The sequence below is a fragment of the Streptomyces dangxiongensis genome, assembly GCF_003675325.1.
Taxonomy (GTDB): Bacteria; Actinomycetota; Actinomycetes; order Streptomycetales; family Streptomycetaceae; genus Streptomyces; species Streptomyces dangxiongensis.
In genome coordinates this window covers 513523-744208 of record NZ_CP033073.1, presented here as the reverse complement: position 1 = coordinate 744208, position 230686 = coordinate 513523, and the positions used below count along the sequence as shown (strand labels likewise).

Sequence of the window (230686 nt, the reverse complement as noted above, 5' to 3'; positions counted from 1 at the left end):
GCCGGAACATCACCAGCCGCTCTCCCTCCAGCTCGGCGATCTCCAGGACCCGTCCGCCCCGGCCGGGCACCGGCGCCTCCGGTGAGGACACCACCACCAGGTCCTCCCGCAGCAGTTCCACGGTGGTCAGCGCGGGCGCCGGCGTCGGCAGCGGCAGCACCACGAGCGCCAGGTCGAGCGCGCCGCGCGCCAGCTCCCGCACCAGGTCGTGCGAGCCGCCCTCCTCGATCAGCAGGCGGATGCCCGGATAGCGGTCGTGGAACGCGCGCAGTACGTCCGGCAGCAGGCCCGTGCACAGACTCGGTGTCGCCCCGAGCCGCACCCGCCCGCGCCGCAACTGCGCCAGTTCCTGCACCTCGTGCCGGGCGGTGTCCGCGTCGGCCAGGATGCGCCGGGCCAGCGGCAGCAGCGCCGTACCGGCGTCGGTGAGCGTGATGTTGCCCCGGGCGCGCAGGAAGAGATCCGCGCCCAGCTCCCGCTCCAGCGCCTTGATCTGCTGGGACAGCGACGGCTGGGCCACATGGACCAGTTCGGCGGCGCGGGTGAAGTGCCGGGTCTCGGCGACGGCCACGAAGTACTGGAGCTGCTGGAACTGCATACGGCGAGCATAGCCCGTGCCTATCGAAACGAGCCGGACCATGTCTTGGACCGATCACCTCCTCCGGGCCTAGCGTGCTGTTCCATGGCACTGGCAACGCGGACGGACCGACGACCGTCCATGGCACGCACGCTGTGGGACTCCACCGTCGGCAAGAAGACGGTGATGGCGGTCAGCGGCGTGATCATGCTGCTGTACCTGGTCGCGCACATGATCGGCAACCTGAAGATCTACTTCGGTGCGGGCGAGTTCAACCACTACGCGCACTGGCTGCGCACCGTCGGCGAACCCTTCATGCACTACGAGTGGACGCTCTGGCTCATCCGGGTCGTCCTGGTCGCGGCCGTCGTCGCGCACACCACGTCCGCCTACCAGCTCAGCCGCCGTGACATCGACGCACGGCCCAGCAAGTACGTGCACAAAAGGCCCCGGGCGAGCTACGCCACCCGCACCATGCGCTGGGGCGGGATCATCCTGGGCCTGTTCATCGTCTGGCACCTCCTCGACCTGACCACCGGCACCGTGCACTCCGGCGGCTTCCAGCAGGGCCACCCGTACCAGAACGTCGTGGACACCTTCTCCACCTGGTACGGCGACGTGATCTACATCGTCGCGATGCTTGCGCTCGGACTGCACATCCGGCACGGCTTCTGGAGCGCCGCGCAGACGCTCGGCGTCGGCAGCCGCGCCCGCGACCGCGCCCTCAAGACCATCGCCGACGTTCTCGCGCTGCTGCTCACGGCCGGCTTCATCGCCGTACCCGTGGGCGTCATGACCGGAGTGGTGAGCTGACATGACAACCTACGCCGACTACACGACCGGTGCACCGGTCGCCGACACCAAGGCCCCCGCCGGGCCGGTCCACGAACGCTGGGACACGCGCCGCTTCGAGGCGAAGCTCGTCAACCCCGCCAACCGGCGCAAGCACACGGTCATCGTGGTCGGCACGGGTCTCGCCGGCGGCTCCGCGGGTGCCACCCTGGCCGAACAGGGCTACCACGTCGTCCAGTTCTGCTACCAGGACTCCCCGCGCCGCGCCCACTCCATCGCCGCGCAGGGCGGTATCAACGCGGCGAAGAACTACCGCAACGACGGCGACTCCGTCCACCGGCTGTTCTACGACACCGTCAAGGGCGGCGACTTCCGCGCCCGGGAGTCCAACGTCCAACCGGCTCGCCCAGATCTCCGTCGCGATCATCGACCAGTGCGTGGCACAGGGCGTGCCCTTCGCCCGCGAGTACGGCGGCCTGCTCGACACCCGCTCCTTCGGCGGCGTCCAGGTCTCCCGCACCTTCTACGCCCGCGGCCAGACGGGCCAGCAACTCCTGCTGGGCGCCTACCAGGCGCTCTCCCGGCAGATCGCCGCCGGGAACGTGGAGATGCACCCGCGCACCGAGATGCTCGACCTGATCGTCGTCGACGGGCGGGCCCGCGGGATCGTGGCGCGCGACCTCGTCACCGGCAGGATCGACACGTACTTCGCCGACGCCGTCGTCCTGGCCAGCGGCGGCTACGGCAACGTCTTCCACCTGTCGACCAACGCCATGAACTCCAACGCGACCGCCGTCTGGCGGGCGCACCGGCGCGGCGCGTACTTCGCCAACCCCTGCTTCACGCAGATCCACCCGACCTGCATCCCGCGCACCGGCGACCACCAGTCCAAGCTGACGCTGATGAGCGAGTCGCTGCGCAACGACGGACGGATCTGGGTGCCCAGGGCGAAGGGCGACACCCGCCCGCCGAACGAGATCCCCGAGGACGAGCGCGACTACTACCTGGAGCGCATCTACCCCTCCTTCGGCAACCTCGTGCCCCGGGACATCGCCTCCCGCGCCGCGAAGAACGTGTGCGACGAGGGCAGGGGAGTGGGCCCCGGCGGCCAGGGCGTCTACCTGGACTTCGCCGACGCCATCGAGCGGATGGGCCGCAAGGCCGTCGAGGCCAGGTACGGCAACCTCTTCGACATGTACCAGCGGATCACCGACGAGGATCCGTACGAGGTGCCGATGCGGATCTACCCGGCCGTGCACTACACGATGGGCGGACTGTGGGTCGACTACGACCTCCGGACCACCGTCCCCGGCCTGTTCGCCGTCGGCGAGGCCAACTTCTCCGACCACGGCGCCAACCGGCTCGGTGCCTCCGCGCTGATGCAGGGCCTGGCCGACGGCTACTTCGTGCTCCCGGCCACCATCAACGACTACCTGGCCCGCACCCCGCACCAGGAGCCGGTCACCACCGCACACCCCGTCGTCCAGGAGGTGCTGGCCGAGACCGAGGACCGGCTGAACCTGCTGCTGGCCGTGGACGGCGACCGCACCCCGGACTCCTTCCACCGCGAACTCGGCGAGCTGCTCTGGGAGTTCTGCGGCATGGCCCGTACGGACAGCGGACTGCGCAAGGCCCTGGAGCGCATCCCCCAGATCCGCGGGGAGTTCTGGCGGCGCATCAGGGTGCCCGGCACCGGCGCGGAGTTCAACCAGTCGCTGGAGAAGGCCAACCGCGTCGTCGACTACCTGGAACTCGCCGAGCTGATGTGCCTCGACGCGCTGCACCGCACCGAGTCCTGCGGCGGCCACTTCCGCGAGGAGTCCCAGACCCCGGACGGCGAGGCGGCCCGCAAGGACGACGCGTTCTCGTACGCCGCCGCCTGGGAGTTCACCGGCACCGGCCAGGCACCCGTCCTGCACAAGGAGGACCTGGTCTTCGAGTACGTCCACCCCACCCAGCGGAGCTACGCATGAAGCTCACCCTGCGCGTCTGGCGGCAGAAGAACGCCGACGCCGAAGGCGCCATGTCCACCTACGAGGTGGACGGCATCTCGCCCGACATGTCCTTCCTGGAGATGCTGGACGTCCTCAACGAACGGCTCATCCTCTCCGGCGAGGAGCCGGTCGCCTTCGACCACGACTGCCGCGAGGGCATCTGCGGCGCCTGCTCCCTCGTGATCAACGGTGACGCACACGGGCCCGAACGCACCACCACCTGCCAGCTTCACATGCGGTCCTTCCGGGACGGCGACACGATCGACGTCGAGCCCTGGCGGGCGTCCGCCTTCCCGGTGATCAAGGACCTGGTCGTGGACCGGTCGGCGTTCGACCGCATCATCCAGGCCGGCGGATACGTCACTGCGCCCACCGGCTCCGCGCCGGAAGCGCACGCCACCCCGGTGCCGAAGGCCGACGCCGACCTCGCGTTCGAACACGCGGAGTGCATCGGCTGCGGCGCGTGTGTGGCCGCGTGTCCCAACGGGGCGGCGATGCTGTTCACCTCGGCCAAGGTCAACCACCTCAACGTCCTGCCGCAGGGCGCGCCCGAACGGGAGACGCGGGTGCTGGACATGGTGACGCAGATGGACGCGGAGGGCTTCGGCGGGTGCACGCTGGCCGGGGAGTGCGCGACCGCCTGCCCCAAGGGCATCCCGCTCGTCTCCATCACGCGCATGAACAAGGAGTGGCTGCGGGCCACCCGGAAGGTCAGGCGGTAGCGCCCCAGGGGGAGGGGGGGAGCCGCGATCGTCGGCGACGCCCCCCGTGGAGCTGTCCGGCGTGGCCGGCGGTCTCCAGCGGGCGGCCGGCGGACACGGGCCGTCCACGGCGACCCGCGCCCCCGGGGACGCTTCGGTGAACGTTCGCCCACACACGGGCGGGCGGGCGGGGCCGGGTAGGTGCTCACCCGGCCCCGTCTGGTTTTCCCGGCCGCACACCCGGGCCGCCGGACGGGCCCGCGAGGACGGCCGATCCCGCCGTTCAGCATCCCCACATCCGCGCTCCCGGCACCCGTCACGCGCACGCCAACCGGCATCGGAAGAACAGGGAAGGGCGGGCCGTACGCATCCGGGTCCGCCTCCGCTGTCGCCGACCCGGCCCGTGACCAGGAGAGTGCCATGACCGGCGTGTCCACCCTCGACCGTCCCCCGCAGCCCGCGGCACCCGCCCGCTACACCGTCACCCTCGCCCGCGACGAGGCCGGCGTGCGCGCCGCGCAGCGCCTGCGGCACGACGTCTTCGCCGGCGAGCTGGGGGCCCTGCTGACCAGCCCGGAGCCCGGCCACGACGTCGACGCCTTCGACGCCTACTGCGACCACCTGCTCGTCCACGACACCGTGACCGGGCAGGTGGTCGGCACCTACCGGCTGCTGCCGCCGGAGCGGGCCGCGGTCGCCGGCCGGCTCTACTCCGAGGGCGAGTTCGACCTCGGCGCGCTCGACGCGATCCGGCCCGGCCTGGTCGAGGTCGGCCGCTCCTGCGTGCACCCCGACCACCGCGACGGCGCGGTCATCGGCCTGATCTGGGCCGGCATAGCCCGCTACATGACCGACCGCGGCCACGAATGGCTGGCCGGCTGCTGCTCCGTGCCGCTCGCCGACGGCGGCGCCCTCGCCTCCGCCACCTGGGACCGGGTCCGCGCCCGGCACCTCGCCCCCGACGAGTTCCGGGTCCGGCCCCTGCTGCCGTGGGTCCCCGACGCCGGCCTCCCGGTCACCCGCGCCGAACTCCCCGCTCTGCTGCGCGGCTACCTCCGCCTCGGCGCCTGGGTCTGCGGCGAACCCGCGCACGACCCCGGCTTCGGCGTCGCCGACCTGTACGTCCTGCTGTCGATGCGCCGGATCAACCCGCGCTACCTGCGGCACTTCCTCTCCCTCGTGCCGGCCTGATGGGCGGCTGGCAGCCCGGCGCCCCCTGCACGCCGGGCGCCTGCGTGGAGCGGGCCGGGACCGTCGTGGCCGTACCCCGTGCGCTGCTGCGGCTCGCCGCGCTCACGGCCCTGGTGCTGGCCGGGGTCGTGCTGTCCCCGCTCGGCTGGGGCAGCCCCGGCCGGCGGGGCAGGATCCCCGCCGAATGGACCAGACGGTGGTGCCGGGCGATCGTGCGGGCCGCCGGAGTGCGCGTCGGCATCACCGGCGCCGCCCCGCCGGCCGGCGGGCTGCTGCTGGTCGCCAACCACGTCTCCTGGCTGGACATCCCGCTGCTCACCGCGGTACGCCCCGCCCGGCTGCTCGCCAAGAGCGAGATCCGGCGGTGGCCCGTGGCGGGCGCCCTGGCCGGACGCGGCGGGACCCTGTTCATCGAACGGGACCTGCTGCGCGCCCTGCCGGCGACCGTGGACCGGATCTCCGGTGCCCTCCGGACGGGCGCGGCCGTCACCGCCTTCCCCGAGGGCAGCACCTGGTGCGGGCGCGCCCACGGCCGTTTCCACCGCGCCGTCTTCCAGGCCGCGCTCGACGCGGGCGTGCCCGTCCAGCCGGTCCGCCTGCGCTACCGGCAGCGGGACGGCACACCCGGCACCGCGGCGGCCTTCGTCGGCGAGGACACGTTCCTCGCCTCGCTGTGGCGGGTGGCCCGCACCCGGGGCCTGGTCGCCGAGGTGGAGGTCCGCCCGGTGATCCCACCGGGCGCCCACCCCGACCGGCGGGCCCTCGCGCACGCCGCCCAGCCGGCCGCGCCCGAGCCCGCCTGGACGCACGCGACCCTGGTCGCCGGCGTCCTGCACGGGCCGTACGCCGGTGCCGGCCCGGTCACCACCCCGGTGCCCCGGACGTCGGCGGACCGCCCGCGGCTCAGGGCATGACCCGCGCCAGGTACGGTGCTGTCGCGCTGCCCCGCGCCCGGGCCACCCGCTCCGGCGGGCCGGCCGCCACGATCCGGCCGCCCCGGTCGCCGCCGCCCGGACCGAGGTCGATCACCCAGTCGGCGCCCGCGACGACCGTCATGTCGTGCTCGACGACCACCACCGTGTGCCCCGCGTCCACCAGCCCGTGCAGCCGGTCCGTGAGCACCTCCACATCGGCCGGATGCAGTCCGGTCGTCGGCTCGTCCAGCAGGTACAGGGTGTGGCCGCGGCGCCCGCGCTGGAGTTCGCTCGCCAGCTTGATCCGCTGCGCCTCCCCGCCGGACAGCTCGGTCGCGGGCTGGCCCAGCCGCAGATAGCCGAGGCCCACGTCGAGCAGCGTGCCCAGACTGCGCGCGGCGGCCGGCAGGTCCGCGAAGAACTCCGCCGCCGACTCCACCGTCAGATCGAGCACCTCGGCGATGTTCCGTCCCCGGTACGTCACCCGCAGTGTCCCGGGGTTGTAGCGGGCCCCGCCGCAGTCGGGGCAGGGCGCGTACGTGCTCGGCAGGAACAGCAGCTCGACGCTGACGAACCCCTCGCCCTGACAGGTCTCGCAGCGCCCTCCCCCGGAGGGGGCACCCCCAGCCACGTTGAAGGAGAACCGCCCGACCCCGTAGCCGCGCGCCCGCGCCTCCTCCGTGCCGGCGAACACCTTGCGTACGACGTCGAACAGGCCCGTGTAGGTGGCCAGGTTGGAGCGCGGGGTGCGCCCGATGGGCTTCTGGTCGACCCGGACCAGCCGCTCGACACCCGCGGGCCGCTCCGCCAGCTCGCCGACGAGCGTGGACTTCCCCGAGCCGGAGACACCCGTGACCGCGGTGAACGCGCCGAGCGGGAACTCGGCGGTCACCGCACGCAGGTTGTGCCGGGTCACCGGGCCCACGGTCAGCCAGCCGCGCGGCCGGCGCACCTCGCGCACGGCTCCGGGGGACTCGTCGAAGAGGTACGCGGCGGTGGCCGACTCCTCGACGGAGGCCAGCTCGGCCACGGGCCCGCTGTACAGCACCCGCCCGCCGTGCTCGCCGGCGCCCGGACCCACGTCCACCAGCCAGTCGGCGCCGCGCACCACCTCCAGGTGATGCTCCACCACGAACACCGAGTTGCCCGCGGCCTTCAGCCGGTCCAGCACGGTGATCAGCGCCTCGGTGTCGGCGGGGTGGAGTCCGGCGGACGGCTCGTCCAGCACGTACACCACGCCGAACAGTCCGGAGCGCAACTGGGTCGCGAGGCGCAGCCGTTGCAGCTCGCCGGCCGAGAGCGTGGGGGTGGCCCGGTCCAGGCTGAGATAGCCGAGCCCCAGTTCGGTCACCGGCTCGATCCGGGACTTCAGGTCCCCGGTGAGGACCCGGGCGGTCTCCGTGTCCCCTTCGAGGAGTCCGGCGAGGTCGGTCAGCGGCAGCGCGGCCAGTTCGGCGATGGTCCGCCCGGCGAAGGTCACCGCGAGCGCCTCGGGCCGCAGCCGGCCGCCCCCGCAGTCGGGGCAGGGCGCACTGGTCAAAAACCGCTCCGCCTTGGCCCGCAGGGTGGCTGAGCGGGTGTCGGAGAACGTCTTCAGCACATACCGGCGGGCGCTCATGTACGTGCCCTGGTAGGGCCGTTGGATGCGGTCGGCGTCCCGGACGGGGTGGACGGTGACGACCGGCTGCTCGTCCGTGAACAGGATCCACTCGCGCTGTGCGGCGGGCAGGTCGCGCCAGGGCCGGTCCACGTCGTACCCGAGCGTGTCGAGGATGTCCCGCAGGTTCTTGCCCTGCCAGGCGCCCGGCCAGGCCGCGACGGCACCCTCGCGGACGGACAGCGACGGGTCCGGGACCAGCAGCTCCTCCGTCGTCTCGTGCACCCGGCCGAGGCCGTGGCACCCGGGGCAGGCGCCGGCCGCGGTGTTCGGCGAGAACGCGTCCGAGTCGAGCCGGCCGGCACCGGGCGGGTACGTCCCGGCGCGGGAGAACAGCATGCGCAGCGAGTTGGAGAGATTGGTGACCGTGCCCACCGAGGACCGTGAGGTGGGGGCCGCGCGGCGCTGTTGCAGCGAGACCGCGGGCGGCAGCCCGCTGATCTCGCCGACCGCCGGCGCCCCGATCTGGTGGATCAGCCTGCGCGCGTACGGTGCGACCGACTCGAAGTAGCGCCGCTGGGCCTCGGCGTAGATGGTGCCGAACGCCAGGGACGACTTCCCCGAGCCGGAGACACCGGTGAACACCGCCAGCACGTCCCGGGGGATGTCCACGTCGACGCCCTTGAGGTTGTGCTCGCGGGCGCCGCGGACGCGGACGTACGGGTCATGGGGGCTGTGCATCAGGGGGAAACTCTATCCACCCCCGCGAGTCACGCCTGGGGCGGGTTGCCCGGGTCGCGGGGGGTGCCGAACTCGTCCCTCAGCTTGTCCTGCCCGGTGTCGACCTGCGACCGGTACTTGTTACCGGTCCGCTGGTCGATCTGGTCGCCGCCCTTGTCGATGCCCTTGCCGGCCATGTCCTCGTGGCCCTTGAGCATGCCCTTGATCTTGTCCATGAAGGACATTGACAAGCCTCCTCGTCGTTCGGGATGTGCCCTCCCAGGGTCACCGGACCCGGCCCGGTTCGCATCTCGGGCACCTCACCGGCGCGGCGCGAGGAGCGCGGCGAGCCTCCGGTGGGAGTCCAGCAGGGCCGCCCGGTCGTAGGTGCTGGTGGTGACCAGGACCTCCTGCGCCTCCGTCTCCTTCAGGACCGCCTCCAGCTCGTGGGCGACCTGCTGCGCGGTGCCGGCGATGTGCCCGGCGAGAGCGGACTCGTAGACGTCCCGTTCCCTGACGGTCATCGGGCGGGCCTCGACGGACTCGGCGGGGGCGAGCGGCGGGAAGGTGCCGTGGGTGCGGGAGTACGCCGTCGACCACGCCTCCGGGACCAGCAGCCGGCGCGCCTCCGCCTCGGTACCGGCGACGGCGACCGTGCCGGAGATCACCACGTACGGCTCGGCCGCCCAGGGGGAGGGGCGGAACAGGGAGCGGTACCGGTCGATGCCCCGGAGCATCCTCTCGCGGTCGCGCAGGTCCCCGATCACCATCGGCAGCCCCGCGTCGGCCGCGATCCGGGCGCCGTCGCCCATCGCCAGCACGAACGGCGGCACCGACAGTCCCTCCGCCGGGCGGGCGTGCACCCCGGCGGGTGAACCTACCGTGAACCAGTCCAGCAGCTCGCCGAGTTGCGCCCCGAAGTCCTCGGCGTCCCCCTTGTCCCGGCCGAGGGCCCGGCGTACCCCGTCCGTGAAGCCCACGGAACGGCCCAGCCCCATGTCGATCCGCCCGGGGAACAGCGACTCCAGCACCCCGAACTGTTCGGCGACGACCAGCGGCCGGTGGTTGGGCAGCATGACGCCGCCGGTGCCGACCCGGATCGTACGGGTGGCCGCGGCGACCGCGGCGGCCAGCACGGTCGGGGCGGAACCGGCGACACCCGGCACGCCGTGGTGCTCGGACACCCAGAACCGGTGGAAGCCGAGCGCCTCCGCCTCCCGCGCCAGCGCGACGGTGTCCCGCAGCGCCTCGGCGGGCGGGTGCCCCTCGCGGGTGCGGGAGCGGTCGAGGAGGGAGAACCGGGTCCGGGCGATCAGTGAGCTGCTCACGCAGGGTTCAACGCCCCGGCGACCCCGGGATTCCCGGGGGCAGTGGGGTCGGCGGGGGCAGTCGGTCGGTGGGGTCGGCGCGGTAGGCGCGGTCAGCGGTCTCGGCGCGGACCACGGCGAGCGGCGGTGGACGGTGCGCGGGTCGGCGGGGTTGCCGGGGTCGGGCGGCTGGCTAGGGTGGCCGGTGTGACCGACAGCAGCCGTCGCCCGCTCGCCGTGTTCGACCTCGACAACACGCTCACCGACACCGCTCACCGGCAGCACTTCCTGTCCGGCCGCCCGCGCGACTGGGACGCGTTCTTCGACGCCGCCCCCCAGGACCCGCCGCTCGCCGAGGGGGTGGCGCTGGCCGTGGAGAGCGCCCGGGACTGTGAGGTCGTGTACCTCACCGGCCGTCCCGAGCGGTGCCGCCGGGACACCCTGGAGTGGCTCGCGGCCCACGGACTGCCCGAGGGGCGCGTGCACATGCGGAGCGACGCCGACCGCAGGCCCGCCCGCTTCACCAAGCTGCGGGTCCTGCGCCGGCTGGCCCGGGACCGCGAGGTGCGTTTCCTGGTGGACGACGACGAGCTGGTGTGCGACGACGCCGAGCGCGCCGGGTTCACCGTCGTCCGGGCCCGCTGGGCCGCGAAGTCGGCCGCGCTGGAGGAGGCGCAGGAGCGGGACGGCCGCACCTGACGGCGGGGCGGCCGTGCCGGACGCGGCTACGGCCGCAAGCGACGCCGGGACGGCCGCACCCGGCACCGGCCGGATTGCGCCGGGCGCCGGGAGGGGCGTGGTGCGCGCCGGGGTGGCTCAGGAGCCGCCCTCGTCCTCGATGCGGAAGCCGACCTTCATGCCCACCTGGTAGTGCTCGATGCGGCCGTTCTCGATCTGGCCGCGGACCTGGGTCACCTCGAACCAGTCCAGGTTGCGCAGCGTCTGGTCGGCGCGGGCGATGCCGTTGCGGATGGCCTGGTCGACGCCCTCGTGCGAGGTGCCGACGATCTCGGTGACCCGGTAGGTGTGGTTCGACATGCGGGTGCTCCTCTCGTCTCACGCGTACTCCACCGTGCCGTATCCGCGCCCGGCTCGCACGCGCGTCACGGGCGTACCGCCCGGTAGCCCTTGACCTCCGCATTGGTCCATACCAAAATCCAGCACACCCGTACGAGCGCCGTCGCTCGTCCCCCCACGTCGGGCCCCCACCCCTGTCCGCAGTGCCGTGCCAGACAGAACAGGACCCCTCGTGAGACGTCGTCTGATCGCCCTCCTCTGTGTCACCGGATCCCTCGTCAGCGGTTGCGGGATGCTCCCCGGCGGACACGACCGGAAGACCGTCACGGTGTGGCTGATGAAGGACAGCGCGTCCAAGGAGTTCCTGCGCCGGTTCACGGCGGACTTCGAACGCACCCACGGCGACCTGCGGTTGGACATCCGCATCCAGGAGTGGACCGGCATCGTGGAGAAGGTCCGCGCCGCGCTGAGACCGGGCGCGGACGACGGACCGGACGTCATCGAGGTGGGCAACACCCAGGTGCCGCTGTACGCGGACGACGGCCGGCTCGTGGACCTCACGCTGGAGTCGATGCGGGACTGGGGCAAGGAGAAGTGGCTGCCCGGCCTCGCCCAGCCCGGCAGGGACGGCAACAAGCAGTACGGCATCCCCTGGTACGCGGCCAACCGGGTCGTCATCTACCGCAAGGACGCGTTCGAGCGCGCCGGCATCACCCGCCCGCCGAAGACCCGCGACGAATGGCTCGCCGACACCGCAAAGCTCGACTCCGACGGCACGCAGGGCATCTACCTGGCCGGGCAGGACTGGTACACCCTGTCCGGCTTCATCTGGGACGAGGGCGGCGAACTCGCCCGGGAGAAGGACTACGAGTGGCAGGGCACCCTGGACACAACCGCCGCGCTGCGCGGCATGGACTTCTACCGGCGCCTCCAGGCGCTGGGCGAGGGACCCGTGGACGCCGACGAGGAACACCCGCCCCAGGCCGGGGTGTTCGCCGGCGGCAAGGTCGCGCAGATCGTCGCCGTACCCGGCCTCGCCCAGTCCGTCGTGCGGCAGAACCCGGGCCTGAAAGACAAGCTCGGCTTCTTCCCGGTGCCCGGCCGGACCGCCGGCCGGCCCGGCACCGTCTTCACCGGCGGCTCCGACCTCGTCGTCCCGCAGAACACCGGCGACCAGTTCGCCGCCACCACCGTCGTCGGGGCGCTCACCGGCGCCAAGTGGGACACCGAACTCGCCCGCACCATGAACTACGTGCCCAACAAGACCTCGCTGGCCGGTGCGGTCGCCGGTGAGGAGGGGGTCGCCGCCATGGCCGCGGGCGCGGCGCACGGCCGGGCGACCCCCAACACCCCTCAGTGGGCCGACGTCGAGGCCGACAACCCGATCAAGGAGTACATGACCCGGGTGCTCAACGGGGCCGACCCGGCGCCCGAGGCCCGCAAGGCCTCCCGCGCGATCACCGGGAAACTCGCCCCGGACGTCGGCTGACTCACCGCGCCACGCTCAGCGACAGCGCGAACCGGCCCGGCGCGTCCGTCCACCAGTGGGTCAGCTCCAGCCCGGCGGCGGCCAGTTCGGTCGTCACCCCGTCCTTGCGGAACTTCGCCGACACCTCCGTGCGCAACTCCTCACCCGCCGCGAAGTCCACGGCGAGGCCCAGCGCGGGCACCTTCACCGTCTGCGCGGTACGGGAGCGCAGCCGCATCTCGATCCACTGCCGCCCGGCGTCCCACAGGGCCACATGGTCGAAGGTGTCCGGATCGAAGTCGGCGCCCAGCTCCCGGTCGATGACGGCCAGCACGTTCTTGTTGAACGCGGCCGTCACCCCCGCCGCGTCGTCGTACGCCCGGACCAGCACCCGTTCGTCCTTGACCAGGTCGGTGCCGAGCAGCAGCCCGTCGCCCGGGTCGAGCAGCGCCCGCACGGAGGCCAGGAAGGCGGCGCGCTCGGCCGGCAGCAGGTTGCCGACCGTGCCGCCGAGGAAGGCCACCAGCCGGGGCCCGGGCGTGGCCGGCAGGGCGAGCGGGGCGGTGAAGTCGGCGATCAGCGCGTGGACGTCGAGGTCCGGGCGTTCCTCGACGAGGGCCTGCCCCGCCTGGGTGAGGGCGCTCTCGCTGACGTCCACCGGTACGTACGCCGACAGCGGGAGCGCGTCGATCAGATAGCGGGTCTTCGTGGAGGAGCCCGAGCCCAGTTCGATCAGCGTGCGGGCGCCGCTCGCCGCGGCGATCTCGCCCGACCGGGCTACGAGGATCTCCCGTTCGGCGCGGGTGGGGTAGTACTCGGGCAGTTCGGTGATCTGCTCGAACAGCTCGCTGCCACGGGCGTCGTAGAACCATTTGGGCGGCAGCCGCTTGGGGGTGGAGGTGAGACCGTGCAGGACGTCGGCGCGCAGCGCGGCGCCCGTCGTGTCCTCGGGGAGGGTGCGGGTGATGTGCAGGGGACTCAACGGCAGGGCTCCTTCGGTGATGCGGACGCCGGATCCTCCAGCGGGGTGAGCAGCACGCCGGCGCGGCTCGCGGTGAGCACGGTCCGGTCGGGAACCTCCTGCCAGAGCGGGTCGTCGTCGTACGGTTCGGACGCGACGACCGTGCTCCGGCCGGGGTCGGTGCGGTACCAGAGCGAGTCGCCCCAGGTGGTGGCGGAGATCGTGGCGCCGTCCGTGAGCAGCAGGTTCAGCCGGGAGGCGGGGGCCGCCTCGGCGAGGGCGCGAACGGTCTCGCCGAGGGCCCGGTCGGGTTCGTCGCCGGTCCGCAGCCGGTGCAGCACCAGCGCCCAGACGAACGCCGAGTCGGTACGGGCCTGGAGGGACAGCAGGTCGACCGGGGGCAGGGCGGACGCCAGCGGCGCCGCCGCGTCCGGCCAGCCGGCGATGGCGCCGTTGTGGCTGAACAGCCACCGGTCGGCCGCGAACGGTGCCGCCGCGGCCTCGGCGTCCGCGCCCGCGAGGGTGGCGTCCCGGACGGCCGCGAGGACGGCACCGGAGCGCACCACCCGGGCCAGGTCGGCGAAGGACAGGTCCGCCCAGACGGGTCCGGCCCGCCGGTAGCGCGCCGGCACGGGGTCCCCGGGGGCGTACCAGCCCACCCCGAACCCGTCGGCGTTGACCGTCCCGTACCGCTGCCGCCGCGGCGCCCAGGACTGGCGCAGCAGGCTGTGCGCGGGCTCGACCAGAAGCCGGCCCAGGGGCTCCTCGGCTCCCAGGTAGGCGAGGTGACGGCACATCAGCCGGTCTCCGAGCGCGCGGTGCGGAACCCGGAGAAGATCTGCCGCCGGACGGGGTGGTCCCAGTTGCGGAACGTACCGCGGCAGGCCACCGGGTCCACGGCGAACGAACCGCCGCGCAGCACCTTGTGGTCGGAGCCGAAGAACACCTGCGAGTACTCCTCGTACGGGAAGGCCCCGAAGCCCGGGTACGGCAGGAAGTCGCTCGCCGTCCACTCCCACACGTCACCGATCAACTGCCGTACGCCGAACGGTGACTCGCCGGCCGGGTAGCTGCCGGCGGGGGCGGGCCCCAGATGCCGCTGGCCGAGGTTGGCGTGTTCGGGCGCGGGGTCGGCGTCGCCCCAGGGGTAGCGCATCGAGCGGCCCGTGGCCGGGTCGAAGCGGGCCGCCTTCTCCCACTCCGTCTCGGTGGGCAGCCGCCGCCCGGCCCAGCGGGCGTAGGCGTCGGCCTCGTACCAGCACACGTGCAGCACCGGCTCGTCCGGCGGCACCACTTCGGTGACCCCGAACCGGCGCCGCAGCCACTGGCCGCCGTCCCGCCGCCAGAACAGCGGGGCGGTGATGCCGTGCCCCCGGATGTGCGCCCAGCCCTCCGGCGACCACCAGCGTTCGGTGTCGTAGCCGCCGTCCTCGACGAACGCCCGGTACGCCGCGTTGGTCACCGGTGTCGTGTCGATCCAGAACGGCGCCACCTGACGCGGATGCGCCGGGCGTTCGTTGTCGAGGGCCCATGGCTCGGCCGAGGTGCCCATGGTGAACGGGCCGCCGGGCACCAGGACTTCGGCCGGACCGGTGAACGGTGGGGCCGGTTCCGGGTCCGGGGCGGTCAGGGCCCGGGGGCCCCGCCGGAGCTGATGGGTGATCAGCATGGTCTCGTCGTGCTGCTGTTCGTGCTGGGCGACCATCCCGAAGGCGAAACCGGCCTCGGTCAGCCGGGAGCCGTGGAAGTCCGCCCCGTCCAGCAGGTCCAGCGCCCGGCCGCGCACGTCGGCCGCGTACCGGCGGGCCTCGGCGGGCGGCAGCAGCGGCAGCGAGGGACGCTCCGCACGTGGATGCTCGAAGGCGTCGTACAGGTTGTCGATGTCGGGCCGCATCGCCTCCCGGCCGCCGACCGCCCGCAGCAGCCACAGCTCCTCCTGGTTGCCGATGTGCGCCAGATCCCACACCAGGGGCGACATCAGCGGGGAGTGCTGGGCGGTGAGGTCCGGTTCGTCGACGCACGTCGTCAGGAGGGTGGTGCGGTCACGGGCGGTGGTGAGGGAGGCCAGCGCCCGCTGCCGCAGGGCCTCGCTGTCCGTCTCGGTGGTCGTGATGTCGGTCTGCGGGGCGGTCATGCGCGGATGTCCTTCCTCCCGTGCGCGGTGGGCGTGCCTCCGGCCGGGGCCGCCCCGGACCGGGGCGGGCCGGCGGGCAGCCGGTCCAGCAGGTCGTCGGCCGGACAGCGGCCGCGGGCGACATAGCGGTCCCGGTACGCGGCCACGGCGTCGCTGACCCGGGCGGTGGCCCCGAGTCGGGGCAGCGCCTCCAGGGCCGCCTCGAAGCAGGTGGCGGCGGCGTCGCGCAGCTCCGGGTCGGCGAGCCCCCGCCGGGCCGCGTCGACCCACAGCGGGTTGTGCGGGGCCGGCCGGTTCAGGGTCCGTTCGGCGAGCGGCTTCACGGCCCGGTAGGCGGTCTCGGCGGCCTGCGGATCGTCGAACAACGCCGCCGTCACCGCGAGCGGCACGGTCCAGCCGTTCTCCCCGGGCTGCGCGTCGATCATCCGCAGCTCCAGGTGGCCGCGCGGCCGGACCGGCGGGAACAGCGTCGTCAGGTGGTAGTCGAGGTCCGCCCTGGTGGGCGGCCGGGGCGACCGGGAGCGGATCCACTCCCGGAAGGTGAGCCCCTCGGGAACCTCCCACGGCCCGCTGTCCCGGCGGACGCACATCACCGGGGAGTCCAGCACGTGCCGGGCCCAGGCCGCCCTGGGCTCGGCGTTCAGCGGGGGAGCGCCGGCCCGGCCGGCACCGATGTCGGTCCACCACCGCTGCCGGGTGGACATCCAGCCCGTGGGCCGTTGCCCGGCCAGCGGGGAGTTGGCGAACGCGGCGACCAGCACCGGGCCCAACTGGTGCGCCAGCCACCAGCGCCGTATGTGTCCCAGCGGGCCGGGCTCCTCGTGGCCGGCGTCCACGCAGACCTGGACGGACGCCGAGGCGCACATCATGTGCCGGCCGGCCGGACCGGTGCGGTCCAGGCACGCCTCCATGGCGTCGTAACGCGCCTCACGCAGGAACCTGCGGGGTGGGTGCCAGGGGTCGTGGCCGATGCCGGCGAGAGCGAGACCGTCCTCGGCCAGCACGGCCCGGACGGCGTCCAGGTCGGCGGCGACGGTGTCGATGCACTCCATCAGGGAGGCGGCGGGCGGCGAACTCAGTTCGAGCTGGCCGCCGGGTTCGACGGTGAGCGCCGACCCCAGGGGTACGGCCCGCAGGGCGGCGTAGGCCGCTTCGAGCCGTTCGGATGTGACGGGGAACTGTGGTCGCTCCCGCTCGTGGACGAGCCACTCCAGCTCGACGCCGAGCGCGCGGGGCGGTCCGGTCTTGAAGCAGATGCCCCTGACCAGGGCCTCCACCTCGGCTTCGGTGACGGCGGTGCGGTGCTCCGTACAGTCACCACCGTCGTTCTTCGCTTCGGACATGTCGGGATCCTCCTGAGATTCCACCATGTCACCGGCCTCGGTCTGCCGTGGGGCGGGGCCGGCACTCGTCCCAACCCAAGACCCTCGAGCCGATTCGCACAAGGGCGCCCGGCAGGACGTTCCGGATCGGTCACTTCCGTTTCCTGTGGCGGTCCCGGACCGTTCCCCGGGCGGGAAACTCCGTTGCACCGCTCACCAGCATCACCCAGGATGCGTCCGTGAGCACGACGGGGGAGACCCCGCAGGCGCGCGGTCGCGGCATCCACGGGGGTGGTGCCGGTCGCGCGCGCCTGCGCGGGCTCGCCACGCGGACGCGCGCGACGGACCGTGCGTGCGGGGCGCCGGGGCCCGCCGGAAGCGGCTCCTGACGGCCGCCCGCCCCACGGGCGTGACCGACGGCTGTGCCGCCGTGCGTCAGCCGCCCCCGCCGACGTGGGGGAGCGGGGCGGTCAGGTCCAGCCGTAGCGCTCGTGCAGCCGTCGCCGGACGAGGTCGAACCGCGTCCGGTCCAGGGCGCACGCCTCCCGGCGCATGCCCTCCTCGTGCAGCCGCAGCACTCGGTCCACGGCCACCCACGAGTCCCGGCCCGACCGGTCCCACGGTCCGCCGCCGATCGGCACCCACTCCCGGTCACCGTCGTGCCGCTTGCTGGACAGCCGTACGGCGAGGACGGTGCCCGCCGCCTCCCGTGCCACGACCAGTACCGGGCGGTCCTTGCCCCGGCCGTCGTTCTCCTCGTACGGCACCCAGGTCCACACGATCTCACCGGGGTCCGGGTCGCCGTCGGGGGCCGGGGAGTACTCGGTGCGCACCCGGCCGACCTCGCACGGGTCCGCCTCGGTGGTGGCATGGGGGCCTTGCCGGCCGGGGACGTTCTCTTCGGTGGACGTACTCACGCGGGCACCTTAGTGGTCCGCTCCGCGGCTCTCCCGCGCGCACCTCGGTGGTCCGCTCCGCGGCAGGCGCCCGTCGCCTGCCGCGTCAGCCGCGTCACCGCGGTGCGGCGTCCGTGCCCGCAGCAGGTGCGCCGCCGATCGACATGCCGGGGCGCCGGCGGTGCACGGTCAGATACGTCAGGCCGTCCGCACCCGCGGCGACGGCGCGCGGCGCGCCGTGCGGCAGCCAGACGAGGGCGCCCTCGCCGAGCGGCTCCTCCTCGGCCGCGGGGCCCTTGCCGAGCACGCCGTCGCCGGCGACGACCAGGAGCAGTACGTCGAGCTGCGCCTCGGTGTGAAGGGTGATCCGCCCGCCCGGAGCGAGCCGGACCACGTTGGCGTCGAGCTGGCGTCCGCTCTCGGCCAGCTTCCACAACGCGCCGGCCGGCACCGGCGGTGCCTCGGCCAGCGCACGGGTGTCGCACAGGACATGCGGGTCCGCCGCCGTGCGGCCGGCCGGTGCGGTGTCCCTCGCGGACGGCGACGTCATGGAGTTCCCCTAGGGTCTCGCGTTCTCCTCTGCCCGCTGGGGGCCCCTCCCAGCCTACAATTAATACAAGTAGGGTTCGTGAAAAAGGGGCGGCAGACGGGAAGAGGTGTCCGGGCGTGAGCACGCGGGAAAGCCCACGGCGCCGGGAGGCACTGGACGTGCTGCGCGCCGCCCCCTCGCCGCTCGGCGTCGCGGAGACGGCCGAGCGGATGGGCCTGCATCCCAACACCGTCCGCTTCCATCTTGACGGTCTGGTGGCCGACGGCCTCGTCGAACGCCGTACGGAGGCACCGGTGGGGCCGGGCCGGCCCCGCACCGTCTACACCGCACGCCCCGGCATGGACCGCGGCGGCCCCCGCGACTACCGGCTCCTCGCCCGCATGCTGCTCAGCCGGTGGGCCGCCGCCGACCCGGCCGAGGCGCGGGCGGAGGCCATGGAGACGGGCCGCGCCTGGGGCCGCTCCCTGGTGGACCCGCTGCCGCCGCACGAGCCGCCGACGGCCGAGCGTTCGGTGGCCCGGTTGGTCGCCCTGCTGGACGGCCTGGGGTTCGCGCCCCGGGTGGAAGGGGGCGGCGAACCCGGCCGGCCGGCCCGGCGGATCCGCCTGCGGCACTGCCCCTTCCTCGAACTCGCCGAAGAGCGGAGCGACTTGGTGTGTCCGCTGCATCTGGGCCTGATGCAGGGCGCGTTGACGAGGCTGGGCGCACCGCTGACGGCCACCGCGCTGGAGCCGTTCGCCGAACCTGAGTCCTGCCTGGCCCATCTGACCCCGACAGCCCCGGTCTGAACCGACCGCCCTCATCCAGGCACCCGGCCCGGCCGGCGTCCGCGAGGTCCCGCAAGGTCACCCCTCCTCACCCGTCCGAACCCGCGGTCCCGGCGGTCCGGGCGGAGAAAGGCCCCTCACCGATGAACGCCACGTCCGCCGGCACCGCGAGCGCGGTCACCTTCGTGTGGCTCGGGATGGTGCTGGCGATCTCCTTCCTGGAAGCACCGCTGAAGTTCCGTGCCCCGGGTGTGACGATCCCCGTCGGCCTCGGCATAGGCCGGCTGGTGTTCCGCGCGCTGAACGCCGTCGAGGCGGTCCTCGCGGTCGTCGTCCTCGCCTCGGTCGCCGTGGGAGACGGTCCCACCGGGGTCGTCGTGCCGGCCGTGGCGGTGGCGGTGCTGCTCCTCGGCCAGGTGGCCGTCGTCCGGCCCCGCCTGAACCGCAGGTCCGACCGGGTCCTCGCCGGGGAGGAACTGCCCCGCTCACGCAGCCACCTGTGGTACGTGGCCCTGGAGGTCCTCAAGGCCGCGACCCTGGCCGTCCTGGGAGTCGCCCTGCTCACGGTGTGACCGTGGGACCGCGACACCCGACGCGGCGGCCGGGTCCGGGTGGAACCCGCGGTGGGACCCGCGGTGGGGAGGACCGGCGGGAGAGTCGGTGACCCCGGTGGCCCTCGCGGCAGGAACACCTGGCGCGGCCCCGCGGTGGGACAGCCGACGGGCCCCCGGCCGCGGGAGCCCTGTCGGGACGCGGCCGGGGTGCCTCGTGGATCCCGCGGCCGGGGTGCCCGGTGAGGGACCCGGCCGCACGGACCACCGCCGTATCAGCCCTCCTGCTCCACGGGCACCTTCTGCGAGGCCGGCGGCGCCACCCCGTTGTGCGAGGGTGAAACCCCGTTCACCGGCTGCCCGTTGTCTCCCGTCGAGGCGAGCAGCTTACGGGCGAGGCCCAGGCCCGTGCCGCCCATGGTGAGGGCCTTGGCGAACAACTCGCCCATGCCGTCGGCGCCGTTGAGCAGCACCATGTTGTCGACGTTGCCGAACGCGGAGGCGCCCGCCTGGACGATCTCCGGCCACTTCTCGGCGAGTTGCTGCGCGACGACCGCCTCCTGGTTCTCCGCGAGTGCCGCCGCCCGAGCCTTGATGGCCTCCGCCTCCGCCAGCCCCTGGGCCCGGATCGCCTCAGCGTCCGCCAGACCCTTCGCCTGCGCGGCGGCGGCCTCCGCCTCACCGGTGGCCCGGGTGGTGGCGGCGCTCGCCGCACCTCGGGTCTTGGTGGACTCGGCCTCGGCCGCCGCCGCCAGCTCGGTCTCCTTCGCCTTGGCCTGCGCCGCCGAGATGCGCGCGTCGCGGTCGGCCTCGGCCAGGGTCCGCTTCTCGTACGCCGTGGCGTCCGCCGGCTTGCGGACGTCCGCCTGGAGCTGCTGTTCCCGCCGGTTCGCCTCCAGTTCAGCGACCCGCGTCTCCTGGACGACGACCTCCTGCCGGGCCGCCGCCGCGGCGAGCGGGCCCGCCTGCTGGGCCTTCGCCGCGGCCTTGTCCCGTTCGGCCTGGTAGCCGGCCTGGAGGATCTCGCTGTCGCGGGTCGCCTCCGCCATCCGCGCCATCGACTGCTGCTCGGCCTCGGTGGCGAGCCGGTTCGCCTCGGCCTGCGCGATGCGCGCGTCCCGCTGCACGGCCGCCGCGTGCGGCATCGCCAGGTTCTGGATGTAACCGGTCGGATCCTCGATCTCGTGGATCTGCAACGAGTCCACGATCAGACCCAGCTTCTCCATCTCCGTACCGCAGGCCGCCCGGGTCTGCCCGGTCAGCTTCTCCCGGTCGCGGATCATGTCCTCGACCGTCAACCCGCCCACGATGGAACGCAGATGGCCGGCGAAGACGTTGTGCACCCGCTCCGCCATCAGCTTCTGCTGGTCCAGGAAGCGGCGGGCCGCGTTCGCGATCGACACGAAGTCGTCGCCCACCTTGAAGATGACCACACCCCGCACCTTCAGCGGGATGCCCTGGTGGGTCACGCAGTCCACGTGCAGCTCGGTCTCGTTCAGGTCCAGCGAGAGCTTGCGCACGGCCTGCACCCCGGGCACCACCATCGTGCCGCGCCCGGTGACGATGCGGAAGCCCATGCCCTCCTCGAGCCCCTCGGTGCGGTGCGTCGACCCGGAGATGACGAGTGCCTCGTTGGGTTCGGCGACCCGCCACATCATCTTGAACAGACCGATCAGGACGAGGACGGCACCCACGACCGCCCCCGCAACGACGCCGATCATCATCGGCATACGCCCCCTTTGCATGGTGCCCGTCCGGCACCGGTCGAAGGGAGTGTGCGCCCGCGCGGGGCCCCGGAGAAGACGCCGGCGAAACCTTGTCACAATCTTGATGCCCGACCCGCCGGCCGGGGGCTGAGCAGGCTCAACCGCCGTACGCGGCCGTGACGTAGACCGTTCTCGGCGGCAGGTGCTCCACCACCATCACCACCGTGCCCGGCGCGAGCCGGCTCGTGCCGTCGGCCGGGTGGGCGAGGAAGTGCTCCGCGCCGCCACGCACCCGCACGATCACCTCACCGACCAGACCGGGCCCGACCGTCCCCGTCACCCGACCCATCAGCCCGACCATCGACGCGTCACCCATGGCCCCAGCGTACGGACGGCGGCGCGGTCACACGGCCGGCCGGTCCGCGTCCGCCCGCTGCGGCGGCCACCGCTCGTGCCAGCGCAGCTCCGCCTCCAACTGGGCGGCCAGCGCGATCAGAAGGGGTTCGCTGTGTGCCGGGCCGAGCAGTTGCGCGCCCACCGGAAGTCCGGGTCCCGCGAGGCCGGCGGGCACGTTCACGCCCGGCCAGCCCAGCACGTTCCACGGCCAGGCGTAGGGGCAGGCGGCGATCATCGCGCGGTCGGTGGCCAGCCCGCCGAGCCCGGCCAGGGCGCCGATCCGGGGGCGGGGGAGCGGCCGTCGTCGGCGTGAGGATCACGTCGTACGACCGGAAGAACCCGCCGATCCGCCGGTGCAGTACCCCCTCGGCGCGCCGGGCCACTCGGAGCGGCGCCCCGGCGAGCAGCCGCCCGAGCCGGGCCGTGCCCCGGGTGCGCGGGTCGAGCAGCGCGGGGTCGGGGGCCTCGCGGACCCGCTCGGCGATCCCGGCGGTGGCCCGCGGCAGGAACGTCAGTCCGATCTGCCCGTACGGCGGGTCGGCCTCCTCGACGTCGTGTCCCAAGTCCGCGAGTTCCTCGGCCAGTTCCAGGACCCGGGGCGCGGATCTGCGGGTGCAGCCGGGCCGGTACGGCGGTGAACGGCGGCTTCAGGGAGAGGGCGATGCGCAGCCGGCCGGGGTCCCGGCCGGCCGCGTCCGCCACGGTCAGCGCGGGTGGCCGGTGCGGGTCCCGGTCGTGGTTGCCGCTCGCCGCGTCCAGCAGCAGGGCCGCGTCGGCGACCGTCCGGGCGAGGGTGCCGTTCACCGTGATGCCGTGGAAGGACTCACCGCGCGGCCAGGTCGAGATACGGCCGCGCTGCGGCTTGATGCCGATCAGGTGGGTCCAGGAGGCCGGGATCCGCACCGAGCCCGCGCCGTCGGAGCCCAGCGCGGCCGGGACCAGCCCCGCGGCCACCGCGGCGGCCGAACCGCCGGAGGACCCGCCGGGCGTGTGCCCGGGGTGCCAGGGGTTGCGGGTGTCGCCGAACGCCGGGCCCTCGGTGAACGGCCATTGCCCCAGCTCACACGTGTTTGTCTTGCCGACGATCACAGCGCCGGCCGCGCGTAGTCGTCGTACCGCCTCTGCGTCCGCCGCCGCCGGCGGGAAATCGCCGCGACAGCCGAACGCGGTCGGCTCGCCGGCCACGTCCATGTCGTCCTTCACCGCCACCGGCACACCGAGCAGCGGACGCCGCGCTCCGGCCGCCAGCTCCCGGTCGGCGGCGTCCGCCTCGGCGAGGGCGGCCTCGGCGCGCACGATCCGGAAGGCGTTCAGCGACGGCTGGGCGGCCTCGATCCGGGCCAGGGTCCGCTCCACCAGCGCGCGGGAGGACACCTCCCCGGCGGCGAGGGCGCGTCGGGTGTCCGCGAGACCCGCGGCGCGGTCGGGCGTCATGGGGGCACACCTCCGGGAGGCTCCGGGCACGATGTCTACCGCACGGTAACGTCGAATCGGGGACGGGCGTACGGATTTCGCGCCGAGTCGCACCACGAATGCCCCGCGGCCCGCGCCCACCACCCCGGGCGGCCCGAATTTCCGGCTCGGGGCGGTCACGGCGATACTTGAACGCTACAGTTTCCCGTGCCTGGAGGCGGTGGCGTCCGGCTGAGCACCGGCCCGGCGGGCGACTCTCCAGGGCGGTCGACGGCCCGCGGGCGCGAATCGTCGGCTCAGGCCGCCAGCAGGCGCCGCAGCCATCCGATCCGGGCCGCGCGGGCCGCCCGGGACAGGGCGGCCTCGGGGGCCAGGGCGTCGAAGCCGTGGCAGCCGCCCGGCCAGACGTGGAGTTCGGCCACGCCGCCGGCCTGCCAGATCCGGGACGCGTAGGCGACCACCTCGTCCCGGAAGGTCTCCGCCGAGCCCACGTCGAGAAAGGCCGGCGGGAGCCCGGAGAGGTCGGCGGCGCGGGCCGGGGCGGCGTACGGGGAGACGTCCGGGCCACCGCGCCGGTCGCCCAGCAGCGCCGTCCAGGCGGTGTCGTTGGCGCTACGGTCCCAGACGCCCAGGCCGGCCATCTGACGGCCGGACCCGCTGTCGTTGCGGTCGTCCAGCATCGGGCCCATCAGTAGCTGGCCGAGCGGGCGCGGACCCTGCCGGTCCCGGGTGAGCAGGGCGAGCGCCGCGGTCAGGCCGCCGCCCGCGCTGGCGCCCGCCACGACGATCCGGTCCGGGTCACCGCCGATCTCCTTCGCGTGCCGCGCGATCCACAGCAGCCCGGCGTACACGTCCTCGACCGGCGCGGGGTGCGGGTGTTCGGGCGCGAGCCGGTACTCCACCGACACGACCACCGCGCCGAGTTCGTCCGCCCACGCCAGGGCTTCGGTCACACCGGCCCGGTTGGAGCCGGCCACCAGGCCGCCGCCGTGCACGTGGTAGACCACCGGCAGGGCCGCCGTGGCGGGGGAGGACGCGGGACGGCACACGAGGAGGGAGATGTCGGGGGCGCCCGCGGGGCCGGGCACCGTACGGTCCTCCGTCTCGAAGGCGCCGTCCAGGGTGGGGTCGACCAGCTCGACGGCCGCGCTCTGCCGGGCGCCGTCGAGGTCGTCCAGGGTGAAACCGGGCGACAGCACGTCCCCGTACCGCTCCAGCACGGCGGCGAGTTCCGGGTCGAACGGCGGCGGAACCAGGGGCATGCCTTTTCCTCCCGTGAGACGTCCGGCGTCCGGTGGTCCGGTGCGGCGACGCGTGTGCGGTCGTACGCCGGCTCCCGGCACCCCTGGCGCGGGGTGCGGTGGGCCGGCCGGCGTACGCGGTCACGACCCGCCTACCCCGCCGTGGCCGGGTCACTTGCGTCACAGGCCCCCCACCGTGCCGGGCGGGGACGGCGAAGGGCCGGAGCCGTGTGCCGGCTCCGGCCCTCTCGCGGGTCGTACGGTCAGGCCGCGGCGGCCTCGCCCACGTTGCTGTGCAGACGGGCCACGACCTCGGTCAACTGGGCGGCGACCTCGGCGTCGTCGGCCGGGTGGGTCGCGGCGAAGCGGGTCACGGAGCCCGGGATGGAGAGCTTGATGTCCTCGATCACCTTGCCGCCGGCGATGCCCACGGCCTTGCGGGTGTCGTCCTGCGCCCACACACCGCCGTACTGGCCGAAGGCGGTGCCGATCACGGCGACGGGCTTGCCGCCGAAGGCGCCGGCGCCGTAGGGGCGGGACAGCCAGTCGATGGCGTTCTTCAGGACGGCCGGAATGGTGCCGTTGTACTCGGGGGAGAAGAACAGGAAGGCGTCGGCGGCCTGAGCGGCCTCGCGGAGCTTCGCGGCGGCGGCCGGGACGTCGCCCTCGACGTCGATGTCCTCGTTGTAGAAGGGGACGTCGGCCAGGCCCTCGTACAGCTCGACCTCCGCGCCCTCGGGCGCGAGCTTGGCGGCCGCCTCGGCGAGCTGGCGGTTGTGCGAACCGGCGCGCAGGCTGCCGACGAGTGCGAGGATGCGAACGGACATGAGAACTCCAAGAGGCTGAAACGTCGCTGTCACGATCCGGACCAAGGTCCGGTTATGTTTCTATCACCCTAAGCGGACCGCGGTCCAGTTTTCTTCCCGATGCTTTACGCTGTCTTCATGTCCCGCGCGCTGCCGCCCTTCCCGAACCCCCAGGAGCCCCTCGGCGAACCCAGGCTGCTGGAGGTCGGCACGGCTCCCGACGAGCCGTGCCTGCGCGCCGACGCCGCCCGCAACCGGGCCCGGCTGCTGGAGGCCGCCGCCCGGCTGATCGCCGAGCACGGCGTCGCCGGGGTCACGATGGAGGCCGTCGCCACCGCGGCCCAGGTCGGCAAGGGCACCGTCTTCCGGCGCTTCGGCGACCGCACCGGACTGCTCATGGCCCTGCTCGACCACTCCGCCAGGCGGCTGCAGGCCGACTTCGTGGGCGGCCCGCCGCCGCTCGGACCCGGCGCCCCGCCCCTGGAGCGGCTGCGGGCGTTCGGCGTGGCGGTGCTGTACCGCTCGGCCGAGCAGTTGGACCTGCACCTGGCCGCCCAGGCCGAGCCGGCCCGCCGGTTCGCCCACCCCGCGGTCGAGGCACTGCGCGTCCACGTCACGATGCTGCTCCGGCAGATCGTGCCGGACGGCGACTGCGACCTGCTCGCCCAGACGCTGATGGCCTCACTGGACCCGGCGCTGATCCACCACCTGACCCGGCAGTGCGGCATGCCGATGGAACGCCTGGAGGCAGGCTGGACCGACCTGGTCGCCCGGGTGACCCGCACCGGGCCGTAACGCTAGGCCGCACCACCGAAGGGAGCCACCCCGAAGGAGGTGGCGGGTGCGGGGGAGAGGCCCGGCGTCGCGGCGGACGTCCGTCCGCGTCCGGTGCGAACCACGCCGTACCGGCGCCGAATTCGTCGAACGGTGAACCACCTCGACCCGGCTGACCCGGGCGTCCGGCGCTCTGCCAGGATGCCGTCGTCATGGTGCAGATACCGAACACGCCCACGAGTGCCGATGTGGCCCGCCTGGCAGGCGTCTCCCGCGCGACCGTCTCCTACGTCCTCAACAACACCGGCGCGGTACGCATCAGCGAGCCGACGCGCCTCCGCGTGCGCGAGGCCGCCCGCGAACTGGGATACGTACCGCACGCCGCCGCCCGCAGCCTGCGCGCCGGCCACAGCCGCATGGTCCTCATGCCCGCCCCGGCCATCCCGGCCGGGCCCCTCTACAGCGCGTTCCTCAACGAACTCCAGTGGGCGCTCGGCCGCCTGGACTACACCGTCGTGCAGTACGGCAGCGTCGGCCTCCAGGGCGACGAAGCAGCCCGCGCCTGGGCGGAGCTGCGGCCGGTCGCCGTCCTGGTGCCCGGTACCGGCCTCGGCCCGCAGGGCGTCGCCGTCCTCAAACGGTCCGGAGCCCGTGCCGTCGTCACCCTCGGCCCCACGCGCGTCGACGGCGCGCACGCCCTGCTCATGGACCACGACGCCGTCGGCCACTGCGCCGCGACCCACCTCTACGCCCGCGGCCGGCGCCGGATCGGCGTGGTCGTACCCGAGGAGTCCGGGCTTCAGGCGTACTCGCGGCCCCGGCTCGCGGGGGCCCGCCAGGCACTGCGCGGCACGGCCGCCACCGTGACCGAGCTGCCGCTCGCCCACACCGAGGAGGCCGCCGCCGAACTCGCCGCACGCTGGACCGGGTCGGGCCTGGACGCGGTGTTCGCCTACAACGACGAGTACGCGATGCTCCTGATGCGCGCGTTGCAGGACGAGGGCATCCGCATCCCGGAGGACGTGGCCGTGATCGGCGCCGACGACCTGATGCTGGGCCGGCTGCTGCGACCGCGCCTCAGCACGGTCCACATCGAGCTGCCCTCGGGCCGCGACCTCGCCGAGCTGGTCGACCGCGCCGTGCGCGATCCCGGCGGCGAGCCCGACGTGCACACCGTGCTGGGGGCCTCGGTGGTGCGGCGCGAGTCGAGCTGACCCGGTACCGAGGCCCCCAGCACGGGCTACTTCTGCGTCTCGCCCTGCTGGGCGGCGATGCTCTTGCGGACCTCGTCCATGTCGAGGCCGCGGGCCTGCCCGATGAGGTCCGTGAGGACCGGTGCGGGCAGGGCGCCCGGCTGGGAGAAGACCGCCACCTGGTCGCGGACGATCATCAGCGTCGGGATCGACTGGATGTCGAAGGCCGCGGCCAGCTCGGGCTGCGCCTCGGTGTCCACCTTGCCGAACACCAGATCGGGATTCTCCGCCGCCGCCTTCTCGTAGACGGGCGCGAACTGCCGGCACGGGGGGCACCAGGGCGCCCAGAAGTCGATGAGAACGAACGCGTTCTCGCTCATCGTCTGGTCGAAGTTCTCCTTGGTGAGCTCCACGGTGCTGCTCATGGCGTGATTCCCTCTTCCGGGTGTAGGGGTGTGCCGACGGCGGAAACACGGCCGCCGGTCCGCCTATTCCACGCGTGCACGCCTGTGTTCCGCGCGCGTACCCCTGTGGCCGCGGCGCACCCCACCCACCACACTGGCCCCATGACGGAAACGGAATCCATCGCTTACGACGTCGTGGTGCTGGGCGGCGGCCCCGTGGGCGAGAACGTCGCCGACCGCACCCGCGCGGCCGGGCTCAGCACCGCGGTCGTGGAGAGCGAACTGCTCGGCGGCGAGTGCTCCTACTGGGCGTGCATGCCCAGCAAGGCCCTGCTCAGGCCGGTCATCGCCCAGGCCGACGCCCGCCGCCTGCCCGGGCTCGGCCAGGCCGTGCGGGGCCCGCTCGACACTCCGGCCGTGCTGGCCCGCCGGGACGAGTACACCTCCCACTGGAAGGACGACGGCCAGGTCGCCTGGCTGGAGGGCACGGGCGCCGACCTGTACCGCGGCCACGGCCGCCTGGCCGGAGCCCGTACCGTCACCGTCACCGGACCCGACGGCACGGTCACCACCCTCACCGCCCGGCACGCCGTCGCCGTGTGCACCGGGACCCGCGCCCGGCTGCCCGACCTGCCGGGACTCGCCGAGGTCGAGCCGTGGACCAGCCGCGAGGCCACCAGCGCCGAGGCGGCACCCGGCCGGCTGATCGTCGTCGGCGGCGGTGTCGTCGCCACCGAGATGGCCACCGCCTGGCAGGCCCTCGGCTCGCGGGTCACCCTGCTGGTCCGGGGCAAGGGCCTGCTGCCCCGGATGGAGCCCTTCGCCGGTGAGCTGGTCGCCGACGCGCTCGCCGAGGCGGGCGTCGACATCCGCACCGGTACCAGCGTCGAGTCCGTCACCCGCGAGAACGGCACCGTCGTCGCCGTCACCTCCGAGGGCGACCGCGTCGAGGCCGACGAGATCCTCTTCGCCACCGGCCGCGTCCCGGGGACCGACGACCTCGGCCTGGACAGCGTCGGCCTGGAACCCGGCTCCTGGCTGGACGTCGACGACAGCCTGCGGGTCACCGGCACCGACTGGCTGTACGCGGTCGGTGACGTCAACCACCGCGCCCTCCTCACCCACCAGGGCAAGTACCAGGCGCGGGTCGCGGGCGCCGCCATCGCCGCCCGCGCCGCCGGCAGCCCCCTCCTGGACGAGCCCTGGGGGGGCGCACGCGGCCACCGCCGACCACGACGCCGTACCCCAGGTCGTCTTCACCGACCCCGAGGCCGCCGCGGTCGGCCTCTCCCTCGCCGAGGCGGAACAGGCCGGCCACCGCGTCCGCGCCGTCGACGTCGCGTTCTCCTCCGTCGCCGGGGCGGGCCTGTACGGCGAGGGTTACAAGGGCCGCGCCCGCATGGTCGTGGACCTGGAGGACGAGATCCTGCGCGGGAGTCACCTTCGTCGGCCCCGGCGTCGGTGAACTCATCCACTCGGCCACCGTCGCGGTCGCGGGCCGCGTCCCGCTCGGCCGGCTGTGGCACGCGGTCCCGTCCTACCCGACGCTCAGCGAGGTGTGGCTGCGGCTGCTCGAGGCGTACCGGGACAACTGAGCGGCGGGCTGGGGCAGCCGGAGGCCGAGGCCCCGGCGACGGCTACGGCAGCCGGAAGCCGAGGGCCGCGGCGGCGGCCGAGGGCGACGGCTGTGCCCACCGGGCCGCCACCGCCTCATCGGTCGACAGGGACCGTGGTTCGGCGCGGTCCAGGTACAGCGTGCCGTCGAGATGGTCCGTCTCGTGCTGGACGATCCGGGCGGGCCAGCCGGTGAACACCTCGTCCAAGGCGCGGCCCCGCTCGTCCTCGCCGCGCAGCCGGACCTCGGTGTGCCGGGCGACCACCGCCTGCCAGCCCGGCACGCTCAGGCAGCCCTCGAAGAAGGCGGCCCGCGCGGGGCCGGCCGGCTCGTACACCGGGTTGACCAGGACCCGGAACGGCTGCGGCACCCGGCCCCGGACCACGGCGACCTCCTCGGTCACCGGCGCCGGATCCTCGATCACCGCGATCCGCAGCGGTACGCCGACCTGCGGCGCGGCCAGTCCCACACCGGGCGCCGCGTGCATGGTGGCGCGCAGGGCCTCGACGAACCGGGCCAGCAGGGCGGGACCGAGCTGGCCGTCGTACGGCTCGGTGCCGCGGCGCAGCACCGGCTGTCCGGCCGCGACGATGGGCAGGGGGCCGCCGGCGGCGAGGAGTTCTTCGACCCGCTCGGCGAGGGGCGCGTGTTCACGGGGAGCTGCCATCGCGTCAGGATGCCATGCCCGTGCACCGCTCCCCGCGGCACACGCCACCGCCCGACCCGGCCGGCCCGCCTCCTTCCGGACCGGGCTGCTGGGTTCCGCCTCCGGTTGCCCGGGGGCCCGGTCCCTGCCGGATCGGGCTGGCCGGGCTCGGTCACCGGTCGGCGGTCCCTGCCGGATCGGGCTGGCCGGGCTCCGTCTCCGGTCGTCCGGGGCCGGTCGGCTCACCGCTGCGGGAAGTCGCCCGCGAGCGCCGAGGCGAGCCGCAGGTGCCGGTCCGCCTCCTCGTGCCGGCCCTGCCGCTGCAGCGTGCGGCCGAGCATCAGCCGGGCGTAGTGCTCCACCGGGTCCCGCTCCACGACGGCCCGCAACTCCTCCTCCGCACGCCGTAGCTGGGCCGAGTGGTAGTAGGCGCGGGCCAGCAGCAGCCGGGGCCCGGTCTGCTCCGGCGCCTCCTCGACCAGCCCGGCCAGCACCCGCGCCGCGCCCGCGTAGTCCCTGGCGGCGAAGAACAGCCGCGCGCTCCCAGCGGTCGGCGGCGGTGCCGTGGTCGTAGTACGTGGTCTCCACTTGCGTCTCCACTTCTGACCTCCTCGTCGCGGCGATAACGGAGCGCAGTCGTTTAATATTCCACTACTTCGACGGGGTGGCCGGAACGCGGCCGTGGCATCACGCGGCGCTCGGGGCGCCAGGTGGCGATGAGGGCCGCCGCCAGGAGCAGTTCGGCGATGTCACCGCCGTAGTACATGATCATCGCGCCACCCTGGACCTGGGGGACGGGAGCGCGGACGTCCACCCAGAAACCGCCGTACATCAACTGCGCCACGACCGCGTGCACCGCGATGGCGCACCCCAGGTACACCAGCCGGGTGCGCACACCGGGGCGGGCCGGTGCCGGGTCGGGGCCGGCGACGGCGTACGCGAACAGGCACCCCGACAGCAGGAAGTGGGCGTGCAGCAGCCAGTGTCCGGCCGGGTGGGCCGAGGCGGTGCCGTAGAGCGGGGTGAAGTACAGGACCACGAGGCTGCCCGTGGACAGCAGCAGACCGGTCGCCGGATGGGCGAGCAGGCGGGCCGGCCCGCTGTGCAGGAACGCGGTGAGACGGCGGGCGCGCGGTGCCGGCAGGGCGCGCAGCAGGAGCGTGACCGGCGCGCCGAGCACCAGGGCGAGCGGCGCGTACATGCCGATGAGCATGTGCTGGGCCATGTGGCCGCGGAAGTCACGGTGGGCGAGGCCGGCGACGGGCGGCAGCAGCGCCGCCGCCACCAGTACCAGACCGGTGCCGAAAGCGGCGGTACGCCAGGGACTCCAGCCCCGCACCGGGTTGCGGCGGCGTACCCGGTGCGCCAGCAGCAGATATCCGCCTGCGCACACCAGCAGGGCCAGCGCGGGCAGGACGGACTCCAGCGGGCCACCGCCCTCATGGTGATGCGGGTGGAGGATGCCGTGGTGCGCGTGGAGGGTGCCGTGGTCCATCAGACGGGGCGGTCCGCTCGGCCGGCGTGGGGGGCCGCCGGATCGACGGGCCGTCCACCGCGTCGCAGCAGCCAGCCGCCGGCCAGCAGCAGCGCGCCGAGGACCAGGAAGCCGACGTCCCACCAGACCTGGTACGGGCCGCCGTGGACGTGGTGGATTCCCAGGATCTGGTGATCCAGGATGCCCTCGACCAGGTTGAACAGGCCCCAGCCGGCCAGGATCCAGCCCCACAGCACCCGTGAGGCCCACACCTGGCGCCGGCCGGTGGTCACCCGGGCGTACAGGACCGCGAGACCGCTGAGGACGGCGAGCCAGCACACGGTGTGGAAGACGCCGTCCCACACCGTGTTCATCCGCAGCCCGGAGACGGTGTCGGGGTCGTAGTACCTGACTCCGATGTGATCGTGATCGGTGCTGGTGAGCATGTGGTGCCATTGCAGGAGCTGGTGCAGCAGAATGCCGTCGACGAATCCGCCGAGCCCCACCCCCAGCAGTGTTCCCGGCAGTTGAAGACCGGGCGGCGCGGTCTCGGTTCTGCTCTCGCGCACGGTGGTCGCCATCGCTCCTCGTCTCGGTCGGTTTCCGGGTCCGGTTCCCCGGGGGTCGGTTCCCCGTATCGGCTGCCCTACCGACAGCTATCAGTTCCCCGGCTCCACCGCTGCGGCCCGCTCGGCCATCTGTGGGCGGCGGCCACCCGCGGTGGCCGGACCGGGCGGTTGCGCCGGTCCGGCCGTGGTGCGGTCTGTCAGGCCGTCCGTCCGGAGAAGAAGTCGCCCAGCGCGGACGCGAGCGCCTCGGGCGCCTGTTCGGCCATATGGTGCCCCGAGTCGATGCCGTGGCCGCGCACGTCCACCGCCCACCGCCGCCAGATCCGCAACGGATCCCCGTGGAGGTCCTCCAGGTCGTCCCTGAGGGACCACAGCACCAGCGCCGGGCACCGGATCAGGTTTCCGGCGGCACGGTCGGCCTCCTCGTGCCGCAGGTCGACGGTCAACCCCGCCCGGTAGTCCTCCAGCATCGCCCGCACCACCTCGGGGTTCCTGGTGGCCTCCCGCCACTCGTCGTGGTTCTCCTGCCCCATGATCCGCGGGTCGCCGCGGTACCAGCCGTCCGGATCGGCGTTGATGACCCGCTCCGGGATGTCCGGCTGGGCGAGGAAGAACCAGTGCCACCACTGCGTGGCGAACTCGGTCGTCAGCGGCGACAGGTGCTCGCTGATCGGGAGGCAGTCCAGCAGGGCCACGCGGGAGACGGCGTCGGGGTGGTCGAGTGTCAGCCGCAGCGCCACGGCGCCCCCGCGGTCGTGCCCGGCGACCGCGAACCGGTCGTGGCCGAGCGTGCGCATCACCTCGACCACGTCGCCGGCGACGGCCCGCTTGGAGTACCCGGCGTGGTCCTCCGTGGGCGCCGGGCCACGCGAGCGGCCGTAGCCGCGCAGGTCGGGACAGACCACGGTGAAACCGCTGCGGACCAGCATCGGGGCGACCCGGTGCCAGGTCGCGGACGTGCGCGGATGACCGTGCAGCAGCACCACCGGCGGACCCTCGCCGCCGTGGCGTACGAACGCCGACGCGCCGTCCGTCCGTACCGTGCGGACCTCGAAATCCTCGAACACGGACCACCCCTCCGCTCTCCTCGCCGACACCTCGCGCCACCGCTCCGACCGGTCGGCCGGAGCGGTACCGCCCGCCAGGGGTACCCGCCCGCCGACGGAAGAACCCGGCGCGTCCGCGATACCGCGCGGACGTGCCCCGGCTCGGACGGAAGGCGGCTGATCACATGCCCGGAACCACGGAAGGCCTCTCCGACGACACGGTCGACCTCCACTTCGTCGGCAACGCGACCGTGCTGCTGCGCTACGGCCCGCTGACCCTGCTCACCGACCCGAACTTCCTGCACCGCGGCCAGTACGCCTACCTCGGCTACGGGCTGCTGAGCCGGCGCCTGACCGAGCCCGCCGTGCAGCCGTGGGACCTGCCCCGCCTCGACGGGATCGTGCTGTCGCACCTGCACGGGGACCACTGGGACCGTCGCGCCCGCCGGCACCTGGACCACGGGGTTCCGGTGATCAGCACGCCGCATGCCGCACGCCGGCTGAAAGTGCTGCACGGATTCGAGCGGACGGCGGGACTGCGGACCTGGCAGAGATTCACCCTCCGGCAGGGCCGGGCGCGGGCCACGATCACGGCACTGCCCGCACGGCACGCCGGGCATCCGGTGCTGCGGGGGCTGCTGCCACCGGTGATGGGCAGCATGATCGAGTTCGGACCCGTGGGCGGGCCGACGAGGCTACGGCTGTACGTTTCCGGCGACACGCTGCCCTACGACGGCCTGGACGAGATCACCCGCCGCTTCCCGGCCGCCGACCTGGCCGTCCTGCACCTGGGCGGCACCCGCCTCCCCGGCGGGTTCGTGGTCACCATGGACGGCGCGCAGGGCGCGGAGCTGGCCCGGCGCCTGGACCCCCGGGCCGTCCTGCCCGTGCACTACGAGGACTACACGGTGATGCGCTCACCGCTGTCCGTCTTCCTGGCCGAGGCCGGCCGGCTCGGCCTCGGCGACCGCATCGTCCACTGCCCGCACGGCGGCCGTGCCCGCCTCTCCGCCGAGCACGGAGCGGCCCCCGTCGCCACCTGACCGGCGGCCCCGGACCGTTCCCGCCCGGAAGCGGTCCCGGACGGGAGGGCGCGGGACGGCTCGGGAGGGCCGTCGGTCCGGCGAGGGTCAGTGGCCGAAGCCGAGCGGGACCCGACGGCACTTGTCGGCGTGGGCTCAGCGGGTCACGGCATGGCGCTCGTCGGGCACGCAGTGCGTCATGGTCAGGCCCTCCACGTCCCGCGGCGGGTTCTTGCCGAGGTTCGCCAGCCGCTCCTTGTCGTCCTCGGTGAGGTCCTGGCCGGCCAGTGGCTCCAGGTCCGCGACGTCCTCCGGGCGGATGCCGAGGCCCTCGCCGATCCGGAGCCCGAGGTCGTTCTCCACCAGCAGGAAGTGCCACACCATCCGCTCCTGCACGGGGCGGTCGCACCGCGAGAGCTGGCCCACCAGGTTGCGCACCAGGTCGTCGCGCTCCCACTGCTCCATGAGCAGATACCGCTGGCCTGCCTGGAGGTAGTCGTTGGTGCGGGGGATCCGCTTGCGGGTGAGCCGGCCGCGGATCTCCGGGCCCTGCTCGTCGTGCGCCGGACACTCCGCCTCGCGCAGCCCGCCGCGGATCGACGGCTCGTAGTTGACGGTGGGGTTCTCGCCGCCGCCGTCGACGTGGTAAGTCATCTGCCCGTCGCGCTGGTTGGTGCGCACCTGGGCGTTCTTCGCGTGGTTGACGGGCAGTTGGAGGTAGTTCGGGCCGACCCGGTAGCGCTGGGTGTCGCTGTAGGAGAAGGTGCGGCCGACGAGCATCTTGTCGTCGGAGAAGTCGAGTCCGTCGACGAGGACACCCGTGCCGAAGGAGATCTGCTCGTTGTCCGCGAAGAAGTTCTCCGGCATCCGGTCCAGCACCATCCGGCCCACCGGCTTCGGCGGGAACTCCCGCTCCGGCCACGTCTTGGTGTCGTCCAGCGGATCGAAGTCCAGTTCGGGGTGCTCCCCGTCCTCCATGATCTGCACGAGCAGCTCCCACTCGGGGTGCTCGCTCCGCCCGATGGCCTCGTACAGGTCCTTCGTGGCATGTCCGAGGCCGTCGGCCTGCACATGGGCGGCGTCGGCCTCGGTCATCGAGCGCACGCCCTGCTTCGGCATCCAGTGGTACTTGACGAGGACGGTGCTGCCCTCGGCGTTCACCCACTTGTACGTGTTCACGCCGAAGCCCTGCATATGGCGGTAGTCGGCGGGGATACCGCGCGGGCTGAACAGGTTGACCAGCATGTGCATGGCCTCGGGCGTCTGCGACATGAAGTCGAAGATCCGGTTCGGCTTCTGCTCGAAGTCCACCGGGTCCGGCTTCAGGGCGTGGATCACGTCGGGGAACTTGATGGCGTCCCGGATGAAGAAGACGCCCAGGTTGTTGCCGACCAGATCCCAGTTGCCGTCCTCGGTGTAGAACTTGACGGCGAAGCCCCGGGGGTCTCGGGCGGCCTCGGAGGAGTCACGGCCGCCGATCACGGTGGAGAAACGGACGGCGACGTCCGTGCGCCTGCCGCGCTCCTGGAACAGCTTCGCCCGCGTGTAGCGGCCGACCGGTTCGTCCCCCCAGGCACCGTACGCCTCGAAGAAGCCGTACGCCGTGACGCCGCGCGCGTGCACCACCCGCTCCGGGATGCGCTCCCGGTCGAAGTGGCTGATCTTCTCCAGGAACTGGTAGTTCTCCAGTGTCGCCGGCCCGCGGGCGCCGACGGTGCGCTGGCTCTGGTTGTCGTGGACGGGATGGCCCTGCCGGTTGGTCAGGGGCCCGCGGTCGTCTCCGGGGGCGGGACCCGTCTTCGCTGCGTCCGTCATTTCGGGGCTCCTTGGTACGGGGAGGCGGTGCGACAAGCGTCACCGTGGCCGGGGTCCGAGTGCCCGTAGGCGCGCGGTCGGGCCCGTGCCGGCCCCCCGTACGGCTCCCGTGCACGGCGGCCTACCCGCGGCGATAGGTCAGCGTTTCAAGAAGTTCGGTCAGCGCCGTTGACTCGGCGTACCGGCGCCCGCACATTACCTATCGGTAGTACCCGCGGTAATCCCGCGATCGATACCTCACGGCCGTCGTCGTACGCACGCCTGCCCGGTCAGGCCCCGACGGTCGGCGCTCCTCCCGGCTCGAGCCGCCGTATTCTCGCGCACCAGCACGCGTGCGGGCACCCCAGCCCGCATGCCCCGTGTTCCCCGCCACGAGAAGAGAGAGCACATGCCCCTGCCTGCCCTGCGCCCCGCTCTGCGCCGCGTCCCCACCGCGGCCCTCGCAGTCACCGGCGCGCTGGCCCTCGGTCTCACCGCCGCCCCCACCTCCGCCCAGGCCACGGCACCCCTCAAGTATGCGGCGCTCGGCGACAGTTACAGCGCAGCCTCCGGCGTCCTGCCCGTCGACCCCGCCAACCTGCTCTGTCTGCGCTCCACCGCCAACTACCCGCACGTCGTCGCCGCGCGTACCGGAGCCCGGCTGACGGACGTCACGTGCGGGGCCGCCCAGACCAAGGACTTCACCGAGGCCCAGTACCCCGGGGTCGCCCCGCAGGCCGACGCCGTCACCCCCGACACCGACCTCGTCACGCTCACGATCGGCGGCAACGACAACGGCACCTTCATCAACGCCGTGACCGCCTGCGGCACCGCGGGCGTGTTCAGCGGGGGCGCGGGCAGCCCCTGCAAGGACAAGTACGGCTCCTCCTTCGAGGAAGCGATCGACGCGAACACCTACCCGGCGCTGAAGACCGCCCTGCGCGCCGTACGGGCCAAGGCACCCGGTGCCCGCGTCGCCGTCCTCGGCTACCCGTGGATCACCCCCGCCACCGCCGACCCGTCCTGCTTCCTGAAACTGCCGATCGCCTCCGGCGACGTGCCCTACCTGCGTTCCCTCCAGACCCACCTCAACGCCGCCGTCCGGCGCGCCGCCGAGGAGACCGGGACGACCTACATCGATCTCGCCCGGGCGTCCGAGGGCCACGACGCGTGCGCAGCCGTCGGCACGCGGTGGATCGAGCCGCTCCTCTTCGGCACCAACATCGTGCCGGTGCACCCCAACGCCCTCGGCGAGCAGCGGATGGCGGAGCGCGTCCTGAACGCCCTCGACCTCGGCTGAACGGCCGCGTCCGAATGGCTGCGTCTGAACGGCCGTCCCGAACGGCCGTTCCGAACGGCCTTGGCTTCTGCCTCGACTGCCGGCTGTCGGCAGCCGGACGCCGGTCCGCCGGCCTGAGAGGTCTGCCGGTTCGCGGGTTCGCGGGTCCGCCGGTTCGCCGGCCCGCGGTCCTCCCCTGGATGGCGGATCCGGCGCGCTATGCGGACGCGAACGGGGTAAGGGGACGGCGATCGGCCGACGAGTACGTGACGAGGAGCGAACCATGACCGACGACGCCTACCTGTTTCTCGCGGACGACCCTGCCGGCACGCTCGGCGTGCCGCCGGCCGCGACGGAACCGCTCTCCTGCATGGACACATCGGCGGTGCGCGCGTGGCTCGACGCCCAGGGCGTGTCGGCGACGTCGCCGCGGCTGCGGGTGGTGCCACCGGAAGACACCGCGGCCATCCCCGCGGAGGCGGAGCGGCTGCCGGTCCCGCTGAGCGACGAGGAACTGAGCCGGCTGCGCCACCGCACGGCTCCCGAGACCCTGGCCGAGGTCGAGACCGACCTGCTCGCCTACCGCGACTGCGCGCACGGCCGCGACGAACTGCTCGCCCGCGCGGTGGCCGCGGGTGTCGCGCCCCACCGCATCGCCGAACTCACCGGTGAGGACCCGGCTGTGGTCCGGGCGGCGGCCCTCCGCTGAGCGAACGCCCCGCCGGCCCGGAGAGCCCCGAACCCTCTCCGCGCACCCCTCCGGGGCCGTGTTCTGCCACCCTGTGGTGTCCCTCGTGCCGGGCAAAAGGCTGAGCGGCCATTACCTGTCCGGTTCCCCCGCGTTTCAACGGGTGCGGGTGAGTGCCCGCAACCGTGTCTGAAGGGCTGGGAATCGATGAAACGGGCTACCCGAAACAGTGTGATCGCCTTCGCCGCCGTATCCGGTGCGATGGCAGTGGCGGGGCCGGTGCACGCCGACTCCACCGCGAACGGGGCCGCGAGCGACTCGCCCGGGCTGATCTCCGGCAACGGCATCCAGTTGCCGGTACACGTCCCGGTGAACGTGTGCGGAAACACCCTGAACGTGGTCGGGCTGCTCAACCCCGCGATGGGCAACGGCTGCGCCAACGAGGGCGGCGGCACGGCCGGGAAGGAACGGCCGGCGTCGCACGCCGAGGCCGCGGCTCACGGTGTCGCGCATAACTCGCCGGGCGTGGTGAGCGGTAACGACATCCAGCTCCCGGTCGATCTGCCCGTGAACGTCAGCGGCAACAGCGTGAACGTGGTGGGCATCGGCAACCCCGCCTTCGGCAACAAGTCGGTGAACGGCCCGGCCGATCGGCCCGACGAGCCGCAGCGGAGCACACCGCCCCGCCACGAACCGCCGGTACGCTCCGAGCCCCCGAGCCGGCCGCACGGCACGCCTCCGGTCCGCTCGACGCCGAGGCCGGCCCCGGTCGTACGGGAGCGGGCGAGCGGCACTCTCGCTCACACCGGAACGGACAGCACCTGGGGGCTGGCCGCCGCGAGCCTGGCCTCGCTGATGGGCGGAACGGTGCTGTACCGCCGCTCCCGCTCGAAGGTGTCCAGCCGGGAGGGATGACCGAGAACGCGGCGAGAGGGTCCGGCCGGTTCACCGGGGGCCGACCGGCCGGACCCGGCTCGTCCGCACACACCGAATCGGCCACGCCCACCTGCATCAGGGGGCGTGGCCGCTTCGGGCCATCTCAGGGGTTCCTCGGTCGTGCCGCCGGGGTGCGCGGAAGGGCCGCCGGCTGGTTGTCGGTCCTGGCTACGGTCGGTCGAGGGCGGCCGTTTCGCGTACCGCCTCCGCGACGGCCGGGGAGTCCTTCCTGAGGATCGCACCGTGATTGCTGGCGACCTTCGCAGTGATGCGGATGCTCGGGTTGCGGGCGGTCACCGCATCGAGGCTGGTGCGTATCCGTTCTTGTTCGTCCCCCTTGCTCCCGAGGGACGTCCCCGAGGCGACCACGTAACGCACCGGGACGGTGATGTGGTCCAGCACGGGGCCCAGCTCGCGCTCGCGGGAGAGCCTGCCGAGTTCGATGTTGCTGTTCGCCTGCTGTTCGGCGGTCATCCGCGGGGCCAGGCCCGTCGGGCGCAGCAGCGGCAGGAACCAGCTCATCCGCCGGAACAGCTTCCGGATCCGCTGCTCCATGGCCTCGTCGAGCCAGTCGTGGGGGAACGCGCCGTCGACCAGTACCGCGCCCAGGGCACGCTCCGGATTCCGGTCCGCCCAGTGCGCCGCGACGCACGCTCCGTAGGACCAGCCCACCACCAGCGCCCGGTCCACCCCCCTGGCCGCGAGAACGGCGTCATGGGGGCATGTCTTCCTTCGAAGCAGCCGTCCGGGACGTCGATGATCTCTCCGCCGAGCACCGGCCAGGCCCGCGCCCGACCGGCCGCGACCGGGACCCCACCGGGCACCGAGCCCCGCAACCACCGGGGAGAACGCCCCGACGGCGGCGTGGTGACGGCGTGCGTCTCACCCCGATCGGCCTCAGCCGGGTGATGCCGTGGAAATGGGGGACACGGATACAGCGTGCCGACAGGCGTGCGGGCTCACCGGCGGGGCATACGCCTCTTAGGGCCGCTGGCTCATTCACGTTGGAGGGACATCATGATCGCTCTCGGCGTAGTGCTACTCATCATCGGATTCCTCTTCCACCTCTCGATTCTGTGGACGATCGGAATCATCGTCCTGGTCATCGGCGCGATCCTCTGGATCCTGGGAGCCATGGGGCACGCCGTCGGAGGCCGGCGCCACTACTGGTGAAGCGGCCGCTGCCACGGCCGGACAGGGTCCGGCCGTGGCCGGCGTCACGGGCCGGGCCGGACGACGATCTCAGGGCACCGCCGCTGCCCCCGACGCGAGCCGGGCGGCTGAGGGAGGCACGGCATCTCGCCGCCCCAGGCGGGCGCGTGGCTCAGCGCGTCGTGGCCGGTTCCGAGCCGTGACCACCGCGTGACTAACCAGAAGTGGGCCATTCCTCGCTCGTCGGTCCGGTCGGTCCGGTCGGACAGGTGTCAGGCGGCGAGGGCGCGTGCCCCGCTTCCCTCGCGCGGCAGTACGCCCTCGGCTCACGCCTCGGCCCCGTTGAGGCGTCTGAGCACGGGGAGTTCGCCCGGTGCGTGCGCCCTGTCGCGCGTGTGCGTGCCTCTGCAGTGCGCCAGCACACGGCCGAGGGCCTGGCGGATCGACGTTCCCGGCACGTCGATGCAGACACGTTCCTCCGCATAGGCGCGGACCAGTGCGTGCAGACGGAACCAGCCGGGTTCCGTCTCCACCAGAGGCGCAGCAACTTCCGCGCACCGGCGGCCAGCCGCACGTCGGAGGCGGCCAGCGCGCCGCGGACCCCGTCCTCCAGGGCGAGGGTGATCACGGGCTCGCGGTCGTAGTCGTCCAGCGTCCGTCCGGGGTGTGCCCGCATGTGGCGGCCGATGACCGTCAGCGCCAGAGGAAGGTGTCCGAGGTCGTCGGCTGTCCGGCGCAGGGCGGTGGCGTCCGTGGCGAGGCGGTCGGCTCCCGCTGTCCGGCGCAGGGGTTCCACCGAGTCGGCCGGTGCCAGCGGGGGGGGGGAGAGACAGAGGCGGGTGGCGCCGGGTAGGGCGCGCAGCGTACGGCGGCTGGTGATCAGTGTGCGGCAGGTGGGGTCCTCGGGAAGCAGCGCCCGCACGTGCGCCTCGTCCGGCTCGTCGTCGAGGACGACCGACGCACCTGTTCCCGCGAGGAGCTGGCGATTCAGGGCGGCTCGGGCGTCGGCGCCGTGCGGGATGCGGTCCCCGGTGACCCCCAGCAGGCGCAGAAAGGTCTCCAGCACCGCTGCGGGGTCGGCGGCCGGACCGTTCGGTGCGAAGCCGCGCAAGTTGGCGAAGAGTACGGGCGCGTCGGTGCGCTGCCGGGTGGACACGCGATGGGTCACGTGCAGGGCCAGTCAGGTCGAGAAGCACGACCTCGCCTTCGACCTCCCCGACGACCTCGCCGCCGTCTACGACAAGCTCGGCTTCGACCTCCAGCGCGTCAACGACGGCCACCCGCGCACCCTGCCGCTGCCCGCCACCTACGTCATCGACGGCACCGGCACCATCCACTGGGCCTTCGTCGACACCGACCACACCAAGCACGCCGAACCCGCCGACATCATCGCCGCCCTCGACACGCTCGGCTGACCGGCATCACAGGTCAAGAGGCTGTCGCCGCTCCGGTCCGTCGGTGGGGGCGGCCCCGCGGGTGGGCCGGTCCCGTTCCGCGAGCGGCTTCCGGCTGCCGCCGTCCCACACCGAGCTGTCGAGGAGGCCCCGCGTCCTGCTGTCACTCGTAGGGGGCAGCCGGCGAGGCGCATGCCTGCGCCCGCGTGCGGGGACGCCGGATCGTATGCACGGTGAGACGCAGGGACCGTGACGACGGTGAGGGCAGATGATCGTAACGGTGGTGTCGATGCCGGCAGGGATCGTCACTCGTACTGGCCTGGCGGAGGCCCGGGGACGCCTCGCCGCGTCCGACTTCCTGTTCGTCGACGTCCACCTGCCCGAGGACCCGGCGACCGACGAACAACCGGTCATCGAGCAGCTCGGCCTGGAAGCGGAGGCCCCGCACTGGTTCGGCAGGCTCGGCGGACCCGCGAGGGCCGACTTCCTCGGGGACAGGGCGGGGTTCGCCGTACCGGCGTTCGTCGACGACACGGTCGTCCACATCCACGTCCTCGTGACCGAGCGGCACCTGGTCGCGTTCCACCGGGGGCCGGCCACGCCGCTGGAGAACCTCATCGCACCGCTGCGACGGGAGGCGCCGCCCGACACCGTGGCCATGCTCTTCCTGCTGCTCCAAGAGGCTCTGGAGACGTTCCGCCGGGCCGCCGTCGCGTCCCTCCTGGTGGTGGAGGACATCGAGGACGAGATGTTCGAGAAGCGACGCCCGGAGCAGATCTACCGGCTGGCGCAACTGCGACGGCGCGCCGCGCTCCTGCACCACACGCTCCTGCCGTACCTCCAGGTGACGGACGAGACCTTCACCCGAAGGATGCTGAACCGCGGTTTTCCCGAACAGCGCCAACGGCTCGCCCGGGAGTTCCAGCACGCCGCCAGACTGGTGCTCACGGATGTCGAGGCCCTCCAGGACGCCACCCGGCGGGCCTTCGCCAGTTACTCGTCCCTGGCGGCCGGCGAGCAGAACGGCGTGATCAACCGGTTGGCGATCGTGTCGACGATCTTCCTGCCGCTGACGTTCCTCACCGGCTACTTCGGCATGAACTTCAGTTTTCTCACGGACGAGATGGAGAGCAGAGCCGTCTTCTGGGCGCTCGCCGTCGGGCTCCAGATCGGCGTCCTGTTCATCGCGCTCTACGTCCTGCACCGTACCCACCTCTGGCGCAGGCTGCGGGACAACGACGATCTGGAGGGCCGGTGAGCCCGGCGTCCACACGGTGCGCCCGACGCCGGGTGGTTGGCCGGCCGGAACAGGTCCGCACCTACATGCGTCCCTCATCCGTCCCAATGGCCCGGCCCGGCCCGGCTCGCCTCGGCGTGCCGCCCGGGCAATCGCGGGGGCGAGGGGAACGCGGACGACCGCCGCACCGGCCGACCCCTACCGGCCCCGCCCACCGCGGTCCGGGTGGCCGGGAGCCGAGGGTCTACTCGTCCAGTTCGGCGCGCACGCGGCGCGACGGGCTGAAGGCGTAGAGATCGAGGATGCCGGGCGGTTCGGTCAGGCCGGGGCCACCGCCCTCGATCCAGGTGGCGATGTCGGCGGTGGCGTCGGGGTCGTTGACCAGGCCGAGCCAGACCGGGCGCCCGCCGGCCCTGCGGCCGGCCGGGGACGGCTGGACCACGATCACATTGGCGCGCTCGCACGCGTCGAGGCAGTCGGTGACCCGTACGGTCGCCGTCCCGTCCAGCGCCTCGCGCAGTCCGCGGAGTTGGGCGGTGTGGTCGAGGCCGGGCACCTTGGGCGTGCCGCAGCAGCAACCGCGGCAGACGGTGACCGTGGGCCGTGCCGCTCCCGCCCCGGCGGCCGGGGCGGGAGCGGCACGGCGGGAGCGTTTGCTCACGCGGCGTCTCCTCGGACGGGGTTGTTCCAGGCTGTTTCGCGCAGCAGGCGCAGGCCGTTCAGGCCGACGATGACGGTCGAGCCCTCATGGCCGGCGACGCCGAGCGGCAGGGGCAGGGAGGCGAGGAGGTCCCAGGCCACCAGGGCGGTGATGAACACGGAAGCGATGACGAGGTTCTGGACGACCAGGCGCCGTGCGGCCCGGGAGAGGGCCACGACCTTGGGAATGGTGGCGAGTTCGTCGCGGACGACGACGGCGTCGGCTGTCTCCAGGGCGAGATCGGAACCCGCCTTGCCCATGGCGATGCCCGTGTGCGCGGCGGCGAGCGCGGGGGCGTCGTTGACTCCGTCGCCCACGACGAGCACTCGGCGGCCCTCGGCCTCCCACTCCCTGACCGCGGCGACCTTGTCCTGGGGCAGGAGTCCGGCGCGGACGTCGGTGATGCCGACCTGGTCGGCCAGGTGCCGCGCGGCGCGTTCGTTGTCGCCGGTCAGCAGGGCCGGCGTGCGGCCGGTCAGCTCCGTGAGGGCGGTGACCGTGGCGGCGGCATCCGGGCGGAGCCGGTCGGCGATGCCGATCACCCCGGCCGGAAGCCCGTCGCGCAGGACCAGGACCGCGGTCCGCCCGGCGCCCTCCAGTTCCTCCACGAGGTCGCGCACGCCCGCGCCGGGCTCGGGCAGGAGGCGGGCGGGGGAGCCGACCCGGACGGCGTGGCCGCCGATGGTGGCACTCACGCCCTGGCCGGGCACCGAGGCGAAGTCCAGCGCTCTCGGCAACGGCAGGCGGCGGACGCGGGCGGCGTCGACGACCGCGCGGGCGAGCGGATGCTCGCTGGCGTGCTCCGCCGCCGCGGCCAGCGCCAGCAGCGTGTCGTCGGTCAGGCCGGCGCCCGGCAGGGGGCGGGCGTCGGTGACGCGTGGAGTGCCTTCCGTCAAGGTGCCGGTCTTGTCCAGGACGGCGGCGTCCACCTGACCGAGGCGTTCCATCACGACGGCGGACTTCGCGAGGACGCCGTGGCGGCCGGCGTTGGCGATCGCGGACAGCAGCGGCGGCATCGTGGAGAGCACCACCGCGCACGGAGAGGCGACGATCATGAAGGTCATCGCCCGGAGCAGGGCGGGCCGGAGGTCGGAACCGAAGGCGAGCGGGACCGCGAAGACGGCGAGGGTGGCGATGACCATGCCGATCGAGTACCGCTGTTCGACCTTCTCGATGAAGAGCTGGGTGGGCGCCTTGGTCCCGGAGGCTTCCTCGACCATCTTCACGATCCGCGCGATCACCGAATCCGACGGGTCGCGCTCGACCCGGACGCGCAGGGCACCGGTGCCGTTGACGGTGCCGGCGAACACCTCGTCGCCGCACTGCCTGGCCACCGGCAGCGGCTCCCCGGTGATGGTGGCCTGGTCGACCTCGCTCGCCCCGTCGAGGACCTGGCCATCGGCGGCGACCCGCTCACCGGGCCGCACCAGGATCGTGTCGCCGGCCTTCAGGGCTTCGGCCGGGACCGTCTCCTCGCCGCCGTCGGGCAGGAGCCGGGTCGCGGTGGACGGGGCCAGATCGAGCAGGCCGCGCACGGAGTCCGCGGTGCGGGCGGTCGCGACGGCCTCCAGGGCGCCGGAGGTCGCGAAGATGACGATCAGGAGCGCCCCGTCGAGGGTCTGGCCGATGGCGGCTGCGCCGAGCGCGGCGACGACCATCAGCAGATCCACGTCCAAAACCCTGTCCCCGAGAGCTTTCAGGCCCTCCCGGCCCGGCTCCCAGCCGCCGGTGACGTAGACGGCGGCGTACAGCGGCGCCCACGACCAGGCCGGGGCGCCGAGGAGATCCAGCGGGAGGGCGGTCAGAAACAGGACCAGCGCGGCCAGCGCCCACCGGGCCTCCGGCAGTGCCAGCACCCGCGTACGCCTCGGTGCGGGCGCCGGTCGTGGTCCGGCGGCGGCAGGCGCGAGCCGCTGCTCCAGGACAGAAGGCACGGCGGAACAACCCTTCACCGGCGGACGGGGCAACGCCTCCACCATACAGGAATGCCTGAATAGGTCTTCATGTGTCATGGGTATGATGACCGCATGGGCCACGGAACCGACACCGCCAGCAGCGCCACCACCCGCGAGCGCCTCGACGCCGTCGGCACCGCCGACGTCGCCGCCACCCTCCAGGCCCTGGCCACTCCCTCGCGGCTGTACATCCTGGCCCGGCTCCATGAGGGGCCCTGCTCGGTCGGCGACCTCGCCGACGCGGTCGGGATGGAAGCCTCCGCCTGCTCCCACCAGTTGCGCCTCCTGCGCAACCTCGGACTGGTCACCGGCGAACGCCACGGGCGCTCGATCGTCTACGCCCTCTACGACGACCACGTCGCCGAACTCCTCGACCAGGCCCTCTACCACGTGGAGCACCTGCGGCTCGGGGTCCGCGACGCCCCTGCCGACACGCCGCAGCCCGCCGCCGACTGAGACCTGCGGCGCGCCGGAGTCCCGCCGCCGACCGAGGCCCTCGCAATGCGTCCCGGGTGGGCGACCGCCGCCTCACACCCCGCTCCGGTACACCTCGCTGACGTTCGGACGCGCCGCGGGGCGGTGGCGGGTGGCGGACCCCTCCGCGAAGGCTCGCAGGACGTTCTCCGTCGTACGGGTCACGAAGGCGCGGGTACGGGCGTCCATCCCGTGGTCGCGGCCCCCGTCGGGGGTGCCGGCCATGAGGGCCTCCACCCAGCGCATGGTGCCGGTGGCGAACACGCCCGCGCCGCTCGGGGCCGTGTAGTAGGCCGAGTCGCTGTGGCTGCGGAGGCCACCGCACACCAGGGGGGAGTGGGCCGTTATCTCCAGCGGCTCGGGGACGGGCGCGCCGGGTGTGACCCGGTCGTACTCGACGCCGACCAGATGGCCGAACGCGTCGCCCGGCCGTACGCCCGTTCCCTCGTACAGCCAGTGGTCCGCCGCGTGGACGACGTACGGCGCGTCCGTCGGGTTGCCCTCGTAGAGCACTCCCGTGAGCGACGACTCGGGATCCGGCGCCGGGGCCCGGCGGAAGTCGGTGGTCACCAGGGCGGGCCGGGTGGCGTAACAGGGGTCGGCCCGGACGGCGGACTTGTAGCAGACCACCGTGCGGTCCGGCCGCGCCTCCCCCTGCTCGAGGCGGACCCGGCGGAAACAGGTGTTGGCACCGAGGAAGACCACGTTGGTGCCGGCGTCGCGGGCCGCCGTGACATGCCGGCGCTGCTCCGAGGTCCAGTACTCGTCGTGCCCCAGACAGACGACGGCCGCCGCGCCCCGCAGGACCTCCGGGTCGCGGTGCACGTCCGCCCCGGTGGTGTAGGCGAGGGGTATGCCGAGCCGTTCCGCCAGGACCACCGCCGCCCGTTCGTACACCCTGAACTTCTCCGCACCGTCGGCGTCGTAGGGCCGGTCGAAGCTGACGGCCAGGGATCGGGTGGCGTACGCGCCGGAGGCACCGGCGTAGAGGCTGTAGCCGCCCCACCGGTTGTAGGCCTGCCAGGTGGCCGGGGCGTGTATCAGGACGGTTCGGCCCGTACCCCGCGTGGAGCGCACGATCAGCGGGACGTAGCGCTGGTGGCCGCTGTCCGCCTCCAGCCGCAGCAGATACGCGCCCTCCGGCCAGCCGGCCGTGCCGAACGTGAGCGTGCGCGGCCAGTCCGCGCGCACGGTGCGGGTGTCCGGCACGAAGCGGGGCTCCGGCCGGACACGACCGGGTATGCGCTCCGACCGCCAGACGAGCCGGGCCTGGGCCCCGCCGTACCAGCCGACGCGGAAGGCCGAGACCCGGAAGGACGACGCGGTCGTCGAGACGTACAGGCCGCACTCCTCGCCCGGCGTCACGCTCACCCGGTCCGCGTAGCCGGCGACGGCCGGGGCGGGGCCCCGGGAAGTGATACGCCAGTCGGGTGTCCCCGTCCGGTCCCGTTCCGCTTCGGGCCGGTGGGAGACGTCCGCCGGGCGGGGCCCGCGCGGGGGAGCGGTCGCGCCGCAGGCGGTGGCCGCCACCGAGGTGAGCCCGAGGCCGGCACACGCTCCGAGGAAACGCCTGCGCCCCAGCCGCCGTACGCCTGCCGTCCCGTGTTCCGCCCCTCCTCGCGGGGCAGGACCCATGCCCATGTCGCCTCCCGTGTTCGCGGCGCGCCCGTCGTCCGCTCCCGGCCACGGTGGCACAGCGATGCGGGCCGCGCCCCCGCTCCCGGCCGACGGGCGCCACCCTGCGGCACCGCGCCCACCTGGAGAAGGCCTGTGCGGCGGCGAGGCGGACGAGGCGCTGGATCGTGCGGCCCCTTCCCCGGCCGGCGTATCCGAGCCGGGGACGCGGCGCACCCGCGAGCAGGGTGAGACTCCGTCCGATCGGGCCCTGCCGTGCTGCGACGAGGCGATCTCGCGAGCCGCGATGAGTCCTGCGGCGTTCGGGGGTCGTACCGTCGAACCCGGTACCGAGGAGGACTTCTGATGCGCAGCGTGACCTATTCGATGGGCGTATCGCTCGACGGCTACATCGTCGGGCCGGACGGCGACTTCGACTGGACGGCGCCCGACGAGGAGGTCTTCCGCTTCGTCACCGACGAGATCCGAGACGTCGGCGTCCACCTGATGGGGCGACGGCTGTACGAGACGATGCTGTACTGGGAGACCGCCGACCAGGATCCATCGCTCGACGACTCGGAGCTCGAGTGGGCCGCGCTCTGGAAGCCGCTGCCGAAGGTCGTGTTCTCCACCACGCTGTCGGCGGTGCAGGGCAATGCCCGCCTGGCTTCCGGCGGCCTGGCGGAGGAGATCGAGCGGTTGCGGGCCGAGCCGGGGGAGGGCGACATCGCGATCGGCGGCGCGACTCTCGCCGCCGAGGCGGCCGCGCTGGGTCTGATCGACGAGTACCGGGCCAGGGTCCACCCGGTGCTGGTGGGCGGTGGCACGCCGTTCTTTCCCCGGCGCGAGCGCCGGGTGGATCTCGAACTCGTCGAGACCCGCACCTTCAGCTCAAGAGTCGTCTGTCTCCGCTACCGCGTGGCGCGCCGGACCGTGTCCTGAGAACGCTGCCGCCCGTGGGACGCGGATCGCTGTCGCGGGCCCCGCCGTATTGCGGAGGCAGGCGTGTGAACGATCAGTCAGTCGCCGAGGAGCCGCTCCCGCAGCAGCCCGTCCCGCCAGCTCCCGTCGAGGAAGATCGAGGAGTGCGCGACACCGTACGGGCTGAACCCGTTGCGGCGCAGCACCCGCTGGGACGGCAGATTCTCCAGATCGGTGGATGCCTCGGCGCGGTGCAACCCGAGTTGGTCCGTCATCACCTGGAGCACAAGCCCTACGGCGCGCCCGGCGTGCCCCTGGTTCTGGGCGACGCTTGCGATCCAGTATCCGACGGAGCCGCGGCGCAGGTGCGGCTGCGGCAGGATGCCTCCGACGGTGACCTGCCCGATCACCTCGTCGTCTGCGAGCACCACGCCCGGCCAGGCCGTACCGGCTCGGTGCCCGGCCAGCAGCCTCTCGATCCGCTCCGCCTGGCCCTCTGGGGTGAAGAAGCCGGACGGATGTGCCGGTTCCCACGGCCGGAAGGCCTCGAAGTCCCGCACCCGATGCGCGGCGATCGGGGCGGCGTCGGTGGGCTCGATCAGGCGGATCCTGGTGCTGCTGCGCATGGGCTGACCCTCGTCGCGGTGCGTCGGATAAGACGGCCAACCTATGCGAGCCGCAAGAGCCGCCACTCAGCCCGGCCGGCCCCTATCTGCTTCCCGGCCCGTCCTCGCCCGTCCGCTCGCTGTCCGCCGGGCCCGCGTCTCCCCGTTCCATCCGGATCACCATGTACGTCTCGCCGTTCCTCGGCGGACGCGTCCAGGAACGGGTGGTGAACGTGTGCAGCCGCCCGTGCACGAGGGCATGACGTGGCAAAGACACCCCGAACTCCCCGGCCACCGCTTCCAGCAGCGACCGTTCCACCTCGGCCCCGTCCTCCGCGGCGCCGAGGAACCGGCTCGGATCCAGCGCCCGCGGTATCTCCCCGCTCCGCCGGATCTCTCCGTCTGCGTAAGTGAACGCGTACTGCTCGGCACCGTCTCGCGCCACCGAGAGGTGGAAGAAGGGTTCCCCGTGCCGGCTCCGCAGGCCGCTCCACACGACCACCGCGCGGGTGTCCGCACCGGCGGCGGCGGCCGGGGAGACGAACCGCTGCCGGTGGAACGGGGCGGGATCGCCGTCGAAGGCGAAGCTCCAGCCGGTGCCGGCCCGGCCGACCGCCATGAGGGCCCTGTCGTCGTAGGAGGAGAACTCCCTCCGGTCGTGCGACCTGTGGCGCGCCTCCCAGAAGGACATGGGTTCGTTCAGCTCGGTGCCGTCCCCGTCCGCGAGACGTCCGGGCAACTCCTCCGGCTCCACCCCCTCCACCAGGACGAACCGGTAGGACGTGCGGTTGTTGCCCGGGTCCGGCTCCGCGAGCCACGCCAGGCCGCCCGGGTCCGGTCCGGCCGCCGGACCCGGTGCCTCACCCGCCTGCCCACCCCTCGGCGTGGACAGCAGCTCCCGGCCCCGCTCCGGGCTCAGCAACGGTCCGAGCAAGGGGTCGGCCACCCACCCCAGCGGTGCCAGGTGGTCCGGTCCCAGCGGCTCCCACAGGGGAAGTGCATTCATCAGTGTCCGCCACGCCCCGCCGGTGTCCCCCCACCGCGCCAGCTCCCGCGCCCGCTCGACCGCCTCCCCGAACGGCCCGGCCGCCGTGTACCGGTACGTGCCGCTCCGCACCTGCTCCAGCGTCGCGTAGGCCAGCGAGACCAGGTCCTCGTCGGCGCCCCGCAGATGGAACGTCAGCGTGGAGTCGTCACGGTACGAGTGCGCCGCGTGCTCGGCGACCAACGGCGGCAGCAGATCGGGCGCGTACCGCGGATCCGTCACCACGTCCTCGAAGTACACCATGTAGGTCTGTCCGAGCAGGCGGCGTATCTGGTCACCCAGCCCGGCGGCCCGCGGCCTGCCGTACTCCCTGGCCTCGTCCAGCGCCCTCCCGGCCCGCTCCCAGCCACCGCGCAGCGCCTCCAGCCGGGCCTCCGCCACCTGGGAGTCCAGCTTTCGCGTCGTGTCATTGACGAACACCGGCTCCCCGTCGCCCGGGCGCGCCCGCAGGCCGTGGAACTCCCGGTACATCTCCCGCATGAACTCCAGGAAGTTCGCGTGCCGCTCGGGCGGCGCGGCCCGCCAGCTCGCCCACGTGTACACGGCCCACTCACCGTCCTCGTCCACGTCCTCGGGATCCATGAGGACGTGGGTGACGTCGGACTCGACGTCGAGCTGCAACCCGCGCCGCCAGAGGTCGGCCTCCTGCCGCTCCGCGGGCTCGGCGTCCTCGTCCAGGTACTCCTCGAACATGTCCGCGAGTCCCGACTCGTTGTCGTGCCAGCGGGCGTCCGCGGTCCCCGCCAGCAGCCACACGAACCCGCCCGCGTGCCGCCACCCATCGCTGACCTGGAGGAACCTCCGGTACGAGGGGGGCATCCGGCGGCCGAGACGCTCCTCCAGGGCTGCGATCCGCTCCTCGGAAGCGGGCGGGAACCCCAGCCACCGTGCCCGCCGCGCGGCCTCGTCGTCCTCGCCCTGCGCCTCGCCGTCAGGCAGGGAGTCCGCCCACTCCCCGCTCCATGTGAGCAGGAAGGATCGCCAGTCGAATGCCGTGGTGTCCGTCATGCGCCCGATGCTGCCACCCGCCACTGACAGTGACCCGTCTGCTCGCTGCGGCCGGTTCCGCACCGCCACCCGTTGTCACTCGTACCCGGACAGATCGCCTGACTCGCGCTGGACTATCCTGTGGCGTCGCACCTGCCCTCATGGGCGAGACGGGCTCCCGGGCACGGACCGTGTTCGCGGTGCCCGAGAGACTTCCGCTCCGGGGCGGGCGGGGTGTTCGTCGGCGCAGGACGGCGGGTTCCAGGGGCAGACGTACAGGAACGCGGCGGTCACGGAAGTGGACCGGCCTGAGGGGATGGGTGTCGCGTGAGTCGTCCGTACGACGTCGAACGCAGGCCGACGACGGCAGCCGCCGGCGCCGTGTTCGCCGCCGACCGCGAGGTCGGCAGGGATCTCGCCGAGGTGGACTGGGCGGCCACGCCCCTCGGTCCGCCGCAGGAGTGGCCGCAGAGCCTGCAAACGGCTGTCAGCATTCTGCTGTCCTCCCGGTTCCCCATGTGGATGGCCTGGGGCGAGCACCTGACGTTCTTCTGCAATGGCGCTTACCGGCGCGACACGCTCGGCCGTAAGTACCCGTGGGCCCTGGGACGACCCGCCAACGAGGTGTGGGCGGAGATCTGGGACGACATCGGCCCGCGCATCGAGACCGTGCTCAGTACCGGCGAGGCCACCTGGGACGAGGGGCTCCTGCTGTTCCTGGAGCGCTCCGGCTACAGCGAGGAGACCTACCACACGTTCTCCTACAGCCCGCTGCGCAACGACACCGGTGACGTGGTGGGGATGCTCTGCGTGGTCAGCGAGGACACCGAGCGGGTGATCGGCGAGCGCCGCATGGCCACGCTGCGTGACCTGGGATCGGATCCGAGTGTGATCCGCACCGAGCGGGAGGTGCTGGCCTTCGCCGACCGTCAGTTGACCCGCAACCAACAGGATGTGCCGTTCTCCCTGACGTACCTGTTCGACGACGGGACCGCCCGGCTCACCGGTGCGACCGGTATCGCCGCCGGTCACCCGGCCGCACCCGCCGTGCTCGCGGCCGACGCCCCGGACGGTGTGTGGCCGACCCGGCTTCTCGCCGGCGGCGACGCGACCGTCGTGCCGCTCGACGGTGACCCCTTCGCCGACCTGCCGTGCGGTGACTGGTCCGAACCGCCCGTCGAGGCGCTCGTGGTCCCCCTCCTCCAGCGGGGCAGCGAGCCGTACGGCTTCCTCGTGGCGGCCCTCAACCGGTACCGCGTCCTGGACCAGGGCTACCGGGGCTTCATCGAGCTGACCGCGGGACACATCGCGTCCGGCATCGGCAGTGCCCGCAGCTACCAGGCACAGCAGAAGCGTGCCGAGGAGCTGGCCGAGCTGGACCGCGCCAAGACCACCTTCTTCTCGAACATCAGCCACGAGTTCCGCACTCCGCTGACGCTGATCATGGGCCCCGTCGAGGAGCTGCGCAGCCGGTTCGCCGATGCCGACGAGGACGTACGGCAGGAACTCGACCTCATCCACCGCAACGGCCTGCGCCTGGGAAAGCTGGTCAACACACTGCTGGACTTCTCCCGCATCGAGGCCGGGCGCATGCAGGCCCGCTACGAGCCGGTCGACCTGGCCGCGGTGACCGCCGAGCTGGCCAGCGTCTTCCGTTCGGCCGTGGAGAAGGCAGGGCTCGCCTTCGACGTGGACTGCCCGCCCCTGGACGAGCCGGTGTACATCGACCGCGGCATGTGGGAGAAGGTGGTCCTCAACCTGCTCAGCAACGCGCTGAAGTTCACCTTCGACGGCGCCGTCCGGGTGGGCGTGCGGGCCGGGGACACGCATGCCGTGGTCACCGTCGCCGACAGTGGCATCGGTGTGCCGGAGGCGGAGATGCCCCGGTTGTTCGAGCGGTTCCACCGCATCGAGAACGCCCGGTCCCGCTCGAACGAGGGCAGCGGTATCGGACTGGCCCTGGTACGGGAACTCGTCGGTCTGCACGGCGGCACGATCACGGCCGAGAGCACGGCGGGCGAGGGCACCGTCTTCACCGTCCGGGTGCCGTTCGGCACCGCCCATCTGCCCGCCGAGTACGTGGCGACGGAAGCGGGCGGCGCCGTGGCGTCCACCTCCGCCGACCCCTACGTCGAGGAGGCCATGCGGTGGCTGCCCGGACGCGACAGCGGCAGGGCGGCCGACGACACGGTGGCGGGGACCGAGGTGAACGGCACCCCGCTCGGCCCCGGACACGCGGTCAGCGCCCGGGTGCTGGTGGCGGACGACAACGCCGACATGCGTGAGTACCTCACACGCATCCTGGCCGGAGCCGGGTACGAGGTCACCGCCGTCACCGACGGGCTCGAAGCCCTCCACGCCGTCCGCCGCGACACCCCCGACCTCGTCGTCAGCGACGTGATGATGCCGCGCCTCGACGGGCTGGAGCTGGTGTCGAGGCTGCGCGGTGAAGCGCGTACGGCCTCGGTGCCCGTGCTGCTGCTGTCGGCCCGCGCCGGGCAGGAGGCATCGATCGAGGGCCTGCAGGCGGGCGCCGACGACTACCTGGTCAAGCCGTTCGCCGCCGCCGAACTCCTGGCCCGCGTGCGCGCGAACGTCGAACTGGCGCGGCTGCGCAGCCACCACCTCCGGTGGCGGACCGCGCTCATCGACTCCCTCCAGGAGGCGTTCTTCGTCTGCGACGTGTCCGGCGCCGTGGTGGAGATCAACACCGCCTTCACCGACATCCTCGGCTACGGCCCCGAGGACCTTCCGTACGCCCCGATCCACCCGTGGTGGCCGGACGTCGCCGTCGCACCCGAGGCGCACCGGCAGGTCGGCGACGCCTTCGCCGGCCTGCTGGAACGCGAGCAGGGCTCCTACACGGTCCCCGTCATCCACCGTGACGGCCATCAACTGTGGGTGACCGTCACCTACAACAAGGCCGAGGACCCCGACACCGGCCGCCAGGTCACCGTCGGAACGTTCCGTGATGTCACGGCGGAGCACTACGCCGTCCAGCGCGAAACGGCGCTGGCCGCGCTGAGTACCTCCCTGTCCAGGGCCGCCAGTCTCCCCGAGGCGCTGTCCGGCGCCCTGGCCGAACTGAAGGGCCTGTGGCGCGCGCGGAGCGTGGTGGCCGCCGTCTTCGGGCCGGGTGACGTACCGGCCCTGACGGCCACGGACGCGGACCTGCGGTGGGAGGAACTGCCCGCGGAGCGCCGGGAGGCGCTCGCCGGACTGCGCCGCCGGTCACCGCTCACACCGGTGGCCGAGCACAACGGCGCCGGTGTCCTGCTCGAACACCCCGACGGCCCGCTGGCCCTGTGGGTCGATCTGGACGAGCGGCGGCCCTTCACCGACGAGGACCAGCTTCTGCTGTCGCTGCTCGCCGGGCACCTCGTGCAGGGCCTGGTGCGGGCGCACCAGATCGACCAGCAGCGGGAGACCGCTATCGCGCTGCAACGCGCCATCCTGGGTCCGGCCCGGCTCCCGGACGGCTTCGCCGTGCGGTACGAGCCCGCCACCCGCCCGCTGGAGGTGGGCGGCGACTGGTACGACACCGTCGCCCTGCCGGATGGGCGGATCGGCATCGTCGTCGGCGACTGCGTCGGACGGGGCCTGGAGGCGGCCAGCGTGATGGGGCAGCTTCGCAGCGCCTGCCGTGCGCTGATGTTGCAGGACCCGAACCCCTCACGGGCGCTGATGGCTCTCGACCAGTTCGCCGCGAGTGTCCCCGGCGCCCTGTGCACCACCGTTTTCTGCGGCGTCCTCGATCCCGCCACGGGGGAGCTGACCTACTCGAGCGCCGGACACCCGCCGGGCATCCTGGCGCACGCGGACGGCACCACCCGGCTGCTGGACGAGGGGCGTTCCGTGCCCCTGGCCGTACGGCCGGGCAGGCAGCGCCCGCAGAGTGCGTGCATCCTGCCGGCGCGGGCCACACTGCTGCTGTACACCGACGGGCTCGTCGAACGCCGCCGGCGCCCGCTGAGCGCCGGGATCGACCAGGCGGGCGAAGCCGTGCAGGACGGCCGCGACGTCCCGGTCGACGATCTCGCGACCGAGGTGATGACGCGGCTCGCGCCCGTCGGTGGCTACGACGACGACGTGGCCCTGCTGCTGTACCGCCACCCGGCGCCGTTGGAGATGTCCTTCCCGGCGGAGTCGTCCCAGCTCGCACCGGTCCGTAACGCGTTGCGGAGCTGGCTCGCCCAGTGCGAGCTGCCCCCGAGCACCGTGCAGAACGTCCTCGTCGCCGCCGGGGAGGCGTGTGCCAACGCCATCGAGCACGGTCACCGGCACGCCCCGGGTGAAGCCGTGCGGCTGCGCGCCGAAGCCCTCGTCGACAACCTGCGCCTGACGGTCGCCGACAGCGGCCGGTGGAAGGTTCCGCAGCCCGAGCTAAACGCCCACCGCGGCCGGGGAGTGGCCCTCATGCGCGCCATGATGCAACAGGTCACCATCACTCCCGGCCCGTCCGGCACCACCGTCGACATGCAGATGAGGATCGCCTGATGACCACCCCCCTCACTCTCACCCCCGGCCGGCGTCCGGACGGAACTCCACGGCTCGCGGTGAGCGGCGAGATCGACATGAGCAACGTCGACTCGCTGGCCGACGCCCTCGACGCCGGTTCGGGTCCCCTGGTGCTGGACCTGACCGCGGTGGGCTACCTCGACAGCGCCGGGCTGAGCGTGCTCTTCGCCCATGCCGACCGGCTGGAACTCATCGCCCCTCCGCTGCTGGAGCCGGTCCTCACGGTCTCGGGCCTGGCGGGTCTGACCACCGTCCGCGGTCCCGACGAAGCGCCACCGCGGTGACCGGTGCGGCAGCGGGCCGGTCCGGTCCCGTGGCCGCCACGACGGCACCGACGGCCGAGGCCCGCTGCCCCTCACCGTCCCGGACCCGGTCGGCGGGGGCGACGCCTCACCGGCCGCCCGCCTGACGGAGCCGGCGACGACATCGGCCCACCGGCCCTCAGGTGCCCGCCCCGCCGACGGCGGCACCCGTCACCGTGCATACCATCGCAGTGCCCAGATTCCGGCCAGGAGTGATGACCAACGTGACCGACACCCTCCACGTGACCGTCCAGTACACCGGCGAGCGCAGTGCCGTCGTCGCCGTCGCCGGGGATGTGGACCTCCATACGGCGTCCATTCTGCGCGGGCGTGCCCTGGCCGCCGTGGGACAGGGTGCCCCGCATCTGGTCCTGGACCTGGCACAGGTCGACTTCGTCGACTCCACCGGCCTCAGCACCCTCATCGGCCTCCTGCACTCGACTCGCGAGGCGGGCGGTTCGCTCTGCCTGGCCGCCGTCCCCGACCGCCTCATGCGCATGATCACCATGACCGGCATCTCCCAGTTGCTGCCGGTCCACGTGACGGTTGCCGACGCGCTGGCCGGTCAGGACGCGGGCGGCGCGTCCGGCAGCCCGGATGGGAAATGCGGGACGTCCGGCTGACGCCCCCGCCGGCACCACGCATGCGGTGGTGCCGGCCAGGAAGGAGCAGTTCGATGAACGGCGCATCCGCGTCCGCGAGCGGTGGAGCGGCTGGGAGTGTGGTGTCCCGGCCACCCTCCCAGAGGTGTGGACCAGGCCATCCGGTGCATACGACCTTGCGTGAGGCATTGACCGATGCCGTGCGCGATGATGTCCTGCCCGGCGTTCGGGACGGACGGCCGGCGAGGGGGGGCGAGATGACGGCTGAGCGTGAGCGGCGGCTGACGAGCGAAGTGCGAGGAAGCGGAGCGGTGCGCGACACGGACGAGGACCTGTCGCTGCTGTTCGGCACGTCGACCGCGCTGTTCGCGTCCATGGCGGGCCCCGCGCACGTACTGGAGGCGGCGAACCCGGCCTTCTTCGCGGCGATCGGCGGCGGAGGGAGGGAACGCACCGGTGTGCCGTTGGGGGAGCTCATGCCGGAGCTGACCACCCAGGGCTTCATCAGACTCCTGGACCAGGTGTACCGGTCGGGGGAGCGGCACGTCGGGCGCGACGTCCGGGTCGTCCTCGGTGTCGGGGAGGACGCCCGCGAGGCGTACTTCGACTTCACCTACGAGGCCCGCCGCGACACCGGTGGCAACGTCATCGGCGTGCGGATGATCGGCGTGGAGACGACCCAGGTCAAGCACGCCCGGCGGCTGGCGGCCGAGCAGCGTGCGCTGCTGGAGCAGATCGCCCGCCAGGCGCCGCTGCCGGACGTGCTGGACGGCATGTGCCGGACGATCGAGGAACTCTGTCCCGAGGTGCTCGTCTCGGTGCTCCTGGCCGACGCGGACGGCCGTCACCTGCGCCACGGCGCGGCCCCGAGCCTGCCCGACTTCTACAACCAGGCCATCGACGGCATCGCCACCGGCGAAGGCGTGGGCTCCTGCGGCACCGCCGCCCACCGACGTCAGAACGTGATCGTCAGCGACATCACCGGCGACCCCCTGTGGGACGACTTCCGAGACCTGGCCGGCCAGGCGGGACTGGCCGCCTGCTGGTCGACGCCGATCCTCGCCCGTGACGGCCGGCTGCTCGGCACCTTCGCCATGTACCACCGCACCCCGAGAGCCCCCCAGGACACCGACCTGGCCCTGGCCCGCGTCTTCGCCGACACCGCCGCCCTGGCCATCGAACGGCACCAGGCCGAACAGGCACGGCGGGCGGCGGACGCACGGGAGAAGGCCGCCCGCGACGACCTCGCCTTCCTGCTGGCCGCCAGCACGTCCCTGGCCGGCCGACTGGACGAGACGCAGACCCTGAAACGCCTGGCCACCCTGGCCAGCCCGGCCCTGGCCCCCCTGGCGGCGGTCGACGTCATGGAGGCCGGACGCGTGCAGCGGGTGGCGACCGCGGCCCCGACCGAGGACGCCCGCGAAGCGGTCGCCGCCCACACACCGGCCCACGACGCCGAGGACGACCCCGTCGCCCGCGTCCTGGCCTCCGGCGTGACCGAAGTGGCACGCCGTACCCCGACCGGGCCCGGCCCCTGGCGCGATCTGGGCGTCACCGGCTACATCTGCGTGCCGCTCGTGGACCGCGGGCGGCCCTTCGGCGCGCTGACCCTGCTGTCCACGGGCGAGACCCCCTTCGACGGCCACCGGGTCGCGCTGGCGGAGGAACTCGCCCGCCGTGCCGCCTCGGCCGCCCGCAACGCCCGCCAGTACACGCAGCGCGCCGCACTCGCCCGCGACCTCCAGACCGGCCTGCTGCTGCCCGACCTGCCGGACGTCCCCGGCGCCCAGCTCGCCGCCTTCTACCACCCGGCCGGTGAAGGGCTGGAGATCGGCGGGGACTTCTACGACGTCTTCGCCCGCGGCGACGGTAGCTGGGGCTTCATCCTCGGCGACGTCTGCGGACGTGGCGCCGTGGCCGCCACCACGACCGCCCTGGTCCGCCACACCGCCCGCGCCGTCGCCCCGCTGTTCGACGACCCGGTCGACGTCGTCAAGGCGGTCGACAAGGCGCTGAACGACCGCCACGTCCACCAGAACAACGGATTCGTGACCCTCGTCTACGGCCACCTCGCACCGGCCCCCGACGGACTCACCATGAGTCTGGTCCGGGCCGGCCACACGCTGCCCCTGCTGCTGGACACCGACCACAGGGTCGACACGGTCGAGACGTCCGGCGGACTGCTCGGCATCGGCATCCCGCCCAGGCTCACCGCCCGCCGTCTCACGCTCCGCCCCGGTGAGAGCCTCCTGCTGTACACCGACGGCATCACCGAGTGCCGGACCACCGGCACCGAACAGTACGGCGACACCCGGCTGGCCGAGGCACTCGCCTCCGCCCCGCGCCGGCCGACCGCGACCGATATCGTACGGACCGTGGCCGAAGACGTCCGCGGCTTCGTGGACGGCGGCAACGTGGAGGACGACCAGGCCGCTCTGGTCATCACCGCCGGCGAGCCGGCACCGGGCCGCGACTGACGACGGGGACGGGGCCCCGCCCGCCCACCGGCCGTGACCATGGTGCGGTGGACGACCGGTCACGGTATTCGCCGCTCACCTGGCGGATACGGATGATTCACCGGTCAGGCCTGGGTACCCGGCAGATGAGTGCCGGCCGCGCAGCACGCCGACCGGCATGGCACAGGAGCACGGCACCGCCCCCGCTGGAGGATTCTCGTGCACGGCGAACCGACCATCCCGGCCTGCGAGGCCAGTTTCCCCGCGGTCACGGCGAGCATTGCCGTTGCCCGGCACTGGACGCGTGACTGTGTGCAGGGTTTCGGTGAACCGCTGTGCCGGCACCGGGTGGTCCAGACAGCCGAACTGCTCGTCTCGGAACTGATCACCAACGCCATCCGTCACGGCGCCGGCTCGCCCCTGATCCGGGTCACCTGGAACGGCCGGCTGCTGCGCATCGCCGTCAGCGACCACAGCGACCGCCGGCCCCGGACGCGTCCCACCGGGTCCACCGAACCCGGCGGCTTCGGCCTCCAGCTCCTGGAACGGCTCGCCCAACGCTGGGGCGTCACCCCACACCATCCCGGTAAGACGGTCTGGGCCGAACTCGCACTCGACTCCTGAGCCGGCCGACGCCGAGCCGGGGCCGAGCGGGGCCTTGGGATGAAGTGCCGGCGCGGGTAGTCGCCTCCGCGGAGGACGTACCCGCTCTCGGCCTTCCACGCCCCGACCTTGGCGCGCCCCACGCCCCACATCTCCGGCTTCGAGCTGCCGTACCCGAAGCCACTGTCGTGGAGCGCGCCGACCGCGAGCACGGCTCCGCCGCAGGAGGAGTGAGGACGGGCGACGGCACGGGTGTGCCCTGGCCGTCCGCGGTGCGGGTGGCCAGGGGAAGGGTCCGGTCGGTCAGGACGTCGTGCCGGTGACCGAGCTTCCGGATTTCGTGACGTGGTACGTGACCGTGGCTCCGCTCCAGAAGTGGAAGGTCAGTGTCACCGGTGCGCCGTCGAGCGGCGCGTTCAGGAAGTCGGGGGTGAGGGTGATCCTGCCGCCCTCGTAGTCCGGCGAGAAGGCCCGGTTGAACTCCTGGTACGGAGTCCAGTCGGCCTGGCCGGCGTTGCCGCCGTCGGCGTACTCGGCCTCCATGGTCGCCAGCCGGTCACCGCGGAACTGCGTGGGGACGGCTGGCGGCGACGGCGTCCATGGCGGCGGCCGGCACCCGGACCGCCGGCCGTGCCGGGTGCGCCCCGCCGGCCGCGGCGAACGCGGTTCCGCCCGGCAGCCCCAGGACGACGAGGAGCCCCAGCAGCAGTGCCGCCAGCCGCCCGGGGCCCTGAGCGCGCCGGTGCGCGCGTTGTCGTATGTTCCCGATGACCTTCACCGTGTCGTCCTTTCGGTCGAGGGTGCGGATGATCCGAACCGTGGTCACGCGGCGACGAGCCGCCGCTGCCGGCCACGCCTGCCGGTGAGGTCCCTTCGGTCGACGGCTCACGTGCCTGCCGTCGACGCTGTGCAGGGCGAGGCCGGATGTCGTCTCCCGTGGGGCCGTGGATGAGCCACCTGCCTCCTCGTCGGCGGGGGAGGGGCGTTCAGCCGTCGAGGGGCTCGTAGTCGAACCAGTCGAAGTGGACGATGCCCGCCGCGGCGTACATGCCGATGACGCGGCCGGTGAAACCGCCGGCGACCTCGGACGACAGGTAGCGGCCGTCCAGCGCCGCGAGCACGGTGAAGGTGCCGTCGGGTTCCTGGAGACCGAGGGAGACGATGTCCGGTCCGGTGCACGCCCCGTGCGGAAGCGGTGGGTCGCCGACCGTGACGCCCAGGACCACGGTCCCGGCGGGTACGGGCCGTGCGGCCACGACCGTGCGCAGGGACCCGACGCGCGCGACCACCCGCACCTCCGTGCCGGATGCCTCGATGACGTAGTGGTGCCGCTCGTCCAGCCGGACGGCGAGGCCGCCGCGCCCCTCGGAGGGATCGACCAGGGTGCGCGCCCGGCAAGACAGGTGCTGCTGACGCCGGCCGGTGAACACCACGTCGGGCTCGTCCAGGGACGCGCCCCGCGCGCGGAGCGTCAGCCATCCGGGGCGCTCCTTGGTGGTGCAGTGCTCGGCGGGCCGGTCCCGCACGGAGATCCAGGTCGGCCGCAGCTCGCTGAGGTCGAAGTCGTCCCGCCGCTCCTCGACGGGCCCGGGGACGAGCGGCCACGGCGGTGCGGCCGGTTCCAGGGCGACGTCGCCGACCACCGGCCAGCCGTCCTCCCAGGTCACCGGGGCCAGGAAGGTCTCCCGGCCGAGTACGTGCCAGCCGGGGGTGCCGCCGCGCGGCCGGACGCCGAGCAGGATCGTCCACCAGGAGCCGTCGGCCGCCTGCACCAGGTCCGCGTGGCCGGTGTTCTGGACGGGGTGGTCGGTGCTGCGGTGGGTGAGGACGGGATTGGCCGGGCACGGCTCGAACGGGCCGCTGGGTGTACGGCCGCGGGCGATCGACACGCCGTGGCCGCGTTCGGTGCCGCCCTCGGCGATGAGCAGGTACCAGTAGTCACCGATCCGGTAGAGATGCGGTGCCTCAGGGGCCTTGGCACCCGGCGTGCCGGACCACAGCTTGTGCGGTGTTCCGTACGTCTGCCCGGTGTACGGGTCGATACGGACCTGCGCGACGCCGGCGAACGTGCACCAGCAGGTGCCGTCCTCGTCCCAGGCCAGGTCGGGATCGATGCCGGTCACCCCCGTGACCCGTACGGGATCCGACCACGGTCCGGCGGGGTCGGTCGCCGTGACGATCAGGTTGCCGCCGTCCTCGCTCACGTTGGTGACGATCAGCCAGAAGCGTCCGTCGTGGTGGCGCAGGTTGGGGGCGTAGATCCCGCCGGAGGACGGCATGCCGGCGGGCAGACGCAGTTGGTCCGGCCGGTCCAGGGCGTTGCCGATCTGTGTCCAGTGCATCAGGTCGCGGCTGTGGAAGAGGGGCACGCCGGGGAAGTACTCGAAACTGGAGCACGCGAGGTAGTAGTCGTCGCCGACGCGGCAGACGCTGGGATCCGGGTGGAAGCCGGGGATCACGGGGTTGGCCGCGCGCGCGGTCCGGTCGTGAAGGGGCACCCCTTCTGTCCTTTCGTCAGGTGAACCGCCGGACGGCGGTCCGGAACGTCACGGCCTGCGCAGCACCGCGCGGCCGCCGGGCGGCAGTTCGCGCGCGAGTGCACCGGTCAGCAGGTCATCCCCGGGGTCCGGTGCGGCCGGTACTCCTCGACACGGATGCCCAGCGCCTCGCGCGGCGGCCCGGCGGGACAACCGCAGAGCCGGGCGTGCATGCGGCCGTCGACGTGTCCGCTCGCCCGGGTCGTCCAGCACGGCCACCGACGCGGTGACCGTCGAACCCGCCAGCTCGCCGAGCCGGGCGACCGCCCGCCGGTCTGCGTGACCTCGGGGAAGAACCGGCTGTCGGGACCCGCGTGCGGGACCATCGCCGAGTGCCAGGTCCCGGCGCCGGCCCGGGACCGCCGCCACTGGAAGAAGAGGGCGCCCTGCGAACCGCGGGCGATGTGCGGTGTTCTCGGCACATAGGCCGGCAGGGCCGCTTTCGTGTTCGCGCCCGTGCGCTGTCGTCCGCCACCGCCGCAGGCGGACGACAGCGGTGTCAGTGCGGCCGCACCGGCGGCCGAGGCCGCTGCACTGACGAACCTTCTGCGGTGCAACTCATGACTCATGGAGCCGGCCCTTCCCCTTCGAAGCTGTCGAAGCGCTTCACTTGACAGGCGAAGGTAATGCCACCTTTCGAGGAGGACAAGGGCCTGAACGCAAAGTAGGTTTCTTTGACCAGGGAGATTGACAGTCCATCAGGGCGCTGGAAGCGTCGATGCGCTTCGACATTTGTTTCGGTCGACCGGGGTCGGCCGACGGGGGCAGGCCCCCGGTGGTGTGCCGGGGGCCTGCGGTCGGATCAGCAGGTGGAGTTGGTCTGGGTGAGGAGGCCGAGCCGCCACGGCAGGTTGTCGTAGTTGCCGCTCGCGTTGGGGTCCTTGCCCTGGTACAGGTACTGGAGCCGGCAGGCGGGAATGGTCAGTGTCTGGTCGTAGCCGGCACGGATCATCTCGCCGTGACTGATGTCCCTGGTCCAGCCCCCGGAGGGGAAGGCGACGTTGCTCGCCCGTGCGAAAGGGTTGTTCTCGGACGCGGCCAGGGGCGTCCAGGAGCCGGCGAGGCTGCTCGTCGTCCAGGAGCGGAAGTAGCGCCGGCCGTCCGAGCCGATCGCCTCGACGAGCAGGAGGTACTGGTTGGCGCCCTGCACCTTGTAGACGTTGCTTGCCTCGAACAGGGCGTACCTGTTGGAGTCCTGCGCCGCTATGACCGTGTTGGTGAACCCGTTGGGGAACTGCCCGACGGTCGTCTGCGAGCGGTAGAGGTGCCCGTTGTCGTCGGAGGAGAACAGGTAGCAGTTGGCGCTGTCGCAGATCACCCACATGTCGACCCAGTAGCCGTTGCCGATGTTCTGCCGGACGACGTCGGGCATCGACGCGTAGAAGTTGCGCGGTGCGCTCCAGCCGTTGGGGTTGCTGATGTCGGGGTTGGTGGAGTACGAGGCGTTGCCGGTCTGGTAGACGAGGTACCAGAGCTTCTGCGGCGCGTAGTAGAACACCTGGGGTGCGGCCCGGTAGCCGGTGCCGATGGCGGTGCGGTCGAGATAGTGGTGCGTGGCGGAGCCGGCCTGGGACCAGTCGGTGAAGCTGAGGTACACCAGGTTGTAGCCGGACGAGCTGGCGGTGCTCGCGAACACGTGGTATTTGCCGTTGTAGTGGACGACCGTCGGATCCTTGATCCCGGCGATGCTGTGGGTGGCGTCCGGCTTCGGGGCGATCAGCGCGCCGCTCGAGTTCCAGGAGAAGCTGGAGGGGAGGGCCGCGGTGGACCGGGGCGAGGGGGCGTCGGTCCGTCGTGCCGCGGCCGTGCCGCCCAGCGCCGACAGCACCGCCTGGTAGGCCGGCTTCTTGTTGCCGTTGCGGTCGAAGAGCAACGGATTGTCACCACTGCGCCAGGAGTCGCTGTCCCGGATGCCCCAGGTGGTGATGCCGGTGCAGCGCGAGACGTTCAGACAGGCCCGGACCGTGTTCGCGTACGCCGTCGACGGCGCCTGTGCGATGTCCAGTTCGGTGATCTGGACATCCACGCCCAGGGCGGCGAAGTTCGACAGCGTCGTCTGGAAACTGGCGGGCGGACCGCCGGTGCCGAAGTGGGACTGGAAGCCGACGCAGTCGATGGGCACGCCACGTGCCTTGAAGTCGCGCACCATGCGGTAGACGCCCTGGGTCTTGGCGTCCGACCAGTTCTCGATGTTGTAGTCGTTGTAGCAGAGCTTGGCCGCGGGGTCGGCCGAGCGAGCGGTGCGGAAGGCGTCCTCGATGAAGCCGTCGCCGAGCAGGTTCTGGAACACCGAGGACCGGTGCTGGCCGCTGCCGCCGTCGGCGAAGGCCTCGTTGACCACGTCCCAGGCGTAGATCTTGCCCTTGAAGTGGTTCATCTCGGTGGTGATGTGGTTGCGCATCACGTTGCGCAGCGTGTTCGCGTCGCCGATGGAGCTGACCCAGCCCGGCAGTTGGGAGTGCCAGACCAGGGTGTGGCCGCGCATGCGCTGACCGTGGGCCGCCGCGTGGCCCACGATCTGGTCCGCGGGACCGAAGTTGAACGAGCCGCGGGACGGCTCGGTCGTGTCCCACTTCATCTCGTTCTCGGGTGTGATGGCGTTGAACTCGCGGTCCAGGATCGGGGCGTACGCGCCGTCGCCGAGCTTGCCGGCGGCCACGGCGGTTCCGAAGTACCTGCCGGACTGGGCCGCTTGGGCGCCCAGGGTGGAGGCTCGGACGGTTCCGGACGCGCCGGCCGCGGTCCCCGGCGTCACCAGGGCGGCCACGGCCAGCAGGGACAACACCGAGGCTCGGCGACGGCCGAGCCGTTTCAGCGGGTTCATGGTTCTCCTCGTACGGTGGTCGGTGGGGGGTCGGGTGGTGCGATCCTCCGTTCGGTCAGGGGGTGGACAGCTCGAACCGCGCGATGTGGACCGCGCCGCCGAGTGCCTGCGTGGCATGGTTGAAGAGGGCGAATCGGTAGCCCGTGAAGAACCGCCAGTCGTTGCCCATGGAGAAGTCGGGCCCGAGGCGGACGAAGTTGATGCCGTCGGTGCTGTAGGAGAAGGTTCCGGGGCGTGCCGCGCCGGGACGGATGTCCGCGCTCGCGCGCAGCCAGAGCCGGCCGCCGGATGCGGGCGCGCTCGCGAGTTCGGTGCCCGTGCCGGTGGTGTTCCAGTTGCCGTCCATGGTCAGCCCGCTGACCATCACCACCCGTGTCACGCCGCCGTCGCGCTTGAGACCGATCCACGCGGAGGAGTCACGCAGCAGCGCGAGTCCGGCCCGGTCGCCGTCCCGCATCGCCGAGTGGTCGAGCTGGACCGTGGCGGTGGAGGTGGGGCCCTGGATGCGGTGGGTGAGGGTGTTGCGGGCCCAGTACAGGTCGCCGGTGACGGTCGCGGTCCGCAGGGTCAGTCCGCCGCCGACCGACCACTTGGTGTCGTCCGGGTTGTGGTTCCACTCCCACCTCGGCTTGAGGGTCGTGCCGTCGAAGGTGTCGACGCCGGTCATGGGGGTGACCTGGCGGGTCGGAGCGGGGACGGCCGGGGCGGGATAGGACGTGCCCCACGCGCCGTTCACGAGCTGTACGACGGGCCAGCCGTCCGGGGTCCAGGTGACCGGCGCCAGGGCCGGCACTCGGCCGCCGGGGTATGCGTCCACGAAGGCCAGGTAGTACCAGGCACCGGTCTGTGTCCGCACCAGCCCGCCCTGGTGCGGGACGCCTCCGCCGGGGACCGGTCCGCGCAGGTCGAGGAGGACCTGTCGCATCGTGTACGGACCGAAGGGGCCGCTCGACGACTTCAGGATGTACTGCCCGTTCGCGGGGCGGGTCACGAAGATGTAGTACTGCCCGTTGATCTTGTAGAAGCGCGAGCCCTCGAGGGTGCCGACACTGGACGGTGCCGTGAACACCTGCTGCGTGCGGACCTGGGTGCGGCCGTCGGGCGAGAGCTGGGCCACGTTGATGGTGGTGTTCCCGTAGGCCACGTACAGGGTGTCGTCGCTGTCGACGAGCAGCCCCGCGTCGTAATAGGGCGTGCTGATCGTCGTGAGCCTGCTCCACGGGCCCTCGACGGCGGTGGCGGTGTGGACGTACGTCCTGGCGAAGTCGATCTGGCCGAGCCAGTAGAAGGTCCGGTTGCTCGGACGGTAGGCCAGCGACGACGCCCAGACGCCCCGGACGTAGCCACGGGCACCGTTCAGGTCGTACTTGGCGCCGAAGTCGAGGACGGGCACCGAATGGCCGGCGATCTCCCAGTTCACCAGGTCGTAGGAGCGCAGGACCGGTGCGCCCGGCGAGTAGTGCATCGTGGAGGCCGAGGCGTAGTAGGTGTCCCCGACGCGGATGACGTCGATGTCCGCGAAGTCCTGCCAGATCACCGGGTTCGTGTACTGCGCCGCGGCCCCGACGGCAGTTCCGGAGGCGGCGGCGGCCCGGGACGCTCCGGCGAGCGGGAGGAGGGAGCCGGTGACCAGGCCGGTGGCGGAGGCCAGTACCCGGCGGCGATCCCATGATTGGTCAGGACATGACATATCCACGTGTGCTCCTCTTCGTACATCCCGGCTGACACGCCCATGCGGGTTCGTGATTTCGGACGACGATCGGCTGGTCGGGCATCTTGGATAGTAAGGAGCCTGAGGGCCCCGTCAAGGCTTCTCGCAGGATTCGTTGTTGGCTTCGAATCTTTCGAAGCCGGTTGCTGCGACTTAGGCAAGCCGTTCCCTGGCACGCGATTGCATCGGCGGGAGATGTTGACATCCTCACGCCCCTCCCTGACCATCCCTAAGCCTGACAGCCGGACGGCGTTCGGAATCACGAACGAATCTTTCGCTGTCGGGTGCCGCTCAAAGCAGGTGCCCGTTTCTCGGAGCAGCTCCGCGGGCGCCGTTCCAGGGGAAGGAGCCCCCGTGCTCAGACGTCCAGGCAGACGACTTCCGCACGTCCTCGCGGCCCTCGCGGCCCTAGCGTTGACGGTCACCGCGTCCGTCGCGGCCTCTGTCCAGTCCACCGCTTCGGCCGCGCCCGGCAGCCCGGCACTCACTCCACCCCTGGGCTGGAACAGCTGGAACAGCTTCGGGTGCGGGGTCACCGAGGCCCAGGTCCGCCAGGCCGCCGATGCGATGGTGTCCTCGGGTATGCGGGACGCCGGCTACCGCTACGTGGTGGTCGACGACTGCTGGTTCGACCCGCAGCGGGACGCGGCGGGCAACCTGCGGGCCGATCCGGCCAAGTTCCCGAGCGGCATGAAAGCGCTCGGCGACTACATCCACGGCAAGGGCCTGAAGTTCGGCATCTACGAGGCACCGGGCGAGCGCACCTGCGCGCAGTCCGTGGGCAGCTACCCGGGGTCCACGGGCAGCAGGGGGCACGAGGCACAGGACGCCGCCTCGTTCGCCTCGTGGGGCGTCGACTACCTCAAGTACGACTGGTGCTCCTCCAGCGGCACCCGTGACGAACAGGTCGCACGGTTCTCGCTCATGCGCGACTCCCTGCGCGCCACCGGCCGGCCGATCGTCTACAGCATCAACCCCAACAGCCTGCACGCCATCACCGGCGCCACGTACAACTGGGGCGAGGTCGCCGACCTGTGGCGCACGACCGAGGACCTGCTCGACATCTGGCAGAACGGCAACACCAACAGCTACCCGATGGGTGTCGGCAACGTCCTGGACGTCACCGCGCCGCTGGCGGCGCAAGCGGGCCCGGGGCACTGGAACGACCCTGACATGCTGGTCGTCGGCCGTCCCGGCCTGACCACGGCCGAATCCCGGTCGCACTTCGCCCTGTGGGCGCTGCTGGGCGCTCCGCTCATGGCCGGCAACGACATCCGCACCATGTCCGCCGACGTGAGTGCCGTCCTGCGCAACCCGCGGCTGCTGGCGGTGGACCAGGACCCGCTGGGAGCGGGCGGGCGCAGGGTACGTGACGACGGTGGCACGGAGGTGTTCGCCAAGCCCCTGTCCGACGGCTCGGTCGCGGTGGGCCTGTTCAACCGGGGAGGTGCCACCGCGACCGTCACCACCACGGCCGCGCAGGTCGGCCTGGCCGGCGGGCCCTTCACCCTCACGGACCTGTGGTCCGGCGGCACGTCGAGCACGTCCGGGCAGATCTCCGCGAGCGTCCCCGCGCACGGCGTCGCCGTGTTCCGGGTGGCCGGCGGCAGCCCCCTGGCCGCCACCACCTCGCGTCTGCGGGGCAACGCGTCCGGCCGCTGCGCGGACGTGGACAACGCCTCCACCGCCGCCGGGGCCACGGTGCTGATCTGGGACTGCCATACGGCCGCCAACCAGCTCTGGACCACATGGGCCGGCGGTGAGATCCGCGTCTTCGGTGACAAGTGCCTGGACGCCCGGGACCAGGGCACCACCAACGGCACCCGGGTCGTGACCTGGCCCTGCAACGGCCAGGACAACCAGAGGTGGACGCTCGGTTCGGACGGATCGGTCCGCAACGTCCACGCCGGGCTGTGCCTCGACACCGACCGGGCCGGCACCGCCGACGGGACCCCGCTGGTCCTGTGGACCTGCGACGGCCGGGCCGACCAGAAGTGGAACCGCACCTGAGGCATCATCCTTCGTCGGCGCCTGCGCTGCCGTGCGGCCTGCCTCGCTGTCTTCATTACCTGTCCGTTCGGAAGATCGAGCCGATGGTGCACTGTCCAGTGGCCGCCCGGAAGGAAAAGGTTGCCGACGCGTCACCCGTGCGGCGGTGAGTGCGGACGGGGGCCCTCGACGCGGGGGTGCGGCGGTGGCGTTCGCCGGCGCCGCTGAAGGGACCAGGCAGACTGTCGACCGGCACGCCGTGACATACGGAACGGTTGACGGCCACCGCGGAAACGCTGCCATTCGGCTCATAGGCCCGCGCGATTCTACCTGCGCCAGGCGCGCTCCCGGGTGAGGAAACACCCCCACACGCTTACCGGATGGGATGAATTCGGCCGGGTGTGCGTGGGTGTGTCTGTGCCATCGGGCACGTCTCCACCAACGGTTCTCGCCGTTCGGAGGGACACCCATGACGAGCCACGCCACTGAGGTCGACCTGCAGGGTCTTCTCGACCAAGCGCTGCACGCCACAGCCACAGGCGCGCGCTGGACCGCCGACACGGACGAGGTGTGGTGCCGCGTCGCGCCCCGGTCCGGGGCGCGACGCGAGCAAGGCTGGAAGCTGCATCTGTCGGCGACGGCCGCTTCCGCGCCGACGGTTCTGGCCAAGGCCTTGGACGTTCTGCTTCTGGAGGAGTCGGCGTTCAAGTTCGCCCGGTCGCTCGAAAAGGTGAGCGCGCTCAACTCCCGCGCGACCCCCCGGGGTAACTCGGGCAAGTTCATCACCGTCTACCCGCGCTCGGACGCCGACGCGGCCCGGCTCGCCGAGAAGCTGCACCGGGTTACGGCGGGGCTGGCCGGCCCCCGGATCCTGTCCGACCAGCCTTACGCCGCACACAGCCTGGTGCATTACCGCTACGGCTCCTTCGTCGGCCGGCGGTGGCTGGCGGACAACGGCCTGTTGGTGTGGTTCATCGAGGACCCCGACGGCAACCCCGTGGAGGACAAACGCACCGGCCAGTATTCGCCACCGCCCTGGGCGGTCTGCCCGTTTCCCGCCGCGGTGCCCGTCCCGCCGCGCCCGGCGGACGCGGCGAGCGGCCCGGTGTTGCTCGGCGGTCGTTTCGAGGTGCGGGAGGCGATCCGGCACACGAACAAGGGTGGCGTCTACCGGGGCACCGACGTCCGTACGGGCGCGGCCGTGGTGATCAAGGAGGCCCGGCCGCACGTGGATGCCGACGGAGTCGGCCGCGACGTCCGTGACTGGCTGCGCGCCGAGGCCCGGACGCTGGAGAAGCTCCAGGGCCTGGGGCTGGCTCCGGAGCCACTGGCGCTGTTCGAACACGGCGGGCACCTGTTCCTGGCCCAGGAGCAGGTCCCGGGGGTGGCCCTGCGCACCTGGGTCGCCGAACACTTCCGCGACGTCGGAGGCGAGCGCTACCGCGCCGACGCCCTGGCCCTGGTCGCACGCCTGGTGGACCTGGTCGTCGCGGCCCACGCCCACGGCTGCGTCCTGCGGGACTTCACGCCCGGCAACGTCATGGTCCGCCCGGACGGCGAACCGCGCCTGATCGACCTGGAACTCGCGGTCCTGGAGGACGACTCGGCCCGGCCGACACGACTGGGAACCCCAGGGTTCAGCGCACCCGAACGGCTCACCGACGCACCCGTCTCCCCGACGGCCGACTACTACAGCCTGGGTGCCACCGCGTGCTTCGTCCTGGCCGGGAAGGTGCCGAACCTGCTGCCCGAGGAGCCTGCCACCAGGGCCGCGGAACAGCGGCTCGCCGCATGGCTGGCCGCGTGCACCGGGCCGCTGCGCCTGCCGGACGGCCTGGCGGACATGGTCCTCGGCCTGATGAAGGACGATCCTGACGAGCGCTGGAAGCCGTCGCGAGCCCGCGAGGCCCTCCGGAAGGCGACCCCGACGGCGCGACCGGCGGGCGACGCCGCCGCCCGCCCGGCACGGGACGACGACCTCGACGGTACGGTGGCCGGGCTCGTCAACCACCTCATCGACTCGATGACCCCTGCCGACGACCGGCGGCTGTGGCCCGTGTCCACGACAGCCGGGGAGACCGATCCCTGCACCGTGCAGCAGGGCGCGGCCGGCGTCCTGGCAGTACTGACGCGGTACTGGGAACTCACCGGCGATCCCCGCCTGCCGGAGCTGATCTCCACCGCGGGCCACTGGATCGCCCGTCGCGTGGACACCGGTTCCACCCGAGCCGGCCTGCACTTCGGCGGCCGTGGGACCGCCTGGGCCCTGTACGACGCCGGACGCGCCATCGACGACCGCCGACTCACCGATCAGGCACTGACCCTGGCCCTGGCACCGCAACAGTCCACGCCCAGCCACGACATCACCCACGGCGCCGCGGGCAGCGGACTCGCCGCCCTGCACCTGTGGCACCGCACCGGCGATCCGCGCTTCGCCGAACTGGCCGGCGACGCCGCCGACCGGTTGGTCGCCGCCGCGGACCGTGAGCAGTCCGGAGCGAGCTGGGCGGTTCCCGCGGAAGCCGTTGCCCAGGAGGCCGGCAAGCGGTATCTGGGCTTCGCCCACGGAACGGCCGGCATCGGCTTCTTCCTCCTCGCCGCCGCGGCCGTCTCGCAACGCCCTGAGCACATGGAACTGGCCGTGGAGGCCGGCGAACTCCTGGTGGCCAACGCCGTACTCACCGGCCCGGTGGCGCACTGGCCCGCCCAGGCCGCGGACGTGCCCACGGCCCCGTACTGGTGCCACGGCGCCGCGGGTGTCGGCACCTTCCTCGTCCGGCTGTGGCAGGTCACCGGCGATGGCAGGTTCGGGGAGCTCGCCCGCCGCGCCACGCACGCCGTCGCGGAACGTGCCTCTCGCGCCGCTCTCACCCAGTGCCACGGACTGGCGGGCAACGGTGACTTCCTCCTCGACATGGCCGACGCCACAGGTGACCCCGCCTACCGCGTCATGGCCGCGGAGCTGGCCCACCTCGTCGTCGCCGAACGGGCCAACCGCCACGACCACGTGGTCTTCCCCAACGAGTACGGAGACGTCTCCACCAGTTGGAGCGACGGGATCGCCGGAATTCTGGCCTTCCTCCTCCGGGTCCGCCACGCCGACCCCCGGCACTGGATGGTCCAGCCGCCGGCTTGAGCGGCAGGAAAGTCTGCCGCCACCCCCACAGAAGAAGGAGAAACCTGATGGAGAACCAGGACCTCGAACTGTTGGCCCGGCTTCACGCCCTTCCCGAGACCGACCCCGTCAGCATCGACGGGACGCCGTTCCACGCTACGTGTGACTGCATCGGCCTGCTGACCGCCCTCAACACCATCTGTATCGGCGTCAGTTGCGCCTAGGCCAGCGGCACCACTCGGCCGGCGGCTGCCCCGGACAGCCCGCGGACAGCCGCCGGCCGGAGTGACGGCCGGATTCCAGACGCAGCCATCCCACCGACAGCAGCCCCTGCTGTTCCCCGTGACCGGGCGAGAAGCGCCGGAGAGCCGCACGTGGCTGACCCCGCCTCCGCGACCGCGACGTCGCCGGTCCCACGACCTGTAAGGCCGACGAGACGACATGAGCCCCCTGGCCCTGCGCCCGTACATCCGTACCGCTCCGACCGCCGAGGGAGTGGTCACCCTGCTACCGCCCACGCCCGGGGCATGGCCCACCTGGTGCGTACCGGCGGGTGAGGACCACACCGCAGGCAGCCGCATGCCGGTGAACCCGCGGCCACCCAAGCGGCCCTCATGACCGCCTCCCTCACCGGTCCGCACGCCACGCCTCACATCCCCGAGTCCGCGTACGCCATCCGTACGCGTGGTCTGAGCAAGAGCTACCCGGGGCCGGAGGGCACCCTCACCCACGCCGTGGACGGCCTGGACCTGGACGTGCCACAAGGCGAAACCTTCGCCTTTCTGGGCCCCAACGGCGCCGGGAAGTCCACCACCATCGCCTTGCTCTGCGCCCTGGCCCGTCCCACCGCCGGTCACGCCACGGTGGCCGGCGCCGACGTGCTCGCTCGACCCCACGAGGTACGGCGACAGGTCGGCATGCTCTTCCAGCACAGTGCCATGGACCCGGATCTGACGGCCGACCAGAACCTGTACATCCACGCACGCCTGTACGGGCTGAGCCGCCGCCACGCCCGCCGGCGCGCCACCGAAGTGCTTGAGCTGGTCGGCCTGACCGACCGGCGGTGCTCCCCGGTACGCACCCTGTCCGGCGGTATGCGGCGCCGGCTGGACATCGCCCGCGGACTCCTGCACGCACCCCGGGTGCTGTTCCTGGACGAGCCGACCACCGGACTCGACCCCTACGCCCGCGCCCAGGTATGGGAACACCTGCGGGCACTGCGCGACCGGCATGGCAGCACGCTCTTCGTCACCACCCACTATCTGGAGGAGGCGGAGAACTGCGACCGCATCGCCATCATCGACCGAGGCCGTCTGGTGGCACAAGGCACGCCCGTCGCGCTCAAGACCGACATCGGAGATGACCGGGTGGTGCTCAGCACCAGCGACGACGTGACCGCACAACGGGTCGTGCGCCGGATGGCGCCGTCGAACCGCGACATCACCGTGGACAGCGACGGAGTCTGCCTGCGGGCGCCCGACGGCAGCGCCTGGATTCCCCGCCTGTGCGCGGCTCTGGAAGGACACGGTGTCGCCGTGCACGCTGCTTCCGCGACCGCGCCCACGCTCGACGATGTCTTCTTCCACCACACCGGCCGCAGCCTTCACGCCACACAACCCGCCCGGACTCCGACCACCACCGTCCCGCGCGCCACCACGTCGGAAGCCGAGGGCGGCCGATGACCACACTCGCGCTCCAGACCTCGGACGCCTCCGGCAGTGAACGGCCGGCCCGCCTACGGCACGAACTGCGCGCGGTCCACGCCCTGGTCCACCGCGATCTGCTCCGCCTGGCCGGGCAACGCACCCACACGGCGCTCATGTTGGTGCAGCCCGTGCTCTACCTCCTCATCCTGGGAGGCGGACTGGCCGCTCTCATCCCCAGCGCCTCACTGGGCGTCGGCTACCAGACGTACCTGTTCCCCGGGATGCTGATGATGACGGTACAGATGCCCGCCATCACCGTCGGCGTCCGGCTGATCACCGACCGGGAGAGGGGTTACCTGCGAGAACTCCTGATGGCCCCGGTCAGCCGCTCCACCCTGCTCCTGGGAAGCTGCATCGGCGGCACGCTGGCCGCCACAGCGCAGGGCGCCGTACTCCTCGGCCTGGCCGGGGTCGTCGGCCTGCCCTACGACCCGCAGCTCCTGGTGCTCCTCCTCGCCGGCATGATTCTGGCCTCCTTCACCATCACCGCCCTGGCCCTGGCCCTGGCCGTGAGCCTCCGCAGAGCCGAGACGTTCCACCTGATGCTCGGCCTGGTGATGATGCCGCTGCTGTTCCTCTCCGGTGCCTTCTTCCCGCTGCGGGCGATGCCCGACTGGGCCCGCGCACTGGCCGATGCCAATCCGCTCGCCTACGGAGTGGACCTGCTCCGCGGCTGCATCGCCCTGCGGGCACCGGACCAGAGAGCCGTCGCAGGCATCGAATGGGCCGGCTGGCAACCTCCCCTCACCCTCGAAGCCGCCCTCCTCCTCGCCGGTGGCACGATGGCCCTCCTCTGGGCCGCCCACCGCTTCAAGCGCCCGGAATGACAAGCCACCTGCCGGATCGGAGGCGCCGGCCGCACCGCGTTCCCCCGAATCCTGGAGGCACGGCGTACCGGCCGGCGTGCCCCGGGAAGCAGTGGTTGCCGGGCGGGCCCGGGAGGGAAGACCGCTCCGGTTCAGCCGGATTCCGTCAAGGCCGCGCGCGCGGTGGTGAGGATCTCCTCCGAGAGCGGGGAGTCCTTGGTGGCGCGGGCCAGGACGAGGGCTCCGAGCATGGTGCACAGCCGGGTGATGCCGTCCTGGTCCTCGGTGGCGAGCGCCTCGGCGAAGGCGCGCACACCCTCGGCGTAGACGCGGTGGGCCTCGTCGTTGCCGTCCGCGCGCGCCATGTCGGCGGCGAGCCCGGCGACGGGGCAGCCGTCCGCCGCGTTGTCGCGGTGCTCGACGGAGAGGTAGGTGTCGATCACCTCCCGCTGGGCGGCGTCGTGTTGTCCGGCATGCCGCTCGATCCCGGCCGTGTGGAGCCGGGCGAGTTCGTCGAAGGCGTGCGCGGTGGCCTCGTCGACGAGGGCGTCCTTGGAGGCGAACTGCTTGTAGAAGCCGCCGTGAGTCAGGCCGGCGGCCTTCATGAGGTCGGCGACGCTGACGTGGGTGCCTTGTTCGCGGAACAGCCGGGAGGCGGTCTCCACGACCCGCTGCCGGTTCTCCTGCGCCTGAGCCTGTGACACGCGACCCATCGGCCACCTCCCATTGATGTCGGACGCCATCTATTCTATGATGAGTTTAGATTTCATCCATCATCTAATTTCACGCGGCCCGAATCTAGGCTGCAGCCCGCAGGGAGCAGACATGGAACTGAAGAACGCCGTCGCCGTGGTCACAGGCGCCAACCGGGGCCTGGGACGCCACCTGGCCACCCAGCTAATGGAGCGCGGAGCCAAGGTCTACGCGGCGGCCCGCCGCCCCGAGAGCGTGGACCTGCCCGGCGTCACCCCGCTCCGCCTGGACGTGACCGACGAGGAGTCGATCCGGGCCGCGGCGCGCATCGCCTCCGACGTGACGCTGCTGGTGAACAACGCGGGGATCTCCACTGCCACCCCGCTGCTCGCCGGCGACCCGGACATGGTGCGCCTGGAGATGGACACCAACTTCTACGGGCCGCTCGCCGTCACCCGGACGTTCGCCCCGGTCATCGAGGGCAACGGCGGCGGGGCCGTGCTCAACGTCCTGTCCGTCCTGTCGTGGCTGCACCCCGCCGACCTCGGGGCCTACGCGGCAGCCAAGGCCGCGGCCTGGGCGCTGACCGACGCCGCCCGCGAGGAGCTGGCGCCCCGCGGCATCACCGTCTCGGCACTGCACGTCGGATACATGGACACCGACATGGCCACTGTCGTCCCGGCCGATCAGAAGGCCGACCCCGCCGACGTCGCCACCCAGGCCCTGAACGGCATCGAGCAGGGCCTGCCCGAGATCCTCGCCGACGACATCACCCGCCTCGTCAAGAAGGGCCTGGCCACGGCGCCGACCGCGGCCTGAGCACGCACCCACGGGACGGAGACGATGATGAAGGCCTTCAGGGTCGAGCGCTACGGCGACAAGGCCGGCGTGCGTGCCGATGACGTGCCGCGGCCGCAGGTGGGCGCGGACGACGTCCTGGTCCGGATCCACGCCGCGAGCGTCAACCCGCTCGACCTCAAGATCCGGGACGGGGAGTTCAAGGCGATCCTGCCGTACCGGGTCCCGTTCGTCCTGGGCAACGACCTGGCCGGGACGGTGGTCGAGGTGGGTACGGCGGTGACGCGGTTCTCGGTGGGCGACGAGGTGTACGCGCGTCCCGACAAGGACCGGATCGGCACGTTCGCCGAGCTGATCGCCGTCCACCAGGACGACGTGGCCGTCAAACCGGTCACGCTGACGATGGAGGAGGCCGCGTCCCTCCCGCTGGTCGCCCTGACCTCGTGGCAGGCCCTCGTCGAACGGGCACGTGTGCGGCCGGGCCAGAAGGTCCTCGTCCACGCGGGCTCCGGCGGCGTGGGCACCATCGCCGTCCAGTTGGCGAGACATCTGGGTGCGCGTGTGGCCACGACCACCGGTACGGCCAACGTCGACCTGGTGAAGAGCCTGGGTGCGGACGTCGTCGTCGACTACAAGAAGCAGGCGTTCGAAACGGTTCTGCACGACTACGACATCGTCCTCGACCCACTCGGCGGCGAGAACGTCGAGAAGTCCCTGCGCGTGCTCAAGCCCGGCGGGAAGGTCATCAGCATCGCCGGCCCTCCCGACGCCGCCTTCGCCAGGGAGCTGGGTGCGAATCCGATCCTGCGGACGGCCATGGCCGCGCTGAGCTTCCGCACCCGACGCAGGGCCCGGCGCCGTCATGCGACGTACGAGTTCCTGTTCATGAGGGCGAGCGGGCACCAACTGCGCGAGCTGGCCGCGCTCGTCGACGCCGGACACATCCGGCCCGTCGTCGACCGCGTCTTCCCTTTCGCATCGATCCCGGAGGCTCTGGAGTACGTCGAGAAAGGGCGCCCGAAGGCCGGGAAGGTCGTCGTCACGATGATGTGACGGCACCCGCGCACCGTCGGCGCTCCGCTGGCGTCCTGTTCGTCGGGGCCGAACGGCATCCAGGAGGGCCGTGGGGCCCCTACCCCGGCGGGTGCGCGGAGCGGGACGGTGGAGGCACACACGGAACCCTCGACTCCGCACCGGAGGCCGTGCATGTCGATACCGCGTCTTCCCGGCGAACGGCCTGTCTCCGGCCCGCGAGGCAAGCGGACCCCGCAGGGGCCGGATGGGGTCCCGAACCTCCTCGAACGGCCCTTGGACCGGCTGGAGCGCAGACTCCGTGTCTTCCTGACGGCCGTCGCCGTCAGTACGACCGGTCGGGCAGCCACACGGGTGTCGCGCCGGTGCGGGCCTGGCTTCATAGCGGTCCGCAGGTATGGCGGTGGCTTTCGCGGCGGCCTTCGGCGGCGTGGCCACCGCACACGGCGTGTGGCGGGCCGTCGGCTGGTTCATGGACCGCCGCCGCCTCTCCCGGTGGGACCGTGAGTGGGCACGCGTGGGCCCCGGCTGGGCGATGCGCTACCGCCGCTGACGGCAGCATCCCGCGTCATGCCGCCGCCGTGTCCTGCTCTGGCGGGGTGGCGATGTGTCCCGCAGCGTAGGTAGGGAACAGAGGTGGCCGCCGCGGTGGCCAGGTGTGCGCACACGTCGAAGGAGAGGTGGGACGTATGGACGAGGAGGTCTCCCGGAAAGTGGTGGTCGGCGTCGACGGCTCGCAGTGCTCCTACGAGGCGCTGCGGTGGGCCGTGCGTTACGCCGGCGTGATCGGCGGCACCGTGGACGCGGTCGCCGTGTGGGAGCTGCCCGGTCTGTACGGCTGGTCGGGGCCGGCCGTGGACATGGACGTCGACGAGGACGAGACTCGGCAACAGATGCGGAAGGAGCTGACCGAGGTGCTCGGCGCGGACGCGGCCGGCTCGGTGCGGGCCCATGTGGTGCACGGCAACCCCGCCGACGTGCTGCTTCGGGCCGCGCAAGGAGCCGAGGCCTTGGTCGTGGGCAGCCGGGGCAGGGGCGGATTCGCGCGGGCCCTGCTGGGCTCTGTCAGCCAGCACGTGTCGCAGCACGCGGGCTGCCCGGTCGTGATCGTGCGCTCAGCGGAGAAGTGATGCCGCCGGGGGCCGACATCGGTGCCGGGCCCCGGCCACTGGGAGGCCGCGTGGATCTCCTGCGTCGCCCGGTGCGACACGAGCGCGAGTTCGTCACCGGGCAGCAACCGCACCCCGGGATCCGCAGAGTTCCGCCGGAGAGGGGAGGCCGGGCGGCTCCTGAAGCACACTCCAGCGACCGGTCCCAGCAGGTCGGCCGGGCGGCGGAAGGCATCGAGAAACAGATCGTCGATCGTCAGCACACCCACCGCCTCACCCTCGCGCCGCAGGGGACGACGGCGCACCCCCGTGCGGCGGCGGTAGGCCACCTGGAGATCGCCGTCCGCGTCGACGGTGACCACCCGCGTCGGCAACACCTTTTCCACCCGTGTCCGGCGTTCCAGGCCCCCGCACAGGCCGCGCAGAGCGAGGTCGCGGTCGGTGACGATGCCGCGCAGCGTGCAGACCGGAGGCGCCGACTGATCCACTCCATGGAGTGCTGGTGCTTCCAGCGTGGGCTCGTCCGGCGTCCGACGCCACGGGCCGCCAGGACCTGACCGGGGCCCTCGGACCCATGTGGCCGGCATCGGATCGCGCCACCTGGGACCGGTGCCGCGAAGCCTTACCCCGGCGCCCGCTGCAGGCAGCCAAGCCGTACGAACACCGGGCGACGCAAGATGGTGCGCGAGCGCACGGAAGGCATTCTCCTCCGTCATCCCGGTGTCGAGGTGGTCGGTGAGCAACTGACCGGGACCGTGGCCGATGTCCTGTGCGAGTCGGCGGCCTTCACCGAGATGCTGGTGCTGGGCTCGCGCGGCGTCGGTGCCGGCACCTGAATGAGACGCGGCGCGGCGCAAGCGGTGGCATGGCGTCCGGGAGCCGGACCGACCGCCTCGTGGCGCCGCGCCTCGGGAGAGATCGGCACGGACACCTACACCAAGGCCCCCGAGCACCTCGCCGCCCACCGGCCGATGCCACGGTGACTGGACGGTCCGGTGGTCCCGGACAACGGGCGGTCGCCGCGGCTGGGCAGGTGGAGGCGCGGTCAGGGACGGAGAGTGGCGTGGGCGGCGTTCTGGCCGGTCAGCGGGTCCTTCCGCGTGGTTTGAGCGGCACCGGTGGCAGCGCGGGGGCGGGCAGCGGGTTGCCGTCGTACCCCTTCACCTCGCCGAAACGGGATCCTTCCATCCAGTCCGCGCGGGCCTGTTCGATCTCCTCCTGGGTGCGGGCGACGAAGTTCCACCACATGAGGAGTTCCTCGGCGAACGGCTCACCGCCCAGGAGCATGACCTCGGCGTCCGACTCGGCGCGCAGCGGGAGTTCGGACCGTCCGCAGCCCAGGTAGAGCATCGAGCCGGGCAGCACCGGCACCCCGTCCACGCGGACCTCGCCGGACATCGCCAGTACGCCGTACTCGAAGTCCGGTTCCAGCGGCAGGCGTACGTCGGTGCCCCCGCTGAGGGCGAGGTCGGCGCCGACGATCGGGGTGAACGTCGTACCGGGCGACCGGGAGCCGTCCAGCTCGCCCAGGATCACCGTGGCGGTCAGTCCGGGCGCGGTGACCTCGGGCAGCTCGGGGTGGTACTCGAACCGCGGGTCGGTGTGCCGGTGTTCGTCGGGCAGGGCGACCCACAGTTGGGCCCCGTGCAGGAAGCGGGCGTGCTGACGCGGGGTCTCCTCGGAGTGGCTGATCGCGCGGCCCGAGGTCATCAGGCCAAGCTGCCGGGGCCCGATCGTCTGCCGGCTGCCCGTGGAGTCCCGGTGCAGCACCTCGCCCTGGTGCAGCCAGCTGACCGTCTGGAGCCCGATGTGCGGGTGGGGCGGCACCTGCATGCCCGGCTGGTCGGCGATGTCGTCGGGGCCGTAGTGGTCGACGAACGCCCACGCGCCGATCATGCGCCGTCCGAGGTTCGGCAGGAGCCGGCGTACCTCGGTCGACTCGCCCAGCTTCACATGCCGGGGGCTCAGCAGCTCGCGCACGGGTTCGGCGACGACGAAGCCGCGGCCACCGCAGACGCTGGGCACGGGTGCGCGGTCAAGGTTGCTCATGCCGCCCAACTTAGCGGTGCGCGGGCCGGACGGTGTGCGCGGTCTCCGGGATTTCGCTCCATGTGCCCCGGCAGCCCGTCCGGTGTTCCGCCGCCACGGCACGGGCGGCCCGCTTCCGGCAGTGCCCGTACCCCGGGGGGTACGGCGGACCCACAGCCTCCTTGCGGCCGGGCGCTCGGCGACGGCCAGGGCCGCGCCGACGGCGGAGACCCCCAGGACGGTGCGCAGCCTGTGAGCGCGGTTCGGGTGCGGGGCGCGGTGTGGGGACATGGGTTCCTTCGGTCGCTCGGGGTCGAGCGAGGTTGCGGGTCCCGGCCGACGAGTTTCTCCGCCAGCCGGGCCAGCCGCGCCGCCCGTACCGTGCCCGCGTCGCGCCCGTGGCGCGTCGCGGGCGGCCGCCCCACCCCGGCTCCTCACCCCTCAGCTCAGCCGTGTCAGCTCGGCCCCTGTCGACTCGGACCCCGCACCCCCGCCACGTCAGCCCAGCCGCTTCAGCAGCTCCTCGGCGACCGGAGCGGAGGAGGCCGGGTTCTGGCCGGTGACCAGGGTGCGGTCGACCACCACGTGCGGCGCCCACGGCTCGCCCGTCCGCACCTCGACGCCCGCCTCGGTCAGCCGGTCCTCGAGCAGCCACCTGGCCTGCCCGGCGAGACCGCCCTGGGTCTCCTCCTCGTTGGTGAAGGCTGCCACGCGGTAGCCGGCGAAGGCGTTGGTGCCGTCCGCCCGGACCGCGGCGAGCAGGGCGGCCGGGCCGTGGCAGACCACGGCCAGCGGCTTGCCGGAATCCAGGGTCGCCGTCAGCAGCCTGCCGGAGTCGGCGTCCACGGCCAGGTCCTCCATGGGGCCGTGCCCGCCCGGGTAGAACACGGCGGCGAAGTCGGCGAGGTCCACCTCGGCGAGCTTCACGGGCGTCCGCAGCTCGGCCATGTCCTCCACCGCTCGGGCGATCTCGTCGGCCTTCTCCTGACCGCCGTTGACCTCGGCGGCCAGGCTCGCCCGGTCGACCGGAGGGACCACACCGCCCGGAGTGGCGACGACGACCTCGTGACCGGCGGCCCTGAGGGCACGGTAGGGGACGACGGCCTCCTCGGCCCAGAAGCCGGTCGGGTGCGCGGTGCCGTCGGCAAGCGTCCAGTGATCGGCGCCGGTCATCACGAACAAGATTTTCGACATGAGGGGTCTCCTGGGTTCCGTCTTCGAGGGGCTTGGGCCTGTGAAAGAGAACGTAGGCGATCAGGCCCATAGACATCCAATGCGGTAACGAATGAGAGGCATTGGATCTCCTATGGCTCAGGGGAACAGCCTGCGGCGATACTCGGACCGTGGAGACCCCCTCACCCGACCTCAACCTGCTGCGCACCTTCCTCGCGGTCTACCGCTCCGGCTCCTTCACCGGCGCCGCCCGCCTGCTCGGACTGTCGCAGCCGACGGTGACGACGCAGATGCGCGCGCTGGAACGGCAGACCGGCCGTGAGCTGTTCGAACGGCTGCCGCGCGGGGTCACGCCCACTCCGGTGGCCGACGAGCTGGCGGCCCGGATCGCCGCGCCCCTCGACGACCTGGCCGTCGTCGCCGGCCCCACCCCGCCTGCCGGTGCCCGCGCCGAGCCCGTCCACCTGGCCGGCCCCGCGGAGTTCCTCTGCACCACCGTGCTGCCGGCTCTCGCCCCGCTGGTCGCCGAGGGGCTGCGGCTGCGGGTGTCGGCGGGGCTGACCGATCCGCTGCTGGAGGAACTGCGCGCCGGCCGTCACGACCTGGTGATCGCGACGACCCGCCCGCGCGGCCGTACGCTGCACGCCGTGCCCCTCGCGGACGAGGAGTTCGTCCTGGTCGCCGCCCCGGCCTGGGCCGACCGGCTGCCGGAACAGCAGGGCTCCTCCGTCCCCCTGGACCCCGCCGTCCTGCACGGTGTCCCGCTCGTCACGTACGCCGAGGATCTGCCGATCGCCCGCAGGTACTGGCGGCACGTCTTCGGCCGGCGGCTGTCCCGTACCGCCGCCGTGACCGTGCCCGACCTGCGCGGTGTTCTCGCGGCCGTGGCCGGTGGCGCCGGGTTCAGCGTGCTGCCCCGCTATCTGTGCCAGGACCTGCTGGCCTCCGGCGCCCTGGTGGCGCTGCTGGAACCGGAGGATCCGCCGATCAACACCAGCTTCCTCGTGCAGCGTCCCGGCGCCGCCTCCGACAATCCGGACGTGGCCCGCGTCCGCGACCTGCTGCTGACGGCGGCGCGCGGCTGGTAGCCGGATCGCCCCGGCCTGCCGCAGGGCCGTCCCCGAGCCCGCCGGAACACCCCCCCGACCGACGACATCGATGTCCCCCACCCCTTGAGATGGCGCGGGCGAGTTGCGAGGCCGACGATGGAGCCATGGGGTACGGCCGCCGCCGCAGAGCCGGTGCCGTCCGAGGCGCCGGGGGACGGAGGCCGGCCCCGGCCGCGGTCCGCGGCCGGAAGGAGGACACCGTCATGCTGGAAGTGAAGACCGTCGAGAAGCCGGACGAGCGGCGCGACTTCCCCCGCGGCCACCTCGAAGCGCTCCATCTGACCGGGCTCGACTTCGCGGTGGGTACGTTCGAACCGGGCTGGCGCTGGTCGGAGTCCGTGGCGCCGATCGCGGGCACCGGGAGCTGCATGGTCCCCCACAACGGATACGTGGTGCAGGGGCGGATGCGCCTCCGCATGGACGACGACGGCGGCGAGGCCGAGGTCGGTCCGGGTGACGTCTTCGTGTGCGCGCCCGGCCACGACGCCTGGGTCGTCGGTGACGAGCCGGTCATCGTCTACGACTTCGCCGGGACCATGGCGAACGAGTACGCGAAGAGCTGACCGAACGGCACCCCCCGGCCCTCGGTCCCCTGCCCCAGCCTCCTGCCCCCAGCCCGTCAGTCCCCGAACGGCTCCGTCCCGCCCTCCGCGTACGCGATCGCGTCCGCGTGGCCGAACAGGCCCGGCAGGCCGCCGGTGTGGATGAAGACGGTCCTCTCGCCCGGCCGGACGGTGCCGTCCCGGACGGCCGCGTGCAGGCCGGCCAGGGCGCGGCCCGTGTACGTCGGGTCCAGGACCAGTCCCTCCGTGCGGGCGGCCAGCCGGAGTGCTTCGCGCACCGGGCCGGTCAGCACCGCGTACCCGTCGCCCACCTGGTCCCGGCGGACCCGCAGCCCCTCCGCCGTGACCGTCTCCGCCGTGAGCGGTGCCGCGAACCCCGCTACCTCCGCGGCCGGGTCGGGCAGCGCACCGACGTCTACGCCGAGTACCGACCCGGTGCCCAGGGCAGCGACCAGCCCGGCCATGGTGCCGCCCGAGCCCAGGGCGACCACGGCCGTCCGCAGGTCCGGCACCTGCTCGCGCAGCTCCTCGCCGCAACGGACGTAGCCCCGCGCGCCCCAGCGTGCCGGAGCCACCGAACGGGATGAGGGCCGGACGGGCGCCGGCCGCCCGCAGCCGCTCGCACACCTCGGCCGCCGCCGCGTCCAGCCCGGCCCGGTCCACCTCGCCGGCCCAGGCGAGCCGTGCCCCGAACAGGCCGTCCAGGGCGAGGTTCCCGGACCGTGAGACGCCGGGTGAGCCGCGCAGTACGAGGACGACGTCCAGGCCGAGCCGGGCGCCCGCGGCGGCGGTGAGCCGGGCGTGGTTGCTCTGCGGGGCGCCCGTGGTCACGAGGGTGTCCGCGCCCTCGGCCAGGGCGGCGCCCGCCGTCCACTCCAGTTTGCGGATCTTGTTCCCGCCGGCGCCGAGGCCCGTCAGGTCGTCGCGTTTCACCCACAGGTCGCCGGGTCCGAGCCCGAGCGCGGTGGCCAGCCGGGGTGCCGACTCGACGGGGGTGGGGAAGGTGCCGAGCGGCACGGGAGGGTGGCTCATGGCGGTGTCCTCGGATGAGTGGTCGGGGTGGCGGCCAGTCGATCACGGCCGCTGAGCGCCTCAGGCAGCAGCCCCTCCGTCCGACGCGAATGCTCCGGGCCGCGCGGCGTCACACCGGCAGCAGGCGGGCGATCAGTGCGCCGAGCTGCCGGGCCGTGCGGCACTCGTGCATCTCCACCAGCTCCGCGTAGGCGGGCGCGGCCGAGTCGCCGGTGCCCCACCGGTCGCGTGGCTCGGGGTTCAGCCAGTAGACACGGCGGGCCCGCCGGGCCAGGTCGCGGACGGCGGGGAGGTTGGGGTCGCTCATGTTCGTCCGGGCGTCTCCGAGGACGAACACCGTGGTACGCAAGCCGGCCGCGCCGCCGTACCGCTCGGTGAACTCGCCCAGCGCCACGCCGTAGTCGCTGCTGCCGTGCCAGCCGGTGAGCGTGGCCTCGGCGCGGATGCGGGAGCCGAGCCCGTCCGGGTCGGCCCGGCCGTGGTCGAGCAGGCCGGTCACCTCGTCGAGCCGGTTGACGAACGCGAACACCCGGACCTTGCTGAACTGGTCGTGCAGCGCCTGCACCAGCAGCATGGTGAAGTCGGAGAAGCCGGACACCGAGCCGGAGACGTCGCAGAGCAGCACCAGTTCGGGCCGGACCGGACGGCGCCTGCGCAGCACCGGCCGGATCGGCACCCCGCCCGTGGTCAGCGAGGAACGGAGCGTGCGGCGCAGATCGATCGTGCCCCGCGCGGCCCGGCGGCGGCGGGCGGCGAGCCGCGTGGCCAGCTTGCGGGCGAGCGGCCGTACGACCCGGCGCAGTTCGGCGAGCTGGTCCCGGTTCGCGAACAGGAAGTCCACCCGGTCGGCGGTCGGGCGGACAGCGCGCCGTGCGATCTCGTCCCGTCCGCGCCGTTCGGCCACCCGGCGCCGCGCCTCCGCGCCGACCATCCGCCGGAACTCCTCGATGCGGCGCCGGATCCCGTCGTCGAGCAGCCGGTCCGCGAAGCCCGTGCCGCCGCCGTCCCGACCCCGCACGTCGGCCCGTACCCGCGCCAGCAGGGTCTGGGGGCGCAGCCGGTCCAGGGTCTGGTACGCCGACCAGCCGTCGGACCCCTCCGGACCCCCGTACGTGCCCAGGGCGTCGACCGCCTCCGCCGCCAGCCGGGCCAGCAGTGCCCGGTCGTCGTCGGCCAGTGCCCGCGCGAGCCGGTCGCGCAGCGCCTCGCGGTCCTGCGGGGTGCCGTCGGGTCCGCCGACGCCGCGCGGGAAGTACAGGTCGAAGACGGAGTCGAACAGGTGCCGCTGGTCCGGGCCGTGCAGCAGGGTGGCGGCCAGCCCCTCGCGCAGCAGCTCCCGGTCCGCCAGCCCCAGCGCCTCCACCGCGCGGGCCGCGTCCACGGTCTCCCCGGTGCCGATCCGCACCCCGTGCGCGCGCAGCGCCCCGACCAGGCCGGTGATCCGGCCGGCGACGGCGCTCACAGCGCGTCCAGGTCGAGCTTGGCCGCCGCCTTCCGGATGTCGTCCTCGTGCTTGAGGATCACCCCGAGGGTGTCCTGGACGACCGTCTCGTCCAGGGTGCGGGCGCCCAGGGCCAGCAGGGTGCGCGCCCAGTCGATGGTCTCGGCCACGGAGGGCACCTTGCGCAGGTCCATCGCGCGCAGCGCCCCGACCACCCGGACCACCGACTCGGTCAGCGCCTCGCCGAGGCCCGGCACCTTCAGCCGTACGATCCGCCGCTCCAGCTCCTCCTCGGGGAAGCCGATGTGCAGGAACAGGCAGCGGCGGCGCAGCGCCTCGGACAGTTCCCGGGCGGCGTTGGAGGTGAGGACGACGAAGGGGCGGCGGGTCGCGGTGACCGTGCCCAGCTCGGGGACGGTGATCTGGAAGTCGCTGAGCACCTCCAGCAGCAGCCCCTCCATCTCGACGTCGGCCTTGTCGGTCTCGTCGATCAGCAGCACGGTCGGTTCGTCGCCGCGGATGGCGCTCAGCAGGGGGCGGGGGAGGAGGAACTCCTCGCTGAAGATGTCGGTGCGGGTCTCGTCCCAGCTCTCGTCGCGGGCCGCGCTGATCCGCAGCAACTGCTTGGCGTGGTTCCACTCGTACAGGGCGCGGGACTCGTCCACGCCCTCGTAGCACTGGAGCCGTACCAGCCGGGCCCCGGCCACCTGGGCGACGGCCTTGGCCAGTTCGGTCTTGCCCACCCCGGCGGGGCCCTCGACCAGCAGCGGCTTGCCCAGCCGGTCCGCCAGGAAGACGGTGGTGGCGACGGCGGGGGAGGCCAGGTAGCCGGTCTCGGCCAGGCGGGCGGAGACGTCGTCGACGGAAGTGAACAACGGGGCCTCCGGCGGGTCGGTGAGCGGTGCGTCCTTCGGCGGCTATCTAAGCGCTTGTTCAGCGGTTCTGTCACGTGGTTCCGTCCGATGCGGGCGCGGACCCGGGCGCGGGCACCGACGCGGGTGGCCGGGTACCGACGCCTGCCTGAACCGCCCGCCCCTCCGAAGCGGCCCACCCGGTCCCCGTACGGGCCACCACAACGCGCACGCCCCCCGCTCCGCCCGGTCCAATGGACCCGTGACCGCGCCCCCGGACGACTGCCTCACACGCAACGAGTGGATCTGCGGCCTCTATCTGACCACCCGCCGCCAGATCCTCCTCGACGCGGTCCTCCAACACTTGAGGCTGACCACGCTGTCCGTCCTCATCGCCGTGGCCGTCGCCCTGCCGCTCGCGCTCCTGGCCCGCCGCCTTGGCTGGGCAGCCGGCCCGGTCCTCGCCGTCACGACGGTGCTCTACACGATCCCCTCGCTGGCCATGTTCTCCCTGCTCCTGCCCCTCTACGGCCTGTCGGCCGCCCTCGTCGTCGCCGGGCTCGTGCTGTACTCGCTCACGCTGCTCGTACGGAACATCCTCGCGGGCCTGCGCGCGGTCCCGGAGGAGACCCGGCAGGCCGCGCGCGGCCTCGGCTACGGCCCCCTCCGCCTGCTCCTCACCGTCGAACTGCCCCTCGCCCTGCCCGCCGCGATGGCCGGCCTGCGCATCGCCACCGTCTCGGCGGTCTCCCTGGTCACGGTCGGCGCGATCGTGGGCTTCGGCGGCCTCGGCAACCTCCTCTACGCGGGCATGAACACCTACTTCAAGGCCCAGGTGCTCACCGCGTCCGTCCTGTGCGTTCTGCTCGCCGTCGCCGCCGACCTGCTCCTGCTCGGCGTGCAGTGGCTGATCACCCCCTGGACCCGGGCCGGCCGCGCATGAGCCCGGCCGGGACGCGGGCGGCCCGCGCATGAGCACCCTCAACGCCACCTGGGGCTGGCTCACCGATCCCGCGCACTGGTCGGGCGACGACGGCATCCGGCACCGGCTGCTGCAGCACCTGCTGCTCACCCTCGTCTGCCTGCTCGTCAGTTGTCTGATCGCCCTGCCCGTCGCCCTCGTCCTCGGCCACCTCGGCAAGGGAGGCGCGCTCGCCGTCAACATCTCCAACGCCGGGCGGGCCGTGCCCACCTTCGCCGTCCTGGTCCTGCTGCTCCTGACCCCGGTCGGCCGGTGGGGCGAGGGCCCCACGGTGGTCGCCCTCGTCCTGTTCGCCGCGCCGCCGCTGCTCACCAACGCCTATGTCGGCATGCGCGAGGTCGACCGGAGCGTGGTGCGGGCCGCCCGCGGCATGGGGATGACCGGCCGGCAGGTGCTGTTCCGCGTGGAACTGCCCCTGGCGCTGCCCATGATCGTGAACGGGGTGCGGATCGCCGCGGTCCAGCTCGTCGCCACCGCCACGATCGCCGCGCTCGCGGGCGGCGGCGGTCTCGGCCGGATCATCACGGCGGGCTTCAACCTCGCCAGCACACCCCAGGTCGTCGCCGGCGCCCTGCTCGTGGCGGTGGTCGCCCTCCTCGTCGAGGGCGTCTTCGAGGTCGCCGGACGGCTGGCACCAACGTGGGTCCGGGGCGGCCGGTGACAGCCCGCACGGCACTCGCCGCCCTCACCCTGCTGCTCCTCCTGAGCGCCTGCTCCACCGGCCCGTCCCTGGAGAGACGCGGCCAGGTCACCGCGCCGCCCGGCGACCGCCATCACCTGGTCATCGGGTCGGCGGGCTTCACCGAGAGCGACCTCCTCGCCCAGATGTACGCCCAACTGCTGAACCAGGCCGGTTACCGCACGTCCCTGCTCACCGTCGCCAACCGCGAGCTGTACGAACCCGCCCTGGAGTCCGGCCGGATCGACGTGGTGCCCGAGTACGCGGCCACCTTCGCCGACTGGCTCAACGCCCGGACCCACGGCGCCGGCGCGCCCCCGGCCGGGTCACCCGACCCCGCCTCCACCCTGCGGGCCCTGCGCGCCCTCGCCGCCCCCCGCGGCCTCACCGTGCTCCCGCCCGGCCGGGCCGTCGACCAGAACGCCTTCGCCGTGAGCACCTCCTACGCCCGCCGGTACGGCCTGCGCACCCTCAGCGACCTGGGCGCCTCGCGGCTGGGCGTGCGGCTCGCCGCCGGGGACGAGTGCGTCCAGCGGCCGTACTGCGCGCCCGGCCTGAGAAAGGTGTACGGCATCCACCTCACCGGCATCGATCCCAAAGGGGTCGGCACCACCCAGGCCAAGCGGGCCGTGCAGGACGGCCGGGACCAGATGGTGCTGACCACCACCACCGACGCCACCCTGGACCCCTTCGGCCTGGTCCTGCTCGCCGACGACAGACACCTTCAGAACGCCGACGTGATCGTCCCCGTCGTCAACCGCTCCCGCGCGGGCGGCGCCGGCGTGACGAAGGCCCTCGGCGCCCTGAACGGCGTCCTGACCACCGGTGATCTGGCCGGCCTGAACCGGCAGGTCGACAACTGGCGCCGGCTGCCGGCCGACGTGGCCCGCGCCTACCTGACGGACGAAGGGCTGCTGAGGCAGCCCGGCTCAGGCATCCGCCACCGAGTCGAACGGCACCTGCCCGCGCGTCACCCCGCGGGCGTCGGCGTCCACCGAGCGGCGCAGCGCCTCGTGCAGCCGCGCCGGGGTCAGCACGCCGAGGAACCGCGCCCCGTCCAGCACGGCCACCCACCCGGCGTCGTACTGGAGCATCACCCCGAACGCCTGCTTCAGCGGCGCGCCGACCGGCACCCAGGCGGTCATCCGGTGGGCCAGGGCCGCGACCGTGCCGCCCGCCGCCAGCTCCCCGATGCCGACCCAGCCGTGCAGGTCACCGCCCGCGTCCAGGACCACCGCCCAGCGCGCGCCCTCGGCGCGCAGCCGGTCCAGCGCCCGGCCGGCGGGCTCGTCCGGGCGGGCCACGGGCGGCTGCTCCAGGTCCTCCGGCTCGATGGCGGTGACCGACAGCCGCTTCAGCCCGCGGTCCGCGCCCACGAACCCGGCGACGTACGGCGACGCGGGTGCGCCGAGCACCGCGCCCGGGGTGTCGAACTGCTCGATACGGCCCTGCCCGTACACGGCGACCCGGTCGCCGAGCCGGATGGCCTCCTCGATGTCATGGGTGACCAGCAGCACCGTCCTGCGCGCGGCGGCCTGCATCCGCAGGAACTCGTCCTGCAACTGCTCGCGCACCACCGGGTCGACCGCGCCGAACGGCTCGTCCATCAGCAGCACCGGCGGATCCGCGGCCAGGGCCCGCGCCACGCCCACCCGCTGCCGCTGACCGCCGGAGAGCTGCTCCGGGTAGCGGGACCCGTACGTCCGCGGGTCGAGGCCCACCAGATCCAGCAGTTCGGCCGCCCGTGCCCGCGCCTTCGCCCGCTTCCAGCCGAGCAGCGCGGGCACGGTCGCCGTGTTGTCCAGGACCGTGCGGTGCGGGAAGAGGCCGACCTGCTGGATGACGTAGCCGATGCGGCGGCGCAGCAGCACCGGGTCGACGGTCGCGATGTCGTCGCCGTCCACGAAGATCCGGCCGGAGGTCGGCTCGATCAGCCGGTTCACCATCATCATGGTCGTCGTCTTGCCGCACCCGGAGGGGCCGACCAGGGTGACGAGTTCCCCCTCGGACACCTCGAAGGAGAGGTCGTCCACGGCCGTCGTACCGTCCGGATACCGCTTGGTGACCTGCTCGAACCGGATCATTCCCTCACGCTACGGCAGGGCGCCGGACACCTCGCCCCACCGTGCTCCGACCGGCCGACGGCCGACGGCCGACGGCCGGGGACCGGGGCCGGCCGGCGCCGTGCCGGGTCAGCTCAGCAGCACCACTTCCAGCGTCCGCGGTCCGTGCACGCCCTCCACCCGGTCCAGTTCGATGTCGCTGGTGGCCGACGGGCCGGAGATCCAGGTCGACGGGCGGGTGGGGTCCAGGCGTTCGAGGGCCTGCGGGACGGAGGAGACGACCTGGCCGGGGACGCGGACGACACAGATGTGGTGGTCGGGGATGAGTGAGGCGCGGCGCCGGCCCTGGTCCGGGGAGCCGTCGAGGACGATCGTGCCGGTCTCGGCGATCGCCAGAGCGCACCCCGTCACCACGCTGTCCACCCGGTCCAGCCGGTGCGGGGTGTGCGCCGCCCGCTCGTGGATCCGCTCGGGACCGGCGGCCGGCAGCCACTGCGGTGGCAGCCCGGGTGGCACCAGCACCTCCCGCGCGCCGCGCTCGTCCAGCAGCCGTGACACGAGGTGCGGCAGCTCCCCGGCGTCGCAGCGGTGCACGATCGCCCGGTAGTCCGCCAGGTTCTCCGCGAGCAGCTCCACCGTCCGCTCGACGGGCCGCCGCCCGTGTTCACGCAGGTAGCGGCGGCCGACGGCCTCCTCGTACGGCCGCTCGTCCGGTGTCACGTCGGCGAGGGCCCGCCGCACCCGGCCCAGGATCCGTTCCCTGCTGTTCACTCGGCGCCGTCCTTTCCACCGCGGGTGCGCTGCCACCAGTCCCGGAAGGGCTCGGCCGGTACGGCCGGCAGGTCCCGGGTGCCGCTCCACGCCCTCCCCGGGCCCGGCAGCGTACGGGGATGCAGCCGGCGGGTGCGGGCGGCGAGCCGCTGGCCGGTGCGCAGGGTGCCGGGGCGGGCGAAGGCCCAGCGCGCGGCCCGCATGGCCGCCCGCTCGGCCGCGTGTCCCCGGGCGGGTTTGAGGACGACCCTGTTGCCCTGCCGTACCGCCGGACCGCCCTCCACGACCCGTTCCCGCAGGTGCACCAGCACCTCGGGGATGTCGATGGCGACCGGGCACACCTCGTAGCAGGCGCCGCACAGACTCGACGCGAAGGGCAGCGAGGCGTCGATCTCGTCGGCCGTGCCCCGCAGTTGGGGGCTGAGGATGGCGCCGATGGGTCCCGGGTAGACCGAGCCGTACGCGTGCCCGCCCGCCCGCTCGTACACCGGGCAGACGTTCAGACAGGCCGAGCAGCGGATGCAGGCCAGCGCCTGACGGCCGACCCGGTCGGCGAGGGTGTCGGTGCGGCCGTTGTCGAGGAGCACCAGGTGGAAGGTGCGCGGCCCGTCCCCGTCGGTGGTGCCGGTCCACATGCTGGTGTACGGGTTCATCCGCTCGGCGGTGGAGGAGCGGGGGAGCGTCTGGAGGAAGACCTCCAGGTCCCGCCAGGTCGGCACGACCTTCTCGATGCCGACGACGGAGATCAGCGTCTCCGGCAGGGTCAGGCACATCCGGCCGTTGCCCTCGGACTCCACCACGACGAGGGTGCCGGTCTCGGCGACCATGAAGTTGGCGCCGGAGACGCCGACCTTCGCGCGCAGGAACTTCTCCCGCAGGTGCAGCCGGGCGGCCTCGGCGAGTTCGGCGGGCGTGTCGGTCAGGCCCGCCGGGGCCGGCCGGCCCCACGCGCCCATCTCGCGGACGAAGACGTCCCGGATCTCACCCCGGTTGCGGTGGATGGCCGGCACCAGGATGTGCGAGGGACGGTCCCTGCCCAACTGCACGATCAGCTCGGCGAGATCGGTCTCATAGGCACGGATGCCCTCGGCCTCCAGGGCTTCGTTGAGCCCGATCTCCTGCGTGGCCATCGACTTGACCTTGACGACCTCCGACTCGCCGGTCTCCTTGACCAGTCGGGTCACGATCCGGTTGGCCTCCGCCGCGTCGGCGGCCCAGTGGACCGTGCCCCCGGCGGCGGTGACCGACTCCTCCAACCGCAGCAGGTAGCGGTCGAGATGGCGCAGGGTGTGGTCCTTGATCCGTCGGCCCGCCTCCCGCAGCTCGACCCAGTCGGACAACTCACCGACCGCCGTGGCGCGTTTGGCCCGGATGGTGTGCGTGGCGTGCCGCAGGTTCGCGCGCAGGACGGGATCGCGCACCGCCCGGTGCGCGGCCTCCGGGAACGCGGGCATGCCGACGAACGTTCCGCTCATGCCGCCGGTTCCTCCTCCGTGCTCGCCAGGATCTCCGCGATGTGCACCGGCCGCAGCTCCGTGCGCAGCCGGCTCATCATGCCGCCGATGTGCATCAGGCAGGAGTTGTCGGCCGCGCACAGCACCTCCGCGCCCGTCGACTCGGCGTTGCGTACCTTGTCCGCGCCCATCGCCGCCGACACCTCGGCGTTCTTCAGCGCGAACGTGCCGCCGAAGCCGCAGCACTCCTCGGCACCGGGCAGCTCGGCCAGCTCCAGCCCCCGCACGGCCGCGAGCAGCCGCCTGGGCCGGTCGCCGAGCCCGAGGCCGCGCAGGCCGTGGCAGGTGGGGTGGTAGGTGACCTTGTGCGGGTAGTACGCCCCGACGTCCGTCACCCCGAGCACGTCCACCAGGAACTCGGTCAGCTCGTACGTCCGCGGCACCACCGGCGACAGCGTCCGCGCCAGCGTGTCCCCGCGCCCCTCGGCCGACGCCCGCTCGCCCAGCCGCGGATACAGCTCCCGCACCATCGCCCCGCAGGACCCGGACGGGGTCACGATCGCCTCGTACCCGCCGAACACCTCGGCGAAGTGCCGGGCCAGCGGCTCGGCCTGGTGCCGGTAGCCGGTGTTGTAGTGCGCCTGTCCGCAGCACGTCTGGCCGCTCGGGAAGTCGACCTCGACACCGAGCCTGGACAGCAGCCTCACCACGGCCCGGCCGGTGTCCGGATACAGCGTGTCGTTGACACAGGTCAGGAACAGGGCCACACGCATCGCGGCTCCTCGGGGACGGTCGTCGGACGCATGCAGGGTAGTGCGCCGGCCAGGGCTCGGGCGCGGCTCACCGGGTGGCGAGCCGCGCCTTCGGCCAGTGACGGACCATGATCCCGGGGGTCGGCTCCGGCGCGGTCATGTGCTGAACTGGGACCCGTCCGTCCCATCCGTCCCGGGAGACTCGTTGAGCCTCAGCTACCGCCAGCCCGGTGTCGTCCTCACCGACCGTCACTTCACCGTGCCCCTCGACCACGCCGACCCGGACGGCGAGACCATCGAGCTGTACGCCCGCGAGGTGGTGGCGAGTGACAAGGCCGGGCAGGAGCTGCCCTGGATGCTCTACCTCCAGGGCGGCCCCGGCTTCGGGGCGAATCGTTTCGTCGGACGTCAGGCCTGGCTCGGCCGGGCGCTGGAGGAGTACCGCGTCCTCCTGCTCGACCAGCGCGGCACCGGCCGCTCCACGCCCGCCACCCGGCAGACCCTGCCGCTGCGCGGCGGCCCCGCCGAGCAGGCCGATCACCTCGCCCGCTTCCGCGCCGACTCGATCGTCCGCGACTGCGAGGCCATCCGCACCCAGGTCACCGGCGGCGCCCCCTGGACCGTGCTCGGCCAGAGCTTCGGCGGTTTCTGCACGGTGACGTACCTCTCGCTGGCCCCCGAGGGCATCGACACCGCGATCGTCACCGGCGGCCTGCCCTCCCTGCACGCCCACGCCGACGACGTCTACCGGGCCGCCTACCCGCGCGTCGAGCGCAAGGTCGCCGCGCACTACGCCTGCTACCCGCAGGACGTCGAGCGGGCCCGCCGGATCGCCGACCACCTCCTCGGCCACGACGTGGTCCTGCCGGGTGGTTACCGCCTCACCGTGGAGGCCTTCCAGTCCCTCGGCCTGATGCTCGGCGCGAGCGACGGCAGCCACCGGCTGCACCACCTCCTGGAGGACGCCTTCGTGCGCACCACGGCGGGCCTGGAACTGTCCGACGCCTTCCAGGAGCAGGCGCGGGTCCTGCTGTCGTACGCCGGCCACCCGCTGTACGCCCTCGTGCACGAGTCGATCTACGGCCAGGACGCCCGACCCACCGCCTGGGCCGCCGAACGCGTGCGCGCGGAGTTCCCGCAGTTCGACGCCGCCAAGGCGCTCGCCGGGGACGCGCCCGTCCTCTTCACGGGGGAGACGGTCCACCCCTGGATGTTCGACACCGACCCGGCGCTGCGCCCCCTGCGCGAGACCGCCGAGCTGCTCGCCGCCCGCACCGACTGGGGTCCGCTGTACGACCCCGCCCGCCTCGCCGCCAACGAGGTCCCGGCCGCCGCAGCGGTCTACCACGACGACATGTACGTCGACACGGCGCACTCGCTGGAGACGGCCGCCGCGATCCGCGGCCTGCGCCCCTGGGTCACCAACGAGTACGAGCACGACGGTCTTCGCGCGGGTGCCCCGCACGTCCTGGACCGGCTGCTGGCGCTCGCCCGCGACGAGGCGTGACGCGGAACACCGTCCGCCGGGCGCCCCCGGGTGAATCGCGCGCGCGGAATCGGGTAGGGGTATCCCTCCGGACCGTCTCCCATTAGTTAATTCATAATGCAACTAATTGGCGCCCAATTCGGTCCATGGTATGTTCACGGAAATCCGAAATCTTTTGCCGAGTAGTGAATTTGGAGCGCGTTCCCATGTCCGGCGTCACCGTCTCGGTCATCATCGCCGCGTACAACGCGATGCCGTATCTGACGCGTTGCGTCACCTCGGTCGCCGAGCAGAGCATCGGCCGTGACCGGCTCGAGGTCATCGTCGTCGACGACGGCTCGACGGACGGCACCGCCGCGGAACTGGACCGTCTGGACGCCCTCCACCCAGGCCTGCTGCGCGTCATCCACCAGGCGAACTCGGGTGGTCCGTCCGCGCCGCGGAACACCGGACTCGACCACGCCACCGGCACGTTCGTGTTCTTCCTTGACGCCGACGACCATCTCGGCCCCGAGGCACTCGAACGCATGGTGGCCATGGCCGAGGAGAACGGCACCGACATCGTGCTCGGCAAGATGGTGGGCGTCGGCGGACGCGGGGCGCCCACATCGATGTTCCGGCGCAACCAGCCGCACACGGACGTCTTCTCCTCCCGCGTGTACTGGACGCTGAACCCGATGAAACTGTTCCGGCGCGACCTGCTGGAGCGGCTCGGACTGCGTTTCCCCACCGATCTGGCGATCGGCGAGGACCAGCTGTTCGTCGGCGCCGCCTATCTGCACGCCTCCGGAATCTCCGTGGTCGCCGACTACGACTGCCTGTACTGGGTGCTGCGCGAGGACGAGGGCAACATCACCCGCCGGCTCAAGGGCTCCGGACTCCGGCTCCAGTTCCTGCCCCGCATGGTCGACCTGATCCTGGACAACGTGCCGCCCGGCCCCGGCCGCGATCACCTGGCACACCGGCATCTGACCGTGGAAGTCCAGCAGATGGTCGCCGACCAGCTTGTCTTCGAGCCCCGCGAGACCCAGGAGAAGATGCTGGACCAGCTCGCCGGGACCATCGAGCCGCTGTGGCACGAGGGGCTGAACGAAAGGCTCTCGGCGATGGCCCGGCTGCGGTTGCACCTCGTACGCCACCGCATGCTCGACGAACTGCTGGAACTCGTGGCATTCGAGAAGGGGCTCGCCCGTTCCCGGACCGCCACCCCCGTCCTCGTCGACGGCGGCCGGGCCCTCGCCCGCTACCCGTTCCTGCGCGACCCCGCCCGGGCGATCCCCGACCTCTGCTACGACGTCACCCCTCAGCTCGGGATCCGCCACCGCGTCACCCGTGCCGAGCTGGACGGCGACACGCTCCACCTGGCCGGACACGGCTACGTCCACCGCGTGGAGACCCGGGACGTCACCACCGCGCTGGTCCTGCGCGAGCGCGACAGCGGCACCGAGTACCGGCTGCCCGTCACGCACACGGCCACCCCCGGGCTCGGCGCCCGGGACGACGAGGGCCGCTACGGCTACGACCTCGCCGGGTTCGAGGCCACCGTCGACCTCGCCACCGCCGCCGACGGCGCGCCGCTCGCCGACGGGCTGTGGGACATCTCCCTGGCGGTCGGTGCCCAGGGGCTCACCAAGGAGGTCCGGATCGGCAGCAAGCGCGCCGACGGTGTCTCCGGCGCGACCACCACGCGGGTGCTCGCCACCCCGGAGGGGCTGCGCGCCGTCACCCTCTACACCACCAGGCCCCACGGTAACTTCACGCTCGACCTCGGCGAGACCAAACACCGGGTGCCGCCTCTTCTCCGCGTCGACGACGACATCCGGTGGAGCGACGGGACGCCCCCCGCGCTGCGGTTCGGCGGACGCTGCGAGCTGACCGGGCACCCGCCGGAAGCCCTCGTGCTGGCGTTGAGGAACGACAGCGGCGCGACCGCCGAATTCCCGGTCCGGCGGACCTCCGGACCCGGGGCCTTCCACGCCACCGTGCCTGTCGGCGCGCTCCCGGCCGGCGTCTGGACGGGCGAACTCCGGCTGGGCCCGTGGGCGGTTCCGTTGCCGGCGCTCCCCGCGGACCTGCCGCCCGCCAAGTGGCGACGCCGGGCCCTGCCCTGGTACGCCCGGCCGGCCGGCTCCCCGACGTGCTTCGCCCTCCGGGTCGCGAGGGTCGACGTCGTCAAGGCACTCGCCCGGCGCCTCCGGTAGACCGGCCCACGCCTCCGGCTCGCTCTCGCTGTGCGCCCCCCGGCGCCGGACGGCTCGCCGCCGCGCTGAGCGAGAGCGGGGGCGGGGGCGGACAGGACGGCTCCGCAGGTCAGTAGGCTGGTCGCCATGTCTGATCAGATAGCCGGTCTGCCGGAGCTGCGCGGAGACTGCGCACGCTGTTTCGGGCTGTGCTGTGTCGCCCTGCCCTTCGCCCGCTCCGCCGACTTCGCGCTGGACAAACCGGCGGGCAAAGCCTGCCCGAACCTCGGCGGGGACCACCGCTGCGGTGTCCACGCCGAGCTGCGCCCGCGGGGGTTCACCGGCTGCACGGTCTACGACTGCTTCGGTGCCGGGCAGAAGGTCTCGCAGGTCACCTTCGGCGGGCAGGACTGGCGGAGCGGCTCCCCGGAGCATGCCCGCCGGATGTTCGACGCGTTCCCGGTCGTACGGCAACTGCACGAACTGCTGTGGTACCTGACGGAGGCACTCGGCCTGCCCGCCGCGGCCCCCGTCCACCCCGGGCTGCGGCGGGCCCTGGAGAAGACCGAGCGGCTCACCCGGCAGACCCCCGAGGAGCTGGCCGCGCTGGACGTGGCCGCCCACCGGCAGGAGGTCAACGCCCTCCTGCTGCGCACGAGCGAGCTGGTACGGGCCGGCGCCGGGACCGGCACCAAGGGCAGGGGCAAGGGCAAGGGCAGGGACCGGCGGGGCGCGGACCTCATCGGCGCCCGGCTCAGGGGCGCCGACCTGCGCGGGGCGAGCCTGCGCGGCGCCTGCCTCATCGCCGCCGACCTCACCGGCGCCGACCTGCGCGCCGCCGACATGATCGGTGCCGATCTGCGTGACGCCGACCTGACCGACGCGGACCTCACCGGCGCCTTCTTCCTCACCCAGCCGCAGGTCAACGCGGCCCGGGGCAGCGCCGGCACCCGTCTGCCGGCGTCAGTCACCCGCCCGGCGCACTGGACACCGGCCACCTGATCCGGAGCCGTCGGGAGCCGTGACCGGCACCTGGGTACCGGCTGCCGGGCAGCGGGCGTCCGTTCCGGGGGAGTCCCCGGGCGGCGGTGCTGAACCCTCCGCGGCCCCGCGCCCGGGCGTCGGGGCGCTGCCCGGCGCGGGCCGGGCCTCTGACGCCCGGGCCTCGTCGCGCGCGGCTCCGGGCGCGGCTCCGGCGGGCCCGGCCGCCGGGCGCCGCCGTTCCAGCCGCAGCCGCAGCCCCTCCGGCATCAGCGTCAGGCGCTCGGCGACGGACAGCCGGTAGGCGGGGTCGATGCGCAGGTCGTAGCGGCGCAGCAGCAGGCCGAGGACCAGGGTCGCCTCGTGCAGGGCGAACTGGCGCCCGATGCAGGCACGCGCCCCGGTGCCGAACGGCTTGAAGGTGTGCGGCGGCCGGGCCCGTACGGCGGCGGCCTCGAAGCGGTCGGGGTCGAACCGTTCGGCGTCCTCGCCCCACACCTCCGGCTCCCGGTGCAGCATCGGCGTCAGCACCAGCGCCCACGCGCCCCGGCGCATGGGGTGCTCGCCGGCGAGGACCGTGTCCTGGCGGGCCTCCCGGGCGAAGGCCGGCGCGGTCGGCCACAGCCGCAGCGACTCGTCCAGCACCCGGCGGACGTGGCGCAGCTTGGCCACCTCGTCGTAGCGGGGCCGGGCGGTGTCGCCCCAGACGCGGTCCACCTCGGCGCGGGCCCGGGCGGCGACCTCCGGGTGCCGGGCGAGGTAGTACAGGGCGAAGGAGAGCGCGCCCGAGGTGGTCTCGTGGCCCGCGACCAGGAAGGTGATCACCTGTCGGCGGACGTTCTCGGCGGACAGCCTCTCCCCGGTCACCGGGTGCGCGGTCGCGAGCATGCGGTCCAGCAGGTCCCCCTCGCCGCCCCCGGTCCGGCGGCGGGCGGCGACCAGGGCGTCGACCGTGCGGTCGAGGTAGGCCATGTCGGCCGCGTTGCGCCGGATGGCGGCGCGCAGCAGCAGCGGGGCCAGCGGTCCGGGCACACTGTTCAGCCGCTGAGCATGGCTGAGCGTGCCGACCATCGCCGTGACGAAGGGGTGCGGCCGGTCCCGCTCGAAGGAGCCGAAGTCGTGCCCGAAGCCGGTCCGCGCGATCGTCTCCAGGGTCAGCCGGGTCATGTCGCCGGGCGCGTCCACCGTGCGACCGGCCGCGAGCTGCCGGTCCCAGTGGTCGGTGAGCCGCTCGGCGACGGCCAGCATCATGCCGTGGTAGCCCTCCATGGCCTCCCGGCCGAAGCCGGGCGCGAGGACGTCGTGCGCGAGCTGCCAGTTGGGCTCGTGGTTGTAGGCGGTGAACAGGCCGTCACCGGCCACCGGCCGCAGATTGGCGACCCCGAGGCCGACATGCTTGGCGAACCGGGTCTCGTCGGCGAGGTCGGCGACGTACCGCGCCCCCCACACGAACACGAACTCCTTGCCGAAGGCCCGCCGCCGGAAGACAGGACCCAGCTCGCGCGCGAAGCGCATCGAGTCCTGGAGCGGCCGGCGTCGGTCGGCGCCGAGCACGTCGCCGAGCAGCGGCAGCCGGCGCGGTGGGTGCGGTATGCGGTGCAGCTCGGGCCAACCCTGCTCGGCGCCCCGGAAACCTTTCGGCAGCCCGGTTCCCGTCGTCTCCGCCATGACGCGATCTCCCTTGATCCAGCGGATGGTTGAAGCTGTGCCGCGCGCGTGTTGTACGTGGGTTCAATAGTGGTTCCAGTCTGGTCCCCTTGTTGAACCGGCGTCAAGTAGAGTGACGCCATGCCCGCGAACCCGGGGGAACGCGTCCGGCGCAGACTCCGCACCGAGGAGCGCCGTGAGCAGCTTCTGTCGGTCGGCGCGAGGCTGTTCTCGGAGAGCCCCTACGACGAGGTGCGGATCGAGCGGGTCGCCGAGATCGCCGGGGTCTCCCGCGGGCTGCTGTATCACTATTTCCCGAACAAGCGGGACTTCTTCGCCGCGGTCGTGGAGCGGGAGAGCGGGCGCATGCTGCGGATGACGGCGGCCGTGTCCGGCGTGCCGGTGCGCGAGCAGCTCGCCGCCGGCCTCGACACCTACCTCGGTTATGTGGAGGCCCACGCCCACGGCTTCCGCGCGTTCCACCGTGCCGACGCGGCCGGCGACCAGGCCGTACGCCGCGTCTACCGGCAGGCGCTGGCCGCGCAGGAGAGACAGATCCTGGCCGCGCTCGCCGCCGACCCCGAGTTCGGGCCCGTGTTCGAGGCGGGGCCGCAGGTGCGTCTGGCCGTGCGCGGCTGGCTCGCCTTCACCACCGCCGTCTGTCTCGAATGGCTGCGCGGCGAGGGGGAGCCGACCCGGGAGCAGGTGCGCGACCTGTGCGCCCGCGCCCTGCTGGGGGTCCTCGCGTAACCCCTGTCGCGGAGCGGGTGCGGGTGCAGCCGCGGGTGCGGCGTGGTTGGCGTGCGTCTCGATCTCCGATGAGGAGGCTTACCTAAGATGAGATTCGCGGATGGGTGACACGCAGGACTGGACGGCCGTACCGGGCACCGCGGAACGGGCTCGTTCCGTGCCCGTTGCCGCGTGGTCGTGCGCCGTGACCGCGAACGGTGTCCGCGAGGAGCACGTCGGCGCGCACACCGTGACCGACGACAGCGCGGTGCGGCTGGCGGTACCCGACGACAGCGCCCTGTTCGCGGCGGCCCCGTGCGCCCCCCGCCAGGAGCCCTTCGCCCTGCTGGAGTTCGCCGACGTGGCCCCCGTCCCGGTGCGCGACCGCATCCGCGCCCGGCTCTGTCTCTCCGGTCGGTTCGCCCCTTGCGCGGGCACCCGGCTCTTCCGGTCCACCCGGGTGGTGCTCCGGCAGGCCTCCGGGCCCGTGGTCGTCGGCCCGGACGAGTTCGCCGCCGCCCGGCCCGACCCCCTCACCGAGGCCGAACCCCGGCTGCTCATCCACCTCGCCGACACCCACCCGGACGCCGTCGAGCGCCTCACCCGCCTGGTGCGGCCCGAGAGCCTGCACGCCGCGACCCGGGTGGCGCCCCTCGCCGTCGACCGGTACGGACTGACCCTGCGCATCGAGCGCAGCCGCGCCCACGGTGACGTACGGCTGCCCTTCCACGCGCCCGCCGACGATGTCGCCCAGCTCGCCGAACGCATGCACGTGCTGCTCGCGCGGGCGAGTGCAGCCGCCTGCCCTCGCGCCCTACAGCGGCAGCGCGCAGACGGCGACGGGTGAGGCGAACGGCGCGCCGGCGGAGCGCAGCCCGCCGTCCGCGTCGACGTGGAGGACGGTGACCGTGCCGGAGCGCTGGTTCGCCGCGAACAGCAGCCGGCCGTCCGGGGAGAACGCGATCTGCCGTGGGAAGTCGCCGCCCACCGGCACCGTGCCGAGCAGCCGCAGCCGGGCCCCGTCGTCCTCGACGGCGTACCGGGCGAGGCTGTTGTGGCCCCGGTTCGCGAGGAAGGCGTACCGGCCGTCAGCCGTCACCAGGATCTGCGCCGGGTAATTGGTGTCGCCCTCGGCGCCCGTCGGCTGCGGCTCGCCGACGCTCAGCCGGCCCGTCCCCGGGTCGTAGGCACAGACGGCGACCGTGTCGTCCACCTCGTTGGCCAGGTAGGCGTACCGGCCGCCGGGGTGGAAGGTCAGGTGGCGCGGTCCCGCGCCGGGCCGGGTGTGCGCCCGCGCCACCTCCGTGAGCGTGCCCCTCGCCCGGTCGAGGCGGTAGGTGTAGACGGTGTCGGTGCCCAGGTCGACGGCGAGGACGTGCTCGCCGTCCGGGCTCGTGAGGAACTGGTGGGCGTGCGGGCCCGTCTGGCCGGGGCCGGGCCGCGGGGAGGAGTGCGTGACCAGGGCGGTACGCCCGCCCAGGGCGCCCGTGGCGTCGACCGGGTGCACGGCCACACTCCCGGAACCGTAGTTGGCGCTGAGCAGCCAGCGGCCGGTGGGATGCACCGACAGGTGGCAGGGGCCAGCGCCGCCCGTGCTCTGTGTGCCGAGCACCCTCCGGTCCCGGAGGCGCACGGCCGTGACCCCGCCGTCCTGCCGCTCGTCCACGGCGTACAGCGTGCGGCCGTCCGGGTGCACGGCGAGGTACGACGGGTCGGGGACCCCGGTGAGCGTGCCCGAGCCGGAGATACGGCCCGACTCCGGGTCGTACGAGGCGAGCGCGATGCCGGGGCCGCCGCCCTCGGCGGAGGTGTACGTGCCCACGTACAGCGGGCGGGGCCCGGACGGTTCGCGGGGCGCCGTGGCGGCGGCCCGCTCGGGCGCGGCGGCGCGGCCGTCCGCCGGCGGGGCCGCCGGGGAGGGGACCGCCACGACTGCCGCCGTGCCCGCCACGGCCCCGACGAACCGGCGTCTGCTCCAGCCGCCACCGTGCTCCCGGCTCTCCCGGGCCAGGGGGGATCCCCGTCGTGCCGGCCGTGCCTCCGTGTCCATGCCGCACCTCAGGTCGTCGGTTGCCCCGCTCGTGACAGCCACCTTGACCCGCGCCCACCCTCAAGGGCAAGACCGGCAACGGGTGTTGCGCACAGTGCATCGTGAGCGGGTGTGCGGGGGCTGCCCTCGTTGATCTCATTGCGGCGGGCGCCCGGTCCGTCAGGCGACGGTGACGTGGTCTGGGAAGTCGTCCGTGGCGGACCGCTGCTCCCGGGCGGGGGGCCGGACCTGGCCGCTCCTCCGCGACGGGCGCTCCAAGGCGCCGGCGGGGACTCGCAACGCGCGCCCCCTGCCGCGGCACCGGCAGCCGGCACCGCCGGGCCCGCTCCGGTCCCGTCCGCGTCAGCTACGGCGCGACGCTCGCGGCGCTCACCACTCGCCGTCCTCCACGGTCTTGCCCTGGGGGTCCTTCAGGGGGGTGATCTGGCCGGGGGACGGGGGTTGCCAGGGGTCCAGGTCGGTGCCGAGCCAGTCTCCGACCGGCTTGACCGACTCCAGGGTGTCCGTCGGGTCGAGATCCTCGGCGTGCTCGTCGTAGTAGTCGTACCAGGGCAGGCCCGCCCGGGTGTACGCCGCGCGGTCCACCGGCGACGGCGGCGGCGCCTCACCGGTGATCCGGCGCCACTCCGGGGGCGTCACCAGGTGCACGAACACCCGACCGGCCGGCTCCTCGGACCAGTCCGTGAGCGGCCGGTCGTCCTGGTAGACCTCCTGCCGCATCGAACCGCCGACGCCCAGCCCCATGGCCGCGGCGCGCCTCGGGGCGGCACCGCCCGAGGCCGGCGGTACGGCACCGCCCGGAGCGGGCGCCATCATCGGCCCCGCCGCCCCGGGCGCTCCCCCCACCATGGGCGGCGGGGCCGCGCCGTACCCACCGGTCACACCGAAGCCGCCGAACCCGCCGGCCGCGCCGAGCGTCCGCTCCCGCTCCTGCTCCAGCCGCTCCTGCTCCCGGCGCCACTGCGCGAGGACGTCCTCCCGGAGCGGGAACGACTGGAGCTGGATCCCGCCCCACACCTCCTCGCCGGTGACCTGGCCCTCGACGGTCGCACCCAGCCCGAGGGGCACGGCCACGAACTGACGGACGGTGCCCTTGCCGGAGTTGATGCCGTCCAGCCAGGGCTGGCGGGGCAGCACCACGTAGTTCTGCGGACGCCGGGCCAGCCGGTCGCTCCACCGCTTCCCGGACACCGCGCACACCTTGCCCGCACCGACCTGGAGGGCGGCCGGCTCCGTCGTACCGGCGAAACTGAGCCACATCGCCTCGCGCAGATACACCGGCAGCATCACGCCCCCGCGTGCTCGCCACTCCTCAGGCACCCGGTCGGCGTAGTCGGCCACCCGACGGACGGGGAACTCGCCCAGTCCCGGCGGCAGCGGATGCGTGCCCGTCTCCGGCAGTCGCAGCGTGCGCACGAACCGCACCGCCACCCCGCCCGGCAGCCGCACGGTGTTCCCGTCGATCCTGACCCCTGAACCGGTCATGCGCCCGCCCCTCGCCTCTCGCGCCGGCCCACCCGGCGCCCTCTCACCCAGAACGTTCGTCGAACCCCGCACGGTTCCGCCACAGCTTCTCCTGGACCCCGAGCCGCTCGCGCAGCCGGGACATCCGGGGCAGCCTGGTCCGCTGCTCCCGGGAGACCCGGTCCAGCTCCTCCAGCAGCCGGCGGGTGCGGTGCTCGGTGTCCAGCTCGTCGATGATCCGGGTGGTCTCGGTCAGTACGGCTCCCAGGAGCTGCCAGTGCTCCCAGTCCTTGCGGACCTCCTCCTGGAGCAGCTCGGCCAGCCGGTCGCGGGTGCCGGCCGCGGTGTGCAGCTCGGCCGTCAGCCGGGCCTCCGCCGACTCGGCGTTCTCGCTGAGATGGGTGGTCACGAGCACGGCGAAGCTGACCACCGCATCGGCGATCTCCGACAGCAGTTGCTCCACGGTGGCCCCCACCCGCGGCGGGAACAGCTCCTCGGACGCGCGGGCCTTGGCCAGGTCCGTGAACGAACGGGCCAGCACCCGCAGCACGACCGTGCAGATCTCCAGCGTGTCGAGACCGGTACGCAGCACCACCCGGTGCAGCAGCCCCTCTTTGACGCGCGGATTGAGCCGCAGACTGTCCTCCGCCTGCCGCAGCGCCGCGTCGACCTGCACGATGTCGTGGTCGAGCCGGCGGGCCTCGTGCAGCCGCTCGGCCGCCTGCTGCCAGGGTGTCCGGCTCGCGGCCTCCTCACCCATCCGCAGCATGAGCTGCCGCACCCGCCGCGCCAGGTCCTCGATCGACCGGCCGGCCTCGTCCACCCAGACGGGGGGCGGCAACAGCAGGTTGCAGGCCGTGCCGACGACCGCGCCGATCAGCGTCTCCACGATCCGCGCCCACGCGGTGAAGCCGACCGTGGTGACCCCCAGCACCAGCATGGCGCTGATCGCCACCTCGGCCACGTACTCGTCGACGCGCACCAGGTGCCCCACGCCCAGCGCGGCCACGATCAGCAGCGCCAGGCTCCACCAGGTCAGGCCGACCAGCACGCTGAAGGCGATGGCCACCAGCACGCCCGCGACCACCGCGTTCACCCGGCGGATGCCGTTGGTGAGGGTGGCGTAGAAGGTCACCTGGACGACCAGCAGGGCGGTCAGCGGCGCGGTGAGCGGGGCCGGCTCGGGACTCAGCCGGAGCGCGATGACGTAGGCGATCGTCGCGGCCGTCGCCGACCGCAGCGTCTGGACGACCACCGGCTCCCGGTGACGTCGCACCAGTCGCAGCAGTCCTGTGATCCACTTCCGTACGTCGAGCATCCCTTGGCCTGTTCCCGTTCAACGGGCGCATCGAACATGATCGTTTCATCGACCGTTCCTGTCCGCGAAGTCTCGGGTGTGCTCATGGGCTCGCGCCGTCCGTGCGGGACGCTCCCGCCGGGGGCCCGCCCGACCTCCACGACGGCGGCTGGCCCCCTGGCCGCGCGCGGGGCGGGCCGAGCAGCCCCGAGCCGTGACACGGCACCGGACGGGTTCACTCCACACCCTGCTCACCGCCCTGGCCGGGGTTGCGTCACCTGGGCGAGGAGGAAGGGCTTCGGCACCTGAGCCCTGGAGGCGCGCCGGTCGGCCGGCGGCGCCCGGACGGCTACGTGGTGCACGGCACGGGCGACCCGCGGCGGACCTTCGCGCAGGAGTCCGGCCGGACCACCTGTGCGGGGACACCTCCGGCCGCCTGCGGCTCGTGGAGCGGATGCGCGCCCGCAACGCCGGCACCCCGGTCCCGCACCCCGCACCCTGTGAGCGTGGGTCCGGCCCTCGACCGCGGCTCGTGCCCGGAGCGGGCCGGGCGCCGGTCAGGCGTAGAGCTTGTCGAGGAACGCCGACAGGTTGCCCGTCATGCGGGCGATCTGTTCCTCCAGGGTGAGGCTCTCCTCGAACCGGGCGCCGGAATCCGGGACCTTCTTGCCGCGCACGTACAGCGGACACGCCAGGTCCGTGCACATGTACAGCCCGACCGAGTTGCCCTCGCGGCCCGCCGCCCCCGCCTTGCGCGCGGTCATCAGGGACACCCCGCCGCCGGGATGCGTGGTCAGGCAGAGCGAGCACATGCTGCGGTGCAGGGAGGCCGCGCTGCGAGGCGGGGTAGCGCAGGGTGACGCCGACGAGCCGGCCGTCCCGCCCGGTCACCAGAAAGCTGCGGTCGGGGGCCCCGGGATCGCGCCAGCCGAGGAAGTCGAGGTCTTCCCAAGGGCGTTCACCGAGATCACGCGGCACCGCCAGCCGTTTGGCCTCGCCCTTGGAGCAGTTGATGAACGAGTCGCGGATGTCCTGCTCGGTGACGGGTTCCATGGGGGAGTCCTCCGGGTTCGGTGTGCCCTGAACCTAAGGGGTCTAGGTTCATCGCCAGCGTAGGCAGTCCCGGGGGGCCACGGGCCAATGGATTTCCGCTGCCGCCCCCGTTCCCGGCCACTGACCGTACGGCGACTGCTCACGCACCACGTGGAGTTGCAGACGCGGCCGACGGCCGCCCAGCGGGCCCTGCTCGCCGGAGCGAACCCCTGCCCGCCCGAGCGGGCCGTCCTCGCCGCTCTGCCCGGCGACGACCCGCGGACCCTGGTGCAACTGGCCGAGGACCACCCCGCCCTGGGCGGCGCCGTCGACTGGCCGCTCCTGCTCGACCTGCTGACCCCGCTGCGCCCCCGCACCTACTCCATCTCCTCCGCCCCCGCGACCGACCCGCGCCACGCGGACCTCATGGTCTCCGTGCTGGACGCTCCCGCCCGCGGCCGCTCCCGCCCACGCCCGGACGGGGAGACCCGTACCGGCAGGGGCCGCTACCGGGGCATCTGCTCCCACCATCTCGCCTCCCTGCGGCCCGGCGACACCCTGTACGCCCGCGTCCAGCCCTGCCGCGAGGCGTTCCGCGTCGACGGCTCGGCGCCGGCCGTGCTGATCGCCGCGGGCACCGGACTCGCCCCGTTCCGCGGCGCCGTCGCCGACCGCCTGGCAGCGCACCGCGCCGGCACCGGACTGCCCCCGGCCCTGCTCTACTTCGGCTGCGACGCCCCCGACGCCGACTTCCTGCACGCCGGTGAGCTGCGGGCCGCCGAGGCCGCCGGCGCCGTCTCGCTGCGCCCCGCCTTCAGCGCCGCACCCGAGAACGGCGCGGCCTTCGTCCAGCACCGCGTCGCCGCCGAAGCCGACGAGGTCTGGGCACTGCTGAGCGCGGGTGCCCGGGTGTACGTCTGCGGCGGCGGCTCCCGGATGGCACCCGGCGTCCGCGAGGCCTTCCGGACCCTGTACCGGGAACGCACCCCCGACGCCGACGCGACGGCGGCCGGGCGGTGGCTCGACACCCTGATGGCGGACGGGCGTTACGTGGAGGACGTGTACGCGGCCGGCTGAGCCGTGGTGGACGCGCAAGCGGTTGGCTGAGCCGTGGGGGAGGAGGCGCCGCCGAACCGTCCGGAGCGGCGCCCCCGGCGGACTCAACCAGCGAGTCGAGCGCGCCCCCCGCCCCGGCCTCCCCCCGGTCCGGCTGTTTCCGCCGAATTCGTCGAGCCCGTGCACCCGCCGAACCCCCGCTCCGGCCGTTCCTGCCGCCTCGCCGCGACCGCGACGCCGCTGAGCCGTGATTCCGCCGAGCCCGTGCGAGCCCGCGCGACTCACGACCCCGCTGGTCCGGACCACCCACGGGCCGCTCACTCCTCCGGGCGGTCAGCCCCCCGCGCCCGCTTCACTCACAGTTTGAAATAAGGGTTGGCGTGAAGTCGCGTCCGGTCCTGCCCGGGAGGTATGTTGCAGGTCGGGCAGGGGATGGGAAGGAACCACATGACGGGGCGGAACGGACGCACGGTACGCGATCTCCGGCGCGGCAACCGCACGGCGGTGCTGCAACGGCTGTACTTCGACGGCCCGCTCAGCCGCTTCGAACTGGGTCCCGCCACCGGGCTGAGTTCCGGCTCGGTCAGCAACGTGGTCGCGGACCTGGTCGCCGACGGCCTGGTCGAGGAGGCCGGCAGCGTCGACTCCGACGGCGGCCGGCCCCGCACCCTGCTGCGCGTCGCACCGTCCAGCGGCCAGATGATCGGCGTCGACGTCGGCGAGACCCGCGTCCGGGTGGAGCTGTTCGACCTTGCCCTCACCGAACTCGCGCGCACCGAAAGGCCCTTGACCCCACAGGGCTACGACGTCGACGTCATCGCCGGTCATATCCGCGACGGTGTCGCCGAGGTCCTCACCGCCCGGCAGGCCGACCCCGACCGGCTGCTCGGCGTCGGCGTAGGCGTCCCCGGCATCGTCGAGCACACCCCGGACCGGGGCGCCGTGGTCCACGGGCAGACCATCGGCTGGGACGCGGTCCCGCTGGAGCGGCTGCTCCGCTCGGCCTCCCCGCTCCCCGAGGAAGTGCCGTACTTCATCGACAACGGCGCCAAGACCCTCGGTCAGGCAGAGATGTGGTTCGGTGCCGGTCGCGGGGCCCGCAACGCCGTGGTCGTGCTGTTCGGTTCCGGTGTCGGCGCCTGCCTGGTCACCCCCGAGGCGGAGCACGGGCGGGCCCTGGAGTGGGGTCATCTGACGGTACGGGTGCGCGGGCGCCGGTGCCGCTGCGGCGCACCCGGCTGCCTGGAGGCGTACGCGGGCGCGGAGTCGCTGCTCGCCCGCTGGCGCGAGGAGGGGGGCCGGCCGCCGGTGGACACCGACGAGGAGACCGCGCTCACCGCGATGCTCGCCGCCGCCTACCCGGCCGAGGGCGACCCGGCCGACCCGGTCGCGCTGGCCGTCCTGGAGGAGACCGCCGAGTACCTCGGTGCCGGCCTCTCCGACCTGATCAATCTCTTCCAGCCCGAGCGCATCCTCATCGGCGGCTGGGCCGGACTCCAGCTCGGCACCCGTTTCCTGCCCGCCGTACGCCGGCACGCGGCGACGTACGCCCTGCGGCACCCGGCCGACAAGGTGACCATCGACCTCGGCCGGCTGGGGCCCGACGCGGTGACCGTCGGCGCCGCGATCCTGCCGCTGGCCGGTTTCTTCGCCAGCGGCGGCCGGCGCCCCGAACCGGCCGGTGAGGCTCGGCTGCCGGCCTGGCGCACCGCACTCCAGGAACGCGCCCCGCGCTGATCCGGCGCCCGCGCAGAGGTCTCCGTACGAAGGCCAAGCGCAGGCCGCACGGAGGTCCGCACGGAGGACCGTACGGACCTCGGGGCGCAGAGCTCAGTCCGACGGTTCCTGCGCCCCGGGATGCTCCGGATGCACCGTGCCCTGCCGCGGGGCGCCCCGGGGGCCGCTGCCGGCCTCGTCGGTGTCCGGCACGGAGCCCTCGTCCGGCACGGCGTTCCCGTCCGGCGCCTCGCCGGGCGCGTGCCCCGGTACGACGTCCAACGGGTCCTCGTCGGGACCTGCCTGCTGATCGGGCATGTCCCTGGGTATCGGCCGCTCCTCGGCTCCGGACGTGCCACCGGGTTCCTGCACCGCCATGGCGTTCTCCACTCCTCTTCGACTCGACAACTCGAACTGTGGGTCAGGGTGATGTGCTCAGCCGACCTTGCGTCCCCGCAACGGCTCGGTCTCCATGCCGCCGCCCTTCTGGAAGCCGTCCAGGAACTCCTGGAGGACCTCGGTCGCCGTGTGGCGCGGCTGCCAGCCCAGCTCGGTGCGGGCCCGGCCGCTGTCCATCATCGGCAGCCGCAGCACGGCGTCGAACAGGTGCGGTGAGGCGGGCAGCAGGTGCAGCCCCCACGCGGCGGCGATCGCGGACCGGACCGCCGTACGCGGCAGCCGCACCGGCCGCGAGCCGAGCAGCTCGGCGAGCACGCCCGCGTCGAGCGGGGGATCGGCGGCCAGGTTGAAGGGGCCGCGTGCGGTGTCCGTGTGCACCGCGAGCCGGTAGGCCTCGGCGGCGTCGTCCGTGTGCAGCGCCTGCACCCGCAGGCCGGGGACGTCCGGCAGGAACGGCAGCAGCTCCGGCCGGGCCAGCGGACCGGGCAGGAACCGCCCGCCGAAGATCCGCCGCTGCTCGCTCGCCGACTGCCACTTGAACAGGAACGCGGGGCGCATGCGGACCACCCGCACCTCGGGGTGGTCGCGCTCGAACACGTCCAGGGTGCGCTCCAGGTAGGCCTTCTCCCGGCAGTAGGCGGCGTCCGGCCAGCCGTGCGTCGGCCAGGTCTCGTCCACGGCGCGGTGCTTCGGTCCCGGCGAGTACGCCCCGACGGAGGAGGCGTGCACCAGCACCGGCACCCGGGCCGCGGCGACCGCCTCGAACACCCGGATGCTGCCGAGCACGTTGGTCCGCCAGGTGGTGGCCGGGTCGTGGGTCGGCTGGAACGCCCAGGCCAGATGGATCACGGCGTCGGCGCCCTCGAAGCGCTCCGCGAGGTTCGCCCGGTCCGAGGCCAGGTCGACGGCCGACCACTCGGTCTTCGCCGGCGACCACTCGGGTGTCCGCCGGGCCAGTCCCCGCACCGACTTGACGGCGGGATCCTCCGAGAGCAGACGCACGACGCTCGTCCCGACATTGCCGGTGGCGCCGGTCACGACGACCCTGCTGCCCACTGAACTGCTCACCTTCGGCCCCTCTCGTCGTCACGGCGGAGGCTGGGACGAGCGGCCGGGTACCCGGGCACCGTGCCCGCACACGTCGGCATGACGTGACGGGTAATCGACCGCGCGGCCCTCCTCGCGGAACCATCGGATCACCGAGCACGGCGGACGTCCCGTCCCGCCGTCGGCCCGCACCGCGACCCGAGGAGGCCCCCATGCCGTACTTCGCCAGTCCCGTCGACGGCGCCCGTCTGCACTACGCCGACCACGGCCCCGCCACCGGGCCCGTCGCCGTCTTCGCCGCCAGTGCCTATCTCGGCCACGACATGTGTGAGCACCAGATGCTGCCGCTCGCGGAGGCCGGTTACCGCTGTGTCGGCCTGGACCGGCGGGGCCACGGCCGGTCCGAGGACACCTGGACGGGCTACGACCTGGACACCCTCGCCGACGACCTGCACGGCCTGCTCGACCATCTGGACCTGCGCGAGGTCACCCTGGTCGGGCACTCGGTCGGCACGGCCGAGGTGGTCCGCTGTCTGACCCGGCACGGCAGCGCGCGCGTGGCCCGGGCCGCCCTGGTCGCCGGGGTCTCCCCGGGCCTGGTCCGCTCGCCGGGCCTGCCGGCGGGGGTGGACCCGGCGGTCGTCCAGGCCGACGACGAGGTGTTCCGGCGTGACCGGGCGGCGTACTTCGCCGCCTCGGCGGACGACTTCTTCGCCGTGCACCGGCCCGGCAACGAGGTCTCACCGGAGTACGTCCGCCATCTGATCGACCGCTGCCTCACCGCCACGCCGCGCGCCTCGAACGGTGTCCGGGCCGTGGTCGCCGGCCTGGACCTCACCGCCGAGCTGCCCACGGTCGGCGTCCCGGTGCTGGTCGTGCACGGCACCCACGACACCTCGGCGCCGGTGGGGCTGACCGGTGAGCGGGCGGCACGCCTGGTGCCCGACGGCACCCTGAAGGTCTACGAGAACGGCGGTCACGGCCTGTTCACCACACACGCGGAGCTGCTCACGGCGGACCTGCGGGAATTCCTCGGTCCCGGGACCGGGCGGGCGGCCGTACCTGCCGGGGCGGAGCGCACCGGCAGGTGAACGGGCCGCCGGGCACGGAAGAGCCCCGGCCGTGACGGGGGAATCACGGCCGGGGCGGTCGAAGGTGGGTGCGGACGGCGGTCGCCTCGCGGCGAGACGCTCCACAGGGCTTCAGCCGGACGATCGTCCCTGTGGGCAGAAGGTGAGGCCCGGGGACACTGTCCCGTCCACACCCACAGTTGGTTCAACGGGCAACAACCCTGGGGTGTTCCACCCGCCCGCATGACCTGCGTCACTCCCCGCCGAACGGGCTCTCCGCCAGACGGTCCAGCAGGTCGGCCGGGTCGGCGTACACGGTCTCGGCACCCGCCTCCTCCAGGTCGGCCCGGGGGATCCCGCCGCACAGCACCCCCACACAGCGGACGCCGGCCGTGCTGCCCGCCTGCATGTCCCAGACGGTGTCCCCGACGAACACCGCCCGGGAGGCCGGGGCCCCGGCCAGCTCCAGCGCGTGTTCCACGGGCTCCGGGGCCGGCTTGCCCTCCCGCACGTCGTCGGCGCTCGCCGTGTCCGTGATGGCGTCGTCCGCGCCGATCGCCCGGCGCAGCGCGCCCAGCTCGGCACCGCTCGCCGAGGTGGCGAGGACCACCGTCCAGCCGTCCGCGCGCAGCCGCCGCAGCAGCTCCGCCGCACCCGGCAGGGCGGGCAGCCGGTCGAAGTACTGGCCGTACAGCGCCTTGTGCGCGTCGCTCAGCGCGGCGTCCTGCTCCTTGTCCCGGTCGTCGCCGAACAGATGGGCGACCAGGTCATCGGAGCCCAGCCCGACGGCCCGGTGCACGGCGTGCATGGGCACGTCGTGACCCGCCTGCCGGAACGCCTCCCACCAGGTCACGACGTGCAGGTGATTGGTGTCGACGAGGGTTCCGTCGACGTCGAACACGGCGGCGCGGTCCATACGGGGTCCTTTCGTCCTCAGCTCCCCGACCGGGTACCACGCCCGGACCCGGCCACGCGTGCCGGCAGCCTGCCTTCGCGCGTCCAGCCCAGCAGCTCCCCGGCCGACCAGGTCGTCACCACCCGTTCGGGCGGCACCCCGCACTCCTCGGCCCGGGCGCAGCCGAGGATCTGCCAATCGAGCTGGCCGGGTGCGTGGGCGTCGGTGTCGACCGCGAACAACACCCCCGCCTCGACCGCCGCGCGCAGCAGCCGCCGGGGCGGGTCCAGGCGCTCCGGACGGCTGTTGATCTCCACGGCCGTGCCCGACTCGGCGCACGCGGCGAACACCTCCGCCGCGTCGAACTCCGACTCCGGCCGCCCCCGGCCCGTCACCAGACGTCCGGTGCAGTGCCCGAGGACGTCGGCGTGCGGACTGCGGACGGCGGCCACCATCCGGCGCGTCATCGACCGGGCGTCCATCCGAAGCTTGGAGTGGACCGACACCACGACGACGTCCAGCCGCTCCAGCAGCTCCGGCTCCTGGTCCAGCGAGCCGTCCTCCAGGATGTCGCACTCGATGCCGGTGAGCAGCCGGAACGGCGCCCAGCGCGCGTTCAGTCCCGCCACCACCTCAAGCTGCTCGCGCAGCCGGTCCGGCGACAGCCCGCGGGCCACCGTCAGCCGCGGCGAGTGGTCGGTGAGCACGGTCCACTCGTGCCCGAGACAGGCCGCCGCCCGCCCCATCTCCTCGATCGGGCTGCCCCCGTCGGACCAGTCCGAGTGGGTGTGGCAGTCCCCGCGGATCAGTGCCCGCAGCGCGGCGCCGGGGCCGTCCGCCGGGGCCGGCGCACCGGCCTCCTCCTCCAGCGTGCGCAGATAGCCGGGCACCTCGCCGGCCAGCGCTTCCCGCACCACCTGGGCGGTCTTCGGCCCGACGCCCTTCAGCGTCTCCAGCGTCCCGGCCTCGGCCCGCCGGGCCACCTCCTCGCCGGGCAGCGCGGCGAGCACCCGGGCGGCGGTGCGGAAGGCCCGTACCCGGTAGGTGGGGGCGAGGGCCCGCTCCAGCAGGAAGGCGATCCGGTCCAGGGCGGTGACGGGTTCCATGCACACCAGGTTCACACCAGGCGCCCCGTGGGGGCGCGGCGAACCGCAACGACACGCCCCGTACGCCGCCCCACACGCCCCGGGGAACCGGTTTCGCCCGCCCCGCCCTCGGGTACTGCGGTGATCACCCGGACGTGAGGAGGCTGTCATGCCCAGCCCAGCCGCACCGCGCCGCACGGCGGTCGTCACCGGCGCGGACAGCGGTATCGGCCGCGCCACCGCCGTACGGCTGGCCGAGGCGGGCCTGGACGTCGGATTCACCTGGCACTCCGACGAGCAGGGCGCCGAGGAGACCGCGAAGGAGATCCGCGCGCACGGCCGCCGGGCCGTCGTCGCGCAGCTCGATCTCACCCGGCCGCCCGAGGCCGCCGACGTCGTGGACGGTCTCTGCGAGGAGCTGGGCCGCGTCGACGTGCTGGTCAACAACGCCGGTACGGGCACGATGACGCCATTCCTCGACCTGGACCCGGCTGAGGTGCGTCGGGTCCTGGACGTCGACCTCGTCGGCCCGTTCCTGCTCGGGCAGCGGGCCGCCCGGCGCATGATCCGGCAGGGTGTGACGGCGGCCGGATCGTCAACGTCACCTCCGTCCACGAGCACCAGCCCCGGGTCGGCGCGGCCCCGTACTGCGCGGCCAAGGGCGGGCTCGGCCTGCTCACCCAGGTGATGGCCCTGGAGCTGGCCGAGTACGGCATCACCGTGAACGCGGTCGCGCCGGGCGAGATCGCCACCCCGATGACCGGCCAGGAGGACACCGACGTGCACACCGTGAGCCGTCCCGGAGTGCCGCTCGGCCGGCCCGGTGACGCCCGTGAGGTCGCCGCCGTCATCGCCTTCCTGGCGAGCCCGGACGCCTCCTACGTCACCGGCGCCTCCTGGAGCGTGGACGGCGGCATGCTCCGCATGGGCCCCGCAGGCCGGCTCGCATCTGACCAGCGACGACTGGCGCCGGCCCTGAGAGGCCGATGAGACTGCGCACCAGTTCCCGCGACGGCCCCGGCTACCGGCGCATCCGCTGCGGGCGCGAGGCGGCGACCGCTTCCCCGCCTCCACGAGCGCGGGGCCTGGCACGACCTGCACGGCGACGACCTCGACGAGGCGCTGCGCGTGCTGACCGGCACCGACGTCGCCGTGTCCGGCCACGCAGGGGCCCGTCGAGGCGGCGGTTCTCGGTCTCCCGGACGGCTCCGGTGGACGGCCCGCCCGGGCGGGTTGCGTTCTACCCTCGATGGCATGACCGAACAAGCAGTTCCCCACATGTCCCGACCGCGGATCCTGGTCCTCGGTGTGTGCCCGGGCAGGCCGGGCGAGCCGCCGTTCAGGATCATGGAGATCGACGGTGAGGTGATCGGCGAGGCGCGGACCGTCACCGACGTGCTGGAGGCCGCCGCCGCCCACGGCCTGCCCATCCACGATCTGGACGACCCGGACGTGGTCCGCTTCGTGGGCGGCGACAAGTACACCTGGAGGCTGCACTGAGCGGACGGCTCAGCCGACCGTCCACTTCTGGTTGGCGCCGCCCGAGCACGTCCAGAGCTGCAGCCGGGTGCCGTTGGCCGAGTTGTTCCCGGTGACGTCGAGGCACTTGTTCGCCTGCGGGTTGACGATGTCGTGCGCCGCCGTGACGGTCCACTTCTGGTTGGGTCCGCCGGTGCAGTCCCACAACTGGACGGTCGTGCCGTCGGCCGTGCCGTTGCCCGTCGCGTCCAGGCACTTGCCGAGCGCGCGGAGCGTGCCGTCCGAGCCGACGGTCCACTGCTGCGCGGGGGTGCCGTTGCAGTCGTAGAGCTGGACCGGCGTGCCGTTGGCGCTGTTCGCGCCGGCGATGTCGGCGCACTTGCCGGCGAGGCCCCGGACCGGCACACCGGAGGGGCTGCCGGCGGTCGTCACGGACACCGAGTCCACCACCAGCTCCTGGGGGAACCGGGTGGAGCCGTCCGGGTCGCCGGGCCAGTAGCCGCCTACCGCGAGGTTCAGGATCAGGAAGAACGGCTTGTTGTCGTACACCCACGTCTTCCCGCCGAGGTCGGCAGGGGTGCGCCGCTCGTAGACGGTGCCGTCCACCGACCAGGTGATCGAGCCGGGCGCCCAGTCGACGGCGAAGGTGTGAAAGGCGTCCGCGAAGGCCTGCCCGCCCGGCAGGGTGTAGCCGGCGCCTATGCCGCCCGAGCCGGAGTAGCCGGGGCCGTGGATGGTGCCGTGCACGGTCGAGGGCTCGAAGCCGACGTTCTCCATCACGTCGATCTCACCCGAGTCCGGCCAGTTGACCGGCGTGCCGAGCATCCAGAACGCGGGCCACATGCCCTGCCCGCGCGGGATCTTCATCCGGGCTTCCACATGGCCGTAGGTGGCCTGGAACTTGCCGGCCGTGTTCAGCCGGGCCGAGGTGTACTGGCAGCTTCCGTACCAGCACTGGTAGCCGGCCGGGTTCTCCTTCCGGGCCGTGATCACCAGATGGCCCTGGCCGTCCAGGGCCGCGTTCTTCGTGCCGGACGTGTAGTACTGCCGTTCGTGGTTGTTGACGTTGTCACCGATCTCCAGGGTCCACTTCGAGGAGTCGACCGCGGCGCCCGCGGGCCCGTCGAAGGTGTCCGAGAAGGTGGCGGCGGCCGCTGCCGCGGGGGCGGCGGTCTGCGCCCGCGCGGGGCCGACGGCGGCGGAGCCGATCAGAGCGGCGGACAGAGCGGCGAGGAGACATCTGCGGAGCACACGCGGGGAGGCCATGGCTCTCCGTTCGATGTGGGGGGAGCGAATGTGATGCCTCTTGATTTAAGAGTTGAGTTAAGGGGCCGTCAATACTCTGGTACGGACCTGTTGCCGCCATTACTCGGCCGGGGACTCGGGCACACGCCGGTGCACCCCGCGCCCGAGCCGCCGCCCGAGCAGCAGCCAACCCAGCAGCGCCCCGGTCGTGTTGAGGATGACGTCATCGATGTCGAAGGCCCGTCCGGTGATCAGTGCCCCCTGGACCAGCTCCACCATCAGCATCACCAGCGCCGTCAGCACCAGGACGTGGAGCATCCCCCGGGCGCGCGGCGCGAGGACCGGCACCAGAACCCCGAACGGCACTCCGAGCAGCACGTTCCCACCGACCTGGCGGAGCGCGTCCCGTATCGGCGCGTGCTCCAGATAGGCCCTCAGCGAGCTGCCCGGGTGCAGGTTGCTGTGCGTCAGGGACACCGACGCGGGGGACGGCTGGAGCGTGATCCGGGCCAGCACGACGGCGAACGCCACCATGAACGCGAACGCGGCCAGGACCGCCAGCAGCCGGACGGGCAGCGGCAGCGCGTGCCGCCGCGCGGGCTGCTGCGGCCGGGGCTCCTCGGTCACGGGCCGCTTCCTCGTGGTACGCAGCACCGCGGGCAGGCGCAGGGCGGTACGGGCCATCGGGTCCTCCAGTCGTCAACCTCCGCGTTCCGTAAGCCGCATACCCGCGCCGCGCCCCGCGATGCCGCCGCGCCGGTCAGGAGCCGTAGGAGATGCGCACCTCCTTGAAGCCGAGGGAGCGCAGCAGACCCTGGAGCATGGCGGTGGTGTTGTGCTCGGCGCGGGCGGTCAGCCCGCTGCTCCTGGCCGCGTCGCCGATGTGCCGGACGGCGAGTTTCTGCACGGCCTGCTCGCTGTTGGGATTGTCCGAGAACAGGTCGCCCAGCCGGTCCAGCAGTCCGCGTTGCTTGGACACGGCGTAGGAGTGGCGGGGGTCGAGGGCTGGGGTGCCGAGCCGTGCGTGCGGCAGCCGGAGCGCGGCGGACGTACGGTCGCCGTTGACCGTGACGTCCTTCTCACCGAGCCGGCCGAGGTCGACATAGGCGTCCACGGTGCCCGCGCCGACATAGAGGGTGCGGGTGCCGCGTATCGCGTCCGGCAGGAACCTGGCGTCCTTCTCCAGGTCCACGACGACCTGGAAGCTGCCGGACGCGGCGTCGTAACGGCTCATGTCCCGCACGGACTTCAGGAGTGCGGGTCCGGAACGGTCGTGGGTCTCGGTGCCGAACAGGTCCTTGATGCCCGGCAGCACGGCCAGCCGGATCCCGGCGAACAGCACGGCGAGCACCAGGACGAGCGCGGCCACGGCCTTGGCCCAACCGGGCAGGCGTCTGACGGAAGTCGTCATCGCGAAGGGCCTCCTTCCTGCTGACCGGATTCCCGCCAAGGGCCGGATCAGACAGGCGCGTTGCCCCTCACAGCGAGCCGGAGGCGGCCTCCGAGCGGGCCAGGGCCGCCGCCAGGTCCGGGTGCGCGGGCAGCAGCCGGGCCAGACCGGTGACCCGAAGGACGCGCAGGGTCAGCGGGTGCGTGCACACCAGGTGTAGCTGTCCGCCGCGCTCCAGCACCCGCAGACGCGCCCGGTAGAGCAGCCGCAGACCCGAGCAGTCGAAGAACTCCACCGGCCTGAGGTCGATCACGACCCGCACACCCGGCCGGCCGGTCACGCGGTCGAGGAACGGACCGATCTCCGTCGCCGCGACGATGTCGATCTCGCCCCGGAACTCCAGCACCGTGTGCCCACGGCAGGCGTACATGCCCAGTTGCCGGGTGAGGGGTTCGGGCTCGTGTCGCACCTCGGCACCACCTCCCACCCGCGCCCGGACGTCGGTTCCCGATCGTCAAGTTACCCTCGATGGGAGGAATTTGAGCATGTTCGATTGACATATGTCTTCGAGTTTGGCGCGTGCCCGAGAATCGGGGCGGTCGGGGCACGGGCCGGCGGGGCCGGCCCGTGCCGGCCGCCGGGGCCGCTCAGTCCGCCAGCAGCACCAGCTTGCCCGTGGTCCGCCCGGTGTCGCCCAGCTCGTGCGCCTTCGCGGCGTCGGACAGCGGGAACGTGCCGGCGATCGCCGCCGTCAGCTTCCCGGACTCGGCCAGCTCCGCGACCGCCCGCATCCCGGCGCGGTCGGCGTCGACCAGCATCCGCACCCCGCGCACGCCGAGCCGCTCGGCCTCGTCGTAGAACTCCTGGGAGCCTCCCGGCAGGATCGACACCACGACACCGCCCGGCCGCAGCGTCCGCAGGGACCGTACGGCCGTCTCCCCACCGAGCGTGTCCAGGACGACGTCCACGTCCCGCACCGCCTCCGTGACGTCGGTGGAGTGGTAGTCGACGGGCTCGTCAACGCCGATCTCCCGCAGGAAGTCGTGCTTGCCCGCGCTCGCCGTCCCGATCACGTGCGCGCCGCGCGCCTTGGCGATCTGCACGGCCACGTGCCCGACCCCGCCGGCCGCCGCGTGGATCAGCACCCGCTGCCCGGGCCGCACGTCCGCGTGCTCGGTCAGCGCCTGCCAGGCGGTCAGGGAGACCAGCGGCAGCGCGCCCGCCCGGACATGGTCGATCGAGGCCGGCTTGTGGGTCAGGGCGCGGACCGGGGCGATCACGTACTCGGCGTGCGAGCCGTGGCCGAAGGGGTAGGGCAGCATGCCGAAGACCTCGTCCCCGGGCTCGAAGGCGGCGGCGCCGATCCCGTTCTCGACGACCTCGCCGGACACGTCCCAGCCGAGGACGAACGGGGGCTCGCCCAGGAACCCGCCGGTGGCCCGGTGCTTCCAGTCGGTGGGGTTCACCCCGGCCGCCCGCACGCGGACCAGCACCTGGTTCGGGCCCGGCTTCGGCCGCTCGACCTGCACGTACTTCAGGACCTCGGGACCGCCGAGGACGTCCTGGCTCATGGCTCGCATCGTGTTCACATCGCTCATGGTGACCCAGCCTGCCGGAGTCCGCCCGTCCGGAACATGGCACGACGGCCACCTTTCGACAGGATCCTGCCAAGCCCGGCGACCACCCGCTCCGGAGCCGGGGAACCCGCTGAACGTTCCGGTCCGCCCCGGCGTCGGAGGAGCACATGGAGCACGGGAACCACGGGAACAAGGGTTGGGCATGCGCAGAGGGATCGTGGCGGTGGCGGTGCTGACGGCCGTGTCGGCGGCGGGGTGCGACACCGGGCCCCCGCCGGGCCTGGTGGTGAAGGGCACGCCCCCGGCGTCCCCGTACAGCGGCCCGCTGCACGTGCCCACCAGGAACACCGAGGGCACCGGGCCGCGCGCCCTGCGGCTGGCCTCCGGCGCGGCCGGCCGGGCGCTGGAGTGCGACGGAGAGATCTTCGACGGCTCCGGCCCGGACGCGTGGAGCGCCGCCGACGGCGGGGACACCCCCGAGGAGGGGCTGGCCCGCTACTTCGACATGGCCGAGCCGCAGGACCCCGACAGCGGCTACCGCGTGGAGCGCCGGTCCGCGGACCGGGTCCTGTACTCCTACGACGTGGCCGGGCGTACGAAGGTGGCGGTCGTCGTGGCCAGGGACCAGAAGGACCGGCCCGGCTGGGGCCCGGAGACGAACGCCTCCTGCGACCCGGCCGAACTGCCCGCCCGGTACGCCGCCGCCTGGGGCTGGGAGGTGTGGACCGACGGACACGGCAGGCGGCTGCCCGTCACCCGGATCAGCGGCTCCGCCGGCTCCGCGCACTGCGGCTGGCAGTCGGCCCACTTCCTCCGGCTCGACGGCCGGACGTACGTCCGTGACCCCGACGGCGTCCTCGGCCGGGACGGTCTGCTCCGGGCGCCGTACCGCGGGGACGTACGCATGCCCGCCGCCGCCCACGACACCGGATACCACTACCCGGGCCGGCGGCTGTGGCTCACGGACGACCGGAACACGGCCTATGTCCGCACCTCCCACGGCGTGGAGGCCTGGCCGCGCGCGAAGGAGCGCACCGGCTGCGACTGACAGCCGGTCGGCCGCGCGGCGGACGACCGGCAACCGCCCTACCCGGAACGCGACTTGCGCCTGGACCGACACGCCGCGCCCGCCGACTGATTCGAGCGGCCCGGGATATCCGCAGGGGGACGTTGACAGCCGCAGGGAAACCGCCGGGAGGAAACATGGCACTGTTCAAAGCGGGCGTCGTGGTGCTCGACTGCGCCGAGCCCGAGAAACTCGCCGAATTCTACCGGGAGTTGCTGGAAGGGGAACGGACCGCGGAGTCCGCCAACCTCGTGGAGATCCGGGGCGCCGACGGGATCCGGCTGGCCTTCCGCCGGGACGTCAACGCGACGCCGCCCAGTTGGCCGCGCCCGGAGAACTCCCTCCAGGCCCATCTCGACTTCCTCGTCGAGGACCTGGACGAGGCCGAGCGCCGGGTGGTCGGGCTCGGCGGGCGGCCGATCGAGACGAGGGACGCGGCGGGGCCGTACGAGGAACGCGGGTACTCCGACCCCGCCGGGCACTCCTTCACCCTGCGTCTGCAGCCCTCGACGGCCCCGAAGCAGGGCTGACCGGCCGGCTCAGTCCCGGCCGCCCTTGTCGGTCGCCGGCCACACGCCCGTCGACCGCTCGATGGCCTTCGCGCCCGTGCGGTCGACGGCACTGCGCACCACCGCGAAGATGGCGCCCTGGACCGCCGCGGCGAGCAGGATCTCACCCCAGCCGCGGTCGGGGTCCAGGGCGTCGGGCGCGTCGTCCTCGTGCCGGATCGCCATCCACGCCTTGCGGAAGGCCATGCCGGCCAGGGCGCCGCCTGCCCAGCTGAGCACGAATCCGACCGGCTGATATGCGAGAGGGAGCTTCTTCTTCTTGTTCTTGGCCATGGATGACTCCTTCCTCGTGAAGCGGTCCTCATGCGGGCCGTCCTCGCCGGGCCACCCGTTCGCCCGCGGGCACCGGCCCCGGCGGCGTACCGTCCCCGAACGGCCGGCCGCCGAGCTCCGCGCGGTGTTGGGGGCCGAGCCAGCCCCCGGAGTCCGGGCCGAGCGGCACGATGCCGGTGGGGTTGATGCCGGAGTGCACCTGGTAGTAATGGCGCTCGATGTGGCCGAAGTCGACCGTGTCGCCGAAGCCGGGCGTCTGGAACAGGTCCCGTGCGTACGCCCACAGCACCGGGTGCTCCGCCGGCTTCCAGCGGTTGCACTTGAAGTGGCCGTGGTGGACGGCGTCGAACCGGACCAGCGTGGTGAACAGCCGGATGTCCGCTTCCGTGAGGGTGTCACCGACCGGATACCGTCGTCCGGACAGCCGCTCACCGAGCAGTTCCAGCCGCCGGAACACGGCCGGCCATCACCTCGTCGATCTCCGGGCGCAGGGTGGCCGGGTACAGGCCGGGCGCACCGTCGCGATGCAGGGCCGTCCACTCGGTGGCCACGTCGAGGGTGAACCGCCGGCTGCGGTCGTCCTACAGGGGGCCGGCGACCGCCATCGACAGGGCGTCCTCCGGCCCCAGCGGCCGGCGGGCGATCACCGCCCGGCTCGCCCACGGGCAGGCCCGGGAGACCACCAGCCGGTGGCGGCCCGCCTCCACCGGCCAGCCGTCCCGGCCGTCGGCGGTGATCCGGTTCGCGAAGTGGCTCCTGGACCGGTGGAACGTGCTGTGGCCGTACGCGCGGTGGCCGTCGCCGCCCATGTCTCCTCCTCGCCGCCGGGATCCTCCGGGCGACCGCGTTCCCCGTTCCGCCGGTCCCGCACGGTGTGAGCCGTCGGGTCGGGGGCAGTCGGCGATAGGTGAGTGGGACATCATCGGAACGGGAGACGGCCGAACGTACGGCCGTGGACAGCGAAACGCCAACGGTGAACGGAGCGGACGGTGCCGCGCCGCCCGGACGCGGCCAGGACGCCGGCCGACCCGACGGCGGCTCGGGCAGCCGGTCCGGCAGTCCGCCGGACGACCGCGCGGACGACAGCGGCGAGTCCCGGGCCGGCCGGGCGGACAACAGCGGCGAGTCCCGGGCCGACGAGGCGGACGGCGGCGGCGAGTCCCGGGCCGACCATCACACCAAGGTCACCGTCCTCGTGGCGCTCGCCGCCAACCTGGTCATCGCCGTCGCCAAGGCGGTCGGCGGTGTCCTCGCGGGCTCGCCCGCGCTGCTGTCGGAGGCCGCGCACTCCGTCGCCGACAGCCTCAACGAGGTCTTCCTGCTGGCCGCGCTGCGCCGCAGCCGCCGCCCCGCCGACACGCGGCACCCCTTCGGCTACGGCAAGGAACGGTTCTTCTGGTCGCTGCTCGCCGCCGTCGGCATCTTCGTCATGGGCGGCTGCTTCTCCGTCTTCCAGGGCGTCGAGGCCCTGCGCAACGGCGCCGAGGAGTCGTTCAGCGGCTATGTGGTCGGCCTCGCCGTACTGGGCGTGGCCCTGGTCGCCGAGGGCGTGTCCCTGCTGCGCGCGCTGCACCAGGTGCGCGGGCAGGGCGGCGGCCTGGCCGGGCTGCGCGACCCCGCGCTGCGCACGGTGGTGGCCGAGGACGCCACGGCGGTCCTCGGCGTCACCCTCGCGCTGGTCGGGATGGCCCTGCACATGGTGACCGGGCAGGTCGTCTGGGAGGCGTCCGCCTCGCTGGCGATCGGCGTACTGCTGGTCTACGTCGCCTTCCGGCTCGGCCGCGACGCCCGCGACCAGCTCATCGGCGAGGCCGCCGACCCGGAACTGAGCGGCAGGATCCGGGCGCTGCTGCGGGCCCAGCCGGAGATCGACAGCGTGGAAGGGCTGTTCACCATGCAGATGGGCCTCGACTCCACGCTGGTCGCCGCCCGTATCGACCTGGTGCCGGGCCTGGACAGCGAGCGCGTCGAGGAAGTCTCCGTACGCATCAAGCGCTCCCTCACCCACACGTTCCCGGACGCCGACCAGATCTTCCTCGACGTCACCGACCGGCCGGCGGACCGGGCACACGAAAGCCCCGCCGCGACGGGGGAGCGCGGCGGGGCCTGACGAGCGACTGCCCGGCGGGAAACGGGTCCACACCTTCCCGGAACAGATTTTTCTGAATCGGGCCGCCTCCCGGCCGGAACCCGAACCCCGCCGGCGACCTCGCGTCAGCTACCGTCGACCGGCTCCAGCACGAAGAGCGGGATCTCTCGCGACGTCTTCTGCTGGTACTCGGCGTACTGCGGGAACGCGGCCACCGCCCGCTCCCACCACTCGGCCTTCTCGGCCCCGGTGACCTCACGGGCCCGCATGTCCCGCTTGACCGGACCGTCCTGAAGCTCGACGTGCGGGTCCGACGTCACGTTGAAGTACCAGACCGGGTGCTGCGGCGCGCCGCCGAGCGAGGCGACCGCCGCGTACCGGCCCTCGTGCTCCACCCGCATCAGCGGCGTCTTGCGGAGCTTCCCGCTCTTCGCACCCCGGGTGGTCAGCAGGATCACCGGCAGCCCGGTGTCGAGCAGGGTCGTGCCCTTCGTCCCGCCGGAACTCTCGTACAGCTCGACCTGCTCGCGCACCCACTGCGTCGGGCTGGGCTCGTACTCACCCTCAAGCGGCATGGATGTCCGGTCCCTTCGTCGGTCCAACGGATCTCTGTCACCGGCGTAACACCGGTGGTCGCACGATTCATCCCTACCGCGCGCCGCGTCCGCCGACGCGGTGATTACCTCGGAGGTCATCGCGCCGCCGCGCCCCCCGCGGCACAGTGGTCCCCGTCCCGATCACCACCCGCCCGGGGAGGCAGCCGCCCATGTCCGCCGACCGCACCGCCGCGACCCGCTCCGTCGTCCACGAACTCCTGCGCAGGATCGGCGAGGGCGATCCGCAGTCGATCGCCGACCTGTACGCCGAGGACTGCGACTGGCGGCTGGACTGGCCGGAGGAGGAGCACGGCCGCGCCGACACGCCGTGGATCCGGCACCGTTCCAGCCGCGCCGACGCAGCCGCGCACTACCGGGAACTGGCCGCCCACCACGTCCCCGAGGAGGCCGGCACCACCGTCGGGCACATCCTGGCCGACGGCGAGGACGCGGTCGTGCTGGGCGTCATCCGGCAGACCGCCGCCCCGACCGGCCGCCCCTACAGCGCCCGCTTCGCCCTGCATCTCACCGTCCGGGACGGCCTGGTCGTACGGCACCACGTGTACGAGGACAGCCTCGCCGTCGCCCGTGCCTTCGCCCCGCAAGCGGGTGCCGCGCGGCTGCCCTGAGCCACCGGCGGAGCGCACCCCCGGGGGCGTGAACCGCGGCCGGTTTCCGCCCCCCCGGCCCCTCGCATCCGGCCAGATCGCGCACCACGCCCAACTGGCCGAACTTGGCGTCGACCTATAGATGCCCTGGGCATCTAATGAAGATCGGCACGACGCACCCCTTCGTCTGCGAGGTCTCTTCCATGACGGAACTGACGGACACCACCGGCCCGGCTTCCCCGGCCGAACCCGTCGCCTTCCCCCAGGACCGCACCTGCCCCTACCACCCGCCCACCGGATACGACCCGCTGCGCGACGGGCGTCCCCTGTCCCGCGTCACCCTCTACGACGGACGCGAGGTGTGGGCGGTCACCGCGCACGCCACCGCCCGCACCCTGCTCGCCGACCCCCGCCTGTCCGCCGACCGCCGCCGCCCCGGCTTCCCCGCGGTCACCGCCCGCTTCGAGGCCGCCCGCAACCGCAGGGTGGCCCTGCTCGGCGAGGACGACCCCGAGCACCAGCGGCAGCGGCGCATGATGATCCCGTCGTTCACCGTCCGACGCGCGATGGAACTGCGCCCCGGGATCCAGCGGATCGTGGACGAGCTGCTCGGCGCGATGATCGAGCAGGGGCCGCCCGCCGAACTGGTCTCCGCCTTCGCGCTGCCCGTACCGTCGATGGTGATCTGCGGCCTGCTCGGCGTGCCCTACGCCGACCACGAGTTCTTCGAGGAGCAGTCCCGCAGACTGCTGCGCGGCCCGACCGGCGAGGACACCGAACAGGCCCGCCGTCGGCTGGAGGAGTACCTCGGCGGCCTGATCGACGCCAAGGCCAAGGAAACCGAGCCCGGCGACGGCATCCTCGACGAACTGGTACACCAGCGGCTGCGCACCGGGGAGCTGGAGCGCACCGAGGCCGTCTCGCTGGCCATCATCCTGCTGGTCGCCGGCCACGAGACGACCGCCAACATGATCTCCCTGGGCACCTACACGCTGCTCAGGCAACCCGGCCGGGCCGCCGAGCTGGGCGCCGACCCCGCGCTGCTGCCCGCCGCCGTGGAGGAACTGCTGCGGATGCTGTCCATCGCCGAGGGACTGCAGCGGGTGGCGGTCGAGGACATCGAGGTCGCCGGCGCCACGATCCGGGCCGGCGAGGCGGTGCTCTTCGCCACCTCGGTGATCAACCGGGACCCGGCCGTGTACGACGACCCCGACGCCCTGGACCTCCACCGCCCCTCCCGCCACCACATGGCGTTCGGCTTCGGCATCCACCAGTGCCTGGGCCAGAACCTGGCCCGCGCGGAACTGGAGATCGCCCTCGGCAGCCTGTTCGCGCGGCTGCCCGGCCTGCGACTGGCCGCCCCCGCCGAGGAGATCCCCTTCAAACCCGGCGACACGATCCAGGGGATGCTGGAACTCCCCGTGACCTGGTAAGAGGCTCTCCTCATGCACATCGACATCGACAAGGACGCCTGCATCGGCGCCGGACAGTGCGCGCTGGCAGCACCGGGAGTCTTCACCCAGGACGACGACGGCTACAGCACCCTCGTCCCGGGCCGCGAGGACGGCTCGGGCGACCCGATGGTCCGGGAGGCGGCCCGCGCCTGCCCGGTGAGCGCGATCACCCTGACCCCCTGACACCCCGCGAACGCCGCGGCCCCTGACGCCCCGTCAGGGGTCACCGGCCGCCGTACGGCCCCGGCTGCCCGGCGCGGCACACCTAGCGCACCCTGCGGACGTACGCGGCGCTGCCCGGGGTGGACACGTCCCGGTCACGGCGGACGATGCTCAGCCGGCCGCCCCACCGGGCACGGGCCGTGCGCAGCCCCGCGCCGGTGTACTCGATGTCCACCACCCGGTCGTCGAACGCCTTCGCGTACACCTCGCACTCGTCGTACTGCCCGCACTCCTCCGACACCGCGAAGTCCAGCCCGACCCGTCGGCGCTGCCCGGCCAGTTCCGCGGTGTTCTTCTGCGCGATGGCCAGGTGCCGGGTGTGCGCGTGGCGGGAGAGGAGGGTCATGAACGCGGTCGCGTCGGCCGCGGTGAGCAGCCGGTGGGAGCGGGTGTAGCTGTCGTAGTTGTCGGGCTCGACGGCGTCGAAGCCCTTTTGTGCGCAGTCGTCGATCCACGTGTTCACCCGCCGTGCCACCCGCTTCCGCCGGGCGGGGGTGCGGAGGTCGAGCAGCGGCTCGTTCCAGTCCTCGTCGATGACGACCGCGCCGTGCGCGTCGCGCAGCAGCAGGTCGGCCGGCCAAGAGGAGCGCTCGGCGGGCTGGGCCTGGAAGGCGTTGACGTAACAGATGTTGTACAGGCCCGGCGCGGGGGAGTCGGACCGGTCGCGGCTGACGATCCGCACGCCCTTCGGCGGGGGATAGGCGCCGCCGATCTGGTAGTCGAACCCGGCGCCGCGCGGGGGCAGCCGCAGCGCGGCCGGCCTCGCCGCACCGTGCTCGCCCCGGTGGCCGGGGGCGCAGCCGGTCAGCGCCGTCACCGCGACGATCAGGGCCGCTGACACGGCGCCCAGGGCCGGCAGGGGCCCTGCGGCGCGGAGAACACCCGTGGGCAAGTCCGCTCCATCCTGCCCACGCCGGGCGGCGCGGCACGGTCAGGATCAAATCGCCCGCACACCGGCGCCGTCAAGTCGGCCCCGGGCCCCGTCGTAGGCTCTGCCGTGACGATCGTTCCGACGGCAGGAGCAGCAACGATGCAGTACGTGAAGCTCGGTTCGACGGGCCTGGACGTCTCGCGGATCTGTCTGGGCTGCATGACCTACGGGCTGCCGGACCGCGGCACGCACGAGTGGACCCTCGACGAGGAGGCGTCCCGCCCGCTCATCCGGCAGGCGCTGGAGGCGGGCGTCAACTTCTTCGACACCGCCAACGTCTACTCCGACGGCACCAGCGAGGAGATCGTCGGCAAGGCCCTGCGCGACTTCGCCGACCGTGACGAGATCGTGCTGGCCACCAAGCTCAACGGCCGGATGCGGCCGGGCCCCAACGGGGCCGGGCTGTCCCGCAAGGCCGTCATGAGCGAGATCGACCACAGCCTGCGCCGCCTCGGCACCGACTACGTCGACCTCTACCAGATCCACCGCTACGACCACTCCACTCCGATCGAGGAGACGATGGAGGCGCTGCACGACCTGGTCAAGGCGGGCAAGGTGCGCTACATCGGCGCCAGTTCGATGTACGCGTGGGAGTTCTCCAAGGCGCAGCACACCGCCGAACGGCACGGCTGGACGAAGTTCGTGTCCATGCAGAACCACTACAACCTCCTCTACCGCGAGGAGGAGCGGGAGATGCTGCCCCTGTGCGCGGACCAGGGCGTCGGCGTGCTGCCGTGGAGCCCGCTCGCCCGCGGCCGGCTCACCCGCGACTGGGGCACGGTCACCGGACGCAGCGCCACCGACGACTTCGGCAGCCGGCTGTACCTGGAGAGCGACCGCGCGATCGTCGAGGCCGTCACCCGCATCGCGGCCGACCGCGGCGTGCCGCGCGCGCAGGTGGCCCTGGCCTGGCTGCTGCGCCGGGACACGGTGACGGCCCCCATCGTGGGCGCCGCCGAGGCGCGGCACATCGAGGACGCGGTCGCGGCCGTCGATCTCGAACTCGGCGACGAGGAGGCCGAGGAACTGGAGCGGCCCTACACCGCTCGCGCGGTCAGCGGTCACTGACCGTTCCGGCGGTCCGTGCGACGCGCGTTCCGCGTCGCACGGACGCGGCGGCAAAGGCAGGAAGAACGCTTTCTTCGACGGCGCGTCAACAAGGAAATACCGAAAAGCAATTGCCGGCGAACCAGAAGATCTCTTGTTCGAGTGTGTTCGGTCGTGTAAAAGTGTGGGCTGTCGGCGCGCGGGCACACACATTCCCCGTGTATTTCGAGCTGCCCCGACCTCTCCCCGTACTCATTGGTATGGACTAATTCCCGTTTCGTTTCTGGAGGAATGCAGCCGTGCATGAGGCAGGCCCGTCGGACGAGCAGCTCGGTGCCGCACTGAGGAAATGGACGGGAACGTCACCCGCGCTGCATCCGGTCGGCGAACTCCTCGACCGGCACTGGACGGCCGCCTTCGCCTACGCCCGGCTGTGCACGGACGGTCCGCGCGCCGCCGGGATGCTCACCACCGCCGCGTTCACCCGGCTCTTCGGCGCCTCCCTCCGCCAGGCCGGGCCGACCGCCGCCTGGCGGCCCCACCTGCTGGTCGTGGTCCGTCGGATCGCGGCCGAGTGGGACACCGACGAGCGCCGGGAACTCCTCCACCCCGCCCTGCGCCCCGACGACGGCACCGGCGAGCGCGTCGCGGCCCGGCTGCTCCCGCCGCCCGGCCGGCGGCTGCTGTCCCGCGCGTTCCAGCGGGTGCCCGAGACCTCCCGTGCCGTGCTGTGGCACACCGAGGTCGAGGCCGAACCCCTGTCCGCGCCCGCCGCCCTGCTCGGTCTGGACGAGGAGAACACCGGCGTCGAACTCCGCCGGGCCCGCGAACGGCTCCGCGACGAATGCCTCCAGGCGCACCGCGAACTCGCCCCCGAGGACGAGTGCCGGCGCTATCTGCGCATGCTCGACGTGACCTTCCGGCGCGGCGGCACGGACATCGACCCCGACCTGGGCCGGCACCTGGCCCGCTGCCCCCACTGCACCCGCACCGCCGACCAGCTTGACCGGTTCAACGCGGGGTTGGGTGCCGCGCTGGCCGAAGCCGTCCTCGGCTGGGGCGCCCACGGCTACCTGGAGTCCAGGACGAGCCGCGCCGAGGCGCCCACCGCGCCGCCTCCGGCCGCCACCGTGCCCCTGGCGGACGAGCCCGCCTTCCCGCCCGGCACCGGGAACGCGTCCCCGTACGGCGCCGGGGACGCCTTCCCGTCCCACGCCGGGGACGCCGCCACCCCGCGGGCCGGCGAATCCTTCACCGGCCCGGGACCCGCGGGCCCGGCGGGGCACGCAGCACCCGCCGGGCCGGCCGACCCGGCCGCGTCGGGTACGGCGACCGGTCCCGGCCGGGCGGCCGAGCGCGCCGGGTCCGCCGGCCGCCGGATCCCGGGCGCCCTCAGGCGAGCGGCCGGGTTCCGCGCCTCCACCGTTCCTCCCGGATCCGCCGACACCGGCGGGCCCGGGGAGACCGGAGGGCGCGGTGACAGCGCCGGCCCCGCCGGACACGCCGCCCCCGCCGGACCCACCAGTCGCACCGGCCCCCACAAGCCCGCCGACCCGGCCGCCCCCGTGCCCCCCGGCTCCCCCCGTTCGCTCCACCGGGCCGTGCGGCGTGCGCGGCGGCGGCAGCTCGGGGTGGCCGTACTGGCCGTCGGCGGGCTGGTCGCGCTTCCCCTGGTGCTGTGGGCGGTCCACGGTTCCGGTGGCGCCCCGGGTCCCCGTGCCGCGGGCACGCCGTCACGGACGCCGGGCGGGAAGTCTCCCTCGCCGGGCGCGACGTGGGCCGGTGGGAGCGGTACCGGACAGGGCGCGCTGCACGGCAGGCTGCACAACCTCGCCTCCGGGCTGTGCGTCGGAATCGTCGGCAAGAAGGCCGTACGGGGCGCCGAGACGGAACTCACCGCCTGCTCCGCGGCTCCGGCCCAGCAGTGGACGTACGAGACCGACGGGCTGCTGCGCAACGCCGCCGCCCCCGACCTGTGCCTGGACTCCCGCCTCGGCTACTCCGTCCGCCTCGCCCCCTGCGCGGCCACCGGCCGGGCCGCCCGCACCATCCGCTACGACTTCACCCTCCAGGGCGCCCTGGTGCCCCGCTCGGACCAGGAGCTGGCCCTCACCCCGGCCGCCACCGACGGCTCCGGCGCCCTCGTGCTCAAGACCCGCGCCGCCGCGGGCGCCGGCCAGCGCTGGACGGTCGACACCGCCCGACCCGATCTCCGGATGGAGAACGTCAGCTGGGCGGGCGACACCGTCCCGGTGCCGCCCGCCGTGCCCGCGGCCACGCCCGGTCCGACGCCCTGAGCGCCTACGGCCCGGACGGCGGGGGCGGGATCGTCCCCAGCTCCGGAGCCGGTTCCGGCCACACCAGCAGGACCGGGCAGGGCGCGTGATCGACGGCGAACCGGACGGCCGGGCCGAGGCTGCCCGGCCCGAGCCGGGACCGGTCCCCGTCCCGGGCCACCACCAGCAGACCGGCTCCCTCGGCGGCGGCCACCACCTCCCGCTCGACGCGGCCCGAGCGCTCCGCCCGCGTACACGGCCGCCCGAGCCGTTCGGCCGCCGCGTCCAGAAGCTCCGCCGCCGACGTGCCGCCGAGTGCCTCCAGCCGGTCACCGGGATCACTCTCCCAGCCCCCGGCCGGGCGGTGCCCCCGCCGCCCGCCGCGCCCGAGCAGCCCGGCGAAGGCCCCGTGCGCCACCGCCGGCACATCGGGTCCGCTGACGTGGAGCAGCACCACCTCGCAACCGTCCGGCGCATGCGCGCGGACGGCGTCCACGCAGGCGGGCCAGGTTCCCTCGACGAGCCAGGCGATCACACGCATCCGGTCGGCCTCCCTCGGCTCGGTCCGCGCCCCTCAGAAAATCCGGAGCGACCCCCACAGTGCCACCACCGCGACGGCGAGGGAGGACGGCACGGCGAGCAGGCCGAGCCGGGTGAACTCCCCCAGGTCCACGTCGTGCTCGTGCTGGTGGACGATCCGCCGCCACAGCAGCGTGGCCAGCGATCCGGCGTAGGTGAGGTTCGGGCCGATGTTGACGCCGAGCAGTACGGCGAGAACCGCGCCCGGCCCGGCGGGCGCCGCCAGCGGCAGCAGGACCAGCACCGCGGGCAGGTTGTTGATCACGTTCGCCAGTACGGCGGCCAGCGCCGCGGTGCCGAGCAGCGCCGGCAGCCCGGTGCCGTCCGGCACCACGTGGCCGAGCACGTCGGCGAGCCCGTTGTCGACGACCGCCCGCACCACGACGCCGAGCGCCAGGACGAACACGAGGAAGGACGGGGCCGCCGCCCGCACGACATCGGGCACGGTCGCCCGGCGGCGCAGGAGCGACCGCCCGGCCAGCACCAGCGCGCCCGCCCCGGCCACCCAGGCCGGTTCCACGCCGAACGCCGACGCCACGACGAAGCCGGCGAGCGTGCCGCCCACGGTCACGAGCGCGAACAGCGGCAGAACCGGCGCCTCGCCGCAATCGCGGCCGGCCGGGGCCGCCGCCGCGAGGTCCCGGGCGAAGAACCGCCGGAACACCAGGTACTCGACGCCGATAGCCGCCAGCCACGGCAGCGCCATCAGCGCCGCGAACCGGGTGAAGGCGAGCCCGCTCGCCGCGAACGCGAGCAGGTTCGTCAGGTTGGACACCGGCAGCAGCAGCGACGCCGTGTTGGACAGGTGGGTGCAGGCGTAGACGTGGGGTTTGGGCCGTACGCCGGTGCGCGCGGCCGTCGCGAACACCACCGGGGTCAGCAGTACGACGGTCGCGTCCAGGCTGAGGACGGCCGTGATGGCGGACGCCAGCGCGAACACCGCCGTCAGCAGCCGCACCGGGCGGCCCGCCGCCCACCGGGCCGTCCACGCCCCGCACGCCTGGAACAGCCCCTCCACGTCACAGAAGTGGGCGAGGACCAGCACCGCCGCCAGGAACCCGACCACGGGCCCGAGCCGCTCGGCCTCGGCCCGGGCGTGGTCCAGGGAGATCGCACCGGTCGCGATCGCGATCCCGGCGGCGGGGACGGCCATGACCGCCTCCGTGCGGCCGAACGGCCGTACGACCGCCCAGGCGAGCACGGCGACCAGGAGGACGACGGACAGGGCCTCGGCGAGCACGGTGTTCAGGGCGGGTCCTTCCGGAACGGATCACGGGGTGCCCACCCATCAAAACAGACCGCTCCGACCGGCTTTCACGACCGGGTGCCCGCCGCGCCCAGGAACTCCGCCCAGCCGCCCGCCGGTGCCTGCCCGGGCGGCAGCGTGCGCAGGAGGCGCAGCACCGCCGGGTCCTGCGCCTCCAGCCAGGCCACGAGCTGCTTGAACGACACGAACCGTACGTCGTCGTACGCGGCCATCGTCCCGATCGCCTCCTCGACGGCGTCCATGTAGACGCCGCCGTTCCAGCGTTCGAAGTGGTTGCCGATGAACAGGGGCGCGCGGTTGCTCTCGTACGCCCGCCGGAAACCGGCCAGATAGGTGTCGCGGGCCTGGGCGCGCCACAGTCGGTACCGCGCGCGGTCGCCGAGCGGGTTGCCGCCGGACTGGTTGAACATCAGGTTGTAGTCCATCGAAAGGACCTGGAAGGAGTGGCCGGCGAAGGGTATGGACTGGAGCGGGAAGTCCCAGACCCGGCCGCCCTGGACCTTGCCGGGCCAGCTCTGCAGCCCGCCGGGGGAGCTGGCGTCGTACGTCCAGCCGAGCGCGGCGGCGGTGGGCAGCAGGGCCGCCTGGCCCTCCAGGCAGGGTGTGCGACCGCCGGTCAGCTCCTTGCGGTAGTCGAAGGGCAGCGGGTCCAGCTCGGTGAAACCGGTGTTGGTCCGCCAGGTGGTCACGAAGTCGACCGCCTGTTCTATCTCGCTGCGCCACTCGGCCGGGGACCAGCGGCGCACGCCGGTGGCGCCGCAGAAGTGCCCGTTGAAGTGGGTGCCGATCTCGTGCCCCTCCAGCCAGGCCGCGCGGATCTGCTGGAGGGTGGCGTGGATGTGCCGGTCGGCGAGGTAGCCGATGGCGGAGGCGCCGACCGGGTGCTGCGGCGGCCGGTAGAGGTGCTTCCTGGACTCGGGCAGCGTGTAGATGCCGCTCAGGAAGAAGGTCATGTGGGCGCCGTGGTCGGCGGCCACCCTGCGGAACCGGGAGAACAGCCGGTTGCTCAGCTCGCCCGCGCCGTCCCAGGAGAACACCACGAACTGCGGGGGCCGCACGCCCGGCCGCAGCCGCACCGGCGCCGGCTGGTGCGGCTGGGCGCCGGTGTCGGCGGTGGAGCCGTCGCCGATCGGCCGCACGGGCCGGGCCCGCGCGGTGCCCCGGCCGTCCGCAGACTCCGGTCCGCCGACCCGGAGGCCGGTGCCGGAGGAACAGGCGGCCAATGTCCCGAGGGCGCCCGCCGCCGCGCCCCGCCGTCAGTACCCGCCTGCGTGGGATTCCGCTCATCGTCGTCCCCGATTCCCTGGTCAGGGCCCCTGGAGGGCCCGCTCGCCGTGTGGTCGACCGGGTTCGATGACGAGAGGGTGAGGAAAGATCGCGGCGGGCGGCGGCTGTTGCCGTCCTGTGACAGTTGTGGCGCGGTCATGACGAACCCCGCTGCCTCGGGGGCGACAGCGGGGCGGGGGAGGGGGGCGGTCAGGGGCCGGTGCCGGGGCTGAGCACGGTCAGACGGACGGTCGAGGAGTTCCCGGAGACCGGCACCTGCCCGCCCGTCCAGGCAGCCCTCAGCGGGTCGTGCTCGTCGGGCGGGGTGACCAGCAGCGCGGCCGGTGTGGCCGTCTTGGCCTCACTGATCCCCGGGTTGGAGAAGGACAGCCCGGCCCAGGCGCTCTGCCCGGGCCGGAGCGTGACGGTCGTCGGGGAGCCCGGAGCCCGCCGGGGGTCGGGGCCGAGCTGGGCGCCGGAGGAGCTGACGAAGGCGGCGCCCGGATAGCCGTGCAGGGTGCAGGTCCGGGCGGACGTGTTGGTGAGCACCACCGGGAAGTTCTCCTGGCCGGCACCCGGATCACCGCGGCCCACGGAGGCGCGCAGCTCGCCGGTGTGGCAGCGCTTGCCCGGCGCGGCCGGGGTGCCGGCGCGCGAGGCCGCCGTGGCCGTGCCCGGGGGGGCCGTCGTCGCGGCGCCGCCCGGGGACGCGGTCGCCCTCGACGGGGCCGGCGCGGCGGTCCCGGAGGAGGCCGCGGCGGGCGGCGGGCTCTTCGTGGTCTCCCGCGCGGGCGCGGCCGTACCGGGGGCGCTGACCGGCGGGTCGCTGTGTACGTCGGTGCCGTCGCCGCAGGAGGTCAGGAGGCCCAGCACGGCGACCGTGCCCAGGAGCAGGGCGCCGTGCCGCGCGGACCGGGGGGTGTTCACCATGTCGCTCACCACTCCAGGATCGTCCCGGCACGCGCGGGACGCGCCGTCGGCGCCGGGTGCGCCGTCTTCACACTCCGATGCACGGGTCGCCGGAAAAGTTCGGGGCACACCGGCATCTTTTCCCCGTCTTGACCGTGGCCGGTGCTTTCAGGCCACCCGCAGGGAACGCAGTATGCCGTCCGTCGCGTCACCCGCCCCGTGCTGGCGCACCTGAACGTACACCTGCGGCCGAGCGGAGCCGCCCGCCGGGACCAGCGCGGACTCGGTGACCGAACCGCCGTCCGGGCAGCCGCTCCAGACCCGGACCACGCCGTGCCACGCGCCGCCGGTGAACGCGCGGGCGCCGGTGTAGCGGCAGCCGGAGTGCGTCAGCGCCCGCACCCCGGCGGTGACGTCGCCGTGCGCGCTGACCCCGACGAAGACCCCGTCCACGGCGTCCCTGAGGTCGGGCCAGCGGGCCAGGTCGTCGGCCACCACCAGCCCCGGCTCATGTCCGGCCGTCAGCCCGAGCGTGTGCGGATCCCAGCCGGAGTCGCGCAGTTCGCGGCCCCAGCCGGCGGGCACCCGCAGGGTCACCCGGCCGGTGACGTCCGCGACGCGCACCTCGTCGTCCGCCGGGCCGCCACGGTGGTGGAGGACCGCGGTCACCGTGACCGCGGCGGCCGTGGCGGCGAGGGCCGCCGCCAGGGCCAGGGTCAGCGCGCCGAGCCGGCCGCGGACCCGGTCCAGGCGCCGCGCGGGCCGCGCCGGCGGGCCGGCCGCCAGCCGGTCCAGCTCGTCGGCGAAGGCCAGGGCGCCCGGCCAGCGCCGGGTCCGGTCCGGCTCCAGCGCCCGCAGCACCGCCCGTGCCACGTCCGCACCCAGCTCCGGCCGCGACCGGCCCGGCGGCACGACCTTCCCCGGGGGGCCCGGCACGGTCCCGGTGAGCAGTTCGTAGCCGACCGCGCCGAGGCTGTAGACGTCGGCCCGCTCGTCGATGCCCTCGCCGGGCTCGGCCTGTTCCGGCGGCTGGTAACCCGCCGAGCCCGCGGCCAGGGTCAGCACGGAGGCCTGCGCGAGGCTCTTGGCGAGCCCCAGGTCGGCCAGCAGTACCCGCCGGGTGCCGTCCGGGGCGGTGTGCAGCAGCACGTTGGTCGGCTTGATGTCGCGGTGCACGATGCCCGCCTCGTGCAGCGCGGCGGCACCGCGCGCGGCCTCCGCCGTCAGCGCCAGCGCGTCCCGCACCGGCAGCGCACCGCCCGCCAGCAGGTCGGCGAGGGTGCCGCCGTCGGCGTACTCCATCACGAAGTACGGCCTGCCGTCGGGGAGTTCACCGATGTCGTAGACCTGCACCACCCGGCTGGAGCCGGCCTGCCGCAGCAGCCGCGCCTCGGACAGGAAACGCTCCCTGATGTCGAGCCGGTGCGCCCAGTTCTCGGCGAGGACCTTCACCGCCACCGGGGCGTGCAGCTCCGGGTCGTGGGCGAGCCACACCGTGGCGAAAGCGCCACTGCCCAGCGGCCGTTCGAGGCGGTGACGGCCGATCCGCTCCAGGGGGTGCATGCGACTATCATGCCTGCCCTGAGATCGACTTCCAGGGGGAGGCCTTCGTGCAGGACCAGGCGCCGATGGAGGAGTCCGCCCGGCGCGCCGCCGCCGGCGACGAAGCGGCCCTGGACCGGCTGCTGACGGAGATCCGGCCCGAGGTGGTGCGCCGCTGCGCGCGCTTCCTGCCCTGCCGGGAGGACGCCGAGGAGGCCGCCCAGGACGTGCTGCTCCAGGTGGCCCGGCACATCTCCGCGTTCGAGGGCCGCAGCCGCTTCGGCACCTGGCTGTACACGGTGGTCGCCAACTGCTGCCGGCAGAAGTACCGCGAGCTGAAGCGGCGGGCCGTCGAACAGCCCGCCGCGATCGAACCCGCGCACGTCGTCGACCCGCGCACGACCAGCGTCATCGCCGGTTCCCGCGTCGACCTGCTGGAGGCCCTGGACCGCCTGGAACGCGAGCACCCGCATCTGGTCGCGCCGCTGGTCTACCGGGACATCTGCCAGCTCGAGTACGCCGAGGCCGCCGAGCGCGTCGGCATCCCGCTCGGCACCCTGAAGTCCCGGCTGCACGAGGCCCGCAAGCACGTACGGCCCTGGCTGTCGGCGTCCTGAACGCCAGGGCCTCTCGTTCGGATCAGGCCGGGCTCGCGGGACCCGCTTCCCTGATCCGGCCTGATCCGAACGAAGACCCTACCGGTCCACCTCGAACAGGGGCAGTTCCGCCCAGATGGTCTTGCCGTCCGTGGTGTGCCGGCTGCCCCAGCGCTGGGTGAGCTGGGCGACCAGCATCAGACCCCGGCCGCCCTCGTCGAGGATCTTGGCCCGGCGCAGGTGCGGGGCGGTGTGACTGGTGTCGGAGACCTCGCAGATCAGCGTGGTCGCGTCGTGGATGAGCCGCAGCCGGATCGGGTGGGAGCCGTACCGGATGGCGTTGGTGACCAGCTCGCTGACCACCAGTTCGGCCGTGAACGACGCCTCGCTCAGCGACCAGGCGGCCAACTGCTCCACGACCTGCTTGCGGACCGGCGCGACCAGCGCCGGGTCGGCGGGGATGTCCCAGGTCGCCACCTGCGAGGCGGGCAGGCCCCGGGTGCGGGCGAGGAGCAGCGCCACGTCGTCGGCGGCGCCGCCGGCCGGCAGCAGGGCGTGCAGGACACGGTCGCAGGTTCCCTCCAGCGGGTCCGCGTCCTGTCCGAGCGCTTCCAGCAGCAGCTCACGGCTGGCGTCCACGTCCCGCTCCCGGGACTGCACCAGGCCGTCCGTGTACAGCGCGAGGACGGTGCCCTCGGGCAGTTCCACCTCGGCGGACTCGAAGGGCAGCCCGCCCAGGCCCAGCGGGGGGCCGGCGGGCAGGTCGAGCAGCGCGGGCCGGCCGCCGGGCCTGAGCAGCACGGGCGGCGGATGCCCGGCGCGGGCCAGCGTGCAGCGGCGGGACACCGGGTCGTAGACGGCGTACAGGCAGGTCGCGCCGACCTCGCCCGTGCTGCCCTCGACGCCGGACTCCTCCGACAGCCGCAGCACCAGGTCGTCCAGGTGCGTGAGCAGCTCGTCCGGGGCCAGGTCGATGTCGGCCAGGGTGCGGACGGCGGTGCGCAGCCGGCCCATCGTGGCCGACGCCTGGATGCCGTGCCCGACGACGTCCCCGACGACCATCGCGACCCGCAGCCCGGAGAGCGGGATCACGTCGAACCAGTCCCCGCCCACTCCGGCCCGCGCGGCCGGCAGATAGCGGGAGGAGGCGTCCAGCGCGGCGGTGCGCGGCAGCGAACGGGGCAGCAGGCTGCGCTGGAGGGCGAGCGCGGTCTCCCGCTCCCGCGAGTAGCGGCGGGCGTTGTCGATGCAGACGGCGGCCCGGGCGGTGATCTCCTCGGCCAGCAGCACATCGTCCGGGGTGAACGCGTCCGGCCGCCGGTGCCGGGTGAGCACCGCCACCCCGAGGGTCAGCCCGCGGGCCTGGACCGGTACCGACATCGAGGAGTGGATGCCGAACGCGTGCACCCGCTCGCCGCGCGCCCGGTGCCAGGAGTGCCACCGGTCCAGGTCACCGGTGGCCACCGAGGTGGTGATCGTGCGGCCGGCGGTCAGCGCGTCGGCCTGCGGGGAGAAGTCCGGGTAGGCGTCCGCCTGCCCGGGCTCGATCACCGCCTCCGGCACGCCCGCCAGCACCGACTGGTGGGCGGTGCGGCGCAGGAGGACCGGCGCGGTGATGCGGGCCGACGGCTCGCTGCCGTGCTCGCGCAGGTCCAGCAGGTCGATGGTGACGAAGTCGGCGAGCGCGGGCACGCACATGTCCGCCAGTTCCTGCGCCGTGCGGGTGACGTCGAGGGTGGTCCCGATGCGCACACTCGCCTCGTTGACGAGCTGGAGCCGCTGCCGGGCCCGCTGGTTGTCGGTGACGTCGTGCGCGGCCAGGCACACGCCCCGCACCCGGCCCCCGGCGTCCCGTACCGGTGCCATGCGGGCGAGCCAGGCGTGCGCGCGGTCCTCGCCGCCGGTGCGCAGGAAGGTCCGCACGTCCAGCCGGCTGCCCGAGGTGAGCACCTGGAGCATGCCCTGTTCCAGCTCGTCGCTCTGCGGCTTGCCCCCGATCTCCGGGAGCCGGAGTCCCCGTACCCGTTCCTCGGGCAGCCCGATGATGTCGGCCATCGCCGCGTTCATGAGGCGCAGCCGCAGTGCGTCGTCGTACAGGGCGACGGGGCACGGCGCCTGGATCAGGGCCGCCTCGACGAGCGGGTCGTCCGCGGCGGGCGGTTCCGGGCCGGTGAGCGGGGTGACCACGAGCCAGTCGCCCGGCCGGCCGTCCTCCGGCGGGCGGCGGTGGGCGAGCAGCCACACCGAGACGGTACGGCCGTCCCGGTGGCGCAGTCCGACGGTGCCCTCCCAGCGCGGGCCCGTGGGCGCCGCCCGGGGGCCGGGGGCGGCCAGCAGCCGGGCCGCGGGGCGGCCCACGACGGCGCCGGCGGGGTGGCCGAGCAGACGCCGAGCGCCCTCGTTCCACTCCACCAGTGTTCCGTCGTCATCGATGACAGCCCGGGCCGTCGCCGCGTCGTCGAACGGATAGACCCGGCTCATCGTCGCCGCTCCCAAGCGCACACTCACAGTGAACAGGTGGCATCACTTGTGCTCCAGCGTAGTGCTTCCGGCGCGCCCGTGGACGCCGGTCGCGCCCACCTGGCCGACCGGCCGAACGTGGTGGGGTGTGGTCAAGGAGGATTTCCGGCCGAAATGCCGCCGGAGGCGGTCGCGGGGTGCCGCGCCCTTGACGATCGTGCGTGGCCGGCCGTCAGAATCTGTTTGTTCGCGATCAGTTGTGAGTACTTCTGGGACCTGATGAGGGAGAGCCGCCCATGACGGTCACGCGCAGATCGGTTCTGGCCGCCACGGCAGCGCCCGCGGCCGGATCGCTGCTGAGCATCTCCGCGGCCCCGGCCGCCCTCGCCGCCGGCGCGTCCGGCGCAGGGGGACGCCGGACCGTGCCGCTGCGGGACGGCTGGCGCTTCGCGCAGGCCTCCCTGGACGGCGGCACCGACCCGGACGGCGCCCGGGTGCGGGCCGCCGAGCCCGGCTACGACGACACGGACTGGCGCGAGGTCGCCGTCCCGCACGACTGGAGCATCGAACAGACCCCCCCGTGGAGTTCGACGGCGTCTACATGGACGCGCACGTCTACTGCAACGGCACCGAGGCCGGCCGCCACCCCTACGGCTACACCGGGTTCGCGCTCGACCTGACCGACCTGGTGCACACCGACGGCACCACGCCCGACGTGCTGGCGGTCAGGGTGCGCAACCAGTTGCCGAGCAGCCGCTGGTACTCCGGCAGCGGCATCTACCGCGAGGCCCGCCTGGTGATCACCGAGCCGGTGCACGTGGCCCGCTGGGGCACCCGTGTCACCACGCCGGAGATCACCGCCGACCGGGCGCTGGTCCGGGTGCGCACCACCGTCCACAACGACTCCGGCACCGCCACCCCCGTGCAGGTGATCTCCCGGATCACCGGCCCCGACGGGCGCACGGCCGCCCGCACCGCCACCACGCCCACCGTCGCCGACGAGGCCACCGAGACCCACGAACTGACCGTCCCCGAGCCCCTGCTGTGGGACTTCGCGACGCCCGGGCACCGCTACACGCTCCACACCGAGCTGCGCGTCGCCGGCCGTACCGTCGACACCTTCCGCACGCCCTTCGGCATCCGCAGCTTCCGCTTCGACCCCGACGAGGGCTTCTCCCTCAACGGCACGTACACCAAGATCAAGGGCGTCGACCTCCACCACGACCAGGGCGCCCTCGGCGCGGCCGTCAGCATCGACGCCGTCCGCCGACAGCTACGGATCATGAAGTCGATGGGCGTCAACGCCCTGCGCACCTCGCACAACCCGCCCGCACCGCAGTTGATCCAGGTCTGCGAGGAGCTGGGCATCGTGATGATGGTGGAGGCCTTCGACTGCTGGCGCACGGGAAAGACGACGTACGACTACGGCCGGTTCTTCGACGAGTGGTGCGAGACGGACGCCACCGAGATGGTCCGGGCCGCCCGCAACTCGCCGGCCGTGGTGCTCTGGTCCATCGGCAACGAGATCCCCGACTCCACCTCCACCGCGGGGCTCGCCATGGCGGACCGGATCATCGGCGCGGTCAGGGCCGCCGACGACACCCGCCCGGTCGTCATCGGCTCGGACAAGTACCGCGCCGTGCCCGCCCCGGGCTCCCCGGCCGACCGCATGCTCGCCAAGCTCGACGGCCTCGGGCTGAACTACAACCCCGGCAGGCGGGAGACCTCCTCCTATGACAACAACCTCGCCTCCTGGACGATGAGCGGCGAGTACGCCGAGGGACTGTCCGTTCAGGAACAGTTCGACGGAGGGCACGTTGGCGTACGCCCAGACCTCGACGGTGTCCCCCTCCTCGTGACGTCTTCCCGGTGAAGGCATCCTTCTTCGGCGCGGTCGACACGGCCGGCTTCCCCAAGGACATGTACCACCTGTTCCGCAGCCAGTGGACGGACGAGCCCATGGTCCACCTGCTGCCGATGACCTGGAACCGGGAGTTCGACGCCAAGAAGACCACCGACGGCCGCGCCTACCTGGAGACCACCGAGGCCACCGGCGACGACCGGACATTCACCGACGGCCCCTACCCGGGCAGCTACACCAGCCCCAACGGCAGCGCGGGCAAACTGCACCTGACGTGGCACGTGCCCTACCGGCCCGGTGAACTGAGGGCGGTGGCCCGGCAGAACGGCGAGGCCGTCGCCACCGACGTGCTGCGCACCGCCGGCTCCCCGCACGCCGTACGCCTCACCGCCGACCGCGACTCACTCGCCGCCGACGGCCGCTCGCTCGCCTTCGTCACCGCCGACATCGTCGACGCGCACGGCGTGACCGTGCCCGGCGCGCTGCACCTCATCTCCTTCGACGTCACCGGCGGCCGGCTGGCCGGCGTCGACAACGGCCGCCAGGAGAGCGCCGAGCGCTACCAGGCCAGTACCCGCACCGCCTTCCACGGCAAGGCGCTCGCCATCGTCCGCTCCGGCACGGAGCCCGGCACACTGAAGGTCACCGCCCGCGTGGACGGCCTGCGCCCGGACACGGCACGGCTGCACACGACCCCGGCCCGCCGGGCGGTCACCACCGCGCCCGCCCCCTTCCGGCCCGACCACCCGGCGCCCCCGGACCACCCCCGGGCGGATGCCGGCTACTCCGGACGCCGGGACACCCTGCCCGCCGCGATGCTGGACGGCGACCCGGCAACCGGCTGGTCCAACGCCTTCACCAAGCCGGCCACCGCGCTGCTGCCCGCGTTCGGCGGTGCCCGCGCCGAGGACTGGGTCTCGGTCGACTTCGGCCGCCGCCGGACCTTCGACCACCTCGCGGTCTCCTTCACGACCGACGCCGCCCACACGCTGCCCGCGCGGGCGGAGGTGGCGGTGTGGGACGGCCACGCCTACCTGCCGGTGACCGGCGCGCGGACCCGGTGGGCCACCGGGTCCGACAGCCCGACGGTCATCACCTTCGACGCGGTACGCGGCTCACGGCTGCGGCTGACGCTCACCAGCGCCCACCCGGGCCGGCCGGAGGGAGCCGTGCGGATCAGCCGCCTCGACTGCTGACCGGCGCGACGCCGACTCCGCGGGCCCGAACGCCCCGGCCGGTCACAGCAGCGTCGGCTGGAGCGCGCCCTCGTGCGTCAGCAGCCACCGCTTCTTCTCCAGCCCGCCCGCGTAACCGCGCAGCGAACCGTCCGCGCCGATCACCCGGTGACAGGGACGGACCAGCAGCAGCGGGTTGGCGCCGAGGGCCTGGCCCACCGAGCGGACCTCGGCACGGGACAGACCGAGGCGGGCGGTCAGCTCGCCGTACGTGGTCGTCCTGCCGTACGGGACCTCGTCCAGGGCCTGCCACACCGCGTGCCGGAACGCGTTGCCGACGGGGGAGAAGGACAGGTCGAAGCGGGTCAGCCGGCCTGCGAAGTACGCGTCGAGCTGGCGCAGCGCCTCGGCGAACGGCCGGTCGTCCCGGTCCTCCGGACGGACGACCGGGGCGCCGCGCTGCCCCGGCAGGGAGAGGGAGGTGAGGGTGAGGCCGGCCGGTGTGACCGTCCCCGTCAGCAGCAGGTCGCCCACGGGGCTCGGGTGGACGGTGTGGACCGGGCGGGCGGTGTGCGTGGTCATGGGACTCCTCCGGGTCGTTGCCTGCTGCCCAGTCTGTCGTACCGCGCGCCGTGCGACCGGCGGGAATCGGACATGGCTCTCGACCCCGCCGGTACCTCGGCACAGGGGCTTCCACCTGCGGATATTTACGCGTGAGTACCCGGGCGGTACCGTGAGGGCATGCCAGCTCTCAACGTGGAGTTCAGCGAACGGGAACTCGAGGACCTGCGGCAGATCGCCAAGGAGCGCGGTACGTCGATGAAGGCCCTCGTGCGCGAGGCCGCCGCCGCCGACATCGCCCGCCACCGGGCGCTGCGGGAGGGCGCGGAGGCCTTCCGCCGCTTCTTCGCCGGCCACGCCGAGGAGTTCGCGGCCGCCTTCCCGGAGGACGAACTCCCCGTCCGGGGCGAGGCCGCCTGACCGATGCCCTCCCTCATCCATGTCGACGTCCCCTGGCTGCTCCAGCGACACGAGGAGGTCCTGCCCGACCAGCCCGCCGTGGACGACTTCTCCGCGCTGGTCGCCGCCGTCGCCCGGCACCGGGTGGACCCGCCCCGCCTCGGCGTGGACTCCGACGCCGCCTGGCGCGCCGCCGCGCTGCTGCACACCCTCGCCGTGCTCAAGCCGCTGCCCGCGGCCAACGCCCGCTTCGCCTGCGCCACCGCCGTGGCCTACATGTTCGTCAGCGGCGTCGGCATCGACCCGCCCTACGGCGCCCTCGTCGACCTCGCCCGCGACCTGATCTCCGGCAAGACCGACGTGTACGGCGCCGCCGACCGCCTGCGCTCCTGGCAGATCTGACCTCCGCCGCCCACCACGACCGCCCGGTCCGTGCCAGGGCCGCCCGGTCCCGCCCCGGGCAGCCGGCGTGCGGCTGCGGGGAGCCGGTGCGCGCGCTCCTCGCACGGAGTGCCCGCACCAGGAATCCGCCGGGCGCTCCCGCACGTCGCCGACGGCTTGTTTCCGGCCTTCCCGGACACCCGTCGATGTCGTACGCGCGCCTTGTTGCCCCTGTGGCAGTTGTGCAAGGGTTCGGAGCGCGGTGCATCTCCCGCTCCTTCCGCGCCCGTGAGCGCGCAAGCCACGCACCGACGCACCACGCACCGAAGGAATCCGCTCCGTGCACACCCCCCACCCCCCTCGGCCTGCCTGTCCGCCGCCCGGCGGCGGTCCCGGGGAGTCCGACGAGTCGCTCGCCGGCCCACTGCGGGCCGGCTCCGACGCGGAGGCCGCCCGGTCCGCCGCCCTCCTGATGGCCCGGCACTGGCAGCCCGCCCAGGAGTACGCGGTCATCTGCCTGGCGGCCCCCGGGCCGTTGGCCCACATGGTCACCGCCACCGCCTTCCACCAGGTCCTCGGCCGGCTGGCACTCGGCGAGCCCGCCGAGGCGCTGCGGCCACGCCTGCTGGTGGCTGTCCGGGACACCGTCGTCAACTGGTCCGGCACCGACCGGATCACCGCCGTACTGTCCGGCCTCACCCGACCCGCCGGTGGCCGCGGTATGCGCGCCGCTCCGGCGCTGACACCGGAGAACCGCGTCCTTTCCGACCTGTCGTTCCACGGCCTTCCCCGGCTCGAACAGACCCTGTTGTGGCACACCGAGGTCGAGGCCGAGCCGGTGCGCGTGCCCGCGGGGCTGCTCGGCCTGGACACCGAGAACGCGACGGCCGCCCTGGAAGGGGCGCGGGAGAGGTTCCGGGAAGGTCTCGTGCGCGCCCACCGGGAACTCGCGCCCGACGACGAGTGCCGTCACCACAACCGCCTGCTCGACATCCCGATCCGCCGGGGCGGCGCGCTGCTGCCCGACGTCCAGGAACACCTGGCCGGCTGCGCCCACTGCCGGCACGCGGCCGGACAACTGGGCCAGGCCGACGCGGCCCTGGGCGTGCTGCTCGCCGAGGCCGTGCTCGGCTGGGGCGCCCGCCGCTACCTCGACACGCGCCCCGGCCGCCGCCAGGACGCCGCCGGCCCCCGTGACGGCACCCGACGCTCGGGCGGGCGCCGGCGCGGCGGCGGACGCCCGGGGTTCCTGCCCCGGACCACCACACCCGCCGGACGCCGCCGCACCGCCGAGGACGACGGCCCCGGGCGGTCCGGTGAACCCGACCCCGCGCTCCCCGCCGATGACGGCGGACCCAGCCTGCCTGATGGGCCGAGTCAGTGGCTTCGCGCCGGCGGTGGCGGACCCGGCCTGGCCGGTGGCGGGTCGAGCCGGGCGATCCGGGCCGGACACCGCCCGGGTGCTCGGTCGGCCGGAGATGGCGGGGCCTCGCGGCGTGCGTCCGCGGCGCACGCCTGGTCGTCCAGGGCGCTGCTGATCGGAGTCGGTGCGGCCTCGGCCGGGCTGCTCGCGACGGTCCTGGCGATCACCCTGTGGCCGGACGGCGACGAGGGCACGGGTCCCGTCGCCTCCACCAGCGCGGCCCCCGACGTCCCGTCCCCGTCGGCCTCCGCCACCACCCCCGGCAGCTCGGGCCCGTCCGCCGCCGGCCGTCCGGCCCGCTTGCGCGACGGAACCGGCCGGTGCCTGGACATCAGGGGCAGGCCCGAAACGGGGGCGAGCGCCGTCCTCGCCGTCTGCTCCGGCGCGGCCACGCAGCGGTGGACGTACGACTCCGACGGGCTGCTGCGCAGCGCGGCGGGACCGGGCCTGTGCCTGGACTCCCACGCCGACGCCGGAGTGGTGATCCTCGGGAGCTGCGCCGGCGGCGGCTCGCGGCGGGGCGGCGACGTGCGCTACGACCGCACCGCCCGGGGCGAGTTGCTGCCCCGCTGGGACCGGACGCTCGCCCTCGTCGCGGCCGGCGACCGGCCCGGCGCCGATCTCGTCGTCAAGGTCCGGGACGGCTCCGCCGGCCAGCGCTGGCGGACCGACACGCCGACGGCGAACCCCGCGTAGCCGCCGCTCACGCCGCTACCCCGGCCCGCCCGCCCGGCCACCGGCACCACGCCGCGCCCAGCGACGCACCCGGCGCCCGCCTCGGCGACGCAGCTCCCCGGAGCGCGGCACCGGTGTCTCAGGCGGGGGCTTCGGTCAGGTCGGCCGTCGTCACCGTCGCCGGGCCGGCGTGTCCGCAGAGGGCGAGGGTGAGGTCGAACCCCGCCAGCACGCAGCGGATGACGTGCTCCACACCCGCCTGGCCGTCCAGGCCCAGCCCGTAGACGTACGGACGCCCCAGGAGCACCGCCCGCGCGCCCAGGGCGAGCGCCTTGAAGACGTCGGCTCCGGTACGCACCCCGCTGTCGAACAGCACCGCCAGCCGGTCGCCGACCGCGTCCACGACCCGGGGCAGCGCGTCGGCCGCGGCGACCGAGCCGGCCACCTGCCGGCCGCCGTGGTTGGAGACCACCACACCGTCCGTTCCGGCGTCCGCGGCCAGCCGTGCGTCGTCCGGGTGCAGGACGCCCTTCAGGATGATCGGCCCTGCCCAGTGCTCGCGCAGGAAGGCCAGGTCCGGCCAGGTGTGGCCGGGGTCCCCGAACAGGCCGAGGAAGTGCAGCACCGCCGCGTTCGGGTCCTCGTGCACCGGCTTGGCCAGCCCCGCCAGGAACGCAGGGTCGGTGAAGTAGTTGGCGGTGCCCACGCCGTGCAGGAACGGCAGGTACGCCTGGTCCAGATCGCGGGGGCGCCATGCCAGCAGCGGCGTGTCCAGCGTGACGACCAGCACCGAGAACCCGGCCGTCCTGGCCCGGTCGAGGAAACTCCGGGTCACCTCGCGGTCCCGGCCCCAGTACAACTGGAACCACCGCTCGGCGTCCCCCATCGCCTCCGCCACCTGTTCCAGCGGCGTGCTGGACGCCGACGACAGGACGTACGGCACGCCCTGCGCGGCGGCGGCCCGGGCGGCCGCGGTCTCGGCGTCCGGATGCATGATCGACAGCACCCCGACGGGCGCCAGGGCGAGCGGCGCGGGCAGGGTCCGCCCCAGCACCTCGGTGGTCAGGTCCCGCTCGTGCACGTCCCGCAGCATGCGCGGCACGATGCGGCGCCGGTCGAGGCCCGCCCGGTTGGCGCGGGCCGTGCCGCCGTCCCCCGCGCTGCCCGCCACATAGCCCACCGGGCCCGGATCGAGCCGGTGTTCGGCCAGGTCCTCCAACCGGGTGAGGTCGGTGGGAAGCCGGGACACCACGCCGGTCATCCCGTTCAGCTATATCTCGTACTGGAAGTCCGCCCAGTGCTTCGCCATCGTCCCTCCCGCGCCGTCGGCCGCCTGCCGCACCCGACCATACCGACCGGTAAGTCGGTGCCGCGCGGGTGCCGGCGGCGCGGAATGGCGGAGGCAGCGGCTCCTGGTGATCACTACATGAACACGAGGAGTCATGAAGAGGCGCGCGGAGGGCCGGGCCGGAATGTTTCAGGACGATTAACGAACGGCTGTTTTTCGGCCATCTGACCGCTTCCGCAGCCGGGGAACCGCTCAGTTCCGGGGGCATGCCGGTCGGATTCCGTGACTTCGCGCCACTGATTCAACACGAAAGGTTACTGAAACCCATGGGTGCGATGTGTATTTCGCTGGCGGACTCGGCAGAGTGGCGCTCGCCGCTCCGGTACCCGACCGGAACCGGAGCCGGCTCCCTGTCATCTCAGCGGAAGGATGCACACAATGCGGAACACCGCGCGCTGGGCAGCGGCCCTCGGCCTCACGGCCGCCGCCGTCTGCGGACCCCTGACCGGGGCCGCCGTCGCTGCACCGGGCGCCGCCCCGTCGTCGCTCTACGCCCCCTCGGCCCTGGTGCTCACCACGGGCCACGGCAACGACGCGGCCACGGCCACTCCGGAGCGCGCCGTCACCCTGAACTGCGCCCCCTCGGCGTCGGGCACCCACCCGGCCGCGGCCCAGGCCTGCGCCGAGCTGCGGGGCGTCGGCGGTGACTTCGATGCCCTGAAGCCGGCGGACGACGTCATGTGCACCAAGGTCTACGACCCGGTGGTCGTGACCGTCCAGGGCGTCTGGCAGGGCAAGCGCGTCGCGTACGAGCGGACCTTCGGCAACATGTGCGTGAAGGACGCCGTCGGCGGCAGCCTCTTCGCCTTCTGAGACCGGGATCGTGAGTCCCCGTGGACGCCGGATCAGGTTCGCAACTGGGGAGTGCGGCCTCTGGAGCGGGGAACCCGCGATCTCGTACCGGGGCAGGCGGGCGGAGTGGGGCCGCCCGCCTGCACCGGGCACACAGCCGCTCCCCGGCCGGCCCGTGGGGGGCCGTCCGGGGAGCGGCGAAAAATTACCGGTTTCAACCCGAGGCTCAGGCCTTGCGCCGGTGACTCGTGTCGCACCACGGGTAGCGGCGACTGCGCCGGCAGGTACACAGAGCGACGCGGAAGCGGTCCGAGGAGACCGTGGTCCCGTCCTCCAGCTCGATCTCCACAGGCCCCTCCACCAACAGCGGCCCGCGCCGCCGCATGGTGATCCTGCGGGCTTCGTCAGCAGGGTCGTTCGGCACGGATGACCACCAGCTCTTCCCTGTCTTCGGCCGGCGCGAGCAACCCGCGCCGGCGCAGCCATTCCTCCCGGGAGCGCAGCACCGGACCGAAGGCGATCCAGCGGCGCCGGACGACCGTGGCCTTCAGGCCCGCCGCCCGCAGCAGCTCCAGGGTCCGTTCCGGACCGCTCAGCGCGGAGTGCACCAGCAGCAGCACCCCGCCGGGGCGCAGCAGCGGCGGCGCGTCCCGGCAGATCCGGTCCAGCAGCAGCCGCCCGTCGAGCCCCGCGTCCCAGGCCCGGGCCCGCCCGCGCGGCCCGGACCCGGCGTCGGGCGCCGGCACGTAGGGCGGGTTGGCCAGGATGACGTCGTACGTCCGGCCGCGGACCGGCGTGAAGAGGTTGCCGCGCCGGATGTGCACCGGCAGCCGCGTCCGCCAGGCGTTGAGCCGTGCCGTCCACACCGCCCGCCGGGACACGTCCACCGCGGTCACCCGGGCGCCCCGCCGGGCCGCCTCCAGAGCCAGCGCACCGCTGCCGGTGCCCACGTCCAGTACCTGGGCGCCGGGCGGGGGATTCTCCTCGCGGAGCACCTCGGCCAACAGCTCCGTGTCGTCCTGCGGGGCGTACACACCCGGAAGTACCAAAGCGATCACACCGCCCGGGTACCCAGAGGATCAGGATGTATGAGACATCTCCTGTTCCAGGGGTGCCCGCCGGTCCTGTTCCTCGGACGGTCGCGGGTTCTCGTCCAGGGGGGTACGCAGGGACGACCGCCCCGCCCGCCAGTCGGCGAGCAGCCGCCGGCCCAGCCGGTCCTCCAGGAACTCGGTCGCGTCGATGCCGAAGGTCACGTCCGGCGCCAGCTCCGGCTCCTCCTCCAGCAGACCCCCGATGACCTCCTGCCGGACGACCTGCTCGTGCACCGCGTCCGCCTCCACGTGCTCGTCGTAGAAGAACTCGGCGGCCGGGCCGGCACCGGTGCGGCGCATCGCGTCCGCGAGCCGGCGGGAGGCGGGCGAGGAGGTGATCTCCACCTCGGCGAAGTGGCCCACCAGCGCGCCGCGCAGCCGGCGGTGCAGACCGAACAGGGACATCAGGTTGACCACGGCCAGCATCTCGGCGGGGGCCGCGTCCAGATAGCGGCCGTACGCGGTGTCCAGGCCGAGGTCCGTCATCAGGTCGGCGAACAGGCGCGCGTGCACCCGGTCGGCCCGGCCGCCGCCGAACTCGTCGAACTCCACGGCGGCCATCCCCGCCTTCGCCCGGCCCCACAGCCGCGGCAGCACCCAGGCGTGCGGGTCGGCCTCCTTCAGGTGGTACAGGGAGCGCTGGGCCGCGTACTCGCGCACCTGCCACAGCTCGCCCTCGTCGCACAGGAAGTGGCTGACCCCGGTGCCCTCGGCCGGCTCGACCAGCAGCGCGCCCAGCGCATCGTCCAGGCTGTCGTGGGCGGGCGTGTCGGCACGCAGCGCGGACAGGAAGCGCTGCTCCAGCGCCGCGCGGACCCGCAGCAGGTCCGGGTCCCACTCGGCTTCCGGGGGGACGCCGGCGAAACCGCGGTAGTGCAGCTCGTAACAGAGGTACAGGGCGAGCTGCGGGTCGTCGTCGTACGGGTCCGCCGCCGAGGCGTTCTCAGGGCGGGGGAGGGGGCCCGTGCCGCGCAGGTACGCACCGACCGCGGCGGAGAGGGGGCCCCGGGGCGGGGGAAGCTGGGGTCCTCGCAGGTGCTGGTTCATGGGACACGGGTACCCGGCCCACCGTGAAGCACGACCACGGGCCGGGCAGCCCTCCCGGCGGCCAAGCACGACCACGGGCCGGGCAGGCCGCCCCGCCCGGCCGCGCTACTCGCCGTGCGCCTGCTCCTGCGCCCCGGTGTTCGGGGTGATGGCGTCCCCGGCCTCGCCCGAGGCACCCTCGTCCCCCTGGCGCTTCTCGGCCTCCTCGACCTCGCGGAGCACCTCCTCCACCGCCGTCTCGGGCTTCTCCTCGCGGTTGTCGCCGCCGGACATCGTGTCTCCTTCCGCCGTCCTGCCGATCTCCCCTGCGAGTTACCCGCCGACGCCGTCTCAAGCGTCACGCCGGGGCGGGGCGGGGGCCGGTGCTCGCGCGGGACAGGGTGCGGTGCCGTGTCGGTCGTCGGTGATCAGGAAGCCCTGGACGAGCGCCCTCGGGAAGTCACGGATGCCCGGCGCGCGGGACTCCGCCGTGCGCGGTGTTTCAGGGTGTGGCGCCCTGGATACACCGCGAGGACTCGGTACCGGAGCCCGCGCGCCCGTGCACACCGTCGCAGTGAGGTCGTCACCATGTCCCACGCCCCGCCCCCCGCAGGACCGTCGGACCCCGCTCTGCCGGTGCGGGACCTCGCCGCAGAGACGGGCTCCGCCCCGCGTCCCGCGCGCTCCCCGGCCGGCCGTGGCGGTACCGCCCTGGTGACGGGCGCCTCCTCGGGCATCGGTGCCGCCGTGGCCCGCCGGCTGGCCGCCGAGGGAGGCTGGCGCCTCGCGCTGAACGGGCGTGACATCACCCGACTGGAGCAGGTGGCCGCCCGGACCGGTGCGGCGGCCCTGCCCGCCGATCTGACCCGGCCCGGCGCCCACCGTCGGCTCACCGACCTCGCCCTGGACCACCTCGGCCGCGTCGACCTGCTGGTGGCGGGCGCCGGCGTGGGCTGGGCCGGGGACTTCGCCGGCATGCCCGCCGCGCGCATCGACGAGATCGTCGGCGTCGACCTGCTGGCCACCGTCCACCTCGTACGCGCCCTGCTGCCCCACATGGTCGCGGCCGGCTCGGGACGCGTCGTCCTCGTCGGCTCCTTCGCCGGCAGCGTGGGCGTACGCGGCGAGGCCGTCTACTCCGCGGCGAAGGCCGCCCTCGCCACCTTCGCCGACGCCCTGCGCTACGAGCTGCGCGGCACCGGGGTGGGCGTCAGCCACGTCATCCCCGGCGTGGTCGACACGCCGTTCTTCGACCGGCGGGGCACCCCGTACGCGCGGTCGTGGCCGCGGCCGGTACCCGCCGAACGCTTGGCGGACGCGGTGTGGTCCGCCATCGTCCACGACCGGGACGAGGTGTACGTCCCCGGCTGGCTGCGGCTGCCCGCCCGGGTACGCGGCGCCGCGCCCGGACTCTACCGGCGGCTCGCCGGCCGCTTCGGGTGAACGGCCATGACCGCCGTCACGGTGCTGCTCGCCCTGCTCGCGGCCCTGTCCAACGCGTCCGCATCGGTGCTTCAGCGCCGGGCCGCCGTGCAGGAGCCGGACGACGGCGGCGGGGCGGGGTCCGTCGTACGCCGGTTCACCCGTGTGCTGCGGCGCCGCTCCTGGCTGGCGGGCGTCGCACTGCTGGCACTGTCCGGCCTGCTCCAGGCCGGTGCGCTGGCCGTCGGCAGCCTGTCCCTCGTCCAGCCGCTGCTCGCCGCCGAGCTGCTGTTCACACTGGCTGTGGGCAGTGTCGTCTTCCGGCGCCGGCCGGACGGCCGGACCTGGCTGGCGTTCGCCGCGCTCGCCGTGGGGCTGGCCCTGTTCCTGCTCGCGGCGGCGCCGACGGCCGGCCGGACCGACGCGCCGCCCCGGGCCTGGCTGCTGGGCGGGGGCGGGGTGCTCGGTGCCGTCGCCCTGCTCGCCGTCGCCGCCCTCCCGGCGAAGGGCGCGTCCCGGGCGGCGCTGCTCGGCCTCGCCTCCGCCGTGTCCTTCGCGGCCACCGCCGCGCTGCTCAAGGAGGCCGTGGGGCGGCTCGGGGACGGACCCGCGGCGATGTTCGGGCACTGGTCGCTGTACGCCACAGGGGTCGCCGGACTCGTCGCCTTCCTGCTGTTGCAGGGTGCGCTCGGCGCCGGTTCGCTGACGGCCTCGCAGCCGGCCCTCACCCTCGGCGACGCGCTCACCAGCGTGGTCCTGGGCTGGGTCCTGTTCGCCGAGACGATCCACCTGGGCCTGAACCTGATCCCGGAGGCGCTCGGCATCGCCCTGATCGGCGCGGGCAGCATCGGCCTGGCACACGCCCAGAGCGTCGGCGGGCAGTGGGACACGGCAGCGCCGGACCGCCCGCCGGAACGGGACGGGCCCCGGGCGCCCGCGCCACGCGGACACTGACCCGCTACCGACCCGCCACGCCGAAGGAGGCGGTCACCGATGTTCCTCGGGTCCGGCCGCGCGTGGCGGGCGGCGGCGGTCCTGCTGCCCGCCGGTGCCGTCGCGGCGCACATCGGCCCGGCGGCCACGTGGCTCCCCGGCGTACGACTGCCGCTCTTCCCCGGGCTCTCCGGCACCGGACACCGCCGGCACGTCGCGCTCACGTTCGACGACGGACCGGACCCGGACTCGACCCCGCGTTTCCTCGACGCGCTGGACGGGCTCGGGATCCGGGCGACGTTCTTCGTCCTCGGCGAGCATGTGGTGGACCATCCCGCGCTGGCCCGGGAGACGGTACGGCGCGGACACGAACTCGGGGTGCACGGCTGGACCCACGACCGCCCGTGGCGCCCCGCGCTCACCCGCACCGCGGAGGAACTCGACCGGAGCGTCCGCGCGGTGTACGACATCACCGGGTGCCGCCCGCGCTGGTACCGCCCCCCGTACGGCATCCTCACCACGAGCCGCTGGCGGGCCGCCCGGCGGGCCGGGCTGCGCACGGTGCTGTGGTCGGCGTGGGGCAGGGACTGGACGGCCGACGCCACGCCGGCGTCCGTGCGGGCCCGGATCGCCGCGGACCTGCGCGGCGGCGGCACCGTCCTGTTGCACGACTCCGACCGGCACTCGGCCCCCGGCTGCTGGCACGCGGCCCTGGGCGCGCTGCCGGCCCTCGTCCAGGACTGTCACGAAGCGGGCCTCTCGGTCGGCCCCCTCCACGAACACATCCCACCCCCGCCCCGGCCGACAGCACCGTCCGGCACCCTCACGACGTGACCGGGCACGTGGCGGGGCCCGCCCTGTCGTGCGGGGCGGTCCCGGCTCCCGTGCGGGGCGGCCCGGGGTCACAGGTCGGTCAGGTGGTCCAGGGGGTCGTGTCGGAAGAGGGCGTGGCCGCGGGTCACCCGTTCGGCGCGTTCGCGGGCGTCGTCAGTGAGCCGGGCGAGGGCCGCCAGCAGGGCGGGGCCGTCCGGGGCGAGGTCGGACAGGCCGAGGCCGGCCATGCGGCGCACCCCGTCCGCGCCGTGGCCGGGCAGGGGGCGGTAGCCGATCACGGGCAGCCCCGCGGCGAGGGCCTGCACGGCGGTCTGGCCGGCGGCGTTGTCCACCAGGGCGTGGGACGCGGCCAGCAGGCCGGGCATGTCGTCGACCCAGTCCAGGGCCAGCGCCGCGGGCTCGCGGGAGACCCGGGCGCGGAGCCGGTCGTTGCGGCCGCACAGCACCACCGGGAGGTAGCCGGCCGCCGCCAGCAGCGTGGTGGTCGCGGCGGGGTGGGACGCCGCGCCCCAGGCACCCGCGGACAGCAGCACCGGTGGCCGGCCGGGCGCACGGCCGGCGGAACGCTCCCGCCAGCACGCCGCCCCGGGGGCCGGCGCGCGGAAGGCCGGCGCGACCACCGGCCCGGTGGTGATCACGGGTACGGCGAGGGAGCGGCGCACGTCGGCCGCCGCCGCGTCCGTCAGACACAGGTACCGGTCGTTGCCCGGATGCAGCCACTGCCGGTGCACCGCGAAGTCCAGCAGGAAGACGGCGCTGGGCACCCGCAGCCGGCCCCGGGCCCGCAGATGGCCGGTGAGCTGCGCGGCCAGATGGAACACGGACACCACCACGTCGGCGCCCGTGCGGTCCGCGAGGTCCGTCAGCCGGTCCCCGGCCAGCCGCGCCAGCGGGACCCCCGCTCGGCCGCCGGCCGGGCCCCTCGCGCAGGAACGCGCCGTAGAGACCGGCGTACACCCAGGGCAGGTGCCGTACCGACGCCTGGTAGCCGCGGCGCAGGCCCGTGCCGAGCCCGTACGGCAGCAGCCGCAGGACGTCCACGACGTACGCCTCGTGCCCGGCCGCGGTGGTCCGCCGCGCGAGTTCGGCGGCCACGGTGTCGTGGCCGGCGCCCATGCTCGCGCTCACGATCAGCGTCCGCCGCCGGGCGCCCGGCGCATGATGGTCCGTGGTCCGCACGGCTTCCGATTCTCCGGTGGCGCGGTGCGGAAACGGCGGACGTCCCGGCCGTGTCGCCGTGGCGCCGTGCGGCGGTGCGTGACCCGGCCGCGAGTTGCCCGGTGCGGGCCGGGGTGGATGAATCGGCACAGGGAGACGTGTGGGCGGCGAGCACGGGAGGAGCCGTGAGGCGGTGGCGGCGCGGCCTGCACCGCGCGTGGAAGTGGCTCGGCGTCCGGGCGCTGTTCGCGCACGGCCGCGAGCTGGAGCTGATGCACCGGGCCATGGGGTTCGCCACGCTGGCCCTGGTGACGCTGGCGCCGCTGCTGATCGTGGTGGCCGCCGCGGATCCCCTGGTGCGGGGCGGGTTCGCCTCGTGGCTCACCGACGGCATGGGGCTGTCCGGGCGTTCCGCGCGGGTGCTCACCGACGTGATCAGCCCCCCGCGCAAGGTCATCGGCACCACCAGCGTCTGGAGCGCGGTCCTGCTCGCCGTCTTCGGCGTGTCCTTCGGCGGCAGCGTGCAGAACGCCTACGAGCGGATCTGGCGGCTGGCGGCGGGCCCCTGGCACCGGGTCTGGCGGCAGGCGACCTGGCTGGTGGTGCTGACGGCGTACCTCTACCAGGAGGTGACGACGAAGGCGGCGCTGCACGGCAGCCAGCGGATCGTGCTCTCCACGGTCAGCGCCGTGCTGTTCTTCTGGTGGGGACAGCGATTCCTGCTGGGCGGGCAGATCCGCTGGCGCGCCCTGCTGCCGGGGGCGCTGGCGACGGTGATCGGCCTGGTCGGCCTGCGGGCGTTCTCCTCGCTCGTCTTCACCCCGCTCATCGTGACCAACGCGCTCAGCTACGGCGCCGTCGGCACCGTGCTCGTGGTCGAGTCGTGGCTCATCGGCGTGGGGTTCGTCATCTACGGCGGCGCCCTGTTCGGCCGCTGGTTCTGCCGGCACCACTGGATGCCGTCCCACTACGACGGGCCGGAGTACGGCGACGACGACGGGCCGGAACCGCTGGACCGTCTGCCGGGCGCGCTCGGCGAGCTGCCGGGCTCCTCGGACGGCCCGCCGGGGACCCCGGGGGAGCGCGGCTAGACACGGTCTCCCCAGAGGACCGGCTAGGCCCGCTGCCGGCGTACCAGTTCGTGCAGGCGGCCCGTGGTGTCGGCGAGGAGGTCGGCCGGGGCGCCCTGCTGGACGACCTTGCCGTCCTCCATCACGATCACCCGGTCGGCGTCCAGGACGGTCGACAGGCGGTGGGCGATGACGATCCGGGTGGCGTTCAGCTTGCGGGTGCTGTCGATGACGATGCGCTGGGTGTCGTTGTCCAGGGCACTGGTCGCCTCGTCGAAGAAGAGGATCCGCGGGCGCCGGACGAGGGCCTGCGCGATCATCAGACGCTGCCGCTGCCCGCCGGAGATCGCGCCGTTGCCCGCGACGATCGTGTGCAGCCCCATCGGCATCCGCTGGATGTCCTCCGCGAGCCCCGCCAGCTCGGCCGCCGCCATAGCCTCCTCCGGCGTGTACGGTCCGGTGCCGCAGATGACGTCCAGGATGGAACCGGTGAACGGCTGCGCGTGCTGGAGGACCACCCCGCACTGGCGGCGCACCGCGGACTGGTCGAGGGCCGCGAGATCCTGGCCGTCGTACAGGACGCTGCCGGAGACCGGCCGGTCGAAGCCGATGAGCAGGCGCAGCAGCGTGGACTTGCCGCAGCCGCTCGGCCCGACGACGGCGACGAACTCGCCCGGCCGTACGGCGAACGACACGTCGTCCAGGACGAGCGGGCCGTCGTCGGCGTACCGGAACGACAGCCTGCGGGCCTCCAGCGCGCCCGACAGCGGGCCCGGGCGGGTGCTCGCCGTGCGGACCTCGGGCGTGGCCCGGAGCACCGGCCTGATCTCCTCGAACAGCGGCAGCGCCGCCACCGCCGAGACGAACGCGCCGGTCAGCTGGGTGACCGAGGTCAGCAGCATGGTGACCGAGGTGTTGAAGGCCAGGAAGTCCGCCGCCGACATGGCGCCCTTCGCCGGGCCCGCCAGCAGCATGAACATCAGCAGCGTGCAGACCGGCAGGTACACGGCGCCGAGGACCGTGGTGAGGTTCTTGATCCGGCCGGCCCGCTGCTGGAGTTCCCGGCTGCGCGCGAACTCCCGCGCCCAGGCCGCGTACGCGTAGTTCTCGGCCGCCGCCACACGCAGCTTGGGCAGGCCGCGCAGAGTCTGGAACGCCTGGTTGTTCAGCTTGTTGCCGAGCACCACGAGCCGCCGCTGCCAGCGCACCTGCCACAGCCCGAGGCCCAGGAACACCGCCGCGATGACGACGAGCATGCCGAGCGCGGCCATCGCCATCGGCACGCTGTACCAGAGCAGCAGGCCGAGGTTCATCGCACCGACGGTCACCGACTGGGCGACCACCGGGCCGACGCCCGCGAGCATGCGCCGGACCGCGCTGATGCCCATGGCCGCGCTGGCCAGTTCACCCGTGGAGCGCTGGGTGAAGAAGCGGGTGGGCAGCCGCAGCAGCCGGTCCCAGACGGCCGGCTGGAGCGCCGCCTCGATCCGGCCCTCCAGCCGCAGGATGGAGAGGTTCTCCAGCAGTGTGAACGCCGCCGCGACGACGCCGCTGACCATCACCGCCAGGGACACCTGCACGATCAGCCCCGTCCGGGCCTGCGGCACGTACTCGCCGAGCACCTTGCCGGTCGCGATCGGCACCAGCGCCCCGATCGCGACCGTCACCAGCCCGGCGAGGAGCAGCCGGAGCAGGTCGCTCCGGGTGCCGCGCAGGGCGAACCGCAGCAGCCCGAGCGGGCCGAGCCGCCGGTCGGGCAACGGCCGGTAGAACATCACCGCGCGCGGTTCGAACTCCGCCGCGTTCGCCTTCTCCACCGGCGTCTCGCGTCCCGTCCCGGGATGGACGGCCACATAGCCGCCGCGCCGCCACAGCAGGGCGACCGGCGCCCCGGACAGCGCCCGGTGGCCGACCAGCGGACCGACGTCCTCCCGCCACCAGCGCCCGTCCAGGCGGACCGCCCGGGTGCGCACCCGGGACGCCAGCGCGATGCGTTCCACCGGGTCCAGCCGCTCGCTGTCGGCCCCGCTCTGCGCGGGCTCGGCGAGACTGATCCCGGCCGCCTCGGCGACCAGCCGGCACGCCGCGTGGGTGGCGTCGGTGTCGGCGGTGGTCGTACGGCGGGAGGGGTGCCCGCCGATGGAGGCAAGCAGCGTCCGGTCGGCCTGGGCGCGCACGGCCTCACCGGCCTTGATCCCGGCCGCGGTGCGGGTCTCGTGGGTGCGCTCGAGCTGTTCGATCCACCGGTCGAGCGCGGTCAGCAGCCGGTACTGCTGGTCGACCATGCTCTGCCACAGCGCCGGGTCCATCAACAGGTCGGCGGCGGCCTCCGCGCCGTACAGGGAGCCGTACTGCACGCTGCCCGGCGGCACCTGCATCCAGAAGACGTCGTCGTCCGCCGGCGCCGCGGCCCGCTCCTCGGCCATCGGCGCCTGGAACAGGACCGACAGGCCCCGGCCGACGCCGAGGGCGACCGCGTACTCCAGCGGGCTCGACGCCGGCGGGACGTACTGCGGGTTGCCGTCCGCGTCGTAGGACCAGGTCTGCGTGTGCGCGGGCTGGTACAGCTCGCGCAGGCCGACGCGGTGCATCACACAGTCGCGGACCGGGCGGGCCACCAGGGTGTGCTGGGGCCCGGTGACCGGGCCGAGCAGCAGCGTGCCCGCCTCCAGCCGGCCGAGGTGGTGCCAGTGGCCCTGCTGGGCGGCGTCCACCGCGAACAGGTCCAGGGCGCCGGACGCGACCAGCCACAGCACCTGCGGGTCCGCCAGGTCCAGGCGGCCGAGGCCGGCGCAGTCCAGCCGCGTGCCCAGCGCGCCGAGCGCCCCGAGGACGAGATCGTCTTCGTGTACGGACGTCATCTCACCGCTCCCTGACCAGTGCCGCGTACGCGCCGCCACGCGCCACCAGTTCCTCGTGCCGCCCGCGTTCCACCACCGTGCCGTGCTGGAGCACGACGATCTCGTCGCTGTCGCGGACCGTGCTGAGCCGGTGCGCGATCACCACGCAGGCGCAGCCGCGCCGCCGCATGTTGTCCATCACGACCAGCTCGGTCTCCGCGTCCAGCGCACTGGTCACCTCGTCCAGCACGAGGATGCTCGGCCGGCGCACCAGCGCCCGCGCGATCTCCAGGCGCTGGCGCTGACCGCCGGAGAAGTTCCGGCCGTCCTGCTCGACCCGGCTGTGGATGCCGCCGGGCCGGCGCCTCACCACGTCGTACAGGGCCGCGTCCTTCAGTGCCTCCACCACGGCCTCGTCGGGGATCGACGGATCCCACAGGGCCACGTTGTCGCGCACCGAGCCCTCGAAGAGGAACACGTCCTGGTCGACGAAGGAGACGGAGGCGGCGAGCGTCCCGCGCGGGATGTCCTCCAGCCGGCGGCCGTCGATGCGGATGACCCCGTCCCACGGTGTGTAGAGGCCCGAGATCAGCCGGGAGACCGTGGACTTGCCGCTGCCGGAGCCGCCGACCAGCGCCACCTGCCGCCCCGGGCCGACCGTCAGGTCGAAGCCGGTCAGCAGCGGCTTGTCCAGCGGGCTGTAGCCGAAGGTGATGTTCTCCAGCTCGACGTGCCCGTGCAGTCGGCGGGTGGAGCCGACGCCGCCGGGACGGGCGTACAGCGGGTCGGCCTGGAAGTTCTCCACGTCCTTGAGCCGCGCCACGTCGGCCGCGAAGTCCTGGATGCGTCCTGCCACGCCGTTGAGCCGGGTCAGCGGCGCGGTGAAGCGGGTGACCAGCGCCTGGAAGGCGACCAGCAGGCCGATCGAGAGGTGCCCCTCGACCGCGCGCAGGCCGCCGATCCACAGGATCAGCGCGCTGTTGACGGTGGCGAGCGTGGGCGCGACCACGCCCAGCCAGGCGCTCGGCACGCCGAGCCGCTGCTGCTCCTCCAGCGTGGTGGCGTGCTGTCCCGCCCACTTGCGGAAGTACCCGTCCTCGCCGCCGGTCGCCTTCATCGTCTCGATCAACTGGAGACCGGTGTAGGCGGTGTTGGTGAGCCGGGCGCTGTCCGCGCGCAGCTTCGCCGTACGGGTGGCGCGCAGCCGTACGACCAGCCGCATGGCGACCACGTTCAGCAGGGCCACGCCGATGCCGACGCACGTCAGTTGCGGGTCGTAGGTGTACAGGAGCACCGCGTACAGCACGACCACGACCGCGTCCACGCCCGCCGCCGCGAGATCGCGGGCCAGGGTCTCGGCGACCTGGTCGTTGGACTGGAGGCGCTGCACCAGGTCGGCGGGGGAGCGCTGGGCGAAGAACGTCACCGGCAGGCGCAGCAGATGGCGCAGGAAGCGGGCGCTGGAGAGCGTGGAGGAGATGATCCGGCCGTGCAGCAGATTGGCCTGCTGGAGCCAGGTCAGCACCACGGTGAGCAGGACGCACGCCGCCATCGAGGTGAACAGCACGCCCAGCAGCGAGGTCTGACCACCGATGAGGAAGGAGTCGATGTAGGTGCGGCCGAGCGCGGGGACGGCGGCGCCGACGGCGACCAGCAGGAGGCTGGCCAGTACCGCGGCGGGCAGGGTGCCCGCGGTGCCGCGCAGCCGGGCCGGCATCGCGCCGAGCACGCCCGGCCGGCGCCCGCCCCGGGTGAAGCCGTCGCCCGGCTCCAGCACCAGCACCACACCGGTGAAGCCGCTGTCGAACTCCTCCATGGGCACGAAACGGCGGCCCTTGGCGGGGTCGTTGATGTGGACGCCGCGGCGGCCGAAGCGGCGGCCCATGCCGTCGTAGACGACGTAGTGGTTGAACTCCCAGAAGAGGATGGCCGGTGCCCGCACCTCGGCGAGGGCGGTCAGGTCCATCTGCATGCCCTTGGCCGTCAGGCCGTAACCGCGGGCCGCCTTCAGCAGGTTGGAGGCGCGCGAACCGTCGCGGGAGACACCGCAGGCGATGCGCAGTTCCTCCAGCGGGACGTGCCGCCCGTAGTGGCCGAGGACCATGGCGAGGGAGGCGGCGCCGCATTCGACGGCTTCCATCTGGAGCACGGTGGGGGTGCGGACCGTGCGGGTACGGGAGGAGGGGGCCGGACGCTTCGCGGGAGCCGCCCGTCTGCGGTCGCGGGTTTCCTGGGCGGTGGTCACGGGAGCAGCCAATCGACGGGGTGCTGGTCGGCGAGCCGGACGGAGGCGTCGGCGAGGGTCATGGAGTCCAGCCGGAAGGGCGGGCCCTCGGCGGTGGACCACCGGTAACCGCTCTTCGTGGACCGGGAGGTGTCCAACTCGACCAGGACGGCCACCGGGCGGCCGGCGCGGGTGAACTGCTCGCCGAGCTGGCTGTCGCCGAGGAACGCGGAGACGGACTGGGCGGACTGCGCGCCGCGGTCCACCGACCTCACCTCGCCGCGCAGCACCCCGTACCGCTGTGCCGGTACGGAGGACACGGTCAGGTCGACCGAGGCGTGCGCCGGGATGGCGGCGGCGTTCTCCGCGGGCACGTACACGGTCGCGTACAGGGGGTCGGAGGCGTGGGCGGTCCTCTCGACCGCGGCGACACCGGTACCGGTCCGGATGATCTGGCCGATGGTGGCGGCGAGCGTGGTGACGCGGCCGGCGGCGACGGTGCGGACCACCGCGTCGCCCCGGTCCGTACGGACCTTCACGACGGGCGCGCCGGCGGGCAGCCGCTGGCCCTGCCGGGCGAGAACGGCCGTCACCTGTCCGGCGATCGGGCTCTGGAGCAGGTAACTGCCCTGCCCGTGCGTGAGGATGGCGGGCGCGCGCACGGTGGAGGCGACCGACCCGGTCACCGCCCAGACGGAGGCCGCCGCCAGGACGACGACGGTGACGCCGAGCGCGAGCCAGCCCTGCGGGCGGGCGAGCCGCACCGGAAGATCCAGCTCCTCCGGCGACTGGAGCTTGGCGAGGGCCTGTTGGCGGAACTGCACGGGACTTCCCTCACCCGGGGGGGGACATCGGAACGGCGGTGTGCCGGGGCACCCGAGAGTCCCGGAGCCGAGGGACGGCTCCGGGACGTCGGTGACACCGGGGTGCGGTCAGAGACCGGCAACCAGGTTGGTGACCGGCTGGGTGTTCAGGCCGGTGACACCCTCGACGGTGCCGACGACCGTGTCGACCAGGCCGGAGACCGGGGCGATGCCGTTGACGGCACCGGTCACGGTGTTCAGGGCGTTCACGGACAGGCCGCCGGAGACGTTGTCCAGCTCGGCGTCCGAGATCTCGACGGTCTGGACCTGGGGGGTGGAGTTCATGGTGGAACTTCCCTTCGTATGGGTATTTCACAAGGGGGAGAGCGGCCCCCTCTGGGGACAGACGGACGGCCGCGTCCGCGGGCGCCGGGCACCCGTCTCCGGGGGCCCGCCGGACCCCCGCGGTGCGTTGGATCAAAGCACGCACGGTGGATGCGCTTCCAATCAATCAGGGCTCTCACCTGCGCACTTGGCCCATCGAGGGGCGTAACCGTGCAGGCGTGCGCACGGCTTGTCGGCGACTCCTTCACATGCCGCACGGCATCGCCGCACCGGGCGCCCCGCCCGCCGCGGCGCGAAACCGGCACTCCGCGCCAAAGGTGTGCCGCGGGGCGCGGGGATGTGCAGATCCCCCGGCACCCGTGACGTGCCTGGGCATTCGCTGTGCAGATTCCCTGAAGGAGGGATTCCGCTTCCCGTTCGACGCTGACCGTCACGGACCGGTCACAGACTGTGCCGATCCGTGGTCCGGCGTCCACTCCTGGCCATGCGCACGTGGAGCCTGTCCGAATCGCCGCGCAGGCAAGGCCGTTGGGAAACGGAATTGAACACACCGAGCGGCCGGTGCGTACCTACGACCATCGAGGCGCCTCGGTACCCCCCCAAAAAACCACCTGCCCGTCAGTGGCAGACCCCCGTCCCCAGGAGGTCGAGAAGGTTGAGTCACAAGCGAATGCCCAAGCGCAAGGCCGCGATAGCGGTGGGCGGTGTCGCGGCACTCGGAGCGGCGGCCCTCCTGCTGCCCAACGCCAACGCCTCCCAGGACAAGGACCAGGCGTCAAGCGCAGCCGGCACCGCGAAGACCCTGAAGGCCTCGGACGCCTCGGACCTCAGTGCCCAGGTGCGGAAGATCCTCGGAGACGCCTTCGCCGGTTCGTACTTCGACAGCGCGAAGCAGCAGCTCGTCGTGAACGTCGTCAGTGGCGGCGGCGCCGACGACAACATGGTCGTCCAGGCGAAGAAGGCGGGCGCGGTCGTCCGCGAGGTGAAGAACAGCACCGCCGACCTCAAGGCCGCCGCGAGGACGCTGAAGGCCAAGGCGACCATTCCCGGTACCTCCTGGGCCGTCGACCCGCGCACCGACAAGGTCCTCGTCACCGCCGACCGCAGCGTCACCGGCGCCCAGTGGAACCGGCTGCGGTCCACCGTGCGCGACCTCGGCCCCGGCATGGCGACCGTGAAGAGGTCGTCCGGCACCTTCAAGACGTTCCTCTCCGGCGGCGACGCCATCTTCTCCCAGGTGCAGGGCGGCAACGTCCGCTGCTCCCTCGGCTTCAACGTCACCGCCTCCGACGGCAGCCCCGCCTTCCTGACGGCGGGTCACTGCGGCGTCGCCGCCAAGGACTGGTCCGACTCCCAGACCGGCCAGCCCCTCGCCACCGTCGACCAGGCCACCTTCCCGGGCAACGACTTCTCCTTGGTCAAGTACAACGACGCCACCACACAGGCGCCCAGCGAGGTCAACACCGGCAACGGTCAGACGGTGCAGATCAACCAGGCCGCCGACGCCACCGTCGGCGAGACCGTGTTCCGGATGGGCTCCACCACCGGACTGCACGACGGCAAGGTCACCGGCCTGGACGCCACCGTCAACTTCCAGAGTGAGACCGACCCGAACGGCGTCGACACCGTCAACGGCCTCATCCAGACGGACGTCTGCGCCGAAGCGGGCGACAGCGGCGGCTCCCTGTTCACCCAGGACGGCAGCGCCCTCGGTCTCACCTCCGGCGGCAGCGGCGACTGCACCAACGGCGGCGAGACCTTCTTCCAGCCCGTCACCACCGCCCTCCAGGCCACCGGCGCGACCCTCGGCAACGGCGGCAACGGCGGCAACGCCGGCAACGGAGCGGGTGACCCGGCGGGAGCCGGTGACCAGGCGGGCGCGGGTGCGGGCGACCAGTCCGGTGCCGGTGCGGGTGACCAGGCGGGAGCCGGTGACCAGTCCGGTGCCGGTGCGGGTGACCAGGCGGGCGCGGGTGCGGGCGACCAGTCCGGTGCCGGTGACCAGTCCGGTGCCGGTGCGGGTGACCAGTCCGGTGCGGGTAACGGCGCGGGTGCCGATGACCAGTCGGGTGCGGGTGCCGGTGACCAGTCCGGCGCGGGCGACGGCTCCGGCGCCGGTGACCAGGCAGGCGCGGGTGACGCGTCCGGTGCCGGCACGGCCGGCCACGGGGCGACGTCCCTGACCGGCACGCGCTGAGCGAACCGGACGTGCGATGACTCCCCGGCCGGCTCCACCCACGGTTCCCGTCGGCGGGGGAGCGGTCCGGCCCTCCGGCGGGAGGGCCGGACCACGGTCGTACGCGTCAGCCGTCGTCCCGTGCCCGCAGCAACAGCACCGCCACGTCGTCCACCCGCTCGCGTGCCGCCGCACTGTGCCGGACCACCTCGTCCGCGAGGTCCTCCAGCGGCCGGCCGCCGGCCTCGGCGAGCAGTCCGCCCAGACCGACCAGCGAGTCCTCGATGTCGATACCCGGTGCCTCCACCAGACCGTCGGTGTACAGGACGAGGACCGAGCCGGGAGCCAGGGACACCTCGGTCGTCGGGTACACCGCCGACGCGTCGATCCCGAGCAGCGGCCCGCCGGCCAGGTCGAGCACCCGCACCCGCCCGTCCGGCCGTCTCAGCAGCGGCGGCGGATGACCCGCCCGCGCCATGACGGCCCGTCCTCGCGCCGGATCAAGCCGCAGGTACAGACAACTGGCGAACAGTTCCGTCCCGAGGTCGATCAGCAGCCGGTTGGTGCTGCTCATCACCTCGTGCGGCGCCTGCCCCACCGTGGTGTACGCCCGGACCCCCGTACGGACCTGCCCCATCAGGCCGGCCGCGGTCACGTTGTGCCCCTGGACGTCCCCGATCACCGCCGCCGCCAGCGGCCGGGTCGGCACCAGGTCGTAGAAGTCGCCGCCGATGTCCATGCCGTGCGTGGCCGGAAGGTAGCGCGCCGCCGCCTCGATGCCCGGCGGTGGCGTCAGCGAGCTGGGCAACAGGGCCTGCTGGAGGCCGTGCGCCAGCCCGAGCTTGGCATCGTAGAGCAGGGCCCGCTCCAGGGCCTGCGCGATCAGCCCGCCGAGTGATGTCAGCACCGCCCGCTCGTCGGCCGGGAAGGTGTGCGGTTCGGCGAAGGCCAGCAGACAGGTGCCGACGGGCCGGCCGGACGCGATCAGCGGCAGGTACGCCCAGGCCGCGAAGCCGTCCGGGGTCCCCCGGCGGTCGGGATACAGCCGCTCCAGCTCCTCCCGGGACTCGAAGAACGCCGGCACCCCGCTGTTCAGAGCCTGCGTCTGCGGGGTGTGCTCGGAGAGGGGCAGCCTGCCGCACCGCTCGGCGACGCGCGGGTCCGGGTAGCCGCGGTGCCCCAGCACGTGCAGCCGGCCGCCCTGTGCCCGCAGGAGCGCCAGGCCCCGGCTGCCGACGGCCGGGGCCACCTCGTCCCAGACCAGTTGCACCACGTCCCGCACCCCGACCGCCTCGGTCAGCGCGCCCGCCAGGCTCAGTAGCTGGGAGATCGTCACCAGCCGGGACGGGCCCGGGTCCGCCTGCGGAACGGCGCGCGCCAGCTCCGCCACCGCCCGGGCCCGGCTGATGCGCACACTGAGCCCGGTCGTGCTCGGATAGAGCCGGAACGACAGCCACTCTCCCGGCGGGCGCAGCGCCACGAACGACGTCACCTGCTGGCTGAGCAGCGCCGCCCGGTACCGGTCCTCGTACACCGGGTCCTTCAGCCAGGGCACCGCCACCCAGGGCAGCGTGCCGAGCAGTTCCCCGGCCGGTCTGCCGAGCAGCTCGGCGGCGGCCGTGTTCACGAACCCGATCCGGCCGTGCAGATCCAGCGACACCAGCCCGTACGGCAGCCGGGACACCATCCGCGCCGCCTCCACCGAGCCCAGCGTGCCCGCCACCACCGAGAACGGTGCCGCGAGCACGTCCGGCTCGTGGCCCAGCGGCCTCTTCTCCTCCGCGGCCCCCTCCAGCCGCAGCGCCAGCCGGTCGCAGGCCGCCGTCAGCCGGTCCCGCTCCCAGTCCGACAGCTCCGGCGGATGCGCGCCCGGCCAGGTCACGAACACCGCGCCGTACGCCTTGCGCCCAGTCGCCAGGGGCGCCGCGGCCAGCGCGAACGGGTACGGCAGCACCACCGAGATCCGTGGATAGCGGCGGGCCATCTGATCCTCGCCGCCCACCCACACCAGCCGCCGCTCGCGCACCGCGTCCGCGACCGGGATCGGCGCGCTCAGCCCGACCCGCTCCCAGGGCGCCGCGAACGCCCGCGGCATGCCGGCCATCACGGCCATCTCCAGGACCGGCTCGTCGGGCCGGAGCAGATACACCGCGCCGGAGTGCGCCTGCACCTCCTCCAGCATCGCGGCCAGCGCGAGCGACAGCACCGGCCGGCCGACCGGTGCCCCGCCGGCCGCCGGCGCCCGTCCCGGCTCCGGCCCGTCGGACACGCCGACCACCTCCTCGTACCGGCCGCGCGTCGCATCTTGGGGACCAGACTCCCTCGCGGCGGCGCCGCGCGCACGGCGAGCGCTCCGGCGTACCCCGGACGCGCTCCCCCTGCGGCGGATGGCTCCGCCTACCCCGAGAGCCCGCTTTCCATGCCTTCCCGCGCCCGGGGGATGTGCGGGCGAGCATCACGGACGGGCCGGCGGCGTAAAACGGCCGCCCCCGCGGCGGCGGCGCGCCGGGTGGTCCCCAGGCGCCCGGAGGGACCGTGCGGCGGTGGACGCACGGGCGGCACCGGGGACCGGCACCCTGGTCCGGCACGCGGCGACGCGTGTTCCCTTCCCCCGATGCCCGGGGTGCCGGCCGGGGGCGCGGCCCGCCGCGGCGGGGGCACGAGGTGGTGTACGTGTTCTCTGTATGCGCCCCTGCCGCGCCTCAATGGCTGATTCTGTTCGACGAGGCCGGAGCCGGCCCCCGCGCGCCGGGGCCCGGCCGGTGCCGGGCGGCGGGGACGCGCCGGGGCGGCCGGATCGCGCCGGTGGCCGGCGTGAGCCGCCGGAGGCGTGTTGCGGTCCCGTCCCGGGCGCCGGCCCGTGTCCCGGCCGCTGGCCGGATCGTCGTCCCAGATCAGGGGCAAGGTCAGGCCAACCGCCGGGCGGTGAGGTGGAGTTCATGTGCGGCGACGGTGCAGGACTTCGGCAGCCCGGGTGAGCGTCCAGCGGCATCTTTTTCCGGCGTGTGGGGTTTGTGGGAAAGATGCGTGGGCACACGCGCCAGCGGCGATCCGGCCGCAGTGCGTACTGCGGAACGGTCCCGCCGAAGTTGCCGATCGGTGACGCGAATGCACCCCATGAGTACTCTCCGTTCAACTTCAGGGGGTTGCTTACAAGTGACTCACCGTGAAGACTGTGGCCGAGTTCCATCGAAACGAAGGTGATGCGGAGTACGCATCATGCCAATCGTGGGGCGGCATGGGCGGAGGCTGCGTATTCTCACACCGCGTTTCGGGCAGTCGGAGTCGGGTGCTCCGCTGTCCGTTCACGAGCCGGGAGGGCCCGTGCGCCTGGCGCGCGGGAGGTATCGCCGAGGGGGATGAGTCATGTCGGGTTGGTCTGCCGCACGCCGGTATTCGCCGCGGGGCCGTGGGGCCGTGGCCGGCCGCGAGGCCGTCGTGTCCTGCACCGGACCTGCTGACGGCCTGAGGCCGTCCCGGCACCCGGCTGGCGGCGGCTGACCGCCGGGCCGCGCACGAGGAAGACACGCGGGTCTCACGCGCTCCCTCCGCCCGGAACACGTTCCAGTGGTGGTGGCCGAGCCGTGCCCGGGCCGCCCCGCCTCCCGTGTCCGCCGGCCTCCCGCACCACCCCCTGTCCGCGCGACTCCTCCGTGCCGCGCACGCCGCTACCAAGGAGACATGGTGATAAGTAAGCAACCGACGCGCGAGAAGCTCCTGTTGGAGGTGCTACCCGACCGCTGGCGGGGCTTACGCGAGACAGGGCCGGTGCGCTACGACGAGGCCCAGGGAGTGTGGCAGGTCCTCGACCACGCGAGCGTCGCCACCGTGCTCGCCGATTCGGCGACGTACTCCTCGGACCTCTCCGCCCTCGCCCCCACCCAGGCCGACTTCGAGACCTTCCGGCAGGGCAACTTCGTCGGCATGGACCCCCCGGGAACACCGCAAGCTGCGCACCCTGGTGAGCCAGGCGTTCACCCCGCGGGTCGTGCAGGGGCTCGGACCCCGCATCGAGGCCGTCTGCGCGCGGCTGCTGGACGCCGTCGCGGACCAGGACCGCTTCGACCTGGTCGACGCGCTGGCCTATCCGCTCCCCATCATCGTGATCGCCGAACTGCTCGGCGTCCCGGCGGAGGAACACCGGCTCTTCCAGGAGTGGGCGAGCGTGCTGTTCGGCGGCGACCAGCTCGGCGAAGCCCCCGACATGGCCGACCTGGAACGGGCCCTGGAGGCCATCGCCCCCACGGTGCGCGAGATGAACGGCTACATGCTGGACCACATCCGCGCCCGCCGCGCCGCCCCCGGGGACGACCTCACCAGCAGGCTCATCGCCGCCGAGGTCGACGGCGTCCGCCTCACCGACCAGGAGATGGTCGGATTCGTGGCCCTCCTGCTGGTCGCCGGACACATCACCACCACCGCGCTGCTCGGCAACGCCGTCGTCACCTTCGACCTGCACCCCGGCACCGACGCCGCGCTGCGCGCCGATCCCGCGCGGATCCCGGCCGCCGTCGAGGAGGTGCTGCGCTGGCTGCCCCCCTTCCCGGAGCTGGGCCGCCGGGTCACCCGCCCGGTCGTCCTCGGCGGTCACGAGATCCCGGCGGACGCCATGCTGATGACGCACCTGGGCGCCGCGAACCGGGACCCCGCCCGCTTCGACAACCCCGACGTCCTCGATCCGAGCCGGGACCCCAACCCGCATCTGACCTTCGGGCACGGCATCCACTTCTGTTTCGGCGCGCCGCTGGCCCGGCTGGAAGCGCGGATCGCTCTCCACATGTTGCATAAACGATTCCGCATCCTGACGGTCCCCTCCTACGAGGACATCGCCTTCCAGAACCCGGCCGTCATCATCGGCGTACGGCATCTGCCCGTCGAGGTCCGCAGGCCGTAACCCGAGCGCACACGCCTCCCCGGCCGGCCCCCGCTCCGCTCTCCAGGGCCGCACCGGCACACCCGCACATGAGACCCACCCAACGGGAGTCCCCTTCTCATGCCGTACAGCATCCCCACCGCTCCGACCGCATCCTGGACGCCCTCCCGGTTACGGGCGGAGCTGCAGGACCGCCTCGACACCCTCGCCACGGCCCACCGGGTACCCGGCGCCCAGCTCGTCCTGGACACCGGTAGCGACCTCATCGCCGTGCACACCGGCGTCGCCGACGCGGCGACCGGCACGCCCCTCACCGCCGACACGGCCGTCCCCCTGGGGTCGCTCACCAAGCCCTACACCGCCGCCCTCGTCATGCTGCTGGCCGACGACGGCGACCTCGACCTCGACGAGTCCGCCGCCGGGCAGCTCCCGGAACTGAGAGACACGCCCGGGGTGACGATCCGCCACCTGCTCAGCCACACCGGCGGCCTGCCCACCGGGCCCGACTCCGACACCGCCGCCGAGACCACCGCCGCCCGCTGCCTCGCGGCCGTCTGCACCGCCCGCGACCTGCTGTTCCCGCCGGGCACCGACTTCTCCTACTCCAACGCCGGCTACGTCGCCGCCGGCCGGCTCGCCGAGACCGTCACCGGTATGCCGTGGCACGAGGCGGTGAGCGCGCTGCTCCTCGAACCGCTCGGCACGGCACCCGCGTTCATCGGCGACCACGCGCCCCGTCGCCCCGTCGCCGCCGGACACGCCCTCAACACCGCGACCGGCCGGGCCCGTCCGGCCCGCCAGACCCTGGCACCGCTGGAGGCCCCGGCCGGCGCCCTGCTGGCGAGCGCCCTGGACCTGGCCGCGTTCGGCAACGCGCTGATCGGACGCTCCGACGTCCTGCCGCCCGCCGTCACCAAGGAGATGCGCCGCCCCGAGACCGCCGCCCGCCCCGGCGCGCTGGCCGACGGCTGGGGCCCCGGCCTCGCCCTGTACCGGCAGGACGACCGCGTGTGGTGCGGCCACGACGGCAACGCCCAGGGCACCTCCTGCCACCTGCGGGCCGACCCGGAGAGCGGGATCGTGGTCGCCTTCACGGGCAACTCCGCGAGCGCCACCGCCCTGTGGCGCGACCTCACCGGAGAGCTGGCCCTGCTCACCGGCGTCCGGGTGCCCGCCGCAGCCCAGGACACGGACCCGGGCCGGCGCGTGGACCTGCCCGAGTGCCTGGGCACCTACCGCAACGGCACCACGACGTACCGCGTCGCACCCGGGCCGGACGGCACGCCCGCCCTGTCCGTCGACGGCGACCTCGCCCTCCCGCTGGTCTGCTACGCCGACCTCTCGTGCGACCTGGTCGACCCGGCCACCGGGCGCCTCGAACCCGGCGGACGCTTCCACCGCGATCCGGCCACCGGCCGAATAGACCGGGTCCAGATATCCGGGCGCACGGCACGCCGTACCGACGACGGCTGAGTCACGCGCACCGCCGGACCCGGCGGCCGGTCACCGGACAGGTGACCCACGCCCCCGGACCGTGCGGCCCGGCCACCGGCTCCGGCCCCCGCGCCGACCGGCCCGGCGGCACCCCCGGCGGCCGGCACGCTCCGTCGCCGCACACCCGCCGCACCGCACACACGGATGCCGGATCACCGCCCCGGCCCGCGGTTCCGCACCGTCGCGCACGCCCGCCGTGCCGCCGTGAGCCACCGCACCCGCCCCACGGTGGGGCGCGGCGCTGCCCGCGTCCGCCTCCGCCCGCGCCGTACCGTCCCGCCCTCCTAAGGACTTCACCCATGACGGACCTGCACGACAAGCCCGCGCCGGCGTCCTCCCTGCCGCGGGCCGGCGACACCGCCGGGCCGCCGGAGAGCGCCGCGGCCACGGCGTACCCGACGCTCGGCGAGCTGTTCGCCGCGTGGGTGACCCGCACCCCGGACGCACCGGCCCTCACCGACGGCCGGCGGACCTGGACCTACCGCGAACTGGCCGACCGTGCCGACCGGCTGGCCGGGTACCTGACGCGGCGAGGCGCGGGACCCGACCGGGTGGTGGCGCTCGTGCTGCCGCGCTCCATGGAGCTGATAGCGGCCGAGCTGGCCGTCGCCCGGGCCGGCGCGGCCTTCCTGCCCGTGGACCCGGCCTACCCCGCGGACCGCCGGGCGCTGATGCTCACCGACGCGGCGCCCGCGGTCGTCCTCGACGACCCGCGACGGGCCGCCGAGCTGCTGGACTCCGCGGACGGCGCAGACACCGCGCACGGCACGGGGCACGCGGAGGGCACGGGGCACGCGGACGGGGCAGACGCCGCCAGGGTCGGCGCCGATCACGCCGCCTACGTCATCTACACCTCCGGATCCACCGGCACCCCCAAGGGTGTGACGGTCACCCACCGCGGCATCGGCGGGTTCACGGCCGCCGCCGCCGAGCAGTACGCCGTCGGTCCCGGCGACCGCGTGCTCCAGTTCTCCTCACCCAGCTTCGACGCCTCGGTCCTGGAGCTGTGCGCGTCCGTCCTGTCCGGTGCCACGCTCGTCGTACCGCCGCACGGGCCCTGGCTCGGCGACGAACTCGCCGCCGTCCTGGACGAGCACCGCATCACCCACGCCCTCATCCCGCCGGCCGCGCTGGCCACCCTTCCCGACCCGGGAGAGGGCACCGCGAGATCGCTGCGCACCCTGATCGTGGGTGCCGAGGCCTGCCCGGCCGGGCTCGTCGACCGTTGGGCGCCCGGCCGCCGCATGATCAACTCCTATGGCCCGACCGAGGCCACCATCGTCGCCACCTGGACCGGGCCGCTCACCGCCGGCCGGGGGACCCCGACGATCGGCGACGCGCTGCCGCACACCCGGGTGTACGTCCTCGACACCTCGATGCGGCCCGTGGCGCCCGGCGCGGACGGCGAGTTGTTCGTGGGCGGCGACGCGGTCGCCCGCGGATACCTGGGCCGGCCGGGCCTGACCGCCGCCCGCTTCCTCGCCGACCCCTTCGGCCCGCCCGGGGCCCGCCTGTACCGCACCGGCGACCGGGTGCGCCGGACCGCCGACGGGGAGCTGGAGTACCTGGGCCGGCTGGACCGGCAGGTGAAGATCCGCGGCTTCCGGATCGAACCGGGCGAGATCGAGGCGGCCCTGCGCCGGCTGGCCGGGGGCGCCGTCGGCGAGGCCGTGGTCGTGGTCCGCGAGGACGAACCGGGCCACCGCCGCCTGATCGCCTACGTCACCCCGGCCGACCGGCGGGGGACGGCTGGGACCGACGGTGCTGCGGTTCCCTCCGGGGGTGCGGTGGCTTCCGGGATCGAGGAAGCGGCTGCTGCCGGGGCCGGCGGTGTTGCGGCTTCCGGGACGGGGGACGCGGCGGCTGCCTCCGCCGGTGTCGTCGGGGAGGCTTCTGGGAGCGGGCTCCCCGGGCCCGCCCGAGCCCTCGACCCGGCCGCGTTGCGGGCCGCGCTCGCCGGTGTGTTGCCCGGGCACATGGTGCCGGCCGCCGTCGTGGTGCTGGAACGGATGCCGCTCACCCCGCAGCACAAGATCGACCGACGGGCCCTGCCCGCTCCGGAGCGCGTCTCCACCGCGGGCCGCGTACCGCCCCGTTCGCCCCGTGAGTACTCCCTCGCCGCCATCTGGGCAGACGTCCTGGGCGTCGACGAGATCGGCGTGACGGACGACTTCCTGGACCTGGGCGGCGACTCCGTCCTCGCCGCGCGCGCCCTGTCCCGCATCCGCGACGAGCTGGGAGTGCGCCTGACCGTACGGGACGTCTTCACCGCCCGTACGGTCGCCGCCCTGGCACCCCTGCTCGGCGACCCGTCCGCCGCCGCCCCGCCGGAGCCGATCCCGCCGGCCCCCGGCGAGGGCGTCCTGCCGCTGTCCAGCGCGCAGCGCCGGCTGTGGTTCCTGGACGACCTGACCGACGGCGGCACCGAGTACAACACCGGCGTGTCCCTGCGGCTGCGCGGCGCGCTGGACGCGGACGCACTGCGCCGGTCCCTGCACCGCCTCGCCGCCCGGCACGCCTCGCTGCGCACCACGTTCACCACCGTCGACGGACAGGGCGCCCAGCGCGTCGCCGCCGACCCCGCCCTGCCCCTGCGCACGGCCGACCTCACCGACGTACCCGGAGCGCGCCGGGCCGAGGCGGCCGAGGAACTGCTGACCGGGGAGCTGTGCCGCCCCTTCGACCTGGCGGCCGGCCCGCTGACCCGCGCGCTGCTGGTCCGGCTCGCCGAGGACGACCACCTGCTTCTGCTGGCCCAGCACCACATCGTCACCGACGGCTGGTCGGTGGGCGTCCTCACCCGGGAGCTCGCCGCCCTGTACCGCGCCGAGGCCACCGGCGAGCCCGACGGGCTGCCCCGGCCCGCCGTGCAGTACCCGGACTTCGCCGTGTGGGAGCAGCGGCAGCGGGCCGGGGAGGCCGGGAACGCCGGGAGCATGGACACCGCCGACCTGGCCTACTGGAGACGGCACCTCTCCGACATCCAGCACCTGGAGCTGCCCACCGACCGGCCGCGTCCCGCGGTGCGCACCACCGCCGGAGCGGCGCACCACCACCGCCTCCCCGCGGAGCTGACGGCCCGTCTGCGGCACCTGGCCACGGGCCGCGGCACGACGGTGTTCACCCTGTTCGCGGGGGCCGCGGCCCTGCTGTTCGCCCGTCACTCCGGGCAGCGGGACGTGGCGTTCGGCACCGTCACCAACGGCCGGGGCCGCCGGGAGCTGGAGGAGGTGCCGGGCTTCTTCGCCAACACGGTGGTGCTGCGCACGGACGTGGACGAGCTGGCGACCGTCGACACGTTCGTGGAGAGCATGCGGACCACGGTCCTGGACGCCTTCGCCCACGACGGCGTGCCGTTCGACCGGGTGGTGGAGGAGCTGGCGCCCACCCGGGACCCCAGCCGCACCCCGCTGGTGCAGGCGCTCGTCGTCCAGCAGACCCCGCTCGGCGTGCCGCCCCTCGCGGCCGGCCTGCGCCTGGAGGAGCATCCGCTGCCCCGCCCGGCCGCCCGCTTCGACCTGGTCCTGGAGTTCACCCCGGACACCGACGGCGGCTGCGCGCTGACCGTGGAGTACAACACGGACCTGTTCGAGGCCGCGACCGTGGGCCGCCTGACCGGTCATCTGCACCGCCTGCTGGAGGGCATGGCGGACGGCCCCGGCCGCACGCTGGCCGAGCTGCCGATGCTGTCGGCCGCCGAGCAGCACGCTCTGGTGGAGGCGTGGAACCCGCCCGCCCGCCGGAGCCGGGACACCGGGGACGTCACGCTGCCCGGGCTGTTCCGCGCCCAGGTGGACCGCACCCCCGGCCGGACCGCCGTCGTCTGCGGCCCCGACCGGCTCGACTACGCCGAGACCGACCGGCGCGCCAACCGGCTGGCACGGCTGCTCGTCGCGCGCGGCGCCGGTCCGGAGACCCTGGTCGCGCTGTGTCTGCCGCGCTCCACCGACCTGGTGCCCGTGCTGTGGGCGGTGCTGAAGTCGGGCGCGGGTTACCTGCCCCTGGACCCCGCCTATCCCGCCGAGCGGATCCGCTTCATGCTCGACGACGCCCGGCCCGCCCTCGTCCTGGCCACCCGGGACACCGCGTCCGCCCTGCCCGAGGACTGCGTCCCGCTGCTCCTGGAGGACTGCGCGGGCCCGGACCTGCCCGGCCCGGACGTGGCCGACGCCGACCTGGCCGACGCCGACCGGATCAGGCCGCTGCTGCCGGACCATCCCGCCTATGTCATCTACACGTCGGGCTCCACCGGCCGCCCCAAGGGGGTCGTCGTCACCCACCGCAGCGTCGCCGCGCTGGCCGCCTGGGCGGGGGAGCGGTTCGGACCGGACGGGCTCGCCCATGTGATCGCCTCCACCTCCCTCAACTTCGACGTCTCGGTCTTCGAGCTGCTGTGCCCGCTGCTGGCCGGCGGCTCCGTGGAGGTGGTCGCCGACCTGCCGGCCCTCGCCGACGCGCCGGCCCCGCGCAGCGCGGGGCTGCTCAGCGGCGTACCCTCCGTCGTCTCCCGCCTGGTCGCGGGCGGCTCGGCGCCCGTGACGGCGGACACCGTCGTCCTGGCCGGTGAGGCCCTGCCCGCGCAGACGGTGCACGACGTGCGCGCCGCCATGCCCGCGGCCCGGATCGCCAACATCTACGGCCCCACCGAGGCCACCGTGTACGCCACCGCCTGGTTCGCCGACGGCCGGCTGCCGGAGCAGGCCCCGCCCATCGGCGAGCCCGTGGCCGTCACCCGGGCCTACGTCCTGGACGACGCCCTGCGGCCCCAGCCGCCCGGTGTCACGGGCGAGCTGTACCTCGGGGGCGGCGGCCTGGCGCGCGGCTACCTGAACCGTCCGGGACTGTCCGCCGCCCGCTTCGTCGCCGATCCGTTCGGCGCGCCGGGCGAGCGCATGTACCGCACCGGCGATCTGGTGCGCCGGCGGGCCGACGGCCGGCTGGAGTACCTCGGCCGGATCGACCAGCAGGTCAAGGTGCGCGGCTTCCGGATCGAACTGGGCGAGGTGGAGGAGGCGCTGCGCCGCTGCGCCGGCGTGGCCGAGGCGGCGGCCACCGCGGCCGCCACCGACGGCCACCGGCGCCTCGTCGGCTACGTCGTCCCGGCCCCCGGAGCGCGGGTCGACCCCGAGGGCGTACGCCGCGAACTCGGCCGTACGCTGCCCGACTACATGGTCCCGGCCACCGTCGTCGTGCTGGACGGCCTGCCGCTCAACCCGAACGGCAAGATCGACCGCGGACGCCTCCCCGACCCGGGCCCCGCCGTGCGGACCGTACGGCACGTCGCCCCCCGCACCCCCACCGAACACGCCCTCGCCGCGATCTGGGCGGACGTGCTGCACGTGGACCGGATCGGCGTCGACGACAACTTCTTCGAACTCGGCGGCGACTCCATCCTCAGCATCCAGGTGGTGGCCCGGGCCCGGCAGGAGGGCCTGATGCTGACCTCCCGGGACCTCTACCAGCACCAGACGGTCGCCGCCCTCGCCCGCTGCGCGGACGCCGCCCAAAGCCCGGGCGCGTCGGCCCCGGCACCGGAGGCCGCCACCGGAGCGGCCCCCCTGACACCGATCCAGCACTGGCTGTTCGGCACGGCCGCCGAACGGGCCGGTCACTTCGCGCAGGCGCTGTCCGTCCAGGTGCCCGACGACCTGGACGCGGCGGCACTGGAGGACGCGCTGAACGACCTGGCCGCCCACCACGACGCCCTGCGCTCCCGCTTCACCGCCGGCGACGGCGATCCGCGGGTGAGCTGGTCCGTCGCGGACCGGGCACCCCGGATCGTCCTGGCCCGGCACACCGGCCCGGACGCGGACACCCCCCACTTCGGGCCCTTCGACCTCGCCGGGGAGCCGCTGCTGCGGGCCGTGCTGCACGACCGCGGCCCCGGGCTGCCGCGGGTCCTGCACCTCGCCGTGCACCACCTGGTGGTCGACGGTGTGTCCTGGCGGATCCTGCTGGACGACCTGGACCGCGCCTACCGGGCCCGCCGCGCGGGCGAGGACGGCGCGGCGGCCCTGCCCGCGAAGTCCACCCCGGTACGGCAGTGGGCGCGCCGGCTGCACGCGCACGCGGCGGACGGCGGCTTCGACGACGAGCGGGAGTACTGGGCCCGGGCCGTCCCGGACACCGCTCCCGCCGTGCCCGAGCAGGCGGCCGGCGTCAACACGTACGCCTCCCAGCGCGCGGTCACCGTCCGCCTGAGCCCCGAGGACACCGCGGTCCTGCTGCGCACCCTGCCCGAGACCTACCGCACCCGGGTCAACGACGTACTGCTCAGCGCCCTCGGCCGCGCCCTGTGCGCCGGGACCGGACGGGAGCGGGTGGTGGTCGACGTCGAGGGCCACGGCCGCGAGGAACTCTTCCCCGCCCTGGACCTCAGCCGCACGGTCGGCTGGTTCACCACCCGGTACCCCGTCGCCCTGGCCGTCCGCGAGGACGCCGGCTGGGACACCGTGCTGAAGCGGGTCAAGGAGCAGCTCCGTGCCGTACCCCGGCACGGCCTCGGCCACGACGCGCTGCGCCACCTGGCCGCTCCCGGCTCCGCGCCCGGCACCCCGCACGCGCAGATCAGCTTCAACTACCTGGGCCGGATGGGGCTGCCGGACGGCGGGGACGGCCTGTACCGGGGCACCGTCCGGCCGCTGGAGCTGGACGCCGACCCGGCCGCCGAGCGCCCGCACGCCCTGGAGGTCGTCGGCCTGCTCGACGGCGACCGGCTGGAATTCACCTGGTTCTACTCCGACCGGCTGCACCGGCAGGACACGGTCACGGCCCTGGCGGAACGCTTCACGGACGCGCTGACGGACCTCGCCCGGTACGCCGCGTCGCCGGGCACCGCCGGACGCACCCCGTCCGACTTCCCGCTGGTCCGGCTCGACCAGGCCGCCGTCGACCGCGTCACCGGCACGGACCCGGCCGCCGTGGCGGACGTCCTGCCCCTCACGCCGACCCAGGCGGGCATGCTCTTCCACGGGCTCTCCCAGGACGACCGCGGCGTCTACTTCCAGCAGCTGACCTTCGTCCTGGACGGCGTCCCCGACCCGGCGGCCCTCGCCGCCGCCTGGCAGCACGTGACCGACCGCACCGAGGTGCTGCGCGGCCGGGTCGTCTGGCAGGACATACCCGAGCCGCTGCTGGTGGTGCAGCGCCACGCCGCCCTGCCGGTCACCCACCTGGACTGGCGCGACCTGACCGAGGACGAGCGCCGCGCACGGCTGGACGACGTGCTGGCCCGCGACCGCGCGGACGGCATCGACCTGACCCGGGCCCCGCTCCAGCGCCTGTTCCTCGCCCGGGTGTCCGACACCGCCGTACGCGTGGTGTGGTCCTTCCACCACCTGCTCCTCGACGGCTGGAGCCTGTTCCAGGTCCTCACGGACGTCTTCGCCCGGCACGCCGGGACCGACCCGGTGACCGGCCGGGACCGCCCGCCGTACCGGGACTACCTGGCCTGGCTGCGCGGACGCGACACGGGCGAGGCCGAACGGCACTGGCGGCACCGGCTGTCCGGCCTGACCGAGGCCACCCCGCTGCCGTACGACCGCGAGCCGCGCGAGAGCCACCGCGCCGAGTCCACGCACGAGGTCCGGGCCACGGTGCCCGCCGCCGCGACCCGGGCACTGGAGGAGCTGGCACGGACCTCGGGCCTGACCCTCAACACCCTCGTACAGGGCGCCTGGGCGCTGCTGCTGGGCCGCCAGGCGGGCCGCGACGAGGTGGTGTTCGGCACCACCGTGTCCGGCCGGCCGCCCGAGCTGCCCGGCTCCGACGCCATGACCGGCCTGTTCATCACCACCCTGCCCACCCGGGTCACCGTCCCGGCCCACGGCACCCTCGTGGACTGGCTGCGCGCACTCCAGCGCGACCAGAGCGAGGACCGGCGCTTCGACCACGTCCCGCTCACCCGGATCAGGACCTTCACCCAACTCCCGGAGCGGGTCGGCCTGTTCGACAGCATCGTCGTCTTCGAGAACTACCCGGTGGACGACGGTCTCGCCGCCGCCCACGGACTGCGCCTGAGCGGCCTGGAGGGCATCGAGACCACCAACTACCCGCTGAGCCTGACCGCCTACCCGGGCCCGGAGCTGACCCTGCGCCTCGGCTACGACCCGGAGCTGTTCGACCCCGGCACCGCCGAGCGGCTGGCCGAGTACCTGACCGTGCTGCTCACGGGCATGCCCGGCGCGTCCCCGCGCCCGCCGGCCCGGCTGCCGCTGCTCGGCCCGGACCGCCGCACACAGGTGCTGCACACCTGGAACGACACCGCCACCGACCTGCCCGACACCACCGTCGCCGGCCTCTTCGCCGCACAGGCGCGCCGCACCCCCGACGCGATCGCCCTGGAGGCCGGAGCCGAACGCGTCACCTACCGCGAACTCGACGCGCGGTCGGCGCGCTGGGCGGCCCGGCTGGCCGCGCTCGGCGTACGGCCGGAACGCCCGGTCGGCGTGCTCGTGGACCGCTCCGTGGAGCTGGTCGTCGCCCAGCTCGCCCTCGTCCGCACCGGCGGGGTGTACGTCCCGCTGGACGGCCGGGCACCCCGCGAGCGGCTGCGCCGGATGCTGGCCGAGGCCGGAGCGGACCTGCTGCTCACCGACGCCGCGTGGGAGGGGACCGCCCGGGACCTGCTGCCGGGCGACCGCGTCCTGCGGGTCGACGGCCCGGCCGGGGCGGACCACCCCGCGCCCGCCCACGCCGTCCACCCCGACAACGTCCAGTACCTGATGTTCACCTCGGGCTCCACCGGCGTCCCCAAGGGGGTCGCGGTGCGCCAGCGGGACGTCGTCGCCCTCGCCCTGGACCGGGCGTTCGCCGGGCACGACCGGGTCCTCGTGCACTCCCCGCACGCCTTCGACGCCGCCACCTACGAGGTGTGGGTGCCGCTGCTGCGCGGCGGCACGGCCGTCCTCGCTCCGCCGGCCGACCTGGACGCCGCCGCGGTCCGCCGTGCCGTCACCGAGCAGGGCGTCGGCTGCCTGTGGCTCACCGCCGGGCTGTTCCGCCTCCTCGCCCAGGAGGATCCGGGCTGCCTGCGCGGTGCCCGGGAGGTGTGGACGGGCGGCGAGGCCGTGCCGGGCGCGGTCGTGCGCCGGGTGCTCGACGCCTGCCCCGGCCTGACCGTCGTGGACGGCTACGGCCCCACCGAGACCACCACGTTCGCCACCCGTCGCGTCTTCCGCGCCGGTGACCCGCTGCCCGCCGTGCTGCCCATCGGACGCCCACTGGACAACACCCGCGTGTACGTCCTGGACGGCGCCCTCCAGCCCCAGCCGCCGGGCGTCCCCGGCGAGCTGTACATCGCCGGCGCCGGACTCGCCCGCGGCTACGCCGGCCGGCCCGGCGCGACCGCCGCCCGCTACCTCGCCGACCCCTTCGGACCGGCCGGCGCGCGGATGTACCGCACGGGCGACATCGTGCGCTGGAGCGCCGACGGCGAACTGCACTTCGTCGGCCGCGCCGACGACCAGATCAAGATCCGCGGATTCCGCGTCGAACCCGCCGAGATCGAGGCCCGGCTGACCGCCCACCCCGCCGTCGCCGAGGCCGTCGTCTCCCTGTACGAGGACGCGGGCCGCAAGCGGCTCGCCGCCCACCTCGTGCCGGCCGAGGGCGCGGCGGTGCCCTCCGCCGCCGCCCTGCGCGACCACCTGGCGGCCGGGCTGCCCGACTACATGCTGCCCGCCGCGTTCGTCACCGTGTCCGCGCTGCCGCTGACCGCCAACGGCAAGGTCGACCGGCGACGGCTGCCCGCCCCCGACTGGTCGGCGGGCGCCGAGGACGCCTACCGGGCCCCGCGCACCGAGGCCGAGCGGCTTCTCGCCGGGATCTGGGCCGACCTGCTCGGCGTCGAACGCGTCGGTGTGGACGACAACTTCTTCATGCTGGGCGGCGACTCCATCCTCAGCATCCAGGTCGTCTCCCGCGCCCGCGCCGCGGGCCTCACCCTCACCCCGCGCGACCTGTTCCGGCGCCCCACGGTGGCCGGGCTGGCCGCGACCGGGGCCGCCGCGCCCGCCGTCGCCGGCACCGGCCCGGTCAGCGGCGAGGCCGACCTCACCCCGATCCAGCACTGGTTCCTCGACCCGCGGCCGGCCCACGCCGGGTTCTTCAACCAGTCCGTCGTCATCCAGGCCGCCGGCCCGGTCGACGAGGACGCCCTGCGCCGCGCCCTCACCGCCCTGTGGACCCACCACGACGCCCTGCGCGCCCGGTTCCAGCTCGACGGCGACGGCACCTGGCGCCAGCACATACCCGCCGCCGACGGCCCGGTGCCCGAACTGCTGCGGGTCCACGCCCCGGAGGCCGAGGAACGGGTCACGGCGGCGGCCCACGCCGGCCTGAGCCTCGACACCGGACCCCTGTGCGCCGCCCGCCTGTTCACCGCCGACGGCACCCGGCCCGCCCGGCTGCTGCTCGTCGTCCACCACCTGGTCGTCGACGGCGTCTCCTGGCGGATCCTGCTGGAGGATCTGGAGACCGCCTACCGGCAGGCCGCGGCGGGCGAACCCGTACGGCTGCCCGCCCGCACCACCTCCGTGCGCGAGTGGGCGCACCGGCTGCGCGAGCGCGCCGGGACCGCCTTCGCCGCCCGGCGCGACCACTGGGAGGAGACCGCCCGCCACTGCGCCACCCCGCTGCCCGTCGACGGTGACGGCGACGCCACCATGGCCGGTGTCCGCGAGGTCAGCGTGCGCCTGGACCGCGGGCGCACCGACGACCTGCTGCGCCGCGTCCCCGGCGCCTACCGCACCCGCATCGACGACGTCCTGCTCACCGCGCTGGGCCGGGTCCTCGCCGACTGGGCCGGACGCGCCACCGTCGCCGTCGGCCTGGAGGGCCACGGCCGTGAGGACCAGCTTTTCGAGGACGTCGACCTGTCCCGCACGGTCGGCTGGTTCACCTCCCTGTACCCGGTCGCCCTCACCGTCCCGGAGGGCGACTGGGGAGCCGCCCTGAAGTCGGTCAAGGAGCAGCTCCGGGCCGTACCCGACCGGGGCCTCGGCTACGGCGTCCTGCGCCACCTCGCCGGCGACGCCGCTCTCGCCGGCACCCCGATGCCCGGCATCAGCTTCAACTACCTCGGCCGCTTCGACTGGTCCGCCGGCGGCGGCACCCTGATCGGCGCGGTGCCCGGCGGACTCGGCGGCGCGGAGGCGCCCGGCACCGAACGGCCGCACCTGCTGGACGTGATCGCCCGCGTCGAGGACGACGAGCTGGAGATCACCTGGCACTACAGCCCCGGACGGCACCGCGAGGACACCGTCACCGCGCTCGCCGAGGGCATGCTGCGGGCGCTGGAGGACCTCGTCGCGCACTGCGCCCGCCCCGGCGCGGGCGGCCGTACCCCCTCGGACTTCCCGCTGGCCCGGCTGGACCAGGCGGCCGTGGACCGGATCGCCGGCGACGGACGCGAGGTCGCGGACGTGTACCCGCTGACGCCGATGCAGGCGGGCATGCTCTTCCACAGCCTGCTGGACCCCGACGGCCGCACCTACGTCAACCAGGTGCAGCTCGTGCTGTCCGGCGTCACCGACCCGCAGGCCCTCGCCACGGCCTGGCAGCACACCGCGGACGCCAACCCGGTCCTGCGCACCGGCCTCGTCTGGCAGGAGACACCCGAGCCGCTCCAGGTCGTCCGGCACCGGGCCACCGTGCCCGTCACCCACCACGACTGGTCCGGACGGCCCGCCGACCAGGGCGCGCGCGACCTGGACCGGCTGCTGGCCGAGGACCGGCAGGCGGGCATCGACCTGGGCACGGCACCCCTGATGCGGCTGATGCTGATCCGGCTGGCACCGGACCGGGTCCGCCTGGTGTGGACCTTCCACCACGTCCTGCTCGACGGCTGGAGCGCGGCCCAGGTCTTCGACGAGGTCTGCGAGCGGTACGCGGCCCTGACCTCCGGGCGCCGCCCGGAGCTGCCCGAGCGCAGGCCCTTCGCCGACTATCTGCGGTGGCTGGCCGGGCAGGACACCGGCCGGGCCGAACGGTACTGGCGCGAGACCCTCGCCGGTTTCCAGGCCCCCACCGAGCTGCCCCGCGACCGCCGGCCCGCCCAGGCCCACCGCGACGCCTCCTCCGGGACCGTGCGGGTGAGTCTGGGCCGGGACGTCTCGGCGCGGCTGCGGGAGACCGCCCAGCGCGCGGGGCTGACCCTCAACACCGTCGTCCAGGGCGCCTGGGCGCTGCTGCTCGCCCGCTACGGCGGCGGTGACGACGTGGTGTTCGGCACCACCGTCTCCGGCCGGCCCGCCGGCCTGCCGGGCGTCACCTCGATGGTCGGTCTGTTCATCAACACCCTGCCCACCCGGGCCCGCGTGGACGGACGGCGCCTGCTGCCCGAGTGGCTGAGCGAGCTGCAGGCCGCCCAGTCGGAGGCCCGGCGCCACGACTTCGTCTCGCTGGCCCAGGTGCAGTCCTGGAGCGAGGTGCCCGGCGGCACCAGCCTGTTCGACTCCATCGTGGTGTTCGAGAACTACCCGTTCGACGAGGGCTCGCTCGCCCGGCACGGCCTGGCCATGGAGCAGGAACGGGACCTGGAGCCGACGAACTACCCGCTCAGCGTGGTCATCGCGCCCGGCGACAGCCTGGCCGTGAACCTCGACTACGACCCGGACGCCTTCGAGCCCGCGACGGTCGAGGCGCTCGGTGAGAGCCTGCGCACCCTGCTGACCGGAATGGCCACCGACCCCGACCGCCGCCTCGCCGACCTGCCCCTCCTGGAACCGGCCGGCGGCCGGGACCTCGTCGGCCGCTTCGGCGGACCGGTGCGTCAGGCACCGCGGGACACCCTGCCCGAGGCGTTCCGGCGGCAGGCCGAGCGCACCCCGCACGCCCCGGCCGTCCGCCACGGCGACGCGTGCCTGACCTACCGCGAACTCGACGCCCGTTCCAGCGGGCTGGCCCGGCGGCTCATCGCCGCCGGCGCGGGCCCCGAACGCTTCGTCGCCCTCTGCCTGCCGCGCACCGAGGACCTGGTCGTGGCGCTCCTGGCCGTGCTCAAGAGCGGCGCCGCCTATCTGCCGGTCGACCCGCAGTACCCCGCCGAGCGCGTCGCGTTCCTCTTCGAGGACGTACGGCCCGACGCGGTGATCACCAGCGCGGAGACCGCCGGCCGGCTGCCCGAGGGCCCGTTCACCCGCATCCTGCTGGACCGGGACCGGGACCGGGACCAGAAGCAGGTCCCGGGCGCCGCCGTCCCCGACCCGCCCGTCGGCGACGGCGAGCGGCACGGCCCCCTGCTGCCCGGCCACCCGGCCTACGTCATCCACACCTCCGGCTCGACCGGCCGCCCCAAGGGCGTCGTCGTCACCCACGCGTCGGTGCTGGCCCTGACCGACTGGGCCGCGGCCGAGTTCACCGACCGCGGACTGGCCCACGTGGTGGCGTCCACCTCGCTCAACTTCGACGTGTCGGTCTTCGAGATCTTCTCCCCGCTGCTGTCCGGCGGCTGCGTCGAGATCGTCCGCGACCTGCTGGCGCTGGCCGAACGCCCCGGACCCTGGCGGGCCGGACTGCTCAGCGCGGTTCCCTCCGCCCTGGACCGGCTGCTCGCCGAGGACGCCGTACAGGTCACCGCGGACACGGTCGTCCTCGCGGGGGAGGGGCTGCCCGCCCGCACCGTACGCCGGGTCCGCGAGGCCGTCCCCGGCTGCCGGGTCATGAACATCTACGGCCCCACCGAGGCCACCGTCTACGCCACCGCCTTCACCTGCGACCCGGCCGACCCCGACCGCGACCCGCCGATCGGCCGCCCCGTGGGCGGCGCCCGCGCCTACGTCCTGGACGCCCACATGCGCCCGGTGCCCGCCGGCGCGCCCGGCGAACTGTTCCTCGCCGGCACCGGCGTCGCCCGCGGCTACCTGGGCCGGCCCGGCCTGACCGCGACGCGCTTCCTGCCCGACCCGTTCGGCCCGCCCGGCGCCCGCATGTACCGCACCGGCGACCTGGTCCGCTGGACGTCCGACGGCGACCTGCGCTACCTCGGCCGCGGCGACGACCAGGTCAAGGTGCGCGGCTTCCGCATCGAACTCGGCGAGCTGGAGGCCGCGCTGACCCGGCACCCCGCCGTCGCCGCCGCCGCGGCCCGGGTGGTCGAGCACGCCGGCCACCGCCGGCTGGTCGGCTACGCGGTGCCCCGCGGGGCCGCCCTGCCGGACCCCGCCGAGCTGCGCGCCTTCCTCGCCCGCAGCCTCCCCGACCACCTGGTCCCGGCCCTCGTCGTGCCGCTGGACCGGCTGCCGCTCGGCGCCACCGGCAAGCTGGACCGGCGGGCGCTGCCCGCACCCCGGTGGGACGCCCCGGCCACCGCGGGGACCGCCCGGCCGCCGCGCACCGAGGCGGAGCGGACCCTCGCGGCGATCTGGTGCGAGGTGCTCGGTGTGCCCGAAGTCGGCGCCGACGACAACTACTTCACGCTCGGCGGCGACTCCATCCTCGGCATCCAGATCGTCTCGGCCGCCCGCCGCGCCGGTCTCGCCCTGACCCCCCGGCACCTGTTCACCCACCAGACCCTCGCCGAACTCGCGGCGGCGGCCACGCAGTTCCACGGACCCGCCGTCACCGCCGAGCAGGGACCCGTCGTCGGCGACGCCCCGCTCACCCCCGTGCAGCACTGGCTGTTCGACACCCTGACCGGTGACCCCGCCCACTTCAGCCAGACGGTCTCCTTCGAGCTGGCCGAGGACCCCGGCGAGCCGCTGCTGCGCGCCGCGCTGGCCGCCGTACTGGAGCACCACGACGCGCTCCGGATGCGCTTCGAGCCGGCCGGCGAGGGGCGGTGGCGGCAGTACGGCACCCCGCCCGGCGACGACGCCCCGCACCTGGAGGTGCACCACCGCGCGGCCGTGCCCGAGGTGGCCGCCGCCCTCGCCGCCGGCTTCGACCTGGCCGCCGGGCCGCTGCTGCGGGCCGCGCTGTGCCGTCCCGGGGACGGCGGCCGGCCGGTGCTGCTGCTCGCCGCGCACCACCTCGTCGTGGACGCCGTGTCCTGGCGGCTGGTCCTGGAGGACCTGGACACCGCCTACCGCGCCCTGCGGGACGGCGAGCGGCCCGCCCTCGGAGCCAAGAGCACCTCGTTCGCGGCCTGGGCCCGGCGGCTCGCCGCCCACACCGCGGCGGGCGGCTTCGACGGCGAACTCGCCCACTGGCGCGACCTGGACGCCGGTACCGCCCTGCCCACCGACCACACCGGCGGCGCGAACACCGCCGCCGTCGAGGAGAGCGTGACCACCGCCCTCGGTGCCGAGGACACCCGCCGGCTGCTCCAGGACGTACCGGAGGCGTACCGCACCCGCGTCAACGACGTCCTGCTGTGCGCGCTGGGCCGGGTCCTGGCCCGCTGGACCGGCCGGGACCGGGTCGCGGTGACCCTCGAAGGACACGGCCGCGAGGAGCTGTTCGACGACACCGACCTCGCCCGCACCGCCGGCTGGTTCACCGCGATGTACCCGGTCGCCCTCGACGTGCCCCGCCACGCGGACACCGGCACCGTCCTCAAGGCCGTCAAGGAGAACCTGCGCGCCGTCCCGCACGGCGGACTGGGCTACGGCGCGCTGCGCCACCTGCACCCCACGGCCGGCCCCGGCCTGCCCGGCCTGCCCCAGGTCTGCTTCAACTACCTGGGCCAGCAGGACTGGACGCCCGCCCCGGGCGGCCTGCTGCACGCACCCCACGGCGCGCTCGGCGGCGGCATGGACACCTCCGCCGAACGCCCGCACCTCCTCGACGTGCTGGGCCGGGTGACCGACGGCCGGCTGGAGTTCACCTGGTCCTACTCCCGCGAGCTGCACCGGCAGGAGACCGTCGCCCGGCTGGCGGCCGAACTGACCGCCGAACTGCGGGAGATCGTGCGGCACTGCGCCGAGCCCGACGCCGGCGGCCGTACCCCGTCCGACTTCCCGCTGGCCCCGCTCGACCAGGCCGCCGTGGACCGGCTCGTGGGCACCGGCGCGGACGTCGTGGACGTGTATCCGCTCACGCCCACCCAGACCGGCATGGTGGTGCACGGCCTGGACGAGGCCGGACACGGCCTGTACGTCGAGCAGATCACCTTCGTGGCGGACGGCGCCCGGGACCCCGGACAACTGGCCGCCGCCTGGCAGCACGTCGTCGACCGCACCCCCGTGCTGCGCACCTCCGTCGCCCTGCACGGCGTACCCGTGCCCCTCCAGATCGTCCACCGCGACGTGACCCTGCCGGTCACCGAGCACGACTGGAGCGGTGTGCCGGCGGACCGGCAGGACACCGAACTGGAACGGCTGCTCGCCGCCGAACGGGCCGCGGGCCTCGCCCTGGACCGGGCCCCGCTGCTGCGGCTCGCCCTGGTCCGGCTCGGCCCGGACGCCGTGCGGGTGGTGTGGACCTTCCACCACGTCCTGCTGGACGGCTGGAGCGTCTTCCACGTCCTGTCCGACGTCATGGCCGCGCACGCCGCCCTGGTCCGCGGCGAGCGGCCCCGGCTGCCCGAACGCAGGCCGTTCGCGGACTACGCCGGCTGGCTGGCCGCCCGCGACACCGGCCGGGCGGCGGAGCACTGGCGCGGCGTCCTCGCCGGTCTGAGCGGCCCGACCCCGCTGCCGTACGACCGCAGGCCCGCGCCGGGCACCACCGCCCGCTCCGGCACCTGGCTGTCCCAGCGGCTCGGCACCGAGGGGACGAGCCGGCTCCAGGAGTTCGCCCGCCGCCACCGCCTCACCCTCAACACCCTGGTACAGGGCGCCTGGGCGCTGCTGCTGGCGCGGTGGAGCGGGGAGCGGGAGGTGTGCTTCGGCACCACCGTCTCCGGCCGGCCCGCCGACCTGCCCGGCGCCGACACCATCACCGGCCTGTTCATCACCACCCTGCCCGCCCGGACCGCCGTCGACGGCGGCGCGCCCTGCGCCGCCTGGCTGCGCGCCGTGCAGGAGGCCCGCGCCGAGGACCGCCGCCACGACCACATGCCCCTCAACGAGTTGCACGGACTCACCGGACTGCCGCCCGGCAGCGAGCTGTTCGACAGCCTCGTCGTCTTCGAGAACTACCCCGTCGGCGACGCGACGGCCGGCGCCCACGGCCTGACCCTGCGGGACCTGGACGCCCGGGAGGCCACCAACTACCCGCTCACCGTGGTCGTCTCGCCCGGCGACCGGCTCGCCGTCGAACTCGGCTACGACCCCCGCTGCTTCGACCCGGCCACCGCCGACTCCCTCGCCGGCCAGCTACTGCACACCCTGCACGCCCTGGCCGCCACCGACGGCACCACCCGCCTCGACGACATCGACGTGCTCCCGCCCGCCGAACGGGACCGGCTGCTGCGTCCGCCGGCCCGGCCCGCGCGCACGCCGGTACCCGCCGCCACGCTGCCCGCCCTCGTGGAGGCCGCCGTCGACAGGTGGCCGACCGCCCCCGCCCTCGCGGGACCCGGCACGCTGCTCACGTTCGCGCAGGCCGAGACGGAGGCGAACCGGCTGGCACACACACTCATCGCCCGCGGCGCCGGCCCCGGGGACCTCGTCGCCCTGCTGCTGCCGCGCTCGGCGGACATGGTGCTGGCCCAACTGGCGGTGGCGAAGGCGGGCGCCGCGTTCCTGCCCGTCGACCCCGCCTACCCCGAGGAGCGGATCGTCCTCATGCTGCGCGACGCGGCCCCCGCCCTCACCCTCGACGCCAAGGAGATCGCCGGCCTGCTCGCCGCACCGGCGCACGACACGCCCGGACACCGCCCCACCGACGCCGACCGGACCCGCCCGCTCGACCTGGACGACCCGGCCTACGTCATCTACACCTCGGGCTCCACCGGCACCCCCAAGGGGGTCGTCGTCACCCACCGCGGGCTCGCCGCGTTCTCCGCCGCCGAGGCCGCCCACTACCAGGTGGCCCCCGGCGACCGGGTACTGGCCTTCGCCACGCCCAGCTTCGACGCCTCCGTGCTGGAGCTGTGCATGTCCCTGCCGCACGGCGCCCGCCTGGTCGTCCCCCCGCCCGGCCCGCTGCTCGGCGCCCAGCTCGCCGACGTGCTGCGCACCGAACGCATCACGCACACCCTGCTGCCGCCGGCCGCGCTCGCCACCCTGCCGCCCGACACCCCCGGCACCCTCCCGGACCTGAATACGCTGACCGTCGGCGCCGACGCGTGCAGCGCCGAACTCGTCGGCCGCTGGGCCCCGCACCACCGCATGGTCAACTCCTACGGCCCCACCGAGGCCACCGTCGTGGCCACCTGGTCCGCACCCCTGCGACCGGACGGCGCCGCCCCGCCCATCGGCCGCCCGCTGCCCGCCACCGGCGCCTACGTCCTCGACGCCCGGCTGCGCCCGGTCCCCGACGGCGTCACCGGCGAACTGTGGCTGTCCGGCCCCGCGCTGGCCCGCGGCTACCTCGGCCGCCCCGGCCTGACCGCCGCCCGGTTCACCGCCGACCCGTTCGGGCCGCCCGGCACCCGCATGTACCGCACCGGCGACCTGGTGCGCCGCGACGCCCACGGCGAACTGCACTACCTGGGCCGCACCGACCACCAGCTCAAGCTGCGCGGCCACCGCATCGAGGCGGGTGAGGTCGAGGCCGTCCTGGTCCGGGATCCGGGCGTGCTGGACGCCGTGGTGACCGTACGCGAGGACGAACCGGGCCTGCCGCGCCTGGTCGCCCACCTGCTCACGGCACCGGGCGCCGAACCGCCCACCACCGCCGCGCTGCGGACACTGGGCGCCCGCTTCCTGCCCGGCCACATGGTCCCCACGGCGTTCGTGGTGCTCGACCGCTTCCCGCTCACCGAGAACGGCAAGACCGACCGCGACGCCCTGCCCGCCCCGGCACCGGCCGAGGAGCAGGAACGGGCCGGGTACGTCGCACCGCGCACGCCCACCGAGGAGGCCGTGGCGGCCATCTGGGAGGAGACCCTCGCGACGACCGTGGGCGCCGAGGACGACTACTACCTGCTGGGCGGTGACTCCATGCGCGCCCTGCTCATCGCCTCCCGCGCCAACGACGCGTTCGGCGTCACCCTCACCCCCCGCGACATCCTCGTCTCCCGCACCGTCGCCGCCCTGGCGGAACTCGTGGAGGACCAGGTGCTGACCGAACTGGAAGCCGCCGCGTACGGCCACGACGGCGAGGACGGCACGCACGACGGCCAGGACGGCCCGCCCGCGGGGTACGGCCACCCCGCCCCTGACGACGAAGACGCCGCGTACGGCGGCCCCGACCACGACGAACGGTGAGGAACCGACGACCATGACGTCTTCGACCCCGTCGAACCCCGACCACCGCCCCGGCACCCCGGCGTCCGCCCGGCACGACCGCGCCGCGGCCCTCCCCGCCGACCTGAAGGAAGCACTGCGCCGGCGCCTCGCCGGACGGGCCGGGGCCGCCGCACCGGGCACCCGGCAGGGCATCCCGCGCGCCGGCCGGGACCACCCGCTGCCCCTGTCCTTCGCCCAGCAGCGCCTGTGGTTCCTGGACCGCCTGCGGCCGGGCGACGCGCGCTACAACAGCGCGGTCGCGGTCCGCCTCACCGGCACCCCCGACCACGAGGCGCTGCGCGCGGCCCTGACCGCCGTGGTGGCCCGGCACGAGGCGCTGCGGACCACGTTCACGGAGACCGACGGCCGGCCCGTGCAGAGCGTGCACCCCGCGGGCCCGGTGCCGCTGCCGGTCCGCGACACCGGCGACCTGGACGCGGACCTGCGGGCGGAGTACTCCCGCCCCTTCGACCTGCGGCAGGGCCCCCTGCTGCGGGCGCTGCTGCTGCGCGAGTCCGCCACCTCGCACGTCCTGCTCCTGACCGCTCATCACATCGTCACCGACGGCTGGTCGATGGGCCTGGTCCTGGACGAACTGTGCACCGCCTACGACGCCCTCGCCCGGGGCGCCGCACCGGAGCTGCCCCCGGTGGCCACGCAGTACCCGGACTTCGCGGTGTGGCAGCGCGAGCAGCTCTCCGGGGCCCGGCTCGAGAAGCACCTCGCCTACTGGAAGGACCGGCTGACCGGCGCGGTGGCCCCGGAACTGCCCCTGGACCGGCCGCGGCGCGGCGAGGAGGCCGGTGCGGGCGCCGTCCACACCTTCACCGTCCCCGCCCGCCTCACGGCCCGGCTGCGCGACCTCGCCAGGGACCACCGCACCACCCTGCACACCACCCTGGTCGCCGCCACCCAGGCCCTGCTGGCCCGCTGGTCCGGCCAGGACGACATCACCGTCGGCTCCCTCACCCCCGGCCGGTCCCGCACCGACCTGGAACGGACCGTCGGCTTCTTCGTGAACACGGTCGTGCTGCGCACCACCGTGGACCCCTCCGCCACCTTCCGCGACCTGCTCGCGGAGGCGGCCGACACGGTCAACGGCGCCTTCGCCCACGGCGACACGCCGTTCGAGCGGATCGTGGAAGCGGTGGGCGCACCCCGCGAGGCGGGCCGCAACCCGCTGTTCGACGTGCTCGTCCTGCTGCACCCCGACCCGCCCACCGCGACCGCCCCGCACGGACTCGGCACCGCGCCGGTCACCGTGCCCCGGCAGGCGGCCACCTTCGACCTGAGCGTGGAGTTCGTCCCGGACGGCGAGGACCTGACCGGCCTGCTGGAGTACCGCACCGACCTGTTCGACCCGGCCACCGCCGAGCGGATGACCGGACAGTTGCTGCGCCTCCTGGAGGGCGCCGCCGGCGCACCCGACCGGGCCCTGGGCAGCCTGCCCCTGCTGTCCGAGGCGGAGACCCGGCAGGTCGTCCACGACTGGAACCCCGCGGCGCGGCCGGTGGACGACACCACCTACCCCGCCCTCTTCGAGCGGCGGGCCGCCCGCACACCCGGCGCCCCCGCCCTCGTCGCCGGTGGCGAACGGCTCGACTACGCCGCCCTCAACGCCCGCGCCAACCGGCTCGCCCACCACCTCATCGCCCTGGGCGCGGGCCCCGAACAACTGGTCGCGCTGCGGCTGCCCCGCACCGCCGACATGATCGTGGCGATCCTCGCGACCTGGAAGTCCGGCGCCGGCTACCTGCCCCTGGATCCGGCCCTGCCCGAGGAACGCGTCCGCTACCTCCTCGACGACGCCCGCCCCGCCCTGGTCCTGGACGAGGCCACCCTGCGCGCGGTGCCCGCGACCGCCCCGGACACCGACCCCACCGACGCCGACCGGCGCGCCCCGCTGCACCCGCAGAACACCGCCTACGTCATCTACACCTCCGGCTCCACCGGCCGCCCCAAGGGTGTCGCCGTGGCCCACCGCTCGGCCGTGCGCCTGCTGGCCGCCCACCGAGAGGGCTTCGTCGCCGACGCGGGCGGCGGCCCGCTGCGGGTGGCCCTCACCGCGTCGTTCTCCTTCGACACATCCCTGGAGGGCGTGCTGCTGATGGCCGACGGCCACCCGCTGCACCTGGTCGACGAGATGACCCGGATGGACCCGGCCGCCCTGGTCGAGTACGTGGTCGAACACCGCGTCGACTTCCTCGACGTCACCCCGTCCTACCTACGGCAACTGCTGCCCGCCGGACTGCTCACCGACCCCCGGCACCACCCTCGGGTCCTCATGCTCGGCGGCGAGGCCGTCGGCCCCGCCCTGTGGCGCGAGCTGGCCGCCCACCCGGACGTGACCGCCCACAACTTCTACGGCCCCACCGAGTGCACGGTCGACGCGCTGTCCTGCCGTATCGACGGCGGCGACCGCCCGCTCGTGGGCCGTCCCCTGCCCGGCGTCCGCGCCTACGTCCTCGACGACCGGCTCCAGCCCGTGCCGCCCGGCGTCGGCGGCGAGCTGTACCTCGCCGGCGACCAACTGGCCCGCGGCTACACCGGCCGCCCCGGCCTGACCGCGGCACGCTTCCCCGCCGACCCCTACGGCCCGCCCGGCACCCGCATGTACCGCACCGGCGACCTGGCCCGCTGGACCGCCGACGGCCGCCTGGACTACCTGGGCCGCGCCGACGACCAGGTCAAGGTCCGCGGCCACCGCATCGAGCCCGGGGAGATCGAGGCCGCGCTGCTCGCGCTGCCCGGGATCGGCGCCGCCGCGGTCGTCGCCGCGCCCGACGCGCACGGCCACACCCGCCTCGCCGCCTACGTCGTCCCCGCGCCCGGCGCGCCCCGCCCCGCCCCGGCCGACCTGCGGGCGGCCCTGCGCCGCACCCTGCCGGACCCTCTGGTCCCGTCCTCCTTCACCCCGCTCGACGCGCTGCCGCTGACCACCAGCGGGAAACTGGACCGCCGTGCGCTGCCCGCCCCCGCGCCCACCGAGGGGCAGCGCGAGTTCGCCGCCCCCCGCACCCCGGACGAGGAGACGCTGGCCGGCATCTGGGCCGAGGTGCTCGGCGTGCCCCGGGTCGGCGTCACGGACAACTTCTTCGAGCTGGGCGGCGACTCCATCCTCAGCATCCAGGCCGTCGCCCGCGCCCGCGCCGCGGGCCTGCGCATCGGCTCCCAGGACGTCTTCCGCCACCAGACCGTCGCCGACCTGGCCGCCGCCGCGTCCCACCGCAGCGCACCCCTGCCCGCGCCCCGGCGCCCGCACGAGGACGGGCCCGCCCCGCTCACCCCGGTCCAGGAGTGGTTCCTCGCCACCCACGGCCCAGTGCGGCACTTCAGCATGTCGATGCTGCTCGACCTCCCCCACGACCTCGACCCGCACGCCCTGGAACGCGCGCTGGAAGCCGTCGTGGCCCACCACCCGTCGCTGCGCGCCCGTTTCACCCGCACGGAGCGGACCTGGCGGCATGACCCCGGCACCGGCCCGGCCACCGCACTGCTGACCCGCCACGACCCCGCGACCCCGCCCGCCGAGGCCGCCGACGCCGCCCGCGCCGCGCTGGACCCGGCCACCGGCGCCCTGCTGCGCGCGGCCCTGCTGTCCGGCGGCGAACGGCCCCGGCTGTTCCTCACCGCCCACCACCTGGCGGTCGACAGCGTCTCCTGGCGGGTGCTGCTCGCCGACCTCGAACTGGCCTACCGGCAGGCCGCGGCGGGCGGGGAATGCCGGCTGGAACCCGAGCACACCCCGTTCACCGACTGGGCGCGCCGGCTCGCCGACCGGGTCCGGGCCGGTGACCTGGACGACGACCTGCCGTACTGGACCGAGGAGGCCGCCCAGCCCCGCACCCCGCTGCCCGTGGACCTGCCCGGCACCCCGCTCGCCGGGTCCGTGCGCACCGTACGCACCCGCGTGGACCGCGCGACCACCGACGCGCTGCTGCGCCGCGTGCCGGGTGTGTACCGCACCCAGGTCAACGACGTGCTGCTGAGCGCGCTGGGCCGGGTCCTCGCGGACTGGACGGGCACCGACCGGGTGACCGTCGCCCTGGAGGGCCACGGACGCGAGGAGGACCTGGCCGAGGGTGCCGACCTGTCCCGCACCGTCGGCTGGTTCACCACCCAGTACCCGGTGACCCTCACCCCGGCGGACCCGGCCGACTGGGGCGCCACCCTCAAGGCCGTCAAGGAGCGGCTGCGGGCCGTACCCCGCCGCGGGCTGACCTACCAGGCGCTCGGCCACCTCGGCTCACCCCGGCCGGAGGCCCGCGCCCTCGGCGCGCTCCCGCTGCCCCCGGTCTGCTTCACCTACCACGGCCAGTGGGAGGCCGCCCCCGGAGGGGACTTCGCGCCCACCGCCGACGTACCCGGCCGCGACGTGGACCCCACCCGGCCCCTGGACCACCTGCTGGACGTCTCCGCCGTGGTCTCCGACGGCGAGCTGGAGATCACCTGGCACTACAGCGACCAGGTGCACCGGGCCGACACCGTCCGGCGGCTGGCCGACGGCATGGTGGGCGCCCTCGCCGCCATCGCCGAGCACTGCGCCCGCCCCGGCGCGGGCGGCCGGACCCCCTCGGACTTCCCCCTCGCCCGCCTGGACCAGGCCGGCGTGGACCGGCTCGCCGGCGACGGCCGGGACGTGGAGGACCTGCTGCCGCTCACCCCGCTCCAGGAGGGCATGCTCTTCCACCGGCTCGTCGGCGGACCGGACGACGTGTACGTCGACCAGGCCGCGCTGCTGCTGGAGGGCGTCGGCGACCCCGACGCCCTGGCCGTCGCCTGGCAGCGCGTCACCGACCGCACCCCCGCCCTGCGCACCCGTGTGGTGTGGGAGGACGTGCCGGTACCGCTCCAGGTCGTGCACCGCGGCGTCACCGTGCCGGTGGAGCGGTTCGACTGGCGGGAACTGGACGCGGCCGAGCGGGCCGACCGGCTCGCCCGGCTGCGCGCCGACGACCTCGCACGCGGCATCGACCTCGACACGGCGCCCCTGATGCGGCTGACGTTCGTCCGGCTGCCCGACGCCCGGCTGCACCTGCTGTGGACCTCCCACCATCTGATCCTGGACGGCTGGAGCCTCGCCCAGGTGCTCACCGAGGTGTTCGCGGAGTACGCGGCGCTCACCGCCGGCACCGAGCCGCGGCCCCCGGTACGGCGGCCGTTCGGCGACTACGTGCGCTGGCTGGCCGGCCAGGACACCGACGCCGCCCGCGCGCACTGGCGGACCGTCCTCGACGGCTTCGCCACCCCCACCCCGCTGCCCGCCGACCGCGTCCGCCGTCCCGGACACGAGACCCGCTCCGCCGACGTGCACACGGCCGGACTGTCCGAGGAGGTCTCCGCACATCTGGCCCGCACCGCCCGGTCGGCCGGCCTCACCCTCGGCACCGTGGTGCAGGGCGCCTGGGCGCTGCTGCTGTCCCGCTACAGCGCCGAACCGGACGTGCTGTTCGGCACCACCGTCTCCGGCCGCCCCGACGACCTGCCCGGCGTCGAGTCGATGGTCGGCATGTTCATCAACACCCTGCCCACCCGCGTCCGGGTGGACGGCGGCCGTACCGCCACCGCCTGGCTCAGGGAACTCCAGGAGGCGCAGGCCGAGGCCCGCCGGTTCGCCGCGGTGTCCCTCGCCGAGCTGACCGGCCTGAGCGACGTGCCCGCCGGCAGCCCGCTGTTCGACAGCATGGTCGCCTTCGAGAACTACCCCTTCGACGAGGCGGGTGCGGCCGGCTCCGGGATACGCCTGACGGACGTCTCCTCCCGGGACGCCACCAACTACCCCCTCGTCCTGCGGGCCTACCAGGGCGAAAGGTTCGGCTTCGACCTCGCCTACGACCCCGGGCTGTTCGACGCGACGACCGTCCGGGCGCTCGCCGGCCGGCTGTGCCTGCTCCTCACCGAGCTGGCCGACGACCCCGACCGCCCGCTGCGCGCCCTCGCCTGGACCACCGCCGAGGAACGGCACCGGCTGCTCACCGAGTGGAACGGCACCGCCGAGGGCCGGCCCGACGGGACGCTGCCCGGCCTGTTCGCGGCACAGGCCGCCCGTACCCCCCACGCCGAGGCCGTAAGCTGCGGCGACGACCGCCTCGACTACGCCACCCTGGACGCGCGGGCGAACCGCCTCGCCCACCGCCTCGCCGAACTCGGCGCCGGACCCGAGACGTTCGTGGCCCTCGCGCTGCCCCGCTCCACCGACCTGGTCGTGGCCGTCCTCGCCGTGCTGAAGGCCGGCGCCGCCTATCTGCCCGTCGACCCCGCGCTGCCCGCCGAACGCGTCCGGAGCATCCTCACCGACGCCCGGCCGGTGGCCCTGGTCACCACCACCCGGACCGAGGCCGGCACCAGCGTGCCCGTCCTGCTGCTCGACGACCCCGCCGTACGGGAGGACCTGGCCAGGCGTCCGGCCACCGGCCCGGCGGACCCGGCCCGCCGCCCGACGCCCGACAGCCCCGCCTACGCCATCTACACCTCCGGCTCCACCGGCCGCCCCAAGGGCGTCGTCGTCCCGCACGCCAACGTGATCCGGCTGTTCACCCGCACCCGGCAGTGGTTCGGCTTCGGACCCGACGACGTGTGGACCCTGTTCCACTCCTACGCCTTCGACTTCTCGGTGTGGGAGCTGTGGGGCCCGCTGCTGCACGGCGGCCGGCTCGTCGTCGTCCCCGAGGACACCGCACGCTCCCCGGAGGACTTCCTGCGGCTGCTCGCCGACGAACAGGTCACCGTCCTCAACCAGACCCCCTCCGCGTTCTACCCGCTGATCCGCGCGGACGCCGAACTCCCCGCCACCGGCGACCGGCTGGCGCTGCGCACCGTGATCTTCGGCGGCGAGGCGCTGGACGTGACCCGCCTCGCCGACTGGTACGCCCGCCACCCGGACACCGCGCCCCGGCTGGTCAACATGTACGGCATCACCGAGACCACCGTGCACGTCACCTACGCGCCCCTGGACCGCGACGCCGCCCGCGGCGGCACCGCCAGCCCCATCGGCACCGGCATCCCCGACCTGCGGGTCCACGTCCTCGACGACACTCTGAATCCCGTACCGCCCGGCGCGGTGGGGGAGTTGTTCGTCGCCGGCGAAGGCCTGGCGCGCGGCTACCTGAACCGGCCGGGCCTCACCGCGGCCCGCTTCCCCGCCGACCCGTTCGGGCGGCCCGGCACCCGCATGTACCGCACCGGGGACCGGGCCCGCCGCCGGGCCGACGGCACCCTGGAGTACCTGGGCCGCGCCGACCAGCAGGTCAAGATCCGCGGCTACCGCATCGAACCCGGCGAGATCGAGGCCGCCCTGCACACCCATCCGGGCGTGGGCGCGGCGGCCGTCGGCGTGTACGAGGACACCGCCGGGACCCGCCGGCTGGTGGCCCACGTCGTCGGCACCGGCACCGGGGACCGCACCGTGCCGCCCCCCTCCGCCGCGGAACTCCGCGCCCACCTGGAGCGGCTGCTGCCCGCGCACATGGTGCCCGCGGCCTACGTGCCGATGGCCGCCCTGCCGCTCACCGTCAACGGCAAGCTCGACCGGCGCGCCCTGCCCGCCCCCGGCCCGGACGGTTTCGCCGCCGACGCCGCGCGGACCGCGCCGCGCACCCCCGCCGAACGGCTCGTGGCCGCCGCGTGGACCGACGTCCTGGACACCGGCGAGGTGGGCGCCGACGACGACTTCTTCGCCCTCGGCGGCGACTCCATCCTCGCCGTCCGGGTCACCTCCCGGCTGCGGGCCGCCTTCGGCACGGACGTCTCGCCCCGGCTGCTGTTCACCCACCCCACGCTGTCCGCCCTCGCGGCGGCGCTGGGCGACCCCGGGACGGGGAGCACCGACGACGTCATCCCGGCCGCCGGCACGGACACCCCGGCCCCGCTGTCGTACGCCCAGCAACGGCTGTGGTTCCTCGACCGGTTCGAGCCGGGCAGCACCGAGTACACCACCCTGTCGGTGCTGCGCCTGCGCGGCCCGCTGGACACCGGCGCGCTGCGCACCGCCCTGGACGGCCTGGTCGCCCGGCACGGGACGCTGCGCACCACCTTCGCCGACCACGACGGCCGGGCCCATCAGATCGTCCACCCGCCGCGGCCCGTCGACCTCCCCGTGGAGGACCTCGCGGACCCGGCCGCCGTGGACGCCCTCGTCGAGCACGAGGCCGCCACCCCGTTCGACCTGGCCGCCGGACCGCTGCTGCGCGCCCGCCTGGCCAGGCTCGCCGCCGACGAGCACGTCCTCGTCCTCGCCGTGCACCACATAGCCACCGACGGCTGGTCCGTCGGCGTCCTCGGCCGGGACCTGGGCGAGCTGTACGCGGCGGCCCTGGACGGCCGCCGCCCCGCCCTGCCCGCCCTGCCGGTCCGCTACACCGACTACGCCGCCTGGCAGCGCGGACGCACCGGCCACGCCGAGGCCGACCTCGCGCACTGGCGCCGGGCCCTGGACGGCGTGACCCCGCTGGAACTGCCCACCGACCGGCCCCGTCCGGCCGTCCGCACCCGCGACGGCGCCCTGGTGACCTTCACCCTGCCCGCCGCGCTGACCGGGCGGCTGCGCGAGCGCGGCCGGGAGGCCGACGCCACCCTCTACATGACCCTGGTGACGGCCTGCCAGGTGCTGCTCGCCCGCTGGGCCGGCCAGGAGGACATCACCGTCGGCACGGTCACCGCCGGCCGTGAGCGGTCCGAACTGCACGACGTGGTCGGCATGTTCGTCAACACCCTCGTGCTCCGCGCCCGCGTCCGCCCCGACCTGCCCTTCCGGGAGCTGCTCACCGAGGTGCGCGCCACCGTGCTGGAGGCGTTCGCCCACCAGGACGTCCCCTTCGAACGTGTCGTGGACGCCCTCCAGCCCGAACGCGACACCAGCCGCACCCCGCTGTTCCAGGTGATGGTCGCGCTGCACAACCTGGGCGGCGAGACGCCCCGGCTGCCCGGCCTCACGGTGGAACCGGTGACCCCGCCGGTCCGCAACGCCACCTTCGACCTCGCCTTCGACTTCGTGGAGAGCGACGGCGGCCTCACCGGCTACCTGGAGTACAACACCGGGCTCTTCGACGCCGGCACCGCCGAGCGGCTCGCCGGCCGGCTGCGGATCCTGCTGGAGGCCGCCGCCGAGGACCCGGAGCGGGCCGTGGGCGCCCTGCCGCTGATGACCGACGACGAGCGGCAGCAGGTGCTCCGGTACGGCACGGGCGTCCGCCTGTCCGAGCCGGACACCACCTTCCCCGCCCTGTTCGAGGCCCAGGCCGCCCGCACCCCGCACCACACCGCCCTGGTGGCCCGGGACGCCACCCTCGACCTCGCCACCCTGAACCAGCGGGCCAACCGGCTCGCCCACCACCTCATCGCCGGCGGCGCCGGCCCCGAGGACGTCGTCGCGGTTCGGCTCCCGCGCACCTCCGACCTGGTGGTGGCGGTGCTCGCCGTCCTCAAGGCGGGCGCCACCCTGGTCTGCCTCGACCCCGCACTGCCGGAGGACCGCGTCGCGTTCCTCCTCGACGACGTCCGGCCGCACACCCTGCTCACCGGCCTCGACGCGGTGCCCTGGGACCGGCTGCCCGCCCACGACCCGGCCGACGCGGACCGCGTACGGCCGCTGCTGCCCGAACACACCGCCTACGTCATCCACACCTCCGGCTCCACCGGCCGCCCCAAGGGCGTCGCCGTCGAACACCGGCAGCTCGTCAACCTCTGCCGCGACCACCGCGAGAACCTGCTCGCCCCGCACACCGCCGACGGGCGGCGGCTGCGGGCCGCGCTCAGCGCCTCCTTCTCCTTCGACACCTCCTGGGAAGGACCGCTGCTCCTCGCCCTCGGCCACGAGGTCCACCTCGTCGACGAGGACGTACGCCTTGACCCGGAGGCCTTCTGCGCCCAGGTCGCCGCACACCGCCTCGACCTGGTGAACGTCACCCCCTCCTTCCTGCGCGAACTCACCTCCGCCGGCCTGCTCGCCCCCGGCCGCCACCATCCGCGGCTGCTGCTCGTCGGCGGCGAGGCCGTCACCCCGGCCACCTGGCAGGACCTCGTGCGCGCCGAACGCGAACTCGGCGTGGCCGTGTACAACATGTACGGGCCCACCGAGTGCACCGTCGACGCCGTGTACGGCCGCTGCGCCGACCGGCCCGGCCGGCCGGTTCTCGGCCGACCCGGCGGCAACCTGCGCGCCCACGTCCTCGACGCCGCGCTGCGCCCGGTCCCGCCCGGCACACCCGGCGAGCTGTACCTGGCCGGGGCGCAGGTGGCCCGCGGTTACCTGAACCGGCCCTCACTGACCGCCGCCCGCTTCCTCGCCGACCCGTTCGGCGCGCCGGGCGAGCGCATGTACCGCACCGGGGACCGGGCCCGCTGGGACCGGGACGGGCTGCTGGAGTTCCTCGGACGCACCGACGAACAGGTCAAGATCCGCGGGTTCCGCATCGAGCCCGGCGAGGTGGAGGCCGCCCTCCTCGGCCACCCCGACGTCACCGACGCGGCGGTGACCGCGCGCGAACACGCCGGCCGCCTCATGCTCGTCGCCTACGTGGTGCCCGCCGCCGGCCGGACCCTCTCCGCCGACGGCCTCCGCGTCGCCCTGCGCCGTACCCTGCCCGACCACATGGTGCCCGCCGCGTTCGTCACGCTCGCCGGCATTCCGCGCACCACCAGCGGCAAGACCGACCGGCGTGCCCTGCCCGCCCCGCCCGCGCAGCCCGACAGCGCCACCCCGTACACCGCCCCCCGGACCGGCACCGAGGAACGCCTCGCCGCGATCTGGGCCGAGGTCCTCGGCGTGGAACGGGTCGGCACCCGGGACAACTTCTTCGCGCTCGGCGGCGACTCCATCCTCAGCATCCAGATCGTCTCCCGGGCCCGGCAGGCCGGCCTCGCGCTCACCACCAAGGACGTCTTCCGCCACCAGACGGTCGCCGAACTCGCCCTGCACACCAGCGAGTCGGCGCCCCGCACGGCAACCGGCGAGGACACCCCGGCCGAGGCGCCGCTCACCCCCATCCAGCACTGGTACCTGGACGGGCGCGACCCCGGGCAGAAACCGCGCTTCACCATGACCCAGCGCCTCGCACTCGCCCCGGACACCGACCCCCTGGCACTGCGGCAGGCCACCGACGCCCTCGTACGCCACCACGCGGCCCTGCGGACGCGGTTCCGCCGCACCGCCGACGGCTGGCGCCAGCAGGTGCTGGACGAGGCACCGGACGGCGTCTTCACCCGGCACGACCTGGCCGGGCTGGACGACGCGGCGGCGGAGGCGCACGCGCAGCGGCTCACCGACGAGGCACAGGCCGCCCTCGACCCCGCCGAGGGCCGGGTCGTCCGCGTCCTGTTCCTCGACCTCGGCCCGCGGCGGACGGGGCAACTCGTCATCACCGCCCACCACCTGGTGATCGACGGCGTCTCCTGGCGCATCCTGCTGGCGGACCTGGAGAGCGCCCACCGGGCCGCCGCGGCCGGGCAGCCCGCCGCGCTGCCCGCCCCGGGCACGTCCTACGGCCACTGGGCCGCCCGCCTCGACCGGCACACCCGCTCCGGCGGCCTGGACGCGGACCTGCCCCACTGGACACGCGCCACCGCCGCCCCGGCCGGGCTGCCCGCCGCCGGACGCCCCGGCGCCAACACCCACGGCACCGCCGCCACCGTCACCGTCACCCTGGACGCCGAGACCACCGACGCCCTGCTCCGTCAGGTCCCCGAGGTCTACCGCACCCAGGTCAACGACGTCCTCCTCAGCGCCCTCGGCCGCACCCTGGCCCGCTGGTGCGGGCGCGACACCGTGCTGCTCGGCGTGGAGGGCCACGGCCGGGAGGACCTGTTCGAGGACGTCGACCTGTCGCGGACCGTGGGCTGGTTCACCGCCGAGTTCCCCCTCGCCCTGCGCGTCGACCCCGACGCCGGCTGGCACGACACCCTACGCTCGGTCAAGGAGCAGCTCCGCGCCGTACCGCTGCACGGCCTGAGCCACGGCGCCCTGCGTCACCTCCGGCCCGACAGCCCGCTCACCTCCGCCCCGGCCCCGCAGGTCGGCTTCAACTACCACGGCCAGTGGGACGCCGGCGGCACCGCCGCCGACGGCCTGATCCGCGGCTCCCTGCCCCCGGCCGGCCGGGACACCGACCCCGCTGAAGAGCGCCCCTACCTCCTGGACATCACCGGCGTGGTCCAGCAGGGCCGCCTCGAACTCGGCTGGACCTACCCGGCGGAGATCTACGACCGGGCCACCGTCGACCGGCTCGCCGAGGAGACCACCACGGCCCTGCGCGACCTCGTGGCGCACTGCGCCCGCCCCGGCGCGGGCGGCCGCACCCCCTCCGACTTCCCCCTCGCCGGCCTCAGCCAGGACCGGCTGGACCGGCTCGTCGGCGACGGCCGCCACGTCGAGGACGTCCTGCCGCTCACCCCGCTCCAGTCCGGCATGCTCTTCCACGGCCTCGTCGACACCGAGCACGCCTACTTCGACCGCACGGCCGTACGGCTGTCCGGCGTGGCCGACCCGGACGCCTTCGCCGCGGCCTGGCAGCAGGTCGCCGACCGCACCCCGGCCCTGCGCACGAGCGTCCACTGGCAGGGCCTGCCCCACCCCGTCCAGATCGTCCACCGGCACGCCGAGCTGCCCGTCACCCACCTCGACTGGCGCACCCTCACCCCCGGCCGGCGCGCCGAGGCGACCGAACGGCTGCTCACCGAGGACCGCGCGGCGGGCATGGACCTCACCGCCGCACCGCTGACCCGCCTCACCCTGGCCGCCCTGCCCGGCGACGAGGTGCTGCTGCTGTGGTCCACCCACCACATCGTCCTCGACGGCTGGAGCACCGGACAGTTGCTCACCGAGGTCTGCGCCCGCTACGCCGAGCTGACCGGCGGCCCGCACACGCCACCCCCGGTACGGCGGCCCTTCGCGGACTTCCTGCACTGGCTGCGCGAGCAGGACGAGACGGCGGCCGGACGGCACTGGGCCGACGCCCTGGCCGGGTTCACCGCCCGTACCCCGCTGCCCTACGACCGCACGCCGGCCGAGGCCCACCGGGCCCGGTCCGCCGCGGCCGTCCACCACGAGCTGGACGCCGGCGTCTCGCAGCGGCTGCGGGAGACCGCCGCCCGCGCCGGGCTCACCGTCAACACCGTGCTGGAGGGCGCCTGGGCGCTGCTGCTGGCCCGGTACAGCGGCCGGGACGACGTGGTGTTCGGCACCACCGTCTCCGGCCGCCCGGCCGAACTGCCCGGCGTCGAAGGCATGATCGGCATGTTCATCAACACGGTGCCGACCCGTGTCCGCGTCCCGTCCGGACCCGTCCTGCCGTGGCTGCGTGGCCTCCAGGAGCGGCAGAGCGACGCCCGCCGCTTCGACTTCCTCGCCCTGCCCCGCATCCAGGCCGCCACCGGGATCCCCGCCGGGGAACCGCTGTTCGACAGCATGGTGGTGTTCGAGAACTACCCCGTGGACGAGGCCGCCACCGCCCGCACGGGCGTCCGCGTGGAGGAGGTGCGCGCCGACGACGCCACCACCTTCCCCTGGTGCCTGCGCGCCCACCTGGCCGAACGGCTCGGCTTCGACCTCTCCTACGACCCCGCCCTGTTCGACGCCGCCACCGCCGAGCGCGCCGCGGACCGGTTCGCCGCCCTGCTCACCGTCCTCGCCGACGGGTCCGGCACCGGCCTCGCCGACCCGGACCTGCGCATCGAGGACCTGGACCTGCTCACCCCGGCCGACCGCGGCCTGCTGGCCGCCTGGAACGCCACCGCCCGCCCCGCCGCCCCGCGCAGCCCGGTGGACCTGTTCGCCGAGCAGGCCCGTCGCGCCCCGGACGCCACAGCGGTGTCCGACGGCGACCGTGCGGTGACCTACCGGGAACTGGCCGAGTGGTCCGGCGCCCTGTCCGCCCGGCTGCTCGCCGACGGGCTGGCCCCCGAGGACCGGGTGGCGCTGCTGATGGAGCGCTCCGCCGAACTCGTCGTCGCCCAGCTCGCGGTCCTCGGGGCGGGCGGCGCCTACGTGCCCGTCGACACCCGGGCCCCCGAGGAGCGCCGCCGCACCCTCCTCGCCCAGGCGGGCGTGACCGTCCGGCTCACCGCCGCCGAGGTGGCCGCCGCCCGCCCCGGGCCCCCGGACGAGGGAACACCGGCCGCCGGTCCCGCCCGGCATGCGCACGGCACCGGCGCGGGGGAGCAGGCGCCGGCCGCCGATCCCGACCGGCTGGCGTACGTGATGTTCACCTCCGGCTCCACCGGCCGGCCCAAGGCGGTCGCCGTACGCCACCGTGACGTCGCGGCGCTCGCCACCGACAGCCGGTTCACCGGCGGGGTGTCCGCCCGGGTGCTGCTGCACTCGCCGGTGGCCTTCGACGCGGCCACCTTCGAGGTGTGGGCGCCCCTCCTCAACGGCGGCTGTGTCGTCGTGGCCCCCGGCGACGGGGTGGACGCGGCACTGATCCGCCGGCTGACCGCCGGTGACGGGCTGAGCGCGCTGTGGCTGACCGCCGGCCTGTTCCGGCTGCTCGCCCAGGACGCGCCGGACTGCTTCCGCGGTCTCGGCCAGGTCTGGACCGGCGGCGACGTCGTCCCCGCCCAGGCCGTGCGCCGCGTCCTGGCGGCCTGCCCCGGACTGACCGTCGTGGACGGCTACGGGCCCACCGAGACCACCACCTTCGCGACCTCGTACGCGCTCACGGACCCGGCGGCGGTGCCCGGCACCGTCCCCGTCGGCCACCCCCTGGACGACATGCGGGTCCACGTCCTCGACGCCCGGATGCGGCCCGTGCCGCCGGGCTGCGCGGGTGAGCTGTACGTGGCCGGGGAAGGCGTCGCCCGTGGCTACCTCGGCCGCCCCGGCGACACCGCGGCCCGCTTCCTCGCCGACCCCTGCGGCCCGCCCGGAGCCCGGATGTACCGCACGGGCGACCTGGCCCGGCGGCGGCCGGACGGCACCGTCGAGTTCCTGGGCCGCGCCGACGACCAGGTCAAGATCCGCGGCTTCCGGGTGGAGCCCGGCGAGGTCGAGGCGGCGCTCGCCGCCCACCCCGGCGTCGTGGACGTGGCAGTGCTGGCCCGCGAGGACCGGCCGGGCGCCAGGCGGCTCGTGGCCTACGTCGTGGGCCCGGCCGGCCGGGACACCGAGGAGCTGCGGGCCTTCGCCGCCCGCGCGCTGCCCGAGTACCTCGTCCCCGGCGCCTTCGTCCCGCTCGACGCCCTCCCGCTGAGCGGCAACGGCAAGGTGGACCGGGCGGCCCTGCCCGCCCCGCGGGCCGCGGCCCAGGCCGGGAGGGTGGAGCCGCGCACCGACACCGAGCGCCGCACGGCGGACGTCTTCGGCGAGGTGCTGGGCATCGAACCACCCGGCGTCGAGGACGACTTCTTCCGGCTCGGCGGCGACTCGATCCTCTCCATCCGGCTCGCCTCCCGCCTCGCCGAGGACTTCGACACCGACCTCACCCCCCGCGCGGTGTTCAGCCATCCCACGCCCGCCGGCCTGGCCCGGCTGCTCGGCACCCGGCAGGGCAGCGGCCGGCCGGAGATCGTCCCGGTCGCCCGCGAGGGCGCGGCGCCGATGTCGTACGCCCAGCAACGCCTGTGGTTCCTGGAGGAGTTCGCCCCCGGCGGCGCCGAGTACGTGACCGCGCTCGCCCTGCGCCTGGACGGCACCCTGGACACCGGCGCCCTCCACGCGGCCCTCGGCGCCCTGGTGGCCCGGCACGAGTCGCTGCGCACCACCTTCGACAGCGTCGACGGACACGGCGTACAGCGCGTCCGCCCGCCCCAGGGCGTACCGCTCCCCGTGCGCGACCTGTCCCACCTCACCGACGGCGAACGGGAACCCGCGCTGCGGGCCCTGCTCGCCGAAGAACGCTCCCGCCCCTTCGACCTGCGTGAAGGACCACTGCTGCGTGCCGGGCTGGTCCGGCTCACCGGCCACGACCACGTACTCACCCTCACCCTGCACCACATCGTCACCGACGGCTGGTCCACCTCCGTCCTGCTCGGCGACCTCGCCCACCTCTACCGAAGTGAACTGGGCTTCGCACGGCACGAGTTGCCGCCGCTGCCGGTGCAGTACGCCGACTACGCGCACTGGCAGCGCACGGCCGGCGCCGCCGGCGCGGACGGGCAGCTCGCCTACTGGAAGCAGCACCTGGCCGGCACCGCACCGCTGGACCTGCCCACCGACCGGCCCCGGCCGCCGGTGCGCACCAGCGCCGGCGCCACCACCCGCCTGGTCGTCCCCGCCCGGACTGCCCGACGGCTGAGCGGGCTCGCCCGGGACCGGGGCACCACCCTGTTCACCACGCTCGTCGCCGCCGCCCAGGCCTATCTGGCCCGGCTCTCCGGCACCGACGACATCGCCGTCGGCACCGTCACCTCCGGCCGCGACCGGGCCGAGACCCAGGCCCTGGTCGGGTTCTTCGTCAACACCCTGGTGCTACGGTCCCGGGCCGACGCCGAGCAGCCGTTCACCGCCTTCCTGGGCGCGGTGCGGCAGACCGTCCTCGACGCCTTCGCCCACCAGGACGTGCCCTTCGAACGGGTCGTGGACGAGGTGCAGCCGGTCCGCGACACCAGCCGCAGCCCGCTCTTCCAGGTCATGGTCGTCCTGCAGAACACCCCGGCAGCCGACCTCGACCTGCCGGGACTGGACGTCACCGACGTCGAACCGGAGTCGGAGCAGGCCGCGTTCGACCTCACCCTGGAGTTCGCCGAGACCGACTCGGGAGCCCTGCACGGCCTGCTCACCTACAACACCGACCTGTTCGACGCGGCCACCGCCGAGCGGATGGCCGGCCAGCTCGGCACCCTGCTGGACGCCGTCGCCGAGAATCCGGACCGCCCGCTCGGCGCCCTGCCGCTGACCTCCGACGACGAGCTGAGGACCCTGCTTGACCAGGGCCGCGGCACCTTCCGGCCCGTGCCCGAGGCGACCCTGCCGGAGCTGTTCGAACGGCAGGCGGTCCGCACCCCGGACGCGGTGGCACTCGTGGACGGCGACCGGGAGCTGACCTACGCCGACGTCGACCGGGCTGCCAACCGGCTGGCCCACCGGCTGCTGCGGGACGGCGTCGGACCGGAGCGGGTGGTGGCCCTGGCCCTGCCCCGCTCGGCGGCCATGGTGGTGGCGCAGCTCGCCGTCGCCAAGGCCGGCGGCGCGTTCCTGCCCGTGGACCCCGACTACCCGCCCCAGCGACGCGAGTTCATGATCCGGGACGCGGGCGCCCACCTGGTCCTCGGCGACCCCGCCGAGGTGTGGACCGCGGACGGGCCGCAGACCGCGCCCACGGACGCAGACCGCCCCACCGCGCTCACCCCCGCGCACCCCGCCTATGTCATCTACACCTCGGGCTCCACCGGCACCCCCAAGGGCGTGGCGGTGACCCACCGGGGCCTGGCCGCCTTCGCCGCGTCCGCCGCCGAACAGTACGCGGCGGCCCCTGGCGACCGGGTGCTCCAGTTCGCCTCGCCCAGCTTCGACGCCTCCGTCCTGGAACTGTGTGTCTCCCTGCTCAGCGGGGCCGCCCTGGTCACCGGCGAGGAGGGGCCACTGGTCGGGGAACGGCTGGCGGAGGTGCTCGCCGAGCGGCGCATCACCCACACCCTGATCCCGCCGGCCGCGCTGGCCACCGTGGCGCCGGAGACCGCCGCCGCCCTGCCCGCCCTGCGCACGCTGATCGTGGGCGCCGAGGCCTGCCCCGCCGACCTGGTGGAGACCTGGGCGCCCGGCCGCCGGATGATCAACTCCTACGGGCCCACCGAGGCCACGGTCGTCGCCACCTGGACCGGCCCGTTGACCCCCGGCACCGGCGCCCCGCCCATCGGCCGCCCCGCCGGCAGCACCCGCGTGCACGTCCTCGACGCCGCTCTGCGACCCGTCCCGCCCGGCGTGACCGGCGAGCTGTACATCGCGGGGCCCGGACTCGCCCGCGGCTACCCGGGCCGGCCCTCACTGACCGCCCAGCGCTTCGTCGCCGACCCGTTCGGCGCGCCGGGGGAGCGGATGTACCGCACCGGGGACCTGGTCCGCTGGACCGCCGACGGCCTGCTCCGTTTCGCCGGACGCGCCGACGACCAGGTCAAACTGCGCGGCTTCCGCATCGAACCCGGCGAGATCGAGAGCGCGCTGCGCCGCAGCCCCCTGGTGCGCGACGCGGTCGTGACCGTGCGCGAGGCGGACACCCCCGGCGCCCCCGCCCGGCTCGTGGCCTACGTCGTCCAGACCGAGCCGTCCGCCGCGCCGCCCGTCGGCGAGCTGCGGCTGCACCTGGGCGGGCTCCTCCCGCCGCACATGGTGCCGTCGGTCTTCGTGCCGCTCGACCGGCTGCCGCTCACCCCGAACGGCAAGACCGACCGGCGGGCCCTGCCCGCACCCGGTCCCGTCCGCGCCGGCGACGGGCCGCGGACCGCTCCGCGCACCGAGACCGAACGCCGTATCGCCCGGATCTGGGCCGACGTGCTGGGTATCGACGAGGTCGGCGCCGACGACAACTTCTTCGCGCTCGGCGGCGACTCCGTCCTGAGCATGCAGGTCGTCTCCCGGCTGCGCCGCGACGGCCTGCACATCGCCACCCGGGACCTGTTCACCCACCAGACCGTCGCCGAACTCGCCACCGTCGTCCGCAGCGCGCCCCAGCGGACCGGGGAGGGCCCGGTGAGCGGCGAGGTGCCGCTCACCCCGATCCAGCACTGGTTCCTGACCGGCCCGCGCGCCGCCCACCACCACTTCAACCAGTCGGCGCTGCTGGAACTCGACGGCGCTCCCGACCCGCGGGCACTGCGGGCCGCCCTCGACGCGCTGCTGGAGCACCACGACGCCCTGCGCATGCGGTTCACCCGGGAGGCGGACGGCTGGCGGCAGTTCAACCCGCCGCCCGCCGGCGGCCACGACGTCCTCACCCGCCACGACCTCACCGGGCTGTCCGCCGAGGACGCCGACGCGGCCATGGCGAAGGCCGCCGACGAGCTGCACGCGAGCTTCGACCTGGCCCGGGGCCCGCAGTTGCGCGCGGCGCTGTTCACCGGCGAGCCGGACCGGCCCGTCTTCCTCCTCCTCGTCGCCCACCACCTGGTCGTGGACGCCGTCTCCTGGCGCATCCTCCGCGACGACCTGGAGACCGCCTACCAGCAGGCGCTCCAGGGCGACCGGGTCACGCTGGGGGAGCGCGGCACCAGCTTCCGCGCCTGGTCGCGGGGGCTCGCCGCGTACGTCGCCGACGGCGGCCTCGACCACGAACTCCCCTACTGGGAACAGGCGGTGCACGCCGAACCCGCCCCGGCGGACCCCGCCCCGGCGGCCCGGCCGGGACCGGCCGCCGTGGTGAACGTGGAACTCGGCGAGGAGGACACCGAGGCCCTGCTGCGCTCCGCGCCCACCGCCTACCGCACCCGGGTCAACGACGTCCTGCTCGCCGCCCTCGCCCTGGCGCTGGCCCGCTGGACCGGACACGACCGGATCCGCCTGGACCTGGAGGGCCACGGCCGCGAGGATCTGCTCGACGGCGTCGACCTCTCCCGCACGGTCGGCTGGTTCACCACCGTGTACCCGGTCGCGCTCCAGGTGTCCGAGCCCGGCGACCTGGGCCCGGACCGCGACTGGCGGTCCCTGGTGAAGTCGGTGCGCCGCCAGCTACGGGCCGTGCCCGGCAACGGCATCGGCTTCGGCGCCCTGCGCACCTTCGGACCGACCGAGGTCCGCGAGCGCCTCGGCGGCAGCGCGCACAGCCAGGTCGTGTTCAACTACCTCGGCCAGTGGGACGCCCGCCCCGACACCGCTGACGGCGGCCTGGTCCGCGCCGAACACGGCTCCTTCGGCCAGGACCACGACCCCCGGGACCCCGGCTCCCACCTGGTGGAGGTGGTGGGCGCGGTACAGCACGGCCGCCTCGCCTTCACCTGGCACCATCGGCCCGGCGTCCACGACACGGCGACCGTGCGCCGTGTGGCCGAGGAGTTCGCCGAGGCCCTGCGCCACCTCGCCCGGCACGCCAGGGGAGGCCGGTGACGAACCTCCGCCCCCGCGGGGCGCCGCGCCGGCGAGCCGTCCGGCACGGCCCCCGCTCACCCCGCGCCCCGACCCGCCCCCCTGTTCCCGCACCACCCTCCCCAGCCGACCGCCCGAACCACAGGACGAAGGAACCCGACATGGACGAGAACACCCGCTACCAGGTGCTGCGCAACGACGAGGAGCAGTACTCCCTCTGGCCCGTCGACATCGAGGTCCCCGCCGGCTGGCAGCCCGTCGGCAAGGAGGGCACCGAGGCCGAGTGCTCCGCCCACGTCGACGAGGTCTGGACCGACATGCGTCCGAAGAGCCTGCGCGAACGCATGGAGAACGCCGGGGCCTGACCCGGCCCCGACACCGGCACGCCGGGCCGGCCCCACCGGGCCGGCCCGGCACCTCCCCCCCCGCGCCCCATTCCGCCTGCTGCCCGGCGCCCCACCGCCCTCGGCCCTCACCTCAACGCACCGCATCACTCCCGAGGAGCCCGCCATGACCCCCGTCCTGCGCACCGAACGCCTGGAGTTCCTGCCGTACCGGCCCGAGCACGAGGACGTCTTCGTCAGCCTGCTGCGCGACGAGGAGGTGTGCCGCTGGATGGGCCAGGAGCGCGTACCCGAACCGGCAATCCGCGAGGTGTTCCGCGCCATCCTCACCGAGGTCTACCCGAACCGCCGCTTCGACGTGTGGGGACTGTGGCTGTCCGGCACGTACGTCGGTCACGCCGAGGTGAAGCCGACCGGCAACGTTGACGGCCACGAACTCGTCACCGCGCTCGCCCCCGGCTACTGGGGGCGCGGACTGGGCGGCGAGGTGGTGCGCGGCCTGCTCCGGCACGCCGCCGAGAACCTGGGACTCACCGAGGCGTACGGCATGGTGGGCGCCGGGAACACCGCCAGCCTCGCCATGTGCCGCCGCCTGGGCTTCCGGCACGTCCGGGACGTCGTCGACGACGACGGTGCCGTCACCAAGCTGCTCGTCATCCCGACCACGGCCGACCCGGCCACACCGGGCACGGGCAAGGGGACGGGCACGCGGACCGGGGCCGGCACCCCGGCCATGACCAGCGTCCCGGCCGGCGCGGTCACCCCGGACTCTCCCACAGGCACCGCGCTGCCCCCGGCCGTCCCGGAGCCCGTGGCCGCCCCGGTGCCCCCGCTCACGGCGCCACCCGCTCCGGCCCCACCCCGCACGGCTTCCGCGGAGCCCTCGGACGCGAAGGACCCCGTGTGACCCGGCCGCCGCTCACCGAGGATGCCGCCGGGCGCGCGGACACCGGCCGGCCGCCGAGCCTGTGGCGCAACCGCGACTTCAACCTGCTGTGGACCGGTCAGTGCCTGTCCGACCTGGGCGGCGCCATGGTGGACCTGGCCCTGCCCCTGCTGGTCCTCCAGTGGACCGGGTCCCCGGTGCGGGCCGGACTCGTCGGCACGGCGGGCCTCGTCACCACGATGGCGTGCCGGCTGCCGGCCGGTGTCCTCGCCGACCGCTTCGACCGCCGCCGACTGATGATCGTCTGCGACGTCCTGCGGATCGCCGTGTACGCCCTGCTCGGCTGCGCGGTCGTCACGGACAGGGCCTCGCTCCCGCTGATCCTCGCGGCGGTGGTGGCGGGCGCCGCCGCCACCGCCGTCTTCAGCACCGCCGAGCACGCCGCGGTCCGCAACCTCGTCCGCACCGACCAACTGACCACCGCCGTGGCCCGCAACGAGGCGCGGACCTACGGCGTCTCGCTGGCCGGCCCACCGCTGGGCGGCCTGCTGTTCGGGCTCGGCCGGGCGCTGCCCTTCCTCGGCAACGCGCTGAGCTTCCTGCTGTCCCTGGCGGCCGTCCTGTTCATCCGCCGGCCCCTCCAGCAGGCCCGGCAGGAGGCGCCCCCGGCCGCCGTCGCGTCGGCCACGGAGGGTGTGCGGTTCCTGCTGAGCCATCCGTTCCTGCGGGCCCTGCTGCTGATCGCCGCCCCGCTCAACATGGCCTTCACCGGCATGATCTTCGCGATGACCCTCTCGCTCAGACGCGCCGGCCTGTCACCGTTCCTCGTCGGCCTCGCCGGCACGATCTTCGCCCTGGGCGGGTTCCTCGGCGCCTTCGCCGCCCCGGCGCTCCAGCGGCGGCTGCGCCTGCCCGTCCTGATCACGCTGCTGTGCTGGGTGACCGCCGCGCTCATGACGGTCGGTACCCTCCTGGCCACCACCGTCTGGGCCGCCGTACCGCTGGCCGCCGCGGTGTTCCTCGGGCCCACCGCGAACGCCGCCCTCTTCGGACACCAGGCCGCCGTCACCCCCGACCATCTCCAGGGCCGCGTCGTCGGCGGGCTGCTGCTCGCCGCCGGCTCGGCCAGCGCCCTCGCCCCCGCCCTCGCCGGGGCCCTGCTGGCACGGTGGGCGCCGGAGACGGCCCTGCTGGTCTTCCCGGTACTGGTGGCCGTCGCCGCGCTGACGGCCACCTTCAGCAGGGGCATCCGGACGGCAGCCGTCTGAGCCGCGTCACCGGGGCTGCGCGGGCGGCCGATACGCGCTGTAATGGCGAAGTGGTGAGTGAGGGCGCTGCGATCAGCGGAACCAGAACGGTGCCGGAGCGTGCCGGAGCCGCCCTCGCCTCGCTGTTGGCGTCACCGCCCACCGCCGACCGGCTCCGTCGGGTCCTCGAACAGGCCCTCGTGTTCGCTGGGGCCTCCTTCGCCGGGGTGTACACGCCCGGCGACGACCCCGCACAGCTCCTTCTCGCCGAGTCGGCCGGTCTGCCCCGCACCCTGTACGGCCTCCGGGACGGCTACGCGGCCACCGGCGCGTCCCCGGTCGCCCAGGCCCACCGCACCGGCCGGCCGCAGTGGCTCGGCCCCGCCGAACTGGCCGGCTGCCCCGACGCGCGCCGCACCCCGTCCTCGGACTTCTCCCTGGCCGCCCTGCCGCTCGGCCCGGCCGGCGGCGGCTGCCTGCTGGCCGTCGGCGAACGTCCCGGCGGCTTCGGCGGCGACGAGCGGGCCTGCCTGGAGCTGATCGCCCACACGGTCGCCGCACCCGTACCGGACGCCGCGCGCGACACCGGCGAGCTGCCCGAGAACGCCTTCAGCCTGGCCATGGACACCGGCCGGGTGGAGGTCGGCGACGCGATCCTGCGGCTGTTCGGGATCGACCGGGAGGACTTCGACGGCCGGGTGGAGTCCCTGCTCGGCCGTACGGTGCCCGAGGACCTGCCCGCGATGATGTCCGTGGTCGAGGCCGACCACATGTCCATCGGCGAGCGCGAACTGGAGTTCCGCATCCTCCAGCCCGCCGGGCCGCCCAGGTGGCTGCGGCTGCGCGGCCGGCTCCTGCCCGGCGGGAGGGGCCGCTCCGCCCGGCTCGTCGGCACCGTCACCGACGCCTCCACGGAGCGGTCCGGCGTCACCGACGTGGCCCGTGTGCAGCGTCTGGCCGCCGCGCTGGCCACCGCCGGCACCGTCAAGGACGTCGGCCGGGCCGTCGTCGCCGCGCTGCGCAAGCCGCTCCAGGCCGACCGGATCGCGCTCGCCGAACTGGAGAACGACCGGCTGGTGGTCACCGTCCTCGACCCGCCGCAGCCCGAGGCCTGGCCCGACGTGTGGCGCAGCGAGTGGCGCACCGAGTGGCCCGACGCGCCGGTGCGGGCCATGCCCACCCTGGCAACCGCGCTGCGCGAGGGCCGCATCCGGATCTGGTCGGCCGGCCCGGCGCTGGAACCCGCCCTGGCCGACGTCGGCCGCGGCGGCCTCGCCGTACTGCCCCTGCCGGCCGGTGGTCGCATGGCCGGCGCCTGTCTGATCGGCTGGGACCGCCCGCACGACTTCGCCCCCGACGAACGCGCCCTGCTCACCGCCTGCGCCGCCCTGACCGGCCAGGCCCTGCTGCGCGCCCACGCCTTCGACGCGGAACACGAACTGGTCGGCATGCTCCAGCGCAGCCTGCTGCCGCGCCGCCTGCCCCGGCTGCCCGGCGCGGTCGCCGTCGCCCGCTACCTGCCGACCACGGCGGGCCTGGAGGTCGGCGGCGACTGGTACGACGTGATCCCGCTCGCCGACAACCACGTCGCCCTGGTCATCGGGGACGTCCAGGGCCACAACGCGGGCGCCGCCACCCTGATGGGCCAGATGCGCACCGCGCTGCGCGCCTACGCCGTCGAGGGCCACACCCCGGACGTCGTCGTCGCCCACGCCAACCGGCTGCTGCTGGACATGGAGACCGACCTTTTCGCCACCTGCGCCTATGTCGACGTCGATGTCGAGGAGGGCACCGCCTGGTGCGTACGGGCCGGGCACGTGCAGCCCGTGCTGCGCCACCCGGACGGCACCACCGAGATCGTGCAGGCCGAGGGCGGTCCCCCGCTCGGCGTGCTCGGGCAGGCCGAGTTCCCGATGACCCCGCTCCGGCTGCAACCCGGCACGGTGATCGCGCTGACCACCGACGGGCTGGTGGAGTCCGCCGAGACCGACCTCGACGCCGGCATGGACCGTCTCGCCCGCGAACTGGCCGCCGCCGACCCCGCCCACCTCGGCCTGGTCGCCGACGCCCTGCTCACCGGTGCGCACCGCGGGGACGACGTGGCCCTGCTGCTGATGCGCTACGACGGCATGGCCGTACGGCCGCTGCGGGAGAGCTGGACGGTGTGGCGGGTGCCGGAGGCGGTGCGGCACGCCCGCCGCTTCACCCGGCGGACCCTGCGCACCTGGAACGTGCCCCGGGACACGGTCGACGCCGCCCTGCTGGTCGTCTCCGAGCTGGTCACGAACGCCCTGGTGCACACCGGCGGCCCCGTCCGGCTCGACCTCGGCCTGGTCAACCACCGGCTGCGCCTCGCCGTGGCCGACTCCTCACCGCGCAGCCCCGTCAAACCGGCCAGCATCGGCTGGGAGGCGACCGGCGGCCGGGGCATCCTGCTGGTGGAGGCCGTGTCCGCGGCCTGGGGCACGATCCCCGTCAGCGGCGGCAAACAGGTCTGGGCGGACCTGGTCGCCGACGGCTGAACCGTCGGCCGGACAGCGGCGCCGGGGAGCCGTTCGGACAGGTTGGGGAGGCGCGCCGCGCGACCCGTGCCTAGGGTCGGTTGGTGTGGCACACACCTTGGAAGAACTGGTGCAGAAACAGCGCGCGGCCGACGCGGCCCGCGCCATGGTCGAGGACCTGCGGGACGCCTACGGCCCGCCGGCCGAGCGGGGGATGACGGGCGTCCAGTCGGGCACCTACGAGACCGCCCTGCGCGCCTGGCGGGATCTGGCCCGCGACGTGCAGACCGCGGTCAGCGAGTACGCCAAGGAGACGGGCCGGCCGCGCCGAGAGATCGAGGCCGAGGTCGAGCGGGCGGCGGCGGAGAGTACCTGACCCCCCGGACGGCGCGCGGTGCGTGGCGCCGACCGGCTGACCGGCGCCGCTGCGCGCATCCCACGCGCCTTGCCGGGTACCCGCCGACCATGAACACTGCCATGTACGAAGCAGCCTCGGGCCCCCGGGTCTTCGGTTACATCCTCATCCTCGTCGCCGGTGTGGCCGTGGTCGCGGGCATCATCTGGGCCTTCCGGATGGGCTCCAAGGTGCGCGACCGCGAGCCGGCGCCGCCGCGCCCCGACGAGCAGCCGAAGATGCCGCCGTCCGGTCCGGTGCACGAGACCCATGAGGTCCGCGAGCCCGACGAGGTGCCCCGCGCGGAGGACGGCGAACGCCTCACCCCGCACCAGCTCGGCAACTCCGGCACCCGGCGCGCCGACGACCAGAGCCGCTCGCGCTGGTCGTCCGGTTCCAGCGGGTCGTTCGGCGGCGGGGGCGGCGGCCGGACCTGAACCGGCACCGGCTCCGCACGTGTTTGCGGACCGCGCGGTCCGGGGACCCGGTCGGGCATCGTGACGCACCCGGGCCCGGACGGGTCCGGCGGACCGGTCCCGCAAGCGGCGGGACCCAGGAAGAAGATGAACGCCGTGACCGCGCATTCGAGTGACAAATCGGCCGTACCCGACGCGGAGACGGGCCGGGCCACGGCCCGCCGCCGACGGGAGCGGGGGGTGCGCACCTGCCTCCCCGCCGTCCTGGACCGGACCTCCGCCCCGCTGCCGGGCGCGGGCACCGAGGACAACATCGTGCGCGGCGAGGACTGAACTCCCCGCGCCACGCTCACCCCCGGGCCCCGCGCGCGGACGTGCGGCTCGCGCGGCGGGACCGGGACTGCGGGTCAGGCGTGGGTCTTGCCGAGCAGTTCGAGGATCTCGGCGCTGGTGCCGCTCTCGCCGAGCCGCGGGAAGATCCGCCGGACGCTGTTCTCGTGCGCGCCCGGGTCGGCGTCCGCCATGGCGTCCGTGGCGAGGGTGACGTGGTAACCGTGGGCGTAGGCGTCCCGGGCGGTGGACTCCACACCGATGCTGGTGGCGATGCCGGCCAGGACGATCTGCGTGATGCCCCGGCGGCGTAGCTGCACGTCCAGGTCGGTGCCGTGGAAGGCGCTCCAGTTGTGCTTGGTGACGTGGATGTCCCCGGGGTGCCCGGACAGCTCGTCGACGACGATGTCCCAGCCCTCCGGGAAGGCGAGGCCGCGCGGCTGGTGCTCGGTGCGGCCGGGGACGGCGTCCGCCCAGTCGGCCGCGAAGGATACCCGCACCAGGACGACGGGCAGCCCATGGGCGCGGAAGGCGTCGGCGAGTGCGGCCGTGCGGGAGACCACCTCGGCGCCCGGGTACGGCTGGGTGGGCATGGCCACGATGCCGTTCTGGAGGTCGATCGCGACGAGGGCGGTACGGGGGTCGAGCGTGGTGAGCGACATGGGTCGGTCAGGCCTTTCGGGGTGGGGGAGATCAGCCGGCCGAGGGAACGGTCGGGCAGGGCCGTCGCCGGCGGCAGTGCCGGGCCGGCGAGCATGAACAGGGCCGGGCCGTGCAGCCCGGCCGTGTCGGCGCGGTGCGGGTGGAACGCCGGGGTGGCGGCGGACGCGCCGCGCGCGCCGCGTGGCGAGGCCGATCAGGCCCTGCGGGGCGCCGAGCAGCGCACCGACCGCGAGCGGCAGCCACGGCGGCCTGTCCGTGCCGACCAGGAGCAGGGCGGCGCGGCCGGCGATCCGCAGGAGCGAGCCGGTGAGCAGCTCGGCCCGCACCGCCTCGCGGCGCCCGGTGAGGGCGGAGACGGTGAGCGCGGCCACCGACAGCGGCAGCGGTGCCGGACCGGCCGTCGACGCGCTCGGTCCGCGGCCCTGTTCCAGCCACTGCGTGCAGCCGTACACCAAGGCGTAGCCGATGGTGCAGCCGAGGAACTGGCGGACCCGCAGGTCGATGAAGATGAAGGGGTCGGGGGCCCGTAGCGGCGATCATCGAGAAGTCGACGGGGTTCGGCACCGAGCCGAGGTCCATCGGCGCGATCAGCCGGCGGTCGAATCCGGCGGGGGAGGGGCCGGTGGTCCGGGCGCGGGCCCTGAGCCGCGGTGTCACGCCCGCGACAGCCGTTCCAGCAACTCCAGCGCGGCGAGGACCGTCTGCCGCTCCTCCTCGGTGTAGCGGTCCTGGAAGGCGCGGGCGAGCCACTCCTCCCGCACCTGCCTGTTGCCCTCGACGCGGGCCCGGCCGGTGTCGGTCAGGGTGACCAACTGGCGGCGTCCGTCGTCGGGGTCGGGGGCGCGGCGGACCAGTCCGTGCTTCTCCAGGGCGGCCAGTGTGGTGGCCATGGACTGCGGGCGCACCCCCTCGGCGGCGGCGAGCGCGCTGGCCGTGGCCGCGCCATGCTTGCCGGTCAGGGTGAGCGCCGACTCCTGGGAGGGGCTGAGGTCGGCGTCGCGCGCCACCTCGCGGATGCGGCGCCGCAGCCTGCTGAAGACCACGCGCAGGTCGCGCGCGGCCCGTGCGGCGGAGTCGGAGATGTCGGCCATGACGCCAGGCTAGAACCGACAGGATCAACTGTCCAGCCTGGACTGTTCAGTCTTACCTGTCTATGCATCGGTCGAGGCGGACGGCGGAGTCCGCTTCGACCCGGGCAGCCGCGGCGCCCACCGGCTCGCACGGTGGACCCTCGTCCAGGAGCGGGCGGCACCCCGCCGGGTGGAGTGACGGACACCCCGCCGGGGAACCCCTGCCGGGCAGACACCGCGTCGAAAGAGGAGAGGACCATGCCCCCCACCGTCGTCATCACAGGTGCCAGCGCCGGCATCGGCCGCGCCACCGCCCGCCTGTACGCCCGGCGCGGCGCCGACGTCGTCCTGGTCGCGCGCGGCGAGGGCGGCCTGAAGGAGGCGGCCGACGAGGTCGCCGCGCTCGGCGGACGGCCTCTGGCGCAGGTGGCCGACGTGGCGCCGTTCGAGGAGATCACCGCCGAAGAGTTCCAGCGGGTCACCGACGTGACCTACCTCGGCTTCGTCAACGGCACCCGCACGGCCCTGAAGCGCATGCTGCCCCGCGACCGGGGCACGATCGTGCAGGTCGGATCAGCGCTCGGGGAGCGGTCGATCCCGCTGCAGTCGGCGTACTGCGGCGCCAAGCACGCCATCAACGGCTTCACGTCCGCCCTGCGCACGGAACTGCTGCACCGCGGCAGCGACGTGCACGTCACCGTCGCCCAGCTACCCGCCGTCAACACGCCACAGTTCCAGTGGGTCCGCTCCCGCCTGCCCCGGCACCCCACGCCGGTCGCGCCGATCTACCAGCCCGAGGTCGCCGCGCGCGGCGTGCTGTACGCGGCCGAGCACCCGCGCCGCAAGCAGTACTACGTCGGTGCCTCCACCGGCGCCACCATCTGGGCCAACCGCCTCGCCCCGGCCCTGCTCGACCGCTACCTCGCCCGCACCGGCTTCGACTCCCAGCAGACCGACCGCATCCCGCCCACCGGCCTGGACAACCTCTTCGAGCCGGTGGACCGGGAGCGCGCCGACGACCAGGGCGCCCACGGCGCCTTCGACGACGCCTCCCACGCCCGCTCGTGGCAGGAGACCCTGGTCCGGCACCCGGCCACCACCGCCCTCGGCGCGGGCGCCGTCCTGCTCGGCACCGTGCGCGGCATCCGCCGCCTCACCTCGCGATCCGCCTAGGCCGACGCCGTGCGACTCCTGATCATGTCCGACACGCACCTGCCCAAGCGGGCCAAGCGGCTCCCGGAGCAACTGCTCGCCGAACTCCCGCACGCGGACGTCGTCCTGCACGCCGGCGACTGGGTCGACACCGCCACCCTCGACCTGCTGGAGAGCCGCAGCCGCCGGCTGATCGGCGTGTACGGCAACAACGACGGCCCCGACCTGCGCGCCCGGCTCCCCGAGGTGGCCCATGCCGAGCTGGGCGGCCTGCGCTTCGCCGTCGTGCACGAGACCGGTCCCGCCCACGGTCGCGAGGCCCGCTGCGCCGCCCGCTTCCCCGGCGTGGACGTCCTGGTCTTCGGACACAGCCACATCCCCTGGGACACCACCGCGCCCGGCGGCCCGCGCCTGCTCAACCCCGGCTCCCCGACCGACCGCCGCCGCCAGCCCCACTGCACCTACCTCACGGCGACGGTCACCGACGGAACCCTGACCGAGGTCACCCTGCACCGGCTCCCCCGGCGATGACCGAGGCCGCCACCGCCCGCCCCGTCGGCCGGTGAGGGCGCCGAACGCCCGTGCGAGGATGCCGGCATGATCAACAGCGCCGGTATCTCCGACGTCGTCCCCGCGGGCCGCATGGCCGGCCGCGACCAGCCCGTGCTCGGCCTGTCCGCCGGGCTGGAGCTGCGCCCCTGGCGGGCGGACGACGCCGGCGAGCTGCTCGGCGCCGCGCGCGATCCGGCGATCCGGCGGTGGAACCTGTTCACCGTCGCCGACCCCGCGGACGCCCGCACCCGGATCGCCCGTATGCACGAGCGGTGGCGGGCCGAGACCGGCGCCGTGTGGGCCGTCGCCCGGCCCGACGGCCCGGCCACCGGTCTCGTCGGCCTGAACGACGTCGATCTCGCGGGCGGCGCCGCCGAGATCGTCTACTGGCTGCTGCCCGAGGCCCGCGGCGCCGGAGTCGCCGTGCGGGCCGCCCGCCGGCTCGCCCGGTGGGCCCTGGACGACCTGGGCCTGCACCGGCTGCGGCTGTGCCACTCCCCGGCCAACCCCGCGTCCTGCCGGGTGGCCCACACGGCCGGCTTCACCTACGAGGGCACCCAGCGCAGCGCCCTGCTGCACGCCGACGGCTGGCACGACCAGCACCTGCACGCGCGCGTGGCCGGCGACCCGGACCGGTGCGCCGGTACGGTCCCCGGGCAACCCGTCCGTGACACCAGGCGCGCCGGCTCCCCTTGACCGCCCCCGCCCCGCCCCGCCCCGCAGATCCACGGAAGACGAACTGATCGACCGTCATCTTACCTATGAGTCAGAAGCATTGACGTGACCCGGGCAGCCCCGGACCGTGGGGGCATGCCGAATATCCGGGTGCGTCTGCTGGCCGTTCTGGTCGTCCTCTGCGGATCCCTCACGGTGGCGGGCGTGCCGCCCGCCACCGCCGCCACCCCCTCCGACCCCCTCTGGTTCGACGGTGCGCCCCTGACCGTGCGGGACGGCCGGTTCGCCGACGCCCAGGGCCGCGAGATCGTCCTGCGCGGCTACAACGTCTCCGGCGAGACCAAGCTGGCGGAGAACACCGGCCTGCCCTTCGCCTCCGTCGCCGACGCCCGCAGGTCCGCGACCGCGCTGCGCGCCCTCGGCGGCGGCAACGCGGTCCGCTTCCTGCTCTCCTGGGCGCACGCCGAACCCGTACGCGGCCAGGTCGACACCGCCTACCTGGCCGCCGTCACCGAGCAGATGCGCGCGTTCCTCGACGCGGGCATCCGGGTCCAGCCCGACTTCCACCAGGACCTGTACTCCCGGTACCTGTTCCACACAGGAAGCTGGTACACCGGCGACGGGGCGCCCGGGTGGGCCGTCGCCGCCGGGAACTACCCGGCGGAGAATTGCGGCATCTGCCTGTTCTGGGGCCAGAACATCACCCAGAACGCGGCCGTGCAGCAGGCGCAGTACGACTTCTGGCACAACGCCCACGGCATCCAGGACGCCTTCCTCGCCACCGCCCGGACCACCCTGACCTATCTGCACCAGCACCTGGATGCCGCCGAGTTCACGGGGATCGCCGGCTTCGACCCGTACAACGAGCCGTACGCGGGCCGCTACGACGCCGGACAGACCTCCCGCACCTGGGAACGCGACCTCCTCTGGCCGTTCTACGCGAAGTTCCGCGCCGGCATGGACGCGACCGGCTGGCAGGACAAAGCCGCCCTCGTCGAGCCGAACCTCTTCTGGAACGCCGGCATCCCCACCCAGCAGCAGGAGGGCGGCCTGCTGGACGCCGGCACGCTCGGCCCCGGGTACGTCCTCAACACCCACTTCTACGACCAGAAGGCGATCTCCGGCATCCTGATGTGGGGCAAGGCGGCCGACGGGCAGTACGCCGACGACTTCGCGGCCGTCCGTGACCGTGCCTCGGCCGCCGGCACCGCGGCCGTGGTCAGCGAGTTCGGCCACCCCCTGTCCGGCACGGTGTCCGACAAGGCGCCGACCGTCCTGAAGGCCATGTACCAGGGCCTCGACTCCCGCCTGCCCGGCAAGAGCTGGTGGGCCGGCCCGGCCGCCTCCGGGCCGGTGCTGTCCGGCACCCAGTGGCAGTGGGACCTCTACAGCGGCCGGCACCACGAGCCGATGAACGGCGACCCCGCCAAGGTGCTCACCGCCGGTGACGCCTGGAACGACGAGGACCTGTCCGCGGTGCGCCTGGACGACTCCGGGAACGCCGTCCTGCGCCAGGACGCCCGCCTGCTGGACCGCCTCTACCCGAGCGCCACCGCCGGCACCGCCCTCGCGTTCACCTACGAGGACCGCTCCCGCGACGGCTCCACCACGCTGACCTGGAACCCGGTGCCGGGCTCCCTGCCCGGCGTCGCGAAGCTGGTCGGCTCGGGCCGGTACGGTGTGCTGGTGTGGCGCTCCGGCAGCGGCACCGCCCCCACCGAGCTGCATCTGCCGGCGTCCTTCCCCACCGGCTCCACCACGGTCGTCTCCGACCTCGGCGCGGTGTACGCCCCGCCCGCCTACACCCCCGGCACCCCGGTCGCCGTGGCCCCGGAGCCCGGCGGCACCGGCAGCCGCCGGCTGCTGCTCGGCGACACGGACTCCGGGGTGCTCCACTACGCGCTGGTCACCGACGGGGCCACGGCACCCCCGGCCGGCGAGCTGAGCGCGGCACGGTCCGAGCTGGCCGCGTGGGCGGCGGCGCGGTTCTGACGCACGGCGAGGTGGCCTCCGGGTGAGTGGGGCATCCCGGAGACCACCGCCCGAGGGCCGTCGCCCGAGCGTCGGGCCGATGGCCGGTCAACTGCCGGCGGGTCCGGTCCAGTCGGTCCGGACGTGGCCCAGGCGGACACGCTGCGGGTGGTCGCCGACCGGGACCGACGCCACCTTGCGGCCGGTGGCGAAGTCGATCGCCGTCACCTGGTCCGCGCCGCTCTCGGAGATGATGCAGTCCTTGCCGTCACCGCTGACGGTCGCCCAGTACGGCTTGGACGCCGCCACCAGCGGGCCCTCCTGGAGGCCGGCGCGGTCGACGACGGTCGCGTAGTCGTCCATGGTGCCCGCGACGCACAGCTTGGTGCCCTCCGGGTTCATGGAGATGCCGTGGTGGCGCGAGTCGTTCACCCAGGTCGTGCGGTCCTCGCTGGTCGCCGGGTTCTTCGGCAGGGTCTTCATCCGGGTGATTCTGTCGGTGGCGATGTCGTACTCCAGGAAGCCGTTGAAGAACGACACCTGGAAGTACAGCTTGGACCCGTCGGGGGAGAAGACCGCCGGGCGCACCGCGTCGGAGAAGTCCTTCAGCCCGAACGCGTCCAGCCGCTGCCGCATGTCGACGACCTTGACCTGCTTGTACGTCGTCGCGTCCACGACCGTGATGTGCCGGTCGCCCTTCGTCCAGTCCCAGCCGGGGTCGTCCAGTGCCGTGTTGACGTCACCGATGGCCATGTTCCAGATGTACTTGCCGTCCCTGGTGAAGATGTTCTCGTGCGGCTTGTCGCCGGTGGCGAAGGACCCGAGCTGCCTGCCGGTGGTGATGTCCAGTACGTGCACGGTGTTCGCGGTCGAGGCGGAGACGGCCACCCGGGTGCCGTCGGGGGAGACCGCCATGTGGTCGGCGCGGTAACCCGACACGGGGAAACGCCAGTTGACCCTTCCGGTGGCCAGGTCGATCGAGACGACGTCCGCGAAGCTGGGCCGGGACACCACGACCGACCTGCCGTCCGGGGTGGAGTACATGTCGTCGGCGTACTGGTCGTGGCCCTCGCCGACGCTGTTGCGGATCGCCTGGAAGTAGATCCACTTGATCGGGTCCGCGTTGATCTCCTTCATCCGCGCATCCTTGTCGGGGATGACGTCGATGCGGCCGACCCTTGTGAAGTCGCCGGTGGACCTGATGACGTCGGCGGTGCCGTCCCAGTTGTTGCCGACGAACAGCACCTCGCGCAGGTCGTCGGGAGCGGCGGACGCCGCGGAGGCCGCGGTCGCGGGACCGGCCGCGGCCAGGACGAGGGCGACGGCCATGGAGCACAGGTGCCTGGTTCTCGAAGCAGGCATGACGGCTCTCTTTCCTCGGTGGGGGAATCTGAACACGCGCGCTTTCACAGTGAACTTACTGAAAAGTAAGGAAGGGCCCGCCTTCTCGACAAGATGTGTGCACGACAAGATTGGGTGAGCAGCGGTATGACGGAGGGGGACTCGTGGAGGGCAGGCTCAGGACGCCGACGGGACGCTACGGCGGCCGGTCCGCCGAGGAGCGGCAGGCCGAGCGCCGCCGCCGCTTCCTGGACGCGGCGCTGCGGCTGTTCGGCGGCACCCCCGGCTACCGGGGGACGACGGTCGCCGCGCTGAGCCAGGCCGCCGGCCTGTCCACGCGCCAGTTCTACGAGGAGTTCCGCACCCTGGAGGACGTCCTCGCCGCCCTCCACCTCCAGGTCAACGGCTGGGCCGAACAGGCCGTCCTGGACGCCCTCGCCACCGCCGAGGGCCTGCCGCTGGCCGAGCGCGCCACCGCGCTCTTCCGGGCCTACGCCCGCGGCGTCACCTGCGACCCGCACCGCATCCGCATCACCTTCGTGGAGATCGTCGGCGTCAGCCCCCGCATGGAGGAGCAGCGGCTGGCCCGCCGGGCCCGCTGGATCGGCCTCATCCGCGCCGAGGCGGACGCGGCCGTGGCCCGCGGGGAGGCGGCACCCCGCGACTACCGCCTCGCGGCCACGGCCTTCATCGGCAGCGTCAACGGCCTGCTGCACGACTGGACCGCCGGCTGGGTGGACGCCACCCTGGACGAGGTGGTGGAGGAACTGGTCCGCCTGCTGCTGGGCATGCTCCGTCCGGAGGGCTGGCGGCCGCGCGACACGTGACCCACCGGCCCCCGAGCCGCCGGGCCTGCGCGGGCTCCGGCCGGGCGCCTGAGCGATGCCGCGGCCGGCTCGGCGCCAGGCTCCGTCCGGTTCGGCGCGCGGGATCGGTCCGGAGCTGATGTGCTGGAGCGGGGGCCGTCGCACGTTCTCCGGAGGGACCCATGAGTACCTACCGAGTCGCGCAGGTGACCACCGAGGGCGGCGCGTTCGAGCTGACCGAGCGGGAGGTTCCGCAGCCGGGCCCCGGCCGGGTGCGCATCGCAGTCGAGGCGTGCGGCATCTGCCACAGCGACGCCTTCTTCGTGACCGCCGGGGTGCCGGGCATCACGTTCCCCGAGGTTCCGGGGCACGAGATCGCCGGGCGGATCGAGGCGCTCGGCGAGGGAGCGCGGGACCGGGGATGGCAGGCCGGTGACCGGGTCGCGGTCGGCTGGTTCGGCGGCAGTTGCGGCCACTGCCGGGCCTGCCGCCGAGGTGACTTCCTCCTCTGCGCCGAGCTGGCGGTCCCGGGCTGGGCCTACGACGGCGGCTTCGCCGAGCAGGTCGTCGTACCCGTCGACGCCCTGGCCCGGATCCCCGACGCGCTCGCGGCGAGCGACGCCGGGCCCATGGCCTGCGCGGGCGTCACCACGTACAACGGGCTGCGGCGCAGTTCGGCCCGGCCGGGGGACCTGGTCGCCGTCCTCGGCGTCGGCGGCCTCGGCCACCTCGGCGTGCGGTACGCGGTCGCGATGGGCTTCGAGACCGTGGCCATCGCCCGCGGCGCGGAGAAGGCCGGCTTCGTCAAGCAGCTTGGCGCCCACCACTACGTCGACAGCACCGCCGGGACCCCGGTGGCCGAGGCGCTCGGGTCCCTCGGCGGGGCGCAGGTCGTCCTGGCCACCGCCGGCAACTCCGAGGCCATCTCGGCCACCGTGGACGGACTGGCGCCGCGCGGCGAGCTGGTGGTCATCGGCGCCACCCCCGAGCCGCTCGGCATCAGCCCGGTGCAGCTCATCGGAGCCGGCCGTGTCATCCGCGGCCACCCCTCCGGCACCGCGCAGGACGTCGAGGACACCATGGCGTTCAGCGTCCTGCACGGCATCCGCCCGATGACCGAGACGGTGCCGCTGGAGCGGGCCGGGGAGGCCTACGACCGCATGCTCTCCGGCGCCGCCCGGTTCCGGATGGTCCTGACCACGCGCTGACCGCGGGGGCGCGCCGTCCGGGCCGCCCTTCCTCACGGACGAGGGCGACGACCCGCACATGGCCGACGGCGCACCCCGGGGCCGGCCGGGGCAGGCGTACGGGTGCGGGGACGCGGGCGCGGGTGGCCGGCGGATGCTGATCCCGGCCCGCGCACCGGCGCCGTCCTCGCCTGGAGACCACCTTCCCCCAGGACGCCCGCGAGTACGGGGTGAAGGCCCGGGGACGTGATGGACTACCGGTCCTGGATGCGCCGATCCACCGGACCCGCCCCCCCCGCACGCCCCTCGTACCGGCCCCTGCTCTTACGCGCCGAGTTGCCGGGCGGCTGCGTCCACGGTCTGCTCCAGCAGCGTGGCGATCGTCATCGGACCGACCCCGCCCGGCACCGGCGTGATCAGCGAGGCCCGCTCCACGGCGGAGTCGAAGTCGACGTCACCGACGTCCCCCGGGTTGTAGCCCGCGTCGATCACGACCGCGCCGGGCTTGATGTCCTGCCCGCGGATCAGCCGCGGGCGGCCGACGGCGGCGACGACGATGTCGGCCTCGCGGACCGCCGCGGACAGGTCCCGGGTGCGCGAATGACAGTACGTCACGGTCGCGTCCCGGGCCAGCAGCAGCATGCCCACCGGCTTGCCGAGGATCGCGCTGCGGCCCACGACCACGGCCCGCTTCCCGGCCGGGTCGACGCCGTACTCGTCCAGCAGTCGCAGGATGCCGCCCGGTGTGCAGGAGACGAAGCCCGGCAGTCCGAAGCTCATCGTGGCGAACGACGCGAAGGTGACGCCGTCGACGTCCTTCTCCGGGGCGATCGCCTCGAACGCGGCCCGCTCGTCGACCCGGTCGCCCACCGGGTGCTGGAGCAGGATCCCGTGCACGCTCGCGTCTGCCGACAACTCCTCCAGCTTCGCCACGAGTTCGGCGGTGGTCGTGGCCGCGGGCAGCGCGACGTGCCGGGACTCCACGCCGGCCTCGCGGCAGCGGTTCTGCTTCATACGGACATACGTCACGGACGCCGGGTCCGCGCCGACCAGCACGGTCGCGAGGCACGGCGCGGTGCCGGTGCGTTCGGCGAGTCCGGCGGCCTTCTTCGCGGCGTCCCCGACGATGCGGCGGGCGGGCGCGGTGCCGTCCATGAGACGGGCCTGGGTCATGCTCACACTCCTGGGCTGGGATCGGCTCTCTCGCCCAGGCGCGCGGCAACCACCACGGACCGCTCCCCGGTGGTACTCCACCTCAGCGCCAGTCACGGCCCGCCTACAGGGTAACCGAGCGCGCGTACGGCCTCCGGACCGCTCACGGGTCCGGTCCGGCCGGGGGCGGCCCGGACCCGCGCGGCCTCCTCGGGACGCCTGCCGTACCCGGCCGCGTCCTACTCGTCCCAGGCCTGGATGATGAGCTGGTCGGCGATCTTGCCATCCCGAAGGGTGAGCATCGACTCGGCCAGGACGCGGGTGCCGTCCGCGTACTCGCAGGCCTCGCTGTAGGCGGCGTGTTCGCCCTCCACGACGCACCGTTCCAGCCTGTGCGTCATGTCCCGGCTGTAGACGTCGTCCAGCAACTCGGCGATCTGGCCCCGGCCGTGCAGGACCGTGGGGCTGCTGGGCTGGTTGTTGTGGTCGACGATGCGGATCTCCGCGTCGTCCGTGTAGAGCGACAGAAGGGTGTTCCCGGTGTTCCCCTCTATGGCCCGGCGCAGTGTGTCGGAGTCGAACGAGGACCCCGTCGCGGTGCCCATGGTGACCTCCTTCAGGCGCCCGCGGCCCGACGGGGGCGGGCCGCACGGACCCCACCTCCGAGACTCCTCCGCCCCGACGGTCACGGCAAGCGCAGCGGCCGGATCCGCCTCACGGGTGAGCGCGGGCCGACGCCCGTGTCCGGCCGGGGCCCGCCGCCGTTGCTGAGGGCATGATCTCAACACGACGCATCGCCGCCGCCGTCGGTCTGGCCGCCGGGATCGCCGCTCTCGCCGTACCGTCGGCGAACGCGGCCGACGCCGGCACACCGTCCGTCGGGAAGTTCGGCGCGCTGACCACGCTGGACTCGCTCGCCGGCGCCGGCATCCCCGCATCGGAGCAGGACCGGGTGCCGAGGGTCACCGACCAGTTGCAGGCGCTGGACGACCTCAAGGAGCTGAACCAGGTGGCGCAGGTCCTCGCCCCCGCCGCGCCCCTGCTCGGCGGGGACTCCGCCGTCCACTGAGCCCGCTCCCGCCCCCGGGCCCGAGGGCCGTCCCGGCCGGGACGGCCCTCCGCGCCGCCGCGTCCCGCCCGTGCACCGGTCCGGAGAGATCCACGGCCGTCCTCGTGGACCGTCCCGCTGCCGATCCATGGCGCGTAGGGTCGGCAGCGACGGCATTCGAAGGAATTCGAAGGAATACAGGAAGGGGACAGGCCATGGCGCAGGAAGTCCGCGGCGTGATCGCACCGGGGAAGGACGAGCCCGTACGGCTCGAGACGATCGTGATCCCGGATCCGGGGCCGGGCGAGGCCGTCGTGCGCATCCAGGCCTGCGGGGTCTGTCACACCGATCTGCACTACAAACAGGGCGGCATCTCGGACGACTTCCCCTTCCTGCTCGGCCACGAGGCCGCCGGCGTCGTGGAGTCGGTCGGCGCCGGGGTCACCGACGTCGCCCCCGGTGACTTCGTCATCCTCAACTGGCGTGCGGTGTGCGGGCAGTGCCGGGCCTGCCTGCGCGGCCGGCCCTGGTACTGCTTCGACACCCACAACGCGCGGCAGCGGATGACCCTCGCCGCGACCGGGCAGGAACTCTCCCCGGCCCTCGGCATCGGCGCGTTCGCCGAGAAGACGCTCGTGGCGGCCGGCCAGTGCACCAAGGTCGACCCGTCCGTCTCCCCGGCGGTCGCCGGGCTGCTGGGCTGCGGGGTGATGGCCGGCATCGGCGCCGCCATCAACACCGGAGGCGTCGGCCGGGGCGACTCGGTCGCCGTCATCGGCTGCGGCGGCGTCGGCGGGGCGGCGATCGCCGGTGCGGACCTGGCCGGTGCGGCGAAGGTCATCGCCGTGGACATCGACGACCGCAAGCTGGACAAGGCCCGCACGCTCGGCGCCACCCACACCGTCAACTCCGAGGACACCGACCCGGTCGAGGCGATCCGCGAACTGACCGGCGGCTTCGGCGCCGACGTCGTCATCGAGGCCGTCGGCCGCCCCGAGACCTACCGGCAGGCCTTCTACGCCCGCGACCTCGCCGGCACCGTCGTCCTCGTCGGCGTCCCCACCCCCGAGATGAAGCTCGAACTGCCCCTGCTCGACGTCTTCGGCCGCGGCGGCGCCCTGAAGTCCTCCTGGTACGGCGACTGCCTGCCCTCCCGCGACTTCCCCATGCTGATCGACCTCCACCTCCAGGGCCGGCTCCCGCTCGACGCGTTCGTCACGGAGACCGTCCGACTCGACGAGGTGGAGAAGGCGTTCGAACGGATGCACCACGGCGACGTGCTGCGCTCGGTGGTGGTGCTGTGATGGCCGCCCGCATCGAACGCGTCGTCACCTCCGGCCAGTTCACCCTGGACGGCGGCACCTGGGACGTCGAGAACAACGTGTGGCTCGTCGGCGACGACCACGAGGTGATCGTCATCGACGCCGCCCACGACGCCGAGGCCGTCGCCCGCGCCGTCGGCGACCGCCGGCTCACCGCGATCGTGTGCACCCACGCCCACAACGACCACATCGACGCGGCGCCCGAACTGGCCGACCGCACCGGCGCCGTCATCTGGCTGCACCCCGACGACCTGCCGCTGTGGCAGCTCACCCACCCCGACCGCGAGCCCGACCGGCACCTCACCGACGGTCAGGTCATCGAGGCCGCCGGCGCCGACCTGACCGTCCTGCACACCCCCGGGCACGCCCCGGGCGCGGTCTGCCTGTACGACCCCGGGCTCGGCACCGTGTTCACCGGCGACACCCTGTTCCAGGGCGGCCCGGGCGCCACCGGGCGCTCCTACTCCCACTTCCCGACGATCATCGGCTCCATCCGGGACCGGCTCCTCACCCTCCCGCCGGAGACGAAGGTCCTCACCGGCCACGGGGACGCCACGACCATCGGCGCCGAGGCCTCCCACCTGGAGGAGTGGATCGCGCGCGGACACTGACGGGCACCGCACAAATACCAGGTGGCACGCGGGCGCGACTTTAGAATCGCGCCCATGACCACACAGACGATCGACACCCTCCACGGCGTACGGGTCCTGCAGTGCGCTCCCGACGGCCCGCTCCTCGACGGCGAGAGCGCGGCGCTCGACCTGATCGGTGACGCGTTCGGGCACGAGGCAGAGCTGGTCGCGGTGCCCGTGGAGCGGATCGCCGACGACTTCTTCCGGCTGCGCTCCGGCGTCGCCGGGGCGGTCGTCCAGAAGTTCGCGACCTACCGGCTGCGTCTCGCCGTCCTCGGCGACATCTCCGGACACGTCGCCGGGAGCACGGCCCTGCGTGACTTCGTCCACGAGTGCAACCAGGGCCGGCAGCTATGGTTCCTCGCGGACACCGTGGAACTCGACGCCCGACTGCGCGGATGAAAACAGTTGTCCTCACGGACACCGAAGAGGTCGAGCATGTGTTCCGAGCGCAGCCAGCCCGGGGTGAGCGCCACGGCGCGACGCACTGGCGCGCGAACCCCACTTCGCCATCTCCGAGACCCCGCGCTTCACCGGCCGCGCCGTCGCCGCCCTGGCCACCGACCCCGAAGTGGCGCGGTTTCAACGGACAGTCACTCTCCAGCGGCGGCCTGGCCCGGGTGTACGGCGTCACCGACCTCGACGGCACCCGGCCGGACGCCTGGCGGTACCTGCCCGAGGTGCAGGACGAGGGCGAGCCGGCGGACGTCACCGGATACCGGTGAGAGCGGCCGGACGGTCAGGGGTCGCCGTACCGGTGAAAGGCCGCCGCCGGAGCCGTACTGTCGGCTCATGACTGACCCGACCCGCTTCGCAGGACACGGAGTTCTCGTCACGGGCGCCGCCCGCGGCATCGGCGCCGCCGTGGCCCGGCGGCTCGCCGAGGAGGGCGGCCGGGTCCTGGTGACCGACCGGGAACCGGCCGAGGCCGAGCGGACCGCGACCGCACTGCGCCGACAGGGCCTGGCCGCCGAGGCGTTCGCCTGTGACGTGGCCGACCGCGCCGCCGTCGAGGCGGCCGTCGCCCGCGCCGTCACCGTGTTCGGCTCCCTCGACGTCCTGGTCAACAGCGCCGCGCACTGCACCGCGGACGTCCCGCTGTTCGAGGACGACCCCGACGAGGCGTGGACGCGTGACCTCGACATCACGCTCACCGGTGCCTACCGCTGCTGTCGCGCCGCCCTGCCGCACCTCGCCGCCTCCGGCCGCGGGGCGATCGTGAGCGTCGGCTCCGTCAACGGCCTCCAGGACTTCGGCAACCACGCCTACAGCGCCGCCAAGGCCGGCCTCGGTTCCCTCACCCGGACCCTCGCCGGGCACGCCGCAGCCCGGGGCGTGCGGGTCAACCTCGTGGCACCGGGCACGGTCCGCACCTCGGCGTGGGAGGGGCGCGACGACGAACTCGACGCCGCACGCGGCCTGTACCCGCTCGGCCGGGTCGGGGAGCCGGCGGACATCGCCGCCGCGGTCGCCTTCCTGGCCTCCCGCGACGCCGCCTGGATCACCGGCACCACCCTCGTGGTCGACGGCGGCCTCACCGCCGTCAACACCGGCTTCCACGCGGCCGTCCACCAGCCCTGACCGGCCTCGGCCCACCGCCCCGCGCTCCTGTACGGCCGCGCGGTGACGAAGTTCACCATTTCGTCACAGGGTGGCCGGAAACACAACCCTCGCCCGCCCGCCCAGGTCTACTGATGCGAGACCGTGGGAATCGCGCTGGGAAACACCTGGTGCAGACCTCGGGCGATCAAGGGGAGAAGGGTAGGCCGTCATGGGGGACATACGCAGACGAGGCGTCGTCGCGCTGGGCGTCACCGGACTGGTGGCGCCGCTCGCGCTCGCGCTCACCGCGGCACCGGCCCAGGCCGCGAGCTGCACCTCGCAGACGGGGCCGTACCAGAAGCAGGTGGAGAGGTTCCTGGGCCGGCCGGTGGACGGCAAGCAGTCCGCCGCCGACTGCAAGGCCGTACAGGCCTTCCAGACCAAGCACGGCATCACGCCGAACATCGGCTACGCCGGGTCCGTCACCTGGGATGTGATGGACCTCATGAACAAGCAGAAGGCCGTCGGGAACAAGCCGAACAAGGACGGCAAGTGCCCAGTGGACAAGGGCCGCATCGCCTGCGTGAACCTCACGCTCCAGCTAAGCTGGATCCAGGACGGCGCGAAGCTCGTCCACGGCCCGGTGCCGGTGCGCACCGGCCGCGACGGCTTCGAGACCCGTACCGGCCTGAAGAAGATCTACTGGCGCGACATCGACCACGTCTCCAACCTCTACGACGTGCCGATGCCGTACAGCCAGTTCTTCAACGGCGGTCAGGCCTTCCACTCGGTCGGCCTGAGCATGTGGAACCCGCCGGGCTCGCACGGCTGTGTGAACATGACACCGACGGAGGCCAAGGCGTACTGGTCGCTGCTGAAGAACGGCGACGACGTCTTCGTCTACGGCCGCAAGCCGGGCACCTGAGCCGAGGCCGACGGCGCAGGCACTGGGCGCGTCCCCGGACTCCGGCGGGCGCGCCCAGTCGTGTGAGCCGGGCTCCGGTATCTGATCCGATACGAAGTACCCCTCCCCGTCGACACCTTGACGTGATGAGCAACACGGTCCGAAATGTCCGTATTCGAGGTGCTTACTCACGGCGCCTTCACGTCAGTCGGCATATGCTTCACAGCATGTCCACCACTGTTGCAACCGCCTCCGAGCGATCGGCCGCGGAGGTCAACGAGGAGATCCGGGCCCTGTGGCGCCGGTCGGGCGGGACACTGAACACCGAGCAGCGCGCCGAGTACCAGCGCCTCGTGTTGGAGTGGGCCGCCGCGGCCCCGCGGTCGCACCGGGCGGCCTGACCGACCCCGCGCGCACCGCGCCGTACCGCCCCGGGGCACCCGTGAGCGCACGGGTGCCCTTCTCGCAGCACCTCCGGCATCGCACCGGGCCCTTTCCGCCCCGGCGTCGCGCCGGGGCCCGGCCGGCGCCCGTCAGCCCCACGTCGCCGAGTAGTACCGCCGGTACGCCTTGCGGTCCTGTTCGGACCGGATGAACCGGGTCGCGACCAGTGCGATCAGGCTGCCCGCGATGACCAGCAACCCGGGCCCGATGTTCCGGGTG

At 74.0% G+C, this 230686-nt stretch carries 169 protein-coding genes, 17 pseudogenes and 1 riboswitch (2 of these 187 running past the window's edge); of the genes and pseudogenes, 97 read left to right on the top strand and 89 right to left on the bottom strand.

Features of this window, described 5'->3' with window-relative positions:
• Window positions 1–598 carry the 5' portion of a LysR family transcriptional regulator gene (locus D9753_RS03540; RefSeq protein ID WP_121785675.1) on the bottom strand. The gene continues 320 nt to the left of window position 1, outside the view, so the window shows 598 of its 918 coding nt (coding positions 1–598); its start codon is at window positions 596–598; its stop codon lies beyond the left edge, outside the window.
• A gap of 120 nt (window positions 599–718) precedes the next feature.
• Between D9753_RS03540 and D9753_RS03535 the strand changes: the two genes are divergently transcribed.
• The 5 genes and pseudogenes from D9753_RS03535 to D9753_RS03510 all read left to right on the top strand — a co-directional run bounded on the left by D9753_RS03535 (window position 719) and on the right by D9753_RS03510 (window position 6169).
• The gene (locus tag D9753_RS03535; RefSeq protein ID WP_121785674.1) at window positions 719–1390 is read left to right on the top strand and encodes a succinate dehydrogenase; all 672 of its coding nucleotides are present in this window, start codon (window positions 719–721) and stop codon (window positions 1388–1390) included.
• A 1-nt stretch (window position 1391) separates the two neighbouring features.
• A pseudogene (locus D9753_RS03530) lies at window positions 1392–3342 on the top strand (fumarate reductase/succinate dehydrogenase flavoprotein subunit).
• Window positions 3339–4085, top strand: a complete 747-nt coding sequence (locus D9753_RS03525; protein WP_121785673.1) for a succinate dehydrogenase/fumarate reductase iron-sulfur subunit — start codon at window positions 3339–3341, stop codon at window positions 4083–4085. Before D9753_RS03530 ends, D9753_RS03525 begins: the two are co-directional and overlap by 4 nt.
• Before the next feature lie 399 nt (window positions 4086–4484).
• Window positions 4485–5255 carry a GNAT family N-acetyltransferase gene (locus tag D9753_RS03515; RefSeq protein WP_121785671.1) on the top strand — a complete coding sequence of 257 codons (771 nt, stop codon included), beginning with the start codon at window positions 4485–4487 and terminating at the stop codon, window positions 5253–5255.
• Complete coding sequence (locus D9753_RS03510; RefSeq protein ID WP_121785670.1) at window positions 5255–6169, top strand: lysophospholipid acyltransferase family protein; 915 nt, start codon at window positions 5255–5257, stop codon at window positions 6167–6169. The genes D9753_RS03515 and D9753_RS03510 overlap by 1 nt, the downstream gene beginning before the upstream one ends.
• Here the strand turns inward: D9753_RS03510 and D9753_RS03505 are convergent.
• The 3 genes from D9753_RS03505 to D9753_RS03495 all read right to left on the bottom strand — a co-directional run bounded on the left by D9753_RS03505 (window position 6159) and on the right by D9753_RS03495 (window position 9814).
• Window positions 6159–8507, bottom strand: coding sequence for an ATP-binding cassette domain-containing protein (locus D9753_RS03505; protein WP_121785669.1), 2349 nt, complete (start codon window positions 8505–8507; stop codon window positions 6159–6161). The two genes, D9753_RS03510 and D9753_RS03505, sit on opposite strands and share 11 nt — an antisense overlap.
• A 29-nt stretch (window positions 8508–8536) precedes the next feature.
• Window positions 8537–8731: an antitoxin gene (locus D9753_RS03500; RefSeq protein ID WP_121785668.1), complete on the bottom strand. Its 195-nt coding sequence runs from the start codon at window positions 8729–8731 to the stop codon at window positions 8537–8539.
• 75 nt (window positions 8732–8806) lie between these two features.
• Window positions 8807–9814 (bottom strand): LLM class flavin-dependent oxidoreductase, encoded by a 1008-nt coding sequence (locus D9753_RS03495; RefSeq protein ID WP_121785667.1) that lies wholly within the window; start codon window positions 9812–9814, stop codon window positions 8807–8809.
• A gap of 186 nt (window positions 9815–10000) precedes the next feature.
• Here D9753_RS03495 and D9753_RS03490 point away from each other — a divergent pair, with 186 nt between their 5' ends.
• Window positions 10001–10492 carry a phosphatase domain-containing protein gene (locus D9753_RS03490; protein WP_121785666.1) on the top strand — a complete coding sequence of 164 codons (492 nt, stop codon included), beginning with the start codon at window positions 10001–10003 and terminating at the stop codon, window positions 10490–10492.
• Window positions 10493–10609: 117 nt separating this feature from the next.
• Here D9753_RS03490 and D9753_RS03485 read toward each other — a convergent pair whose 3' ends face one another.
• Window positions 10610–10831 carry a dodecin gene (locus tag D9753_RS03485; RefSeq protein WP_121785665.1) on the bottom strand — a complete coding sequence of 74 codons (222 nt, stop codon included), beginning with the start codon at window positions 10829–10831 and terminating at the stop codon, window positions 10610–10612.
• A 211-nt stretch (window positions 10832–11042) separates the two neighbouring features.
• Here D9753_RS03485 and D9753_RS03480 point away from each other — a divergent pair, with 211 nt between their 5' ends.
• Window positions 11043–12299, top strand: coding sequence for an extracellular solute-binding protein (locus D9753_RS03480; protein ID WP_121785664.1), 1257 nt, complete (start codon window positions 11043–11045; stop codon window positions 12297–12299).
• Window position 12300: 1 nt separating this feature from the next.
• Here D9753_RS03480 and egtD read toward each other — a convergent pair whose 3' ends face one another.
• The 6 genes from egtD to D9753_RS03450 form a co-directional block, all read right to left on the bottom strand.
• Window positions 12301–13260 (bottom strand): L-histidine N(alpha)-methyltransferase, encoded by a 960-nt coding sequence (egtD, locus tag D9753_RS03475; protein ID WP_121785663.1) that lies wholly within the window; start codon window positions 13258–13260, stop codon window positions 12301–12303.
• The gene (gene egtC, locus D9753_RS03470) at window positions 13257–14036 is read right to left on the bottom strand and encodes an ergothioneine biosynthesis protein EgtC (RefSeq protein WP_121785662.1); all 780 of its coding nucleotides are present in this window, start codon (window positions 14034–14036) and stop codon (window positions 13257–13259) included. The genes egtD and egtC overlap by 4 nt, the downstream gene beginning before the upstream one ends.
• The gene (gene egtB, locus D9753_RS03465; RefSeq protein ID WP_121785661.1) at window positions 14036–15373 is read right to left on the bottom strand and encodes an ergothioneine biosynthesis protein EgtB; all 1338 of its coding nucleotides are present in this window, start codon (window positions 15371–15373) and stop codon (window positions 14036–14038) included. The genes egtC and egtB overlap by 1 nt, the downstream gene beginning before the upstream one ends.
• On the bottom strand, window positions 15370–16716 hold the full coding sequence (gene egtA / locus D9753_RS03460) for an ergothioneine biosynthesis glutamate--cysteine ligase EgtA (RefSeq protein ID WP_121785660.1): 1347 nt from the start codon (window positions 16714–16716) through the stop codon (window positions 15370–15372). Before egtA ends, egtB begins: the two co-directional genes overlap by 4 nt.
• 449 nt (window positions 16717–17165) lie before the next feature.
• A complete protein-coding gene (locus D9753_RS03455; protein ID WP_121785659.1) occupies window positions 17166–17612 on the bottom strand; it encodes a type II toxin-antitoxin system PemK/MazF family toxin in 447 nt (148 codons plus the stop codon).
• Between the two features lie 94 nt (window positions 17613–17706).
• Window positions 17707–18141 carry a cupin domain-containing protein gene (locus D9753_RS03450; RefSeq protein WP_121785658.1) on the bottom strand — a complete coding sequence of 145 codons (435 nt, stop codon included), beginning with the start codon at window positions 18139–18141 and terminating at the stop codon, window positions 17707–17709.
• Between the two features lie 116 nt (window positions 18142–18257).
• Between D9753_RS03450 and D9753_RS03445 the strand changes: the two genes are divergently transcribed.
• Window positions 18258–18929 carry a helix-turn-helix transcriptional regulator gene (locus tag D9753_RS03445; protein WP_121785657.1) on the top strand — a complete coding sequence of 224 codons (672 nt, stop codon included), beginning with the start codon at window positions 18258–18260 and terminating at the stop codon, window positions 18927–18929.
• Between the two features lie 122 nt (window positions 18930–19051).
• A complete protein-coding gene (locus D9753_RS03440; RefSeq protein ID WP_121785656.1) occupies window positions 19052–19480 on the top strand; it encodes a hypothetical protein in 429 nt (142 codons plus the stop codon).
• Between the two features lie 254 nt (window positions 19481–19734).
• Here the strand turns inward: D9753_RS03440 and D9753_RS03435 are convergent, their stop codons facing one another.
• The 5 genes and pseudogenes from D9753_RS03435 to D9753_RS03415 all read right to left on the bottom strand — a co-directional run bounded on the left by D9753_RS03435 (window position 19735) and on the right by D9753_RS03415 (window position 25042).
• Complete coding sequence (locus D9753_RS03435; RefSeq protein ID WP_121785655.1) at window positions 19735–21189, bottom strand: SPFH domain-containing protein; 1455 nt, start codon at window positions 21187–21189, stop codon at window positions 19735–19737.
• 133 nt (window positions 21190–21322) lie between these two features.
• Window positions 21323–21541: a hypothetical protein gene (locus D9753_RS03430; RefSeq protein WP_121785654.1), complete on the bottom strand. Its 219-nt coding sequence runs from the start codon at window positions 21539–21541 to the stop codon at window positions 21323–21325.
• Window positions 21542–21568: 27 nt separating this feature from the next.
• Window positions 21569–22995, bottom strand: a pseudogene (locus D9753_RS03425) (amidase).
• Window positions 22996–23270: 275 nt separating this feature from the next.
• Window positions 23271–24236, bottom strand: a complete 966-nt coding sequence (locus tag D9753_RS03420) for an alpha/beta hydrolase (protein ID WP_121785653.1) — start codon at window positions 24234–24236, stop codon at window positions 23271–23273.
• Between the two features lie 242 nt (window positions 24237–24478).
• Entirely contained in the window at window positions 24479–25042 is a 564-nt protein-coding gene (locus D9753_RS03415; protein ID WP_121785652.1) for an NAD(P)H-dependent oxidoreductase, read from the bottom strand.
• Window positions 25043–25141: 99 nt separating this feature from the next.
• Between D9753_RS03415 and D9753_RS03410 the strand changes: the two genes are divergently transcribed.
• A complete protein-coding gene (locus tag D9753_RS03410) occupies window positions 25142–25816 on the top strand; it encodes a TetR/AcrR family transcriptional regulator (protein WP_205614044.1) in 675 nt (224 codons plus the stop codon).
• Window positions 25817–26007: 191 nt separating this feature from the next.
• Complete coding sequence (locus D9753_RS03405) at window positions 26008–27009, top strand: LacI family DNA-binding transcriptional regulator (RefSeq protein WP_121785651.1); 1002 nt, start codon at window positions 26008–26010, stop codon at window positions 27007–27009.
• 26 nt (window positions 27010–27035) lie between these two features.
• Here D9753_RS03405 and D9753_RS03400 read toward each other — a convergent pair whose 3' ends face one another.
• The gene (locus D9753_RS03400; RefSeq protein WP_121785650.1) at window positions 27036–27413 is read right to left on the bottom strand and encodes a thioredoxin family protein; all 378 of its coding nucleotides are present in this window, start codon (window positions 27411–27413) and stop codon (window positions 27036–27038) included.
• A 141-nt stretch (window positions 27414–27554) separates the two neighbouring features.
• Between D9753_RS03400 and D9753_RS03395 the strand changes: the two are divergent.
• Window positions 27555–28987: pseudogene (locus tag D9753_RS03395) on the top strand (dihydrolipoyl dehydrogenase family protein).
• Window positions 28988–29029: 42 nt separating this feature from the next.
• On the opposite strand, the gene D9753_RS03390 reads toward D9753_RS03395, so the two are convergent.
• From D9753_RS03390 to D9753_RS03370, 5 genes and pseudogenes are all read right to left on the bottom strand, one after another.
• Entirely contained in the window at window positions 29030–29674 is a 645-nt protein-coding gene (locus D9753_RS03390) for a peptide deformylase (RefSeq protein WP_121785649.1), read from the bottom strand.
• A 221-nt stretch (window positions 29675–29895) separates the two neighbouring features.
• Window positions 29896–30241 (bottom strand): annotated as a pseudogene (locus tag D9753_RS03385) (tetratricopeptide repeat protein).
• A gap of 52 nt (window positions 30242–30293) precedes the next feature.
• On the bottom strand, window positions 30294–31148 hold the full coding sequence (locus D9753_RS03380) for a cytochrome c oxidase assembly protein (RefSeq protein ID WP_121785648.1): 855 nt from the start codon (window positions 31146–31148) through the stop codon (window positions 30294–30296).
• A complete protein-coding gene (locus D9753_RS03375; RefSeq protein WP_121785647.1) occupies window positions 31148–31708 on the bottom strand; it encodes a DUF2243 domain-containing protein in 561 nt (186 codons plus the stop codon). Before D9753_RS03375 ends, D9753_RS03380 begins: the two co-directional genes overlap by 1 nt.
• A 185-nt stretch (window positions 31709–31893) precedes the next feature.
• Window positions 31894–32763, bottom strand: coding sequence for an alpha/beta fold hydrolase (locus D9753_RS03370; RefSeq protein WP_121785646.1), 870 nt, complete (start codon window positions 32761–32763; stop codon window positions 31894–31896).
• Window positions 32764–32927: 164 nt separating this feature from the next.
• Between D9753_RS03370 and D9753_RS03365 the strand changes: the two genes are divergently transcribed.
• Complete coding sequence (locus D9753_RS03365; protein WP_121785645.1) at window positions 32928–33785, top strand: MBL fold metallo-hydrolase; 858 nt, start codon at window positions 32928–32930, stop codon at window positions 33783–33785.
• A gap of 135 nt (window positions 33786–33920) precedes the next feature.
• Here D9753_RS03365 and D9753_RS03360 read toward each other — a convergent pair whose 3' ends face one another.
• Window positions 33921–35579 carry a catalase gene (locus tag D9753_RS03360; protein WP_121785644.1) on the bottom strand — a complete coding sequence of 553 codons (1659 nt, stop codon included), beginning with the start codon at window positions 35577–35579 and terminating at the stop codon, window positions 33921–33923.
• Window positions 35580–35967: 388 nt separating this feature from the next.
• Here D9753_RS03360 and D9753_RS03355 point away from each other — a divergent pair, with 388 nt between their 5' ends.
• The 3 genes from D9753_RS03355 (at window position 35968) to D9753_RS03345 (ending at window position 38440) form a co-directional block, all read left to right on the top strand.
• Entirely contained in the window at window positions 35968–36858 is an 891-nt protein-coding gene (locus D9753_RS03355) for an SGNH/GDSL hydrolase family protein (protein ID WP_121785643.1), read from the top strand.
• 262 nt (window positions 36859–37120) lie between these two features.
• The gene (locus D9753_RS03350) at window positions 37121–37546 is read left to right on the top strand and encodes a DUF6003 family protein (protein ID WP_121785642.1); all 426 of its coding nucleotides are present in this window, start codon (window positions 37121–37123) and stop codon (window positions 37544–37546) included.
• 210 nt (window positions 37547–37756) lie between these two features.
• Entirely contained in the window at window positions 37757–38440 is a 684-nt protein-coding gene (locus tag D9753_RS03345; protein ID WP_121785641.1) for a chaplin, read from the top strand.
• 189 nt (window positions 38441–38629) lie between these two features.
• Here D9753_RS03345 and D9753_RS03340 read toward each other — a convergent pair whose 3' ends face one another.
• On the bottom strand, window positions 38630–39301 hold the full coding sequence (locus D9753_RS03340; RefSeq protein ID WP_276209414.1) for an alpha/beta fold hydrolase: 672 nt from the start codon (window positions 39299–39301) through the stop codon (window positions 38630–38632).
• Window positions 39302–39478: 177 nt separating this feature from the next.
• Here D9753_RS03340 and D9753_RS36335 point away from each other — a divergent pair, with 177 nt between their 5' ends.
• Window positions 39479–39634 carry a DUF6131 family protein gene (locus D9753_RS36335; RefSeq protein WP_240468016.1) on the top strand — a complete coding sequence of 52 codons (156 nt, stop codon included), beginning with the start codon at window positions 39479–39481 and terminating at the stop codon, window positions 39632–39634.
• 305 nt (window positions 39635–39939) lie between these two features.
• On the opposite strand, the gene D9753_RS03335 is transcribed toward D9753_RS36335, so the two are convergent.
• On the bottom strand, window positions 39940–40146 hold the full coding sequence (locus D9753_RS03335; RefSeq protein WP_121785640.1) for a hypothetical protein: 207 nt from the start codon (window positions 40144–40146) through the stop codon (window positions 39940–39942).
• Between the two features lie 657 nt (window positions 40147–40803).
• Between D9753_RS03335 and D9753_RS03330 the strand changes: the two are divergent.
• Both D9753_RS03330 and D9753_RS03325 read left to right on the top strand, forming a co-directional pair.
• Window positions 40804–41028 (top strand): annotated as a pseudogene (locus D9753_RS03330) (AhpC/TSA family protein); the annotation flags it as partial.
• Window positions 41029–41275: 247 nt separating this feature from the next.
• On the top strand, window positions 41276–42265 hold the full coding sequence (locus D9753_RS03325) for a magnesium transporter CorA family protein (RefSeq protein ID WP_240468015.1): 990 nt from the start codon (window positions 41276–41278) through the stop codon (window positions 42263–42265).
• Between the two features lie 223 nt (window positions 42266–42488).
• Here the strand turns inward: D9753_RS03325 and D9753_RS03320 are convergent, their stop codons facing one another.
• Window positions 42489–42905, bottom strand: a complete 417-nt coding sequence (locus tag D9753_RS03320; RefSeq protein WP_121785639.1) for a (2Fe-2S) ferredoxin domain-containing protein — start codon at window positions 42903–42905, stop codon at window positions 42489–42491.
• Entirely contained in the window at window positions 42902–44878 is a 1977-nt protein-coding gene (locus D9753_RS03315; protein ID WP_394346682.1) for a heavy metal translocating P-type ATPase, read from the bottom strand. Before D9753_RS03315 ends, D9753_RS03320 begins: the two co-directional genes overlap by 4 nt.
• A 93-nt stretch (window positions 44879–44971) precedes the next feature.
• On the opposite strand from D9753_RS03315, the gene D9753_RS03310 reads away from it, so the two are divergent.
• Window positions 44972–45355, top strand: a complete 384-nt coding sequence (locus tag D9753_RS03310) for an ArsR/SmtB family transcription factor (RefSeq protein ID WP_121785637.1) — start codon at window positions 44972–44974, stop codon at window positions 45353–45355.
• 72 nt (window positions 45356–45427) lie between these two features.
• On the opposite strand, the gene D9753_RS03305 is transcribed toward D9753_RS03310, so the two are convergent.
• Window positions 45428–47014 carry a N,N-dimethylformamidase beta subunit family domain-containing protein gene (locus D9753_RS03305; protein WP_394346681.1) on the bottom strand — a complete coding sequence of 529 codons (1587 nt, stop codon included), beginning with the start codon at window positions 47012–47014 and terminating at the stop codon, window positions 45428–45430.
• A gap of 339 nt (window positions 47015–47353) precedes the next feature.
• Between D9753_RS03305 and D9753_RS03300 the strand changes: the two genes are divergently transcribed.
• Window positions 47354–47929 (top strand): dihydrofolate reductase family protein, encoded by a 576-nt coding sequence (locus D9753_RS03300; RefSeq protein WP_121785636.1) that lies wholly within the window; start codon window positions 47354–47356, stop codon window positions 47927–47929.
• 77 nt (window positions 47930–48006) lie between these two features.
• On the opposite strand, the gene D9753_RS03295 is transcribed toward D9753_RS03300, so the two are convergent.
• Both D9753_RS03295 and D9753_RS03290 read right to left on the bottom strand, forming a co-directional pair.
• Complete coding sequence (locus D9753_RS03295) at window positions 48007–48534, bottom strand: GNAT family N-acetyltransferase (protein ID WP_121785635.1); 528 nt, start codon at window positions 48532–48534, stop codon at window positions 48007–48009.
• An 82-nt stretch (window positions 48535–48616) separates the two neighbouring features.
• Complete coding sequence (locus D9753_RS03290) at window positions 48617–50566, bottom strand: SMI1/KNR4 family protein (protein WP_121790874.1); 1950 nt, start codon at window positions 50564–50566, stop codon at window positions 48617–48619.
• Between the two features lie 495 nt (window positions 50567–51061).
• Here D9753_RS03290 and D9753_RS03285 point away from each other — a divergent pair, with 495 nt between their 5' ends.
• The 5 genes from D9753_RS03285 to D9753_RS03265 all read left to right on the top strand — a co-directional run bounded on the left by D9753_RS03285 (window position 51062) and on the right by D9753_RS03265 (window position 59047).
• Window positions 51062–55042: a SpoIIE family protein phosphatase gene (locus D9753_RS03285; protein ID WP_240468422.1), complete on the top strand. Its 3981-nt coding sequence runs from the start codon at window positions 51062–51064 to the stop codon at window positions 55040–55042.
• Window positions 55042–55347, top strand: coding sequence for an STAS domain-containing protein (locus D9753_RS03280; RefSeq protein ID WP_121785633.1), 306 nt, complete (start codon window positions 55042–55044; stop codon window positions 55345–55347). The genes D9753_RS03285 and D9753_RS03280 overlap by 1 nt, the downstream gene beginning before the upstream one ends.
• A 233-nt stretch (window positions 55348–55580) precedes the next feature.
• On the top strand, window positions 55581–55988 hold the full coding sequence (locus tag D9753_RS03275) for an STAS domain-containing protein (RefSeq protein WP_121785632.1): 408 nt from the start codon (window positions 55581–55583) through the stop codon (window positions 55986–55988).
• Window positions 55989–56224: 236 nt separating this feature from the next.
• Window positions 56225–58444 carry a SpoIIE family protein phosphatase gene (locus D9753_RS03270; RefSeq protein ID WP_121785631.1) on the top strand — a complete coding sequence of 740 codons (2220 nt, stop codon included), beginning with the start codon at window positions 56225–56227 and terminating at the stop codon, window positions 58442–58444.
• 198 nt (window positions 58445–58642) lie between these two features.
• On the top strand, window positions 58643–59047 hold the full coding sequence (locus D9753_RS03265; RefSeq protein ID WP_163010606.1) for an ATP-binding protein: 405 nt from the start codon (window positions 58643–58645) through the stop codon (window positions 59045–59047).
• 282 nt (window positions 59048–59329) lie between these two features.
• Here D9753_RS03265 and D9753_RS03260 read toward each other — a convergent pair.
• From D9753_RS03260 to D9753_RS03235, 6 genes and pseudogenes are all read right to left on the bottom strand, one after another.
• Window positions 59330–59605 (bottom strand): annotated as a pseudogene (locus tag D9753_RS03260) (cellulase family glycosylhydrolase); the annotation flags it as partial.
• Window positions 59583–59852, bottom strand: coding sequence for a hypothetical protein (locus D9753_RS03255; RefSeq protein ID WP_121785629.1), 270 nt, complete (start codon window positions 59850–59852; stop codon window positions 59583–59585). The gene D9753_RS03255 and the pseudogene D9753_RS03260, both read right to left, overlap by 23 nt.
• 160 nt (window positions 59853–60012) lie before the next feature.
• Window positions 60013–61524: a glycoside hydrolase family 43 protein gene (locus D9753_RS03250; protein ID WP_121785628.1), complete on the bottom strand. Its 1512-nt coding sequence runs from the start codon at window positions 61522–61524 to the stop codon at window positions 60013–60015.
• A 308-nt stretch (window positions 61525–61832) separates the two neighbouring features.
• Window positions 61833–61970: pseudogene (locus D9753_RS37525) on the bottom strand (beta-galactosidase); the annotation flags it as partial.
• Window positions 61971–62365: 395 nt separating this feature from the next.
• Complete coding sequence (locus D9753_RS03240) at window positions 62366–64387, bottom strand: non-reducing end alpha-L-arabinofuranosidase family hydrolase (RefSeq protein ID WP_121785627.1); 2022 nt, start codon at window positions 64385–64387, stop codon at window positions 62366–62368.
• 55 nt (window positions 64388–64442) lie between these two features.
• Window positions 64443–66077, bottom strand: a complete 1635-nt coding sequence (locus tag D9753_RS03235; RefSeq protein ID WP_121785626.1) for a glycoside hydrolase family 43 protein — start codon at window positions 66075–66077, stop codon at window positions 64443–64445.
• Window positions 66078–66452: 375 nt separating this feature from the next.
• On the opposite strand from D9753_RS03235, the gene D9753_RS03230 reads away from it, so the two are divergent.
• The 5 genes from D9753_RS03230 (at window position 66453) to D9753_RS03215 (ending at window position 73735) form a co-directional block, all read left to right on the top strand.
• Window positions 66453–68108 (top strand): glycoside hydrolase family 27 protein, encoded by a 1656-nt coding sequence (locus D9753_RS03230; RefSeq protein ID WP_121785625.1) that lies wholly within the window; start codon window positions 66453–66455, stop codon window positions 68106–68108.
• 448 nt (window positions 68109–68556) lie between these two features.
• On the top strand, window positions 68557–71223 hold the full coding sequence (gene lanL / locus D9753_RS03225; RefSeq protein WP_121785624.1) for a class IV lanthionine synthetase LanL: 2667 nt from the start codon (window positions 68557–68559) through the stop codon (window positions 71221–71223).
• 47 nt (window positions 71224–71270) lie between these two features.
• Window positions 71271–71426: a VenA family class IV lanthipeptide gene (locus D9753_RS36330; RefSeq protein ID WP_163010605.1), complete on the top strand. Its 156-nt coding sequence runs from the start codon at window positions 71271–71273 to the stop codon at window positions 71424–71426.
• Between the two features lie 390 nt (window positions 71427–71816).
• Window positions 71817–72884, top strand: coding sequence for an ATP-binding cassette domain-containing protein (locus tag D9753_RS03220; RefSeq protein ID WP_121785623.1), 1068 nt, complete (start codon window positions 71817–71819; stop codon window positions 72882–72884).
• Window positions 72881–73735 carry an ABC transporter permease gene (locus tag D9753_RS03215; protein WP_121785622.1) on the top strand — a complete coding sequence of 285 codons (855 nt, stop codon included), beginning with the start codon at window positions 72881–72883 and terminating at the stop codon, window positions 73733–73735. The genes D9753_RS03220 and D9753_RS03215 overlap by 4 nt, the downstream gene beginning before the upstream one ends.
• Before the next feature lie 131 nt (window positions 73736–73866).
• Here D9753_RS03215 and D9753_RS03210 read toward each other — a convergent pair whose 3' ends face one another.
• Window positions 73867–74427 (bottom strand): TetR/AcrR family transcriptional regulator, encoded by a 561-nt coding sequence (locus D9753_RS03210; protein ID WP_121785621.1) that lies wholly within the window; start codon window positions 74425–74427, stop codon window positions 73867–73869.
• Window positions 74428–74539: 112 nt separating this feature from the next.
• Between D9753_RS03210 and D9753_RS03205 the strand changes: the two genes are divergently transcribed.
• The 5 genes from D9753_RS03205 to D9753_RS03185 all read left to right on the top strand — a co-directional run bounded on the left by D9753_RS03205 (window position 74540) and on the right by D9753_RS03185 (window position 78182).
• A complete protein-coding gene (locus D9753_RS03205; protein ID WP_121785620.1) occupies window positions 74540–75226 on the top strand; it encodes an SDR family oxidoreductase in 687 nt (228 codons plus the stop codon).
• Window positions 75227–75253: 27 nt separating this feature from the next.
• On the top strand, window positions 75254–76258 hold the full coding sequence (locus D9753_RS03200) for an NADP-dependent oxidoreductase (protein ID WP_121785619.1): 1005 nt from the start codon (window positions 75254–75256) through the stop codon (window positions 76256–76258).
• Window positions 76259–76640: 382 nt separating this feature from the next.
• Entirely contained in the window at window positions 76641–76790 is a 150-nt protein-coding gene (locus D9753_RS36325) for a hypothetical protein (RefSeq protein WP_163010604.1), read from the top strand.
• A gap of 136 nt (window positions 76791–76926) precedes the next feature.
• On the top strand, window positions 76927–77367 hold the full coding sequence (locus D9753_RS03195; RefSeq protein WP_121785618.1) for a universal stress protein: 441 nt from the start codon (window positions 76927–76929) through the stop codon (window positions 77365–77367).
• A 656-nt stretch (window positions 77368–78023) separates the two neighbouring features.
• A complete protein-coding gene (locus D9753_RS03185; RefSeq protein ID WP_205614043.1) occupies window positions 78024–78182 on the top strand; it encodes an adenine nucleotide alpha hydrolase family protein in 159 nt (52 codons plus the stop codon).
• 247 nt (window positions 78183–78429) lie between these two features.
• Here D9753_RS03185 and D9753_RS03180 read toward each other — a convergent pair whose 3' ends face one another.
• Together D9753_RS03180 and D9753_RS03175 are read right to left on the bottom strand one after the other, a co-directional pair.
• Window positions 78430–79395 carry a pirin family protein gene (locus tag D9753_RS03180; RefSeq protein ID WP_121790873.1) on the bottom strand — a complete coding sequence of 322 codons (966 nt, stop codon included), beginning with the start codon at window positions 79393–79395 and terminating at the stop codon, window positions 78430–78432.
• A gap of 477 nt (window positions 79396–79872) precedes the next feature.
• Complete coding sequence (locus tag D9753_RS03175; RefSeq protein WP_121785616.1) at window positions 79873–80568, bottom strand: type 1 glutamine amidotransferase domain-containing protein; 696 nt, start codon at window positions 80566–80568, stop codon at window positions 79873–79875.
• A gap of 149 nt (window positions 80569–80717) precedes the next feature.
• Between D9753_RS03175 and D9753_RS03170 the strand changes: the two genes are divergently transcribed.
• Window positions 80718–81635 (top strand): LysR family transcriptional regulator, encoded by a 918-nt coding sequence (locus D9753_RS03170; protein WP_121785615.1) that lies wholly within the window; start codon window positions 80718–80720, stop codon window positions 81633–81635.
• A gap of 224 nt (window positions 81636–81859) precedes the next feature.
• On the top strand, window positions 81860–82219 hold the full coding sequence (locus tag D9753_RS03165; protein WP_121790872.1) for a cupin domain-containing protein: 360 nt from the start codon (window positions 81860–81862) through the stop codon (window positions 82217–82219).
• Window positions 82220–82275: 56 nt separating this feature from the next.
• Here D9753_RS03165 and D9753_RS03160 read toward each other — a convergent pair.
• From D9753_RS03160 to D9753_RS03150, 3 genes and pseudogenes are all read right to left on the bottom strand, one after another.
• Window positions 82276–83251 (bottom strand): annotated as a pseudogene (locus tag D9753_RS03160) (D-cysteine desulfhydrase family protein).
• A gap of 109 nt (window positions 83252–83360) precedes the next feature.
• Entirely contained in the window at window positions 83361–84713 is a 1353-nt protein-coding gene (locus tag D9753_RS03155) for a vWA domain-containing protein (RefSeq protein ID WP_121785614.1), read from the bottom strand.
• Window positions 84710–85567, bottom strand: a complete 858-nt coding sequence (locus D9753_RS03150; RefSeq protein WP_121785613.1) for an AAA family ATPase — start codon at window positions 85565–85567, stop codon at window positions 84710–84712. Before D9753_RS03150 ends, D9753_RS03155 begins: the two co-directional genes overlap by 4 nt.
• Before the next feature lie 238 nt (window positions 85568–85805).
• Between D9753_RS03150 and D9753_RS03145 the strand changes: the two genes are divergently transcribed.
• The 3 genes and pseudogenes from D9753_RS03145 to D9753_RS03135 all read left to right on the top strand — a co-directional run.
• The gene (locus tag D9753_RS03145; protein ID WP_121785612.1) at window positions 85806–86486 is read left to right on the top strand and encodes an ABC transporter permease; all 681 of its coding nucleotides are present in this window, start codon (window positions 85806–85808) and stop codon (window positions 86484–86486) included.
• A 28-nt stretch (window positions 86487–86514) separates the two neighbouring features.
• Window positions 86515–87186, top strand: a complete 672-nt coding sequence (locus tag D9753_RS03140) for an ABC transporter permease (protein ID WP_121785611.1) — start codon at window positions 86515–86517, stop codon at window positions 87184–87186.
• A pseudogene (locus D9753_RS03135) lies at window positions 87183–88124 on the top strand (ABC transporter substrate-binding protein); the annotation flags it as partial. The gene D9753_RS03140 and the pseudogene D9753_RS03135, both read left to right, overlap by 4 nt.
• Window positions 88125–88133: 9 nt before the next feature.
• Here the strand turns inward: D9753_RS03135 and D9753_RS03130 are convergent.
• The 4 genes from D9753_RS03130 to D9753_RS03115 form a co-directional block, all read right to left on the bottom strand.
• Window positions 88134–89288 carry an ABC transporter ATP-binding protein gene (locus tag D9753_RS03130; RefSeq protein WP_121785610.1) on the bottom strand — a complete coding sequence of 385 codons (1155 nt, stop codon included), beginning with the start codon at window positions 89286–89288 and terminating at the stop codon, window positions 88134–88136.
• A 108-nt stretch (window positions 89289–89396) separates the two neighbouring features.
• Complete coding sequence (locus D9753_RS03125) at window positions 89397–90038, bottom strand: LutC/YkgG family protein (RefSeq protein ID WP_121785609.1); 642 nt, start codon at window positions 90036–90038, stop codon at window positions 89397–89399.
• Window positions 90035–91513, bottom strand: a complete 1479-nt coding sequence (locus tag D9753_RS03120) for a lactate utilization protein B (RefSeq protein WP_121785608.1) — start codon at window positions 91511–91513, stop codon at window positions 90035–90037. The genes D9753_RS03125 and D9753_RS03120 overlap by 4 nt, the downstream gene beginning before the upstream one ends.
• Window positions 91510–92265: a (Fe-S)-binding protein gene (locus tag D9753_RS03115; protein WP_121785607.1), complete on the bottom strand. Its 756-nt coding sequence runs from the start codon at window positions 92263–92265 to the stop codon at window positions 91510–91512. Before D9753_RS03115 ends, D9753_RS03120 begins: the two co-directional genes overlap by 4 nt.
• Window positions 92266–92449: 184 nt before the next feature.
• Here D9753_RS03115 and D9753_RS03110 point away from each other — a divergent pair, with 184 nt between their 5' ends.
• The 3 genes from D9753_RS03110 (at window position 92450) to D9753_RS03100 (ending at window position 96912) form a co-directional block, all read left to right on the top strand.
• Window positions 92450–93751: an alpha/beta fold hydrolase gene (locus tag D9753_RS03110; RefSeq protein ID WP_121785606.1), complete on the top strand. Its 1302-nt coding sequence runs from the start codon at window positions 92450–92452 to the stop codon at window positions 93749–93751.
• A 185-nt stretch (window positions 93752–93936) separates the two neighbouring features.
• Window positions 93937–95931, top strand: coding sequence for a glycosyltransferase family 2 protein (locus D9753_RS03105; protein ID WP_121785605.1), 1995 nt, complete (start codon window positions 93937–93939; stop codon window positions 95929–95931).
• 126 nt (window positions 95932–96057) lie between these two features.
• The gene (locus D9753_RS03100; protein ID WP_121785604.1) at window positions 96058–96912 is read left to right on the top strand and encodes a pentapeptide repeat-containing protein; all 855 of its coding nucleotides are present in this window, start codon (window positions 96058–96060) and stop codon (window positions 96910–96912) included.
• Here the strand turns inward: D9753_RS03100 and D9753_RS03095 are convergent.
• On the bottom strand, window positions 96874–98559 hold the full coding sequence (locus D9753_RS03095) for a cytochrome P450 (RefSeq protein WP_121785603.1): 1686 nt from the start codon (window positions 98557–98559) through the stop codon (window positions 96874–96876). The genes D9753_RS03100 and D9753_RS03095 overlap by 39 nt on opposite strands.
• Before the next feature lie 120 nt (window positions 98560–98679).
• On the opposite strand from D9753_RS03095, the gene D9753_RS03090 reads away from it, so the two are divergent.
• Together D9753_RS03090 and D9753_RS03085 are read left to right on the top strand one after the other, a co-directional pair.
• Entirely contained in the window at window positions 98680–99288 is a 609-nt protein-coding gene (locus D9753_RS03090) for a TetR/AcrR family transcriptional regulator (RefSeq protein ID WP_121785602.1), read from the top strand.
• A 100-nt stretch (window positions 99289–99388) separates the two neighbouring features.
• Window positions 99389–100114 carry a DUF2470 domain-containing protein gene (locus D9753_RS03085; RefSeq protein ID WP_121785601.1) on the top strand — a complete coding sequence of 242 codons (726 nt, stop codon included), beginning with the start codon at window positions 99389–99391 and terminating at the stop codon, window positions 100112–100114.
• Here D9753_RS03085 and D9753_RS03080 read toward each other — a convergent pair.
• The 4 genes and pseudogenes from D9753_RS03080 to D9753_RS03065 form a co-directional block, all read right to left on the bottom strand.
• Window positions 100082–101218 carry a lactonase family protein gene (locus D9753_RS03080; protein WP_121790871.1) on the bottom strand — a complete coding sequence of 379 codons (1137 nt, stop codon included), beginning with the start codon at window positions 101216–101218 and terminating at the stop codon, window positions 100082–100084. The genes D9753_RS03085 and D9753_RS03080 overlap by 33 nt on opposite strands.
• A 468-nt stretch (window positions 101219–101686) precedes the next feature.
• Window positions 101687–102802, bottom strand: a complete 1116-nt coding sequence (locus tag D9753_RS03075) for a hypothetical protein (protein ID WP_121785600.1) — start codon at window positions 102800–102802, stop codon at window positions 101687–101689.
• Between the two features lie 43 nt (window positions 102803–102845).
• Complete coding sequence (locus tag D9753_RS03070; protein WP_205614041.1) at window positions 102846–104099, bottom strand: FUSC family protein; 1254 nt, start codon at window positions 104097–104099, stop codon at window positions 102846–102848.
• 536 nt (window positions 104100–104635) lie between these two features.
• Window positions 104636–105131: pseudogene (locus tag D9753_RS03065) on the bottom strand (FBP domain-containing protein).
• 105 nt (window positions 105132–105236) lie between these two features.
• Here D9753_RS03065 and D9753_RS03060 point away from each other — a divergent pair.
• Both D9753_RS03060 and D9753_RS03055 read left to right on the top strand, forming a co-directional pair.
• Window positions 105237–106187: pseudogene (locus D9753_RS03060) on the top strand (reductase); the annotation flags it as partial.
• Window positions 106188–106613: 426 nt separating this feature from the next.
• Entirely contained in the window at window positions 106614–107903 is a 1290-nt protein-coding gene (locus tag D9753_RS03055) for an ROK family transcriptional regulator (protein WP_121785599.1), read from the top strand.
• Between the two features lie 93 nt (window positions 107904–107996).
• On the opposite strand, the gene D9753_RS03050 is transcribed toward D9753_RS03055, so the two are convergent.
• A complete protein-coding gene (locus tag D9753_RS03050; protein ID WP_121785598.1) occupies window positions 107997–108260 on the bottom strand; it encodes a hypothetical protein in 264 nt (87 codons plus the stop codon).
• Between the two features lie 57 nt (window positions 108261–108317).
• Window positions 108318–109349, bottom strand: a complete 1032-nt coding sequence (locus tag D9753_RS03045) for an SDR family oxidoreductase (RefSeq protein ID WP_121785597.1) — start codon at window positions 109347–109349, stop codon at window positions 108318–108320.
• 191 nt (window positions 109350–109540) lie between these two features.
• Between D9753_RS03045 and D9753_RS03040 the strand changes: the two genes are divergently transcribed.
• Entirely contained in the window at window positions 109541–110419 is an 879-nt protein-coding gene (locus D9753_RS03040; RefSeq protein WP_121785596.1) for an alpha/beta fold hydrolase, read from the top strand.
• A 232-nt stretch (window positions 110420–110651) separates the two neighbouring features.
• Here the strand turns inward: D9753_RS03040 and D9753_RS03035 are convergent, their stop codons facing one another.
• A complete protein-coding gene (locus D9753_RS03035) occupies window positions 110652–111314 on the bottom strand; it encodes an HAD family hydrolase (RefSeq protein WP_121785595.1) in 663 nt (220 codons plus the stop codon).
• 17 nt (window positions 111315–111331) lie between these two features.
• A complete protein-coding gene (locus D9753_RS03030; protein WP_121790869.1) occupies window positions 111332–112399 on the bottom strand; it encodes a PHP domain-containing protein in 1068 nt (355 codons plus the stop codon).
• Between the two features lie 148 nt (window positions 112400–112547).
• Between D9753_RS03030 and D9753_RS03025 the strand changes: the two are divergent.
• Both D9753_RS03025 and D9753_RS03015 read left to right on the top strand, forming a co-directional pair.
• Window positions 112548–113357, top strand: a pseudogene (locus D9753_RS03025) (SDR family oxidoreductase).
• A gap of 275 nt (window positions 113358–113632) precedes the next feature.
• Complete coding sequence (locus tag D9753_RS03015) at window positions 113633–113878, top strand: hypothetical protein (RefSeq protein WP_121790868.1); 246 nt, start codon at window positions 113633–113635, stop codon at window positions 113876–113878.
• 9 nt (window positions 113879–113887) lie between these two features.
• Here D9753_RS03015 and D9753_RS03010 read toward each other — a convergent pair whose 3' ends face one another.
• The 5 genes from D9753_RS03010 to D9753_RS02990 form a co-directional block, all read right to left on the bottom strand.
• Window positions 113888–115123, bottom strand: a complete 1236-nt coding sequence (locus D9753_RS03010; protein ID WP_121785594.1) for a ricin-type beta-trefoil lectin domain protein — start codon at window positions 115121–115123, stop codon at window positions 113888–113890.
• A 99-nt stretch (window positions 115124–115222) separates the two neighbouring features.
• A complete protein-coding gene (locus tag D9753_RS03005) occupies window positions 115223–115786 on the bottom strand; it encodes a VanZ family protein (protein WP_205614040.1) in 564 nt (187 codons plus the stop codon).
• A gap of 76 nt (window positions 115787–115862) precedes the next feature.
• Window positions 115863–116513: a DUF4230 domain-containing protein gene (locus D9753_RS03000; RefSeq protein ID WP_205614039.1), complete on the bottom strand. Its 651-nt coding sequence runs from the start codon at window positions 116511–116513 to the stop codon at window positions 115863–115865.
• 67 nt (window positions 116514–116580) lie between these two features.
• Window positions 116581–116961 carry an anti-sigma factor antagonist gene (locus tag D9753_RS02995; RefSeq protein WP_121785592.1) on the bottom strand — a complete coding sequence of 127 codons (381 nt, stop codon included), beginning with the start codon at window positions 116959–116961 and terminating at the stop codon, window positions 116581–116583.
• Between the two features lie 178 nt (window positions 116962–117139).
• Window positions 117140–118090, bottom strand: a complete 951-nt coding sequence (locus D9753_RS02990; protein ID WP_121785591.1) for an NADP-dependent oxidoreductase — start codon at window positions 118088–118090, stop codon at window positions 117140–117142.
• Between the two features lie 181 nt (window positions 118091–118271).
• On the opposite strand from D9753_RS02990, the gene D9753_RS02985 reads away from it, so the two are divergent.
• Together D9753_RS02985 and D9753_RS02980 are read left to right on the top strand one after the other, a co-directional pair.
• Complete coding sequence (locus tag D9753_RS02985; protein ID WP_121785590.1) at window positions 118272–119117, top strand: hypothetical protein; 846 nt, start codon at window positions 118272–118274, stop codon at window positions 119115–119117.
• A 155-nt stretch (window positions 119118–119272) separates the two neighbouring features.
• Window positions 119273–119665, top strand: a complete 393-nt coding sequence (locus D9753_RS02980; protein ID WP_121785589.1) for a VOC family protein — start codon at window positions 119273–119275, stop codon at window positions 119663–119665.
• A gap of 9 nt (window positions 119666–119674) precedes the next feature.
• On the opposite strand, the gene D9753_RS02975 is transcribed toward D9753_RS02980, so the two are convergent.
• Together D9753_RS02975 and D9753_RS02970 are read right to left on the bottom strand one after the other, a co-directional pair.
• Window positions 119675–119977 carry a DUF4235 domain-containing protein gene (locus D9753_RS02975; RefSeq protein WP_121785588.1) on the bottom strand — a complete coding sequence of 101 codons (303 nt, stop codon included), beginning with the start codon at window positions 119975–119977 and terminating at the stop codon, window positions 119675–119677.
• A 28-nt stretch (window positions 119978–120005) separates the two neighbouring features.
• Window positions 120006–120786, bottom strand: a pseudogene (locus D9753_RS02970) (glutathione S-transferase C-terminal domain-containing protein).
• Between the two features lie 143 nt (window positions 120787–120929).
• On the opposite strand from D9753_RS02970, the gene D9753_RS02965 reads away from it, so the two are divergent.
• Window positions 120930–122087 (top strand): cation diffusion facilitator family transporter, encoded by a 1158-nt coding sequence (locus D9753_RS02965; protein WP_276209413.1) that lies wholly within the window; start codon window positions 120930–120932, stop codon window positions 122085–122087.
• A 104-nt stretch (window positions 122088–122191) separates the two neighbouring features.
• On the opposite strand, the gene D9753_RS02960 is transcribed toward D9753_RS02965, so the two are convergent.
• The gene (locus D9753_RS02960) at window positions 122192–122641 is read right to left on the bottom strand and encodes a nitroreductase family deazaflavin-dependent oxidoreductase (protein ID WP_121785587.1); all 450 of its coding nucleotides are present in this window, start codon (window positions 122639–122641) and stop codon (window positions 122192–122194) included.
• 191 nt (window positions 122642–122832) lie between these two features.
• Between D9753_RS02960 and D9753_RS02955 the strand changes: the two genes are divergently transcribed.
• The 3 genes from D9753_RS02955 to D9753_RS02945 all read left to right on the top strand — a co-directional run bounded on the left by D9753_RS02955 (window position 122833) and on the right by D9753_RS02945 (window position 124907).
• Window positions 122833–123291 carry a nuclear transport factor 2 family protein gene (locus D9753_RS02955; RefSeq protein ID WP_121785586.1) on the top strand — a complete coding sequence of 153 codons (459 nt, stop codon included), beginning with the start codon at window positions 122833–122835 and terminating at the stop codon, window positions 123289–123291.
• Between the two features lie 182 nt (window positions 123292–123473).
• The gene (locus tag D9753_RS02950) at window positions 123474–124703 is read left to right on the top strand and encodes a cytochrome P450 (RefSeq protein WP_121790865.1); all 1230 of its coding nucleotides are present in this window, start codon (window positions 123474–123476) and stop codon (window positions 124701–124703) included.
• Between the two features lie 12 nt (window positions 124704–124715).
• A complete protein-coding gene (locus D9753_RS02945) occupies window positions 124716–124907 on the top strand; it encodes a ferredoxin (RefSeq protein WP_121785585.1) in 192 nt (63 codons plus the stop codon).
• An 82-nt stretch (window positions 124908–124989) separates the two neighbouring features.
• Here the strand turns inward: D9753_RS02945 and D9753_RS02940 are convergent, their stop codons facing one another.
• A complete protein-coding gene (locus D9753_RS02940) occupies window positions 124990–125838 on the bottom strand; it encodes an endo alpha-1,4 polygalactosaminidase (protein WP_121785584.1) in 849 nt (282 codons plus the stop codon).
• A gap of 138 nt (window positions 125839–125976) precedes the next feature.
• On the opposite strand from D9753_RS02940, the gene D9753_RS02935 reads away from it, so the two are divergent.
• Both D9753_RS02935 and D9753_RS02930 read left to right on the top strand, forming a co-directional pair.
• Window positions 125977–126945: an aldo/keto reductase gene (locus D9753_RS02935; protein ID WP_121785583.1), complete on the top strand. Its 969-nt coding sequence runs from the start codon at window positions 125977–125979 to the stop codon at window positions 126943–126945.
• 278 nt (window positions 126946–127223) lie between these two features.
• Window positions 127224–129221 carry an RICIN domain-containing protein gene (locus D9753_RS02930; protein WP_121785582.1) on the top strand — a complete coding sequence of 666 codons (1998 nt, stop codon included), beginning with the start codon at window positions 127224–127226 and terminating at the stop codon, window positions 129219–129221.
• Window positions 129222–129225: 4 nt separating this feature from the next.
• Here the strand turns inward: D9753_RS02930 and D9753_RS02925 are convergent, their stop codons facing one another.
• The 5 genes from D9753_RS02925 to D9753_RS02905 form a co-directional block, all read right to left on the bottom strand.
• The gene (locus tag D9753_RS02925) at window positions 129226–129741 is read right to left on the bottom strand and encodes a universal stress protein (RefSeq protein WP_121785581.1); all 516 of its coding nucleotides are present in this window, start codon (window positions 129739–129741) and stop codon (window positions 129226–129228) included.
• Between the two features lie 33 nt (window positions 129742–129774).
• Window positions 129775–131028 (bottom strand): SLC13 family permease, encoded by a 1254-nt coding sequence (locus D9753_RS02920; protein ID WP_121785580.1) that lies wholly within the window; start codon window positions 131026–131028, stop codon window positions 129775–129777.
• A 65-nt stretch (window positions 131029–131093) separates the two neighbouring features.
• A complete protein-coding gene (locus D9753_RS02915) occupies window positions 131094–132269 on the bottom strand; it encodes a polysaccharide deacetylase family protein (RefSeq protein WP_121785579.1) in 1176 nt (391 codons plus the stop codon).
• 253 nt (window positions 132270–132522) lie between these two features.
• The gene (locus tag D9753_RS02910) at window positions 132523–133242 is read right to left on the bottom strand and encodes a DUF4232 domain-containing protein (protein ID WP_121785578.1); all 720 of its coding nucleotides are present in this window, start codon (window positions 133240–133242) and stop codon (window positions 132523–132525) included.
• A 147-nt stretch (window positions 133243–133389) separates the two neighbouring features.
• Window positions 133390–134784 carry a serine/threonine-protein kinase gene (locus D9753_RS02905; protein ID WP_121785577.1) on the bottom strand — a complete coding sequence of 465 codons (1395 nt, stop codon included), beginning with the start codon at window positions 134782–134784 and terminating at the stop codon, window positions 133390–133392.
• Window positions 134785–134831: 47 nt separating this feature from the next.
• On the opposite strand from D9753_RS02905, the gene D9753_RS02900 reads away from it, so the two are divergent.
• Complete coding sequence (locus tag D9753_RS02900; protein ID WP_121785576.1) at window positions 134832–135380, top strand: RNA polymerase sigma factor; 549 nt, start codon at window positions 134832–134834, stop codon at window positions 135378–135380.
• Window positions 135381–135458: 78 nt separating this feature from the next.
• On the opposite strand, the gene D9753_RS02895 is transcribed toward D9753_RS02900, so the two are convergent.
• Complete coding sequence (locus D9753_RS02895; protein WP_121785575.1) at window positions 135459–137840, bottom strand: SpoIIE family protein phosphatase; 2382 nt, start codon at window positions 137838–137840, stop codon at window positions 135459–135461.
• A gap of 275 nt (window positions 137841–138115) precedes the next feature.
• On the opposite strand from D9753_RS02895, the gene D9753_RS39215 reads away from it, so the two are divergent.
• Entirely contained in the window at window positions 138116–138499 is a 384-nt protein-coding gene (locus D9753_RS39215; RefSeq protein ID WP_394346680.1) for a hypothetical protein, read from the top strand.
• Window positions 138421–139425 (top strand): annotated as a pseudogene (locus D9753_RS39210) (glycoside hydrolase family 2 TIM barrel-domain containing protein); the annotation flags it as partial. The gene D9753_RS39215 and the pseudogene D9753_RS39210, both read left to right, overlap by 79 nt.
• Before the next feature lie 201 nt (window positions 139426–139626).
• On the opposite strand, the pseudogene D9753_RS39205 reads toward D9753_RS39210, so the two are convergent.
• A pseudogene (locus D9753_RS39205) lies at window positions 139627–139698 on the bottom strand (hypothetical protein); the annotation flags it as partial.
• Here D9753_RS39205 and D9753_RS39200 point away from each other — a divergent pair.
• Window positions 139689–140876 (top strand): invasin domain 3-containing protein, encoded by a 1188-nt coding sequence (locus D9753_RS39200; RefSeq protein ID WP_394346679.1) that lies wholly within the window; start codon window positions 139689–139691, stop codon window positions 140874–140876. The pseudogene D9753_RS39205 and the gene D9753_RS39200 overlap by 10 nt on opposite strands.
• 42 nt (window positions 140877–140918) lie before the next feature.
• Here the strand turns inward: D9753_RS39200 and D9753_RS02885 are convergent, their stop codons facing one another.
• Window positions 140919–141437 carry a methylated-DNA--[protein]-cysteine S-methyltransferase gene (locus tag D9753_RS02885; protein ID WP_121785574.1) on the bottom strand — a complete coding sequence of 173 codons (519 nt, stop codon included), beginning with the start codon at window positions 141435–141437 and terminating at the stop codon, window positions 140919–140921.
• Window positions 141438–141596: 159 nt separating this feature from the next.
• Between D9753_RS02885 and D9753_RS02880 the strand changes: the two genes are divergently transcribed.
• From D9753_RS02880 to D9753_RS37520, 3 genes are all read left to right on the top strand, one after another.
• Entirely contained in the window at window positions 141597–141836 is a 240-nt protein-coding gene (locus D9753_RS02880; RefSeq protein ID WP_121785573.1) for a hypothetical protein, read from the top strand.
• Window positions 141837–141839: 3 nt separating this feature from the next.
• On the top strand, window positions 141840–142217 hold the full coding sequence (locus tag D9753_RS02875) for a toxin Doc (RefSeq protein ID WP_121785572.1): 378 nt from the start codon (window positions 141840–141842) through the stop codon (window positions 142215–142217).
• Window positions 142218–142536: 319 nt separating this feature from the next.
• A complete protein-coding gene (locus D9753_RS37520) occupies window positions 142537–144315 on the top strand; it encodes an RICIN domain-containing protein (protein ID WP_240468014.1) in 1779 nt (592 codons plus the stop codon).
• A gap of 118 nt (window positions 144316–144433) precedes the next feature.
• Here D9753_RS37520 and D9753_RS02860 read toward each other — a convergent pair whose 3' ends face one another.
• Window positions 144434–145555 carry a lactate 2-monooxygenase gene (locus tag D9753_RS02860; protein WP_240468013.1) on the bottom strand — a complete coding sequence of 374 codons (1122 nt, stop codon included), beginning with the start codon at window positions 145553–145555 and terminating at the stop codon, window positions 144434–144436.
• A 465-nt stretch (window positions 145556–146020) separates the two neighbouring features.
• Between D9753_RS02860 and D9753_RS02855 the strand changes: the two genes are divergently transcribed.
• Entirely contained in the window at window positions 146021–146455 is a 435-nt protein-coding gene (locus D9753_RS02855) for a protease inhibitor (protein WP_121785571.1), read from the top strand.
• Between the two features lie 205 nt (window positions 146456–146660).
• Here the strand turns inward: D9753_RS02855 and D9753_RS02850 are convergent, their stop codons facing one another.
• The 4 genes from D9753_RS02850 to D9753_RS36320 all read right to left on the bottom strand — a co-directional run bounded on the left by D9753_RS02850 (window position 146661) and on the right by D9753_RS36320 (window position 148848).
• Window positions 146661–146858 (bottom strand): CDGSH iron-sulfur domain-containing protein, encoded by a 198-nt coding sequence (locus D9753_RS02850; RefSeq protein WP_121785570.1) that lies wholly within the window; start codon window positions 146856–146858, stop codon window positions 146661–146663.
• Window positions 146839–147468: a HemK2/MTQ2 family protein methyltransferase gene (locus tag D9753_RS02845; protein ID WP_121785569.1), complete on the bottom strand. Its 630-nt coding sequence runs from the start codon at window positions 147466–147468 to the stop codon at window positions 146839–146841. Before D9753_RS02845 ends, D9753_RS02850 begins: the two co-directional genes overlap by 20 nt.
• A 45-nt stretch (window positions 147469–147513) precedes the next feature.
• Entirely contained in the window at window positions 147514–148575 is a 1062-nt protein-coding gene (locus tag D9753_RS02840; protein WP_121785568.1) for an iron-containing redox enzyme family protein, read from the bottom strand.
• A gap of 105 nt (window positions 148576–148680) precedes the next feature.
• Entirely contained in the window at window positions 148681–148848 is a 168-nt protein-coding gene (locus D9753_RS36320; RefSeq protein WP_163010603.1) for a hypothetical protein, read from the bottom strand.
• Window positions 148849–149142: 294 nt separating this feature from the next.
• On the opposite strand from D9753_RS36320, the gene D9753_RS02835 reads away from it, so the two are divergent.
• Genes D9753_RS02835 through D9753_RS02825 form a run of 3 tightly spaced genes read left to right on the top strand, consistent with a single transcriptional unit; the run spans window position 149143 to window position 151743 of the window.
• Window positions 149143–149997: an SDR family NAD(P)-dependent oxidoreductase gene (locus D9753_RS02835; RefSeq protein WP_121785567.1), complete on the top strand. Its 855-nt coding sequence runs from the start codon at window positions 149143–149145 to the stop codon at window positions 149995–149997.
• 6 nt (window positions 149998–150003) lie between these two features.
• The gene (locus tag D9753_RS02830; RefSeq protein WP_121785566.1) at window positions 150004–150930 is read left to right on the top strand and encodes a DMT family transporter; all 927 of its coding nucleotides are present in this window, start codon (window positions 150004–150006) and stop codon (window positions 150928–150930) included.
• A gap of 39 nt (window positions 150931–150969) precedes the next feature.
• Window positions 150970–151743 carry a polysaccharide deacetylase family protein gene (locus D9753_RS02825; RefSeq protein WP_121785565.1) on the top strand — a complete coding sequence of 258 codons (774 nt, stop codon included), beginning with the start codon at window positions 150970–150972 and terminating at the stop codon, window positions 151741–151743.
• A gap of 68 nt (window positions 151744–151811) precedes the next feature.
• On the opposite strand, the pseudogene D9753_RS02820 reads toward D9753_RS02825, so the two are convergent.
• Window positions 151812–152859 (bottom strand): annotated as a pseudogene (locus D9753_RS02820) (MGDG synthase family glycosyltransferase).
• 227 nt (window positions 152860–153086) lie between these two features.
• Here D9753_RS02820 and D9753_RS02815 point away from each other — a divergent pair.
• A complete protein-coding gene (locus tag D9753_RS02815; RefSeq protein ID WP_394346678.1) occupies window positions 153087–153992 on the top strand; it encodes a ribonuclease BN in 906 nt (301 codons plus the stop codon).
• Between the two features lie 23 nt (window positions 153993–154015).
• Here D9753_RS02815 and D9753_RS02810 read toward each other — a convergent pair whose 3' ends face one another.
• The 4 genes from D9753_RS02810 to D9753_RS02795 all read right to left on the bottom strand — a co-directional run bounded on the left by D9753_RS02810 (window position 154016) and on the right by D9753_RS02795 (window position 160183).
• Complete coding sequence (locus tag D9753_RS02810; RefSeq protein WP_121785564.1) at window positions 154016–156832, bottom strand: NHLP bacteriocin export ABC transporter permease/ATPase subunit; 2817 nt, start codon at window positions 156830–156832, stop codon at window positions 154016–154018.
• Window position 156833: 1 nt separating this feature from the next.
• Window positions 156834–159056 (bottom strand): NHLP family bacteriocin export ABC transporter peptidase/permease/ATPase subunit, encoded by a 2223-nt coding sequence (locus tag D9753_RS02805; protein WP_121785563.1) that lies wholly within the window; start codon window positions 159054–159056, stop codon window positions 156834–156836.
• On the bottom strand, window positions 159053–159859 hold the full coding sequence (locus D9753_RS02800) for an HlyD family efflux transporter periplasmic adaptor subunit (RefSeq protein ID WP_121785562.1): 807 nt from the start codon (window positions 159857–159859) through the stop codon (window positions 159053–159055). Before D9753_RS02800 ends, D9753_RS02805 begins: the two co-directional genes overlap by 4 nt.
• 108 nt (window positions 159860–159967) lie before the next feature.
• Complete coding sequence (locus tag D9753_RS02795) at window positions 159968–160183, bottom strand: type A2 lantipeptide (protein WP_121785561.1); 216 nt, start codon at window positions 160181–160183, stop codon at window positions 159968–159970.
• Between the two features lie 670 nt (window positions 160184–160853).
• On the opposite strand from D9753_RS02795, the gene D9753_RS02790 reads away from it, so the two are divergent.
• On the top strand, window positions 160854–162380 hold the full coding sequence (locus tag D9753_RS02790; RefSeq protein WP_121785560.1) for a S1 family peptidase: 1527 nt from the start codon (window positions 160854–160856) through the stop codon (window positions 162378–162380).
• Window positions 162381–162486: 106 nt separating this feature from the next.
• Here D9753_RS02790 and D9753_RS02785 read toward each other — a convergent pair whose 3' ends face one another.
• Window positions 162487–164637, bottom strand: a complete 2151-nt coding sequence (locus D9753_RS02785) for a SpoIIE family protein phosphatase (RefSeq protein WP_205614038.1) — start codon at window positions 164635–164637, stop codon at window positions 162487–162489.
• A gap of 1683 nt (window positions 164638–166320) precedes the next feature.
• Here D9753_RS02785 and D9753_RS02780 point away from each other — a divergent pair.
• From D9753_RS02780 to D9753_RS02730, 11 genes are all read left to right on the top strand, one after another.
• Window positions 166321–167253 carry a cytochrome P450 gene (locus D9753_RS02780; protein WP_240468011.1) on the top strand — a complete coding sequence of 311 codons (933 nt, stop codon included), beginning with the start codon at window positions 166321–166323 and terminating at the stop codon, window positions 167251–167253.
• Between the two features lie 99 nt (window positions 167254–167352).
• Complete coding sequence (locus tag D9753_RS02775; protein ID WP_121785559.1) at window positions 167353–168705, top strand: serine hydrolase domain-containing protein; 1353 nt, start codon at window positions 167353–167355, stop codon at window positions 168703–168705.
• Window positions 168706–169025: 320 nt separating this feature from the next.
• Window positions 169026–187922: a non-ribosomal peptide synthetase gene (locus D9753_RS02770; RefSeq protein WP_121785558.1), complete on the top strand. Its 18897-nt coding sequence runs from the start codon at window positions 169026–169028 to the stop codon at window positions 187920–187922.
• 13 nt (window positions 187923–187935) lie between these two features.
• Window positions 187936–207909 carry a non-ribosomal peptide synthase/polyketide synthase gene (locus tag D9753_RS02765; RefSeq protein ID WP_121785557.1) on the top strand — a complete coding sequence of 6658 codons (19974 nt, stop codon included), beginning with the start codon at window positions 187936–187938 and terminating at the stop codon, window positions 207907–207909.
• A gap of 140 nt (window positions 207910–208049) precedes the next feature.
• A complete protein-coding gene (locus tag D9753_RS02760) occupies window positions 208050–208253 on the top strand; it encodes an MbtH family protein (protein ID WP_121785556.1) in 204 nt (67 codons plus the stop codon).
• A gap of 145 nt (window positions 208254–208398) precedes the next feature.
• Window positions 208399–209139, top strand: a complete 741-nt coding sequence (locus D9753_RS02755; RefSeq protein ID WP_240468010.1) for a GNAT family N-acetyltransferase — start codon at window positions 208399–208401, stop codon at window positions 209137–209139.
• The gene (locus D9753_RS02750) at window positions 209136–210386 is read left to right on the top strand and encodes an MFS transporter (RefSeq protein WP_121785555.1); all 1251 of its coding nucleotides are present in this window, start codon (window positions 209136–209138) and stop codon (window positions 210384–210386) included. Before D9753_RS02755 ends, D9753_RS02750 begins: the two co-directional genes overlap by 4 nt.
• A 50-nt stretch (window positions 210387–210436) precedes the next feature.
• Window positions 210437–212887, top strand: coding sequence for a SpoIIE family protein phosphatase (locus D9753_RS02745; RefSeq protein WP_205614037.1), 2451 nt, complete (start codon window positions 210437–210439; stop codon window positions 212885–212887).
• Between the two features lie 85 nt (window positions 212888–212972).
• Window positions 212973–213242, top strand: a complete 270-nt coding sequence (locus tag D9753_RS02740; RefSeq protein WP_121785553.1) for a hypothetical protein — start codon at window positions 212973–212975, stop codon at window positions 213240–213242.
• An 89-nt stretch (window positions 213243–213331) separates the two neighbouring features.
• The gene (locus D9753_RS02735; protein WP_394346677.1) at window positions 213332–213697 is read left to right on the top strand and encodes a DUF6479 family protein; all 366 of its coding nucleotides are present in this window, start codon (window positions 213332–213334) and stop codon (window positions 213695–213697) included.
• Between the two features lie 126 nt (window positions 213698–213823).
• Entirely contained in the window at window positions 213824–214009 is a 186-nt protein-coding gene (locus tag D9753_RS02730) for a hypothetical protein (RefSeq protein ID WP_121785551.1), read from the top strand.
• Between the two features lie 74 nt (window positions 214010–214083).
• Here the strand turns inward: D9753_RS02730 and D9753_RS02725 are convergent, their stop codons facing one another.
• Both D9753_RS02725 and D9753_RS02720 read right to left on the bottom strand, forming a co-directional pair.
• Complete coding sequence (locus D9753_RS02725; RefSeq protein WP_121790862.1) at window positions 214084–214668, bottom strand: hydrolase; 585 nt, start codon at window positions 214666–214668, stop codon at window positions 214084–214086.
• Between the two features lie 654 nt (window positions 214669–215322).
• Window positions 215323–215760, bottom strand: coding sequence for a MarR family winged helix-turn-helix transcriptional regulator (locus D9753_RS02720; protein WP_121785550.1), 438 nt, complete (start codon window positions 215758–215760; stop codon window positions 215323–215325).
• 237 nt (window positions 215761–215997) lie between these two features.
• On the opposite strand from D9753_RS02720, the gene D9753_RS02715 reads away from it, so the two are divergent.
• The 4 genes from D9753_RS02715 (at window position 215998) to D9753_RS02700 (ending at window position 220110) form a co-directional block, all read left to right on the top strand.
• Window positions 215998–216912: an SDR family oxidoreductase gene (locus tag D9753_RS02715; protein ID WP_121785549.1), complete on the top strand. Its 915-nt coding sequence runs from the start codon at window positions 215998–216000 to the stop codon at window positions 216910–216912.
• Between the two features lie 9 nt (window positions 216913–216921).
• Entirely contained in the window at window positions 216922–217422 is a 501-nt protein-coding gene (locus D9753_RS02710) for a metallophosphoesterase family protein (RefSeq protein ID WP_121785548.1), read from the top strand.
• Between the two features lie 66 nt (window positions 217423–217488).
• Window positions 217489–218139: a GNAT family N-acetyltransferase gene (locus D9753_RS02705; protein WP_121785547.1), complete on the top strand. Its 651-nt coding sequence runs from the start codon at window positions 217489–217491 to the stop codon at window positions 218137–218139.
• Between the two features lie 114 nt (window positions 218140–218253).
• Window positions 218254–220110, top strand: a complete 1857-nt coding sequence (locus D9753_RS02700) for an endoglycosylceramidase (RefSeq protein ID WP_121785546.1) — start codon at window positions 218254–218256, stop codon at window positions 220108–220110.
• Between the two features lie 87 nt (window positions 220111–220197).
• Here the strand turns inward: D9753_RS02700 and D9753_RS02695 are convergent, their stop codons facing one another.
• A complete protein-coding gene (locus D9753_RS02695) occupies window positions 220198–221451 on the bottom strand; it encodes a YncE family protein (RefSeq protein ID WP_121785545.1) in 1254 nt (417 codons plus the stop codon).
• Between the two features lie 143 nt (window positions 221452–221594).
• On the opposite strand from D9753_RS02695, the gene D9753_RS02690 reads away from it, so the two are divergent.
• Window positions 221595–222257: a TetR/AcrR family transcriptional regulator gene (locus D9753_RS02690; protein ID WP_121785544.1), complete on the top strand. Its 663-nt coding sequence runs from the start codon at window positions 221595–221597 to the stop codon at window positions 222255–222257.
• Between the two features lie 161 nt (window positions 222258–222418).
• The gene (locus D9753_RS02685) at window positions 222419–223444 is read left to right on the top strand and encodes an alcohol dehydrogenase (RefSeq protein ID WP_121785543.1); all 1026 of its coding nucleotides are present in this window, start codon (window positions 222419–222421) and stop codon (window positions 223442–223444) included.
• Window positions 223445–223747: 303 nt separating this feature from the next.
• Here D9753_RS02685 and D9753_RS02680 read toward each other — a convergent pair whose 3' ends face one another.
• Together D9753_RS02680 and D9753_RS02675 are read right to left on the bottom strand one after the other, a co-directional pair.
• Entirely contained in the window at window positions 223748–224596 is an 849-nt protein-coding gene (locus D9753_RS02680; protein WP_121785542.1) for a bifunctional 5,10-methylenetetrahydrofolate dehydrogenase/5,10-methenyltetrahydrofolate cyclohydrolase, read from the bottom strand.
• A gap of 25 nt (window positions 224597–224621) precedes the next feature.
• Window positions 224622–224702, bottom strand: a riboswitch (ZMP/ZTP riboswitch).
• Between the two features lie 112 nt (window positions 224703–224814).
• Window positions 224815–225180 (bottom strand): nuclear transport factor 2 family protein, encoded by a 366-nt coding sequence (locus tag D9753_RS02675; protein WP_121785541.1) that lies wholly within the window; start codon window positions 225178–225180, stop codon window positions 224815–224817.
• Window positions 225181–225350: 170 nt separating this feature from the next.
• On the opposite strand from D9753_RS02675, the gene D9753_RS02670 reads away from it, so the two are divergent.
• The 8 genes and pseudogenes from D9753_RS02670 (at window position 225351) to D9753_RS02635 (ending at window position 230424) form a co-directional block, all read left to right on the top strand.
• Entirely contained in the window at window positions 225351–225644 is a 294-nt protein-coding gene (locus D9753_RS02670; protein ID WP_121785540.1) for a hypothetical protein, read from the top strand.
• Between the two features lie 194 nt (window positions 225645–225838).
• Complete coding sequence (locus D9753_RS02665) at window positions 225839–226927, top strand: S-(hydroxymethyl)mycothiol dehydrogenase (protein WP_121785539.1); 1089 nt, start codon at window positions 225839–225841, stop codon at window positions 226925–226927.
• Window positions 226927–227556: an MBL fold metallo-hydrolase gene (locus tag D9753_RS02660; RefSeq protein ID WP_121785538.1), complete on the top strand. Its 630-nt coding sequence runs from the start codon at window positions 226927–226929 to the stop codon at window positions 227554–227556. The genes D9753_RS02665 and D9753_RS02660 overlap by 1 nt, the downstream gene beginning before the upstream one ends.
• A gap of 54 nt (window positions 227557–227610) precedes the next feature.
• A complete protein-coding gene (locus D9753_RS02655) occupies window positions 227611–227979 on the top strand; it encodes a DUF4180 domain-containing protein (RefSeq protein WP_121785537.1) in 369 nt (122 codons plus the stop codon).
• Between the two features lie 76 nt (window positions 227980–228055).
• A pseudogene (locus D9753_RS02650) lies at window positions 228056–228302 on the top strand (short-chain dehydrogenase); the annotation flags it as partial.
• Between the two features lie 67 nt (window positions 228303–228369).
• Window positions 228370–229158: an SDR family NAD(P)-dependent oxidoreductase gene (locus D9753_RS02645; RefSeq protein ID WP_121785536.1), complete on the top strand. Its 789-nt coding sequence runs from the start codon at window positions 228370–228372 to the stop codon at window positions 229156–229158.
• Window positions 229159–229348: 190 nt separating this feature from the next.
• Window positions 229349–230044 carry a L,D-transpeptidase family protein gene (locus D9753_RS02640; protein WP_121785535.1) on the top strand — a complete coding sequence of 232 codons (696 nt, stop codon included), beginning with the start codon at window positions 229349–229351 and terminating at the stop codon, window positions 230042–230044.
• 194 nt (window positions 230045–230238) lie between these two features.
• Window positions 230239–230424, top strand: coding sequence for a hypothetical protein (locus tag D9753_RS02635; RefSeq protein WP_121785534.1), 186 nt, complete (start codon window positions 230239–230241; stop codon window positions 230422–230424).
• Between the two features lie 132 nt (window positions 230425–230556).
• Here D9753_RS02635 and D9753_RS02630 read toward each other — a convergent pair whose 3' ends face one another.
• A protein-coding gene (locus D9753_RS02630; RefSeq protein ID WP_121785533.1) for a S1 family peptidase crosses the window boundary here: on the bottom strand, window positions 230557–230686 show its 3' end. 1265 nt of this gene lie beyond the right edge of the window; 130 of the gene's 1395 nt are visible here — the last part of the coding sequence; its start codon lies off the right edge, out of view — the gene reads right to left on this strand; the stop codon is at window positions 230557–230559.

Bases quoted from the DNA above. Each gene is read 5' to 3' on its own strand.
- D9753_RS03535 (WP_121785674.1), top strand. From the start codon at position 719: ATGGCACGCACGCTGTGGGACTCCACCGTCGGCAAGAAGACGGTGATG.
- D9753_RS03525 (WP_121785673.1), top strand. From the start codon at position 3,339: ATGAAGCTCACCCTGCGCGTCTGGCGGCAGAAGAACGCCGACGCCGAA.
- D9753_RS03515 (WP_121785671.1), top strand. From the start codon at position 4,485: ATGACCGGCGTGTCCACCCTCGACCGTCCCCCGCAGCCCGCGGCACCC.
- D9753_RS03510 (WP_121785670.1), top strand. From the start codon at position 5,255: ATGGGCGGCTGGCAGCCCGGCGCCCCCTGCACGCCGGGCGCCTGCGTG.
- D9753_RS03505 (WP_121785669.1), bottom strand. From the start codon at position 8,507: ATGCACAGCCCCCATGACCCGTACGTCCGCGTCCGCGGCGCCCGCGAG.
- D9753_RS03500 (WP_121785668.1), bottom strand. From the start codon at position 8,731: ATGTCCTTCATGGACAAGATCAAGGGCATGCTCAAGGGCCACGAGGAC.
- D9753_RS03485 (WP_121785665.1), bottom strand. From the start codon at position 10,831: ATGTCGAACCACACCTACCGGGTCACCGAGATCGTCGGCACCTCGCAC.
- egtC (WP_121785662.1), bottom strand. From the start codon at position 14,036: ATGTGCCGTCACCTCGCCTACCTGGGAGCCGAGGAGCCCCTGGGCCGG.
- egtB (WP_121785661.1), bottom strand. From the start codon at position 15,373: ATGACCGCCCCGCAGACCGACATCACGACCACCGAGACGGACAGCGAG.
- egtA (WP_121785660.1), bottom strand. From the start codon at position 16,716: ATGTCCGAAGCGAAGAACGACGGTGGTGACTGTACGGAGCACCGCACC.
- D9753_RS03450 (WP_121785658.1), bottom strand. From the start codon at position 18,141: ATGACGTCGCCGTCCGCGAGGGACACCGCACCGGCCGGCCGCACGGCG.
- D9753_RS03440 (WP_121785656.1), top strand. From the start codon at position 19,052: ATGAACGCCACGTCCGCCGGCACCGCGAGCGCGGTCACCTTCGTGTGG.
- D9753_RS03435 (WP_121785655.1), bottom strand. From the start codon at position 21,189: ATGCCGATGATGATCGGCGTCGTTGCGGGGGCGGTCGTGGGTGCCGTC.
- D9753_RS03430 (WP_121785654.1), bottom strand. From the start codon at position 21,541: ATGGGTGACGCGTCGATGGTCGGGCTGATGGGTCGGGTGACGGGGACG.
- D9753_RS03420 (WP_121785653.1), bottom strand. From the start codon at position 24,236: ATGCCCCTGGTTCCGCCGCCGTTCGACCCGGAACTCGCCGCCGTGCTG.
- D9753_RS03415 (WP_121785652.1), bottom strand. From the start codon at position 25,042: ATGTCCGTTCGCATCCTCGCACTCGTCGGCAGCCTGCGCGCCGGTTCG.
- D9753_RS03410 (WP_205614044.1), top strand. From the start codon at position 25,142: ATGCTTTACGCTGTCTTCATGTCCCGCGCGCTGCCGCCCTTCCCGAAC.
- D9753_RS03405 (WP_121785651.1), top strand. From the start codon at position 26,008: ATGGTGCAGATACCGAACACGCCCACGAGTGCCGATGTGGCCCGCCTG.
- D9753_RS03400 (WP_121785650.1), bottom strand. From the start codon at position 27,413: ATGAGCAGCACCGTGGAGCTCACCAAGGAGAACTTCGACCAGACGATG.
- D9753_RS03390 (WP_121785649.1), bottom strand. From the start codon at position 29,674: ATGGCAGCTCCCCGTGAACACGCGCCCCTCGCCGAGCGGGTCGAAGAA.
- D9753_RS03380 (WP_121785648.1), bottom strand. From the start codon at position 31,148: ATGGACCACGGCACCCTCCACGCGCACCACGGCATCCTCCACCCGCAT.
- D9753_RS03375 (WP_121785647.1), bottom strand. From the start codon at position 31,708: ATGGCGACCACCGTGCGCGAGAGCAGAACCGAGACCGCGCCGCCCGGT.
- D9753_RS03365 (WP_121785645.1), top strand. From the start codon at position 32,928: ATGCCCGGAACCACGGAAGGCCTCTCCGACGACACGGTCGACCTCCAC.
- D9753_RS03360 (WP_121785644.1), bottom strand. From the start codon at position 35,579: ATGACGGACGCAGCGAAGACGGGTCCCGCCCCCGGAGACGACCGCGGG.
- D9753_RS03355 (WP_121785643.1), top strand. From the start codon at position 35,968: ATGCCCCTGCCTGCCCTGCGCCCCGCTCTGCGCCGCGTCCCCACCGCG.
- D9753_RS03350 (WP_121785642.1), top strand. From the start codon at position 37,121: ATGACCGACGACGCCTACCTGTTTCTCGCGGACGACCCTGCCGGCACG.
- D9753_RS36335 (WP_240468016.1), top strand. From the start codon at position 39,479: ATGATCGCTCTCGGCGTAGTGCTACTCATCATCGGATTCCTCTTCCAC.
- D9753_RS03325 (WP_240468015.1), top strand. From the start codon at position 41,276: ATGATCGTAACGGTGGTGTCGATGCCGGCAGGGATCGTCACTCGTACT.
- D9753_RS03310 (WP_121785637.1), top strand. From the start codon at position 44,972: ATGGGCCACGGAACCGACACCGCCAGCAGCGCCACCACCCGCGAGCGC.
- D9753_RS03305 (WP_394346681.1), bottom strand. From the start codon at position 47,014: ATGGGCATGGGTCCTGCCCCGCGAGGAGGGGCGGAACACGGGACGGCA.
- D9753_RS03300 (WP_121785636.1), top strand. From the start codon at position 47,354: ATGCGCAGCGTGACCTATTCGATGGGCGTATCGCTCGACGGCTACATC.
- D9753_RS03295 (WP_121785635.1), bottom strand. From the start codon at position 48,534: ATGCGCAGCAGCACCAGGATCCGCCTGATCGAGCCCACCGACGCCGCC.
- D9753_RS03290 (WP_121790874.1), bottom strand. From the start codon at position 50,566: ATGACGGACACCACGGCATTCGACTGGCGATCCTTCCTGCTCACATGG.
- D9753_RS03285 (WP_240468422.1), top strand. From the start codon at position 51,062: ATGTGGATGGCCTGGGGCGAGCACCTGACGTTCTTCTGCAATGGCGCT.
- D9753_RS03280 (WP_121785633.1), top strand. From the start codon at position 55,042: ATGACCACCCCCCTCACTCTCACCCCCGGCCGGCGTCCGGACGGAACT.
- D9753_RS03275 (WP_121785632.1), top strand. From the start codon at position 55,581: ATGACCAACGTGACCGACACCCTCCACGTGACCGTCCAGTACACCGGC.
- D9753_RS03270 (WP_121785631.1), top strand. From the start codon at position 56,225: ATGACGGCTGAGCGTGAGCGGCGGCTGACGAGCGAAGTGCGAGGAAGC.
- D9753_RS03240 (WP_121785627.1), bottom strand. From the start codon at position 64,387: ATGAACCCGCTGAAACGGCTCGGCCGTCGCCGAGCCTCGGTGTTGTCC.
- D9753_RS03235 (WP_121785626.1), bottom strand. From the start codon at position 66,077: ATGTCATGTCCTGACCAATCATGGGATCGCCGCCGGGTACTGGCCTCC.
- lanL (WP_121785624.1), top strand. From the start codon at position 68,557: ATGACGAGCCACGCCACTGAGGTCGACCTGCAGGGTCTTCTCGACCAA.
- D9753_RS36330 (WP_163010605.1), top strand. From the start codon at position 71,271: ATGGAGAACCAGGACCTCGAACTGTTGGCCCGGCTTCACGCCCTTCCC.
- D9753_RS03220 (WP_121785623.1), top strand. From the start codon at position 71,817: ATGACCGCCTCCCTCACCGGTCCGCACGCCACGCCTCACATCCCCGAG.
- D9753_RS03215 (WP_121785622.1), top strand. From the start codon at position 72,881: ATGACCACACTCGCGCTCCAGACCTCGGACGCCTCCGGCAGTGAACGG.
- D9753_RS03210 (WP_121785621.1), bottom strand. From the start codon at position 74,427: ATGGGTCGCGTGTCACAGGCTCAGGCGCAGGAGAACCGGCAGCGGGTC.
- D9753_RS03205 (WP_121785620.1), top strand. From the start codon at position 74,540: ATGGAACTGAAGAACGCCGTCGCCGTGGTCACAGGCGCCAACCGGGGC.
- D9753_RS03200 (WP_121785619.1), top strand. From the start codon at position 75,254: ATGAAGGCCTTCAGGGTCGAGCGCTACGGCGACAAGGCCGGCGTGCGT.
- D9753_RS03195 (WP_121785618.1), top strand. From the start codon at position 76,927: ATGGACGAGGAGGTCTCCCGGAAAGTGGTGGTCGGCGTCGACGGCTCG.
- D9753_RS03185 (WP_205614043.1), top strand. From the start codon at position 78,024: ATGGTGCGCGAGCGCACGGAAGGCATTCTCCTCCGTCATCCCGGTGTC.
- D9753_RS03180 (WP_121790873.1), bottom strand. From the start codon at position 79,395: ATGAGCAACCTTGACCGCGCACCCGTGCCCAGCGTCTGCGGTGGCCGC.
- D9753_RS03175 (WP_121785616.1), bottom strand. From the start codon at position 80,568: ATGTCGAAAATCTTGTTCGTGATGACCGGCGCCGATCACTGGACGCTT.
- D9753_RS03165 (WP_121790872.1), top strand. From the start codon at position 81,860: ATGCTGGAAGTGAAGACCGTCGAGAAGCCGGACGAGCGGCGCGACTTC.
- D9753_RS03140 (WP_121785611.1), top strand. From the start codon at position 86,515: ATGAGCACCCTCAACGCCACCTGGGGCTGGCTCACCGATCCCGCGCAC.
- D9753_RS03130 (WP_121785610.1), bottom strand. From the start codon at position 89,288: ATGATCCGGTTCGAGCAGGTCACCAAGCGGTATCCGGACGGTACGACG.
- D9753_RS03120 (WP_121785608.1), bottom strand. From the start codon at position 91,513: ATGAGCGGAACGTTCGTCGGCATGCCCGCGTTCCCGGAGGCCGCGCAC.
- D9753_RS03115 (WP_121785607.1), bottom strand. From the start codon at position 92,265: ATGCGTGTGGCCCTGTTCCTGACCTGTGTCAACGACACGCTGTATCCG.
- D9753_RS03105 (WP_121785605.1), top strand. From the start codon at position 93,937: ATGTCCGGCGTCACCGTCTCGGTCATCATCGCCGCGTACAACGCGATG.
- D9753_RS03100 (WP_121785604.1), top strand. From the start codon at position 96,058: ATGTCTGATCAGATAGCCGGTCTGCCGGAGCTGCGCGGAGACTGCGCA.
- D9753_RS03095 (WP_121785603.1), bottom strand. From the start codon at position 98,559: ATGGCGGAGACGACGGGAACCGGGCTGCCGAAAGGTTTCCGGGGCGCC.
- D9753_RS03090 (WP_121785602.1), top strand. From the start codon at position 98,680: ATGCCCGCGAACCCGGGGGAACGCGTCCGGCGCAGACTCCGCACCGAG.
- D9753_RS03085 (WP_121785601.1), top strand. From the start codon at position 99,389: ATGGGTGACACGCAGGACTGGACGGCCGTACCGGGCACCGCGGAACGG.
- D9753_RS03075 (WP_121785600.1), bottom strand. From the start codon at position 102,802: ATGACCGGTTCAGGGGTCAGGATCGACGGGAACACCGTGCGGCTGCCG.
- D9753_RS03070 (WP_205614041.1), bottom strand. From the start codon at position 104,099: ATGCTCGACGTACGGAAGTGGATCACAGGACTGCTGCGACTGGTGCGA.
- D9753_RS03055 (WP_121785599.1), top strand. From the start codon at position 106,614: ATGACGGGGCGGAACGGACGCACGGTACGCGATCTCCGGCGCGGCAAC.
- D9753_RS03050 (WP_121785598.1), bottom strand. From the start codon at position 108,260: ATGGCGGTGCAGGAACCCGGTGGCACGTCCGGAGCCGAGGAGCGGCCG.
- D9753_RS03040 (WP_121785596.1), top strand. From the start codon at position 109,541: ATGCCGTACTTCGCCAGTCCCGTCGACGGCGCCCGTCTGCACTACGCC.
- D9753_RS03035 (WP_121785595.1), bottom strand. From the start codon at position 111,314: ATGGACCGCGCCGCCGTGTTCGACGTCGACGGAACCCTCGTCGACACC.
- D9753_RS03030 (WP_121790869.1), bottom strand. From the start codon at position 112,399: ATGGAACCCGTCACCGCCCTGGACCGGATCGCCTTCCTGCTGGAGCGG.
- D9753_RS03015 (WP_121790868.1), top strand. From the start codon at position 113,633: ATGACCGAACAAGCAGTTCCCCACATGTCCCGACCGCGGATCCTGGTC.
- D9753_RS03010 (WP_121785594.1), bottom strand. From the start codon at position 115,123: ATGGCCTCCCCGCGTGTGCTCCGCAGATGTCTCCTCGCCGCTCTGTCC.
- D9753_RS03005 (WP_205614040.1), bottom strand. From the start codon at position 115,786: ATGGCCCGTACCGCCCTGCGCCTGCCCGCGGTGCTGCGTACCACGAGG.
- D9753_RS03000 (WP_205614039.1), bottom strand. From the start codon at position 116,513: ATGACGACTTCCGTCAGACGCCTGCCCGGTTGGGCCAAGGCCGTGGCC.
- D9753_RS02990 (WP_121785591.1), bottom strand. From the start codon at position 118,090: ATGAGCGATGTGAACACGATGCGAGCCATGAGCCAGGACGTCCTCGGC.
- D9753_RS02985 (WP_121785590.1), top strand. From the start codon at position 118,272: ATGCGCAGAGGGATCGTGGCGGTGGCGGTGCTGACGGCCGTGTCGGCG.
- D9753_RS02980 (WP_121785589.1), top strand. From the start codon at position 119,273: ATGGCACTGTTCAAAGCGGGCGTCGTGGTGCTCGACTGCGCCGAGCCC.
- D9753_RS02975 (WP_121785588.1), bottom strand. From the start codon at position 119,977: ATGGCCAAGAACAAGAAGAAGAAGCTCCCTCTCGCATATCAGCCGGTC.
- D9753_RS02960 (WP_121785587.1), bottom strand. From the start codon at position 122,641: ATGCCGCTTGAGGGTGAGTACGAGCCCAGCCCGACGCAGTGGGTGCGC.
- D9753_RS02955 (WP_121785586.1), top strand. From the start codon at position 122,833: ATGTCCGCCGACCGCACCGCCGCGACCCGCTCCGTCGTCCACGAACTC.
- D9753_RS02950 (WP_121790865.1), top strand. From the start codon at position 123,474: ATGACGGAACTGACGGACACCACCGGCCCGGCTTCCCCGGCCGAACCC.
- D9753_RS02945 (WP_121785585.1), top strand. From the start codon at position 124,716: ATGCACATCGACATCGACAAGGACGCCTGCATCGGCGCCGGACAGTGC.
- D9753_RS02935 (WP_121785583.1), top strand. From the start codon at position 125,977: ATGCAGTACGTGAAGCTCGGTTCGACGGGCCTGGACGTCTCGCGGATC.
- D9753_RS02925 (WP_121785581.1), bottom strand. From the start codon at position 129,741: ATGCGTGTGATCGCCTGGCTCGTCGAGGGAACCTGGCCCGCCTGCGTG.
- D9753_RS02910 (WP_121785578.1), bottom strand. From the start codon at position 133,242: ATGGTGAACACCCCCCGGTCCGCGCGGCACGGCGCCCTGCTCCTGGGC.
- D9753_RS02905 (WP_121785577.1), bottom strand. From the start codon at position 134,784: ATGCACCCCCTGGAGCGGATCGGCCGTCACCGCCTCGAACGGCCGCTG.
- D9753_RS02895 (WP_121785575.1), bottom strand. From the start codon at position 137,840: ATGAGCCGGGTCTATCCGTTCGACGACGCGGCGACGGCCCGGGCTGTC.
- D9753_RS39215 (WP_394346680.1), top strand. From the start codon at position 138,116: ATGACGGTCACGCGCAGATCGGTTCTGGCCGCCACGGCAGCGCCCGCG.
- D9753_RS02885 (WP_121785574.1), bottom strand. From the start codon at position 141,437: ATGACCACGCACACCGCCCGCCCGGTCCACACCGTCCACCCGAGCCCC.
- D9753_RS02880 (WP_121785573.1), top strand. From the start codon at position 141,597: ATGCCAGCTCTCAACGTGGAGTTCAGCGAACGGGAACTCGAGGACCTG.
- D9753_RS02875 (WP_121785572.1), top strand. From the start codon at position 141,840: ATGCCCTCCCTCATCCATGTCGACGTCCCCTGGCTGCTCCAGCGACAC.
- D9753_RS02860 (WP_240468013.1), bottom strand. From the start codon at position 145,555: ATGACCGGCGTGGTGTCCCGGCTTCCCACCGACCTCACCCGGTTGGAG.
- D9753_RS02855 (WP_121785571.1), top strand. From the start codon at position 146,021: ATGCGGAACACCGCGCGCTGGGCAGCGGCCCTCGGCCTCACGGCCGCC.
- D9753_RS02840 (WP_121785568.1), bottom strand. From the start codon at position 148,575: ATGAACCAGCACCTGCGAGGACCCCAGCTTCCCCCGCCCCGGGGCCCC.
- D9753_RS36320 (WP_163010603.1), bottom strand. From the start codon at position 148,848: ATGTCCGGCGGCGACAACCGCGAGGAGAAGCCCGAGACGGCGGTGGAG.
- D9753_RS02835 (WP_121785567.1), top strand. From the start codon at position 149,143: ATGTCCCACGCCCCGCCCCCCGCAGGACCGTCGGACCCCGCTCTGCCG.
- D9753_RS02830 (WP_121785566.1), top strand. From the start codon at position 150,004: ATGACCGCCGTCACGGTGCTGCTCGCCCTGCTCGCGGCCCTGTCCAAC.
- D9753_RS02825 (WP_121785565.1), top strand. From the start codon at position 150,970: ATGTTCCTCGGGTCCGGCCGCGCGTGGCGGGCGGCGGCGGTCCTGCTG.
- D9753_RS02810 (WP_121785564.1), bottom strand. From the start codon at position 156,832: ATGACGTCCGTACACGAAGACGATCTCGTCCTCGGGGCGCTCGGCGCG.
- D9753_RS02795 (WP_121785561.1), bottom strand. From the start codon at position 160,183: ATGAACTCCACCCCCCAGGTCCAGACCGTCGAGATCTCGGACGCCGAG.
- D9753_RS02790 (WP_121785560.1), top strand. From the start codon at position 160,854: ATGCCCAAGCGCAAGGCCGCGATAGCGGTGGGCGGTGTCGCGGCACTC.
- D9753_RS02775 (WP_121785559.1), top strand. From the start codon at position 167,353: ATGCCGTACAGCATCCCCACCGCTCCGACCGCATCCTGGACGCCCTCC.
- D9753_RS02770 (WP_121785558.1), top strand. From the start codon at position 169,026: ATGACGGACCTGCACGACAAGCCCGCGCCGGCGTCCTCCCTGCCGCGG.
- D9753_RS02765 (WP_121785557.1), top strand. From the start codon at position 187,936: ATGACGTCTTCGACCCCGTCGAACCCCGACCACCGCCCCGGCACCCCG.
- D9753_RS02760 (WP_121785556.1), top strand. From the start codon at position 208,050: ATGGACGAGAACACCCGCTACCAGGTGCTGCGCAACGACGAGGAGCAG.
- D9753_RS02755 (WP_240468010.1), top strand. From the start codon at position 208,399: ATGACCCCCGTCCTGCGCACCGAACGCCTGGAGTTCCTGCCGTACCGG.
- D9753_RS02735 (WP_394346677.1), top strand. From the start codon at position 213,332: ATGAACACTGCCATGTACGAAGCAGCCTCGGGCCCCCGGGTCTTCGGT.
- D9753_RS02730 (WP_121785551.1), top strand. From the start codon at position 213,824: ATGAACGCCGTGACCGCGCATTCGAGTGACAAATCGGCCGTACCCGAC.
- D9753_RS02725 (WP_121790862.1), bottom strand. From the start codon at position 214,668: ATGTCGCTCACCACGCTCGACCCCCGTACCGCCCTCGTCGCGATCGAC.
- D9753_RS02720 (WP_121785550.1), bottom strand. From the start codon at position 215,760: ATGGCCGACATCTCCGACTCCGCCGCACGGGCCGCGCGCGACCTGCGC.
- D9753_RS02715 (WP_121785549.1), top strand. From the start codon at position 215,998: ATGCCCCCCACCGTCGTCATCACAGGTGCCAGCGCCGGCATCGGCCGC.
- D9753_RS02705 (WP_121785547.1), top strand. From the start codon at position 217,489: ATGATCAACAGCGCCGGTATCTCCGACGTCGTCCCCGCGGGCCGCATG.
- D9753_RS02700 (WP_121785546.1), top strand. From the start codon at position 218,254: ATGCCGAATATCCGGGTGCGTCTGCTGGCCGTTCTGGTCGTCCTCTGC.
- D9753_RS02695 (WP_121785545.1), bottom strand. From the start codon at position 221,451: ATGCCTGCTTCGAGAACCAGGCACCTGTGCTCCATGGCCGTCGCCCTC.
- D9753_RS02685 (WP_121785543.1), top strand. From the start codon at position 222,419: ATGAGTACCTACCGAGTCGCGCAGGTGACCACCGAGGGCGGCGCGTTC.
- D9753_RS02680 (WP_121785542.1), bottom strand. From the start codon at position 224,596: ATGACCCAGGCCCGTCTCATGGACGGCACCGCGCCCGCCCGCCGCATC.
- D9753_RS02675 (WP_121785541.1), bottom strand. From the start codon at position 225,180: ATGGGCACCGCGACGGGGTCCTCGTTCGACTCCGACACACTGCGCCGG.
- D9753_RS02670 (WP_121785540.1), top strand. From the start codon at position 225,351: ATGATCTCAACACGACGCATCGCCGCCGCCGTCGGTCTGGCCGCCGGG.
- D9753_RS02665 (WP_121785539.1), top strand. From the start codon at position 225,839: ATGGCGCAGGAAGTCCGCGGCGTGATCGCACCGGGGAAGGACGAGCCC.
- D9753_RS02660 (WP_121785538.1), top strand. From the start codon at position 226,927: ATGGCCGCCCGCATCGAACGCGTCGTCACCTCCGGCCAGTTCACCCTG.
- D9753_RS02655 (WP_121785537.1), top strand. From the start codon at position 227,611: ATGACCACACAGACGATCGACACCCTCCACGGCGTACGGGTCCTGCAG.
- D9753_RS02645 (WP_121785536.1), top strand. From the start codon at position 228,370: ATGACTGACCCGACCCGCTTCGCAGGACACGGAGTTCTCGTCACGGGC.
- D9753_RS02640 (WP_121785535.1), top strand. From the start codon at position 229,349: ATGGGGGACATACGCAGACGAGGCGTCGTCGCGCTGGGCGTCACCGGA.
- D9753_RS02635 (WP_121785534.1), top strand. From the start codon at position 230,239: ATGCTTCACAGCATGTCCACCACTGTTGCAACCGCCTCCGAGCGATCG.